The sequence below is a fragment of the Pseudomonas sp. UBT genome (assembly GCF_050915955.1).
Taxonomy (GTDB): Bacteria; Pseudomonadota; Gammaproteobacteria; order Pseudomonadales; family Pseudomonadaceae; genus Aquipseudomonas; species Aquipseudomonas antarctica_A.
Map to the genome: position 1 here is coordinate 2,589,851 of NZ_CP168079.1, position 195,486 is coordinate 2,785,336.

Below are 195,486 nucleotides of genomic sequence, written 5' to 3' on the forward strand. Positions count from 1 at the left end.
GAGTGAGTCTTCGCGACCCCGCGCCCAGTGGATGATCAGGGCGTTCAACTTACTGCACGCCGTCGAGCGCAGTTTTGAGCAGCATGTGTTTGGCACGGATCTGTTCGTGAAAAGCCCACTTGGCGTTACGTTGCTGCAGGCCCAGTTCGAAAAGGTCGACATCGGCTTCGTCTATGTCCGGATCCGCCATCGCCGTTTCCGCCCGATTTTTTTCAAGGTCGCTTCGTCGCAACAGTTGGCTCTTCAGGTTTGCGTAGAATTCCATAAACATTTACTCGTGATGTGTATGAACTATGTGGCGTGCAGATCGCCACCAGTTCCATGCGGATTAACGTTTTTGAACGCTAAGGATTGCCACGTTTCACCCAGGACGCTCACTTGAAAATGCGGCTTCGGTAACGAGCAATATCTTGCGCATCGAGGCCCAATCGATACGAAAGTCGCCTTCGTCTGTTTCCAGTACCAGTGTCTGCGGCCTAACCCGGTCATCCGCGCGAAGTACCCAGTGGGTGATGTCCAGCATGGCGAGCGATTGCTTCAGACTCTCCACTTCCTGCGGGTGACACAGGAGGGTCGCGGTGACGTTAGGAAGCTGTGTGGCCATCAATCGTTTGATCAGGGCGCTGAGGCGTTGCGCGGGAGGAATGTCGTCCAGTAGGCAACACAGCGCCTGGTCGGCGATCGACGTGGCGTATCGCTCCAGGTTGTCGCACAGGACCTGGCGTTGGTGTTCCCACTCTTCGAGCTGGGCGTTGGCCCGTTGCCAAAACGCCTGGTGCGCTTGCTCAAGCAGGGCGTCGCGCTGTTCTGCTGCCTGGCTCAACACCTCATCTGCCTGGGCTTTGGCACGCTCGAGCATTTGGCTGGCTTGAGCGCTTTCCCTGAGCATTTCCTGGGTAATCAAGACAGGTGCCTGGCCGGCAGAGCTGTCGTATAAGTCAATTTTGCGTCGGCATAGCATCGTGGGGCAGCTCTTTCAGTTTAGGAAGTCTTCGTCGCGCGTGGTCGTCACCCGCCAGACGATGGCTTGCCAGAGTGTGTCGAGCCGGCTGTGTGCGTCTTCGAGTGAGTGAGATGTTGCTTCCATTTGCTGCACCCGTGGGCGTGAAAAACGTAAGCGAAGCCGTTGCCATATGGCAGGCGGGACCCAGGCACGCAGGAGCTGCAGTGGATCGTCGTCAGGCTGCAACAACGCTTCAGGGCTTAACGCTTTGGAGAGACGCAGGCACCACAGGTGATGGATGTCGCTTACCGTTCCGTCGAGAGGGCGATGACAGGTGTTGCCCAGCAGAGCCAGCATCTGGTTGAGTTGTTCGGTTGAGGCGAGGGCCAGCCGAAGTACGGTGGTGTGAGGCGGCGGCGGCAGGCAGGGCTCGATGCCCAGGAGCTTGCTGATCCGCGTGTGCTGGGCACGACAAAGTGCGTCCACGCTTTCCTGGTCAAGTACACGCCAATCTGCGTGCGAGGCCTCCCAGGGAAGGGCCCACCATTGGGCCCAGGCCCGTTGTTCACTCATCGGGCAACGTTGCCCCATTGGGTGTCGCTTGCGCGCGCTTTCGGTTACGCCAGAACAGTCCGCCGGCCACCGCCAGCACGCTACCGACCACTAAAAACGCTACGCAGGCGCGCCAGAACGCGACGTCGCTTTCCGGGAGAAGGAAAGGCCCGAAATAGCCCAGTCGTTGTTGCTCCGTATAGGCTGTGGACGGCACAAAAACCACTGTCAGTTTTTGTGAGTTATCCACCGCAGTCGACATGCCGGGGATGCTGCTGGCGACCATACGGCGTACACGGGCGCGAATATTGTCGGGCTCAAGCCTTGGATCATGCTTGATAAACACCGATGCGGAGGCGGGCTGTACCGGTTCCCCTGGCGCGACACGTTCGGGCAGCACGACGTGAACGCGTGCGACGATAACGCCGTCGATGTTCGACAGGGTGGCTTCGAGCTCCTGGGACAAGGCATAGATGTAACGAGCGCGTTCCTCCAGAGGGGTGGAAATGACGCCCTCCTTGCGAAAGGTTTGCCCCATCGTGACACGTGCAACCTTGGGCAGCCCGGCGGCTTCCAGCGTACGAACCGCTCGGCTGATGTCCGAGGCGCTGACACGAACAGTCACCCCCTCTTTGGCCGGGATTTTTTGTGCGCGTATGTGTTTGTCCGCCAGTTCCGCAATGACCTCATTGGCTTCCTGTTCGGACAGTTGACGGTGCAATTCAACACTTTCACCGCAGCCGCTCAGCATGAGTACCAGCGATAACATGAGGCCCGGGGTCAGGAGACGGATCATTTTTACCTACTGCAGGTTGCTGATTTTTTCGAGGAATTGGGCGGTTTTACCGACGCTCTTGGTCAGCACCTGGGTAAGCAGCATGGTGTCTGAAAGGTTGCCGGCATAGTTGGCGCTGTCCTTTTCCTTGTTACCGGTACTGTAGGCACGCAGACCCTTGCTCAAGCCGGTGGTCGACTTGATCAGTTGATTGGATGCGTCGATCAGTAGGTTCGAGGACGGGGAGGCTGATGAAGCGGTGACGGGGCGTGCCGAACCTTCCAGCTGTGAGCTGAAAAAACTCACGTCTTCCCGGGGGAGTGTCGACTCTTGAGTGTGGGAGGGGTTCAGGGCGCCGTTGTTACCCGACATGAGGTTACGTTCTACACGCATAAAGGGCCTTCACGAGTGATGGAAGAAGCCTCTCCTGCCGACAGGCAGGAGAGGTTAGCGAGTTATCGCACTGCTTCAGCGTTCTTTTTGGCCTCGTTCGTTTCGTAAACCTTGTTGCTTCGCTCGAAGGATTTACGTTGCATTTGGTCGCGCTGCTCTTCCAAGTCCTCGTTCTTCCCGTTACCGCCGATAAGCGAGCCGCTGAGAGACTGGAGAAGTGAGGAAATACTGCTGATATCCATGTTGATGACTCCGTTGTTGGTGTATGAGAGATTAATGTTCAGCCAAGCTTTTCTCTGCGCAGAATGCAGACACTGAGAACTCTTGGCACTTTAACTGTGTGGCCCCTACCAACAAAAGCGTTCCAAATATTTCATCTGTGGATATTTAAAATTGTATTTCTTTGCTGTGGCAGCGACTGACATCAATTCAGTGATATATCCAATTGTTTCATCCTGTAGTAGAGCGTGCGTTTGGCGATGCGCAGTTCAACCGCCACCTCCTCTACGTTATGCGCATGACGGCGCAGCGACTCTTCAATCAGTATTTTCTCTATTTGTTGTAAGCGGTCTTTCAAGTTCAGTGGTGTTTCCTGGGCTTCCACCGCCGGCACTGTGAGCGGTGGCAGCCCCAGTACAAAGCGTTTGGCCGTAGAGCGCAGTTCGCGCACGTTGCCCAGCCAGGTGTGACATAGCAGTTGTTGAAGCAATTCATTGGAGGCGAGAGGGGCGGCGTAGTTGAAGTTATCGGCCTCCTGTCGAACCATGTCGAGGAACAAGGGCACAATCCGCTCGTGCCGTTCTCGCAGGGGGGAGAGCTTGATGTTGACGACATTCAGGCGGAAGTACAGGTCACGCCTGAATGTGCCTTGTTCGACCATCTCATGCAGTGACTGCTGGGCGGAGGCGATGACTCGCATGTTCACAGGGATGAAGCGGGTTGACCCCAGGCGCTCCACACCGCGGGCTTCCAGCACACGCAGCAATTTGGCTTGCAGCGAGAGCGGCATGCTGTCGATTTCATCCAGGTACAGCGTGCCCAGGTGTGCGGTCTCGATAAAACCGGCCCGTGACTGCACTGCACCGGTATAGGCGCCGCTGTTGACACCGAAGAGCTGGCTCTCCGCGAGGCTTTCCGGGATGGCGGCGCAGTTGACGGCAACGAAGTTTCCGCGTCGGCCGGACAGGCGATGTATCCGTTGCGCCAAGGTATCTTTGCCGGTACCGGTTTCCCCCAGTAACAAGATGTCAACATTGAGTGCGGCAGTCGTATTGAGTGTGCTTTCAATATCTACGTCCTCAATGAATGGGGCGTCTAGTTCACTTTCCTTTTGGTAGGCGGCCGACATTTTGCTATCACTTCACTATGAGTAGAGCGGTATTCAACGGGGGGCGCAGTAAACCGTAATTTATCCGGAGTGTCACTGTTCTTTAAGTAGGAAAACGTCTCGGGTTGTATTGAGGTTTTGAGGCGGACACTGCAAAAAGGTTAGTTCAAGTGTCGGAGTCGGAAAGTGCCAGGTTTATTCGTAGGATTAAACTTAAAGTTCGGTAGATTAGATGAGGTTTGTTTTGTTGGGTTAAAGACGTGAAGGCCTATATCACGTTACGGCGGTGCCAAACAGCAGCCACAAAAAAGCCGATGCAGTGCATCGGCTTTTTGTTTGCGACGAACGCCGCAGGTAACGCTTACACGTTGAAACGGAAGTGCATCACGTCGCCATCCTTGACGATGTATTCCTTGCCTTCCAGGCGCCATTTACCGGCTTCCTTGGTACCGGCTTCACCCTTGTACTGGATGAAGTCGTTGTAGGCGATGACTTCGGCGCGGATAAAGCCTTTTTCGAAGTCGGTGTGGATCACGCCAGCGGCCTGTGGTGCAGTGGCACCGACTTTGACGGTCCACGCGCGGACTTCTTCGACACCGGCAGTGAAGTAAGTCTGCAGGTGCAGCATTTCGTAGCCCGCACGGATTACACGGTTCAAGCCAGGTTCTTCCAGGCCGAGGGCCTCGAGGAACATGTCTTTCTCTTCGCCGTCATCCAGCTCGGCAATTTCTGCTTCGATCTTGTTGCACACCGGAACAACGATGGCGCCTTCTTCGTCGGCAATAGCCTTGACCACGTCGAGCAGCGGGTTGTTCTCGAAGCCGTCTTCAGCAACGTTGGCGATGTACATCACCGGCTTGGTGGTCAGCAGATGGAAGCCTTTGATCACCGCTTTTTCGTCGGCATTCATGCTCTTCATCAGGCTGCGCGCTGGTTTGCCCAAGGTGAAGTGAGCGATCAGTTGCTCCAGCAGGCCTTTCTGGACCACTGCGTCCTTGTCGCCGCCCTTGGCGTTACGCGCGACTTTCTGCAGTTGCTTTTCGCAGCTGTCGAGGTCGGCGAAGATCAGTTCCAGGTCGATGATCTCGATGTCGCGTTTCGGGTCGACACTGTTGGAGACGTGAATCACGTTCTCGTCTTCAAAGCAGCGGACCACGTGGGCAATGGCATCGGTTTCACGGATGTTGGCCAGGAACTTGTTGCCCAGACCCTCACCTTTCGACGCGCCGGCCACCAGGCCCGCGATGTCGACGAATTCCATGGTGGTCGGCAGGATGCGCTTGGGATTGACGATGGCCGCCAGCGCTTGCAGGCGCGGGTCCGGCATGGCCACGATGCCGCTGTTGGGTTCGATGGTGCAGAAGGGGAAGTTCTCCGCCGCAATACCGGATTTGGTCAAGGCGTTGAACAGGGTGGATTTGCCGACGTTGGGCAGGCCGACGATGCCGCAATTGAATCCCATGGTGTTTCCCCTCGGTAAGAGTCAGGCCTTCTGGCTGTGCAGGTTTTTCATCGCACGGTTCCATTCACCGGCGAAGATATCCGGCAGCACGCCGAGGGCAAAGTCGATGCTGGCATCGAGTTTTTCCTGTTCGGCGCGTGGCGCACGACCCAGGACGAAATTTGAAACCATACTGGCAACGCCTGGGTGGCCAATGCCGAGCCGCAGACGGTAAAAATTATTCTGATTGCCCAACTGCGCAATGATGTCGCGCAGGCCATTGTGGCCGCCATGCCCGCCGCCCAACTTGAGTTTGGCAACGCCGGGTGGCAAGTCCAGTTCGTCATGGGCCACCAGGATTTCTTCGGGTTTTATCCGGAAGAAGCCCGCAAGCGCCGCGACAGCCTGGCCGCTGCGGTTCATGTAGGTGGTGGGAATCAGCAGACGAACATCCTGACCCTGGTGCGAGAAGCGCCCGGTCAGGCCAAAATATTTGCGATCAGCCGTAAGGCTCACACCTTGGGCGTGGGCGATACGCTCAACAAAAAGGGCCCCCGCGTTATGCCGGGTCTGTTCGTATTCGGCGCCTGGATTTCCCAGGCCAACGATCAGTTTAATGGCAGTCACGACAGGGGCCCTTCCTTTGGAGTTGTGGATAACATCGCCAGACCTAAGTGCGGCGAAAGTGGACGGCAGGAGCTAACTTATCCAGAGATAAACTTCGCGTTGTCGCCCGCTTTCTCGCTACGTTCCGGTCCGCGATGTTTCCTCAAGCACCGGCAATACAGAGTGAATTACTCTGCAGCGCCTTCTTCAGCTTCTGGTGCAACGCGTGGAGCGTGAACGTTTGCAACAGCTTTGTCATCACCGTGAGCCAGTGCAACAAACTCAACGCCTTTAGGGGCTTTGAGGTCGGACAGGTGAACGATGTCGCCGATTTCCAGAGCCGACAGGTCGACTTCGATGAACTCAGGCAGGTCTTTCGGCAGGCAGGTCACTTCGATCTCGGCAACAACGTGCGAAACTTCGCCGCCTTTCTTGACCGGGGCTTCTTCACCAACGAAGTGTACAGGCACGATAGCGGTCAGTTTCTGACCGGCTACTACGCGTACGAAGTCAGCGTGCAGCACGTGGCCTTTAGCTGGGTGACGTTGCAGTGCCTTGATGATGACGTTCTGCTTCTTGCCACCAACGTTCAGCTCGATGATGTGGCTGTAGGCCGCATCGTTTTCGAGCAGTTTGGCAACTTCTTTAGCCAGCATGCTGATGGATTCAGGGGCTTTTTCGCCACCGTAAACTACAGCTGGAACCAGGCTTGCGAGACGACGCAGGCGGCGGCTCGCACCTTTCCCCAGGTCGGAACGCAGTTCAGCATTCAAAGTAAAATCGTTCATGTTGTATCTCCAAAATAACCACATTCGCCCCAGCGTTTGCGACCAGCGCTAAAGGCGATATGGGCAAAAAAGCCCCGCCCCAACAGAATGCTGGGGCGGGGCGCTTTTCGTCAGTGGATGTTTCGTAAGGGCTGACCCTTAACGGAACATCGCGCTGATCGATTCTTCGTTGCTGATGCGGCGAACCGCTTCGGCAACTACCGGTGCGATATCCAATTGACGGATACGCGAACAGGCTTGAGCTGCTGCGGACAACGGGATGGTGTTAGTCACCACCAGTTCGTCCAGCATGGAGTTCTCGATGTTCTCGATCGCTCGGCCCGACAGCACAGGGTGTGTGCAGTAGGCGAAGACTTTTGCAGCACCGTGCTCTTTCAAGGCTTTGGCCGCGTGGCACAGAGTGCCGGCGGTGTCGACCATGTCATCAACCAGAATACAGGTACGCCCTTCGACATCACCGATGATATGCATCACTTCGGAGTGATTAGCTTTTTCACGGCGTTTGTCGATGATCCCGAGATCCACGCCCAAGGATTTGGCAACAGCCCGTGCACGCACGACGCCACCAATGTCCGGGGACACGATCATCAGGTTTTCAAAGCGCTGATCTTCGATGTCATCCACCAATACTGGGGAGCCGTAGATGTTATCTACCGGAATATCGAAGAACCCCTGGATTTGGTCAGCGTGCAGGTCAACCGTGAGAACACGGTCGATGCCTACCACGGTCAGCATGTCAGCGACGACTTTCGCGCTGATAGCCACACGTGCGGAACGCGGACGGCGATCCTGACGGGCATAACCAAAGTAAGGGATTACAGCTGTGATTCGAGTCGCTGAGGAGCGGCGGAAGGCATCAGCCATCACGACGAGTTCCATCAGGTTATCGTTGGTCGGAGCGCAAGTCGGCTGAATAATGAAGACGTCTTTACCGCGGACGTTTTCATTGATCTCGGCTGTAATTTCGCCGTCGGAGAACTTACCGACAGAGATGTCACCGAGAGGGATATGCAGCTGACGTACGACACGTCGAGCCAGATCGGGGTTAGCGTTCCCCGTAAAGACCATCATCTTGGACACGCGCAGTACCTAGAGGCTGAGGGTAACCTGGATGAGTATTAGAAAATGGCAGGGGCGGCTGGATTCGAACCAACGCATGGCAGGATCAAAACCTGCTGCCTTACCGCTTGGCGACGCCCCTGTATTTGTTGCAACGAGTACCCAGTACTCGGTTCCTTTAGAGCAGACTTTGCAGCTTGCGATGCAACATCGAAACGTTGCTTCCCTTTGCTACAAACCCTGTAAGGGTCTCTGTAAGAAGGGCCGAGACTTTATCAGCTTCAGCTTTGTTTGGGAAGCCCCCAAACACACAACTTCCAGTTCCGGTTAATTTTGCTTCGGTAAATTTACCTAACAAATTCAAAGCGTTACGTACATCTGGATAACGCCTTGCTACAACCGGTAAGCAGTCATTTCGACTGTTTCCCTTGGGAACGGGGCGCACTTTAATGGGAGGAGAGTTACGTGTCAACAGTGGATCTGAAAAAATTTCTGCTGTACTTACAGATACTTGCGGAACAAGCACGACATACCACGGCTCTTCGGGGTATTCCGGGGTGAGTTTCTCGCCCACGCCCTCGGCAAAAGCCGCGTGCCCATGCACGAAAACCGGGACGTCGGCGCCCAGTGTCAGGCCCAGCGTGGCCAGGCGATCGAGGCCCCAACCCAGTTGCCACAAGTGATTCAGGCCGAGCAGCGTGGTCGCGGCATTTGAGCTGCCGCCACCGATGCCACCGCCCATAGGCAAAATTTTATCGATCCAAATGTCGATGCCGAGCGGGCAACCGGATTGCTCTTGGATTTTTTTCGCGGCTCTCACGATCAGATTGCTGTCGTGGGGCACGCCTTCAAATTCGGTATGCAGCTGGATCACGCCATCGTCGCGTACGGCGAAGGTCAGCTCATCGCCGTAGTCGAGAAATTGAAACAGCGTCTGCAACTCGTGGTAGCCGTCTTCACGGCGCCCCAGAATGTGCAGCATCAAATTGAGTTTGGCTGGGGAGGGCAGGGTCAATGTGGCGACGGTCACGTTATTGCCCCAGCTTGCGCGGTTGCCATTCCTTGATCACCAACGTGACGTCAAGGTCGGTGCCATGCAGTTTGATGCGCTCGGGCAGCCAGTAAGCGCCCTGTTGCACGTAGCTGAGGTACTCAACCTGCCAGCCATCCTGCTCCAGAGTGGCCAGGCGACTGTCGCCGTTGAGGCTCAGGCGGCTCTTGCTGTCCGGCGCGGGCAAGCCGCGCACCCACCAGACCAGGTGGGACACCGGCAATTTCCAGCCCATCTGTTCTTCCAGCAAGGCTTCCGGCGTCGTTGCTTCATAGCGACCCTGGTTCGCCACTTCAAGGCTCACTTGCCCAGGTCGACCGGTCAGGCGCGCCGCGCCACGGCCAAGTGGCCCTGACAGGCGAATGTCGTAATAGTCCTGGCGCTGCAGCCAGAACAACGTGCCGCTGCCGGAATCTTTCGGCGCGCGAACGCCGACCTTGCCGTCGATCTGCCAGCCGTCGATGCTGCTGAGCTGCTCTTTGTGCTGTTTCCATTGCGCCTGGTTGCCCTGGCCTTCAACGGATTCACGGCTGCCAATGCCCGCGCAACCGGCGAGCAAGGCGATCAAACTGAAAACAATGACGTGGCGCAAAAACATAAATTTAAAGGGTCTCAGATCCGGTCAGGCGCTTGATGGTGCCGCGCAGGATGGGGCTTTCGGGTTGTTCCTTGAGGAATTTTTCCCAGATTTGTCGCGCTTCGCGTTGTTTGCCATTGGCCCAGAGCACTTCGCCCAGGTGAGCGGCGACTTCCTGATCGGGGAAGCGCTCGAGTGCCTGGCGTAACAAACGCTCGGCCTCGTCCAGGTTGCCCAGTCGGTAATTGACCCAGCCCAGGCTGTCGAGCACGGCCGGGTCTTCCGGGTTGAGCTTGTGGGCGTGCTCGATCAGCGCCTTGGCTTCGGCGTATCGCGTAGTACGGTCAGACAGGGTGTAACCCAAGGCGTTCAGCGCCATGGCGTTGTCCGGATCGCGCTTGATGATCAGGCGCAGGTCTTTCTCCATTTGCGCCAGGTCATTGCGTTTTTCCGCCTGCATGGCACGGGTGTACAGCAGGTTCAAGTCGTCCGGGTATTGCAGCAACGCTTGTTGCAGCAACTTCCAGGCGCGTTCGCCCTGTTTGTTGGCTGACAGGGTTTCGGCCTGAATCAGGTACAACTGGATGGCGTAGTCAGGTTCGGCGTCGCGTGCTGCCGCCAGGCGTTTTTCCGCCTCGTCGGTGCGACCGTTGCTCATCAGAATGTCGGCCTGGCGCAGTTGGGCCGGCAGGTAGTCATTGCCAGGGCCGACCTGGGCGTATTCGAGCAGGGCCGCCTGTGGGTCGTTGCGCTCTTCAGCGATACGGCCGAGGTTAAGATGCGCGGAGTCCACATGGCTTTCGCGCTGGATCAGCTCCTCAAGGTAGCCCTTGGCCTCGTCCCAGGCCTTGGCTTCCAGGCATACCAGTGCCAGCGAGTAGCGCAATTCATCGTCGTCCGGGTATTGCTGGACCAGGTTGGCGAACTGCACTTTGGCGTCCTCCATGCGGTCCTGCTCAACCAGCGTGCGCGCATATGTCAGGCGCAGGCGCTTGTCGTCCGGGTACTTTTTGATGCTTTTTTCCAGCAGTGGAATCGCTTCCTTGCCGCGATTGAGGTTTTGCAGCAGGCGTGCGCGCAGCAAAATCGGGGCGATCTCGCCGTCTTCGGGCGGGTTCTGCTCCAGCAGCTTCAGCGCGGCGTCGGCTTCGTCATCCTGTTGCAACAGCAGCGCCTTGCCGAAAATCAACTGGCTGTTCTTCGGATGTTTTTGCAGCAGGCGGTCGAAACTCTTCATCAGGCCATTGCGAGTGTCCTGGTCGGTGTCGGCAGCCGACAGCGCGAGGAAGTCGAAATGCGTGTCGCCCTTGCCCTGCAGGACTTTCTCCATATAGACCATGGAGTCGTCATAACGCCCGGCGCGCGCCAGTTGAACGGCGGCCGCGCGCTGCGCTTCCAGATCGTCCGGTGCGTTTTTCGCCCAGATCAGCGATGTGTCCAGCGCGGCCTGGTCAGCGCCCAGGTATTCGGCGATGCGAAATGCACGCTCCGAAATGCCTGGGTCCTGGGTATTGATGGCCTGGGTCACGTAGTTATCCAGGGCAATATCGAAACGATTGCGCTGGCCGGCGAGTTCCGCCGTCAGCAGGCTGTAGATCGTTTCTTCATTGAACGAGGAATAAACCTTGGGCTTTTCAGGGGCGGGGGTGCTGTCTTCCACCGGCGGCGTACCGTCCGGCGACACGGGGGCCAAGGCCTGGCAGCCGCTGAGGAAGACAAAAGCAAGGAGCAACGCGGAAGATCTATTCATATAGGAAGAGGACGACTAACCTGCGGTCGGATCATCATGACACAAGCCTTCGGCCAAACATAACCGAGTCTCAGTGGGTGCCTTTATAGACACAAGGCATTAGGACAATAGCCTACGGTGGTTGTTCTGAATCATTCGAAGTAGGACAATTGTCGGCTTCCCGACATCATCAGCGATATTGAATGGCCTTCCTTGCACTCGGTATTAACCACAAGACTGCTTCCGTAGACGTGCGCGAGCGCGTGGCGTTTACGCCCGAGCAGTTGGTTGAGGCCTTGCAGCAGCTCTGCCGGCTCACCGACAGCCGCGAAGCTGCGATCCTTTCGACCTGCAATCGCAGTGAGCTTTATATAGAGCAGGAACATCTTTCAGCGGATGTGGTGCTGCGCTGGCTGGCCGATTATCACCATTTGGATCTCGAGGACCTGCGCGCCAGTGCGTATGTGCACGAAGAGGATGCGGCAGTTCGTCACATGATGCGCGTTGCCTCAGGGCTCGACTCGCTGGTGTTGGGCGAGCCGCAGATCCTCGGCCAGATGAAATCCGCCTACGCCGTGGCCCGCGAGGCCGGAACCGTGGGCCCGCTGCTGGGTCGCCTGTTCCAGGCCACGTTCAATTCGGCCAAGCAAGTGCGCACCGACACCGCCATCGGTGAAAATCCGGTGTCCGTGGCGTTTGCTGCCGTCAGCCTGGCCAAACAGATTTTCAGCGACTTGCAGCGCAGCCAGGCCCTGCTGATCGGCGCCGGTGAAACCATCACTTTGGTCGCCCGCCACCTGCACGACCTGGGCGTGAAGCGTATTGTGGTCGCCAACCGCACCCTGGAGCGCGCGAGCATTCTCGCCGAACAGTTCGGTGCGCATGCCGTGCTGCTCTCGGAGATCCCGGCCGAACTGGTGCGCAGCGATATCGTCATCAGCTCCACCGCCAGCCAGTTGCCGATCCTTGGCAAAGGTGCGGTGGAGAGCGCATTGAAGCTGCGCAAGCACAAGCCGATTTTCATGGTGGATATTGCCGTTCCCCGGGATATCGAGCCAGAAGTCGGCGAGTTGGACGACGTTTACCTCTATAGCGTCGACGATTTGCACGAAGTGGTCGCCGAAAACCTCAAGAGTCGCCAGGGTGCTGCCCAGGCTGCCGAGGAAATGGTCAGTACCGGCGCCGAAGACTTCATGGTGCGCCTGCGTGAACTGGCGGCAGTGGACGTGCTCAAGGCTTATCGTCAGCAAGGTGAACGCCTGCGCGATGAGGAGTTGGTCAAGGCCCAGCGTTTGCTGGCCAACGGCAGCAGCGCCGAAGAGGTGTTGATGCAACTGGCCCGTGGCTTGACCAACAAGTTGCTCCACGCCCCCAGCGTTCAGTTGAAAAAGCTTACTGCCGAAGGCCGCCTTGATGCGCTGGCCATGGCCCAGGAACTCTTTGCCCTCGGTGAGGGCGCGTCAGATAGCTCTTCGGATAAAAAACCGCAATGAAAGCGTCACTGCTCAATAAACTGGACGTGCTCCAGGACCGTTTCGAAGAACTGACCGCCTTGCTCGGTGATGGCGAGGTCATCTCCGATCAGACCAAGTTCCGCGCCTATTCCAAGGAATACGCCGAAGTTGAGCCGATTGTGGCTACCTACAAAAACCTGACGAAGGTGCAGGCCGACCTCGAAGGCGCCCAGGCGCTGCTCAAGGACAGCGACCCGGACATGCGCGAAATGGCCGTGGAAGAAGTCCGTGAAGCCAAGGACAAACTGGCCGAGCTGGAAGGCGACCTGCAGCGCATGTTGCTGCCCAAAGACCCCAACGACGGGCGCAACGTGTTCCTCGAAATCCGCGCCGGCACCGGTGGCGACGAGGCGGCGATTTTCTCCGGCGACCTGTTCCGTATGTACTCGCGCTATGCCGAGCGCCGTGGCTGGCGCGTCGAGATTCTGTCCGAGAACGAAGGCGAACACGGCGGCTATAAAGAAGTGATCGCCCGGGTTGAAGGCGACAATGTCTACGGCAAGCTGAAATTCGAATCCGGCGCGCACCGCGTGCAGCGGGTTCCGGCGACCGAATCCCAGGGCCGTATCCACACCTCGGCGTGCACCGTGGCCGTGTTGCCCGAGCCGGACGAGCAGGAAGCCATCGAGATCAACCCGGCGGACTTGCGCGTCGACACGTACCGCTCTTCGGGCGCCGGTGGTCAGCACGTCAACAAGACCGACTCGGCGATCCGTATCACTCACTTGCCGTCGGGCATCGTGGTGGAGTGCCAGGAAGAACGTTCCCAGCACAAGAACCGTGCGCGGGCCATGTCCTGGCTGTCGGCCAAGCTCAACGACCAGCAGACCAGCGCCGCCGCCAACGCGATTGCCAGCGAGCGTAAGTTGCTGGTGGGTTCGGGCGACCGCTCCGAGCGCATCCGCACCTACAACTTTGCCCAGGGCCGGGTCACCGACCACCGGGTCAACCTCACCCTTTACTCTCTCGACGAGATTCTCGCCGGTGGCGTAGATGCGGTGATCGAGCCCTTGCTCGCCGAATACCAGGCCGATCAATTGGCGGCGATAGGTGAATAAATGACCATCATTGCCAGCCTTCTGCGCGCCGCCGACCTGCCTGACTCGCCCACCGCGCGCCTGGATGTGGAGTTGTTGCTGGCCGCTGCCCTGGGCAAGTCGCGCAGCTACCTGCACACCTGGCCGGAAAAGATCGTCAGCAGCGAAGATGCGCTGACCTTTGCCGACTACCTGCAACGTCGTCGTGGCGGTGAGCCAGTGGCGTATATCCTCGGCCAACAAGGCTTCTGGAAGCTGGACCTGGAGGTTGCGCCTCATACGCTGATCCCGCGTCCGGAAACCGAGCTGCTGGTGGAAGCCGCGCTGGAACTGTTGCCTGCCAACCCTGCCAGGGTTCTCGACCTGGGCACCGGCAGCGGCGCCATCGCCCTGGCCCTGGCCAGTGAACGCCCGGCCTGGCAGGTCATGGCGGTAGACCGCGTGCTGGAAGCCGTGGCCCTGGCCGAGCGCAATCGCCAGCGCCTGCACCTGAAGAACGCCACGGTGTTGAACAGCCATTGGTTCAGCGCCCTGCAAGGCCAAACCTTCGATCTGATCATCAGCAACCCGCCGTACATTGCCGATAACGATCCCCATCTGGTGGCCGGTGACGTGCGTTTTGAGCCCGCCAGTGCCCTGGTGGCCGGCCATGACGGCCTGGACGATTTGCGGTTGATCATCGCCCAATCCCCGGCCCACCTGAACGCCGGTGGTTGGCTGTTGCTTGAGCATGGCTATGATCAAGCCGCTGCCGTGCGTGACTTGTTACTGGGCGAAGGCTTTGAAGACGTACACAGCCGTATCGACCTCGGCGGCCACGAACGCATCACCCTGGGGCGCCGCCTGTGCTGAGCGATCAGGAGCTGTTGCGCTATAGCCGACAGATTCTGTTGCAGCATGTCGACATCGAAGGCCAGTTGCGCCTGAAAAATGGCCGCGCGCTGATCGTCGGCCTTGGTGGGTTGGGCGCGCCAGTTGCGTTGTATCTGGCCGCCGCCGGTGTGGGCGAGTTGCACCTGGCCGACTTCGACAGCGTCGACCTGACCAACCTGCAACGCCAGATCATCCACGACACGGACAGCGTCGGGCAGACCAAGGTCGATTCGGCCATGCGTCGTCTCACGGCGATCAACCCGGACGTCAAACTGCTCGCCCATCGCACAGCGCTGGATGCCGATTCACTGGCGGCGGCGGTGGGGGGCGTCGATGTGGTGCTCGACTGCAGCGACAACTTCTCGACCCGCGAAGCCGTCAACGCCGCCTGCGTCGCTGCCGGCAAGCCATTGATCAGCGGCGCGGCGATTCGCCTGGAGGGGCAACTGTCGGTGTTTGATCCGCGCCGCGCCGAAAGCCCTTGCTACCACTGTTTGTATGGGCACGGCAGCGACACTGAACTGACGTGCAGCGAGGCCGGCGTCGTCGGCCCGTTGGTGGGCGTGGTCGGCAGCCTGCAAGCACTGGAAGCCTTGAAACTGCTGGCCGGTTTCGGTGAGCCGTTGGTGGGGCGGCTGTTGCTGATTGATGCCCTGACCACGCGTTTTCGCGAATTGCGCGTCAAACGCGACCCGGGTTGCAGCGTGTGTGGGACCCAACATGGTTAAGGATGCGCCAATTGGTGTGTTCGATTCCGGCGTCGGCGGCCTGTCGGTGCTGGATGAAATCCAGCAGTTGCTGCCCCATGAGTCGCTGCTGTACGTGGCTGACGGCGGGAATATCCCGTATGGCGAGAAATCTCCGGCGTTCATTCTCGAGCGCGCCCGTACCGTCGCGAAGTTTTTCCGCGAGCAGGGTGCCAAAGCCTTTGTGATTGCCTGCAACACTGCGACCGTCGCCGCCGTGGCCGATTTGCGCCAGGACTATCCCGGCTGGCCCCTGGTGGGCATGGAGCCCGCGGTCAAGCCGGCGGCTGCCGCCACCCGCAGTGGCGTGGTCGGTGTACTCGCCACCACCGGCACCCTGCAAAGCGCCAAATTTGCCGCCTTGCTCGACCGCTTTGCCACCGATGTGCGGGTCATTACCCAACCGTGCCCAGGGCTGGTGGAGTTGATTGAAACCGGTGACCTCAAGAGTGCCGCCCTGCGCCAGATGTTGCAGGGTTATGTCGAGCCGCTGCTCAGCGCCGGTTGCGACACCATCATTCTCGGCTGCACCCATTACCCCTTCCTCAAGCCGCTCCTGGCGCAGATGCTTCCCCCAAGCATCATCCTGATCGACACCGGCGCCGCCGTGGCGCGTCAGCTCAAGCGGCTGCTGGGTGAGCGCAACCTCCTGGCTGGCGCAAACCCTGAGACTGCACAGTTCTGGACCAGCGGTGACGTCGATCACCTAAGAAATATCCTACCGACACTATGGAAATCTCCTGGAGTTGTGCGTAGTTTTGGTTCGTGAAAAATTCGTGAAACGTCGGCGTTAGAAGCTGAACTTCTGACACCACGCCAGCTTCTATAACGAGTTAGCTTGTACAAAACCATACAACTTCGTTCTCAAAGGACTGTTTCTTATGAAGCGCTTGTTCTGTTTGGCTGCGATTGCGGCCGTGGTGGTAGGGCACTCGGTTTCGGCGCAGGCTGCCGGCCTGGAATTGGGTGTGGGGAGCACCAGTGAGTCGACCATGACCTATCGACTTGGGCTGACGTCGGATTGGGATAAGAGCTGGTGGCAGAGCGATACCGGCCGACTGACGGGCTATTGGAGCGGCGCCTACACGTATTGGGATGGCGACAAGCGCGCCAGTGTGAGCAGCCTGTCATTCTCGCCGGTATTTGTGTACGAGTTTGCCGGTCAGTCGGTCAAACCCTATATCGAGGCGGGGATCGGCGTGGCCGTGTTCTCACGTACGCGGGTCGAAGACAACAACATCGGCCAGGCCTTCCAGTTCGAAGACCGCCTGGGCTTTGGTTTGCGCTTTGCCGGTGGGCATGAAGTGGGCATCCGCGCCACGCACTATTCCAACGCGGGTATCAGCAGCAATAACGACGGGGTAGAGAGCTATTCGTTGCACTACACGTTGGCGTTGTAATGCGTTAGAGACGACTTTTCAGACCGGCGCAAAATTAAATGTGGGAGCGGGCTTGCTCGCGAAAGCGGTGTATCAGTCAACTCTTCGGTGACTGACACTCTGCCTTCGCGAGCAAGCCCGCTCCCACATTTTGATTTTCATCGGTCTCAGGTTCAGCGGTAAGCCGTCGCAATCCCTTCGCGCTCGGTCAAGCACTCCGGTGCGCCCATCTCGAATTCCCGACAGATCAGCGGGCGTCGCTCGTAAATCGTGCACATCATCGTGTCCCGATCCAGCGCCGCGCACCAGCCGTCATCCAGGCGCAGCATCACTTCGCCGCCCCAATCGTCGGTATCGATATAACGCTCCGGCACGCCCGTGTCGGTGATCAGCATGACTTCCAGCTGGCAGCAACAGGCCGCGCACGTCGAGCAGGTGACGGCGGGTTCGGTGATTTGAGTGTGCGGGATGTTAGTCATAGGCGCGCAGTGTAAGGCAAGCGCATCAACAGCGTGTGATTGCACTGACGGACGTCAGTGCCCGAGTTGCCGTGCGATCCAGTGCATCACCGGGAACAGGATCGCCCAAAGCAGGCCCAGGCCGATCATGGTCGGCACAGTGCCGTACCCGAAACTCACACCGGCCAATTGGCTGCCAGCGTAATAAGACAACGGCCCGCCCATCGCACCTAATAAGCTGGCGCGCCACCAGGGCTGCGCGCTCCAGGCCAGGCAATGGCGCAGCGTGGTCGCCAGCAATGCCCACAGCAGCACCAGCCAGAAAGGTATCAGTGGCCCCGGAAAGCTGAAGTGAAAGACGCCAAAGGTGCGCAGCGAGGTGTCGATGACGGTGCCCAGCAGGGTCACGGCGAGGATCACTTGCCCCTCCGCAGACCATGCACTTATCCACAGCAGGTGGATGGCCAGCACTGCGCCCGCTACCAGCAGCCATCGGCTGTCACCGCCCAGTACGCAGGCAAACCAGCCGCACTGGAACAGCACGGCATTCGCCAGCGGTTTAAGCACTGAAACGCCCGAGCAATGGCGGGTTGATGGCCGCCGGCTTGGCCAGCAGCAGTTGCGCGGTGCCAATTGTTCGTTCCATGAATCCGCCTTCGCAATAGCACAAATAGAATTCCCACAAGCGCAGGAAGTACTCATCGTAGCCCAGCTCTGCGAGGCGGCCATGGGCGCGACGAAAGTTCTCATGCCACAGGCGCAAGGTTTTCGCGTAGTGCAGGCCGAAGTCCTCCATGTGCAGCAGGTTCATGTCGGTGTCGCGGCTGACGATGTGCAGCATGTTTTGCACACAGGGCAGGGCGCCACCGGGGAAAATATAGCGCTGGATGAAGTCGACGCTGTTCTTGGCCTGCTCGAAGCGCTGTTCACGAATAGTGATGGCTTGCAGCAACATCAACCCGTCGCTCTTGAGCAAGTGCGCGCACTGCTTGAAGTAGGTCGGCAGGAAGCGATGGCCCACCGCTTCGATCATCTCGATGGACACCAGCTTGTCGTACTGGCCGGTCAGGTCGCGGTAGTCCTGCAACAACAGGGTCACCTGGTCCTTGAGCCCCAAGGCCTCGATGCGTTTTTCGGTGTAGGCAAACTGTTCTTTGGACAAGGTTGTGGTGGTGACTTTGCAGCCATAATGCTGCGCCGCGTACAACGCCATGCTGCCCCAGCCGGTGCCGATTTCCAGCAAATGGTCAGTGGGTTTGAGCGCAAGCTTCTGGCAGATGCGTTCCAGCTTGTTCAGTTGCGCCTGTTCCAGGGTGTCGTCGGGCGTCAGAAATTGCGCGGCCGAATACATCATGGTCGGGTCGAGGAATTCTTCGAACAGGTCGTTGCCCAGGTCGTAGTGGGCGGCGATGTTTTTCTGTGAGCCTTTGCGTGTATTGCGGTTGAGCCAGTGCAGACCTTGGGTGAACGGCCGTGCCAGGCGCGCCAGCCCGCCTTCCATGGCGTCGAGCACCTCCAGGTTACTCACCATCACGCGCACCACCGAAGTCAGGTCCGGCGTGGTCCAGTAACCGTGAATAAACGCCTCGCCGGCGCCTATCGAACCGTTGGCCGCCACCAGGCCCCATACCGCTGAATCGAGGATCTGGATTTCCCCCAGCAGGTGCGCTTCGCGTGCGCCGAACACTTGGCGTTCGCCGTCCTCGATCACCACCAACTGGCCGTGGCGCAGCTGGCTGAGTTGACGCAGCACCGCCTTGCGCAGCAGCGCGCTGGTCATGCCGTTGACGTTCAGGCGGTTGGTTTTGACCGATAAGCTAGGGGATTTCATGGCGGCGATCCTTGGTATACCCGACTGCGGTGCGAGAGGCGCCATCGGCGGCCTGATGGGGAAAAATCGGTGTTCTTTTGAGCAATAGGCGCATGGCCTGCCAGTAAATGGCGAGGCAGGTTTTGGCGGTCATCCACGGAAAGCGCCACAGGTAGCGATGCAGGCTGGCGCGGTTGAGCGCTTCTTTGTGCAGGCTCAAGGTGGCGTCGAAGACTTTCAACTCGCCTTGCCAATCGGCCATGTGCACGCCGAGCTTGGCGGCGGGCGGGCTGAAGCTCATGCGGTATTCCAGGTCGCGCGGCAAAAACGGCGAGACATGGAAGGCCTTGGCCACGGCGAAGTGCTGATGCTCACCCGCGCCGAGGGCCTGGGCCGGCAGCACGTAGTGATAGCGCTCGCGCCATGGGGTGTTGGTCACTTCACACAGGATCGCGGCCAGTTGGCCATCGGCCTCGAAACAGTAGAAGAAACTCACCGGGTTAAAAGCCAGGCCCCAACTGCGGGCCTGGGTCAGCAGGCAGATAACGCCCTGGGGTGTACGCCCCAAGGCCTTGCCGACTTCCTGGCGCACGGCATCGCTCAAGCTCATGCCGTGGCGGGTAAATTCACGCAGGTAATCCTGCTGGCGAAAGCCGAAGGGCGCCAGCCAGCTCGTGCCGGCCAGCGGCGACAAGCCGAGCACTTCGTCTTGTTCGCTTAAATCCAGGTACAGCAGGCCGATGCGGTAGCGAAAGGCATGGGCCTTGGGCGCAAACCGGCGATGGGCGATCCAGCCGCTGTACAGGGCGCTGTTCACAGGGTTTCTCCAAAGGCTTGGGCCACGCGCAATGCGCTGACCACGCCATCTTCATGGAAACCGTTGGCCCAGTAAGCGCCGCAATAAAACGTATTGCGCGCACCGAGCAATTCTTCCCAACGCCCTTGGGCGTCCACAGCGGCAAGGCTGTATTGCGGGTGGGCGTAGGTGTAGCGCGCGAGGATTTTCAGCGGGTTGATCATCGGCGTCTGGTTCAGGCTGACGCAGAAGGTGGTGGCGCTGTCGATACCTTGCAGGATGTTCATGTCGTAGGTGACGGCGGCCTGGGTTTGCGCAGTGCCGGTCAGCCGGTAATTCCAGCTGGCCCAGGCCAGTTTGCGGTCCGGCAACAGGCGCGTGTCGGTGTGCAGCACCACATCATTGTCGGCGTAGGGCAATGCGCCGAGGATCTCTTGTTCGGCCTGGCTCGGGTCGGCCAGCATGGCCAGGGCCTGATCGCTGTGACAGGCGAACACCACGCGATCAAATGTTTCGCTGCCGGCAGGGCTGTGGATAACCACGCCGTCGTCTGTGCGTTCTACTTTATGCACAGGGCAATTGAGGCGGATCTGCTCGCGAAAACTGCGTGTCAGCGGCTCGATGTAGCTGCTGGAGCCCCCTTCGATCACGCACCACTGTGGCCGGTTGCTGATCGACAGCAAGCCGTGGTTCTTGAAGAAACGCACAAAGAATTGCAGCGGAAACCCCAGCATGTCGGCCAGGGACATCGACCAGATCGCTGCGCCCATCGGCACGATGTAATGCCGGATAAACCGCGGGCCGTAACCGCCGGCTTCGAGGTAGTCGCCGAGGGTCATCTGCGCGCTGATCCGCTGCTCTTGCAGGTCCAGCGGCGCTTGGCGGTTGAAGCGCAAAATGTCGCGCAACATGCCCCAGAACCCAGGCGACAGAATATTGCGCCGTTGCGCAAACAGGCTGTTGAGGTTGTTGCCGTTGTACTCGAACCCGGCATTCTGGTCACACACCGAAAAGCTCATCTCGGTGGGCTTGAACTTCACACCGATCTGCCCAAGCAGGCGGATGAAGTTGGGGTAGGTCCAGTCGTTGAACACGATAAAGCCGGTGTCCACCGCATAGCTTTTGCCCTCGACGGTGACGTTGACCGTGTGGGTATGCCCGCCGATCCGCTCGCCCGCTTCGAACAGGCTGATGTCATGGCGGCGGCTGAGCAGGTACGCGCTGGTCAGCCCGGCGATCCCGCTGCCGATAATGGCGATCTTCACAGTCTGTCCTTCTGCGGCGGAGGGCTGCGCAGCATGCGTTTGCCGATGATCAGTTGGACGCGGTTGGGCAGCTTCGACAGCGGCCACAGGGTGGCGATAAACAGCGCGGGAAAGGCGATTTCCAGCGGGCGTTTGCCCAGCTTGGCAAAGATATGTTTCGCGGCCTTGTCGGCTGACCAGCTCAAGGGCATCGGGAAATCGTTGCGCTCGGTCAGCGGCGTGTCGACAAAACCCGGGCTGATGACCGTGACGTCGATGTTCTCGGACGACAGGCTGATGCGCAGGGATTCGAACAGGTAGCGCAGCCCGGCTTTGGACGCGCCATAGGCTTCGGCACGTGGCATCGGCAGGTAAGTCACGGCGCTGGCCACGCCCACCAGGTGCGGTGATTGCCCGGCGCGTAACAGTGGCAGCGCGGCTTCAATGCAATAAGCGCTTGCCAGCAGGTTGGTGCGCACCACGTGCTCGACGATGGAGGCGTCAAACTGCCGGGCGTCCACGTATTCACAGGTGCCGGCGTTGAGGATCACCGTGTCCAGTGAGCCCCAAACCACGCTGATGTGCTCGCCAATCTCGCGCACGGTCTGGCTGTTGGTCAGGTCGCCGGCCACCACCAGCACTTGTCCTGGATAACGTTGGGCGAGTGCTTCCAGCGGGCCTTTTGTGCGCGAGCTGAGGGCTACGTGGGCGCCGCTGTTGAGCAACTCCACGGCCAGCGAGGCACCGATGCCACTGCTGGCGCCGGTCAGCCAATATCGGCGGGGCGGTGTCAGGCTCATCCCATTCTCCTTTTCAGCCAACGGACTGCGGGGCCGAGTATTGGCAGGTGTTCATAGAGCAAGGCACCGGCATCGAAATAGTCACGATGGCGGTACACCTTGTCGCGCCACATCAGGTGTGAGCAGCCTTCCACGCGTATCACTTTTCCGCGGTTCAGTCGCGGGTGGCAAAAACTCATTTTCCAGCGCAAGTAGCCTTCGCCTTCGGCCACTTGGTCGAAGCCGTGAAAGTCGAAACGCAGCTGGCTGACATTGCTGTACAGCTCGGCGAAGTAGCGGTGCATCGCCGGTAAGCCATGCACTTCATGCAGCGGGTCGGTAAAGGCGATGTCCTTGCTGTACAGGCCGTCGAGCAGGTGCAGGTTGTGCTTGTCCAGCGTCGCAAAGGCCTGGGCGAACCGGGGCAGGAAGTCACTCATGTAAACCTCCGACCGCTTCGCGCGAGGGCAGGCTGCGGAAAGCGGCCAATGCCCGTTCACGGGATTGCTTCAGGTCTACAATTGCGCGCGGGTAGTGCGCCACACCGAACAGGCCGCCGACGGCCTCGGGGTTGTGCACTTCCTTTTTATTCAGCGCGGCCAGTTCGGGTAGCCAGTGCTTGATGAACACGCCTTCACTGTCGAATTTTTCCGACTGGCTCAGCGGGCTGAAAATTCGGAAATAAGGCGCCGAGTCGGTGCCGGTGGATGAGCTCCACTGCCAGCCACCGTTGTTGGCCGCCAGGTCGCCGTCGATCAGGTGACGCATGAAAAAACGCTCGCCCTCGCGCCAGTCGATCAACAGGTTCTTGGTCAGGAACATCGCTACCACCATGCGCAGGCGGTTGTGCATCCAGCCGGTTTCCAGCAATTGGCGCATGGCCGCGTCGATGATCGGCAGGCCGGTGCGCGCTTCCTGCCAGGCGGCGAGGTCTTTGGGCGCGTCGCGCCAGGCCACTGCTTCGGTTTCGGGGCGGAAGGCGCGATGGCGCGAGACCCTTGGATAGCCGACCAGGATATGTTTGTAGAACTCGCGCCATAGCAGCTCGTTGATCCAGGTGATCGTGCCCACATTGCCACTTTCGAACTCGCCCTGGTTGGTCTGCAAGGCGGCATGCAGGCACTGTCGCGGTGAAACCACACCGGCAGCGAGGTAGGCGGAAAGCTGGCTGGTGCCGGGTTTGGCCGGAAAGTCGCGTTCGTCCTTGTAGTAGCTGATCTGCTGGTCGGCGAAAGCGTCGAGACGGCGTCTGGCTTCGTCCTCACCGGCGGGCCAGAGCGCCCGCAAGGTTTCGCTGGGCGGCTGGAACCCTTCAACCTGTGTGGGGACGGGGTCGCTTTTCACGTGCGTTTTGGCTTGGGCTTTTGGCGTTGCTACCAGGCGCGGGAGGGCGCTGTGCAGGCGGTTGTAGCAGACTTTGCGGAACTGGCTGAAGACCTGGAAGTAGGTGCCGGTTTTGGTCAACACACTGCCGGGTTGGAAAAACAGCTGGTCCAGATAAGGGTGGAACGTCACGCCGTCGGCTTCCAGAGCTTTGGCGACGGCGGCATCGCGGCGGCTCTCGTGGATGCCGTATTCCTCGTTGACGTGCACCGACTCAATCGACAGTTCCCGGCACAGCGTGCTCAGCACGGCGGGGGCCTGGTCCCAGGTCGCGGCGGTGCGGATCAGCAAGGGAATGTTCAATGCGCCGAGCGCCTGGCCCAGGTGCTGCAGGTTGCGCAGCCAAAAGTCGACTTTGCAGGGCGCGTCATCGTGGGCCAGCCATTGTTCGGGGCTGATCAGGTACACGGCAACGACCGGGCCTCGCTGGCTCGCGGCAGCCAGGGCGGTGTTGTCGTTCAGGCGCAGGTCGGTGCGCAGCCAGATCAAATGCATTTAAAGAAGTCCACGCTGGATCAGTATCTGATGGGCCGACAACGGGTCTTCGGCCACGAACAATTCAGGGGTGTCACGGGTTAATACGGCTAACTCGGCCTGGTGGATGCATACCGTTGGTCCGGCAATCAATGTTGGGCAACTGACGCCGCCCAGCAGTTTCGGGAGCGAGGGCAGGTGCAGGGCCTTGCTCGAATACAGCAGCACGGCACGCGGTTGCAGGTGTTCCACGGCCAATGCCAATTCACCGGACGGCAAAGGCCAATCGAACACTTCCACGGGGCAATCGGCGCTGCTGGCGAGCCACGCGCTGAGCCACAGGTGCGGCTCCAGGGGCAGGTCGGAGTGGTTGACCAGCAGCAGCGGGGCGCCTTGCAGTTGGCGATTGTTGTGGTAGATCCGCGCGCCGAACTTGCTGCGCAGCCATGACAGGAAAAACACCCGTTCCATCTGCGCGCCGAATTGGCCCTGCCAGCGTTGTTCGAGCTCTTGCAGCAGCGGCAGCATCAATTGCTCGCACAAGGTACGTGGCGGGTAGAGCGCCATGGCCTGGTTGAACGCGTCGTCGACCCGGCGCTCGGCCAAGTCGCTGATCGCGGTCACCAGGTTCTGGCGCAACGCGTGCCATTCGTTTTCGACGGTGTCGGGGCTGATTTGGGCGGTGTCGATAAGGTTTTTTACCTGGCTGACCGGTACGCCGCGGTTGAGCCAGGTGAGGATGGTGTGGATGCGTTGCACGTGTTCGGCGCTGAACAGCCGATGACCTTTGGGCGTGCGCTGGGGCACGATCAAGCCGTAGCGGCGTTCCCAGGCGCGCAGCGTCACAGCGTTGACGCCGGTCTGGCGTGCCACTTCACGAATCGGCAGCCAGCCGTCTTCGAGGGCTTGGGTGATGTCTTCGCCTGGTTCGTCTTGCGGGGCAGCGTTCATGAGGTGCTTTTCATGGGTTAGATCGCATTGCGTAGGCTGAGGTTTTCCGGGTGCGGTTGCAGGTAGGCCTGCTGCGCGATGTAGCGGTCCGGGTGTTGGCGAAAGTGGTGTTTGAGCAGAGTAAGGGGCACCACCAGCGGCACGATGCCGTGGCGGTACTGGCCGATGACCGTTTGCATTTCCTGCTTGTCGTCGGCGCTGATGGCCTGCTTGAGGTAGCCGCTGATGTGTTGCAGCACATTGGAGTGGGTGCCCCGGGTGGCGCATTTTTTCAGGCCGATCATCAGTTCGCTGAAGTAACCGGCGGCCAACTCATCAAGGTTGATGCCCTTGCCCATGCTGCCCAGCAAGTGGCCAAGGCTTTTGTAATGCACGGGGCTGTGGGCCATCAGCAGGTATTTGTAGCGCGAGTGAAAAGCCAGCAGGCGGTGACGCGTCAGGCCTTCGGCCAGCAGCTGTTGCCAGCTGGCATATACGAATACGCGGGTCAGGAAGTTTTCCCGCAATACCGGGTCATTCAGCCGACCGTCTTCTTCCACCGGCAGGTTGGGGTGGCGTAAACAAAATGCCTGGGCGTAAATGCCACGCCCGCCGCCCTCTACTGGCGTACCGTTATCGCGGTAGACCTTGACCCGTTCCAGGCCGCACGAGGGCGATTTTTGCATGAAGATGTAGCCGCACAGGTCGGTATGTTCCGCAGCCATTTGCTGGCCGTAATCGTCCAACGGCTGCGTCACATTGAGCTCACGGCGCACGCTGCCGACGGCTTGCGGGTGGTCAGGGTCGCCCACCAGGCGGATCGGTTCGCGGGGGATGCCCAGGCCGATTGCGACTTCGGGGCACAGCGGCACAAACTCGAAGTAGTCGGCCAGGGTTTGGCTGCACAGCAGGGATTGTTTGTGTCCGCCGTTGAAGCGCACGTTCTCGCCTAACAGGCAGGCGCTGATGGCGATCTTCGGTTTTCCAGTGCTGGACATGTTCAAACCTCTCCGAGATTCCTGTACACACAGTTAAGCCTGTACAACTGGATCTCATCATAGGTTTGATGCTGTACAAGTCAATTATTTTGTACAAGTATTTGCGGGCAGGCTATTTCCAGCCGATTCGCCACACTTCAGCATTTTGCAGGGTTTGCCAGGCCAGGCGTTCGGTGCGCTGGGTCATGACGGCTTGCAGTTCGATGTCGAGCACGGTGCCTTCTTCATCACGAAACAGTTCGGTGACCAAGAAGTGTTTCTCCTTGTTGCGTGGATGCGCTGCTGTCCATTTCGACAGCAGCAATTTGGCTGGGTTGATGCGATTCATTGCAGGTGCTCGATCAAACGTCGCGCGGCTTCCTGGCCGCTGAGCCACGCGCCCTCGACCCGGCCGGACAGGCACCAGTCGCCACACACATACAAGCCCAGGTCAGCATCGGCCAGTACACCGAACTCATGGCTGCTTGAAGGGCGTGCGTAGAGCCAGCGATGGGCCAGGCTGAAGGACGGTGCGGGCATGGCGCTGTGCAGTAATTCGGCGAAGGCACCGTGCAGATGTTCGATCACCGCTTCCTTGGGCAGGTCCAGATGCGCCTTGCTCCAGGCACTGGTGGCGTGCAGTACCCACGTGTCGAGGGTGGTGTCGCGCCCAGGTTTACTGCGGTTGCGCGCCAGCCAGTCGAGGGGGCTGTCTTGCACGAAGCAGCCTTCCATCGGTGTATCCAAAGGTTTGTCGAAGGCCAGCGCAATCGCCCAGGTCGGGTCCATCTTCACCCCGGCGGCAGCACTCGCCAGCTTGGGCGCAGCGGCCAGCAGCGCGGTGGCTTGTGGTGCGGGGGTGGCGATGACCACATGGCTGAATGGGCCGTGATTGCCACCGTCCGCGTCCAGCAGGTTCCAATGCTGTTTGCCTTGGAACACTTCGGTGATGCGGCAACCGAACTCCACCGGCAAATCGTCGAGCAGCGCGCGGGTGATGGCGCTCATGCGCGGCGTGCCGACCCAGCGGATCTGTTCATCGGGGGAGGGCGTGAGTTGGCCGGACTTGAAGTTGTACAGCTGCGGTTTCCACTGTTCGGCCCAGCCGTTGCTTTGCCAGCGTTGCACCTCGTTGACGAAGCGCCGGTCGCGGGCGGTGAAATATTGCGCGCCCATGTCCAGCGCGCCGGCATCGCTGCGCTTGCTGGACATGCGGCCGCCACTGCCACGGCTTTTATCGAAGAGTTGTACAGCGTGCCCCGCGTCTCTTAACGCTCGGGCGGCGGAGAGACCGGCGATGCCGGTGCCGATGATCGCGATGGGAACAGTCATGGGAGGCCTCGTTTTACCGTTGGGTACAGACTACGCCGACACCAATAGCTGTACAATATTGTTTTTTGGTATAAGTTTTGGCGTACCTGTTCTTGTGGCGTGACCTATGGTTAAAGCTGAGGCTTAAACCAACGTAACGCCCCCTTACATAAAATCCCTGCTTATAAAATAGACTAGCGATGGGCGGCAAACGTTACATGAGGAGGAACCCATGCATATTTTGCTGACCGGCGGTACTGGCTTGATTGGTCGCCAACTCTGCCAGCACTGGCTTGCCCAAGGGCATCGCTTGACTGTTTGGAGCCGTGAACCGGACACCGTGGCCAAATGGTGCGGTGATGAGGTGTTGGGTGTAGGCCGCCTGCAGGACGTGACAGGTCCCGTGGATGCGGTGGTCAATCTGGCCGGCGCGCCCATTGCCGATCGTCCGTGGACGAAAAAGCGCAAGGCCTTGTTGTGGAGCAGTCGCATCAGTCTCACCGAAACGCTGCTGGCGTGGATGGAAGGCTTGGCGCAAAAGCCGGCGGTGCTGATTTCCGGTTCAGCCGTGGGCTGGTATGGCGACGGCGGCGAGCGCGAATTGACCGAAGCCAGTGGCCCGGTGCTGGACGACTTCCCCAGCCAGCTGTGCATCGCCTGGGAAGAAACCGCGTTGCGCGCCGAATCCCTGGGCGTGCGCGTGGTGCTGGTGCGCACCGGCCTGGTATTGGCGGCGCAGGGCGGCTTTTTGTCACGGCTGCTGCTGCCGTTCAAACTGGCGCTGGGCGGGCCGATTGGCGATGGTCGGCAGTGGATGCCGTGGGTACATATCAAAGATCAAATCGCCCTGATTGATTTTCTTCTGCACAAGGGTGACGCCAGCGGTCCTTATAATGCTTGCGCTCCGCACCCGGTGCGTAACCGCGAGTTCGCCAAGACCCTGGGCCAGGTGTTGCACCGCCCGGCGTTCATGCCGATGCCGGCGTTTGCATTGAAGGTCGGGCTGGGCGAGCTGTCCGGGTTATTGCTGGGCGGGCAGAAGGCAGTTCCCGAACGGCTGCTGGCTGCCGGTTTCACTTTTCAGTTCACTGAGTTGCACGCGGCCCTGGAAGACTTGTCCAGCCGCCTCTAGAGATAGGATGTTGCATGACGGATCACGCGTTGTTACTGGTCAACCTGGGTTCACCGGCGTCCACTTCGGTGGCCGATGTGCGCAGCTACCTCAATCAGTTCCTGATGGACCCTTATGTGATCGACCTGCCGTGGCCGGTGCGGCGTTTGCTGGTGTCGCTGATCCTGATCAAGCGCCCGGAGCAGTCCGCGCATGCTTATGCCTCGATCTGGTGGGACGAGGGCTCGCCGCTGGTTGTCTTGAGCCGTCGCCTGCAGCAGCAAATGACGGCGCAGTGGACCCAGGGCCCGGTGGAACTGGCGATGCGTTACGGCGAGCCGTCCCTTGAAACCACGTTGACGCGCCTGGCTGCCCAGGGCATCGAAAAAATCACCCTGGCGCCGCTGTACCCGCAGTTTGCCGACAGCACCGTGACCACGGTGATTGAAGAAGCCAAACGTGTCGTGCGCGATAAAAAGCTCAAGGTGCAGTTCTCGATCCTGCAACCGTTCTACGATCAGCCGGAATACCTCGACGCGCTGGTCGCGAGCGTCCGGCCCTATGTGGAACAGGATTACGATCATTTACTGCTGAGTTTTCACGGCCTGCCCGAGCGTCATCTCACAAAGCTCGACCCTACCGGCGGGCATTGCTTTAAGGATGCCGATTGCTGCAAGAACGCTTCGCCCGAGGTGCTTGCCACTTGTTATCGCGCGCAATGCTTCAGCGTTGCGCGTAACGTTGCCGCGCGCATGGGGCTGCCGGAGGGCAAGTGGTCGGTGGCCTTCCAGTCGCGCCTGGGTCGGGCGAAGTGGATTGAACCCTACACCGAAGCACGTCTGGAAGCGCTGGCCCAGCAAGGCGTGAAAAAGTTGCTGGTGATGTGCCCGGCATTTGTGGCGGACTGCATTGAGACGCTGGAAGAGATTGGTGACCGCGGCCTGGAGCAGTTCCGCCAAGCGGGCGGCGAGGAGTTGGTGTTGGTGCCGTGCCTCAATGATGACCCGCAGTGGGCAGCGGCGCTCAATACACTGTGTGAAAGAGCGCCGTTGGCACTGTAATCAGATTGTCGAAACGATAGAAATCAAATGTGGGAGTCGGGCTTGCCCTAATGCCAGTCAGTTAAGCGCAGATCCCCTGTGGGAGCGGGCTTGCTCGCGAAAGCGGTGGGTCAATCAACATCAATGTTTGCTGAGCCGCCTTCGCGAGCAAGCCCGCTCCCACATTTGATCTTCGCTGCATTGAGCATTTCGTTCGCTCAACTGACTGGCATTAGGGCTTGCCCGCGATAGCGATGCATCAGCCACTGGAAGTATCGACTGACAAATCGCCATCGCGGGCAAGCCCGGCTCCCACATTGTTTTGTAGTGTTTACTCGTGGTGGGGTTCGCCGAGGAAGGTCAGCGAGGTGAACAGCCCCCGTGTCGCCACATCAGCATTGTCTTTTAGCGGCAGCTCCACTTGCGCGGCAATTACATTCAAACCTTCATTACGCACCAGCACTTGGGCCCGCCCGTCTTTGTCGGTCTCGGTGCTCAGGGTGTTCGGCGCGTTGCGATAGTCGCCCACCAGCTTGATCCCCGCCGCTGGCTTGCCATCCAGCAGCACCCGCACGGGCAGTGACCTGCCAGGTCCTACCGTCAGCGGATCAACTTCCGGCAGGATCAACAGCTTGATCTGATCCAGCTTCGGCAACTTCGCCCCCGGCTGGTAAATCGCCAGGCTGTACTTGAAGGTCTGGGTCGACTCAATCGCCCCGGGCACTTTGCTGCGGCCCTGGTTGATCCACTTCTTGTCCGCCGTCTGCGACCACATCCCGTTATCCAATGCGACGGCTAAAACGGCGGGCGATTTCAGCGGCTGCAGGCGCGCGTGGTCGGCCAGGCGCTCCACGGTCACCGGGATCATCTTGCCGCTGGCGTCATAGGCCCAGGCGCCGCTGATTTTCTGCGCCTTGAAGGCGTTATCTTCCGCGCCGTGGCCATAGATGACTTCGATATTGCCGCGTCGTTGTTCGGTCCACAGGCCGTGGGCCGAGACCTGGCTGGCAAACAATAAGCCGAGTACAGCCAGGGATTTGAAGGCTTGCATGGAGACGTCCTTTTACAGGTTGAGGGTCAGGCTGACGGTGACGTTGCGCGGCTCGCCGGGGTTGACCCAGTAATTGCTGTAGGAGCGCTCGTAGTACTTTTCGTCGAATAGGTTGTTGAGGTTCAGGCCCACGGTGACGTTGTCACTGGCCTTGTAATGGGCGAGCAGGTCGACGGTGTGGTAGGCGGGCAGTTTGAAACGACTACCTGCCTCGCCGGAGCGATCGCCGACATAGGTGAAGGCCGCGCCCACGTCTGAGCCGCGCAACGCACCATTCTGGAATTCATACACCCCCAACAGGCTGCCGCTGCGTTTGGCCACGCCGAGAATTCGGCTACCCGTGGGGATGGCTTTGTCGCCCTTGGTCACTTCGGCGTCGATGTAGGCAAAGGCGCCGATGAGTCTGACGGCATCAGTCACTTGCCCGGTCAGTTGCAGATCGAAACCCTGGCTGCGGGCCTTGCCCATGGCGCGGTTAAGGTCGGTGGCCGGGTCGAGTGCGAGGACGTTTTCCTTTTCGATATGGAACGCGGCGAGGGTGGCACTCAGGCGGTCGTCGAACAGCTCGCTCTTGATGCCGACTTCATAACCCAGACCTTCTTCAGGCTTGAAGGATTTGCCGCCGGCATCCAGGCCATTGTTCGGTTTGAACGAGGTTGAGGCGTTGGCGAATACACCGATGTGCGGTGTGAGTTGGTAAAGCAATCCTGCGCGTTGGGTCAGGGCATTGTGGGTTTGTCGGCTTTTGGCAGGGTGGCGGGTGAAGTCGTCGATGCTTTGTTCAAAGTGCTCAAAGCGCATGCCAACCATGCCGCGCAGGCGGTCGGTGAACACGATCTGGTCTTGCAGGTTCAGCGCCTGGCTCTTCACCTGTTCGAATAAGTCGGTGCCGGAGCGTGCGCCGTCGGGTTTGGGTTGGCCATAGATCGGCTTATAGATATCGATGGGGTAGAGGCTGCCGCCGATAGCCGTCACGCGTTCCTTCTTGCGGTAGTCCTCGTATTCGGTGCCGATCAGCAGTTCGTGCTGCCAACTGCCGATGTCGAAAAGGCCGCGCAGTTCCAGCTGGGTGATGCTGTCGTGCCAACCGGTGGAGCGTTCGCGGTAGCGGCGGTTGACGGTGTGCCCATCGGCGTTCAGCGCGCGGCTTTCCGACGCGTCGCCCCACAGGCTGCCTTGTTTGTAGTGGCTGGCGAGGCGCAGTTTCCAGGCGTCGTTGAGGTGATGTTCCAGGGTGGCTTGCAGGCGGTTGTTGTGGTTGCGGATGTTGCCGTCGTTGGGTTCGCCGAGGAAGGTCGAGCGGGACATGCCGTGATTGGCGACAATGCCTCGGTCGAAGGTAGAGCTGTGGCGCACGAATTCGCTTTCCACCAGCAGGCTGGTATCCGGGTCCAACTGCCAGCTGAAAGAGGGCGCGACGAACACGCGCCTGGCGTCTACGTGATCGCGGAAGCTGTGGCCGTCTTCCACGGCCAGGTTCACGCGCGACAGCACGCGACCTTCGCTGTCGAGCGGGGTGTTCACATCCAGTGCTGTGCGATAACGGTCCCAACTGCCGGCGCTGGTTTGCACGGTGGTGAAGGCTTGCTGCTGCGGTTTCTTGGTGACGATATTCACGGTGCCGCCGGGATCGCCGCGGCCATACAGGCTGGCAGCGGGGCCTTTGAGCACTTCAATGCGTTCGATATTGGCCGCATCTGGTGTGCTCGGGTAGCCACGGTTGGCGCTGAAACCGTCCTGATAGAACTCCGACGTGGTGAAGCCGCGCACGCTGTATTCGTAGAGCGTCAGGCCGCCAAAGTTGTTTTGCTTGGACACACCGCCGGCAAATTCCAGGGCGCGTTCCACATTGGTGCTGCCCAGGTCTTTGAGCACCGTCGCGGGAATCACGCTGATCGATTGTGGGATGTCGCGAAGGGCCGTGTCAGTTTTTGTCGCGCTGGCGGAGCGGGTGGCGCGATAGCCTTTGACGGGGCTGGTGGCGGATTCATAGTCGTCGCTGGTGACGCTGATGGTGTCCAGTTCAACGGCGTTGTCTTCGGCGTAAGCGGGGTCGAGCAATAAACCCAAGGCCAGGCCCGCCATGGGAGCAAATCTTTGAGACGGCATGATAGAGCGTTCCAATGTCTATATTGAAACAATATAACATGCCGAATGAGAATGGATTTCTTTTGAAATATTAGGATACAGGAGCCCGTGAACGGGCTCCCAAAGCCCTTATTCCTCTTCTTTCACCGGGGCAGGTGGTGGGCGCAAGCCGATTTCCGCCAGCAGCTTGATCTCTTTGCCGTTGCGCATCACCTGGATCGCCACCTTGTCGGTTGGTTTGATCCGCGCCACCTGGTTCATCGACTTGCGGCCGTCACCGGCTGGTTCGCCGTCAATGCTCAGGATCACATCGCCCAATTGCAGGCCGGCTTTCTGCGCCGGGCCGTCTCGGAAGATCCCCGCGACCACGATGCCAGGGCGCCCGGTCAAGCCAAACGACTCGGCCAATTCCTTGGTCAACGGCTGCACTTCGATCCCCAGCCAACCGCGAATCACCTGGCCGTGTTCGATGATCGACTTCATCACTTCCATTGCCAGCTTCACCGGGATCGCAAAACCGATGCCTTGGGAGCCACCCGATTTCGAGAAGATCGCGGTGTTGATGCCGGTCAGGTTGCCATTGGCATCCACCAGTGCGCCGCCGGAGTTGCCCGGGTTGATGGCTGCGTCGGTCTGGATAAAGTCTTCGTAGCTGTTAAGCCCCAACTGGTTACGCCCGGTGGCGCTGATGATGCCCATGGTGACTGTCTGGCCGACACCAAACGGGTTGCCGATGGCCAGGGCCACATCACCGACGCGCAGCCCTTCAGAGCGGCCGATAGTGATCGAAGGCAGGCTTTTGAGGTCGATCTTCAGCACGGCGAGGTCGGTTTCAGGGTCGCTGCCGACCACGCGGGCCAGGGTTTCGCGGCCGTCGCGCAGGGCCACGACAATCTGGTCGGCGCCGGTGGTCACGTGGTTGTTGGTGAGGATGTAGCCTTCCGGGCTCATGATCACGCCGGAACCGAGGCTGGATTCCATACGGCGTTGCTTGGGCCCGTTGTCCCCGAAGTAGCGGCGAAATTGCGGGTCTTCAAACAACGGGTGCGCAGGTTTGTTGATGACCTTGGTGGTGTACAGGTTGACCACGGCGGGCGCGGCGATGACGACAGCGTCTGCATAGGTCACCGGGCCTTGCACCACCGAATTGCTTTGCGGGGCCTGTTGCAGGTTCACGTCAAGGCTGGGTAAGCCCACCCACTGGGGATAACGCTGAATAATCAGCATCGCGATCAGCACGCCAGCCAACAATGGCCATCCAAAAAAACGCAGTGCCTTGAGCATCAAGTAAGTCCTGACAGGTTGCAGGGGGCGGGAGAGCGCCCATAATGTCGCGCATTATACGAGGCTGCGAGCGCCTCGGAACGGGATATTTAGGAGTCTTTTATGGCCGTGCCCCTTAGCACCCTGGTCGAGGAAGCGGACCGCTATCTCGGCAGCGCAAAAATTGCCGATTATTGCCCCAATGGCCTGCAGGTCGAGGGTCGTCCGCAGGTGATGCGCATTGTCAGCGGCGTAACCGCAAGCCAAGCCCTGCTGGACGCCGCCGTCGAAGCCAAGGCCGACTTGGTGCTGGTGCACCACGGTTACTTCTGGAAGGGCGAAAACCCGTGCATTACCGGCATGAAGCAGCGCCGCCTCAAAACCCTGCTCAAGCATGACATCAGCCTGTTGGCCTATCACCTGCCGCTGGATCTGCACGCGGATGTTGGTAATAACGTGCAACTGGCCCGCCATCTGGACATCACCGTTGAAGGCCCGCTGGACCCGAGCAATCCGAAAATCGTCGGCCTGGTCGGTTCTCTCGCCGAACCGTTGTCGCCGCGCGACTTCGCCCGTCGTGTGCAGGATGTGATGGGCCGCGAGCCGCTGCTGATCGAAGGCAGCGAGATGATCCGCCGTGTCGGCTGGTGCACGGGGGGTGGCCAGGGCTATATCGACCAGGCGATTGCGGCGGGTGTCGATCTGTACCTGAGCGGCGAAGCGTCCGAGCAAACTTTCCACAGTGCGCGGGAAAACGACATCAGCTTTATTGCAGCCGGGCACCACGCCACTGAGCGCTACGGAGTGCAGGCGTTGGGTGATTACCTGGCCCGGCGTTTTGCCCTGGAGCATTTGTTCATCGATTGCCCCAATCCGATCTAACGAACTCCACAGAAGGAATGTGGTGCGGGCTTGTGTGGGAGCAAGCCCGCTCCCACATTCGACCGAGGCAGGCCTAACTCAGTGGCATATTCATATACCGTTTCGATCTAGCTGGCGCCCTGAATAGAAGAAGGTGCTGTGCTAGCATGCCCCGCTCGAACACGGCCCGCTGGCCGTCCATAAGATCGTTTTTCCGTGAGTAGCCATGGTCGACAAACTGACGCATCTGAAACAGCTGGAGGCGGAAAGCATCCACATCATCCGCGAGGTCGCTGCCGAGTTCGACAACCCGGTGATGCTTTACTCGATCGGTAAAGACTCCGCCGTGATGCTGCATCTGGCACGCAAGGCCTTCTTTCCGGGCAAACTGCCGTTCCCGGTGATGCACGTCGACACCCGCTGGAAATTCCAGGAGATGTACAAGTTCCGCGACAAGATGGTCGAAGAGCTGGGCCTGGACCTGATCACCCACATCAACCCGGATGGGGTTGCGCAGGGCATCAACCCGTTCACCCACGGCAGCGCCAAGCACACCGATATCATGAAAACCGAAGGCCTCAAGCAGGCGTTGGACAAGCATGGTTTCGACGCAGCTTTCGGCGGTGCCCGTCGTGATGAAGAGAAATCCCGCGCGAAAGAGCGCGTGTACTCGTTCCGCGACAGCAAACACCGCTGGGACCCGAAAAACCAGCGCCCGGAGCTGTGGAACGTTTACAACGGCAACGTCAACAAGGGTGAGTCGATCCGTGTGTTCCCGCTGTCCAACTGGACCGAGCTGGACATCTGGCAGTACATCTACCTGGAAGGCATCCCGATTGTGCCGCTGTACTTTGCCGCCGAGCGCGACGTGATCGAGAAAAACGGCACGTTGATCATGATCGACGACGACCGCATCCTCGAGCACCTGTCCGACGAAGACAAAGCCCGAATCGTCAAAAAGAAAGTACGTTTCCGTACCCTTGGCTGCTACCCGTTGACGGGCGCGGTGGAGTCCGAAGCCGAGACGCTGACCGACATCATTCAGGAAATGCTCCTGACGCGAACTTCCGAGCGCCAGGGCCGGGTCATCGACCACGATGGCGCAGGCTCGATGGAAGATAAAAAACGGCAGGGGTACTTCTAAGCTTCGAGTTACAAGCGGCAAGCTGCAAGTTAAAGGCGGTATGCGTAGCTTTGCAGTTTGATGCTTGCAGCCGGTTGTTGCGAGCCGCTATCGAGTGACTCGTAATGGACTTCGAGAGATTGGTTGTTTGGCACAGAAGCAAGTGTTTAGCGGTGGGAATCTACAGAGAGTTTGCCAAATGCAGGGATCTTGGTTTCAAAGACCAAATTACCCGCTCAGCGCTTTCGGTGCCCTCCAATATTGCTGAAGGCATGGAGCGTCGCAGCGCTAAAGAAAAGGTTCGTTTTCTTTGGATCGCGAAGGCTTCTTGTGGAGAGTTACGAACACAGATTCTCATCGGCAGCGACATTGCTTACATCGCCCAACCGCTGGCTGATAACTGGATTGCAGAAACTCGCGAGCTATCAAAAATGCTCTGCGGCCTGATCAACAAAATTTCTGACTAGCTGTACGCCGACAAGCTTGCCGCTTGAAGCTTACAGCTCGGAGCTTGAATACAATGAGCCACCAATCTGATTTGATCAGCGAGGACATCCTCGCCTACCTGGGCCAGCACGAGCGCAAGGAAATGTTGCGCTTCCTGACCTGCGGCAACGTCGACGACGGCAAGAGCACCCTGATCGGGCGCCTGCTGCACGACTCCAAGATGATCTACGAAGATCACCTGGAAGCCATCACCCGCGACTCGAAGAAGTCCGGCACCACCGGTGACGATATCGACCTGGCTTTGCTGGTCGATGGCCTGCAGGCCGAGCGTGAACAGGGCATCACCATTGATGTTGCCTACCGCTACTTCTCCACCGCAAAGCGCAAATTCATCATCGCCGACACCCCCGGCCATGAGCAGTACACCCGCAACATGGCCACCGGTGCCTCCACCTGTGACCTGGCGATCATCCTGATTGATGCCCGCTATGGCGTGCAGACCCAGACCCGTCGCCACAGCTTTATCGCCTCGTTGCTGGGTATCAAGCACATCGTGGTGGCCGTCAACAAGATGGACATCAATGGTTTTGACCAAAGCATCTTCGAGCAGATCAAGGCTGATTACCTGAAGTTCGCCGACGGCATCGCATTCAAGCCGAGCACCATGGCATTCGTGCCGATGTCCGCGCTCAAAGGCGATAACGTGGTGAACAAGAGTGAGCGTTCGCCCTGGTACACCGGCCAGTCGCTGATGGAAATTCTCGAAACCGTCGAGATTGCCAACGACCGCAACTACACCGACCTGCGTTTCCCGGTGCAGTACGTCAACCGTCCGAACCTGAACTTCCGTGGTTTCGCCGGCACCCTGGCCAGCGGCATCGTGCACAAGGGCGACGAAGTCGTGGTGTTGCCGTCGGGCAAGAGCAGCCGCGTCAAATCCATCGTCACCTTCGACGGTGAACTGGAACACGCCGGCCCAGGCCAGGCCGTGACCCTGACCATGGAAGACGAAATCGACATCTCCCGTGGCGACCTGCTGGTTCATGCCGACAACGTGCCGCAAGTGACCGACGCCTTCGACGCCATGCTGGTGTGGATGGCCGAAGAACCGATGCTGCCGGGCAAGAAGTACGACATCAAGCGCGCCACCAGCTACGTGCCGGGCTCTATCACCAGCATCGTGCATCGCGTAGACGTGAACACCCTGGCCGAAGGCCCGGCGAGTTCGCTGCAGTTGAACGAGATTGGTCGCGTCAAGGTCAGCCTCGACGCCGCCATCGCGCTGGACGGCTATGACAGCAACCGCACCACCGGTGCGTTTATCGTTATCGACCGCTTGACCAATGGCACGGTGGCCGCGGGCATGATCATCGCGCCGCCGGTCAACCATGGCTCGGCCACGCATCACGGCAAGTTGGCCCATGTGGCTACCGAAGAGCGCGCCCAGCGCTTCGGCCAGCAGCCGGCTACCGTGCTGTTCAGCGGCCTGTCGGGCGCGGGCAAGAGCACCTTGGCCTATGCGGTTGAGCGCAAGCTGTTCGACATGGGCCGTGCAGTGTTCGTACTGGATGGCCAGAACCTGCGCCACGACCTGAACAAAGGGTTGCCGCAGGACCGTACCGGGCGCACCGAAAATTGGCGACGTGCCGCTCACGTGGCGCGCCAGTTCAACGAAGCCGGCCTGCTGACCCTGGCCGCATTCGTTGCCCCGGATGCCGAGGGCCGCGAACAGGCCAAGGCGCTGATTGGTGCCGATCGCCTGCTGACGGTTTACGTGCAGGCCTCGCCGTTGGTGTGCGCCGAGCGTGATCCGCAAGGCCTGTACGCTGCCGGTGGGGATAACATCCCTGGCGAGTCCTTCCCGTATGACGTGCCGTTGAATGCCGACCTGGTCATCGACACCCAGGCACTGTCGCTGGAAGACAGCGTCAAGCAAGTGCTGGAGTTGTTGCGTCAGCGCGGCGCGATCTAAACCTCGCCGCCACACAAAAGCCCGCCACCGAGCACTCGGTGGCGGGCTTTTTTACATCGTCTCAAAAGTGGACTCGGTCAATGTGGGAGCTGGCTTGCCTGCGATGGCGGACTGTCCGTTTATGTTTCCTCGGCTGACCCACCGCTATCGCAGGCAAGCCAGCTCCCACATTAAATTGCATTCACACGTTGATCAGCGACTGCCTGGATAATCTGTGTGAAGCTTGTCTAGAAGCGCATCCTTGTCTTCCCACAACCTGTTGATCCAGCCCTGGAACGCCAACCGATACTCCCCATCCTGCTCATAATTCTTGCCAATGAACTCGGCAGGGATCTGCACTTCTGCAAACTGCACGACCACGTCCTTCACATTCCCGCACAGCAAATCCCAGTAACCCGGGCGCCCGGCAGGGTAGTGAATCGTCACGTTCACCAGTGACTTCAACTGCTCGCCCATGGCATCCAGCACAAACGCGATACCGCCAGCCTTGGGCTTGAGCAGGTAGCGAAACGGCGATTTCTGCTGGGCATGCTTGCCCGGCGTAAACCGAGTGCCTTCGGCAAAGTTGAAAATCCCCACTGGGTTGTTGCGAAATTTCGCACATGTCTTGCGGGTGGTTTCCAGGTCTTTGCCTTTCTTCTCCGGATGCTTTTCCAAATAGGCCTTGGTATAGCGCTTCATGAACGGAAAGCCCAACGCCCACCACGCCAGGCCAATCACCGGCACCCAGATCAGTTCCTGCTTGAGGAAGAACTTCAGTGGGCGAATCCGTCGATTGAGCACGTATTGCAGGACCATGATGTCAACCCAGCTCTGGTGGTTACTGGTCACCAGGTATGAGTGCTGGTAATCAAGGCCCTCAAGGCCTGTCAGGTGCCAGCGGGTGCGCCGCACCAGGTTCATCCAGCCCTTGTTGTTGGTCACCCAGGCTTCATGGGTGTGGTTCATCAGCCATTCGCTAAAGCGTTTGGCAAACGGCAGTGCCTTGAACAGCGCGACAATAAACAGGAACGAGCACAGCAGGATCGTGTTCAGCGCCAGCAGCAGCGAAGCAATTACCCCGCGCACGGCGGCAGGTAGAAAATCCAGCATTTAGATATCCATAGGTCGGTTGGCGGCTTGAATCGCAGTCAGGGCGATGGTGTACACGATGTCGTCGACCTGGGCGCCGCGCGGCAGGTCGTTTACCGGCTTGCGCAGGCCTTGCAGCATGGGCCCCAGGCTCACGCAATCGGCACTGCGTTGCACGGCTTTGTGCGTGGTATTGCCGGTGTTCAGGTCGGGGAACACAAACACCGTGGCTTTGCCGGCGACCTGGCTGTTGGGCGCCAACTGCCGGGCGACGGTTTCGTTGGCGGCGGCGTCGTATTGCAAGGGCCCGTCGATCAGCAGTGAGCTTTGCTGCTCATGGGCGAGCAGGGTGGCTTCGCGGACTTTCTCCACTTCCTCGCCACTGGCCGAGTCGCCGCTGGAATAGCTGATCATTGCCACGCGCGGGGTGATACCGAAAGCCGCGGCCGAGTCAGCGCTTTGCAGGGCGATTTCTGCCAGTTCGGCGGCGCTCGGGTGTGGGTTCATCACGCAGTCGCCATACACCAGCACCTGCTCGGGGAACAACATGAAGAACACCGACGACACCAAGGTGCAGCCCGGCGCCGTTTTAATCAGCTGCAGGGCAGGGCGGATGGTGTTGGCGGTGGAGTGGATAACGCCGGAGACCAGGCCGTCCACTTCATCCAGCGCAAGCATCATCGTGGCGATCACCACCGTGTCTTCCAGTTGCTGCTCGGCCATCGGCGCATTGAGGCTCTTGCTCTTGCGTAGCGCGACCATCGGTTCGACATACCGCTGGCGAATCAGGTCCGGGTCGAGAATCTCCAGGCCTTCGGGCAACTCAATGCCGTGGGCGCGGGCAACCGCTTCCACATCGGCCGGCTTGGCCAGCAGCACGCAACGGGCAATGCCCCGGGCCTGGCAGATGGCGGCGGCTTGTACGGTCAACGGCTCGCTGCCTTCGGGCAGCACGATGCGTTTGTTGGCCGCCTGGGCGCGCTGGATCAACTGATAGCGGAACACCGCTGGCGACAGGCGCATCTCCCGAGGCGTACCGCAGCGTTGGTGCAGCCAGCGCGCATCCAGGTGGCTGGCGACGAAATCGGTGATGATCTCCGCACGTTCGCGGTCATCAATCGGGATTTCCTTGTTCAGGCTGTTGAGCTGGTTGGCGGTGTCGTAGGAGCCGGTGCTCACCGACAACACCGGCAGCCCGGCCTGGAAAGCGCCGCGGCACAGATCCATGATGCGTGGGTCGGGCAGGGTGTCGCTGGTCAGCAGCAAGCCGGCCAGGGGCACACCGTTGATCGCGGCCAGGCTGACGGCGAGGATGATGTCGTCGCGGTCTCCGGGGGTAACCACCAATACGCCGGGCTTGAGCAGTTCAACGGTGTTACGCATGGTGCGGGCGCAGATGATGATCTTGGTCATGCGCCGGCTTTCATAGTCGCCGGCGTTGAGAATCTGCGCGCCCATCAGGTCGGCTACGTCGCGGGTGCGCGGTGCATTGAGTTCGGGCTGGTAGGGAATGCAGCCAAGCAGGCGGAAATCCCCGCTGCGCAACAGCGGCGAATGCTCTTTGAGGCGCGCCGAGAACGCTTCCATGGTTTCATCGGTGCGCACTTTATTGAGAATCACACCGAGCATTTTCGGGTCTTTCGGGCCGCCGAACAGTTGGGCCTGCAGTTCCACGCGGCCGGAGAGTTCGGTGAGCACTTCGTTTTCCGGCGCCGAGACCAGGATCACTTCCGCGTCGAGGCTCTTGGCCAGGTGCAGGTTGACCCGCGCCGCATAGCTGGCGCTGCGGGTCGGCACCATGCCCTCGACGATCAGCACGTCCTTGCCCACAGCGGCTTGCTGATAAAGGGTGATGATTTCTTCGAGCAGTTCGTCGAGCTGGCCGTCGCCGAGCATCCGCTCCACATGGGCCAGGCCCAAGGGTTGTGGTGGCTTCAGGCCGTGGGTGCGGGCCACCAGCTCGGTGGAGCGTTCGGGGCCGGTGTCGCCCGGGTGTGGCTGGGCAATGGGTTTGAAGAAGCCGACTTTCAGCCCGGCCCGCTCAAGGGTACGCACCAGCCCAAGGCTGATGGAGGTCAGACCCACACCAAAATCGGTGGGCGCGATAAAAAAAGTCTGCATGCGAATTCTCTGGAGGTGCATGGCTTCGGTGGCGCTCTATGGTTGAGCGCCTACCGGGAATCAGGTACCAAGGTTATCGTTATTCGCGCTTTTGCGCACACCAGCCGCACGCAAAGGGCAGGCCTATTTTTTCAAGGCGCTGCGCAGGGTCGAGCACCCAGGCGCGGGACTGCCATGGCGGCTGGTGGCGCAGGTGTTGGGTGTGGCCGCAGGACAGGTCGGCGACCCACTGCCGGTCGTCGTCCTGATGGAAACCAATGATGAAGGATGCCGTTGATCGGTCCCGTCTGTCCGGGTTCTGTTCGCTTTCGGGCAAATCCTTGTTTAGACTTGTCCGTTCTTCATTCTTATGCAAAAGGTCTCGCCCCATGACGATCGCCGCTAACAAGGCTGTCTCCATCGACTATACCCTGACCAACGACGCTGGTGAGGTCATCGACAGCTCCGCCGGCGGCGCGCCGCTGGTCTACCTGCAAGGCGCAGGTAACATCATCCCGGGCCTGGAGAAGGCTCTGGAAGGCAAGAACGTCGGTGACGAACTGACTGTCGCCGTAGAACCTGAAGATGCTTACGGCGAATACTCCGCCGAACTGGTCAGCACCCTGAGCCGCAGCATGTTCGAAGGCGTCGACGAGCTGGAAGTGGGCATGCAGTTCCACGCTTCCGCGCCGGATGGCCAAATGCAGATCGTCACCATCCGCGATCTGGACGGCGACGACGTGACTGTCGACGGCAACCACCCTCTGGCTGGCCAGCGCCTGAACTTCCAAGTGAAGATCGTTGCCATCCGCGACGCTTCCCAGGAAGAAGTGGCTCACGGCCACGTCCACGGTGAAGGCGGTCACCAGCACTGATTGATGGTTTAATCAGCTGGTAACAAAAACGCCCCGACTGGTTCGGGGCGTTTTTTTTTGCTTGAAAATATCTATCTCACACCCCGCGGTCCAAATGTGGGAGCGGGCTTGCCCGCGATGGGGCGTGTCAGCCACCTTATAAGTCATTGACCCACCGCTCTCGCGGGCAAATCCTCCCACATTTTGAACTGCGCACGCCCTATATCAGGCACAAACAAAAATGCCCCGGACCTTTCGGTACGGGGCATTTCTTAACTGTGACGTAACCTGGGCTACGTTGCAGTTTTTACCACTTAGGCTGCTGCAGCGACGTTCAGAGCCTTGATGTGGCCATTCAGGCGGCTCTTATGACGAGCGGCCTTGTTCTTGTGGATGATGCCTTTATCAGCCATACGGTCGATAACTGGCACGGCCAGAACGTAAGCAGCTTGGGCTTTTTCAGCGTCTTTGGTGTCGATGGCTTTAACTACATTCTTGATGTAGGTACGAACCATGGAACGCAGGCTGGCGTTGTGGCTGCGACGCTTCTCAGCCTGTTTTGCACGTTTTTTGGCGGAAGGTGTGTTGGCCACCGTCGAGCTCCTCGAAAGACTTTTTAGGAAATAGCAAACAAAATAGGCCGCGAATCATGCCGATGACTTGATGGGTTGTCAAGGGCGGCTGATGCGAACTGCTGAGTGGTCGATCTGAAGAGGCGGGTGATTTATTTCCGGCGCTTGACCTGTAAACTCGCGAGCTTTGGCTCTGTGCTGTTGCAGGCGCGCAGTATCGCATAAGTGGGCGCTTTGTTCGCCTGCTCTTTATCTATAGGCGCAAACTCTTTCAATGAATCTGCTCAAATCGTTGGCTGCCGTGAGCTCTATCACCATGATTTCCCGGGTTTTGGGGTTCGTGCGTGACACCCTGCTGGCGCGCATTTTTGGCGCCAGCATGGCCACGGATGCATTCTTTATTGCCTTTAAACTGCCCAATCTGCTGCGGCGGATCTTCGCGGAGGGCGCTTTTTCTCAAGCTTTCGTGCCGATCCTGGCCGAGTACAAGACCCAGCAGGGTGAAGAGGCGACCCGCACGTTTATTGCCTATGTCTCGGGCCTGCTGACCCTGGTACTGATGTTGGTGACCATCGCCGGCATGCTGGCTGCACCCTGGGTGATCTGGGCCACGGCGCCTGGTTTTGCCAACACACCGGAAAAATTCGCGCTGACCACTGATCTGCTGCGGGTGACCTTCCCCTATATATTGCTGATTTCTCTGTCGTCCCTGGCTGGGGCGATCCTCAATACCTGGAACCGCTTCTCGGTGCCGGCCTTTGTGCCGACCCTGTTGAACGTCAGCATGATTATTTTCGCGCTGTTCCTCACGCCGTACTTCGACCCGCCGGTCATGGCTCTGGGCTGGGCGGTACTGGCGGGTGGCCTGGCGCAGTTGCTCTACCAACTGCCGCACCTGAAAAAGATCGGCATGCTCGTACTGCCGCGTCTTAACCTCAAGGACACCGGTGTGTGGCGCGTAATGCGCAATATGCTGCCGGCGATCCTGGGTGTGTCGGTCAGTCAGATCTCCCTGATCATCAACACCGCGTTTGCCTCGCTGCTGGTCTCCGGTTCGGTGTCGTGGATGTACTACGCCGATCGCCTGATGGAACTGCCGTCCGGTGTGCTTGGCGTGGCTCTGGGCACGATTTTGCTGCCAACCTTGTCGCGCACCTATGCCAGCAAGGACCGCCAGGAGTATTCACGCATCCTCGACTGGGGCCTGCGCCTGTGCTTCATGCTGGTGCTGCCATGTTCCCTGGCGTTGGGAATCCTGGCTGAGCCGCTGACTGTGTCGTTGTTCCAGTATGGCCAGTTCAGTGCGTTTGACGCGTCGATGACCCAGCGCGCGTTGGTCGCCTACTCCGTCGGTTTGCTCGGCATTATTGTGATCAAGGTGCTGGCCCCAGGCTTCTACGCACAGCAAAACATCCGCACTCCGGTCAAAATCGCGATTTTCACGCTGATCGTTACCCAGTTGCTCAATCTGGTGTTTATCGGCCCGTTGGCCCATGCCGGCCTGGCCCTGGCTATCAGCATCGGTGCCTGCATCAATGCCGGCTTGCTGTTTTATCAGTTGCGCAAGCAGCAGATGTATCAGCCGCAGCCGGGGTGGGGGATGTTCGCCCTCAAGCTGCTGGTGGCCGTGACGGCGATGTCGGCGGTATTGCTGGGCCTGATGCACTTCATGCCTGCCTGGGATCAAGGCCATATGCTGGAGCGCTTCATGCGCCTTGGCGTGTTGGTGGTCGCCGGTGTGGTGGTGTACTTCGGGATGTTGCTGCTGCAAGGCTTTCGCCTGCGGGATTTCAATCGCAAGTCGCTGGGATAGAGAGTTTGCCGCGATAAAACGGTTGTTTTATCGATTCGACCCCTTTGGCCTGTTCTGTTGCCTGTCGTCCGGGGCCGTGTGTGGTTATAATCGACCACTTTATGAGCAAGAAGCGCGTTATGCAGCTGGTTCGAGGTCTCCACAACCTGCGCCCCGAGCATCGGGGCTGCGTCGCCACTATTGGCAACTTTGACGGTGTTCACCGTGGCCACCAGGCTATCCTGGGCCGGCTGCGTGAACGTGCGGTTGAGTTGGGCGTGCCCAGCTGCGTGGTGATTTTTGAACCGCAGCCGCGGGAATTCTTTACCCCCGAAACGGCGCCAGCACGTCTGGCCCGCTTGCGGGACAAGCTGCAACTGCTGGCTGAAGAGGGTGTGGACCGTGTCCTTTGCCTGGCCTTCAACCAGCGCTTGCAAAGCCTCAGCGCCGCCGAGTTCGTCGACCGTATTCTGGTGGATGGCCTGGGCGTACAGCACCTGGAGGTCGGCGACGACTTCCGTTTCGGTTGCGACCGCGTCGGGGATTTCGACTTCCTGCAGCACGCCGGCGTTAATCAAGGTTTTACCGTCGAAGCCGCGCAAACCGTCGAACTGGATGGCCTGCGCGTGAGCAGTACCCAGGTGCGTAACGCCCTGGCCGCTGCCGACTTCGCCTTGGCCGAGCGCTTGCTCGGTCGCCCGTTCCGCATTGCCGGGCGGGTCCTGCACGGCCAGAAGCTGGCGCGCCAACTGGGCACGCCAACCGCCAACGTGCAACTCAAGCGCCGTCGTGTGCCACTCACCGGGGTTTACCTGGTGAGTGTCGACATTGACGGTCAATCGTGGCCGGGAGTCGCCAACATAGGCGTCAGGCCCACGGTTGCAGGTGATGGCAAGGCCCACCTGGAAGTTCACCTTTTGGATTTTGCCGGTGATTTGTATGACCGGCGTTTGACGGTGGTTTTCCACCAGAAGCTGCGTGAAGAGCAGCGTTTCGCCTCCCTTGAGGCGTTGAAAACGGCGATCAATGCGGATGTCGCCGCCGCCCGTGCACTAGCCGCACCTAGCGCCCATCGCTAACCGAAGAGCCTTAAATGACCGACTATAAAGCCACGCTAAACCTTCCGGACACCGCCTTCCCAATGAAGGCCGGCCTGCCACAGCGCGAACCGCAGATCCTGCAGCGCTGGGACAGTATTGGCCTGTACGGAAAGTTGCGCGAAATTGGCAAGGATCGTCCGAAGTTCGTCCTGCACGACGGCCCTCCTTATGCCAACGGCACGATTCACATCGGTCATGCGCTGAATAAAATTCTCAAGGACATGATCCTGCGCTCGAAGACCCTGTCGGGTTTCGACGCGCCGTATGTTCCGGGCTGGGACTGCCACGGCCTGCCGATCGAACACAAAGTCGAAGTGACCTACGGCAAGAACCTGGGCGCGGATAAAACCCGCGAACTGTGCCGTGCCTACGCCACCGAGCAGATCGAAGGGCAGAAGTCCGAATTCATCCGCCTGGGCGTGTTGGGCGAGTGGGACAACCCGTACAAGACCATGAACTTCAAGAACGAGGCCGGTGAAATCCGCGCCTTGGCCGAAATCGTCAAGGGCGGTTTCGTGTTCAAGGGCCTCAAGCCCGTGAACTGGTGTTTCGACTGCGGTTCGGCCCTGGCCGAAGCGGAAGTCGAGTACGAAGACAAAAAGTCCTCGACCATCGACGTGGCCTTCCCGATCGCCGACGACGCCAAGCTGGCCGAGGCCTTTGGCCTGGCGAGCCTGAGCAAACCGGCTGCCATCGTGATCTGGACCACCACCCCGTGGACCATCCCGGCCAACCAGGCGCTGAACGTGCATCCGGAATTCACCTACGCCCTGGTGGATGTGGGTGATCGCCTGCTGGTACTGGCCGAGGAAATGGTCGAGGCCTGCCTGGCTCGCTACGAGCTGCAAGGTTCGGTGATCGCCACCACCACCGGCACCGCGCTGGAACTGATCAACTTCCGTCACCCGTTCTACGACCGTCTGTCGCCGGTGTACCTGGCCGACTACGTTGAGCTGGGCTCGGGTACTGGCGTGGTTCACTGCTCGCCCGCCTATGGCGTGGACGACTTCGTGATCTGCAAGAAGTACGGCATGGTCAACGATGACATCATCAACCCGGTGCAAAGCAACGGCGTATACGCGCCTTCGCTGGAGTTCTTCGGCGGCCAGTTCATCTTCAAGGCCGACCAGCCGATCATCGACAAGCTGCGTGAAGTCGGTGCGCTGATGCAAACCGAAACCATCAAGCACAGCTACATGCACTGCTGGCGTCACAAGAGCCCGCTGATCTACCGCGCCACCGCGCAGTGGTTCATCGGTATGGACAAAGAGCCGGTCAGCGGCGACACCCTGCGTGTGCGCTCGCTCAAAGCCATCGAAGACACCCAGTTCGTCCCGGCCTGGGGCCAGGCGCGCCTGCACTCGATGATCGCCAACCGTCCGGACTGGTGCATCTCCCGCCAACGTAACTGGGGCGTGCCGATTCCGTTCTTCCTGAACAAGGAAAGCGGCGAACTGCACCCACGCACCGTCGAGCTGATGGAAGCCGTGGCCCTGCGCGTTGAACAGGAAGGCATCGAAGCCTGGTTCAAGCTGGATGCCGCCGAGTTGCTGGGCGACGAAGCGCCGCTGTACGACAAGATCAGCGACACCCTCGACGTGTGGTTCGACTCGGGCACCACCCACTGGCACGTGCTGCGTGGTTCGCACCCGATGGGCCACGAGACAGGCCCGCGGGCCGACCTGTACCTGGAAGGCTCGGACCAACACCGTGGCTGGTTCCACTCGTCGTTGCTGACCGGTTGCGCCATCGACAATCACGCGCCGTACCGCGAACTGCTGACCCATGGCTTCACCGTCGACGAGACGGGTCGCAAGATGTCCAAGTCGCTGAAGAACGTGATCGAGCCGAAAAAGATCAACGACACCCTGGGCGCCGACATCATGCGTCTATGGGTGGCCTCGACCGATTACTCGGGCGAAATCGCCGTGTCGGACCAGATCCTGGCCCGTAGCGCCGACGCCTACCGCCGTATCCGTAATACCGCGCGCTTCCTGCTGTCGAACCTGACCGGTTTCAACCCGGCCACCGACATCCTGCCGGCCGAGGAAATGCTCGCCCTGGACCGTTGGGCTGTGGACCGTACCCTGTTGCTGCAACGCGAGTTGCAGGAGCACTACGGTGAGTACCGTTTCTGGAACGTGTACTCGAAGATCCACAACTTCTGCGTGCAGGAGCTGGGTGGTTTCTACCTCGACATCATCAAGGACCGCCAGTACACCACCGGCGCCAACAGCAAGGCCCGCCGTTCGGCGCAGACCGCGCTGTATCACATCTCTGAAGCGCTGGTGCGCTGGATCGCACCGATCCTGGCCTTCACCGCCGACGAACTGTGGGAATACCTGCCGGGCGAGCGTAACGAGTCCGTGATGCTCAACACCTGGTACGAAGGCCTGACCGAACTGCCGGCCGACTTCGAACTGGGCCGCGAGTACTGGGAAGGCGTGATGGCCGTCAAAGTTGCGGTGAACAAGGAGCTGGAAGTTCAGCGTGCGGCCAAGGCCGTCGGTGGCAACCTGCAAGCCGAAGTCACCTTGTTTGCCGAGGAAGGCTTGACCGCCGACCTGTCCAAGCTGAGCAACGAACTGCGCTTCGTGCTGATCACCTCGACCGCCAGCCTGGCACCGTTTGCCCAGGCGCCAGCGGACGCGGTGGCGACTGAAGTGCCGGGCCTCAAGCTCAAAGTGGTCAAGTCGGCCTTCCCTAAGTGCGCCCGTTGCTGGCACTGCCGTGAAGACGTTGGCGTGAACCCTGAGCATCCGGAAATCTGCGGTCGCTGCGTCGATAACATTTCGGGTGATGGCGAGGTTCGCCACTATGCCTAACGCTTCCAGCCGTTTCGGACGTCTGGGCTGGCTCGTACTGAGCGTGCTGGTGCTGGTCATTGACCAGCTCAGCAAGGCTCACTTCGAAGGCGCCTTACAGATGTACCAGCAGATTGTGGTCATTCCTGATTACTTCAGCTGGACCCTGGCCTACAACACCGGCGCCGCCTTCAGCTTCCTCGCTGATGGCGGCGGCTGGCAGCGCTGGCTGTTCGCCCTGATCGCCGTGGTGGTCAGTGCGGTGCTGGTGGTCTGGCTCAAACGCCTGGGCCGTGATGACACCTGGCTGGCGATTGCCCTGGCGTTGGTGCTGGGCGGCGCGCTGGGCAACCTGTACGACCGCATTGCCCTGGGTCATGTGATCGACTTTATCCTGGTGCATTGGCAGAACCGCTGGTATTTCCCGGCGTTCAACTTTGCCGACAGCGCCATCACCGTCGGTGCAATCATGCTGGCGTTGGACATGTTCAAAAGTAAGAAAACCGGAGAGACCGTCAATGACTGATCAGGTATTGGCTGAGCAACGCATCGGCCAGAACACGGAAGTCACTTTGCATTTCGCATTGCGCCTGGAGAATGGCGACACGGTCGACAGTACGTTCGACAAAGCCCCGGCGACCTTCAAGGTCGGCGATGGCAACCTGCTGCCGGGTTTTGAAGCCGCTCTGTTCGGTTTCAAGGCCGGCGACAAGCGCACCCTGCAGATTTTGCCGGAAAACGCCTTTGGCCAGCCTAACCCGCAAAACGTACAGATCATCCCGCGTTCGCAGTTCCAGGACATGGACCTGTCGGAAGGTCTGTTGGTGATCTTCAACGACGCGGCGAATACCGAGCTGCCCGGTGTGGTGAAAACCTTCGATGACGCGCAAGTGACCATCGACTTCAACCACCCGTTGGCCGGTAAAACCTTGACGTTTGACGTCGAAATCATCGACGTTAAAGCGCTCTGATTGACTAAACCGGTTCCTGTGGGAGCTGGCTTGCCTGCGATAGCATCACCTCGGTGTACCTGATACACCGAGTCGTCTTTATCGCGGGCAGGCCCGGCATCCACAGAGGCTTACTCTTACAGAGTTGAGTTGATCCAATTTCTTGCCCTGCAAGACACGAGGCACAGCATGCAAATCAAACTCGCCAACCCCCGTGGCTTCTGCGCTGGTGTGGACCGGGCGATCGAAATCGTTAATCGCGCCCTGGAAGTCTTCGGGCCGCCGATTTACGTGCGCCATGAAGTCGTCCACAACAAATTCGTGGTCGAAGACCTGCGAGCACGCGGCGCTATCTTTGTCGAAGAACTCGACCAGGTGCCGGACGACGTTATTGTCATCTTCAGCGCCCACGGTGTGTCCCAGGCCGTACGTACCGAAGCGGCCGGCCGTGGCCTGAAAGTATTCGACGCCACCTGCCCGCTGGTGACCAAGGTGCACATCGAAGTCGCGCGTTACAGCCGTGACGGTCGTGAATGCATCCTGATTGGCCACGCTGGCCACCCGGAGGTCGAAGGCACCATGGGCCAGTACGACGCCAGCACTGGCGGCGCCATCTACCTCGTAGAAGATGAAAAAGACGTCGCCAACTTGCAGGTACAAAACCCCGAGCGGCTGGCCTTTGTGACGCAAACCACCTTATCGATGGATGATACCAGCCGAGTGATCGATGCCCTGCGCACACGGTTCCCGGCCATCGGTGGTCCGCGTAAGGACGACATCTGCTACGCCACGCAAAACCGTCAAGACGCGGTCAAGCAACTGGCCGATGAATGTGATGTCGTGCTCGTGGTCGGCAGCCCTAACAGCTCCAACTCCAACCGCTTGCGCGAACTGGCTGAGCGCATGGCTACCCCGGCGTACTTGATCGACGGCGCTGAAGACATGCAGCGCAGCTGGTTCGACGGTGTTGAACGTATCGGCATCACTGCGGGTGCCTCAGCCCCTGAAGTCCTGGTGCGTGGCGTGATCCAGCAACTGCAGGCTTGGGGTGCCACCGGTGCCGATGAGTTGGCCGGTCGTGAAGAGAACATCACGTTCTCCATGCCCAAGGAGCTGCGAGTCCGCTCGTTGCTTTAAATGCCAGGTTGCCGGAATGATTTCGGCACAATGCCTGCTCGGTGGGTTCACTGCGCAGGCTGATGCGCCCGCTGGGGGCCAGCACCAGCTGAAACAGGCTTTGCGCCTGGTCCGCGTCGCATACATGCACAGTACCAGCGCGAAAGCCTCCTGCTGAAAACACCGGTTCGCCCAACCCGCTGAATCGCACCTGGCTCTTGACCGGCCCATTGCCTACGATCGGTATTTTCCCTCCGTCCTGACGTTCCAGCAGTACCGGGTTGTTGTCGTCCAGGACACCGCGTCCGCTGACGTCCAGAATCACTCGCCATCCCAGGCTCCAGTTCTCATCCCTTGCATGAATCACCACCGCACGATTGCGGGTAATGGCCTCGGTGCGTGCATAACGCAACCCGGCTGCCAGGGCGTTGACAGCCGTTTGTCGTTGCTGCGATTCAAGAAACCCCCTGAAGCTGGGTACTGCGAGGTTTGTCAGGATGCCGCTCAGCACCAAGCCGAGCAGCAGTTCGATCAGCGTGAAGCCGTGTTGTCTCATAGGCCGTCCCTCCGTGGACGTGTTCAGTCTTTCAGTTGACAGGTATAGGTATAGCCCCCGGCTCTTGGCGCTGAATGATGGCATTCATGTCCAAAGTATTTCCCTTTGTTCCGGGAGCAGCGCCAGCCAAAAACCGGCGCTAATCTTGGGCCGCACAGCAGCTGTTTTGCTGTTTTTTCAGCCTTCGACAGGGATGACGACGGTAATGCTTGTTCGCCCGAACACAAACGCTGCCCCCTTTTTGCGCAGGCACCAATCCGGCATGACGCTGATCGAGGTGCTGGTGGCGGTGCTGATTCTTGCGGTTGGCCTGCTCGGCGCCGCCGTGATCCAGCTCAATGCACTCAAGCACACCGACAGCTCCAGGATGATCAGCCAGGCCAGTTTCATTGCCTACGACATGCTGGACCGGGTCCGCGCCAACTCGGGCGCCGATTACTCATGGGGTCTGAGCGAAGGTGCACCCTCCAGTACAGTGACCTCCAGCGTACGCGACCTGGACCTGCATGATTTTGAAGCCAATATCATCGGGTTTGCCGGAGCGAGCGCAAAAGGCTCTGTCGTGGTCAGCGGCAGCGAGGTGACCGTCAGTATCAGTTGGGACGACGCCAGGGCAGCGAACAGCAGCGGCGCACGGGAAACGTTCATCCTCACCAGTCGCGCTGCCAGCGAGCCGGGGGTGGCGCAATGATTCGCTTGGCGCGGGGTTTCAGCTTGATGGAGCTGTTGCTGGCGCTGGCTGTCGGGTTGGTGCTGGTACTCGGGGTCAGTCAGGTTGTCATCAGCGCTCGATCCACCCACGCCAGCCAGCAGGCCGCCATGTTGCTGCAGGATGATGCACGGTTTGTGCTGGGCAAGATGATCCAGGATATTCGCCAGGCGGGCATGCTGGGCTGCCTGGCCACGGCCTATATCGATAACGCACCGCCAGCGTTTGATCGCCCCGTTGGCTGGAGTGCGGCGAGCAGCTCAAGGTCACTGACGCTGGTCACTGCCGATGCGGCAGGTGACGGCGGCAAGCCTGACTGGACGATACTGTCCGATTGCACCGGCACAGCCCAAGCCTATGCGGGCAGCTCACCACTGCCTGCGCCCGGGCAGACTCGATTTGCGATACGCCAGCTCACCTACACCTTTGAGGCGGGGCAGCTGAAGGTCAGTACGCCGGCAGCGCCGGCCAGGATTGTGTTGGTGGATAACGTACAGGCGTTCGACATCAGTTTTGGTGTAGCGGCCAAATCCGGCTCGACTCAAGTCGTGCGCTATGACGCCAGCCCGGCTGATGAATCGCTGATACGCAGTGTGCGCATTCAAATGACGCTTCGAGACCCGACCGGGCGAGTGAAGGATCAGGCTTACAGCGTCGTGGCGGCGCTGCGTAATCGGGTGGGGTAGGGCGATTATGTTGAGTTATCGCGGCTTTTATCGGCGGCAGACGGGCATGGTTCTAATGATCAGCCTGGTATTTCTATTGGTCTTGTCACTGATCGGCCTGGCCTCGATGCAAGGGGCCATGTCCCAGCAAAAGATCGCCAGCGGCGTCTGGCATCGAAATCAATCATTTCAAAGCGCTGAAAGCGGCTTGCGGCTGGGTGAGTCGGTCGTCCGGCACGCAGGTGCGATGCTGCCGTTGTGCCGGTCGATCAGCCGCTGTGTACCGCCGCAGGAGTCGTTTTCGGTGGTGGGCGCCGGGGAAAATCCTGTTTCAGCAGTCAGTTGGGTAGCCTTGAAGGGAGGGGTCTATGGCATTCAATCGCTGGGGGTGGGCGCAGGGCTGGTGGGTCTACCGCCTGAAACAGTCGCCGCTTTGTACCGAGTGACGGCGGTTGGGCTCAGCGGGCAATCGCGCACCGTTCTGGAGACGGTATATGCACGGGTAAACCAAGGAGGAGGCCCAGGATTTCGTCGGGTTTTATGGCGGCAACTTCAATAAGGAGCGTATCAATGGGCAAGGATTGCCAAGGTTTCACCCTGATCGAGTTACTGATCGCTGTAGCGATCATCGCGTTTCTGGCCGGTATCGCTTACCCCGGGTATACCGGCCATGTAAAAAAAGCCTATCGCGCAGAAGTCGTTGCGTTGTTGGCCGAGCAAGTCCACTACCTGGAACGCTTTTACACGCGTAACGGTACTTTTCTTGATGCAGGCAACGTCAGTGCGGGCAATGATCACTATAGAATCAGCGCTGCATTAAACCCTCAGGCATTCAGTCTGGTGGCCACGCCTGCCGTCGGCTCAATGATGGCGGGAGACCCTTGCGGTGCATTCAGCCTGACCAGCTCCGGTGTGCGCAGCAATCCGGGTGCGGCACCTGAAATGTCGCGCAAGGCGTGCTGGGGGCAATAATGAGAGTGCTGGATGATTGGGCGCCGGGTGCGCTTTTCCCTTTTTATCGGCTGGATCAAATGATGGCTAAGCAACAGAAAGTGGTGATTGTCGGGGGTGGAGTAATCGGGTTGTTGACGGCCTTCAACCTGGCCACCCAAGGGCAGGCAGTCGTGCTGCTGGAGCGCTCCGGGCTTGGCCAGGAATCTTCCTGGGCGGGCGGCGGCATCGTTTCACCGCTTTATCCATGGCGCTACAGCCCGGCAGTCACCGCTCTGGCCCACTGGTCCCAGGATTTTTATCCACAACTGGCGCAGCGCTTATTCGCCGCTACGGGTGTTGATCCAGAGGTTCACACCACGGGCTTGTACTGGCTGGACCTGGAGGATGAAGCCGAAGCACTGGCCTGGGCTGCCCGAGAAGGTCGTCCGCTGAGCAAAGTGGATGTGTCTGCCGCCCATGATGCTGTGCCGGTGCTCGGTGGTGGTTACTCCCAGGCGGTCTATATGGCGGATGTGGCCAATGTGCGCAACCCGCGCCTGGTCAAATCCCTCAAGGCGGCGTTATTGGCGCTACCCGGCGTGACCGTTCATGAGCAGTGCGAAGTGCACGGGTTTGTTCTTGAAGGTGACGACGTAGTGGGTGTGAATACGGCCGCCGGGCAGATTCTTGGCGATCAGGTGGTGCTGGCCGCCGGTGCCTGGAGCGGGGAGTTGCTGGGCAAGTTGGGCTTGTCGCTACCCGTGGAGCCGGTCAAGGGGCAAATGATTTTGTACAAATGTGCGTCGGATTTCTTGTCGAGCATGGTCCTGGCCAAAGGACGCTACGCAATACCGCGGCGTGATGGGCACATTCTGATCGGCAGTACGTTGGAGCATGAGGGGTTCGATAAAACCCCGACCGAGTCTGCGCTGGAAAGCCTCAAGGCTTCGGCTGTGGAATTGATTCCCGCGTTGGCGGACGCCGAGGTCGTGGGTCACTGGGCCGGTTTGCGTCCCGGGTCGCCGGAAGGTATCCCTTACATCGGCGAGGTTCCGGGTTTCAAAGGGCTATGGCTCAATTGCGGGCATTACCGCAATGGGCTGGTACTCGCGCCAGCCTCCTGCCAGTTGTTCGCGGACCTGCTGCTGGGGCGCGCACCGATCATTGATCCGGCGCCTTATGCGCCAGCAGGTCGGATCAACGCTGGATAGACTTTGGCCCTTGTTCCAGGTGCGCTTGGGTGCAGTACCACGCTTGGCGTGAACTGAGCGCGCGATCCTGCGGCAGATGCACGCCGCAGTGGGCACAGCGCACCATCAAGGCGGCGTCAGGCTCGGCGGAGCGTTGCTGTTTAGCCGCCGGGCTTTTGAATTTGCGCCAGAACCATACCGCGGCAGCAATGACGGCAATCCAGAACAGTAGACGAACCATGATGTGCAGTTTCTCGACAGGGAATGCGCCAGTTTAGCCAAGCGCATGGCAAGCGCACAGCGCAATAATGCTTGCCCACAAAAAAGGGAGCCCAATGGGCTCCCTTTTTGTATCGCGTCGACCTGTCAGTCGAAGATACCGAAGGTCATGTAGCTGAACCACGAACGATCTTCGTTGTTGCCAAGGGCCTGTGGCGCTTCTTCTTCGATCACGTCGCCGTTTGCGTCATGCGGCTTGAGGTCCGAAGGAATGGCTTCCTTGGCATCCTGGAACTGCTTCATCACGTCCTGGTTGGCGCGGGTTTCGCCCGGCGGCAACGGTGGACGGGACTCGATGAGGCCCAAGGTGTACTTGCTCAGCCACGAACGGTTGTCCACTTCGGCAACCTGAGGCACGAACTGACCGTCCTTGAGGCTTGGGTGGTCCGGGTAGTTGAGCTTAAGGGTTTCCAGGCTGGTGGCCGCCAGGGCGTCCAGGTGCAGGCGCTGGTAAGCCTCGGTCATCACGGCCAGGCCGTCACCCACGGATGGGGTTTCCTGGAAGTTCTCCACTACATAGCGGCCACGGTTGGCGGCAGCTACATACGCCTGACGGGTCAGGTAGTAATGGGCAACGTGAATTTCGTAGGAAGCCAGCAGGTTGCGCAGGTAGATCATGCGCTGCTTGGCGTCCGGCGCGTAGCGGCTGTTGGGGAAGCGGCTGGTCAGCTGGGCGAACTCGTTGTAGGAGTCGCGGGCAGCTCCCGGGTCACGCTTGGTCATGTCCAGCGGCAGGAAGCGCGCCAGCAGGCCAACGTCCTGGTCGAACGAGGTCAGGCCCTTCATGTAGTAGGCGTAGTCCACGTTCGGGTGCTGCGGGTGCAGACGGATAAAACGCTCGGCAGCAGACTTGGCAGCCTCCGGCTCGGCGTTCTTGTAGTTGGCGTAGATCAGCTCAAGCTGGGCCTGGTCGGCATAGCGCCCGAACGGATAGCGCGACTCCAGGGCCTTCAGCTTGGCTGTGGCGCTGGTGTAGCTATTATTGTCCAAGTCTTTTTGAGCTAATTGATACAGCTCGACTTCGCTCAGGTTTTCGTCGACGACTTCCTTTGTTGACGAGCAAGCAGCAGTCATGGCGAGGATGGCGATCAGCAGCAGGTGTTTCACTTGCATGGCGGCTTGCGTCCCTATGACGGCCGCTGTCTTGGGCGGGGCCGTCCTGTTATGATGAGCGCCCCGTTGAAAGCATCGGGGCAAAAGACGCCGTATTTAACCACAAGCGCGCAGCCGAAACCAAAGGCTGTGCCACGCCTAGTCTGAGCATGTCCGATAAAATTGAACTTCGCGCAGAGGTGCCGTCCGAATTGGGCGGCCAACGCCTCGATCAAGTCGCCGCACAATTATTCGCTGAGCACTCGCGCTCGCGCCTTTCCGCCTGGATCAAAGACGGCCGCCTGACTGTGGATGGAGCGGTTATCCGCCCGCGAGACATAGTCCATGGCGGTGCGATTCTTGAGCTGACTGCCGAGCAGGAAGCCCAGGGAGAATGGGTCGCTCAGGACATCGAGCTGGACATCGTCTATGAAGATGACGACATCCTGGTCATCAACAAACCTGCAGGCCTGGTGGTTCACCCGGCAGCCGGGCACGCTGATGGCACCTTGCTCAATGCCTTGTTGCACCACGTGCCGGACATCATCAATGTCCCGCGCTGCGGCATCGTGCACCGCCTGGATAAGGACACCACCGGCTTGATGGTGGTGGCCAAGACTATCCAGGCCCAGACGCAGCTGGTCACACAATTGCAGAGCCGCAGCGTCAGCCGAATCTACGAGTGCATCGTGATCGGCGTGGTGGTGGCGGGTGGCAAGATCAACGCCCCCATCGGCCGTCACGGCCAGCAGCGCCAGCGTATGGCGGTGATGGAAGGTGGCAAGCAGGCCGTCAGCCACTACCGTGTGCTGGAGCGTTTCCGGTCCCATACTCACGTGCGGGTCAAGCTGGAAACCGGTCGTACGCACCAGATTCGCGTGCACATGGCGCACATTAATTTCCCGTTGGTCGGAGATCCGGCCTACGGTGGTCGCTTCCGTATTCCGCCGGCGGCCAGTGTGACCATGGTTGAATCGCTGAAATCCTTCCCGCGCCAGGCCTTGCACGCACGCTTCCTGGAGCTGGATCATCCGACGAGTGGTAAGCGGATGAGCTGGGAATCGCCTCTGCCGGACGATCTGGTCTGGTTGTTGTCGCTGCTCAAGCAGGATCGTGAGGCGTTTATCGGATGAGTGACTGGCTGATTCCTGACTGGCCTGCGCCGGCTCAGGTTAAAGCCTGCGTCACTACCCGTGCGGGCGGCGTCAGCTTGGCGCCGTTCGACAGCCTTAATCTGGGTGATCATGTCGAGGACAGCCTTGAGGCTGTTCTTGAAAACCGTCGCCGTCTTACCGACGCATTCCACATTCAGCCTGCCTGGCTGCGCCAAGTCCACGGGATAGCCGTGGTTGAGGCTGACCCATCGCGCATCGCAGAGGCCGATGGCAGTTGGACCAGCACGCCGGGTATCGCCTGCACATCCATGACCGCCGATTGTTTGCCCGTGTTGTTCTGCAACCGAGCCGGCACGCGTGTGGCCGCCGCTCATGCGGGTTGGCGTGGCTTGGCGGCGGGTGTGCTCGAAGCCGCCTTCGAAAGCCTGGCGGCTGAACCCGGCGAAGTGTTGGTCTGGCTGGGCCCTGCCATCGGCCCGCAGGCCTTTGAAGTCGGCCCGGAAGTGCGTGAAGCTTTTATGCAGCAACTGCCGGTCACTGCCGAAGCCTTTGTTCCAAGCCACAATCCCGGCAAGTACATGGCTGACATCTACCAACTGGCGCGCCTGCGCCTGGCCGCACGCGGTGTCACGGCTGTGTATGGCGGCGGTTTTTGCACCGTGACCGACCCCCGCTTCTTTTCTTACCGGCGCAGCCCTCGCACCGGTCGGTTTGCCTCCCTGATCTGGCTTGAGCGCTAGACTCTCCTGATCCGGGTCATTGCTGATCCATATCAAACATTGCTCGCTTGAATCCGCCAGAATCCACCCCATCTATAAGGGTATCTGGCAGGTTTCTTCATTCAGGATGTGTTTACAGCTCCGGCCTGCTCAAAAGGAATGTGACTAATGCGTATTGATCGTTTAACCAGCAAATTGCAGTTGGCCTTATCGGATTCCCAATCCTTGGCGGTGGGCCTCGACCACCCGGCCATCGAGCCTGCGCACTTGATGCAGGCGCTCCTTGAACAGCAAGGTGGTTCTATCAAGCCCTTGCTGATGCAGGTGGGCTTTGACATCAACAGCCTGCGCAAGGAGTTGAGCAAAGAGCTCGACCAACTGCCGAAAATCCAAAATCCTACCGGCGACGTGAACATGTCGCAGGACTTGGCGCGCCTGCTCAACCAGGCTGATCGCCTGGCCCAGCAGAAAGGTGATCAGTTCATCTCCAGCGAACTGGTGCTGCTCGCCGCAATGGACGACAACAGTAAGCTCGGCAAATTGTTGCTGGGGCAGGGCGTGAGCAAGAAAGCCCTGGAAAACGCCATCAATAATCTGCGTGGCGGCGAGGCAGTCAATGACCCCAATCATGAAGAGTCGCGCCAGGCTCTGGACAAATACACCGTCGACCTGACCAAGCGCGCCGAAGAAGGCAAGCTTGACCCGGTGATCGGCCGTGACGACGAAATTCGGCGCACCATCCAGGTGCTGCAACGTCGTACCAAGAACAACCCGGTGCTGATCGGCGAACCTGGTGTGGGTAAAACCGCTATTGCTGAGGGCCTGGCCCAGCGCATCATTAATGGTGAGGTGCCGGACGGCCTGAAAGGCAAGCGCCTGCTGTCCCTGGACATGGGATCGTTGATCGCCGGTGCCAAGTTCCGTGGCGAGTTCGAAGAGCGCCTGAAATCCTTGCTGAACGAGCTGTCGAAGCAGGAAGGGCAGATCATTCTGTTTATCGACGAACTGCACACCATGGTCGGCGCCGGTAAAGGCGAAGGTTCAATGGACGCCGGTAACATGCTCAAGCCGGCCTTGGCGCGCGGCGAGTTGCACTGCGTTGGCGCAACCACGCTCAACGAGTACCGCCAATACATTGAGAAGGACGCGGCACTTGAGCGTCGCTTCCAGAAAGTGCTGGTGGAAGAACCGAGCGAAGAAGACACCATCGCCATCCTGCGTGGCCTCAAAGAACGCTATGAGGTCCACCATAAGGTGGCGATTACTGACGGCGCGATCATTGCGGCGGCCAAGTTGAGCCATCGCTATATCACCGATCGCCAGTTACCGGACAAGGCTATCGACCTCATCGACGAAGCGGCCAGCCGTATTCGCATGGAGATTGACTCCAAGCCGGAAGTGCTCGACCGCCTTGATCGTCGCCTGATTCAACTGAAAGTCGAATCCCAGGCGCTTAAGAAGGAAGAGGACGAGGCAGCGAAAAAACGCCTGGAGAAACTTCAGGAAGAAATCGTCCGTCTGGAGCGCGAGTATTCGGATCTCGAGGAAATCTGGACCTCGGAAAAAGCCGAAGTGCAGGGTTCTGCGCAGATCCAGCAAAAGATCGAGCAGTCCCGTCAGGAGCTGGAAGCCGCACGCCGTAAAGGCGACCTGAACCGCATGGCCGAATTGCAGTACGGGGTGATCCCGGATCTGGAACGCAGCCTGCAGATGGTCGACCAGCATGGCAAGAGCGAGAACCAGTTGCTGCGCAGCAAGGTGACCGAGGAAGAAATTGCCGAAGTGGTCTCCAAGTGGACCGGCATTCCCGTGTCGAAAATGCTTGAAGGCGAGCGCGACAAGTTACTGAAGATGGAAAGCCTGTTGCACCAGCGCGTCATCGGGCAGGAAGAGGCGGTGGTAGCGGTGTCCAACGCGGTACGACGTTCCCGTGCCGGCTTGTCCGACCCGAACCGTCCGAGCGGCTCGTTCATGTTCCTCGGCCCGACCGGCGTGGGTAAGACCGAGCTGTGCAAAGCCTTGGCCGAGTTTCTCTTCGATACTGAAGAGGCCATGGTGCGGATCGATATGTCCGAGTTCATGGAGAAACATTCGGTGGCTCGCCTGATAGGCGCACCACCAGGCTACGTGGGCTACGAGGAGGGCGGTTACCTGACCGAGGCTGTGCGGCGCAAGCCTTACTCGGTGATCCTGCTGGACGAGGTCGAGAAGGCCCACCCGGATGTGTTCAACATCCTCTTGCAGGTGTTGGAAGATGGCCGTCTGACGGACAGTCACGGGCGTACCGTGGACTTCCGCAATACGGTGATCGTGATGACCTCCAACCTGGGCTCGGCGCAGATCCAGGAATTGGTGGGGGATCGTGAAGGCCAGCGTGCGGCCGTGATGGATGCGCTGACCTCGCACTTCCGTCCGGAATTTATCAACCGGGTGGATGAAGTGGTGATCTTCGAGCCTCTGGCGCGGGATCAGATCGCGGGCATCACCGAGATCCAGTTGGGTCGTCTGCGTAGTCGCCTGGCCGAGCGTGAGCTTGACCTGGAACTGAGCAGCGAGGCGTTGGACAAGCTGATCGCGGTCGGTTACGACCCGGTGTATGGCGCACGGCCACTTAAACGTGCGATCCAGCGCTGGATCGAAAACCCACTGGCACAGTTGATCCTCTCGGGCAGCTTCATGCCAGGCACCCGCGTGACGGCCACGGTGGAAAACGACGAAATCGTCTTCCACTAAGCCCGGCCTGTAGGGTTATTAGAGACGGCCTCGCATTGCGGGGCCTTTTTTTTCGATAGGGCGTTGAACTGTAAGGCAAAGGCTTGTAAAGTGCGCCCCGCAGCAACGTCAGCCCACGGGTTTCTTCTCCCCAAGGAGAAATCAGAAAGAAGCGCAAATCATTGTCTTAAAAGCAATTTAAAGGGTTGACAGGGGTTTTTAAGATTGTAGAATAGCGCGCCTCAGAGACATGAACGTAGCGATACGGACAAGCCGAAGAGAAGGTTACAAAGTAGTAAAAGTTGTAAATTTGAAATATGTAGTTCCGTGATAGCTCAGTCGGTAGAGCAAATGACTGTTAATCATTGGGTCCCAGGTTCGAGTCCTGGTCACGGAGCCAATTTCAAAACCGGGGTATAGCGCAGTCCGGTAGCGCGCCTGCTTTGGGAGCAGGATGTCAGGAGTTCGAATCCCCTTACCCCGACCATTTTTGGGTCGTTAGCTCAGTTGGTAGAGCAGTTGGCTTTTAACCAATTGGTCGTAGGTTCGAATCCCACACGACCCACCATTTTTGAGACCAGTTAACGCTGGAATCGAATCTTAAGATCAGAGGCCAAAAGCGCTGATCGAAGAAGGCGACTGAAAGGTCGCCTTTTTTTTCCGGGGTATAGCGCAGTCCGGTAGCGCGCCTGCTTTGGGAGCAGGATGTCAGGAGTTCGAATCCCCTTACCCCGACCATATTAAAAATCCTCTTATCGAAAGATACGGGGATTTTTTTTGTCTGCTGAAAAGCTAAGGCAGCACGCAAAAAAATGTGGGAGCGGGCTTGCCTGCGATGGCGTCTTATCAGCTTGTATATCTTGTGCTGATCTACTGCCATCGCGGGCAAGCCCGCTCCCACACTGCTGCGTGTTATTAGTGCAATTTGAGCCTAGGCTCAGTCCCGCGCCCAATCTTGCTGCCCAGCATCAGCATCGCCGTGCGGAAAAAACCGTACAGCGCGACTTGGTGCATGCGGTACAGCGACACATAGAACATCCGCGCCAGCCAACCCTCGAGCATCACACTGCCGGTCAGGTTGCCCATCAAGTTACCCACAGCCGAGAATCTCGACAGCGAGATCAGCGAGCCGTAGTCGGTGTACTTGTAGGACGGCAGGTCCTTGCCGTCGATTCGCAATTTCAGCGATTTGGCCAGCAATGACGCCTGCTGGTGAGCCGCCTGAGCGCGTGGTGGCACATTACGGTCGGTGCCCGTTTGTGGGCAGGCAGCGCAGTCCCCGAAGGCGAAGATGTTTTCGTCGCGGGTGGTCTGCAGTGTCGGCAACACCTGCAATTGGTTGATGCGATTGGTTTCCAGCCCATCAATGTCCTTGAGGAAGGCCGGGGCGCGAATGCCGGCAGCCCACACCTTCAAGCTGGCAGGAATGACCTGGCCGCTGCTGGTGATCAAGGCATCGGCCGTCACTTCGCTGACCGCCGAGTTGGTCAATACCGTCACCCCGAGTTTCTCCAGGGTTTTATGCACAGGGCCGCCAATCCGCTCGGGCAGCGCAGGCAATACCCGCGGGCCGGCTTCGATGAGGGTGATGTGCATGTTTTCCGGTTTGATCCGGTCCAGGCCATAGGCCGCCAGTTCGTGAGCGGCATTGTGCAGTTCAGCGGCGAGTTCCACGCCCGTTGCTCCGGCGCCAACGATAGCAACGCTGATTTTCTCTTCCACATCGGTCTGGCCGGCGTGGGCGCGCAGATAGTGGTTGAGCAACTGCTGGTGGAACCGCTCGGCCTGTTTGCGGGTGTCGAGGAACAGGCAGTGCTGCGCTGCGCCCTCGGTGCCGAAATCGTTGGTGGTGCTACCGACCGCGATCACCAGGCTGTCATAGCCCAGTACGCGCGCGGGCACCAACTCACGGCCTTCTTCATCAAGGGTGGCGGCCAGCTGGATTTTCTTCTGTTCACGGTCAAGGCCGCTCATGCGCCCCAGTTGGAACTCGAAGTGGTTCCATTTGGCCTGGGCGACATAATTGAGTTCGTCTTCCGAAGAGTTCAGCGAACCGGCAGCCACCTCGTGCAGCAGGGGCTTCCAGATATGGGTCAGGTTAGTGTCCACCAGCGTGACGCTGGCGGTGCCGCGCTTGCCCAGAGTCTTACCCAGTCGGGTAGCCAACTCCAGGCCGCCGGCGCCGCCGCCGACGATAATAATACGATGGGTCATGGGGATATCTCGCAAGGCTAAAAGAAATCGGAGCAGTTACCCTCGCGAGCGCCAGGCAGCTCATAGCGTCAGGTAACTCAAAAGGCGGCTCAGCAGACCAAGGCCGATCACCGCCACCAGCACCACACCAAGGAGCAGCCAAGGCCGGAAAGGCTTGCGCTCGACTCGGTTTTGGGAGAGTTGCAGGTACTCTTCGACATGCTGTTGGTCATCGGGGTTCAGGCGGCTGGTCATAAAGGCCTCGTCAGGTAGACGTTGCAAAAGGGCGCCACGTTACAGTCAGGGGATTGGCGGTCTCGCCACAAGCGTAGCCTGTGCCCGCGTCACAGGCTGATGCCTACGTCGAATACTATGCTGCGCCCCAGGTTGTTGCGCAAGAAGTCCGGTGCGTCCGGGTGGGCGAACAGCACGCGGGCAAAGGTGGGGCCTACCAGTGACAGCGAGCGCCAACCCTGGCGCAGGTATTCGGTGGGCGGCGGGAAATGGCTGTTGAGGTCCAGCACTTCACGTTTGAGGCTGGTGAAGGCAATGAGATCCAGCTCGCCCAGGTCCATCCCGCGTTCCTTATAGTTATGGGCTTTTTTGCGCAGCGTCGGCGCCAGGCGCAGCAAGAACTCATGGGCGGGGATTCGGCGCGGCTTGGCCTCGCGACGCACCAGTTGGCTCAGGGAAAACGCACTGCGTCGGCGCAGCAACTCATCGCGCCATTCGTCGTTCAGGCGGCGGCCCTCATCCAGCACGAAAAACACCTCGAAGCTGGCGTCGCGAAACAACACGTCAGGCGGCTCTTGCCCCGCGGGGTGAAATTCCTCGGCGCGGTAGGGCACATTCAAGCCTTGCAGCAGGCGCTGGCAGACCCAACGCTCACGCTCCCATTTGCGGGCATTGGACAGGAACGCGTTGGCTTGTTCGGCCGCTACGGTGAGCAGGCGCAGATAATCTGAGTCATCCATATTTGCAGCTTAGCGTTCAAATGATGACCACAGGAAGTCTTGCTTTAAAACAGCGGTGTAGACTGGCTACTCGACCGTTATGCCGAGCAGGGAGAGTGTGCTGTGAAGTTTTTTGCGGTGTTGTTGCTAAGTCTGTTGCCCGTTTTGGCCCAGGCCGCCGAACTGCATGAGGCACTGGAGCAGGTGAAGCCGTGATCAGCGCCGCCGTACTGGCGCCGGAAACCCTTGGCATCGGCTGGCTTTTGTACGCGCCGCTGGTGATGTGGGCGATTTTGCGATCGCCGTGGGTTGAGCTGTTTGCAGACCGCAGGCGCCAGCATCTGCTGTTTGGTACGGTGTTCGCGTTGTTCATGTTGTGGCTGGTGCGCCGGGATTTCGATACGGGTGTTTCCTACCACTTTATCGGCATGACCGCTGTGACCCTGCTACTCGACTGGCCTTTGGCAATCGTCGGTGGGTTAGCGGCTCAGTTGGGGTTGGTATTGCTGGGGCGCCAGGACTTGGCCGCCGTGGGTATTAACGGCCTGCTGTTGATCGTGTTGCCGGTGCTGGTCACGGAAGGCTGTGCATGGCTGGTAGAGCGTGCGCAGCCACGCAACCCCTTCGTCTATATCTTCTGCTCCGGCTTTTTTGCCGCCGCGCTGTCGGCACTGCTCTGCCTGTTGGCCGCATTGGGTCTGCTGTGGTTCGACGGCCGTTTTGCAATGCCGGAATGGCTGGAAGACTTCGTCGGTTACCTGTGGCTGATCATTTTCCCCGAAGCGTTTATCAACGGTATGGTCATTAGTGCCCTGGTGGTGTTTTGCCCTGAGTGGCTGGAGACATTCAATCGCACGCGCTACCTCTCGGCACCGTGGAAGGACGACGATTCGCGGCGTTGACCCAGATCAAATCCCATGCAGGCGCACAGGCTCATTCTTTGCAAAATTTCCGGGAGCAACGATTATGAGTGTGTACGAGTGGGCACGGCAGGAATTGCGCAGAAGCCAGGACGCAGCACAGGAAGTCGGTTTTGACCCCGGCTTGACCCTACGCGCCATGCTCAGCGCGGTGGTGCAGCAGAGCAAGGGCGTACGCAGTTTTGAAGACTTGGCCGACGAGCTGCAATACCTTGCAGAGAATCTCGACGACCAGCAGGAATATGCCTTTATGCGGCCTTAATGGCGCAGCGGCAGATCTTCGGAGAACAGTTCGTCCTCTGCATCCGGGCTGACCGGAATCTTGTGTTCTTCCGACGCCCAGGCACCGAGGTCGATAAGTTTGCAACGGTCCGAGCAGAACGGCCGGTTGGGGTTGGTCGCTGTCCATTCTACGGGGGCACCGCAGGTTGGGCATTCGACGGTCAGGGGTTGGCTCATGATCGGCCTCCACGCAAAGTAAGGTAAAAGTGGTGCAGTCGCTCGACCTCGCTGTGCAGCCAGGCGAGGTCCTGGTCATTGACCAGCACGTCATCGGCATGGTTCAGGCGGTCTTCGCGGCTGGACTGGGCCTTGAGGATCGCCTGCACCTGATGTTCGCTGATGCCGTCGCGCTGCAGGGTACGCTGAATCTGCAGTGATTGCGGCACGTCTATCACCAGGATGCGCTGGGTCATGCTGTACTGGCCGGACTCGATCAGCAGCGGCGACACCAGAATCGCGTAAGGCGAACGCGCGCGCGCCAGATGGCTGCGAATCTCCTCGCCAATCAACGGGTGCAGCAAGGCTTCCAGCCAGCGGCGCTCCTCAGGTGATTCAAAGATCAGCTTACGCAACGCGGCGCGGTCGAGTTGGCCGTCGGGCAGAAGCACGCCGGCACCGAAATGCTCGGCGATCCGCGCCAGTGCCGGCCGGCCGGGCTCGACCACCCAGCGGGCGGCATGGTCGGCGTCGACCGAATCAATGCCCAGGTCGATAAAGTGCTGGGCGGCTGCGCTTTTGCCGCTGCCGATACCGCCAGTAAGGCCAAGAATCCAGGGTGTTGCGACAGAAGTGGTCATCTGAAACCGACAGACTGCAAATAGAAGTCGGTTATTTGACCACCCCAGAGCAATGCAATCCAGCCGGCAATTGCCAGGCACGGGCCAAACGGCATCGGTATCGAAGCCTGGGACCTGCGCAAGCGCATCAGGATCAAGCCGGCGAGCACGCCTAGCAGCGATGAGATCAGTAGCGTCATCGGCAGAATCTGCCAACCACCCCAGGCACCGAGCAGGGCCAATAACTTGAAGTCGCCATAGCCCATGCCGTCCTTGCCGGTGATCAGCTTGAACAGCCAGAACACCGTCCACAGGCTCATATAGCCTATGACTGCGCCCCACAGCGCATTGGGCAGCGTCGTCAACACGTCGAAGCTATTGAGGATCAGCCCGAGCCATAGCAGCGGCAACACCAGAACGTCCGGCAACAGTTGATGATCCACGTCGATCAGGCTCATGGCCAGCAACCCCCAGCTCAACACCATCACCGCGCCAGCTTGCCAGCCGAAACCAAAATGCCAGGCAACCATAGCTGAGCCCAGCGCGCAGGCCAGTTCGGTGATGGGGTAGCGGCTACTGATAGGTTCACGACAATGGGCGCAACGGCCCCTGAGTATCAGGTAGCTGAGCAGCGGGATATTTTCCCAGGGACGAATCGGCTGGTCGCAATGCGGGCAGCAGGAGTTGGGGTGTATCAGGTTGTAAGTGGGGTTCGCGCGATCGGCAGGCAAGCCCAGCACTTCCTGGGCTTGGGCACGCCATTCGCGCTCGAGCATCTTTGGCAGACGCCACACCAGCACGTTGATGAAGCTGCCGACGATCAGGCCCAGAGCGAGCGCCATCCCGATAAAGACCCATGGCTGTTCGCTGGGCAGCAGGCTCAAAATGCCGACCCCAGCTGGAAGACCGGCAGGTACATGGCGATCACCAATGCACCGACAATGCCCCCCAATATCACCATGATGAGCGGCTCCATCAGGCTGGTGAGGTTGTCGACCAGATTCTCCACGTCGGCCTCAAAATGTTGGGCAACTTTTTCCAGCATGCGGTCCAGGGTGCCCGATTCTTCACCGATCGCTGTCATCTGGATCGCCATGCCGGGGAACAGGCCGCTTTGCGCCATGGAGTGATTCAACTGCATGCCTGTGGATACGTCTTGACGCATCTGTTCGATCGCCTTTTTGAACAAGCCATTGCCTGTCGCACCCGCCACGGAGTCCAGGGCCTGCACCAACGGCACGCCCGCTGCAAAAGTCGTTGAAAGTGTACGGGCGTAGCGGGCAACGGCGGATTTTCTTAGCAGTGTGCCTGCCAGGGGCACCTTCAACAAACCGCTATCGAGGCCGTGACGAAAACCGGGGGAAGCCCGATAAGCCTGGCGCAGCCCGGCAATGGTAGCGCCCAGGCCCAGCGCGACCATCCACCAGGCGTGTTGCAGGAATTCGGACAGGGCAATGACCTTCAAGGTAAAGCCTGGCAGCTCGCCGTCGACCCCGCTAAAAAGGCTCTGAAACTGCGGTACCACGTGGATGAGCAGGATTGCACTGACCACGCAGGCGACCACGATGACTGCGCAGGGGTAGGTCATGGCCTTTTTGATTCGCGCCTTGAGCTGCTGGCTTTTTTCCAGGTGTACCGCCACCCGCTCCAGCAAGGTTTCCAGGGCACCGGCCTGTTCACCCGCAGCGATCAGGTTGCAATACAGTTCATCGAAGTAGCGCGGTTGTTTGCGCAGTGCTGCCGCCAGGTTGTTCCCGGCGGCGATCTCCTGTTTCAAGCCCTTTATCAGCTCGCGCATCTGTCGGTGTTCGAAGCCTTCGCTGATGATGTCGAAGGCTTGCAGCAGCGGTATGCCGGCCTTCAGCAATGTCGCCAGCTGGCGGGTGAACAGGGCAATATCTGCCGGTTTTATTGGCGGCGCAAAGCTTGGCAGGTGCAAGGTTTTTTTACGCACGCGGCCGGGGCAGATTCCTTGCTGGCGCAGTTGCGCCTTGATCAGCGCAAGGTTATGGCCAGCGGTTTGCCCTGAGACCCTGCGCCCTTTGCGGTTGATGCCTTCCCAGGCGTAGATCGTTGCAGCTTCATTCATGTCATGTGTCCGCACACCGGTAGTCGTAGATTTACAGCTTAGTCAGGTGATGGATTCCGGCAGGTCGGCAGTGAAGGATAAAATGTCAGAATGTGCGTCTTGTGCGCGTTTGGCCGCTCGCGGATGAGTACACTGGCGCCGCTGCAAAATGCGGGGCGCAGGACGCGCCTTGATATGGTTTCTATTCTGGAGAGTGAATGTGATGCGTCAGAAAGGCTTCACCTTGATCGAGTTGTTGATCGTCGTGGCAATCATCGGCATTTTGGCCACGATCGGTTTGCCCATGTATACCAAGCACCAGGCCAAGGCCAAGTTTACGGCGGGGTTGGCTGAAGTCTCCGCGTTGAAGGCCGGTTTCGAAGACACCCTTAACCAGGGCACCGTGCCGACACTGGCCTTGATCGGTGGCAGCAGCCCAACCGCCAACTGCACGATCGAGGTGGCAGGCGATGTGGCCACCGGCACCGGTTCCATCCGTTGTGAAATTCTCGATGCGCCCGCTCCCGTGCTGGGCAAGACCATCACGTTGACGCGCAGTGCCACCACCGGCTGGAAGTGTGCAACCACGGCTGACGCTCAATACGTTGCCAAGGGCTGCGGCGCCGACGGAGCATAACGGTTGCTGGGCGGCAGGCGAGTTAGTTGCTGCATGCCCAATGCGGTGCTAGCTTTAGCCCACCGCCCGTGTAGCTCAGCCGGTAGAGCAGCGCACTCGTAACGCGAAGGTCGCAGGTTCGATTCCTGTCTCGGGCACAAAGGCAACACTGTTTTCAAAGGCAACACTGTTTTCAGATGATCCCAGAATGGTTCTGAAGGCCAGACGAGCCGGCATTCATGCCCACTCTTTTGTATCTGCGCAACCTTGATGACCCAGATGCATCCCCATTCCTTGATCTAAGAGAACAACATGACCACACAAGAGATGACCCAGGAAGCGCGTCACGAAGCCGCCCTCAAGAAATACGTGGCGGAGTCGCCGGAACTGCTGGATGAGATCAAGGACCTGAGTGCCGATGATCAAAGGGACCAGATCCAATGGGCATTTGAGGATGAGGCCGAGGCCCAGGGCCTGCAGCCATGGGAACTGAGCCTCAAGTACACCTCCACCCCCGAAGAATTCGAGGCGGCGCGCCTGGCCTTGCACAAGGAGGCTGCCGAGGTACTGGGCGTCGACTGGAATGAGTATTGTGGGATGAATAATCTCGCAATCTAAGTCGCTTTCTGTGTAGGAGCGAGTGGTCCGCCCAGTGCGTGCTCGCTCCTACAGAGGGCCTCAGATACTGAGCCGCATCGACAAGTCCACGGCTTTAACATCCTTGGTCATCGCACCGATGGAGATGTAGTCCACCCCGGTTTCAGCGATGGGCAGCAGGGTAGTTTCATTGATCCCGCCGCTGGCTTCCAGCTTGGCCTTGCCTGCGTTCAGGCGCACGGCCTCGCGCATGTCATCCAGGCTCAATTCGTCGAGCATGATGATATCGGCACCCGCCGCCAGTGCTTCGCGCAGTTCATCCAGGCTTTCCACTTCGATTTCCACCGGCTTGCCCGGGGCGATCTTGTGGGCGGCCGTAATTGCCTGGGCAATACCGCCACACGCAGCGATATGGTTTTCCTTGATCAGGAACGCGTCATACAGACCGATGCGATGGTTATGGCAGCCACCGCAAGTCACCGCGTACTTTTGCGCCAATCGCAGGCCGGGCAGGGTTTTGCGGGTGTCCAGCAGCTTGACCTGGGTGGTGGCGACAAAGTCCGCCAGATACTGCGCACGTGTGGCCACCCCTGACAGCATCTGCAGGAAATTCAGTGCGCAGCGCTCACCGCTGAGCAATGAGCGGGCCGGGCCTTCCAAGTGGAACAGCACTTGATTGGGGCTGACACGTTCACCGTCGGCCACCTGCCAATGCACCGCGACCCGAGGGTCGAGCTGGCGGAATACCGCGTCCACCCAAGCCGTGCCGGCGATAACGGCCGCATCGCGAGTAATGATTGTGGCCTTGGCCAGCCGTTCGGCCGGGATCAATTGTGCAGTGATGTCGCCGCTGCCGATGTCTTCCAGCAGTGCACGGCGCACGTTGGCTTCAATTTCGGCGGTGAGGTCGGCAAGACGGAGATTCGGCATAACAGGCTCCACAAACAAAGTGCCTCGATTATAGGGGCAGTGCGCGTTTGAACCCACACTCCTATTCATTTACAGGGCAAAGGCAGAGTTTGCTGGCGCAACTACCCTCATTTGCAAGATAATCTTGCGCCTTGCAATTGGCGTCATAGCTTTGACGTCCTGGTGATAACGGGTTTTTTACAGCGTCCAATTGGGCCTGCCCCGATCTTTCCCCAACCAACACCGCCGTTTCAGGAGGCCAGGATGCACAATGACGGAAAGGTGGTGCCCATCAACAAGGCACACGCCACGCCATCGCCGCTTGCGCGCCTGCCGGTGGTGTTGCTGCAGGTTCGCGACAAGGCCGCTCAGCAGTTGCAACAAGGTTTGCAGGAACTGTTCGATAACGCCGACGACACCCTGTTCGAAATGGCCGACAAGGCCCGTAGTAACGCTGACCATCACATCTTCTTTGAAGCCATGCGCGACTTGCGCCTCAAGCGCAAGAATTTCGAGCGCGTGTTCATGGCGCAGTTGTTCGCTGCGTTCGCCAATCTGGGCCATGTTGGGCGGGGCGAGTCGCACTGGCTGCCGGTGGTGTCCTATGACACGGCGACCGGCACGTCCAGTGATGAACTGGAAAAAGCGGTCGCGTTGGCGGCCATGCTCGGTCGAGTGCGGCATCGTGATGGCCTGGCACTGGCGCAACTGACCGCACGCCTGAGTACATTGCTTGGCAACCCTCTGGATGAGCGCGATAACCCGTTGGGCCCGGCACTGCTTTGTGAGTTCTTTTTGCGGGCGGGGCGCAGCTTGGGGGTAGAGATCCGCGTCAAATTGATCATTCTCAAGCTGTTTGAAAAATACGTGCTCAGTGACGCCGACCAACTGTTCGCTGAAGCCAACCAGATACTCGTCGCTACCGGGGTTTTGCCTGAGCTCAAGGCAGTGCCATCACGTCGCCCCGGTGGGCGTGCGGCGCTTGAACAGCAGCGTGAAGGCAGCTTGCCGACCGTCGACCCGCCAGTGGATGAAAACGGCCAGGAAGCCTTCGCTGCCTTGCAGAAATTGCTGGCGGCCGTGCGTGGCAGCGTGGCGCCTACCCTGGAAGCCAGTGCCGAACCCCAGCCCATTGCCACCCGTGACCTGTTGCGCCTGCTCTCTCATTTGCAGCAATACGTGCCGGAACCCGAGGCCGAAGACGACTTCGACCTGCGTAACCAGCTTGAACAGTTGCTCACCCGTGTCAGCGTCAAAAGTGGCAAGTCTCGTGTGGTGGAAGACGCCGATGAGGATGTGATCAACCTGGTCGCCCTGTTATTCGAGTTCATCCTCAATGACAGCACCGTGCCTGATGTTTTCAAGGCCTTGATCGCGCGTTTGCAGATTCCGATATTGAAAGTGGCGATACTGGACAAGAGTTTTTTCAGTCGCAGCAGCCATCCGGCGCGGCGCTTACTCAATGAAATCGCCGCCGCCGCCATGGGTTGGAGCCCGCGCGATGACTCTCCGCGCGACAGCCTGTACCTGCGAACCGAGCAGGTGGTGCAATGTTTGCTGAATGAGTTCGTTGAAGACCTAGCGATTTTCCCCCGGTTATTGGCGCAGTTCACGACCTTTACTGCGGATGAGCAGCGGCGCAGTGAATTGCTGGAGCAGCACACCTATGAGGTCGAAGAGGGCCGTGTGCGTACTGAGGCCGCCCGTCAGCGCGTGGCCGAGCTGCTCAATCGACGTTTGGTAGGCCGGGTGTTACCGCAGGCGGTGGTGCAGTTTCTCCAGCAGGCCTGGAGCCAGGTGCTGTTGTCGGCCAGCCTCAAGCATGGCGAGCAATCGGTGCAATGCCAGGCGGCGGTGCGCACCATGGACGAGTTGATCTGGAGCGTGAGCCTGCAGAAAGACACCGATGCCGGTCGGCACCTGCTGGAGCAATTGCCCGGGCTGCTCAAGGCCTTGCGCAACGGCTTGACCTGCGTGGCGTTCGATCCCTTCAGCACCCGTGAGTTCTTTGTCCGATTGCAAGCCATGCATGTGCAGTCATTCGAGAGTGGGAGGCAGGACACGCTGATCGAGGTGCGTGAGCCATTCTCACTCAGTAGCGGGTTGCCTGAGCCAATCGCAAGCCTGCCCAGTGATGACCCGCACTTGCTCAAGGCTCAACAATTGCGGATCGGAGGCTGGTTTGAGTTCCAGCAAGATGAAACCCACCGTCTGCGCTGCAAGCTGAAGGCGATCATGGCACCGGCCAACGCCTATATTTTTGTCAGCCGCACGGGGCTCAAGGTCCTGGAGAAGAGTGCCGTCCAATTGGCCTTGGCCTTCAAGCAGGGGGCGATACGCAGTTTGGACGAGGGGCTGCTGTTTGACCGCGCGCTGACGTCAGTGATGGGTAACCTGCGTCAACTCAATCGCGGCAAGTCATCGCAACCGCAGGGCTGAACGCGGCATACTGGTAATACCTCGTCTCATTCAAGGAACCAGTATGCAGTTGGACCCCACCAGCGGTTGGTGCCAGGGTATTCGCCATTGCCCTTCACCCAACTTCAACGAGCGCCCCGCAGGCGAGATCTCACTGTTGGTGGTGCATAACATCAGCCTGCCTCCGGCGCAGTTCGCCACCGGCAAGGTGCAGGCGTTTTTCCAGAACCGCCTGGATGTCACAGAGCATCCTTACTTTGAAAGCATTGCCGACCTACGGGTGTCTGCGCATTTTCTGATTGAGCGCGACGGCACCGTGACGCAATTTGTATCGTGTCTGGACCGGGCCTGGCATGCAGGGGTCTCGAGCTTTGAGGGGCGTGAAGTCTGCAATGACTTTTCCCTGGGTATCGAGCTGGAGGGTACGGATGAGCTACCGTTTACCGATGCCCAATACGCGTCGCTGATCGACCTGACACGTCAACTGCTGGCAGCCTACCCAGGCATTACCCGTCAGCGTATTCGTGGTCACAGTGATATTGCGCCAGGGCGCAAGACTGACCCGGGCCCGGCTTTTGATTGGGCGCGCTTTCGCAGCGCCCTGCAGGATGGAGGACACGCACGATGAGTTTCCTGGTGTTGGTGCTGGCGGTCTGGATCGAGAAGTTCTCGGCCTTGCGTCGGCGGTTACAGTGCGACGGTGGATGGCTGCGTGAGCTGGCCAAACTGGAGTCGAGCCCGCGCATGGGCAAGCGGCCTTGGCTGATTCTGGTACTGCTGGTGTTGTTGCCGGTGGCCTTGCTGGCCCTGTTGCTATTGGTGCTGGAACCCGTGGCTTATGGCTTGTTGGCATTGCCGGTGCACTTACTGGTGGTGATCTATAGCCTGGGGCGTGGCGATCTACTGGCTGGGCTCGGGCCGTTTCGCGATGCGTGGCGGCGCGGTGACTTGCAAGCCGCCGAACACGTGGCCGAGCGGGACCTGAAAGTAGCGGCCGACAATGGCGAGCAACTGCTGGAGCGCGTTCAAGGCCATCTGCTATGGCAGGCTTACCAAAGCTTTTTCGCGGTGATTTTCTGGTATTTCCTGTTGGGCCCGGTCGCGGTCCTGGCCTATCGCCTGCTGGCGTTGGCCAGTGAGCACAGCCAGAACCCTCTGGTCGCCGAACGTGCCGGGCAATTGCGCCACGCGTTTGATTGGTTGCCGGTGCGCTTGCTGGCGGCGAGTTTTGCCCTGGTGGGTAACTTTGTTGCAGTCAGCCGGGTGATGCTCCATGAACTGCTGAGCTGGGATATCAGCGCCGCGCAGTTGGTAGAAAAAGTCGGCCTGGTGGCGGCTGAAATTCCACCGCCGGTGGTGGGGGCTGACGGCATCAACAGTTTGGATCGCCTGTGGGAACTGCTGCTGCGTGCGGCGGTGCTGTGGTATGCCGGGTTTGCCATCTGGACCGTGTTGCCTTGATCGAGTGAGCGCGGTCAAAAATGTGGGAGCAACTGTCTTAACGGTCTTTATCCGTCCATCCTTTCTAAAGACAGCAACGCTCCCACAGCTATGCGCCGTGTAACCACCTTGGGAAATAGCCGCAGCCAGTTTAGGCGGTGTGCTCTTTCCATTCATATCCTCGGTGCCGTGGGCATGATCGTCGACCAGAATCAGCAGATCGCTGTGGCCGTGGAGCAGCAAACTACCGTTGCCCACGATATCGACCAGAACATTGCCGAGATCAATCGAGCTGGCGAGCATGCGGCTCAGGGCGCCCATCAGACAGAGGCGGCCAGCCGGCAGCTGTCGATGCGGGTGATCGAGTTGAAGCCATTGATCGGGGCGTTTCGTGTGTAGGGCGAGCGTGTAGGATTTTGGTTTTGTATAGCGTGGCTCCGGTCCTGATTTGTCTGTGTATCTTCTTTGAGCGCCTGGATGGGTGAGAATTTGTTTCAACCCATCACGGTCCAATGGAGGCACGGCGATGACTGCTGCTACCGGTATCAAAGGGCACTGCGCCCATTGCGGCATTACGTTTGCGCTCAAGCCCTGGCAATTGAACGCCATTGCCATTCATGAGCCTTTTGATTGCACGTATTGCCAGCGGATCGTGCAGTTGAACTGCCCCCGGCAACTGCGCCAGTTCAAGTCGCTGGACCATTGGGCGATGGTGCGCCCAAGCATGCTGGTACTCACCTGCGCGGTGTTGATCGTGGCGTTGTTGGCGGAATGGGTGGGGGTGGTCAGCGTGATCGGGCAACTCAATATTTCACTGGTGATGCTGCTGGCCCACTTCCTGGTGCTGCGCTATATCCGCTACCGGCAGCGGCTGACGTTGGATTTGCAAGCGGTCAGCGTGCTACCAACGGAACAACTCGCGCGCATTGCGTGTGCTCGTTTCGGCCAGCAGTGAGGGGCTGATGCCCATGCGTTCAGCCAACGCGCTGCAGATGTCCGGCAAGTGTTGCGGGCTGTTACGCAGGCCGGGGTACATCGCGGGGGCCATATCCGGTGAGTCGGTTTCCAGCAGCACGGCCTCAAGGGGCAGTTGAGCGAGCACCTTGTGCATGCGCAGGGCTTGAGGCCAGGTGGCCGCGCCGCCCAGGCCCAGCTTGAAGCCGAGCTTGATGTACTCGCGAGCCTCCTCAACGCTGCCGGCGAATGCATGGATGATACCGCCCCGTGGCAGGCGGATGCGCTTGAGGGTGGCGATCACCGCCGCGTGGCTGCGACGGACATGCAGCAAGGCCGGGAGCTGGAAGTCCACCGCGAGTTTCAACTGGGCGTCAAACAGGCTTTGCTGACGTTCGCGATCCAGCTGTTCGAGGAAGTAGTCCAGGCCGATTTCGCCGACGGCGCACAACTGTCGATGGCCGTGCAGGCGGGTCAGCCAGTCGCCCAGTTCGGTCAGGTCAGCGGGGCGATGCGCGTCGAGGTACACCGGGTGCAGGCCGAAAGCGGCGAACAAGCCTTCATCTTCCTGCACCAGGTCCCACAGCCGTTGCCAATTCTGCTGATAGACACCTAACACCACCATGCGCTGCACCCCAAGTTGGCGGCTGTGAGCGAGGACTTCCCGGCGATCATGATCGAAGTCCGGGAAGTCCAGGTGGGTGTGGGTGTCGATCAGCTCCATGCTCAAGCCTCGTGAATACGCTGCTTGAAGGTCCGGCCAATGGCGTGCACGCCCGGTTGGTATTGCTCTTCCTCGATGACGGCCAGGGCCAGGCGCAGGGCCGTGTCGGCGATCAATTGGTGTTGCTGGGCCATGGCGTTGACCGGCAGCGGCAGGAAGTCCAGCAGTTGGGTGTCACCGAACGTGCCCAGGCGCAACGGCCGTGATTTGAGCGGGAAGTCATGCAGCGCGTCGAACACGCCTTGCAGCAGCACGTAGGAAGTGGTCACCAACGCGTCAGGCAAATGCCCCAGTTGATGTAGAAGTTGCTCCATCAACTGTCGGCCGCAGTCACGGCTGAAGGCTTCACCCTGTTCGATGATGACTTCACCGGTGAACCCTTGCAGCGCTTCACGGAAACCGGCGGCGCGCTCCTGACTGATACTCAGCTCCGGCCGTGCACCGATCAGTGCGATCTGCTTGGGCAGCGGTTGCAGCAGGCTGCTGGTCAGTTGCTGGCAGGCCTGGCGGTCGTCGCTGACCACCGAGCAAAACTGCGCCGGTTCCATCACCCGGTCGATGGCAATCACCGGCAGGCCCTTGGCTTGCAACTCGCGATAGCTGTCATCACTGGCCGGCAGGCAACTGGCGACGAACAGCGCATCGCAGCGTCGTGCACGAAACAGTTGCAGCAACTGGCGTTCGCTGTCCGCATCATCGTCGGAGCTGGCGATCAGCAACTGATAGCCTCGTGCTCGCGCACCTTGCTCCAACAACTTGGCAATCCGTGCGTAACTGGGGTTTTCCAGGTCTGGCAGGATAAAACCCAAGGTGCGCGTATGCCGGCTGCGCAGCCCGGCCGCCTGAGGGTTGGGGGTAAAACCATGGGCTTCGACCACCGCCCGCACCCGCTCGACGGTCGCGGAGCTGATGCGTTGCTGTGCGGCCTTGCCATTGATGACGTAGCTTGCGGTGGTGACGGACACACCGGCCAGACGTGCGATATCACTGAGTTTCAAACCGGGATTTCCTTGTTTTTTAGAGCTTGCCCCGACATTTTGTCCAATCGTAACCGATTCCTGCACACGACTATTGTCTGAGCTCAAGCGCCAAGTGGTCCTTCAAGCTTGCATAATTAGCGCGTAATCTGCCATAAATTCTAGATTAAACGTTTCAGCCAGCGTATTTTTACGACGTTCGCGACTGAATGGCTACTGCCAATTGACCGCTCAGTCAGTTATTTTTGAACACAGCCTCGCTGATTTATTCAAAACAATACCTAGTGCGCACACCGCACTAACTAGGAGAACGGCATGCTTGAGCTCACTGTAGAGCAGATATCCATGGGCCAGGTGGCTGTGGATAAATCTGCTGCCTTGCACCTGCTCGCTGAAAAACTGGTGGCCGATGGCCTGGTCGCCGAGGGTTATCTCAGTGGCTTGCAAGCCCGTGAAGCCCAAGGCTCGACCTTTCTCGGCCAAGGTATTGCCATCCCTCACGGCACCCCGGAAACCCGCGACCAGGTCTTTTCTACCGGCGTGCGCCTGCTGCAATTCCCCGACGGGGTGGACTGGGGTGACGGCCAGATCGTCTACCTGGCCATCGGCATTGCCGCCAAATCCGATGAACACCTGCGCCTGCTGCAACTGCTGACCCGCGCCCTCGGTGAAACCGACCTGGGCGAGGCGCTGCGCCGTGCCGGCAATGCCAACGCGTTGCTGAAGCTGCTGCAAGGCGCGCCGCAGGAACTGGCGCTGGATGCGCAGATGATCAGCCTTGGCGTGTCCGCCGATGACTTCGAAGAGCTGGTGTGGCGCGGCGCACGCTTGTTGCGCCAGGCTGACTGTGTGAGCAATGGCTTTGCCGCCGTGTTGCAGCAAGTCGACGCACTGCCCCTGGGCGATGGCCTGTGGTGGTTGCACAGCGAGCAGACGGTCAAGCGTCCGGGCCTGGCCTTCGTCACGCCGGACAAACCCATGCGTTACCTCGGTCAGCCACTCAACGGTTTGTTCTGCCTGGCCAGCCTCGGCGAAGCCCATCAGACCTTGTTGGAACGCCTGTGCGCGTTGTTGATTGAAGGTCGCGGCCAGGAACTGGGGCGTGCCACCAGCAGCCGTGCGGTGCTTGAAGTGCTCGGCGGCGAACTGCCACCCGATTGGCCGAGTGTGCGCATTGCCCTGGCCAATGCCCATGGCCTGCACGCGCGGCCGGCGAAGATCCTTGCGCAACTGGCGAAAAGTTTTGACGGCGATATCCGCGTGCGTATCGTCGATGGCCCGGTCGGCGCCGTGTCGGTAAAAAGCCTCAGCAAGTTGCTCAGCCTCGGCGCCCGTCGCGGCCAGGTGTTGGAGTTTGTGGCCGAACCAGCGATTGCCGGTGACGCGTTACCCGCCTTGCTGGCGGCCGTAGAGGAAGGCCTCGGCGAAGACGTTGAGCCGCTGCCGGCCGCCAGTGCGCAACCTGCAACGCTTGATATCGAACCGGTGCTCAGCGCGCCCGTGTCCGGCAGCCAGCTCCAGGCTATTGCCGCCGCGCCCGGTGTCGCCATCGGCCCTGCGCATATCCAGACGCAGCAAGTAGTCGATTACCCACTGCGCGGTGAATCCTCGGCCATTGAACGCGAGCGCCTGCAGAACGCCTTGACCGACGTGCGCCGCGATATTCAGGGCCTGATCGAACGCAGCCAGGCCAAAGCCATCCGCGAGATTTTCATCACTCACCAGGAAATGCTCGACGACCCGGAACTGACCGACGAAGTCGGCACTCGCCTCAAGCAAGGCGAGAGCGCCGAAGCCGCGTGGATGAGCGTGATCGAAGCCGCCGCCAGGCAGCAGGAGTCGTTGCAGGATGCCTTGCTCGCCGAGCGCGCCGCCGACCTGCGCGACATCGGCCGCCGTGTGCTGGCGCAACTGTGCGGCATTGAAACCGCCCAGGAGCCGAGCGAACCCTACATTCTGGTGATGGAAGAAGTCGGGCCCTCCGACGTCGCGCGTCTGGACCCGACGCGCGTCGCCGGCATCCTCACCGCCCGTGGCGGCGCCACGGCCCACAGCGCCATCGTCGCGCGAGCCCTGGGCATTCCGGCCTTGGTGGGCGCAGGTCCTACGGTGTTGTTGCTGGCCTCCGGTACGCCTTTGTTGCTGGACGGCCAGCGCGGTCGCCTGCATGTCGACCCCGATGCGACCACCCTGCAGCGGGCCACGGTTGAGCGCGACACTCGCGAACAACGCCTGCAAGCCGCCTCGGCCCAGCGCCATGAACCGGCCCTGACCCGCGACGGCCACGCCGTTGAAGTGTTCGCCAATATCGGCGAAAGCGCCGGCGTTGCCGCTGCGGTGGAGCAAGGCGCCGAAGGTATCGGCCTGCTGCGCACCGAGCTAATTTTCATGGCCCACCCGCAAGCGCCGGATGAAGCCACGCAGGAAGCCGAATACCGCCGCGTACTCGACGGCCTCGACGGTCGCCCGCTGGTCGTGCGCACCCTGGATGTGGGCGGCGACAAACCGCTGCCGTATTGGCCGATTGCCCAAGAGGAAAATCCCTTCCTGGGGGTGCGCGGTATTCGGCTCACCTTGCAGCGCCCGCAGATCATGGAAGCGCAACTGCGTGCGCTATTACGTTCCGCCGATAACCGGCCGCTGCGCATCATGTTTCCCATGGTCGGCAGCGTCGATGAGTGGCGCGCCGCCCGCGATATGACCGAGCGCCTGCGCCTGGAGATCCCGGTGGCCGACTTGCAACTGGGGATCATGATCGAAGTGCCGTCCGCTGCCTTGCTGGCGCCGGTACTCGCCAAGGAAGTCGACTTCTTCAGTGTCGGCACCAACGACCTGACCCAATACACCCTGGCCATCGACCGTGGCCACCCGACCCTGTCCGCTCAGGCGGATGGCCTGCACCCGGCGGTGTTGCAGTTGATCGACATCACCGTGCGCGCCGCCCATGCCCATGGCAAATGGGTCGGCGTGTGCGGCGAGTTGGCGGCGGACCCGCTGGCGGTGCCGGTGCTGATTGGCCTGGGTGTGGATGAGTTGAGCGTGTCGGCCCGCAGCATTCCTGAAGTGAAGGCGCGGGTGCGCGAATTCAGTCTGAGCGAGGCCCAGGGCCTGGCGCAAAAAGCCCTTGCGGTGGGTTCGCCCGCCGAAGTGCGAGCCCTCGTGGAGGCCGTGTAAATGGCGAAGATTCTGACCCTGACGCTGAACCCGGCGTTGGACCTGACGGTACGCCTGGCGCGCCTGGAACCGGGTGAAGTCAACCGCAGCGAAACCCTGCTGACCCATGCCGCCGGCAAGGGGGTCAATGTCGCCCAGGTGCTGGCGGACCTGGGCCATGAAGTCACCGTGGGCGGCTTTCTCGGTGAAGACAACCCCCAGGCGTTTGAGGCGTTGATCGCGCGGCGTGGCTTTGCCGACGCGTTTATCCGTGTGCCGGGCGAAACCCGTAGCAATATCAAGATCGCCGAACAGGATGGCCGGGTCACCGACATCAACGCACCAGGGCCGCAGGTCAGTGAGCAGGCGCAAGCGGCGTTGCTCAATCAACTGACGCTGATTGCGCCTGGGCACGACGCCGTGGTGGTCGCCGGCAGCTTGCCGGGTGGCGTCACTGCGCAGTGGTTCAAAGGTTTGCTGGAACATCTGAAAAGCCTCGGTTTGAAAGTCGCCCTCGACACCAGCGGCGAAGCCTTGCGCGCCGGTTTGCAGGCGGGCCCGTGGTTGATCAAACCCAACACTGAAGAGCTCGCCGAAGCCCTGGATTGCCCCACCGATTCCATCGCACAACAGGCCCAGGCTGCCGAGCGCTTGCATGCCCAAGGCGTCGAGCATGTGGTGGTTTCCCACGGCGCCGACGGCGTGAACTGGTTCAGCCCGGGCACGGCGCTGCATGCCACGCCGCCCAAGGTCAGCGTCGCCAGCACGGTCGGTGCGGGTGACTCGCTGCTGGCCGGGATGCTTCACGGTTTGCTCAGTTTTGATCTGCCGGAAAGCACCCTGCGCCGGGCCACGGCGATTGCCGCCATGGCCGTCACGCAGATCGGCTTTGGCATCAGCGATGACGCGCAGTTGGCGCGTCTCGAAAGCGGCGTCCACGTGCGTACGCTGACAGAACAATAAGAGGGTTTGTGATGAAGTTAGCCATTGTTACTGCCTGCCCGAACGGCATGGTCACCAGTGTGCTGTGCGCCCGCTTGTTGGACGCTGCCGCGCAGCGCATGGGCTTGCACACCAGCGTCGAAGTGGTAGACGTGCAGCACCCGGAGCGCCAGTTGTCCCAGGCCACACTCGACGAAGCCGAATGGGTATTGCTGGTCAGCAGCACGCCGGTGGATATGCAGCGGTTTGTCGGCAAGCGTGTGTTCCAAAGCACGCCGGCCCAGGCGTTGGCGGATGTCGAGGCGGTATTGCGCCGTGGCGCCGAAGAGGCCCAGGTCTATGTCGCCAGCGCAGCACCGGCGGCGGCAAAGCGTGCTCCACGTATCGTCGCTATTACGGCTTGCCCGACGGGCGTGGCGCACACCTTTATGGCCGCCGAAGCTTTACAGCAAACAGCCAAGCGCCTGGGTTATGACTTGCAAGTCGAAACCCAGGGCTCGGTGGGCGCGCGCACGCCGTTGAGCGCGCAAGCGATCGCTGACGCCGACGTGGTGTTGCTGGCGGCGGATATCGAAGTCGCCACCGAGCGCTTCGCCGGTAAGAAGATTTACCGCTGCGGTACCGGCATCGCCCTCAAGCAATCCGAAGCCACGCTCAACCAGGCATTGGCCGAAGGCGCGGTGGAAAGTGCAGCCAGCGGTGCGGTGGCCAAAAAAGAAAAAACCGGTGTGTACAAACACCTGCTCACCGGCGTGTCGTTCATGTTGCCGATGGTCGTAGCGGGCGGCTTGTTGATCGCCCTGTCGTTCGTGTTCGGCATTCATGCCTTTGAAGAAAAAGGCACCTTGGCGGCAGCCCTCAAAACCGTCGGCGACCAGGCCTTTATGCTGATGGTGCCGTTGCTGGCGGGCTACATTGCCTACTCGATTGCCGACCGTCCCGGGCTCGCGCCCGGCATGATCGGCGGGCTGTTGGCGGGCACATTGGGCGCCGGATTTATCGGAGGCATCCTCGCCGGTTTTCTCGCGGGTTATTGCGTCAAGCTGATCACCCGCGCGGTGAAATTGCCGCAGAGCCTGGAGGCGCTCAAACCGATTTTAATCATCCCGTTGCTGGCGAGTTTGTTCACCGGCCTGGCGATGATCTATCTCGTCGGCCCGCCGGTCGCGCGGTTGCTCACTGGCCTGACTGACTTCCTCAGCACCATGGGCACCACCAACGCGGTGCTGCTGGGCATCCTGTTGGGCGGCATGATGTGTGTCGATCTGGGTGGGCCGATCAACAAGGCGGCGTATGCGTTTTCGGTCGGCTTGCTGGCGGCCTCGAGCGGCGCACCCATGGCCGCGACCATGGCCGCCGGTATGGTGCCGCCAATTGGCATGGGCATCGCCACGTTCCTGGCGCGGCGCAAATTCGCCCAGACCGAACGCGAGGCAGGCAAGGCCGCGATGATTCTGGGACTGTGCTTTATCTCCGAAGGGGCGATCCCGTTTGCGGCCAAAGACCCGCTGCGCGTGATTCCGGCCAGCATCGCCGGGGGCGCCTTGACCGGCGCGCTGTCGATGTACTTCGGCTGCAAACTCGCCGCGCCTCACGGTGGCCTGTTTGTGTTGGTGATTCCGAATGCGATGAACCATGCGCTGCTGTACTTGCTGGCGATTGTTGCCGGCAGCCTGTTGACCGGTTTGGTCTATGCGCTGATCAAGCGGCCGGATGCGGTTGAGCTGGCGGTCTCCTCAGCCAAGGCCTGACGCAATGTAAACTGTGGGAGCAGGCTTGCCTGCGATGCAGGCACCTGGGTGTATCAGTTAGACCCGGGTGATGCTATCGCAGGCAAGCCAGCTCCCACAGTTGATCTGTATTGGTCTGTAGGTCGGTGTCACACCGGCTTCATCACGCCATGTTTAAGTGGCCCTTTTGATACTCAAGAGGGCACCTGCATGAGCCACTTCGATCTCGGCCGTCGCCGTGTGATGCAAGCCGTTGGCGCCGGTCTGTTGCTGCCGGGCCTGGCCCCGGCGGTGATCGCCTCGGTCAAAGACCGGCCGCAACTCACCGATGGTGTGCAGTCCGGCGACCTGATGGGCGACCGCGCGATGATCTGGAGCCGCAGCGACCGCCCCGCGAAGATGGTGGTGGAGTGGGACACCCGCAGTGTGTTCAGCAACCCGCGTAAATTCATCTCGCCGCTGGCCGACAACCGCACCGACTTCACCGCCCGCGTCGAACTCACCGGGCTGCCGGTCGATCAGGCGATTTTCTATCGCGTGCACTTTGAGGACGCCCAGACCGGCGTCGCCAGCGAGCCGTGGTTCGGTCACTTGCGCAGCGTGCCGCAACAGCGCCGCGACATTCGTTTCGTGTGGAGCGGCGATACCGTCGGCCAGGGCTTCGGCATCAACCCGGACATCGGCGGCATGCGCATCTACGAAGCCATGCGCCTGCGCCTGCCGGACTTTTTTATTCACAGCGGCGACACCATCTACGCCGATGGCCCGGTGCCGGCGCAGCTGACCGTTGAAGACGGCCGCATCTGGCGCAATATCACTACTGAGGCCAAGAGCAAAGTCGCGGAAACCCTCGATGAATATCGCGGTAACTACCGCTACAACCTGCTCGACGAAAACGTGCGCCGCTTCAATGCCGAGGTGCCGCAGATCTGGCAGTGGGACGATCACGAGGTAGTCAACAACTGGTCGCCGAGCAAGCAGTTGGATGAGCATTACCAGACCAAGGATATCAACACCCTGGTCGGCCGCGCGCGCCAGGCCTGGCTGGAGTATTCACCGATGCGCCGGCAAAGCGCCGACGGTGGCGGGCGGATCTATCGCAAGCTCAGCTACGGCCCCTTGCTGGATGTGTTCGTGCTGGACATGCGCAGCTATCGCGGCCCCAACGATGACAACCTGGGCGGCGAAAAACCCTTCATGGGCCGCGAGCAACTGGACTGGCTCAAGCGCGAGCTCAAGGCTTCCCATGCGCAGTGGAAAGTCATCGCCGCCGACATGCCCATCGGACTGGGCGTGCCTGATGGCGAGGTCAGCCCCGGCGTGCCGCGCTGGGAGGCGATCGCCAACGGTGACCCTGGCCCGGCCCAAGGTCGCGAGCTGGAGATTGCCGAGCTGTTGGGCTTTCTGCGCGCTCAGCAGGTGCGTAACCATGTATGGCTGACGGCGGATGTGCACTACTGCGCGGCGCATCACTACCACCCTGATCGTGCGGCGTTCCAGGATTTCGAGCCGTTCTGGGAATTTGTGGCAGGGCCGTTGAATGCGGGAAGTTTCGGGCCGAACCCATTGGATAAAACCTTTGGCCCGGAGGTGGTGTTCGAGAAGGCGCCACCCGCGCAAAACACTTCGCCGTTTGCCGGGTTTCAGTTTTTTGGTGAGGTGCAGATTGATGGGCAGACGGCGGAGTTGACCGTCATTTTGCGGGATTTGGATGGGGTGTCAGTGTTCGAGCAAAAGCTGCAACCGGTCTGATTTGAAATGCAATCAAATGTGGGAGCGGGCTTGCTCGCGAAAGCGGAGTGTCAGTCACCGAATCTATTGACTGAACCACCGTATTCGCGAGCAAGCCCGCTCCCACATTTTGAACGGTGTCTTTTCAGGGATTAGTACACATCCCGGCGATAGCGGCCTTGTTCAATCAAGCGCTCAACCGCCTCGCGGCCCAGCACGTCGTGCAGCACCTGATCCACGCCCGTCGCCATGCCCTGCAAGCTGCCGCAGACATAAATCGCCGCGCCATCGGCCAGCCATCGACGCAATACATCCGCCGACTCGCGCAGGCGGTCCTGCACGTAGATTTTTTCCTTCTGGTCACGGGAAAACGCCAGATCCAGCAGGGCCAGGTCGCCGCTGGCCAGCCAGCCTTGCAGCTCGTCCCGGCACAGGTAGTCGTGGGCGATGTTGCGCTCGCCCAACAGCAGCCAGTTGCGCTGCTGGCCATCGGCAATGCGCGCCTTGAGCAAGCTGCGCAGGCCGGCGAGGCCGGTGCCGTTGCCCAGCAGGATCAGCGGCGCCGGTGCCTGCGGCAAGTGAAAACCACTGTTGCGGCGCAGGCGCAGGCTGATGCCGGTCCCGATGGCGGCGTGTTCCGTCAGCCAGCCGGAGCCCAGGCCCAGGCTGCCGTCGGGGTGACGTTCCTGACGCACGATCAGCTCCAGCACGCCGTCGCTGGCAATCGAGGCGATGGAGTATTCGCGCATGCCCAGCGGCACCAATGCGTTCACCAGTGCCTGGGCATGCAAGCCGACCAGGTGCGTGCGGTTGTCCGGCAGTTGGCGGGTCGCCAGCGCCTGGTCAAGGGGTTGCGCCAGGCCGTCGATCAGCACGCTATCGTTGCCGGTCAGGCCCAGGCCAGCGAGGAAGTGTTCAATGGCCTTGGGGCCATTGCTCGGCAGGATTTCCACCAGGTCACCCGCCAGCCAGTTTTGCGGCGACGGCGGCGTGAGGCCCAGCAGGTAGATGTTCGAGCCGACGCTGCCGCGGTTGAGCAGGGTGCGATAAGTCAGGGGCCAGTTGTCGTATTGGGCGGTTTGCCAGGCAGCTGCCGGCGCGTGACCGGTGAGTTGGCCCAGTTGCTGTTGCCAGGTCAGCAAGGCCTCGGTGTCGCCGCTGTCGACTTCCACCGGGGCAAACAAGGGGTTGCCGCCCTGGTGAGTCAGCCAAAAGTGCAGGCGCCGGGCAAAGCCGCAAAAGTGCTCGTACTGGCGATCACCCAGGGCCAGCACTGAGTAATTAAGGCCTTTTAGCGACAGGTCCTGGCCGAGCACGCCGCGTTCAAAACCGCGTGCGCTGTCGGGCGCTTCACCGTCACCGAAGGTGCTGACCACGAACAGTGCATTTTCCGATTGGGTCAGGTCGTCCTGGCTGACGTTGCCCAGGGGCTGCACGTTCACCGGCATGCCGGCTGCCTGCAATTGCCCGGCAGTTTGCCAGGCCAGTTGCTCGGCAAAGCCACTTTGGCTGGCAAAGCCGATCAGCCAGGCCGGGGCGTCGCTGTGGTTGGCGCCGAGGCCTTTGCGGGCATCGCGAACCTGGCGCTTTTTGCGGCGACGGTCGAGGTACAGCAGCCAGCCGGTAATGAAGAACAGCGGCATGCACAGCGCACTGACGGTCAGGATAATGCGACCGACCAAGCCGAAGTAGCTGCCGGTGTGCAGCGCGTAAATACTGGTCAGCCATTGCGACTTGAGGGTTTTGCTCGCGTACTGATCGTGGAATTTGACGTCGCCGGTGGCCGGGTCGAGGTTGATCTGGTTCAGCGCTCGGTCATGGGGCGATGATTTGAGCAGGTAATACACGATGGCCGGTTGTCCGGCGACGGCCGGCATACGGATGTTATAGGCACTCAAACCAGGGCCGGCGTTGGCGTAGATGCTGCTCCAGATCGCATCGTAGTTGGCCACTGGCGCCGGGCCGTCGGGCGGCGGGCCGCGCTTGCGCATGCGTTCGTTGTTCGGGGCGTCGGAGAGCAGTTTGGTCAGGCCCTGGTTGTACCAATCGTAGGACCAGGACAGGCCGGTCAGCGCCGCCAACAGATAGAACAGCAGGCACCACGTACCGAATACCGAGTGCAAATCCCAGTTGAAGCTGCGGCCTTTTTTGCGCCAGTCCAAGGTCAGCCACGCACGCCAGTTCGCCACTTGGCGTGGCCAGCGCAGGTACAGGCCCGAGAGGCAGAAGAACAGCAATATCAGCGTGCAGGCGCCGGTGATTTGCCGGCCGGTGTCGCCCATGGCCAGAAAACGGTGCAACTGCAGGATAAAGCCGAATACGTCCTGGCCGACGGCGTCGCCCATGTAGTCGCCCGTGTAGGGATCGAAGTAGCGCATCTGGCCGCGGCGCTCACCGGGCGGCGGGGTAAAGAACACGCGCGCGGCGTTGCCGCTGTCGCTTTCTACCCACAGCATCGACACGGTCTTGCCTTCGGTGGTTTCGAGTTTGCGCACCAGTTCGGCAGGCGGCAGTACGCCCGCTTCGCGTTTTTCGACGTGCAATACCGAGGGGTTGAGCGCCCGCAGGATTTCATCCTGAAACGAGACCGCAGCCCCGGTGATCCCCATCAACGCCAGCACCAGCCCGGCAGTAATGCCGAAGAACCAGTGCAATTGAAACAGGGTTTTCTTCAACACGTCTGACGGCCTCGCTCATCTGGATGTAGTTGTCACGGCGCGCATTATGCCGTGAGTTGTCGAGAAACATTCTGTTTTACACGCAAAAGCCCCACGCATCCGATGCGTGGGGCTTTTGGCTTAATGTTGACCGGGTTTAGAAGTGGAAACTGGTGGTCAACAGCGCCGTACGACCGGCCGCCTGGTTGGCAAAGTGCGCCGCGTAGGCTTTGTCGTAGTAGGTTTTGTCGGTCAGGTTCTGCACGTTCAATTGCAGGTCGACGTTCCTGGTCAGCTTGTAGCTGGCCATGGCGTCGTAGCGGGTGTAGGCCGGCACGTAAACCGTGTTGGCGGCGTCGCCGTAAACCTGGTCGACATAGAACGCGCCGCCGCCGATGGTCAGCTTGGGTGTGATGTCATACGTCGTCCACAGGCTGAAGGTGTTCTTTGGCGTGTTGGGCATTGCATTGCCTTTGTTGGAGCCAGCGCTGATGACGCCATTGCGGCCATTGAGACCGGCATCCACCAGCTCGCTTTTCAGGTAGCTGTAGCCGGCGAACACTTGCCATTGATCGGTGAGTTTGCCGCTGGCGGACAGTTCGAGGCCGTCGACGCGGGACTCGCCGCCGTTCTGGTAGGTCATCGCGTCCACCAGGATTCGGGTGTTTTTCTTCTCGGTGCGAAAGACCGCAGCGGTCAGGGACAGGCGGCTATGGAACAGGTCCCACTTGGTGCCCAGCTCATAGTTGACGGTTTCTTCCGGTTTCAAGTCGCTGGTGGCGGCACCGGCAGACAGTGGGTTGCCATCGGCGCCTTCGCCGACCAGGCCACCGGGCGGGGAGGCCGAGGTGGCGTAGGACGTGTAGATGCTGCCGTTCTCCAGCGGCTTCCAGACCAGGCCTGCCTGCCAGTTGAAGAACTGGCTGTCGTCCTTGATTTTAGTGCGCCCGGCGGCGGCATTGGTGTTGGCCACTGTGTCGAAAGTGTCGTAGCGCAGGCCGACGTTCAGCAGCCATTTCGGGTCCAGTTCGATGGTGTCGAACACATAGGCCGCGCGGCTGGTGGCCTTGGTGTTGGCGCCCAGGTAATTGCGTGTGGTGCTGCCCGTCCAGGCGTCGTCCGGTGTCGGGTTGCTCAAGGATGTGCACTGGCCGCCCAGGCTGCCTTTGGCTACGGTGCAGGTGGGGTTGGTATTTGGGCTGACGGTGTAGCCGCTGATGCGGGTTTCTTCACCGGTGAATTCCAGGCCGGTGGAGTACGAGTGCTTCATGCCCGCCAGTTGGAAATTGCCGAACAGATCGGTCTGGTTGGTGGTGGTGTCAGTCGTGGACACGCGGGTGTTGGCGCGACGCCACACAGTGCCGAACTGATTGACGTTGTGCTGGCTGTCGTCCGGCTGGGTGAGGATGTAGTCCTGACCGGTGCTGCCATGGCGCAGGGTGTTTTTCAGCGTCATGTTGTCGTTCAGGTCATGCTCGATGGAGAACGTACTGATGTCGGCGCGGGTCTTGCGGAAGTCGCGGTCCTTCAAACCGTAGAAGTTGTTGCTGTCGCCGCCGTCGGTCGGTTTGTCATGCACATGAACGGCTTTGGCGCCGCTATTGCTGTAGCCGTATGGAATCCCCGAGTCCGGCAGGTCGTTGCTTTCCATGTGGTAGTAGCTGAAGTTGACGCGGGTCGGCGTGCCCAGGCCGAAGGTCAGCGACGGTGCGACGCCCCAACGGTCGTAGTCGATCACATCACGACCGGCCACGTTCTGCTCATGGCTCATCAGGTTCAGGCGGAACGCGGCGTTGTCGAGGAACTGACGGTTTACGTCGAGCACGTAGCGGCGGGTCTGGTCGGAGCCGTAGGTGAAACCGCCGTTGGTGAAATCCCGCGCTTGTGGCGTTTTGCTGACCAGGTTGATGCTGCCGCCGGCCGAGCCCCGACCGCCGAACGAGGAGTTGGGGCCCTTGCTGACTTCAATCGACTCGATGTCGAAGATCTCGCGGCTCTGGCCGCCGGTGTCGCGCACGCCATCGAGGTAGGTGTCGCCCTGTGCGTCAAAACCACGAATGAACGGGCGATCGCCCTGAGGGTTGCCACCTTCACCGGCGCCGAAGGTAATGCCCGGTACGGTGCGCAAGGCATCCTGCAACGAGGTGGCGGCGGTGTCCTTGAGGACTTGTTGCGGCACTACGGTGACTGAGCGCGGAGTGTCCACCAGTGGCGCGGTGTACTTCTGCGAAGACGCTTTTTCCACCTGGTAGGACGTGGTGTCCTGTTCCTGGCCGGTAATGCTGGTGGCACCGAGGGAGATGCTGTTGCGCTCGCCTTTTTGTTCGGTGCTTTCGGCCGCTTGCGCCATGTGGGCGGCAGCGCCGGCGCTGAGTGCAACGCCGATGGCCGAAGCCAGTACGCGTGGTGAACCGGCAGATATTTTTAGCGTGGTGCGCGACATGAGTTGTCCTTCCCCAAGGAGGTGAGGCCGCGGAATATAGGGCTAACAAGACTTTCTATCAATTGCGATACATTGCTATTCGCATTGAATTTACATTCTTTACACTTTTTGCTTACGGTTTTTACCCACTCGTTCGTCCTCGCGTTTTACAGGGCGGATAAGAATCAATACCATTGGCATCTCTCTGAATTCAGGTATTGCCCCATGCTGCTGCACATTCCCGGCCTGTTCTCTCGCGAGGAGGTGCTGCGCATTCGCCAAGCCCTGGAAAACACCGAGTGGGCCGACGGTAAAATCACCGCCGGGCACCAGTCCGCCAAAGCCAAGCACAACCTGCAATTGCCCGAAGGCCACCCGTTGGCCAAGGAAATCGGCGCGGCAATGCTTGAGCGCTTGTGGAAAAACCCGCTGTTTATGTCGGCGGCATTACCGCACAAAGTCTTTCCGCCGCTGCTCAATTGCTATACGGCGGGTGGCAGTTTCGACTTTCATATCGACAACGCCGTGCGTCAGCCCAGGGGCAGCCATGAGCGGGTACGTACCGACCTGTCGTCCACGCTGTTTTTCAGCGACCCGGATGAATACGACGGCGGTGAGTTGGAGATTCAGGACACCTTCGGCCTGCAGCGGGTAAAACTGGCGGCCGGCGATATGCTGCTGTACCCCGGCTCCAGCCTGCACAAAGTCAACGCGGTGACGCGCGGCGCGCGGTATGCCGCGTTCTTCTGGACCCAAAGCCTGGTGCGCGAAGACAGCCAGCGCACCTTGCTGTTCGAGATGGACGGTGCGATCCAGCAACTGACCCGCGATGTCCCCGACCATCCGGCGCTGATCCAGCTGACCGGCACTTACCACAACCTGTTGCGCCGCTGGGTTGAGGTCTGACATGGGGTTTTTATTGCGCCGTGAAGAAGTCCTCAACGTCGAGCAATTGCAACGCATGCTCGACGACTCCCCGGTGCGCGCCGCCCAGGCCATCTTGATGGCGGCGAAGGAGGGCGTTGTCGACGCCCAGGCCTTGCTTGGGCAAATCCTGCTGGAAGGGCGCGGCATTGCACGGGATGAAGCGCTGGCACTGCGCTGGTTCCAAATCGCGGCGCAGGGCGGGCATTTGATGGCCCGCAATATGGCCGGGCGTTGCCGGGAACATGGCTGGGGCTGCGCCGTCGACGAGGCGGCGGCCGCAAGGGCATATCGCCTGGCGGCAGAGGCCGGGCTGGATTGGGGCCAGTACAACTACGCCAACCTGCTGGCCACCGGCCGTGGCGTGGCTGAAGATCAAGCGCAAGCGCTGGGGTTTTATCGCCAGGCGGCCGAGCAAGGCCATGCCAAGTCAATGAACTTGCTGGGGCGTTATCTGGAAGATGGCCGGTGTTGCCCACAGGATCTTGAGGCTGCCGTGGCCTGGTATCGACGCTCAGCCGAAGGCGGGGATTTTCGCGGGCAGTTCAGTTATGCGGCGGTGCTGGCCGATAGAGGTCAAGTCGAAAGCGCGTTGGAGTGGTTACGCCAGGCACTGGCCGGCGGTAATCTCAAGTTTCTGCGAACGGCCCACAAGGCGTTGGCGGCGGCCGAGAATCCGCAGATCCGGGCCATGGCCGACGCTTACCACCAACGTGCTGCGACCCTTTCCTGACCCATAAAAAAACCCATGACATGTCATGGGTTTTTTGTGTGCGGCGTGCTTACACGTAGTACGACTTCAACGGCGGAAAGCCATTGAACTCAACCGCGCTGTAGCTGGTGGTGTAGGCACCGGTCGACAACCAGTACAAACGATCGCCAATCGCCAGGTTCAGTGGCAGGCCGTATTTGTAGTTTTCGTACATGATGTCGGCGCTGTCACAGGTAGGACCGGCGATGACCACTTCTTCCATCTCGCCTTTCTTCTCGGTCCAGATCGGGAACTTGATGGCTTCGTCCATGGTTTCGATCAGGCCGGAGAACTTGCCCACATCCGTGTACACCCAGCGCTCGACGGCGGTACGCGATTTACGCGCCACCAGTACCACTTCACTGACCAGGATACCGGCGTTGGCGATCAGCGAACGGCCCGGTTCCAGGATGATTTCCGGCAGGTCGTCGCCGAAATCTTCCTTGAGGAAGCGGATGATTTCCTGAGCGTAGGTTTCCAGGCTGTTGGTGCGGGTGATGTAGTTGGCCGGGAAGCCGCCGCCCATGTTGATCAGCTTGAGGTGGATACCGTCTTCTTCTTTCAGGCGTTCGAAGATCACTTTGACCTTGGCGATCGCTGCGTCCCACACGCTGATGTCGCGCTGTTGCGAGCCGACGTGGAAGGAGATGCCGTAAGGCACCAGGCCGAGGTCGCGGGCGAGGATCAGCAGGTCCATGGCCATGTCGGTCTGGCAGCCGAATTTGCGCGACAAAGGCCAGTCAGCCGTGGTCGAGCCTTCGGTGAGGATACGCACGTACACTTTCGAGCCCGGCGCGGCCTTGGCGATGTTGCGCAGGTCGGCTTCGGAGTCGGTGGAGAACAGGCGCACGCCTTTCTCGTAGAAGTAGCGGATGTCCTTGGATTTCTTGATGGTGTTCCCGTAGCTGATACGGTCGGGGCTGACGCCACGGTCCATCACTTTATCCAGCTCGTAGATCGAGGCGATGTCGAAGCTCGAGCCCTTGTCTTTCAGCAGGTCGATGATCTCGACAGCCGGGTTGGCCTTGACCGCGTAATAGACTTTGGCGAATTCGAAACCGGCGCGCAGGTCATCGTAGGCCTGGCTGATCATCGCGGTGTCGATCACCACGAACGGGGTTTCTTGCTTGTCGGCGAACGCCTTCATTTTGTCAAAGGTGGCGCGCGCGAAATAATCTTCGACGTTAATCGACATGCTGGGAACTCCTAAGGGCAAACTAATTTGATCAATGGGTGCAAATGAACGTCCTCCGTATCCCCACTTTGGTTCGCCTACTTCCCAAGGCATGTCGCCGAAAGCAAAAAGGCCATGGGATAACCGCGTCCCTTGGCCTTGCTGTCTCGTCGTCAGTACTTGAGCCGGATGGATCGTTTCCAGCATGGACGTTCGGCGCGAACTTTAGGACGTGAGGGGCCATAGATCAACTAAAAATGTCGCGTTTTTGCACGCGTTCGTCGCGGGACCCGGTGCAGCTACTTATGTAACCGACAGGTGTGACGGATTGATGTTCCCCGAATGGGGCAAATCGGTGGGATTTGCGGTGCATTCATCGCGGGCAAGCCCGGCTCCCACAGGGGAATGCATTCCAACAGATGAATGCAATTCAATGTGGGAGCCGGGCTTGCCCGCGATAGCGGTCTATCAGGCCAACGCTGTCTCGGCAGGCGACACAATACTGGTCTTACCGCCACGCGACTTACCGGAACTCAGGTATTCGGCAATCGACTCCTGAGTCACCTCCCCCAGGAACACCCGCTCGGCATCCATCACCGGCAACCACGAGCGGTTGAACTCGTACATGCGCGACAACAGGATGCGCAAATGCTCGTCGTACGCCGCCGTGGCGTTGAATTCCCGCAGGTATTGCCCACAGGTACCGGTCTGACGGTGCAGGTCGCGACGTCGCACATAACCGAGCGCCTTGTTCTCGGCACAGGTGACCACCACATAACGACGGTCAGTTTCATCCATCAGCTCCAGCGCATCCGCCACCGGGGTTTCCGGGCTCACCGATGGGGCGTTGTCGGCCGCATCTTCGGCTTTAACCAGCAGCAGGCGCTTGAGGGTGCTGTCCTGGCCGACGAAGTTGCTGACGAACTCGTCAGCCGGATGCGCCAGCAAGGTGTCCGGATGGTCGATCTGCAGCAGCTTGCCGGCGCGGAAGATCGCAATCTTGTCGCCCAGCTTGATGGCCTCGTCGATGTCGTGGCTGACCATGATCACGGTCTTGTTCAGCGCGCGTTGCATCTCGAAGAACTCGTTCTGGATCATCTCGCGGTTGATCGGGTCGACTGCACCGAACGGCTCGTCCATCAGCAGCAACGGTGCATCGGCCGCCAACGCACGGATCACACCGATCCGCTGTTGCTGGCCACCCGACAGCTCACGCGGGTAACGGTGCAGGTACTGCTTGGGTTCCAGCTTGATCATGCTCATCAATTCGCGGGCGCGGTCGTGGCATTTCTGTTTGTCCCAGCCGAGCAGCTTGGGCACGACCACGATGTTTTCCTCGATGGTCATGTTCGGGAACAGGCCGATCTGCTGGATCACGTAGCCGATGTTGCGACGCAGGGTCACTTCGTCGAGGTCGGTGGTGTCTTCGCCATTGATCAGGATCTTGCCCGAGGTGGGCTTGATCAGGCGGTTGATCATTTTCAGCGTGGTGCTCTTGCCGCAGCCCGACGGGCCGAGGAATACGCAAATCTCGCCTTCATTGACGGTCAGGCTTACGTCGTTCACGGCGGACACGGTTTTGCCGTTGCTTTGAAAAGTCTTGGTCAGGTTTTGAAGTTCGATCATTTGAGCAGTCCTTTTGGAGTCAGCGAGCGTTGCAGCCATTGCAGAAGCAGGTCGGCGAAGATGGCCAGGAGACTGACCAGCACGGCGCCAACGATCAGCATCGACATATCGCTGCGGCTGATGGAAGCCAGAATAAGTACACCCAGGCCACCGGCGCCGATGGTGGCGGCAATGGTCATCACACCGATGTTCATCACCACGGCGGTGCGCACGCCGGCGAGGATCACCGGCACGGCGATGGGCAGTTCGACCATGCGCAGGCGCTGGCCGAAGGTCATGCCGATGCCTTTGGCGGCTTCGCGGATACCAGGTTCCACGCCGGTGAGGGCGAGGTAGGTGTTACGCATGATCGGCAGCAGGGAGTAGAGGAACACGGCGGTAATCGCCGGCATCGGCCCCAGGCCCTGGCCGAACTTGGAGTAGAACGGCAGCAGCAGGCCAAACAAGGCGATGGACGGCACGGTCAACAGCACCGTAGCGCTGGCTTGCAGCGGACCGGCCAACGTCGGGAAGCGGGTCATCAGCACGCCGAGGGGCACGCCGACGACAATCGCCAGGATCACCGCAATGCCGACCAGGGTGATGTGCTGCCAGGTGAGGTGCAGGACTTGGGCCCAATCAAGATGGGAAAAGGCGTTCAGGAATTCCATGTCTTCTCCTCTTATGGGTTGATCGGATGTTGGCGCAGGAAGTCTGCGGCCACGGCGGACGGGCTTTCATGGTCGACGTCGACCCGCGCATTCAGCTGGCGCATGGTTGCATCGTCGAACAGCGCGGCCAGCGGCTTGAGGTCAGCGGCCAATTCAGGGTGCGCGTCCAGATAAACCTGACGCACCACGGGCGCGGCGGTGTAGTCCGGGAAGTAATGCTTGTCGTCTTCCAGCAGCTTCAATTTGAAGGCATTCAAGCGACCGTCGGTGGTGTAGACCAACCCGGCAAACACCTGGCCATTACGCAGCGCGGTGTAGACCAGCCCGGCGTCCATCTGCCGTGTGTTTTTGCGGGTCAGGTTCATGTCATACAGCTTGACCATGCCGGCCATGCCGTCAGAACGGTTGGCGAACTCGGTGTCCAGGGCCACCAGGCGTGTGCCTTTGGTTTTCTCTGCGAGTGCTTGGGTCAGGTCGCTGATGCTGTTGATCTGCGGGAATTCCTGGGCCACGTTGTCCGGCAGTGCCAGCGCGTAGGTGTTGCTGAATTTCGACGGCGACAGCCAGACCAAGCCTTTTTTCGCATCGAGTTCTTTCACTCGGGCGTAGGACTGCTCGCTGTCGAGCTTCTCGTCCACATGGTTGTAGGCCACCAGCGACACGCCGGTGTATTCCCAGATAAGGTCCAGTTGCCCACTTTCCTGGGCACTGCGCGCCAGGTTACTGCCCAGGCCGCCGGTCACGCGGGTGTCGTAGCCCTTGGTGCGCAGGTATTGGGAGGTGATTTCGGCGAGCAAGGTCTGTTCGGTGAACACCCGGGCGCCGATACGGATCACTGGTTTTTCTGCGGCTTGCGCAAAACCTGCAAACAGCAGGACGCAGCTCAGTATCAATGTCAGTTTTTTCATGTGATTTCCTTTGCCAAGCCTTAAGACGGACGCAACCCGCGTTCCAGCCAGAGGCGGCTGGCCATGGTCACCAGACCGTCGAGCAGCAACGCCAGCAGCGCGGTGCACGCGGCGCCGAGCAGCAATTGCGGCTGATTGTTCAGGGCGATGCCGGGGAAAATCAGGCTGCCCAGGCTGTTGGCGCCAATCAGGAAGGCCAGCGGCGCTGTACCCACGTTGATCGCCAGAGCCACACGCACACCGCCGATGATGATCGGCACGGCGTTGGGCAATTCCACGCGAAACAGCACCTGGCGCGGCGTCATGCCGATGCCGGTGGCGGCTTCTTTCAGGGAGCCCTGTACGTTTTTCAGGCCTTCGTAGGTGTTGCGCACAATGGGCAACAGGGAGGCGAGGAACAGCGCGAAGATGGCCGGGCCACTGCCGATGCCAAGGACGCCGAGGGCGATGGCCAGTACGGCCAGGGGAGGGACGGTGTTGCCGATGTTGAAGATTTGCATGAAACGTTCTGCGCGCCCGACCATGTTCGGTCGGCTAAGCAGGATACCGGCGGGGATCCCTACAACGAGGGCGGCCAGCATGGAGACAAGAACGAGGATCAGGTGTGCTTGCAGGTAAAACAACAAATCGTCGCGGTACAGTTCGATCGTGTTGATGCCGATCCAGTGGACCAGCAGGGCCAGGAGAGCGACGACAACCGCTCCTCCTATCAGCCCTTTGCCATAGCGAATAGCCACAGGCGGACTCCTTTTTTTCTTTTGTCGGCGAACACATTTCCGAGCGGCAATGCCATTCCTGGCTGTCGGCGAATATGTTCGCGAAAAGCAGCTCGCCGGTACCGGCAATGCGGTACGCGATCAAGCCATGAGCGCAGCCTCGTCAGGCTAACTTGCTGATTTTTCAGCCCCTGTTACGAGTGCGGTAGCAGGGGAGTGGACGTCTCTACCTTTTAAAAGGTTCCACACTTGGCAGCATTTAGCCACCCCCAATGGGTTGAACGGTGGTCCTTAACCCTGGGTTTGCGCTATACTCGCCGCCCTTTTTTGACTCACCCGCCAGGCGATTTCCCATGACCCACCAGGCCGCCGAAGTCGCGAAACGCCGCACTTTCGCTATTATTTCCCACCCCGATGCCGGTAAAACCACCATCACCGAGAAGCTCCTGCTGATGGGCAAGGCAATCGCGGTGGCCGGCACGGTGAAATCCCGCAAATCCGACCGCCATGCCACCTCCGACTGGATGGAAATGGAAAAACAACGGGGTATTTCCATTACCACGTCGGTCATGCAGTTCCCGTATCGCGACCACATGGTCAACCTGCTCGACACCCCGGGCCACGAAGACTTCTCCGAAGACACCTACCGCACATTGACGGCAGTGGACTCGGCACTGATGGTCCTCGACGGCGGTAAAGGCGTTGAGCCACGGACCATCGCGCTGATGGACGTCTGCCGTCTGCGTGATACGCCCATCGTCAGCTTCATCAACAAACTCGACCGCGATATCCGCGACCCGATCGAGTTGCTCGATGAAATCGAAGCGGTCCTGAAGATCAAGGCCGCGCCGATCACCTGGCCGATTGGTTGCTACCGCGACTTCAAGGGTGTTTACCACCTGGCTGACGACTACATCATTGTCTACACCGCTGGCCACGGCCACGAACGCACCGATGTAAAAATCATCGAGAAACTCGACTCCGACGAAGCCCGCGCCCACCTGGGTGACGAGTACGACCGCTTTGTCGATCAGTTGGAACTGGTGCAGGGCGCCTGCCACGCGTTCAACCAGCAGGAGTTCCTCGATGGCCAACTGACGCCGGTGTTCTTCGGTACCGCCTTGGGCAACTTCGGCGTCGACCACGTGCTCGACGCCGTGGTGAACTGGGCGCCAGAGCCTCTGGCCCGTGTTGCCAACGAGCGCACCGTGGAACCGGTTGAAGAGAAATTCACCGGCTTCGTGTTCAAGATCCAGGCGAACATGGACCCCAAGCACCGCGACCGTATCGCCTTTATGCGCATTTGCTCCGGCAAATACGAAAAAGGCATGAAGATGCGCCACGTGCGTACCGGCAAGGACGTGCGCATCGGCGACGCCCTGACGTTCTTCTCCTCGGAGCGTGAACAGCTGGAAGAGGCCTTCGCCGGCGACATCATCGGCTTGCACAACCACGGCACTATCCAGATCGGTGACACCTTCACCGAAGGCGAAGCGCTGGGCTTCACCGGTATCCCGCACTTCGCTCCGGAACTGTTCCGCCGCGTGCGCCTGCGTGACCCGCTCAAATCCAAGCAACTGCGCCAAGGTTTGCAGCAATTGGCGGAAGAGGGCGCGACCCAGGTGTTCTTCCCCGAGCGCAGCAACGACATCATCCTCGGCGCCGTCGGTGTGCTGCAGTTCGATGTGGTCGCCAGCCGCTTGAAAGAGGAATACAAGGTCGAATGCTCCTACGAGCCGATCACCGTGTACTCCGCGCGCTGGATCGATTGCAGCGATAAGAAGAAGTTGGAAGAGTTCTCCAACAAGGCCGTAGAAAACCTGGCGATCGACGGCGGTGGTCACCTGACCTACCTGGCGCCGACCCGGGTCAACCTGGCGCTGATGGAAGAGCGCTGGCCGGACGTGAAATTCCGTGCGACCCGCGAGCACCATTAAGGTCTGAGCGGTACACGAAAGGGCGAAGCCGTGATGGCTTCGCCCTTTTTTGTGGGCGCCGATAATCCAAGTGTGGGAGCGGGCTTGCTCGCGAATGCGCAGTGTCAGTCATGGATAGGTTGACTGATACACCGCATTCGCGAGCAAGCCCGCTCCCACATTCTGATCTCCACGTGGCGATGAATTGGCGAGAAGCCCGCATCCCGTCTAGCGTTTGAATTATTACATCCACTTACCGACGGATCAGGAGGCGACCTTGCGTATAACTCAACGCGCCATTCATATGGTGCTGCTGGGGGCCCTGGGCCTGTCCACTGCTTTGGCGTACACCTCGGCGCTGGCGGATACAGGTACGGCCCAATGGAAGGACACCGGCCCGGTCAGCAAAAAAAAGCAAAAAGAGGTCAACTCCGGCGGCTGGCAGCCACAGGCCCAACCTGCGCCCAAGGAAGACGCGGAAAATCCTTACAACGAGGGGGAGGACAGCGAAACCTACGATGACGGCGATACCTGATGAGCGAGTGGCGTAAACCCGAGAACGGAACTAGCTTAATTCACAGCGACGGTCGAACGCCGGCGCGCGTGTTTCACTGACTGGACGGAAATCGACCATGACTATCTTTCAACGTGTGGTGCTGTTGCTAAAGGTGTTGGTGATGTTGTCGCTGGGTGCTTCATCTGCGTGGGCCAATACGGCCGTGCAGAGCCAGGCCCCGGCGGTTGTAGCGGCGAAGTCGGTGACAGCGGGTGGTTTGCAACTGGCTGCGGACGAGTCAGAGCCCGGTGATAAGGACCAGGGCGGCTCCAAGGATGATGATGACCAACAGGCCCCGCCAGACGACGATGACAGCGACAGTGATACGTAAGTCAGCGTGAAAAAAAGCCCCACCGGCCGGACTGATGCGCAATCCGACGGGTGGGGCGGTAGAACTTGTGTAATGCCCTGGGCTTAATCACCCAGGGCATTTTTGTTGCGGTCAGGCCACAAATTGCTCCGCGTAGTGGCAAGCCACCTGGCGGTTATCCAGGGCGCGCAATTGCGGTTCCTCGCTGCTGCACCGCGCGGTCGCATACGGGCAGCGCTTGTGGAAGGCGCAACCCGGCGGCGGGTTCAGTGGGTTAGGCAGTTCGCCGACGATCTTGATTTTCGGCTTGTTCGGGTCCGGGTGGATGGTCGGGGTAGCCGACAGCAACGCCTGGGTGTACGGGTGCAGGGGACGGGCGTAGATGTCGTCCTTGGGGCCCACTTCCACCGGGCGGCCGAGGTACATCACCATCACGTCATCGGCAACGTGTTGCACCACCGCCAGGTTGTGGGAGATGAACACATAGGCGGTGTTGAATTCCTGCTGCAAATCCATGAACAGGTTGAGCACCTGGGCCTGGATCGACACGTCGAGTGCCGACGTCGGCTCATCCGCCACCAGCACTTTAGGTTGCAGCATCATGGCGCGGGCCAATGCGATCCGCTGGCGCTGGCCGCCGGAGAACATGTGCGGGTAGCGCTGATAATGCTCAGGGCGCAGTCCCACTTGCTTCATCATCGCCTGCACTTTCTCGCGGCGCTCGGCGGCGGACAGGTTGGTGTTGATCAACAGCGGCTCGCCGAGTTGATCACCGACTTTCTGGCGTGGGTTCAACGAGGCATACGGGCTCTGGAACACCATCTGCACGTCTTTGCGCAATTGCTTGCGCTGGGCCTTGTCGGCGCCGGCCACTTCCTGGCCAGCGATCTTCAAGGAACCCGAAGACGGCTCTTCAATCAGTGTCAGGGCGCGGGCTAGGGTGGATTTGCCGCAACCCGACTCGCCCACTACGGCGAGGGTCTTGCCAGCTTCCAGCTCGAAGGACACGCCATTAAGCGCGCGCACCAGGGCGTGGCCCTTGAACAGGCCACGGGACACTTCGTAGTGACGGGTGAGGTCGCGGGCGGTAAGAACGACGGCCATTACGCCACCTCCTGGTTCAAGGGGTAGAAGCAGCGCGCAAGGCTGTTGCTTTTCGGATCAAGCCCGGGCCGCTGGGCACGGCAGGATTCCTGCACGTACGGGCAGCGCGGTGACAGCAGGCAACCCTGCGGGCGGTCATAACGACCGGGAACGATACCCGGCAGCGTGGCCAGGCGCGTGGCGCCAAGGCTGTGCTCGGGGATCGCCTTGAGCAGCGCTTCGCTGTACGGATGCGCCGGAATGTCGAACAACTGCGGCACCTGACCGACTTCAACGGCCTGGCCTGCGTACATCACGCACACGCGCTGGGCGGTTTCGGCCACGACGGCCAAGTCGTGAGTGATCAGCACCAGGCCCATGTTCTGCTCTTTCTGCAGGGCCAGCAGCAGCTCCATGATCTGCGCCTGGATGGTCACGTCCAACGCGGTGGTCGGTTCGTCAGCAATCAGCAGTTTCGGCTCACCGGCAATCGCCATGGCGATTGCAACACGCTGGCTCATACCGCCGGACAGTTGGTGCGGGTAGGCGTCCATACGGCTGGCAGCGCCTGGGATCTCAACCTTTTCCAACAGTTCGATGGCACGCTTGCGCGCTTGCTTGCCGGACATTTTCAGGTGCAGGCGCAGCACTTCTTCAATCTGGAAACCCACGGTGTAGCTGGGGTTCAGCGCGGTCATCGGGTCCTGGAACACCATTGCCAGGTCTTTGCCGACGATCTGACGGCGCTGGCGGTTGCTCAGCTTGAGCATGTCCTTGCCGTCGAAGTTCAGGGCATCGGCGGTGACGATGCCGGGGTGCTCGATCAGGCCCATCAGCGCCATCATGGTCACGGATTTACCCGAACCCGACTCGCCAACGATCGCCAGCACTTCGCCTTTGTCGACGGAAATGTCGAGGCCATCGACCACCGGTACGGCGGTCTTGTCGCCGAAGCGCACGTTGAGATTCTTGATTTCTAACAGTGACATGGGAATCTCCTCAGGCGGCGTTCTTGAGTTTCGGGTCCAGCGCATCGCGCAGGCCGTCACCCATCAAGTTGATTGCCAGCACGCTGAGCAAAATGGTCAAGCCAGGCAAGCTCACTACCCACCAGGCGCGTTCGATGTAGTCACGGGCCGAAGCCAGCATGGTGCCCCACTCCGGGGTTGGCGGTTGTACGCCAAGGCCAAGGAAGCCCAGGGCCGCAGCATCGAGAATCGCCGAAGAGAAGCTCAAGGTGGCCTGTACGATCAGCGGCGCCATGCAGTTAGGCAGCACGGTGATGAACATCAGGCGTGGCAGGCCGGCGCCGGCGAGGCGGGCGGCCGTCACGTAGTCGCGGTTCAGTTCGCCCATCACCGCAGCGCGGGTCAGACGGACATAGGACGGCAAGGACACGATGGCAATCGCAATCACGGTGTTGATCAGGCCAGGGCCGAGGATCGCGACAATGGCCACAGCCAGCAGCAGCGACGGCAGGGCCAGCATGATGTCCATCAAGCGCATGATGGTTGGGCCAAGCATGCGCGGGAAGAACCCGGCGAACAGACCCAGCAGGATGCCCGGGATCAGCGACATCACCACCGACGACAAGCCGATCAGCAATGAGAGGCGTGAGCCTTGGATCAGACGCGAGAGCAGGTCACGGCCCAGTTCGTCAGTACCCAGCAGGAATTGCATCTGCCCGCCTTCCAGCCAGGCCGGTGGGGTGAGCAGGAAGTCGCGGTATTGCTCGCTCGGGTTATGCGGCGCAACCCAAGGGGCGAAGAGCGCGCAAAACACGATCAGCAACATAAACAGCAGGCCGGCAACGGCGCCTTTGTTCTTGGAGAAGGCTTGCCAGAATTCTTTGTACGGGGACGGATACAGCAGGCTTTGATCGACTGCTGACACTTGAGTAGGTGTGGTCATGGTCATGATCTCAGCGCTGGTGACGGATGCGTGGGTTGGCGAAGCCGTAGAGGATATCCACCACGAAGTTCACCAGGATCACCAGGCAGGCGATCAGCAGGATGCCGTTTTGCACCACCGGGTAGTCCCGCGCGCCAATGGCTTCGATCAGCCATTTGCCGATGCCAGGCCACGAGAAGATGGTTTCGGTGAGGACCGCACCGGCCAGCAGGGTGCCGACTTGCAGGCCCACCACGGTGAGTACCGGGATCAGCGCATTACGCAGGCCGTGTACGAATACCACGCGCGCCGGCGACAGGCCTTTGGCCTTGGCGGTACGGATGTAGTCTTCACGCAATACTTCGAGCATCGACGAACGGGTCATCCGCGCAATCACCGCCAGCGGGATGGTGCCGAGCACGATGGCCGGCAGGATCAGGTGGTGCAGGGCGTCGAAGAATGCGTCCGGCTCGTCAGCCAGCAGGGTGTCGATCAGCATGAAGCCGGTGCGCGGCTCGATGTCGTAGAGCAGGTCGATACGCCCGGAAACCGGGGTCCAGCCCAGGCTTACCGAGAAGAACATGATCAGGATCAGGCCCCACCAGAAGATCGGCATCGAATATCCCGCGAGGGAGATGCCCATCACCCCATGGTCGAACAGGGATCCTCGTTTCAAGGCCGCGATCACCCCGGCCAACAGGCCCAGGATACCGGCGAACAACAGGGCGGCCATGGACAGTTCCAGGGTCGCCGGGAAGAGGGCGGTGAATTCGGTCCACACGCTGGTGCGGGTGCGCAGCGATTCGCCAAGGTCGCCGTGGGCGAGCTTGCCAACATAGTCCAGGTATTGCGCGTACAGCGGCTTGTTAAGACCAAGGCGTTCCATTGCCTGTGCGTGCATCTCGGGGTCGACTCGTCGTTCGCCCATCATGACTTCGACGGGGTCGCCGGGGATCATGCGAATCAACGCAAACGTCAGCAACGTGATGCCGAAAAACGTGGGGATCAATAACCCCAATCGGCGGGCAATAAAACTAAACATCTTGTTGTGTACCTCAATCAGCCGGTTAGGCAGGTTCGGCACCGTCAATGGCGACGGTGCCGAGCGTCTTCTCTTATTACTTCACCTGGGTGGTGGCGAAGTTATTTGTCGTCAGAGGGCTTTGGGTAAAGCCTTCGACGTTTTTACGCATGGCGGTGAACATTTTCGGGTAAGCCATGGGAATCCACGGTTGGTCCTTCTCGAAAACGTCCATGGCTTGTTCGTAGAGTGCAGCCCGTTTCGAGGGTTCCTCAATGGCGCGTGCCTTATCGATCAAGTCTTGAAACTCTTTGTTACACCAGCGGGCGTAGTTTTCGCCGTTTTTCGCTGCATCGCAACTCAGGTTAGGGGTGAGGAAGTTATCCGGGTCCCCGTTATCTCCTGCCCAGCCAGCCGATACCATGTCGTGCTCGCCGTTTTTAGCACGCTTGAGCATCTCGCCCCATTCCATGACTTTGATATTGACCTTCAGGCCAATCTGAGCCAAATCCGCCTGCATGCGCTGGGCGCCGAGCATTGGGTTAGGGTTGGTCGGGCCACCGCCGTTACGGGTGAACAAGGTGAACTCGGTGCCTTCCGGTACGCCGGCTTCCTTGAGCAGGGCGCGGGCCTTGTCCAGGTCACGCGGCGGGTTTTTCAGTTTGTCGCTGAAACCCAGCAGGGTCGGTGGATACGGGCCGGTGGCGTCGATGGCGTTGCCTTTGCCGTACAGGGATTCGTTGTAGCCTTTTTTGTCGAACGCGATGTTGATCGCGTGACGCACCCGCGCGTCGCTCATGTACTTGTGGGTGGTGTTCAGCGCGGTGTAGCTGGTGGTCATCGCCGCCAGTTCCGCCACTTTCAGGTTCGGGTCGGCTTTCATGCTCGGCACGTCATCCGGCTTCGGATACAGCGCGATCTGGCATTCGTTGGCCTTGAGCTTTTGCAGGCGCACATTGTTGTCGGTGGTGATCGCCAGGATCAGCGGGTCCGCCGGCGGCTTGCCACGGAAGTAATCCGGGTTGGCCTTGAAGCGCACTTGGGCGTCTTTGGCGTAGCGGGTGAAGATGAACGGCCCGGTGCCGATCGGCTTGGCGTTCAGGTCATCGGTCTTGCCGGACTTGAGCAACTGGTCGGCGTATTCGGCGGAGTGAATCGAGGAAAACGCCATGGCCAGGTCGGACAGAAACGGTGCTTCAGGGCGGGTCAGGGTAAATACGACGGTGTGGTCGTCGCTCTTCGTTACGCTCTTGAGCAGTTCCTTGAAGCCCATGCTTTCAAAGTACGGGTAGCCCACGTTGGACTTGTTGTGCCAAGGGTGATTCGGGTCCAGCTGGCGCTGGAAGCTCCAAAGTACATCGTCGGCATTCATGTTGCGCGTGGGTTTGAAGTAGTCGGTGGTGTGGAACTTGATGTCTTCACGCAGGTGGAACGTGTAGATCAGGCCATCGGCGCTGATTTCCGGCAAGGCCTTGGCCAGCGCGGGGATTACTTCGGTGGTGCCGGGCTTGAAGTCCACCAGGCGGTTGAACATGGTTTCGGCGGCGGCGTCAGCCGTCACGGCGGTGGTGTACAGGACCGGGTCAAAACCTTCCGGGCTGGCTTCGGTGCAGACCACCAGCGGTTTGGCCGAAACGCCGATCGCAACGCTCAACAGCGCAGCGGCAATGGCAGCTTGTAGCGGGAGCATTTTCATTCAGAGCCCTCTGCAATCGATTAAACCAGACAAGCGTAGTCGGCGGGCTCGCAATGAGCCCGCCGACTACCTGGTGCTAATTAAAGAATGTTGAACGGGATGGTGGTGACCAGGCGGAACTCACGGATGTTGCCGTCAGCCTGGTTGGCGGTGGCGCGGTGAGTCACGTAGGTACCACGAATCGTGGTGGCCTTGAGCGGGCCGCTCTGCAAGGCGTAGGAAGTACCGATGCCGTATTCCTGGTGTTTCTCGCCGTCCTGGGACTGAATACCGTTGTAAGCAAAGCCGGCACGGCCGCCGTCGCCGGTGTAGTGAGTGCCGTCGATGCCCCAGCCGCGAGCCGAGTAGATATTGAACTTCAAGCCTGGCACGCCGTATTCGGCCATGTTGATACCGTAGGCAACCTGGAAGGATTTCTCGTTCGGGCCGTTAAAGTCGGACGTCAGGGAGTTGGCCAGGTAGATGCCGTTGGTTTCGTGCAGGTAGTCGAAGTACTCGTTACCGTTCACTTCCTGGTACGAGAAGGTCAGGCTGTGGGCTTGGTGAGTCAGGCCCAGCGACAGCGAGTAGGTATCGTTGTCGATTTTACCCATCAGCTTTTTGCCGGTATCGACGGTTTTGTAGTAGTTCAGGCCGGTGGTCAGTGCCAGGGTCTGTGCATCACCCAGTTCGTGGGTGGCGCCGAAGTAGTACTGGTTCCAGAAGTCTTCGACATTGGCGGCGAACAGGCTGGTTTTCAGGCTCTTGAATGGCTGGTAGTTGACGCCCAAGGTGTTGACCTTGTCGGTTTCCTGACCATTGCCGTACTCGGAGCGGAATTTCGACAGGCTCTGCTCGGTACGTGGCGAAACGCGGTCAAACACGCCACCCTGGAACGACAGGTTGCTGAATTCTTCACTGTTGAAGCTCACACCTTCAAAGCTCGAAGGCAGGGCACGGTTGCCGATGGTGTCGACGATACCGCTGCTGAAGTTCTGGCGACCGGCGGTCAATGTGGTGTTCGAGACGCGGAACTTGACGTTGGCCAGGCCCAGTTTGCTCCACTGGTCGACTGCGTCACCGTTGGAGTCGGCCAGGGTACGGTTGGAACCACCCTTGATGTCGCGCTTGCTACGGTCCAGAACCAGAGCGTTGTAGACCGCCACTTCGGTGCTCACGCCAACGGTGCCTTGGGTGAAGCCCGAGGTAGCGTTGAGGATGGTGCCTTGCACCCAGTTGGTACGGTACGCGTCGGTGCGGGCTTCGCCGTGTTTTTGGTAAGTGAACTTGCCACCACGGAATTTCTGTTCGTTGGCAAACCAGTTACGGGTAGTACCGCCCAGGCTGAATCCATCGACAAAGCCCTTGGCCTCGCTTTGGGCACTGGTGCCGGCCAATGTGGTTGGAACGAAGTCCTGGCTCTGGGTTTCAGCGAAGGCGGTTGCCGTGATGCTGCTGATGGCCAGGGCCAGAAGCGCTTTGCTACTCAGTTTCATGGGTGAAGCTCCTTTGGTTCTCTTTTTAATGCCGGTCTTTTTAGGTGAACCGGCTATTGGGTGTGTAACTCGTTCAAGCTCTTGCAAACGTTTGCCGTAGGAAAATTCCCAACAAAAGGCTGCACGTTTGCCGGAGAGCGAATTTCGCTCCCCGCCATCCGGTTATTTTCTTATGGGTTAATACTGACGCCCGAGAACACGTTGCGGCCGAAGGGGCTGACTTTGAAACCTTCGACTTTGGCGCTTAACGGCTGGTTGACCGTCGAGTGGGCGACTGGCGTGATCGGCACCTGCTGCTTGAGCAGTTGCTGCGCCTGTTTGTACAGAACAGTCCTTTGTTCGCGGTCGGTCACGACCTTGGCTTGCTTGATCAGCTTGTCGTACGCCGGGTCACACCACATGGAGTAGTTGTTCCCGCCGATGGCGTCGCAGCTATAAAGAGTACCCAGCCAGTTGTCCGGGTCACCGTTGTCACCGGTCCAGCCGATCAGGCTGACATCGTGCTCACCGTTCTTGGTGCGCTTGATGTATTCGCCCCATTCGTAGCTGACGATCTTGACCTTGAGGCCGATCTTGGCCCAATCGCTTTGCAGCATTTCGGCCATCAGCTTGGCGTTGGGGTTGTAGGGCCGTTGTACCGGCATCGCCCACAGGGTGATCTCGGTGCCTTCCTTAACGCCGGCGGCCTTGAGCAGTTGCTTGGCTTTTTCCGGGTTGTAGGCGGCATCCTTGATGGTGTCGTCGTAAGACCACTGCGTCGGCGGCATGGCGTTGACGGCCAGTTGGCCTGCGCCCTGATACACGGCATTCAGGATGCTTTGCTTGTTCACCGCCATGTCCAGCGCCTGCCGCACTTCGAGCTGGTCGAAGGGTTTGTGGCGCACGTTGTAGGCGATATAGCCGAGGTTGAAACCGGGCTTGGTCAGCAGTTGCAGGTTCGGGTCGGCCTTGAGGGCATCGACGTCGGCCGGGCGCGGATGCAGGGTCACCTGGCATTCGCCGGCCTTGAGCTTCTGCACCCGCACTGACGCGTCAGTGTTGATGGCGAAGATCAATTGATCCAGCTTGACCCGGCTCGGGTCCCAGTACTGTTTGTTGGCCACATAACGGATCTGCGAGTCTTTCTGATAGCGCTGGAACACATACGGGCCAGTGCCGATCGGCTTCTGGTTGATGTCGCTGGGTTTGCCTTCCTTAAGCAACTGCTCTGCGTATTCGGCTGACAGAATCGCGGCAAAGCTCATGGCGATGTTTTGCACGAACGCGGCGTCGACCGTGTTCAATGTCATCACCACGGTGTGCGGGTCGGTTTTCTCGACCTTGGCAATGTTCTTGTTCAGGCTCATCCCGTTGAAGTACGGAAACTCGGTGGGGTAGGCCTTGCGAAACGGGTGGTCGGGGTCAAGCATGCGGTTGAACGTGAACAGCACGTCGTCGGCGTTGAAGTCGCGCGTCGGCTTGAATTCCTTGTTGCTGTGGAATTTCACCCCTTCACGCAGGTGAAAGGTGTAGGTCAGGCCGTCTGGCGAAATATCCCACTTGGTTGCCAGCGCAGGTACCACATTGGTCTCGCCTTTTTCGAACTCAACCAGGCGGTTGTACAGCGGCTCCGCTGCGTCGTTGTCCGTGGCGGTGGTGTACTGCGCGGTGTCAAACCCGGCCGGGCTGCCTTCAGAGCAGAACACCAGGCTCTTCTTGTCGGCGGCTTGGCCCATCGTGGCCACAGCCAGCAGGCTGGTGCCAAAAATTGCGGATAGAACGGTGGTATGGCGCATGACGATCCCGATCCTTGTTTGTTGTTGTCATCAGTGAGCAATCACCCTGGCGTTCAGCCAGGGAGACATCACTGATCCCACACACAGCAAGTGCCTTTCCGAGATTGGAGACTCTGCTGTCCTACGACGGTATGGGCCGCGGACTTCGCAGTAAATGCGCCAAAACGGATTGACCTTGTAGGTAACGGAGCTCTACGTCGCGGCTCATTGCTGTAAGACGCAATGAGTTTTGTCGTGGTCTGTTTCCTACGGTCCAGGCGGATGCAATAACGGCGACGTTATGAAGCGTCGCCGTTATTAATCCTTACTTGCCGCTTACGCTCACGCCGTAGAAGGAGTTCAAGCCAAACGGGCTGATCTTGAAGTCCTGAACGGTGTTGCGCATGGGTTGATACACCGTCGAGTGCGCGATAGGTGTCATCGGGACTGCATCTTTGAGGATATGTTGCGCCTGCTTGTACAGCTCGGTGCGTTTGGTGACATCCGAAGTGGCCTTGGCTTCTTTCACGATGCCGTCGAATTTCTTGTCACACCATTTGGAGAAGTTGTTACCGGCCAGCGAATCGCAGCCGAACAGCACGTTCAGCCAGTTGTCCGGGTCACCATTGTCGCCGCTCCAGCCAATGATCATGGCCTGGTTCTCGCCGCCCTTGGAGCGCTTGATGTACTCGCCCCACTCGTAGCTAACGATGTTGACCTTCAGGCCGATCTGTTTCCAGTCGTTCTGCAGCATCTCGGCCATCAGCTTGGCGTTCGGGTTGTATGGACGTTGAACCGGCATCGCCCACAGGGTGATTTCGGTGCCTTCCTTGACGCCTGCTTCCTTGAGCAAAGCCTTGGCTTTGGTCACATCGTACGGGGCGTCCTTGATGGTGGTGTCGTAGGACCACTGGGTCGGCGGCATGGCGTTGACGGCCAGTTGGCCTGCGCCCTGATACACGGAGTCGATGATCTGCTGCTTGTTCACCGACATGTCCAGCGCTTCACGCACACGCAGGTCGGAGAGCGGGTTGGCAGCGGTCTGGCCTTTGAGAACCGGCATTACGTTGTAAGCGATGTAGCCCAGGTTGAAACCGGCCTGGTGCGGCAGTTTCAGATCCTTGTCTTCACCCAGCGCCTTGAGGTCGGCCGGACGTGGGAACAGGGTCACCTGGCATTCGTTTTTCTTGAGTTTCTGGATACGCACCGACGGGTCGGTGGTGATAGCGAAGATCAGGTTGTCGATCTTCACGTCTTCAGGTTTCCAGTAATCCTTGTTGCCGGTGTAACGGATGTTCGAGTCTTTCTGGTAGCTCTTGAACACGAACGGGCCAGTGCCGATTGGCTTCTGGTTGATGTCCTGTGCCTTGCCTTCTTTCAACAGCTGGGCTGCGTATTCAGCCGACTGGATCGAAGCGAAGCTCATCGCCAGGTTCTGGATGAAAGCCGCGTCCACGGTGCCAAGGGTGAACTTGACGGTGTGGTCATCGACTTTTTCGATGTTCTTGATGTTGGTGTCCATCCCCATGTCCGTGAAGTACGGGAACTCGGTGGGGTAGGCTTTGCGGAACGGGTCGTCCTTGTTGATCATGCGGTTGAACGTGAACAGCACGTCATCGGCATTGAAGGTACGGGTCGGCTTGAAGTACGAGGTGGTGTGGAACTTGACACCGTCGCGCAAGTGGAAGGTGTACGTCAGGCCATCCGGGGACACGTCCCAGGTGGTGGCCAGCCCAGGAACCACAGCGGTGCCGCCGCGTTCGAACTGGGTCAGACGGTTGAACATGGTTTCGGCCGAAGCATCGAAGTCTGTTCCGGTGGTGTACTGGCCTGGATCAAAACCGGCCGGGCTCCCTTCGGAGCAGAACACCAGGTTAGTCGCCGCTTGGGCGAAAGGGGCTGCGGCCATAAGGCCAGCACTAACTAAAAGCGGAATGACTGCGTGTTTAAGCATGTTGGCCTCATGATTTGTTGTCATTTTTGGTGGTGAGGGCGACCTCGTGAGTCGGCCTGCGGATACTTATGCAGGGGCCATACCCATTGCAAGATGCTGAACCGTTGCAAGAGGCAAAGTGTGGTACGAACGTACAGGAATGTCGCATTTATGAAAGTTTGTACATAAATGCATATATATAGAGGGTTTTTTCGGTGCATTCGTCGCACCAAAAAGGCCCAACCGAAGCGTCTGGCGCACTCGGTTGGGGCGCAGCTGTTACTTATCTAGACTGACACCATAAAACGGCGTCAGGCCAAAAGGACTGATCTTGAAGTCCTGCACTTCTTTTCGAATAGGCTGGAAAACCGTCGAGTTAGCGATAGGTGTTATAGGTACTTGTTCCTTAAGGATTTTCTGCGCCTGTTGATACCACTTGATGCGCTGCTCGCGGTCGCTGCTGAGCTTGGCCTGCTGCACAAGTTTGTCGTAGGCCGGGTTACACCATTTCGCATAATTGCTGCCCTTGACCGCAGCACAACTGTAGAGCACGCCGAGCCAGTTATCCGGATCGCCGTTGTCGCCGGTCCAGCCATAAATCATCGCGTCGTGCTCGCCATTTTTGGCGCGTTTGATGTATTCGCCCCATTCGTAGCTGATTATGTTGGCTTTGATACCGACCTTCTCCCAATCCTGCTGGATCATTTGTGCTGACATTCGCGCGTTGGGGTTGGAGGCGCGCTGCACAGTCATCGCCCACAAATTGATGGTGGTACCTGGTGCAACCCCTGCTTCTTTTAGTAGCGCCCGAGCCTTGGTCGGGTCGTAGGGCGCGTCCTTGATATTTGGGTCGTAAGACCACTGCGCCGGTGGCAGTGCGTTCTGCGCCAATTGTCCGGCGCTTTGGTAAACAGCCTTGATGATTGCTGGCTTGTCGATGGCCATGTCGAGGGCCTGGCGCACTTTGAGCTGGTCCAGCGGCGGGTGAGTCACGTTGTAGGCCAGGAAGCCCAGGTTGAAACCGGCTTGTTGCAGCACGCGCAGGTTCGGGTCCTGTTTCATCACTTCAATGTCGGCAGGCCGTGGGTAACCGCTGACCTGGCATTCGCCGGCCTTGAGTTTCTGCAACCGCGACGCCGCGTCCGGGGTGATCGCGAACACCAGGTTGTCGAGCTTCACGTCCTCGTGCTTCCAATACTGTTTATTGGCGACGTAGCGGATCTGCGAGTCCTTCTGGTAGCGCTTGAACACAAATGGCCCGGTGCCCACCGGTTTTTGGTTGATGTCCTCTGCCTTGCCTTCTTTCAACAGTTGGGCCGCATATTCGGCCGATTGCACCGAGGCAAAGCTCATGGCCAGGTTCTGCACAAACGAGGCATCGACATTGTTCAGGCTGAAACGCACGGTGTGCTCGTCGAGTTTGTCGACGCTTTTGATCGTGGTGTTCAAGCCCATATCTGTGAAGTAGGGCGACTCGGACGGGTAAGCCTTGCGGAATGGGCTTTGGGCATCCAAAAGCCGGTTGAAGGTGAACAGCACATCATCCGCGTTGAAGTCGCGGGTAGGGGTGAAGTAGTCGGTGGTGTGGAACTTGACGCCATCGCGCAGGTGGAAGGTGTAGCTCAGGCCATCGTTGGACACATCCCAGCTGGTTGCCAGGCCAGGTTCGACTTCGGTGCCGCCACGCTTGAACTGGGTCAGGCGGTTGAACACGGTTTCGGCGGAGGCATCAAAGTCGGTACCGCTGGTGTACTGGCTGGGGTCGAAGCCGGCGGGGCTGGCTTCGGAGCAGTAGACCAGGGTGCTGGCCGCTTGGGCCAGCGGCATGAAGGCCAAGAGGCCAGCAGCGAGGAGGAGCGGTTTTAAGGCGATTCTTTCCATGGAGACCCCTGAAGTGGCAGGCGTATAAAGCTGCCCAAACGAAAACGGCGGTCACCGAGGTTACCGCCGTTCTTGTGACTCAGGTAGAGATTAGCGTCTCAATTGCTGTGAGTAGCTTATTGGGCCGGGCCTCCTGGCAGCGTTGCCTCGAGCTGAGTCGGGGCCATCTCCTGGATGATGTAGGGGTTGTCTGATACTTCGTTGCCCAAGCTGACGAGAAAGGTTCGGCTGCTGGTCATTTTCATATCTGAAACAGGCTTCATCTCGTCACCGCTCAAATCATTCACATCCCATTGGGCGGCGACTTTGACGCGGGCTTCGTTTTTGACGGGGTCATATTCTACCGAGTAAGTAGCGGTGCTCACTTTCGGGCTATAGCCGTCTTTTAAAGTACTGATCAACTCGATAGTGGCGGGCTCGACCGAGCCTTGATGGGCGACCTCGGAAATTCGCGAGCGCATAGCCGCATCGGGAATCGCACTCTCGAACTGTTTAAGCCTATTGAGTCGGATCGTTTCTGCAGAGTCGCCGTGGGCATCCAGACTGAAGTGAAGCTCGCCGTGTTCTGTCAGTTTAGTGACTGAGTAGTCAGAGCGGTTAAGGTCAAGAATGAAGTTGTGCGAATAGTTGCTGTCGCTGTAAGGCGTAGCGATAGCCTTCTCAGATTCAAGCAGTGTGAATTCCTGTTTGGGGGCGCTCCAGGTAAGCACCAACTTTCTTTTGAGTTCGCCATTTTCTTCATATCCTTTTGTCGACGGCAAGAAGGGTTTTGCTTCATCAACTTTTAGCAGTGCGTCAAATCTCTCCGATTGCTTTACCGCCGGCTCATCGAAGTCTGCGAACAAGTCAGAGAATTTCGGCGTCAGGTTTTCACTCGGCGTTGGCGAAGGCGTACCTGTCCATGGCCACAGTCGAAGGCCTCCATCGGCAGGTGCGCGCTCCCATTGAGCATCGCGACCCGGTGTTATCACCATCAGCCCCGCGCCGTTATCCGGATTAATGATTCTGGCAAAGGCGTCGCCGGACCGGTAACGACCCGATATTTCAAATATACGGCTCGTTTCTGTTTCATCGGTAAAGCGCACGAATTGGCGGAATGTCCCCTTACTGTCAGTCATTCGATAAACACCGAGTGCGTCTCGAGTAGCATTCTTTATCAATGCCTCACCGTCAGGGACTGCATGTTGCGCCACGCGGATAAGTGACTCGGATCTCGGCAAGGGTTGCGGCACAGGCGCGTTGACGACAGAACTGTTACCGGAGGACGGTCCTGGCCGTGGCTCCTGGATTTCATTGGCGGTCGGTGGAATCAGCGGCTCTGCGGGCGGTAATTTTGTCTCGGGAGGCAGGGCAAACGGGTCTTCAGGGACTGCGCTCGCCCCGACTGAGAACAGGGTATTCAACAAACCATCGAATGCCTTGGAGGCACCGTCCTTGCGTTCCGCCTGCGTGTCGCCGGACGAGGCTTTTTCTGCTCCTAACGCCAGTTCGGTTAACCCTGCGAGCACGGCCGCAGCGGCAACCGGTGCAGCGATGGGGGCAAGTTTGGCCAACAAGCCGGCGGCCACGGTGATGTCGTTCAGCCAAGTGTCGCGGATCACTTCGCTGTTGGACTTGATGACAACGTCAGCATCACTCTGCATGCGCTCTTTGGTGGCGAATGCCAGCGCGGCGAACACATCCCCCTCAATATTCGAGTGGCTGTCATTGATCACCGTATCTTTCAGTGCCCCGGTGGCCATTTTATCGAAAAGGGTATTCAGGCCCTCTTTCTTGTCGGCTATATGCGTGAGCCACAGAAATGGCACCACTCCGGATGCTGCCCGTGTGCCAAAACTGGCTTCATGGTCCTGACGGTAGATCAACGGAAAATGTGAGAGCAAGGCTTCCCGCTTTTTGGGATGCTTGCTTTGGTCAATCACCCATTTCTCCAGCTTTGCCAGGGAGTCGAACCTCAGATAGGCCGGCACGTTTCCAGGTATGGAAACCACCTGCCGGCCATCGGCAGCGCTGAAGCGCACAATATCGTTGGACGTAAAGCCATGGATGCTAAGGGCATTCGCCTGAACGATGCCCTTCACCGGCGCCATGGCCATGAGTTGTTCGACGCTGAGCGGTGCATTTTCGTCGAGGGAAAGGTTGGAGACTGCCCCCATCACCAGGCGGTAGTCGTCACGCGTGAATTGTTGCTCGGGCGGTTGCAGCTTGCGCTCAGCCGGTGAACGGGCTTCTGCCGCCTTCAATTGCTTGCGGGCCTGGTAAACGAACTCGCCCTTGATCGCCGTCTCATAGCCACTGGTATGAGCGCGCCAGAAATGATCGATTTTCTGGGTCATCCCGGTTTGGAAGTCGGTCTTCCAACTCTCATGCATCACCGCGGAGGGGGCGAGGGCGAATTGGTTGTGGGCGCCGTACCCGCCCTGTGTGCTTTGACCGGCCCCGACCGTGTATAAACCCGTTTCCTGATCCAGAGTGCCGGGAATCCAGTCGTGTTCGGAGAAGTTTTTCAGCAGGGCATCCGGCAGGCGTAATGAGGAGTAGGGCTCCTCAAAAGTGTGCTCCCAGCCTGTTACGGTGTTCGCGCTGCTCGCGCTCCTGAAACGGTTCAAATAGATCGTGTCAGCATCGACCACGTTGCCCGTCAACTTGAGAATCAGCGCTTCTGCCCACTTCTTGGCTTCTGCCCGCGTATCGGGCAGGTTGTTGGCGACGTCGACCGCCAAAAGCTTGTAATCCAGTGCCGCGGGGGCGGTGCTGTAGAACTTGCCGGCACTCTGTATTTGCGCTTGCATCGCGTCTTCTGAGCGGCGGCTGGCAGGGCGTAATTGGTCATCAGGCGGGATAGGGTCGAACGCATCTTTGGGGGCCAGTTGGTTGAATTGCGCCCGCGCAAAGGCGGCGGATTGCGGGAATGGAACACCTTGGAAGTGTGCCACTACCTTTGGATGGACTTGAAGGAAGCCATCATGTTGTTCCACCCGCAAATCACCACTTTTTCCGGGTGCGATCACGCTGGCGGTCGCCAGCAATGCCGCTGAGATTTGTCCCCAGCCCGACGTGTCCGTAAGGCTGAAAGTTTTCTTTTTTCCCTCCACTTCAGCGGACAAGGTGCCTGTTGAGGGGGCGACCGAAAACTGGCCGATGTCGTGGATTCCTTGTCTAAACAGCCATCCATTGAGAGCGGGTTGTCGCACGTGCGCATCATATAATTCAAGCCATTGGCCCAAGGTACTCTGTCTCGGAACACTGACCAGTCTGGGCGAGGTGTGCAGCGCCAGGCGATTCACCTGCTCAAGGTAAGCTTTGAGCAGCTGTGTTTCATGAGGGTTAACCGTTTTTTCGGCTGAGCGTTGGGGCGCTTGCGTGGTTTGCGCTTCGGTTTTCGGCGGCGCATAGACAGGTAGGTTTTCCTGTAACTGAGGAGGTGTCCGATTGAGATATACGGTCATGAATTCGGTTCTCGTGAAGTAAGAGGATGTCGGCGTGCGCCGTTGCATTAACTCTGTAGTGAGAACCGGGCATTTGATTCCATATGGGTCTGTGGCTGGATATGAGGGACTACAGACGGTGTCGCTGGGTCTTACAAAAAAAACGGCGCTAACCCTCAAGGCCGCGCCGTTTTTCTGTTTCGAAAAGCCTTACTGCAGGACTTCAATCACGCCGTCGGCGCTCATGTTCACCTGACTGGTCCCAGCCTCCACTTCCGGCGTCGGCGCCGAATCCATCATGGCCGCTTTCATCATCATCCCGCCGTTTCGGGCGTACGGTTGTGGATAACCGTTGGTGTTGAAGTTCAAATTGACGATCTTGTAACCCTTGCCGCCCAGTGCGTCGGTGGCCAGTTGAGCGCGTGCCTTGAAGGCGGCAACCGCGTCTTTGAGCAACGCATCTTCGCTGGCCTTACGTGTGGTGTCGGCGATGGCGAAGTCCATGTTTTCCATTTTCAGGGTGTTCAGCAGATCGCCGGTGAGCTTGGACAGCGCCGGGAAGTCGGCGCTTTCCAGGCGCAGTTCAGCGCGTTCACGCCAGCCGGTGATCTTCTGGTTCTTGTTGTCGTAGATCGGGTAGCTGTTGCGGCTGCCCTGACGCAAGGTCACGCCTTTGACTTCACGAGCCTCGCCCAGGGCCTTGTTCATGGTCGTGGTGATTTCAGCGGCAAGCTTGGCCGGGTCGGCGTTTTGCGATTCGGTGTAGAGGGTGACGATCATCTTGTCGCGGGCAACTTCCTGGCTGACCTCGGCACGCAGGGAAATCTGGTTGTAATTCAGCGCATCGGCGGCCATGGCGGGAAGGCTGGCCAGGGCGCTGGCGCTGAGGGTGATAACGGCTGCACTGCGAGTGAAACGAGACATGGAAGCTCCTTGGGATATTCGTGTTCGGTATGACTGTAGACGGTGATGTCGGGTTCTTCGGGTTTACACATTCGCTACAAGTTGTGGGGATGCCGACGAACGGTCGTTTGCGCGGCCTGCGTCAAAGAGCCACACACGTCATGCCAGGCGGCCTGCTTCGTTTATACTCCTGCCGATCCGCCTGCAGCGCTCACCGGGAGAGCTCATGCTCGCCGCCGTAAAACTGACTTCCGCCACACGCCAGAACCTCTGGCGCCTGACGTTCATTCGCACCCTGGTACTGGCCGCACAGGCTGGCTCCGTCGGGCTCGCGTATTGGTTCGACCTGCTGCCGTTGCCCTGGCTGCAACTGGCCGTGACCCTCGGCTTCTCCATCGTGCTGTGTGTGTTTACGGCCATCCGCCTGCGCACCACGTGGCCGGTGACTGAGCTGGAATACGCCCTGCAATTGGCCTGCGACCTGTTTATCCACAGTGTGTTGCTGTATTTCTCCGGTGGTTCCACCAACCCGTTTGTTTCTTATTACCTGGTGCCACTGACCATCGCCGCGGTGACTTTGCCGTGGCGCTACTCGGTGGTGCTGTCGGGTATTGCGCTGACCCTGTACACCTTGTTGCTGGCACAGTTTTATCCATTGCAGACGTTCCCCATCGCGCGGGAAAACCTGCAGATCTACGGGATGTGGCTGAGTTTCGCCCTGTCCGCTGCAGTGATTACCTTCTTCGCTGCACGCATGGCCGAAGAACTGCGTCGCCAGGAAGAGTTGCGCGCCATTCGCCGCGAAGAAGGCCTGCGCGACCAGCAATTGCTGGCCGTCGCCACTCAGGCTGCCGGCGCCGCCCATGAATTGGGTACGCCGCTGGCGACCATGAGCGTGCTGCTCAATGAAATGGTCCAGGACCATCACGACCCAGCCCTGCAGGATGACCTGAGCGTGCTGCAGGAACAGGTCAAGCAATGTAAACAGACCTTGCAGCAACTGGTGCGTGCCGCTGAAGCCAATCGCCGCCTGGCCGTGGAGATGCAGGACGTGACCCAGTGGCTCGACGAAGCCCTGAACCGTTGGCACCTGATGCGCCCCGAAGCCAGTTACCGTTTCAACCTGCTGGGCCAGGGCAGCGTGCCACGCATGGCGCCACCACCGGACCTGACCCAGGCGCTGCTCAACCTGTTGAACAATGCTGCTGACGCCTGCCCCGAAGGCCTGGGCGTACAGCTGGACTGGGATGCGGAAAACGTGACCATCAGCATTCGTGACCACGGCGCGGGCGTGCCGCTGGCCATTGCCGAGCAGATCGGCAAACCGTTCTTTACCACCAAGGGCAAAGGCTTCGGCCTGGGCCTGTTTTTGAGCAAGGCCAGCGTGACCCGCGCGGGCGGCTCAGTGAAGCTCTATAGTCATGAGGAAGGTGGCACGCTCACCGAGCTGCGCCTGCCCCGTGTCGCACGAGGAGATATCGATGAGTGACGAGATCCAAGTCGAAGGCGAAGAACTGCCGCACCTGTTGCTGGTAGATGACGACGCCACCTTTACCCGCGTCATGGCGCGCGCCATGAGCCGTCGTGGTTTTCGCGTGAGCACCGCAGGCTCCGCCGAAGAAGGCCTGACCATCGCTCAGGCTGACTTGCCGGACTACGCCGCGCTCGACCTGAAAATGGACGGCGACTCCGGCCTGGTGCTGCTGCCCAAGCTGCTGGAACTCGACCCGGAAATGCGCGTGGTGATCCTCACCGGTTATTCCAGCATTGCCACCGCTGTCGAGGCCATCAAGCGCGGCGCCTGCAACTACCTGTGCAAACCGGCGGACGCCGACGACGTGCTGGCAGCCTTGCTGTCCGAACACGCCGACCTCGATACCCTGGTGCCGGAAAACCCGATGTCGGTGGACCGCTTGCAGTGGGAACACATCCAGCGCGTGCTGACCGAACATGAGGGCAACATCTCCGCCACTGCCCGTGCCCTGGGCATGCACCGCCGCACCCTGCAACGCAAGCTGCAGAAGCGTCCGGTACGGCGCTGAACAAAGTCTGAACAATCTGCTTCAGGCAGCACGGCGCGCTGAACCGATCGTCTATGATCGGTTCAAACGCCTGTCATTTTCCCCTACCGAGCCTGAACGATGAATCAGAACGCTGAGTATTCCGCGGTCAACGACGCGGTGCGTGGGCAATTCTTCCGCCGAACCTGGGCGATGATCACGCCGTATTGGCGCAGTGAAGAGAAAGGCAAGGCCTGGTTGTTGCTGGGCGCGGTGATTGGCTTGTCGCTGTTCAGCGTGGCGATCTCCGTGTGGATCAACCACTGGTACAAGGATTTCTACAACGCTCTGGAGCACAAGGACACGGCTGCTTTCTGGCAACTGATCGGCTATTTCGGCGGTATCGCGGCCGTGGCCATTCTGGGTGCTGTCTACCGCCTCTACCTGACCCAGATGCTGACCATCCGCTGGCGTGCCTGGCTCACCGAAAAGCATTTTGCACGTTGGCTCGCCGACAAGAACTACTACCAGCTGGAGCAGGGTGGGTACACCGATAACCCGGACCAGCGGATTTCCGAAGACCTCAATAACTTCACCTCGAACACGTTGAGCCTGGGCCTCGGGCTGCTGCGCAATGTCGTCAGCCTCGTGTCGTTCTCGATTATTTTGTGGGGTGTTTCCGGCAGTATCGAGGTGTTTGGCTTCACCATCCCGGGTTATATGTTCTGGTGCGCATTGGTCTATGCCGGTGTCGGCAGCTGGTTGACTCACCTGATCGGTCGTCGCTTGATTGGCCTGAGCAACCAGCAACAACGCTTCGAAGCAGACCTGCGTTTCTCCATGGTGCGTGTGCGTGAAAACGCGGAGAGCATCGCCCTGTACAACGGCGAGCCGAATGAAAGACAGCGCTTGAGCACACGCTTCAGTAAAGTCTGGCACAACTTCTGGGACATCATGAAAGTGTCCAAGCGCCTGACCTTCTTCACCGCCGGCTACGAACAGATCGCAATCATCTTCCCTTTCATGGTTGCGGCGCCGCGCTATTTCGCCGGCAAGATCGAACTGGGCGAGCTGATGCAAATCAACTCCGCGTTTGGCAATGTGCAGGGCAACTTCAGTTGGTTCATCAGTGCCTATGCCGACCTGGCCAGCTGGCGTGCAACCAGTGACCGTCTGCTCAGCTTCCACCAGGCTATGAGTGAAAACGAACAGCGTACTCCAGCCATCGATGTGCGCCCTGAGGGCGAGCGGTTGGTGGTGCAGGATCTGGGCATGGACCTGGCCGACGGCCGCCACTTGCTCACCGACGCCGACATGACCGTAGAGCCGGGTCAGCGTGTGATGCTCAGTGGGCGTTCCGGCAGTGGTAAAAGTACGCTGCTGCGTGCGATGGGGCACTTGTGGCCAGCGGGGCATGGCAGCATTCGCCTGCCGGCTGCGCGTTACCTGTTCCTGCCGCAGAAACCCTACCTGCCGATTGGGACCTTGAAGGCCGTATTGAGTTATCCACAGGACGACAGCGTCTACCCGGCGCAACGTTATGCACAGGTCCTGGAAACCTGCCGCTTGCCGCACCTGGTCGCGCGCCTGGACGAGGCCAACCACTGGCAACGTATGCTCTCGCCGGGTGAGCAGCAGCGTTTGGCCTTTGCCCGCGCGTTGTTGTTCGCGCCGCAGTGGCTGTACATGGACGAAGCCACCTCGGCGATGGATGAAGAGGATGAGGCGACGTTGTATCAAGCGCTGATCGATGAATTGCCGGGGCTGAGCATCGTCAGCGTCGGTCATCGCAGCAGCCTCAAGCGCTTCCATGGGCGGCATGTGCGGATCGAGAGTGGGTTGTTGCAGGAGCAGCAATCGGCTTAAGGTCTTACGCGGTCAATGTGGGAGCGGGCTTGCTCGCGAATACGGTCTGTCAGTTACAGATGTTCAGACTGACCCACCGCTTTCGCGAGCAAGCCCGCTCCCACAGTGGATCTCCATTGTCCTGGCGAGTGAAGCCCACAAAAAAGCCCGGTTGATCATCGATCAACCGGGCTTTTTTAATGCTTGAACATGACTTACTTCTTCAAGCCGTACTGCTCATCCAGCATGCCAGGGGCGTTTGGCGTTTTTGGCGCGTAGTCCCGTGGTGGCTCCTGGTTTTCCCGCGGAGGGGTCAGGCGTTCCCGCGGTGTTTGCGGTGCATCGGAATGCAACGCGGCCAGCAGACGCTGACGGGTGATGTCGTCGAGGGCCAGGCGGTTAGCGCCATCGGCGAGGTGATCCTGTACTTCCTGGTAGCTCTGAGTGAGCTTCTTGACCAGGGTCGCGGTGCTGTTGAAGTGGGTAACAACCTCGTTCTGATAACTGTCAAAACGTTCCTGAATGTCATCCAACTGACGCTGCGTGCGGTTAGGCGCGGCATTCGGCAGCAGGCGGGCAACCAGGAATCCAATGGCGACACCGGCAACCAAGGCGAGAGTCGGCAACAACCAAACTAAGAGCGAGTGTTCCACGAGTCCTTCCTCTATAAACGGCTTTGCTTTACGTTAACGGCTCGGACCTGCGCTGTATACCGCGATTAAGCTCGCAATCATGCCATGCACAGACTTTTAGCTAGACGAGTCGACCCTTTGAGAGGTCACGGAGTTCATTCCTTGCTCATGCGTGAAACCCCCGTTTTGATCGATGGCCCGGTTGGCCAATTGGAAGCCCTGTACCTTGATCACCCCGAGCCACGTGGCCTGGCGCTGATCTGCCACCCTAACCCGGTGCAGGGCGGGACCATGCTCAATAAAGTCGTATCGACCCTGCAACGCACCGCCCGCGACGCCGGTTTGATTACTTTACGTTTCAATTACCGCGGTGTCGGTGCCAGCGCCGGTACCCACGATATGGCCACCGGTGAAGTGGACGATGCCGAAGCTGCTGCCAACTGGCTGCGGGAAAAGCACCCCGAACTGCCGATCACCTTGCTCGGTTTCTCGTTTGGCGGTTATGTGGCCGCCAGCCTCGGCGGGCGCCTGGAAGCCAAGGGCGAAAAACTCGCGCACCTGTTCATGGTCGCCGCTGCCGTGATGCGCCTGCGCGATACCGACGTGCTGCCCCAAGGCTGCCCATTGACCCTGATCCAGCCGGAAACCGACGAAGTGGTCGACCCTCAGGTCGTCTACGAGTGGTCCGCTGCCTTGAAACGCCCCCATGAGCTGCTGAAAGTGGCAGAATGCGGGCACTTTTTTCATGGCAAGCTCACCGATCTCAAGGATCTGGTGCTGCCGCGCCTCTCGAATTGATAGCAGTCTGATAAGCGATTACCCATGACGACTCGTACCCGTATCCTCACCGGCATCACCACCACCGGCACGCCGCACCTGGGCAACTACGCCGGTGCGATCCGCCCGGCGATTCTCGCCAGCCAGGACGCCAATGCCGACTCTTTCTACTTCCTGGCCGATTACCACGCCCTGATCAAATGCGATGACCCGCAGCGCATCCAGCGCTCGCGTATGGAAATTGCCGCGACCTGGCTGGCCGGTGGCCTGGATGTGAACCGGGTGACCTTCTACCGCCAGTCCGACATCCCGGAAATCCCCGAGCTGACCTGGCTGCTGACCTGTGTTGCCGCCAAGGGCCTGCTCAACCGTGCCCACGCCTATAAAGCGTCGGTGGACAAGAACGTCGAAAGCGGCGAAGACCCGGATGCGGGCATCACCATGGGCTTGTACAGCTACCCGGTGCTGATGGCGGCGGACATCCTGATGTTCAACGCACACAAGGTGCCGGTCGGCCGTGACCAGATCCAGCACGTGGAAATGGCCCGCGACATCGGCCAGCGTTTCAACCACCTGTTCGGCAACGGTAAAGAATTCTTCACCATGCCCGAGGCGTTGATCGAAGAAAGCGTCGCCACCTTGCCAGGCCTCGATGGCCGCAAGATGTCCAAGAGCTACGACAACACTATCCCGTTGTTCACCAGCGCCAAGGACATGAAAGACGCGATCTCGCGGATCGTCACCGACTCCCGCGCGCCCGGCGAAGCCAAGGACCCGGACAACTCGCACCTGTTCACCCTGTTCCAGGCGTTTGCCACCAAGGCCCAGGAAGCGGAATTGCGCAACGCATTGCTGGAAGGCCTGGGCTGGGGCGAGGCGAAGAGCCGTCTGTTCCAACTGCTGGACAATCAATTGGGCGAGGCGCGCGAGCGTTACCACCAGTTGATGTCGCGCCCCTCGGACATGGAAGACCTGCTGTTGATCGGCGCCAAGAAGGCCCGTGCCGTAGCGGCGCCGTTCCTGGCCGAGCTGCGTGAGGCGGTGGGCCTGCGTTCATTCGTCAATCAGGCCGCCGCGCCAGTTGTGGCCAAGAAGAAAGCCTCCAAAGCTGCACGCTTCGTAAGCTTTCGCGAAGACGACGGCAGTTTCCGCTTCCGCCTGTTGGCCGCTGACGGCGAGCAACTGCTGCTGTCGCGCAATTTTGCCGACGGCAAAGCGGCTGGCGCCGTGACCAAGCAATTGCAAAGCGGCGACGCGTTGGACGTGCGCACCGAAGCCCTGAGCTTCAGCGTATGGCTGGACGGCGCTGCGGTGGCCGACAGCGCCGAGTTCGCCGACGAAACGTTGCGCGATGCTGCCATCGCCGCCTTGCGCGTTGCGTTGACGCCTATCGAGGATTAACCCGACCAAGGGTTGATTGCCATTATCCAGGGCCGTCGTTACAGTGACGGCCCGTTTTTGTTGCCTTGCTAACGAAATTATGACGCCCCTAGAACGATATCAAGCTGATCTGAAACGCCCTGAATTCTTCCATGACGCGGCCCAGGAAACGGCGGTGCGTCATTTGCAGCGCCTGTACGATGACCTGGTCGCGGCCTCGCAAAGCAAGCCAGGGATGTTCAGCAAGCTGTTTGGCAAGAAAGACCACACGCCGGTCAAAGGCCTGTATTTCTGGGGTGGCGTGGGCCGGGGCAAGACGTACCTGGTCGACACCTTCTTTGAAGCGCTGCCGTTCAAGGAAAAGGTGCGTACGCACTTTCACCGCTTCATGAAGCGTGTGCACGAAGAAATGAAGACCCTGCCGGGTGAGAAAAACCCGCTGACCATCATCGCCAAGCGTTTCTCCGACGAAGCGCGGGTCATCTGCTTCGATGAGTTCTTCGTTTCCGACATCACCGACGCCATGATCCTTGGCACGCTGATGGAAGAACTGTTCAAGAACGGCGTGACCCTGGTCGCCACGTCGAACATCGTGCCTGACGGCTTGTACAAGGACGGCCTGCAACGTGCGCGCTTCCTGCCGGCCATCGCGCTGATCAAGCAGAACACCGAGATCGTCAACGTCGACAGTGGCGTTGATTACCGCCTGCGCCACCTTGAGCAAGCGGAGCTGTTCCACTTCCCGCTGAACGAAGCGGCGCACGAAAGCCTGAAAAAAAGCTTCCGCGCGCTGACGCCGGAATGCACCCAGGCGGTGGAAAACGACAAGTTGATGATCGAAAACCGCGAAATCATCGCGCTGCGTACCTGCGACGACGTGGCCTGGTTCGAATTCCGCCAATTGTGCGACGGGCCGCGTAGCCAGAACGATTACATCGAGCTGGGCAAAATCTTCCACGCGGTGATCCTGAGCGGCGTGGAACAGATGAGCGTCACCACCGACGACATCGCGCGCCGGTTTATCAACATGGTCGACGAATTCTACGACCGTAACGTCAAGCTGATCATCTCGGCCGAGGTCGAACTCAAGGACCTCTACACCGGCGGTCGCTTGAACTTCGAATTCCAGCGGACGCTGAGCCGCTTGCTCGAAATGCAATCCCACGAGTTCCTGTCGCGTGGGCATAAGCCGTAAGCCGATGTGATCCATATAAAAGGCCCGCTGCGATTGCGGGCCTTTTGTATTTTTTGGTGCGGGTTAAAAAGTGATCTGGTCTTCAGAGGGCGGCGCCGGTTGTACGAGGATCTTTTTGCTACCCTCTATCTTGTAGATCGCGCCGTCCGGACCCTTGACTAACGTGGAATCCTCCTCTTCCTCGTCCTTCTTCTTTTTCTTCAGCTCCTCCATTTTTTTATTCAACAGTTCAGTCTGTTTCTCTTTTGATTGACTTGCGCCTGTCTCGTTCGGCTGTACCGCCGGGCTGAAAGAGATGCTTCCTATGGATGACATGATTGAGTCTCCGTCCTAGTTTGAGCCAGTGGATTTAGAAAAGCCCTTTATGATCCGGAGAGAAGTCCGGCATAAATAGACGACTTTTACCTCGCTTAAAATGCCAGACGCCCAGGGAGCAGCGGGTCGTCTTCGTCCTGTCTAGCTGTAGGAATTGGAGGTCTTGCAGGCAGGTATTGCTTAAGGCCCTGGTAAGGCTGCATAGGGCTTTCAGTTCGACCCTGCACCATTGCGGTATGACAGGGTCGCTTGCATCGTCAGGTGCCGTACCTACGCGGCTTGCTGAAATTGCTGCCGGTATTGGTTCGGCGACAACTCCGTGTGTTGACGAAACAGCCGCGCAAAGAAGCTCGCATCGTCGTAACCCACCTCATAACTGATGGTCTTGATGCTCTTGCGGCTTCCCGAGAGCAGGCCTTTGGCCGTCTCGATACGCAGCCGTTGCAGGTAATGCAGCGGCTTGTCGCCGGTGGCGGTCTGAAAACGGCGCATGAAGTTGCGGATGCTCATGCCGTGTTCCCGGGCGACGTCTTCGAAGCGGAACTTGTCGGCGAAATGCTCTTCGAGCCAGTGCTGGATCTGCAGGATGATCACGTCCTGGTGCAGCTTCTGCCCACCAAAGCCGATACGCCCAGGCGCGTAGCTGCGCTGCACTTCGTAGAGGATGTCGCGGGCCACGGCCTGCGCGATGTTGGCGCCACAGAAACGTTCGATCAGGTAGATGTAGAGGTCGCACGCCGAGGTCGTGCCGCCGGCGCAATACAGGTTGTCGGCATCGGTGAGGTGCTTGTCCTGGTTGAGCTGTACCTGGGGGAAGCGTTCGCTGAAGGCATTGAAGAAACGCCAGTAGGTGGTCGCTTCCTTGCCATCGAGCAGGCCGGCTTCGGCCAGCCAGAACACGCCGGTGGCCTCGCCGCAAAGCACCGCGCCGCGGGCGTGTTGCTCGCGCAGCCAGGGCAGCACTTGGGGGTAACGGGTGCACAGCGCGTCGAAGTCATCCCAGAAGGCCGGCAACACGATGATGTCGGCGTTTTCCAGGCCGCCGCCCACCGGCATGATCACATCGCTGAAGCTGCGTACCGATTGCCCGTCGGGGCTGACCAGGCGTGTTTCAAACGCTGGGGTCAGGCCCAGGCCTTGCTGTTTGCCATAACGCAGGCTGGCGAGATGGAAGAAATCCTTGGCTTGCATGAGGGTTGAAGCGAATACCCGATCAATGGCCAAAATGCTGACGCGCCGCAGGGGCGTGGAGATTTGGTTAGACATAATTTCATTTATTCTTATAGGGGAAAGTGGTCACCAGACGGCTGGATCGTCTTATTTTTTGTCGCATGTGTCCAGTGTCCCGTGACGCCTTCGCGGCTTAGTCTCTGTGGGCTCGTCCTTGTCCGACAATCCACGCAGGTGACCCATGATCCCCAGAACCTTGTTCAGCTCGGAGCACGAACTCTTCCGCGAGAGCGTGCGCACCTTCCTCGAAAAACACGCCGCGCCGTTCCATGGGCAATGGGAGAAGCAGGGCTATATCGACCGTAGTCTGTGGAGCAAGGCGGGGGAGGCGGGGATGCTGTGTTCTCATCTGCCGGAGGAATATGGCGGCCTGGGTGCGGACTTTCTCTACAGTGCAGTGGTGATTGAGGAAATCAGCCGACTGGGGCTGACCGGCATCGGGTTTTCCCTGCATTCGGACATTGTGGCGCCCTACATCCTGCATTACGGCAGTGAAGCGCTGAAACAGAAGTACTTGCCCAAATTGATCTCCGGCGAGATGGTCACGGCCATCGCCATGACTGAGCCAGGCGCGGGTTCCGATCTGCAAGGCGTCAAGACCACTGCGGTATTGGACGGTGATGAGTATGTGATCAACGGTTCCAAGACCTTTATCACCAACGGCTTTCTCGCTGAGCTGGTGATCGTCGTGGCCAAGACCGACCCCAAGGCCGGTGCAAAGGGCACCAGCCTGTTTCTGGTGGAGGCTGATACGCCGGGCTTCGACAAGGGCAAGCGCCTGGAGAAGGTGGGCATGAAGGCCCAGGACACCTCGGAGCTGTTTTTCCAGGACGTGCGCGTGCCCAAGCAAAACCTGTTGGGCCAGGCCGGCATGGGCTTCGCGTATTTGATGCAGGAGTTGCCCCAGGAGCGCCTGACCGTGGCGATTGGCGCGCTGTCGTCAGCCGAGGCGGCGTTGCAATGGACCCTTGAATACACCCGTGAGCGCAAAGCGTTCGGCAAGGCAATTGCCGACTTCCAGAACACCCGGTTCAAGCTGGCGGAGATGGCCACCGAGATTCAGATCGGCCGCGTGTTTGTGGATAAATGCATGGCGTTGCATCTGGAGGGCAAGCTCGATGTGCCCACGGCGGCGATGGCCAAGTATTGGGCCACGGACCTTCAATGCAAGGTGCTCGACGAGTGCGTGCAGCTGCACGGTGGCTACGGCTTTATGTGGGAATACCCGATTGCCCGGGCCTGGGCCGATTCGCGGGTGCAGCGGATTTATGCGGGGACCAATGAGATCATGAAAGAGATTATTGCGCGGGCGCTTTGATGGATTTGTAGTGCTGCTCCGGGCCTCATCGCGGGCAAGCCCGGCTCCCACAATTTGATGTGTGAATACAGTCAAATGTGGGAGCTGGCTTGCCCGCGATAGCGGCTTAAGGATCAATCAAGGCGCTGGATTCGGATGGTCCTTCTGAATCGCCTCAATCCCTTCCAAAACCTCTTTCGACAGCTTCAGGTCGGCACTGGCAATGTTGCTGTCCAGTTGCTCCAGGCTCGTGGCGCCAATAATGTTGCTGGTCACGAACGGCTGTTGCGTCACGAACGCCAGCGCCATCTGCGCAGGGTCCAGGCCATGTTCCCGCGCCAGTGCCACATAACGGCTGCAGGCTGCTTCTGACTGCGGGTTGAAGTAACGACTGAAGCGGCTGTATTCGGTCAGGCGGGCTTTTGCCGGGCGGGCGCCGCCTTCGTATTTGCCGCTGAGCATGCCGAAAGCCAGCGGCGAGTAGGCCAGCAGGCCGCATTGCTCACGAATAGCGACTTCCGCCAGGCCCACTTCAAAGCTGCGGTTGAGCAGGTTGTAGGGGTTCTGGATCGACACCGCGCGGGTCCAGCCACGGGCTTCGGCCAGGGCCAGGAACTTCATGGTGCCCCACGGGGTTTCGTTGGACAGGCCGATGTGGCGGATCTTGCCGGCCTTCACCTGTTCGTCCAGTGCTTCGAGGGTTTCCTCCAGCGGGGTCAGGTCGTCTTCGTCCTTGTGCTTGTAGCTCAGTTGGCCGAAAAAGTTGGTGCTGCGCTCGGGCCAGTGCAACTGGTAGAGGTCGATCCAGTCGGTTTGCAGGCGCTTGAGGCTGGCATCCAGGGCGTCGACGATGTGCTTGCGGTTGTGGCGCAAGTGGCCGTCACGGATGTAATCAATGGTGTTGCCGGGGCCGGCGATCTTGCTGGCGAGGATCCAGTCGGCCCGGTCGCCACGGCTTTTGAAGTAATTACCGATATAGCGCTCGGTGGTGGCATAGGTGTCGGCCTTCGGCGGCACCGGGTACATTTCTGCTGTGTCGAGGAAGTTGATCCCCGCGGCCTTGGCCCGTTCGATCTGTGCAAAGGCCTCTGCCTCGCTGTTTTGCTCGCCCCAGGTCATGGTGCCCAAGGCTATCGCGCTTACATTCAGATCGGTGCGGCCCAGCTGTCGATAATCCATCGGGTACTCCTTCGGGGAAAACAATCATAAAAGCAGGTTGAATTTTTTTTCGCAATCTGCATAATTGCCCACCTCTTTCTGCAGTGGAAGTGATGCGCCGCCTGCCGAAGAATCTTGCCGTTGAACGGACGCGCCGACCCGAGCCCCCGATAGCGTCTGTATCCGGCTGCCTTTGACTTGTCAAAGTACGCACTATTCAGTAAGATCCGCCGTCTAATTTACAGGGCGGCCCCTGAGGCTATTAAAGAATGACAACTTTTACTGCAAAACCGGAAACAGTTCAGCGCGACTGGTTTGTCGTCGACGCCGCTGGTCAGACCCTGGGTCGTCTGGCCACTGAAGTCGCCAGCCGTCTGCGTGGCAAGCACAAGCCTGAGTACACCCCTCACGTTGACACCGGTGACTACATCGTGATCATCAACGCTGAGCAGGTACGTGTTACCGGCAACAAAGCGCAAGACAAAATGTACTACCGTCACTCCGGTTTCCCAGGCGGTATCAAGTCTTCGAACTTCGAAGGTCTGATTTCCAAGAAGCCTGAAGCCCCGATCGAAATCGCGGTCAAAGGCATGCTGCCGAAGGGCCCACTGGGTCGCGATATGTTTCGCAAGCTGAAAGTCTATGCGGGCGCTGTACACCCTCATGCTGCTCAGCAGCCCCAAGAACTGAAGTTTTAACGGAATAGTTCATTATGTCGGCGACTCAAAATTACGGCACTGGCCGTCGCAAAACCGCAACCGCACGCGTTTTTCTGCGTCCGGGCACTGGTAACATCTCGATCAACAACCGCACTCTGGAAAACTTCTTCGGTCGCGAAACTGCCCGCATGGTAGTTCGTCAGCCGCTGGAATTGACCGAGACAGTTGAAAAGTTCGACATCTACGTCACCGTTATCGGTGGCGGTGTAAGTGGTCAAGCTGGCGCAATCCGCCACGGTATCACTCGCGCTCTGATGCAGTACGACGAAACCCTGCGTGGCGCTCTGCGCAAAGCTGGCTTCGTAACTCGCGATGCTCGTGAAGTTGAACGTAAGAAAGTCGGTCTGCGTAAAGCGCGTAAGCGTCCGCAGTACTCGAAGCGTTAATTCGCTTTACGTTCCACAAAAACGCCCAACTCCTCACGGAGCTGGGCGTTTTTTATTGCCTGCGATTTATGCATAAATTTCGCCGTGACAACTTGCCACATCCGTAGACCCCCTATACTACAAGGCCTGGAGAGGGAGGCCCGGGCAATTCCCTTGTCATACGTGGGGCTTTTCATTACCATTCGGCAAAATTTTTATAAGTAAAGATACAACACTTAGTAGACGCCTGATTTAACAGGCCAAAAAGCTGATGGGAGAGGACTGAATGAGCAATGACGGCGTGAATGCAGGCCGGCGTCGCTTCTTGGTAGCAGCCACGTCCGTGGTGGGTGCTGCAGGAGCGGTGGGGGCTGCGGTCCCGTTCGTGGGGTCATGGTTTCCCAGTGCCAAGGCGAAAGCCGCAGGTGCACCGGTGAAGGTGAATGTCAGCAAGATCGACCCAGGCCAGCAAATGATTGCTGAATGGCGCGGTCAGCCGGTCTTCATCGTTCGTCGTACTGAGGAAATCCTTGGGAATCTGAAGAAAATCGAAGGTCAGCTGTCTGATCCCGACTCGAAGAATTCCGACCAACCCGCCTACGTCGATAAGGAAATTCGTTCGATCAAGCCAGAGATTCTGCTGCTGATCGGTATTTGCACCCACCTGGGTTGCTCGCCTACTTTCCGTCCTGAAGTTGCTCCTGCCGACCTGGGCAAAGACTGGGTGGGTGGCTACTTCTGCCCTTGCCACGGTTCCCACTACGACCTGGCTGGCCGCGTCTACAAGTCACAACCCGCACCGCTGAACCTGCCAGTTCCGCCACATCACTACGAGACTGACAGTGTCATTGTCATTGGTGTCGACGAGGGGGAGAAAGCCTGATGAGCAAGTTCATGGATTGGGTGGATGCGCGCTTCCCCGCGACTAAAATGTGGGAAGACCATCTCAGCAAATATTACGCGCCAAAAAACTTCAACTTCTTCTACTTCTTCGGCTCGCTGGCACTGTTGGTGCTGGTTAACCAGATTGTCACGGGTGTCTGGCTGACGATGAGCTACACCCCGTCGGCGGAAGAGGCGTTCGCCTCCGTCGAGTACATCATGCGTGATGTCGAGTACGGCTCGATCCTGCGCCTGCTGCACTCCACCGGCGCTTCGGCGTTCTTCATCGTCGTCTATATGCACATGTTCCGCGGCCTGCTCTACGGCTCTTACCAGAAGCCTCGCGAGCTGGTGTGGGTCTTCGGCATGTTGATCTACCTGGCGCTGATGGCCGAGGCCTTCATGGGCTACCTGTTGCCGTGGGGGCAGATGTCGTATTGGGGCGCCCAGGTGATCATCTCGCTGTTTGGTGCGATTCCGGTGATCGGCAACGACCTTACCCAGTGGATCCGGGGTGACTACCTGATCTCCGGCATCACCCTGAACCGCTTCTTTGCCTTGCACGTCGTAGCCCTGCCGATTGTGATTCTGGGCCTGGTGGTGTTGCACATCCTGGCACTGCACGAAGTGGGTTCGAACAACCCGGACGGCGTGGACATCAAGAAGCATAAAGACGAAAACGGCATCCCGCTGGATGGCATTCCTTTCCACCCGTACTACACGGTGAAAGACATTGTCGGCGTAGTCGTCTTCCTGTTTATCTTCTGCTCGATCGTGTTCTTTTTCCCGGAAATGGGTGGTTATTTCCTGGAAAAGCCGAACTTTGAACAGGCCAACGCCTTCAAGACACCTGAGCACATTGCCCCGGTCTGGTACTTCACGCCGTTCTACGCGATTTTGCGCGCGATCCCTGACAAGCTCATGGGCGTGATGGCAATGGGTGCCTCGATCGCGATGCTCTTCGTCTTGCCGTGGCTCGACCGGAGCCCGGTCAAGTCCATGCGCTACAAGGGCTGGCTGAGCAAGATCTGGCTGTGGGTGTTCTGCATTGCGTTCGTGATCCTGGGGGTACTGGGCGTATTGGCGCCAACGCCTGAGCGTACGTTGCTGTCGCAGGTCTGCACCTTCCTGTACTTCGCCTACTTCATTCTGATGCCGTTCTATACCCGGCTCGAGAAGACCAAACCGGTTCCGGAAAGGGTGACTGGCTGATGAAAAAGTTATTTGTTGCTTTGATGCTTGCGGCGCTGCCGCTACTGTCCTTCGCGGCCGAGCACGGCCCGGAACTGGAAAAAGTCGATATCGACGTGTCCGACAAGGCCGCCATGCAGGATGGGCTGCGTACCTTCACCAACTACTGCATGGGCTGCCACAGCGCCAAGTTCCAGCGTTACGAGCGTGTTGCCGATGACCTGGGCATCCCGCATGACGTGATGCTCAGCCACTCGGTGTTCACGGGCGCGAAAATCGGCGACCACATGAGCATCGGTATGCAACCCGTTGACGCCAAGGTCTGGTTCGGCGCAGCACCGCCCGACCTGACCCTGGTGGCGCGTGTGCGCGGTACCGATTGGCTCTACGGTTACCTGAAATCCTTCTACGAAGACCCGGCGCGTCCTTATGGCGTAAACAACAAAGTCTTCCCGAACGTCGGCATGCCTAACGTTCTGGTCGGCCTGCAGGGTCGCCAAGTGGTAGGATGCAAGCAGGTTCAGGTCGTTGAAGACGGCAAGAAGCAATATGATCCGTTGACTGGCACGCCTCTGACGCATGAAGCGTGTGACCAACTGACCATCGTGCCCAAGACCGGTACGCTGAACGAAGAGCAGTTTGACGAGAAGGTCAAGAATCTAGTGACCTTCCTGGCCTACTCGGCCAACCCGGTCAAACTGCAACATCAGCGCATTGGTACTTATGTATTGCTGTACCTGGCCTTCTTCTTTGTGTTCGCCTATCTGCTCAAACGCGAATACTGGAAGGATGTGCATTGATCCAACCGTAAGCAATTGCTGTTAATCTTGCGCGCCCAGCGGCATCTCTGAATACGTAGCGCTCTGGTTGAACCAGGCACTGCAGAGATGCTCTCTGGGCGCGCTCGTTTTTGAGCTTTCGATAATTTCAACAAGCGAGGAGGACCGCCATGGGCGTGACCAATCGGTTGGCCTGTTACTCCGACCCCGCCGACCACTATTCCCACCGAGTACGCATCGTGCTCGCAGAGAAGGGTGTCAGCGCCGAGATCATCAGTGTGGAGGCAGGACGTCATCCGCCGAAACTGATCGAAGTGAACCCTTACGGCAGCTTGCCCACCCTGGTCGATCGTGACCTGGCGTTGTGGGAGTCAACCGTGGTGATGGAATACCTGGATGAGCGTTACCCGCATCCACCTTTGTTGCCGGTGTATCCGGTGGCGCGTGCCAACAGTCGCCTGCTGATCCATCGGATCCAGCGTGACTGGTGTGGGCTGGTGGATGTGATTCTGGATACACGCAGTAAAGAGGCCGTTCGGGTGCAGGCGCGTAAGGAATTGCGCGAGAGCCTGACGGGTGTTTCGCCGCTGTTCGCCGACAAACCTTTTTTCCTCAGCGAGGAACAAAGCTTGGTGGATTGCTGCCTATTACCCATACTCTGGCGCTTGCCGATCCTGGGCATTGAACTGCCACGGCCGGCCAAGCCGTTGCTTGATTACATGGAGCGCCAGTTTGCGCGTGAGGCTTTCCAGGCAAGTCTGTCTGGTGTCGAACGCGATATGCGCTAAGGCTTAAGGAGCCGCTGATGAACTCCAGTCGACCCTATTTGGTCCGCGCGCTCTATGAGTGGATTGTGGACAACGATTGCACCCCGCACATGCTGGTCAACTCTGAATTTCCCAAGGTTGACGTGCCGCAGGGTTTTGCCAGTGACGGGCAGATTGTGCTGAACGTATCACCCAGTGCTGTACGCCACTTGCACATGGACAACGAAGCGGTCAGCTTCGAAGGGCGTTTTGGCGGCGTGCCGCATACGCTGTTCGTGCCGATTGGCGCTATCCTCGGGATCTATGCCCGTGAGAATGGCCAAGGCATGGTGTTCGATCTGGAGTCGCCTTTCGAGGAGGACGAAGCGATCGAAGGTGAAGACGGCGACGATCTGCCTCCACCGGACGCCGAGCCTCCGCGTCCAAGCGGCCGGCCGAGCTTGAAAGTGGTGAAGTAAGCGGCTTTCACCCTCGGGTGAGCCTTAAAAATGCCTCGACCTGTGTCGGGGCATTTTTTTGCGCGCAGGATAGGGACGAAAGTCGTGACAGAACGGTGATCGTACAACCGCCATGGGCTATGATGCGGGCTCAAGTTCGCCGAGAAAGATGGTTCATCATGGAAAACGCCAGTACCGCTCCTCGTCTTCCCCGCAAGCGTCGCAGCCTTGCCCAGGAATTGGTCACGGTGTTGTCCGAGCAAATCCGCGATGGCCAACTCAAGCGTGGCGATAAGTTGCCTACCGAGTCGGCGATCATGGACGCTCACGGGGTCAGCCGTACCGTGGTGCGTGAAGCCATCTCGCGCTTGCAGGCGGCGGGGCAGGTGGAAACCCGTCACGGTATCGGCACCTTTGTGTTGGACACGCCAAGCCCGAGCGGCTTCCGGATTGATCCGGCCACGGTGGTGACCTTGCGTGATGTGCTGGCGATTCTGGAGCTGCGTATCAGCCTGGAAGTGGAGTCCGCCGGTCTTGCTGCATTACGTCGCAGCGATGCGCAACTGGCGGCCATGCGTGCGGCACTCGACGCCCTGAATGAAAGCGCGGCCCACGCAGGCGATGCAGTGGCATCAGATTTTGCGTTCCACCTAGAAATTGCGTTGTCCACCGGCAACCGCTATTTCACCGACATCATGACCCACCTGGGCACCAGCATCATTCCGCGTACCCGCCTGAATTCGGCGCGCCTGGCCCATGATGACCAGCAGCACTACATGGGCCGCCTGAGCCGCGAACACGAAGAGATTTATGAGGCGATTGCCCGCCAGGATTCGGACGCGGCACGAGCGGCCATGCGTTTGCATCTGACCAACAGCCGTGAGCGGCTGCGCCATGCCCACGAAGAGGCAGAAGCGCAGCGCGGTTAAAGGTCACGGGGGTTTAGTGTGGGAGCTGGCTTGCCTGCGATGACGGAGTGTCAGTCAACCATTACTGGCTGATACACCGCTATCGCGGGCAAGCCCGCTCCCACATTTTGATCTCCTTGGCCTGGAGTTTTGCGTCTACTTAGCTGGCCGGCTGATTGGGCTTGTAGTCCTTGAGCAACAGGTAGGTGCTCCAACCCCACCAGTCATTGGTCCAGTGCTTGTCGTTCAGGTCATTCACGTCCTTGCGGCGCAGCACCTTGTCTCCTTCCATCTTGAACAGCGGCGAGAAGTTGTTCGCCGGGTTCTGCGCGGCATTCAGGTCCGGCACATGCAGTGGCGCCTTGAAGACGGCTGGAGAGGGCGCGACACCGCTGATGAAGGTCTCGAAGATCTCATCGGCCGAGGCCTGCACCGCACGTTTGACCATCGTCCGATTGTCCGCGTCGATGGCGTCGAAATAACGCTTGTCACCATAGGCATGCCATTGATCACCCATGGCATTGCGCACCTTGAGCCCGAACTTGCTGTCTTCATCGTGCATGAAGCGGCTGATCAGCGAGCCCAGTTCTCCTGGCGTGACCACCGCCGCCAATTGTTTACGCGGCACCCGCAGGTGGCCGGCGGAAAACAGGTCAGTCAAAAAGTGATCAGCGAAGCTGTTCATCGCATAGGCCAATTCCAGTGCCTGGTCGGTGCCGGTCTGATGGGCCACGACCGCCTGTTGCAGTGCCGCCGTGTGGCCAGCCAGGTAGGCGGACAATGCCCATTCGCCAAAGTGGTCAGCGTTGTCGGCTGCCAGTTTCAAGTAGCGACCCAGAGGGAGGAGTGCCGAAACGGCACTGCCGCCGCCGGTGATTCGGTTCCACTCCTCAGACAACGTATCGCCCAATGCGTCATAGGCTTCGTGGGGTTGTTTGCCGTCCTTGATCGCCTGGTTGACTGCGTTGATCTCCTTTTGCATCACCGCGAGGATCTTCTGTGCTTCTTCTCGGGAGGCCGGCAGCACGGCCAATGAGTTGAACGCCGCTGTGAAGCGTTGCACGCGATCCGCTGGGGAGGCGCCGTCGCTGATCGGCTGGCCAGGAATGCCATAGAAGTCACCGCCCAGCGCGATCACTTGGCCGTAGGTCAGGGCCAGGCCGTTGGGCAGGTGCAATTCGACTTGTCGCGCGGGAATCGCGGGAGCGTCCTTGGCGAATCGCAACAGGGTGTCATCGCCAATAGCGGTGTGTTCACCCCCTTCGAAGCGCAGGGTAGGTGGTTTCTTTTCCGGTGCTGCTAGTTCAAGACCTGACATGTTAGCTCCTTGCTATGTCGTAGGAATCTTCCTTAATAACTGTATGTATATACAGTTGCTCGGAGCATAGAGGAATAATTTCCTACGTCAAGAAGACATGTCTAAACATGAAGCTGTCGCAGCCGCCGATGAATTGCAGTTGACGAATCCTTTTATGGTTGTACGATGACGTACGACATCATCAAAACCAACAACAACCTTTCGACAGAAAGTCTTTGCCCAGGGTGTTCGAATAATGAATCCACAAGAACTGAAGTCCATCCTCTCCCACGGTCTGCTGTCTTTCCCCGTGACCGATTTCAATGCGCAGGGTGATTTTCACCAGGCGGGCTACATCAAGCGTCTGGAGTGGCTGGCCCCTTACGGCGCTACCGCCTTGTTCGCAGCCGGCGGCACCGGTGAGTTTTTCTCCCTGGCCGCGAGTGAATATTCCCAAGTGGTGAAGACCGCTGTTGATACCTGCGCCACCAGCGTGCCAATCCTCGCCGGTGTCGGCGGTTCGACTCGCCAGGCTATCGAGTACGCCCAGGAAGCCGAACGCCTTGGCGCCAAGGGCTTGCTGCTGTTGCCGCACTACCTGACCGAAGCCAGCCAGGATGGTGTTGCCGCCCACGTGGAAGCGGTGTGCAAGTCGGTCAAGATCGGCGTGGTGGTCTACAACCGCAACGTCTGCCGCCTGACCGCGCCATTGCTGGAACGCCTGGCTGAGCGCTGCCCGAACCTGATCGGCTACAAGGACGGTCTGGGTGATATCGAGTTGATGGTGTCGATTCGTCGTCGTCTTGGCGACCGTTTCAGCTACCTCGGCGGCCTGCCGACTGCAGAGGTTTACGCTGCTGCCTACAAGGCCCTGGGCGTGCCGGTGTACTCCTCGGCGGTGTTCAACTTCATCCCGAAAACCGCGATGGACTTCTACCACGCGATTGCCAAGGACGATCACGCCACCGTCGGCAAGATCATCGACAACTTCTTCCTGCCTTACCTCGATATCCGTAACCGTAAAGCCGGTTATGCCGTAAGCATCGTCAAGGCTGGCGCAAAAATCGCCGGCTACGACGCAGGCCCGGTGCGCACGCCGCTCACCGATTTGCTGCCGGAAGAGTACGAAGCCCTGGCCGCGCTGATCGACAAGCAAGGTCCGCAGTAACTTATCAACAAGGCCGCTGAGCAATCATCGGCCTTTTGCGTCAGGAGAAGATTTGTGTCCCAAGCCAAACGTTTTGAAAACTACATCAACGGCGAGTGGGTGGCCGGTTCCGACTACTGCACCAACATCAACCCGTCGGAGTTGTCCGATGTCATCGGCGAATACGCCAAGGCTGACGTAGCTCAAGTCAACGCCGCCATCGACGCGGCCCGTGCCGCCTTTCCGGCCTGGTCGACTTCCGGCATCCAGGCTCGTCACGACGCCCTCGACAAAGTCGGCAGCGAAATCCTCGCCCGCCGTGAAGAGCTCGGCACCCTGCTGGCTCGGGAAGAAGGCAAGACCCTGCCCGAAGCCATCGGCGAAGTGACGCGCGCCGGTAACATCTTCAAGTTTTTCGCCGGTGAATGCCTGCGCCTGTCCGGCGACTACGTGCCGTCGGTGCGCCCGGGCGTCAATGTTGAAGTCACCCGCGAAGCCCTCGGCGTGGTCGGCTTGATTACCCCGTGGAACTTCCCGATTGCGATTCCCGCCTGGAAAATCGCCCCAGCCCTGGCCTATGGCAACTGCGTGGTGATCAAGCCGGCTGAATTGGTTCCGGGTTGCGCCTGGGCCCTGGCCGAAATCATCTCCCGCGCCGGCTTCCCCGCCGGTGTGTTCAACCTGGTGATGGGCAGTGGCCGTGTGGTCGGCGATGTATTGGTCAACAGCCCGAAAGTCGACGGCATCAGCTTTACCGGTTCGGTCGGCGTAGGTCGTCAGATCGCCGTCAGCTGTGTTTCGCGCCAGGCCAAAGTGCAGTTGGAAATGGGTGGCAAAAACCCGCAGATCATCCTCGATGACGCCGACCTCAAGCAGGCCGTCGAGCTGTCGGTACAGAGCGCGTTCTACTCAACCGGCCAGCGCTGCACCGCCTCAAGCCGCTTGATTGTCACGGCGGGTATTCACGACCAGTTCGTCGCGGCCATGGCCGAGCGCATGAAGTCGATCAAAGTCGGCCACGCCCTGAAAAGCGGCACCGATATCGGCCCAGTGGTCTCCCAGGCCCAGCTGGATCAGGACTTGAAGTACATCGACATCGGCCAAAGCGAAGGGGCGCGGCTGGTCAGCGGTGGCGGCCTGGTGACCTGCGACACCGAGGGCTACTACCTGGCGCCGACGCTGTTTGCCGACAGCGAAGCCGCGATGCGGATCAGCCGTGAAGAGATCTTCGGCCCGGTGGCCAACGTGGTGCGCGTGGCGGATTACGAGGCGGCGCTGGCCATGGCCAATGACACCGAGTTCGGTTTGTCGGCGGGTATTGCCACCACGTCGCTGAAGTACGCCAACCACTTCAAGCGCCACTCCCAGGCCGGGATGGTGATGGTCAACCTGCCGACCGCCGGTGTGGACTATCACGTGCCGTTCGGTGGGCGTAAGGGCTCGTCCTATGGTTCGCGTGAGCAAGGTCGCTATGCGCAAGAGTTCTACACCGTGGTGAAAACCAGCTACATCGGTTCGTAACACGCAGCACCCGTGGGCAGCGGCTTGTGTGGGAGCTGGCGTGCCTGCGATGCAGACACCTCGGTGCGTAAATTAGACCGAGGTGATGCTATCGCAGGCACGCCAGCTCCCACATAAAGCGGGTCCCGCACACAAAAAATGATTACCCGCAAAAAAAATAATTAGTGGGAGTACATCTTCATGCAAGCGACCAAGCCGACCCACGTCCGCTATTTGATCCTGCTCATGCTGTTTCTGGTGACCACGATCAACTACGCCGACCGGGCTACTATCGCGATCGCCGGCTCCAGCCTGCAAAAAGACCTCGGCATCGACGCGGTCACCCTCGGTTACATCTTCTCCGCATTCGGTTGGGCCTACGTGGCCGGGCAAATTCCCGGTGGCTGGCTGCTGGACCGGTTCGGCTCGAAAAAAGTCTATGCCCTGAGCATCTTCACCTGGTCGCTGTTCACCGTGCTGCAAGGCTATGTCGGTGAATTTGGGGTTTCCACCGCTATTGTGGCGCTGTTCATGCTGCGCTTTTTGGTGGGCCTGGCTGAGGCGCCCTCGTTTCCCGGAAATGCCCGTATTGTTGCGGCATGGTTTCCTACCGCTGAGCGCGGCACGGCGTCGGCGATCTTCAACTCCGCGCAATACTTCGCCACGGTGTTGTTTGCACCGCTGATGGGTTGGATCGTCTACACCTTTGGCTGGCAGCATGTGTTTATCGTCATGGGGGGGATCGGCGTGCTGTTCTCGCTGATCTGGCTGAAAGTTATCCACAGCCCGCGCCAGCACCCGATGATCAACGAGGCTGAGCTCAAGCACATCGCTGAAAATGGCGCGATGGTCGACATGGACCAGGACAAGACCAAAGGGCAGAAAACCGATGGGCCTAAGTGGGATTACATTCGCCAACTGCTGACCAACCGCATGATGCTCGGCGTGTACCTCGGCCAATACTGCATCAACGGCATTACCTACTTCTTCCTGACCTGGTTCCCGGTGTACCTGGTGCAGGATCGCGGCATGACCATTCTCAAGGCTGGTTTCATTGCGTCTTTGCCGGCGATCTGCGGGTTTATAGGTGGGGTGTTGGGCGGCGTGATTTCCGACTACCTGCTGCGCAAGGGCCATTCGCTGACGTTTGCGCGCAAGGCGCCGATCATCGGTGGGTTGCTGATCTCCAGCAGCATCGTGGCGTGCAACTATGTCGACATCGAATGGATGGTGGTGGGCTTCATGGCCCTGGCCTTCTTCGGTAAAGGCGTTGGCGCACTGGGTTGGGCGGTGGTGTCCGACACCTCGCCGAAACAAATCGCCGGCCTCAGTGGCGGCTTGTTCAATATGTTTGGCAACCTGGCGTCTATCAGTACGCCTATCGTGATCGGTTACATCATCAGCACCACCGGCTCGTTCAAGTGGGCATTGGTGTTCGTCGGCGCCAACGCGCTGGTGGCGGTGTTCAGTTACCTGGTGATTGTCGGCCCGATCAAGCGCGTGGTGCTCAAAGATCCACCCAGCAAAGGGCCTGAGCTGACTAAATTTACCGAAGCGCACTCTTGAGGGGCGATGTAATGCAGTTGATTGAACATGCCGACTCGCCGCGCTCGATCCGTTTGCACGAGCGTGACAACGTGGTGATCGTGGTCAACGACCAAGGCGTACCGGCCGGGACCGAGTTTCCGGACGGCCTGGTGACCGTGGATTTCATCCCGCAGAGCCACAAGGTGACCCTGGAAGACATCCCCGAAGGCGGTCAGATTATTCGCTATGGCCAGACCATCGGTTACGCCCTGGCGCCGATTCCGCGTGGCAGTTGGGTGCAGGAAGACCAACTGCGCATGCCCACCGCGCCACCGCTGGACAGCTTGCCGCTGTCCACCGAAGTGCCCGACACCCAGGCGCCATTGGAAGGCTTCACCTTCGAGGGTTATCGCAATGCCGACGACACCGTGGGCACGCGCAATATTCTCGGTATCACCACTACCGTGCAGTGCGTTACCGGCGTGCTGGACCATGCGGTCAAGCGCATCAAGGATGAGTTACTGCCCAAGTACCCTTACGTCGATGACGTGGTGGCGCTGACCCACAGTTACGGCTGCGGCGTGGCGATCACCGCGACGGATGCCTACATCCCGATCCGCACCGTGCGCAATCTGGCGCGCAACCCGAACCTGGGTGGCGAAGCGCTGGTGATCAGCCTGGGATGCGAGAAATTGCAGGCCGGGCAGGTAATGCACGACAACGACAGCTCCGTCGACCTGAGCGAGCCATGGCTGTATCGGCTGCAGGATTCCAGCCACGGTTTTACCGAGATGATCGAGCAGATCATGGCGCTGGCCGAGGTCCGTTTGAAAAAACTCGACCAGCGCCGCCGTGAAACCGTGCCGGCGTCGGAACTGATCCTGGGCATGCAATGTGGCGGCAGCGACGCATTTTCCGGCATCACTGCCAACCCGGCGCTGGGCTATGCCTCGGACTTGCTGCTGCGGGCCGGGGCGACGGTGATGTTTTCCGAAGTGACTGAGGTCCGCGATGCCATCTATCTGCTGACTTCTCGGGCGCAGACCAAGGAAATTGCCGAAGAGCTGGTCAGGGAAATGGACTGGTACGACCGTTACCTGGCCAAAGGCGAGGCCGATCGCAGTGCCAACACCACACCGGGCAACAAAAAGGGCGGGTTGTCGAATATTGTCGAGAAGTCCCTTGGCTCCATCGTCAAATCCGGCAGCAGCGCGATCAATGGCGTGCTCGGCCCGGGCGAGCGCGTCAAGAGCAAAGGCCTGATCTTCTGCGCGACGCCGGCCAGCGACTTTGTGTGCGGCACTTTGCAACTGGCGGCCGGGATGAACCTGCATGTGTTCACCACCGGGCGTGGCACGCCTTATGGGCTGGCGATGGCGCCGGTGGTGAAGGTCTCGACGCGTACGGAATTGGCTCAGCGCTGGCCGGACCTGATCGATATTGACGCCGGGCGCATTGCCACCGGGCGTGCGACGATCGAGGAGTTGGGGTGGGAGTTGTTCCACTTCTACCTGGACGTGGCCAGCGGCAAGAAGCAGACGTGGGCGGAGCGGCACAAGCTGCATAACGACATTACGCTGTTCAACCCGGCGCCCATTACCTGAGACCGCGTCGAACCCTGTGGGAGCTGGCTTGCCTGCGATGGGGATGTATCAGTAACGGATGTATCGACTGACACTCTGCCATCGCAGGCAAGCCAGCTCCCACATTTGATGGGGCTTACCCAGACGAGCCGGGCCGCATGGCTTATCATTAGCCCCCTGATAACGCTCACCAAGGTTCTCCCCGGCATGCTGGCTATCTTCCTCACCACCCTCACCATCACCGCGCCGGTGTTTGCCATGCTGTTCCTCGGTGTGCTGCTCAAGCGCATCCACTGGATCAACGACAACTTTATCCACACAGCCTCGTCCCTGGTATTCAACGTCACCATGCCGGCGCTGTTGTTCCTGGGCATCCTGCATGCCGACCTGCACTCGGCGCTCAAGCCGGGGTTGCTGATCTACTTTGCCGTCGCCACGCTGCTGAGCTTTGCCCTGGCCTGGGGTTGGGCGATCTTCCGTTGCCCGCGTGAGGACCGTGGCATCTACACCCAGGGCGCGTTTCGCGGCAATAACGGCGTGATCGGCCTGGCGCTGGCGGCCAGCATGTACGGCGACTACGGCATTTCCCTCGGCGCGATCCTCGCGGCGCTGGTGATCCTGTTCTACAACACGCTGTCGACCATCGTGCTGGCGGTGTACAGCCCGGTGATCAAGTCCGACCCCTGGAGCATCTTCAAAAGTGTGATAGCCAACCCGCTGATCATCAGCGTGATTGCGGCCGCGCCGTTCGCTATTTTCAATCTCGGCCTGCCTGCCTGGCTGGAGTCGTCCGGCCAGTATCTGGCGGACATGACCTTGCCGCTGGCACTGATCTGCATCGGCGGCACCTTGTCACTGGCGGCCTTGCGCAAAAGCGGGAGCATGGCCTTGAGTGCCAGCCTGGTGAAGATGATCGGCTTGCCGCTGGCGGCGACACTTGGCGCCTGGCTGCTGGGCTTTCGGGGGCCGGAACTGGGGATTCTGTTTCTGTATTTCGGCGCGCCGACTGCGGCGGCGAGTTTCGTCATGGCCAGGGCGGCGGAGGGTAATCATGAACTGGCGGCGGCGATTATCGTGATCACCACGTTGATGGCGGCGGTGACCACCAATATCGGGATCTTCGTGTTGCAGGCGGGGGGCTGGATCTGAATTTTTCGGTGTGGTTGAGGGCCAATAGCAGGCAAGCCAGCTCCCACATTTGAATGTATTCACAGTTCAAACTTTGGGAGCTGGCCTGCCTGCGATGACTATCTGACAGTCACTGCTTATCTGCCTGATACGCCTCAATCACTTCCTGCGCCGCCCGAAACGCGTCAATCGCCGCTGGCACACCCGCATACACCGCGCAATGCAGCAGCGCCTCGCGAATCTCTTCCACGGTACAGCCATTGTTCAACGCGCCACGTACGTGGCCCTTGAGTTCCTGCGGGCATTTGAGCGCCGTGAGGGCGGCGAGGGTGATCAGGCTGCGGGTCTTCAATGGCAGACCTTCGCGGTTCCACACGCTGCCCCAGGCATGTTCGTTGACGAAATCCTGCAGCGGCTGGGTGAACTCGGTGGCATTGCCCAGGGCGCGATCGACGAACACATCGCCCATCACCTGGCGACGCACTTCAACCCCGGGCTTTTTCTGATCGGTCATTGCGATTCCCTCTTGCGTTGGCGGCGCCAGGCTCGCAGCGTGCTGAATATCAGAAAAGCCACCAGCGCCGGCAGGATGTAATACAGCATCAAGTGTTCAAGTTTGTTGGCCAGGGGCGTGCCGAACGTGAACGACACTACGTGCAGCCCATACACCAGGTACAGACCCAGAAACACCAGGCCTTCGGCGCGAGTGACCCGGTAGCCGGTGTAGAACACCGGCAGGCACAGCACCACCACGCCGAGCATCACCGGCAGGTCGAAGTCCAGGGCGTTGGGCGACACCGACAGCGGAGAGGGCGCCACCAGGGCCGTAAACCCCAGCACGCCCAGCAGATTGAACAGGCTGCTGCCGATCACATTGCCCACGGCAATCTCGCGTTGGCCGCGCAGGGCGGCAATCAGCGAGGTGGCCAGGCACGGCAGCGAGGTGCCGACACCGATGAGCGTCAGGCCGATGATGCGCTCCGAGAGGCCCAAGTCGCTCGCCACATCCACCGCCGCGCCCAGCAGCAAATGCCCGGCCAGCACCAGGATCAACAGCCCGCCCAGCATCAGCAATACGCTGCTCAGCCATGGCGCCCTGGCGACGGTGTCCAATGTGCGAGGCCGGCGGGAATGGCGGGTCTGGTAGTGCAATACACCGAGGTAGGCCATCAGGGCCGCGAGCAGTAACAGGCCGTCAGCCGGCGTCAGTTCTTCATTGGCCGACAGGGTAAACACCAGCAGGGCGGCGAAAATCATCACCGGGATGTCCAGGCGCACCAGTTGCCGCGACACTCGCAGGGGGATGATCAGCGCGGACAGGCCCAAGGTGACGAGGATGTTGAAGATGCTGCTGCCGATCACGCTGCCCACGGCAATGTCAGTATTGCCGGCCAGGGTGGCTTGCAAACTGACGGTCATCTGCGGCGCACTGCTGCCGAAGGCGACGATGCTCAAACCGATGATCAGCGGCCGCACCTTGAGGCTGGCCGCCAGGCGCACGGCGGCCCGCACCAGGATTTCGGCGCCGATAATCAGCAACACCAGGCCACTGATCAATTCGAGCAGGCTGAAGGGGGAGAGGGCGGTTAGTCCGAAGATGGCCAGGGCTCCTGTCAGTTGTTCAGCGCTTGCACGCGAACCCGTGCGGTTCCGCTGCCCAGCATACCGAGCTGTTCGGCAGCCTTGCGTGAAACATCAATCAGGCGGCCACGGGTGTGCGGGCCGCGATCATTGATGCGCAGGACCACGGATTTGTTGTTGTCGAGATTAGTCACCTTGACCCGGGTGCCGAAAGGCAGGCGCCGATGAGCGGCGGTCAGGGCGTTCTGGCTGAAGGGTTCACCGCTGGCGGTTCTATTGCCATGGTGCTTGGCGCCGTAATACGAGGCGGTGCCGGCTTCGTCGTAGCCGTTGGGGTCGATGAGGCCGCTGGCGCAACCGGCCAGCAGAGAGAACAGGGCCAGTAGGCCGAGTAGACGCTTCACGTTAAGTAAGTCCCCATTGTAAATGTGGGAGCTGGCTTGCCTGCGATACAGGCACCTCGGTGTCGCAGTTGCACCGAGGCGCTGCTATCGCAGGCAAGCCAGCTCCCACATGGGGTCCGAGTTGGGCATGAAATCCCGCCCGGACCATTTCACCGCGAATCAGCCTTCGAGCTTGCTTTTCAGCAGTTCGTTCACCTGTTGCGGGTTGGCCTTGCCTTTGGAGGCTTTCATCGCCTGACCGACAAAGAAGCCGAACATCTTGCCGCGCTTGGCTTCGTCTGCGGCGCGGTATTGCTCGACCTGTTCGGCGTTGGCCGCCAGCATTTCATCGAGTACGGCCGAGATCGCGCCGCTGTCGGTGACTTGCTTCAGGCCACGCTTGTCGATGATCTCGTCCGCATTGCCTTCGCCTGCCGCCATCGCTTCAAACACGGTCTTGGCGATTTTGCCGGAGATGGTGTTGTCCTTGATGCGCAGCAGCATGCCGCCCAGTTGTTCGGCGGTAACCGGTGCTTCGTCGATTTCCAGGCCCTGCTTGTTCAACAGGCTGCCCAGCTCAACCATTACCCAGTTGGCCGCCAGTTTGGCGTCGCTGGCAATGCTCACGACTTTTTCGAAGTAGTTGGCTTGCTCACGGCTGGACGCCAATACGCTGGCATCGTAGACCGACAGGCCGAACTGCGCCTGAAAGCGCTCGCGTTTTTGCTGCGGCAATTCCGGCAGGGTGGCACGGATATCATTGAGGAACGAATCCTCAAGAACCACCGGCAACAGGTCCGGGTCGGGGAAGTAACGGTAGTCGTTGGCTTCCTCTTTGCTGCGCATGGCGCGGGTTTCATCTTTGTTCGGATCGTACAGGCGGGTTTGCTGGATCACCTTGCCGCCGTCTTCGATCAGTTCGATCTGGCGACGCACTTCGCTGTTGATCGCCTTCTCGATAAAACGGAACGAGTTGACGTTCTTGATCTCGCAGCGGGTGCCGAACTCGACCTGGCCCTTTGGACGGATCGACACGTTACAGTCGCAACGCAGCGAGCCTTCGGCCATGTTGCCGTCGCAGATGCCCAGGTAGCGCACCAGCGCGTGGATCGTCTTGACGTAAGCCACGGCTTCCTTGGCGCTGCGCATGTCCGGCTCGGAGACGATTTCCAGTAACGGCGTGCCGGCACGGTTCAGGTCGATGCCGGTAGCGCCCGGGAATTCTTCATGCAGGCTCTTGCCGGCATCTTCTTCCAGGTGCGCGCGGGTGACGCCAACACGCTTGATGGTGCCGTCTTCCAGCGGGATGTCCAGGTAGCCTTTGCCGACGATCGGCAATTCCATCTGGCTGATCTGGTAGCCCTTGGGCAGGTCCGGGTAGAAGTAGTTCTTGCGCGCGAACACGTTGTGCTGGCCGATCTCGGCGTCAATCGCCAGGCCGAACATCACCGCCATGCGCACCGCTTCCTGGTTCAACACCGGCAGTACGCCGGGCATGCCCAGGTCGACCAGGCTGGCCTGGGTGTTGGGCTCTGCGCCGAACGTGGTGGCGCTACCGGAGAAAATCTTCGATTGGGTGGCGAGCTGGGTATGAATCTCCAGCCCGATCACAACTTCCCATTGCATAGTGTTCTCCTCAGAAGCCGGTAGGGGTGCGAGTGTGCCAGTCGGTGTTCAACTGGTACTGGTGCGCCACATTGAGCAGGCGGCCTTCCTGGAAATACGGGGCGAGCAATTGCACGCCGACCGGCAGGCCATCGACGAAACCGGCTGGCATGGACAAGCCCGGCAAGCCCGCGAGGTTGGCGGTGATGGTGTACAGGTCTTCCAGGTACTCGGCGATCGGGTCGCCGGTCTTGGCGCCAATCTTCCAGGCCGGGTTCGGCGTGGTTGGGCCGAGGATCACATCGACTTCTTCAAAAGCAGCCATGAAGTCGTTCTTGATCAGGCGACGGATTTTTTGCGCCTTGAGGTAGTACGCGTCGTAGTAGCCGGCCGACAGTGCGTAGGCACCGACCATAATGCGGCGTTGTACTTCGGCACCGAAGCCTTCGCCCCGGGAGCGTTTGTACAGGTCGGTCAGGTCTTTCGGGTTTTCACAGCGGTAGCCGAAACGTACGCCGTCGAAACGCGACAGGTTGGAGGAGGCTTCTGCCGGCGCGATCACGTAGTACGCAGGAATCGCGTGCTGGTTGTTCGGCAGGCTGATTTCCTTGATCACGGCGCCGAGCTTTTCCAGCTCCCTGACGCTGTTGTGCACCAGTTCGGCGATACGCGGGTCGAGGCCGGCGCTGAAATATTCTTTTGGCACGCCGATACGCAGGCCTTTGATCGACGTATTCAGGCTGGCGCTGTAGTCCGGCACTGGCTCATCGATGCTGGTGGAGTCCTGTTTATCGAACCCGGCCATACCTTGTAACAATATTGCGCAGTCTTCGGCAGTGCGTGCCAACGGGCCGCCCTGATCCAGGCTGGAGGCGTAGGCGATCATGCCCCAACGGGAAACACGACCGTAGGTCGGCTTCAGGCCTGTGAGGTTGGTGAACGCGGCAGGCTGACGGATCGAGCCGCCGGTGTCGGTTGCCGTGGCGGCCGGCAGGAAGCGCGCGGCAACGGCGGCAGCCGAACCACCCGACGAACCGCCGGGCACGTGTTCCAGGTTCCACGGGTTTTTCACCGCGCCGTAGTAGCTCGACTCGTTGGCCGAACCCATGGCGAATTCGTCCATGTTGGTCTTGCCCAGGGTCACGGCCCCGGCGGTAGCCAGCTTGGACACCACGGTGGCGTCGTAGGGCGCCTTGAAGTTGTCGAGCATCTTCGAGCCGCAGCTGGTGCGAATGCCCTGGGTGCAGAACAGGTCTTTGTGGGCGATCGGTGCGCCCAGCAGTGCGCCGTTTTCACCGTTGGCGCGACGCACGTCGGCGGCCTTGGCCTGGCTCAGGGCCAGCTCTTCGGTGAGGCTGATGAAGCTGTTGACCTTGGGGTCGAGCTCGGCGATACGCGCAAGCAGGGTCTTGGTCAGCTCTTCGGAAGAAAACTTTTTGTCGGCGAGACCGCGGGCGATCTCGGCCAGAGTCATGTGATGCATTGCAGGCTCTTTCCCTTTAGTCGATGACTTTCGGAACCAGGTACAGGCCGTTTTCGACCGCTGGCGCGATGGACTGGTAGGCCTCGCGATTATTTCGCTCGGTCACAACGTCTGCACGCAGGCGCTGGCTGGCTTCCAGTGGGTGAGCCAGGGGCTCGATGCCGTCGGTATTGACGGCCTGCATTTGGTCAGCCAGCCCGAGAATGCTGTTCAAGGCTGCGGTGGTCTGTGGAAGATCGGCTTCATTCAGGCCAAGCGAGGCCAGATGAGCGATTTTTTCCACGTCGGAGCGTTCAAGCGCCATGGGATTCTCCAGTGGAAAACAGAACGGAGGGCGTCCGTGTGTTAGATTGTCGGAACACTACCGCATTTCTACGGTCATAAGGCCGCGATTGTGGGGGTTGGTGCACAGAAAGTCGGCCAATTTAGCACATTGGCGCCTTGCCCAAAATCCCTGTCGTTGTTAGAGTTTGCCGCACTTTTTTACCCACGCGTTGCCTAGGGTCCTTTCCCCATGTTCAAGAAACTGCGTGGCATGTTTTCCAGCGATCTTTCCATTGACCTGGGCACTGCCAACACCCTTATTTACGTGCGCGAGCGCGGTATCGTTCTGAATGAGCCATCGGTTGTGGCCATTCGGACCCATGGTAATCAGAAAAGTGTCGTTGCCGTTGGCACCGAGGCCAAGCGCATGCTCGGCCGAACACCAGGCAACATCGCTGCCATTCGTCCGATGAAAGACGGCGTGATCGCCGACTTCAGCGTCTGCGAGAAGATGCTGCAGTACTTCATCAATAAAGTTCACGAAAACAGTTTTCTGCAGCCCAGCCCTCGTGTGCTGATCTGCGTTCCATGCAAGTCCACCCAGGTGGAGCGTCGTGCCATCCGTGAATCGGCCCTTGGTGCCGGTGCTCGCGAAGTGTTCCTGATCGAAGAACCCATGGCTGCCGCTATCGGCGCTGGTTTACCGGTTGAGGAAGCGCGCGGTTCGATGGTGGTCGATATCGGTGGTGGTACCACTGAAATCGCCCTGATTTCCCTGAACGGTGTGGTGTATGCCGAATCCGTCCGTGTAGGCGGCGACCGCTTCGACGAAGCGATCATCACTTATGTGCGTCGTAACTACGGCAGCCTGATCGGTGAATCCACTGCTGAGCGCATCAAGCAGGAAATCGGCACCGCTTACCCGGGCGGCGAAGTTCGCGAAGTCGATGTTCGCGGTCGCAACCTGGCCGAAGGCGTTCCACGTGCCTTCACCCTGAATTCCAACGAAGTGCTGGAAGCTCTGCAAGAGTCCCTGGCCACTATCGTTCAGGCTGTGAAGAGCGCCCTGGAGCAATCGCCGCCGGAACTGGCTTCCGACATCGCCGAGCGTGGCCTGGTGCTGACCGGTGGTGGTGCCTTGTTGCGCGACCTCGACAAGCTGCTGGCCCAGGAAACCGGCCTGCCGGTGATCGTTGCCGAAGACCCGCTGACCTGCGTCGCCCGTGGCGGTGGCCGTGCACTGGAAATGATGGATAAACACACCATGGACCTGCTCTCCAGCGAATAAGATTGCTTGGTTAGTTCATGCTTCGCCCGCAGGCAGCACTTTGCAGTGCTGCCTGTTGGCGTTTATCTTCTTCAATCTGCATCCAGGCCGGTTTGATGCCGTATGAATAAAGAGAACATTTGCCTGGGAGGAGCGGCTTATTAAACCGCTTTTCGCCAAAGGCCCCTCATTGGGCGTGCGCTTATTGGTGCTGGTCGTGCTTTCGGTCGCGCTGATGGTGGTCGATGCCCGCTTTGCACTGCTCAAGCCCGTGCGTAGCCAGATGTCGCTGGTGTTGATGCAGACTTACTGGATCACCGACCTGCCGCAACGTCTCTACCAGGGCGTGGCCAGCCAATTCGGCAGCCGCACCGAGCTGGTCGCCGAGAACGAAAAACTCAAGACTGAAAACCTGCTGTTGCAGGGGCGCATGCAAAAGCTGGCGGCCCTCACCGAGCAGAACGTTCGGCTGCGCGAGTTGCTCAATTCTTCCGCGCTGGTCAACGAAAAGGTCGAGGTGGCCGAGTTGATCGGCATGGACCCCAATCCGTTTACCCATCGCATCATCATCAACAAGGGTGAACGCGACGGTGTGGTCCTCGGTCAGCCGGTGCTCGACGCCCGTGGCCTGATGGGCCAGGTGGTTGAGCTGATGCCTTACACCTCACGGGTGTTGCTGCTCACGGACACAACCCACAGCATTCCAGTGCAGGTCAACCGTAACGGCTTGCGTGCGATTGCCAGCGGTACAGGCAACCCGGAGCGTCTTGAGTTGCGTCATGTGGCGGACACTGCCGACATCAAGGAAGGCGACCTGCTGGTCAGCTCCGGCCTGGGTCAGCGTTTCCCGGCGGGTTACCCGGTCGCGACGGTCAAGGAAGTGATCCACGATTCCGGCCAGCCGTTTGCGATCGTCCGCGCCGTACCGACTGCCGCCCTGAACCGCAGCCGCTACCTGCTGCTGGTATTCAGCGACAACCGTACCCCGGAAGAGCGCGCCAACGACGCCGCGCAGGCCCAGGAAGCGGAAGACAAGCAGAACGGCACTGCGCCGGTCATTCCTGCCACGGTGCCGAAACCGGCGTTCGTGGGGCCGCCTGCGCCCGTAGCAACCCCGGCAGCCCCCGTGGCGACGCCGGTCAAGCCAGCGGCTCACAGCGCGCGCGCGGCCAAGCCGGTTGCAACCAAACCACCTGTGTCGGCGCCCGCCGCCACAACCCCGGCGGCTAAACCGCCTGCGGCTGCGACCCCGGCAACCCGGTCACCGGCCGCCGCCCCGGCAACCACGCGGCAGAGGGAGGAATAATGGCCGGTACTCATTCGCGTAATGGCTGGATCGTCTGGCTGACCTTCGCCATCGGCTTGCTGCTAAGCGTTTCGCCGCTGCCGCAATTCATGGAAATCCTGCGACCGCTCTGGCTCGCGTTGTTGCTCGCCTTCTGGTCGCTGACCTTGCCGCATAAAGTCGGGATGGTCACGGCGATGTGCCTGGGCTTGGCGGAAGACGTGCTCTATGGCACCTTGCTGGGCCAGAACGCGTTGATCCTCACCTTGATTACGTTCCTGGTGCTGTCACTGCAACAGCGCCTGCGGATGTTCCCGATGTGGCAGCAGTGCCTGGTGATCCTGGTGATCTTCGGCCTGGCGCAGTTGGTGCAACTGTGGCTCAGCGCCTTGACCGGTAACCGTCAGCCAACCTTGGCGTTGGTCTTGCCTGCCCTGGTCAGCGCACTGCTGTGGCCTTGGGTCAGTTTCGGTCTGCGTGGGTTACGTCGTCGCTATAAAATCAATTGAATGGATTGCGAGGCTCTGCCTGGTTATCGAACCCTACAGGGAGAGTCTGGAATGAATTCGCTTTATCTGGCCTCGGGCTCCCCAAGGCGGCGTGAACTGCTGACCCAGATCGGTGTGCCATTTACCGTGGTCAGCGCCGCTATTGACGAAACTCCTCTTACAAACGAATCCGCCGTTGCCTACGTCGAGCGCCTTGCTCGGGGTAAGGCGTCGGCGGGGGTTTCTGCGCTTGAACAAATCTCCGGCGTCTGTGTACTGGGCGCCGACACGGCCGTAATCGTTGATGGTCAGATTTTGGGCAAGCCCGTGGACCAGGCCGATGCCCTGGCGATGTTGCTGGCTCTTTCCGATCGAGAACATGAAGTGCTCACTGCCATCGCCGTCACCGACGGCCAGCGCTGCGATACTCGGTGTGTAAGCAGCCGCGTACGGTTTCGTGGGATTTCTGTCGAGGAGGCTACAACCTACTGGCACAGTGGTGAGCCACAGGACAAAGCTGGCGGCTATGCTATCCAAGGGCTTGGGTCTGTGTTCGTTGCCGGACTCAATGGCAGCTATTCCGCTGTGGTAGGCCTGCCGGTGTGCGAAACCGCGCAACTGCTTGGCCAATTCGGCATACCCTGTTGGCAAAACCTTACCGCGCGCTGAACGCCTTACTTGCGCGCCAAGCCTTAAGCGATCGGTCACTATTGTGAAAACGCCTGAACGAGACCCAGCCATGAGTGAAGAGATTCTGATCAATATCACGCCGATGGAATCGCGCGTGGCGGTGGTAGAAAACGGTGTTCTGCAAGAAGTGCACGTCGAGCGCACCCAGAAGCGCGGGATCGTTGGCAACATCTATAAAGGCAAGGTTGTGCGCGTACTGCCAGGGATGCAGGCCGCGTTCGTTGACATCGGCCTGGACCGTGCCGCGTTTATCCACGCTTCGGAAATCTCCCTGCGCGAAGGCCCTGCGGTCGAGAGCATCAGCGCATTGGTGCATGAAGGGCAGAGCCTGGTGGTGCAAGTCACCAAGGACCCTATCGGTTCCAAAGGCGCTCGCTTGACGACGCAACTGTCAATTCCGTCGCGTTATCTGGTGTACATGCCGCGGACTGCCCACGTCGGCATTTCCTTGAAAATCGAAGACGAAGCCGAGCGTGAACGCCTGAAAAAGGTGGTCAGCGACTGCGTGGCCGCTGAGGGCATCAAGGAAGCCGGCGGTTTTATCTTGCGCACCGCCGCAGAAGGCGCCGGCGCCGATGAAATCCTGATGGACATTCGCTACCTGCGGCGCTTGTGGGACCAGATCGGTGCACAGATCAAAACCATTGGTGCTCCGAGCGTCATCTATGAAGACCTGGGCCTGGCCCTGCGCACGCTGCGTGACCTGGTCAGCCCGAAGATTGAGAAAATCCGCATCGACTCGCGGGAAACCTTCCAGCGCACCACGCAGTTTGTTGCCGAACTGATGCCGGAAATTGCCGACCGCCTGGAGCACTATCCAGGTGAGCGGCCGATCTTCGACCTGTATGGCGTTGAAGACGAAATCCAGAAAGCCCTGGAACGCAAAGTGCCACTCAAGTCCGGCGGCTACCTGGTGGTGGACCCGGCGGAAGCCATGACCACCATCGACGTCAACACCGGTGCATTTGTTGGCCATCGCAACCTCGAAGAAACCATTTTCAAGACCAACCTCGAAGCAGCCACCGCTATCGCGCGTCAGATGCGCCTGCGCAACCTGGGCGGCATCATCATCATCGACTTCATCGACATGGAAGACGAAGAACACCAGCGCCAGGTGCTGCGCACGCTCGAGAAGCAGCTTGAGCGCGATCACGCCAAGACCAATATCATCGGTATTACCGAGTTGGGCCTGGTGCAGATGACCCGCAAACGCACCCGCGAAAGCCTTGAGCAAGTGCTGTGCGAACCTTGCAGCAGTTGTCAGGGGCGCGGCAAGTTGAAGACCCCGGAAACTGTTTGCTACGAGATTTTCCGGGAAATCTTACGGGAGGCGCGTGCTTACCAGGCCGAAGGTTATAGAGTGCTCGCCAACCAGAAAGTGGTCGATCGATTGCTGGATGAGGAGTCGGGCAACGTTGCTGAACTGGAGGGGTTTATCGGGCGCACGATTCGCTTCCAGGTCGAAACCATGTATTCCCAGGAACAATACGACGTGGTGCTGCTCTGATCCCCAATCGCTTTCTTTCTTCGAGACCGGCAGACCTTGATCTTCCGTCCGCTAATTGCCTTGAGGGTCGCCTGACATGGAGCGTCTGAAACGCTTTTTTGCCGCTTTGACCCGTTGGAGCCTGGGCGTGTGCGCCTTACTGCTGGTGTTGGCGGCGGTGTACGTGAGCCTGGGTCGTGAGTTGGTCCCGCTGGTGGCCGAATATCGCGCCGAAATCCAAGCCAAGGCCCAGGCTGCGGTGGATGTGCCCCTGCAAATCGGCAGCCTGGAAGGGCGCTGGAGCGGCTTTGCGCCAGTATTGCTGGCCCACGACGTGATGGTCGGCGAAGGCAACAGCGCCTTGCGCCTGGATCAGGTCGAGGTGGTGCCGGATATCTGGGCCAGCCTCATGGCCCGTGAAGTGCGTATTGCTCACCTGGAAGTCAGCGGGTTGCAGTTGAGCGTCAAGGAAGACAAGGACGGCCACTGGGCACTGCAAGGTCTGCCGGTGCAGGACGACCAGCCGTTGGACCCGGAGCAACTGCTGACACGCATGCAGATCGTCAAGCGCGTGTCGTTGCTGGATAGCCAAGTCACCTTGCAACCGTTCGGCGAGGCGCCGCTGACCCTGACCTACGTGGGCCTGAGCCTGCACACCGGTGATTCGCGCCAACGCCTGGACGCACGCTTGACCCTGCCCGACGGCCAGCCGCTTGCCTTGAGCCTGCGTAGCCGAATTCGCGCAAGCCAATGGAAGGAGGGCGAAGTCGAGGCCTACCTCAGCCTGCCTCAAAGCGACTGGGCCAAATGGATTCCCGCAGAGCTGACCCAGCAATGGAAGCTCACGCAGTTGAAGGCGGGCGGGGAGTTCTGGCTGACGTGGGCCAAGGGCAACGTGCAAAGCGCCGTGGTGCACCTCAATTCACCCCAGGTGAAGGGCAACTACGCGGACCGTAAGCCGGTACATATCGAAAACCTCGCCCTCACCGCTTACCTGCAGCGCAGTGATAGCGGCCTGAAGGTGCTGTTCGATTCGCTGGCGATGAACATCGGCGAGACCCGTTGGGAGTCGCAGCTGCAATTGCAGCAAAGCCTGGCCACCGATAAAGAACAGGAAACCTGGAAGCTTCAGGCCGATCGTTTGGACCTGACCCCGATTACCCCGCTGCTGAATGCCCTGGCGCCGTTGCCGGAAGGGTTTGCCAAAGCGGTCGAACACCTGAAAGCCACGGGCCTGCTGCGCAATGTGCTGGTGGATTTCCGCCCGCAGGACACGACCGATCAGAAAGTCAGCTTCGCCGCCAACCTTGAGCGCATCGGCTTTGATGCGTACTTCGGCGCGCCGGCCGCGCGTAATGTGTCCGGCAGCATCAGCGGCGACCTTGGCCATGGCGAGTTGCGCATGGACAGCAAGGATTTTTCCTTGCACTTGTACCCGATCTTCGCCAAGCCCTGGCAGTACATGCAGGCCAACGCGCGCCTGACATGGACGCTGGATAAGGAAGGCTTCACCCTGATCGCCCCGTATATCAAGGTGCTGGGCGAAGAGGGCAAGGTCGCCGCAGACTTTTTGATTCGCCTGCATTTCGACCATGCCCAAGAAGACTATATGGACCTGCGGGTCGGCATGGTCGATGGCGATGGGCGTTTCACACCCAAATATCTGCCGGCGGTATTGAGCCCTTCACTGGATGAATGGTTGCGCACGGCGATTCTCAAAGGTGCGGTGGACCAAGGTTTCTTCCAGTACCAGGGGTCGTTGAACCACGACGCGTTGCCCGCTGCGCGCAATATCAGCCTGTTCTTCAAGGTGCATGACGCCGAACTGGCGTTCCAGCCGGGTTGGCCCCATGTGAGCAAGGTTAATGGCGAAGTGTTTGTCGAGGAGAGCGGTGTGCGCATCCTGGCCAGCAAGGGCCAATTGCTCGACACCAAGGTCAAGGACGTCTATGTCAACATCCCTCACGCGCCGGCCGGCAAGGACAGCCATCTGCTGATCACCGGCGGGTTTGCGGGTGGTTTGGGCGATGGCCTGAAAATCCTTCAGGACGCGCCAATAGGCACTGGCTCGACTTTCGTCGGTTGGAAAGGCGAAGGTGACCTGCAAGGCAAGCTGGATCTGGACATTCCTTTGGCCAAGGGCACCGAGCCCAATATTGTCGTGGACTTTCAGACTGACAAGGCTCGCCTGCAATTGGCGGAGCCGACTCTGGATCTGACCCAGCTCAAGGGCGATTTCCGCTTCGACAGCGCCAAAGGCCTGAGCGGCCAGAACATCTCGGCCAAGGCGTTCGATCGCCCCATCACGGCGCAGATCCTTGCCGATGGCAAGCCGGGCAGTATCAGTACGCGAGTCACTGCCAAGGGCCAGGTCACGGTCAAGCGGCTGACGGATTGGTTGAAAATCAGCCAACCGTTGCCGGTGTCCGGCGATATTCCATACCAATTGCAACTGACCCTGGACGGCGCGGACAGCCAACTGATGGTCAGCTCCAATATGAAAGGCGTAGCGGTGGACCTGCCGGCGCCTTTCGGTATGCCCGCCAGCCAGGGCCGCGACAGCGTATTCCGCATGACCTTGCAGGGTGCCGAGCGGCGTTACTGGTTCAGTTACGGCGAGCTGGCGAGTTTTACCTTTGCTGCGCCGGCGGATAAATTCAATGACGGTCGCGGGGAGCTGTTCCTTGGCAATGGTGACGCCGTGCTGCCTGCCGCCAAAGGCTTGCGTATTCGCGGTGTGCTTTCTGAACTGGACATCGACCCGTGGAAAAAACTGGTCGACCGCTACGCGGGTAATGACCCCGGCGGGAGTGCCAAGCAGTTGCTCAGTGGTGCGGACTTCAAGGTGGGCAAGCTGACCGGCTTTGGTACTCAGTTTGACCAGGTCAACTTGCAGCTTGATCGTAAGCCGGCAGCCTGGGGCTTGCAGCTGGACAGTCAGCAGGCCAAAGGCGCGGTAAATTTGCCGGACGCCAAGGGCGCACCCATTGCGATCAACCTGCAGTATGTGAAATTACCGGCCGTAGACCCTACCGTTCAGGCGGACGAAAATGCGCCGGATCCGTTGGCGGATATCGACCCCAAAGACATCCCTGCACTGGATATCGCTATCAACCAACTGTTCCAGGGGCCTGACTTGGTGGGCGCCTGGTCGCTGAAGATTCGACCGACCGCCAAAGGCCTGGCCTTCAACAACCTGGACTTGGGCCTCAAGGGGATGCAGCTCAAAGGTGCCGGTGGCTGGGAAGGTGCACCCGGTGCCAGCAGCAGTTGGTACAAGGGCCGCCTGGATGGCAAGAATATCGCCGATGTGCTCAAGGGCTGGGGCTTTGCGCCGACGGTAACCAGCGATGAATTCCACCTGGACGTGGATGGTCGTTGGCCGGGTTCGCCGGCGTGGGTCGGGCCCAAGCGTTTCTCCGGTAGTCTGGATGCCGCATTCCGCAAAGGTCAGTTCGTTGAGGTGGATGGTGGCGCCCAGGCCTTGCGGGTGTTTGGGTTGTTGAACTTCAACTCCATTGGCCGCCGTTTACGCCTGGACTTTTCCGACTTGCTCGGCAAAGGCTTGAGTTATGACCGGGTCAAAGGTTTGCTGGCCGCCAGTAATGGTGTGTTTGTGACCCGTGAGCCGATCACCATGACGGGGCCTTCTACCAACCTGGAGCTCAATGGCACCTTGGATCTGGTGGCTGACCGTGTCGACGCCAAGTTGCTGGTTACATTGCCGGTCACCAATAACCTGCCGATTGCCGCGCTGATCGTGGGTGCGCCGGCCATTGGTGGCGCATTGTTCCTGATCGACAAGCTGATCGGTGATCGTGTTTCGCGCTTCGCCAGTGTGCAATACAAAGTGGAAGGCCCTTGGAAGGATCCCAAAATCACCTTCGACAAGCCATTTGAAAAGCCAAACTGAGAGCCTGTGGAGTAGCATGGCCGCATGCCTTTTACGGAGTGTCGGCCTATGTCCTTTGCGGTAATTCAAATGGTCAGCCAGAGTGATGTGCTGGCCAACCTGGCACAGGCCCGGCGCTTGCTGGAGCAGGCGGCGGTAGGTGGTGCGAAGCTGGCAGTTCTGCCTGAGAACTTCGCTGCCATGGGGCGTCGTGACGTGGCCGATATTGGCCGCGCTGAAGCGTTGGGCGAAGGCCCGATCCTCCCATGGTTGAAACAGACCGCCCGCGACCTCACCTTATGGATAGTGGCCGGCACTTTGCCGCTGCCGCCCAAGGACCAACCTGACGCCAAGTCCAACGCCTGTTCGCTGCTGATCGATGATCGGGGTGAAATCGTTGCCCGTTACGACAAGCTGCACCTGTTCGATGTGGACGTAGCGGACGCGCGAGGTCGTTATCGTGAATCCGACGACTATGCTTTCGGGAGCAATGTGGTGGTGGCGGATACGCCGGTGGGCCGCTTGGGCCTGACGGTGTGTTATGACTTGCGGTTCCCGGAGCTGTACAGCGAATTGCGCGCGGCGGGGGCTGAATTGATTACCGCGCCTTCGGCCTTCACGGCGGTGACCGGTGCCGCGCATTGGGATGTACTGATCCGCGCGCGCGCCATTGAAACCCAGTGCTACCTGCTGGCGGCCGCTCAAGGCGGTGTGCATCCAGGCCCACGGGAAACCTTTGGACACGCGGCAATTGTCGACCCTTGGGGGCGAGTGCTGACCCAACAGGATCAAGGCGAGGCGGTGTTGTTGGCCGAACGCGACAGCAGTGAACAGGCGTCGATACGGGCGCGCATGCCGGTGGTCAACCATCGGCGCTTTTTCTCGCAGGGCGCACAGCGACCTGCTTCGGAACGATGAATTTAAGGCCAAACCTATGAGCGAGTTGTTGTCCTCAGTCAGTGAACACCTCCTGGCACCCGGTGGCGTGACCATCGAAAGTTTGCAAACCGTGCTCGGTGATCTGGCCGGGCCGGGCATCGACGCGGCCGATCTGTATTTCCAAGGCCAGATTTCGGAGTCATGGGCTCTCGAAGACGGCATTGTCAAGGAAGGCAGTTTCAACCTTGACCAAGGCGTGGGCGTGCGGGCGCAATCCGGTGAAAAGACCGGCTTTGCCTACAGCAACGCTATCACCCTTGAAGCCCTTGGCCTGGCTGCCCGTGCGGCGCGCTCGATTTCCCGTGCAGGCCAGAACGGCACGGTGCAGGCGTTCAGCACCCAGGACGTGGCCCAGTTGTACGCTCCGGATAACCCCCTGGAAGTGATCAGCCGTGCGGAGAAGGTCGACTTGCTCAAGCGTATCGACGCGGCCACCCGTGCCCTCGACCCGCGTATCCAGCAAGTGACCGTGAGCATGGCCGGTGTGTGGGAGCGCATCCTTGTGGCGTCCACTGACGGCGGCCTGGCGGCGGATGTACGGCCGCTGGTGCGTTTCAATGTCAGCGTGATCGTCGAGCAGAACGGTCGCCGTGAGCGTGGTGGTCATGGTGGTGGTGGGCGCACCGACTACCGTTATTTCCTCGCTGAAGACCGTGCCATGGGCTATGCCCGTGAAGCGCTGCGTCAGGCACTGGTCAACCTCGAAGCGATTCCGGCGCCGGCCGGTACATTGCCGGTGGTGTTGGGCTCGGGCTGGTCCGGTGTGTTGCTCCACGAAGCCGTTGGCCATGGCCTGGAAGGCGACTTCAACCGCAAGGGCAGTTCGGCCTACAGTGGGCGCATGGGCGAGATGGTCGCATCCAAGCTGTGCACCATTGTCGATGATGGCACCCTGGCCGGTCGCCGTGGCTCGCTGAGCGTCGACGACGAAGGTACACCGACCGAGTGCACCACGCTGATTGAAAACGGCGTGCTCAAGGGTTACATGCAAGACAAGCTCAACGCTCGCCTGATGGGCGTGGCGCGTACCGGTAACGGCCGCCGCGAGTCCTACGCGCACCTGCCGATGCCGCGTATGACCAACACCTACATGCTCGGTGGCGAAAGCGATCCGGCGGAAATCATCGCTTCGGTAAAACGCGGGATCTACTGCGCCAACCTCGGCGGTGGTCAGGTGGACATCACCAGCGGTAAGTTCGTGTTCTCCACCAGCGAAGCGTACCTGATCGAAGACGGCAAGATTACCGCGCCCGTCAAAGGGGCAACGTTGATTGGTAACGGGCCGGAAGCCATGAGCAAGGTGTCGATGGTCGGTAACGACCTGTCGCTGGACAGTGGCGTGGGCACATGCGGCAAAGATGGGCAATCAGTGCCAGTCGGCGTTGGCCAGCCAACCTTGAAGATTGATGCGATCACCGTGGGTGGCACGGGCTCGTAAGAGCCGGAGCTTCGGGTGGCGCAGAACGCCACCCGGGGAAGAGGATCAACGCAGGCCGCGTTGAGTCTCGTCCAGCTCACGGATGTATTTGAAAATTTTACGGCTGGTGGCCGGAGCCTTGTTTTGCGCCAGTTCGTGCTGGGCCTGACGGATCAGGGAGCGCAGTTGCTGGCGGTCCGCGTCCGGGTAGTCCAACACGAACTTCTCCAGCACAGCGTCATCGCCCGAAATCAGGCGGTCACGCCAACGTTCCAGGTTGTGGAAGCGTTCGTTGTACTGGCGAGTGGAGGCATCGAGTTGATCGAGCAAGGTCAGAATGGCGTCAGTGTCCTGATCGCGCATCAGTTTGCCGATAAACATGATGTGCCGTTTACGCGCGATATTCGCGGTGTGCTTAGGCGCATCAGCCAGGGCCCGGCGCATTTCGTCGGTCAGTGGCAGTTTTGCAACCAAGTCAGGCTTGAGCGTTGTAAGGCGCTCGCCAAGATCAACCAGAGCATGCAGCTCGCGTTTGACCTGGGTTTTGCTTTTCTCCCCATCGAGGGAGTCGTCGTAAGAATCAACCATGGTGGCAGTCCGCAAAGAAACGCCGCCATGATAACCAGTCGGGGGCCGCTTGTCCGGCCCGGTCGCTCGATGGCCTTAACCGAAAGCAGAATTTGAGTGGAGAAAACCATGAGTGCAGCCCAAAGCGTCGGTCCGCAAGCGTTACCGGCACTGCAGGAACAAGTCGAGCAGATCCTTGCCGAGGCCAAGCGCCAGGGGGCCAGTGCCTGTGAAGTGGCGGTCTCGCTGGAGCAGGGGCTGTCGACGTCGGTACGCCAGCGGGAAGTGGAAACCGTCGAATTCAACCGCGACCAGGGGTTTGGCATCACATTGTATGTGGGGCAGCGCAAAGGGTCGGCCAGTACCTCGGCCAGTGGGCCGGAAGCGATTCGCGAGACTGTCGCCGCGGCGTTGGCAATTGCCAAGCACACCTCCGAAGATGAAAGCTCGGGCCTGGCAGATAAGGCGCTGATGGCCAAGGACTTAAAGGATTTCGATCTTTTTCACGCCTGGGATATCACGCCCGAACAGGCAATCGAACTGGCGTTGACTTGCGAAGCGGCGGCATTTGATGCCGATCCCCGCATTAAAAACGCTGACGGCACTACGTTGAGCACGCATCAAGGCTGTCGCGTATATGGCAACAGCCATGGCTTTATCGGCGGTTACGCCTCCACTCGCCATAGCTTGAGCTGTGTGATGATCGCCGAAGCCAATGGCCAGATGCAGCGCGACTATTGGTATGACGTAAGCCGCCAGGGCGAATTGTTGGCCGACCCGGCCAGCATCGGCCAGCGCGCGGCGCAACGTGCAGCAAGCCGTCTGGGCGCCCGCCCGGTACCGACTTGCGAAGTGCCGGTGCTGTTTTCGGCTGAACTGGCCGGTGGCTTGTTCGGCAGTTTCCTGGGCGCGATTTCCGGCGGCAACCTGTACCGCAAGTCTTCGTTTCTTGAAGGCGCTATCGGCCAGAAACTGTTCCCTGAGTGGTTGACCATCGATGAACGCCCGCACCTGATGCGTGCCATGGGCAGCTCAGCGTTCGACGGTGATGGCCTGGCCACTTATGCCAAGCCGTTTGTCGAGAAGGGTGAGTTGGTGTCGTACGTACTGGGCACTTACGCCGGCCGCAAGCTTGGCCTGCCAAGCACAGCCAACTCCGGTGGCGTGCACAACCTGTTCGTCACCCATGGCGACGAAGATCAGGCGGCGCTGTTGCGTCGCATGGGTCGCGGCTTGCTGGTGACCGAATTGATGGGCAGTGGCCTGAATATGGTTACCGGTGATTATTCACGCGGCGCGGCAGGTTTCTGGGTGGAAAACGGTGAAATTCAATTCGCCGTTCAGGAAGTGACCATCGCTGGCAACATGCGCGATATGTTCAAGCAGATCGTCGCGGTGGGTAATGACCTGGAACTGCGCAGTAACATTCGCACGGGTTCTGTATTGATCGAGCGGATGACTGTCGCTGGCAGCTAACCCCTAGGAGGTTAACGAAAAAGGCGCGCCATCTTATCGATGGCGCGCCTTTTTTGTGGCTGAGCCATTAGCGGATTGACGTGCCGCTCTTGTTTTGATTCTTAATATCATTTAATAATAAATCTCATTATCGAGTGAGTGTGGACCATGAGTTCTGTCCTGCATGAGGATCCTTACCTGGAGAGCTGGCGCTGGATGAGTCGTCAGATTCGCTGCGGCCTCGATCCAAACGAACCTCGCCTGATTGAACATTACCTCAATGAAGGTCGATACCTGGCGTGCTGCACCGCGACCCATCCGTGGACGATCGCTGAAACCTCCTTCCACCTGCTGATCGACACCGCCGGCGATATTGCCTTGCCCTGGCACTGGCGATCCATGTGTCTGGACCAGGCGTGGCGTCCATTACGCGACATGGAAAAACTTTCCCACTGCGCCTGCCGCCTCAAGCGCTGGCAGACCTTTGCCTGGCAATTGGCGACCTGTGAATTGCTGCCTTCCCTTTCTGTTTCTGACCTGGTGCAAGGATCTTCCGATGAGTAACACCCGTATCGAACGCGACAGCATGGGCGAACTGCAAGTACCTGCCGAGGCCTTGTATGGTGCGCAAACCCAGCGTGCGGTGAATAATTTCCCGATCAGCAACCAACGCATGCCGGCGCAATTCATTCGCGCACTGATCCTGGCCAAAGCTGCCGCTGCCAAGGCTAACGTCGACCTTAAGCAAATCAGCGAAGGGCAGGGCAAGGCCATTGTCGACGCTGCCCAAGGCTTGCTCGAAGGCGATTTCATGCCGCACTTCCCGGTGGATATCTTCCAGACCGGCTCCGGCACCAGTTCCAATATGAACGCCAACGAAGTCATTGCGACCCTGGCCACACGCCTGCTGGGCGAGCCGGTCAACCCCAATGACCACGTGAACTGCGGCCAAAGCAGCAACGACATCATTCCCACCACCATTCACGTCAGCGCAGCGCTGGTTCTGCATGAGCAAACCTTGCCGGCCCTGCTGCACTTGGTTCAGGTGATTGAACACAAGGCTGAACAAGTCCACCCCTTCATCAAGACCGGCCGCACGCACCTGATGGACGCGATGCCCGTGCGCATGAGCCAGGTGCTCAATGGCTGGGCGCAACAGCTCAAGGCCAATATCGGTCACTTGCAGGACCTGCTGCCGAGCTTGCAGGCGTTGGCCCAGGGCGGCACGGCGGTCGGCACCGGGGTCAACGCACACCCGGAATTTGCGGCCCGTTTCAGCCAACAACTGAGCAGCCTCACCGGCGTGAAATTCACGCCGGGCAAAAACCTGTTCGCATTGATCGGCTCCCAGGACACCGCCGTCGCTGTCTCCGGCCAACTGAAAGCCACCGCCGTGTCGCTGATGAAAATCGCCAACGACCTGCGCTGGATGAACTCCGGCCCATTGGCCGGGTTGGGTGAAATCGAGCTGGAAGGCCTGCAGCCAGGCTCTTCGATCATGCCGGGCAAGGTCAACCCGGTGATCCCGGAAGCGACCGCCATGGTCGCCGCCCAAGTTATTGGCAATGACACGGTCATTACCGTCGCCGGTCAGTCCGGTAACTTCGAACTGAACGTGATGTTGCCGATCATTGCCCAGAACCTGCTCAGCAGCCTTGAACTACTGGCCAACTCCAGCCGGCTGCTGGCCGACAAGGCGATCGCCAGCTTCAAGGTCAACGAGGCCAAGCTCAAGGAAGCGCTGTCGCGTAACCCGATCCTGGTCACTGCACTCAACCCGATCATTGGTTACCAAAAAGCCGCTGAAATTGCCAAGAAGGCTTATCAGCAAGGCCGCCCGGTGATTGATGTCGCCCTCGAGCACACCGACTTGCCACGTAGCCAACTGGAAATCCTGTTGGATCCGGAAAAGCTCACAGCCGGCGGCGTGTAATCACCGACTCTGCTTTGGAGGTTCACCATGGAGCATTGGAAACGCACGATCGAACGGGCCAATCGCTGCTTTATGCAAGGCGAGCTGGTCGACGCTCGCGAAGCCTATTTGCAAGCCCTGGCCCTGGCTCAAGTGTTATTCGAGCGTTGGGCGGATGCCGACGAAGCAGTGGCGGCCTGCGTCATTTCCCATCACAACCTGGCGGACCTGCACCTGCGCCTGAACCAGCCTGAAGAAAGCGCGGAATACCTTTGTGCTATCCACCAGCGCCTCCTGCAGACCCTGCAAGACCCGCGCATGAGCCCGCAATTACGCGAGGCGGCGCTGCGCCAGAGCAGCAAAACTTATGTCGAGCTGTTGAATTTCATCAGCGATCACGGCGAGTACCCGCGTACCCATCGCTTGCTGGGTGGCACTGCTGCGCAACCGGGTACGTCGACCCGCAACAGCCCCTATTACGGAGCACATTGATATGTCCTACACCTTGCCGGCCTTGCCTTATGCCTACGATGCCCTGGAGCCGCATATTGATGCGCAAACCATGGAAATTCACTACACCAAGCATCACCAGACCTACATCAATAACCTGAATGCAGCGGTCGAAGGTACCGAGTTCGCCGGCTGGCCGGTTGAGAAACTGGTGTCCAGCGTTCAGCAATTGCCGGAAAAATTGCGTGCTGCAGTCATCAACCAGGGCGGCGGTCATGCTAACCACTCGTTGTTCTGGGCGGTGATGTCGCCGAAGGGCGGTGGCAAACCAGAAGGTGCGTTAGCCAAAGCCATCGACGAGCAATTGGGTGGCTTCGACAGTTTCAAGGAGGCCTTTACCAAAGCGGCCTTGACCCGGTTTGGCAGCGGCTGGGCCTGGCTGAGCGTTACCCCGCAAAAGACCCTGGTGGTGGAAAGCAGCGGTAACCAGGACAGCCCGCTGATGAGCGGCAACACGCCGATCCTGGGTCTGGACGTGTGGGAGCACGCTTACTACCTGCGCTACCAGAACCGTCGCCCGGAATACATCAATGCCTTCTACAGCGTCATCCATTGGCCGGAAGTCGCTGCACGCTACCAGGCCGCCGTGGCCTGACATTTATTTATAGCAAGATCTAAGGCCGACTATGGGCACTGAAACACTGGCGATCAGCAGTGGGCGAATGTTTCGTTACGCGTTTGGCTCGCTGCTGCTATTGGCAGGGACTGCGTTGCTGGTGGCACACGGGCTGACCTGGCTGGACCTTGAACTGCGTATCTTGCGTGCCTTGCAGGGCGGCGCGATCTGCGCGCTCGGCACGGCACTGGGCGCGGTGCCGGTGTTGGTGATTCGCCGGATGCCGGTGGCGCTGAGCGATACCTTGCTGGGCTTTGGTGCCGGGGTAATGTTGGCGGCGACGGCCTTTTCGCTGATCGTGCCGGGCATTGCAGCAGCCCAAAGCCTTGGGCTTTCGCCTTGGGGCGCGAGTGGTTTGATCAGCTTCGGGATCATGCTCGGGGCGTTCGGTCTTTATCTGGTCGACCGCAAGTTATCAGGCGCTAACCCGGAGATGCTGGTGGGCACGCCGGATAAACCGGTGATTCCCCCACGCATCTGGCTATTCGTATTTGCCATTATTGCGCACAACATTCCGGAAGGCATGGCGGTAGGCGTTTCGGCAGGTGGAGGAATGCCGGATGCCGACAGCTTGGCCATGGGGATTGCCCTGCAGGACGTACCGGAAGGTTTAGTGATCGCACTGGTCTTGGCCGGGGCGGGGATGTCGCGAGTCAAAGCGTTCCTGATCGGCGCGGCGTCGGGCCTGGTTGAACCGGTATTTGCTGTGCTGTGTGCGTGGTTGGTGAGCCTGGCGGAGGTTTTGTTGCCGCTGGGGCTCGCGCTGGCGGCTGGGGCGATGTTGCTGGTGGTGACGCACGAAGTGATCCCCGAGTCGCGCCGTAATGGTCACGAAAAGCTTGCCAGCCTGGGGTTGTGCGTCGGGTTCTGTTTGATGATGGTGATGGATACTGCTTTAGGGTGAGGCCATTGCAGCCTCACACCCGCCTCAAAGGGTGAGTTTACTCACCCTCATCAAAGAAGTTATTGATCAGCTTCACCAGCGCGTCCATCGCTTCCTGCTCTTGTTCGCCTTCCGTCTTTAAATGAATCCTGGTGCCCTTGCCGGCGGCCAGCATCATCATGGCCATAATACTTTTACCGTCGACCATGGAATCCGGAGTGCGCCCGGCGCGGATCTGGCAAGGAAACTGCCCGGCAACACCGACAAATTTAGCTGAAGCGCGGGCGTGCAGGCCCAGCTTGTTGATGATTTCAATTTCCAGAGCGGGCATCGCGGGGGTGTTCCTTTCAGCTAAGGTCGCGGTGGCGAACCTGAACGTTCTTGAGGGTTTGTTGCAGCACCTGGCCCAGGCGTTCGGTCAGGTAGACCGAGCGATGGTGGCCGCCGGTGCAGCCGATGGCAATGGTGACATAGGCCCGATTGCTTGCCGCAAAGCGCGGCAACCATTTGAGCAGGTAGCTGGAGATGTCCTGGAACATCTCCTCGACATCCGGCTGTGCAGCCAGGTACTCGGCCACCGGTTGATCAAGGCCTGACTGATCACGCAACTCCGGCTTCCAGTAAGGATTGGGCAGGCAGCGCACATCAAACACCAGGTCGGCATCCACCGGCATCCCACGCTTGAAGCCAAATGACTCGACCAGAAATGCGGTGCCAGGCTCCGGCTGATTCAGCAAACGCAGCTTGATCGCATCACGCAATTGATACAGGTTCAGGCCGGTGGTGTTGATCTTGAGATCGGCGAGGTCAATGATCGGTCCCAGCAGCGTGGTCTCGTCCTCGATGGCTTCGGCCAGCGAGCGGTGAGGGCTGCTGAGGGGGTGGCGTCGACGGGTTTCGGAGAAGCGCTTGAGCAGCGTCTCCTCATCGGCGTCCAGGTACAGCACATCGCAATTAATATGCTTGGCGCGTACTTCCTCAAGCAATTGCGGGAAGCGCTGAAGATGGCTGGGCAGGTTTCGGGCGTCAATCGAGACGGCAACCAGAGGCTGCGCCAGTTCGGTGTGGATCAGTGCACGTTCCGCCAACTCGGGCAGCAAACCGGCGGGCAGGTTGTCGATGCAATAAAATCCGTTGTCCTCAAGGACGTTGAGGGCGGTGCTTTTACCCGAGCCGGAGCGGCCGCTGACGATGATCAAACGCATGATTACTGCCCGTTTTGTTCATCCAGGACAACCTGATAGAGCGCCTCATTGCTGTTGGCACTGCGCAGTTTGTCGCGTACTTCCTTGCGGTCGAGCATGCTGGCGATCTGCCGGAGCAGTTCCAGGTGCGCATCGGTGGCGGCTTGCGGGACCAGCAGGACGAACAGCAGGTCGACCGGGGCGCCGTCGATGGCGTCGAAATCAATAGGTTTTTCCATGTGCAGCAGGGCGCTGACTGGAGACTCACAGCCTTGCAGGCGGCAATGGGGAATGGCGATGCCGTTACCAAAACCGGTTGAACCCAGTTTTTCACGGGCAATCAGCGCCTCATAGACAACTTGCTCATCCAGCTCAGGCACTTCACGGCTGATCAGGTTGGCAATTTGTTCGAGGGCTTTCTTTTTGCTGCCGCCCGGCACGTTCACGAGGGAACGGCCGGGGGTCAGGATGGTTTCAAGTCGAATCATGGGTGGGGAGTGTTAGCGGCCAGTGCCTTGAAGAAGGCTCTGCTGCTTTTCCTTATGCTTTTTAAGTTGGCGGTCAAGCTTGTCAGTCAAGGCATCGATCGATGCATACATGTCTTCATGCTCGGCATTGGCGACCACTTCGCCACCGGGTATCTGCAAGGTCGCTTCAATTTTCTGCTGAAGCTTATCGACCTTCATGATGACCTGCACATTGGTGATCTTGTCGAAATGACCCTCGAGTCGTTTCAGCTTCTGCTCGACATATTCGCGCAATGGAGGGGTGACTTCTACATGGTGTCCACTGATGTTGACTTGCATACAGCTTCTCCTTCGTTGCCAGTGCATAAAGCGACAGGCAAAAGCGCCTGCCACTGGAACGCTATGGCCCGCCCGTCACATCAAACGCTTACGCTCGCTGGAAGGCGCGATCCCGAGGGACTCGCGGTACTTGGCGACGGTTCGACGGGCGACCTGAATGCCTTGTGCCTCCAGTAAACCAGCGATCTTGCTGTCACTCAACGGCTTTTTCTGATTTTCCGCGGCAACCAGTTTTTTGATGATCGCGCGGATCGCCGTGGACGAGCATTCGCCGCCTTCGGAGGTGCTTACGTGGCTGGAGAAAAAGTATTTCAGCTCATAAATACCCCGTGGGGTATGCATGAATTTCTGTGTGGTCACCCTGGAAATTGTCGATTCATGCATGCCTACCGCTTCGGCGATATCGTGCAGGACCAGGGGTTTCATGGCCTCGTCGCCGTATTCCAGGAAGCCGCGTTGATGTTCGACGATCTGAGTGGCCACTTTCATCAGGGTTTCGTTGCGGCTTTGCAGGCTCTTGATGAACCAGCGCGCTTCCTGCAACTGGTTGCGCATGAAGGTGTTATCGGCGCTGGTATCGGCACGGCGCACAAAACCTGCGTATTGCGGGTTGACCCGCAGACGAGGCACCGACTCCTGGTTCAGCTCCACCAGCCAACGTTCGTTGTCTTTGCGCACGATCACATCGGGAACGACATATTCGGCTTCGCTGGACTCGATCTGCGAGCCCGGGCGAGGGTTAAGGCTCTGCACCAGCTCGATGACCTGGCGCAGGTCGTCTTCCTTGAGCTTCATACGGCGCATCAGCTGGCTGTAGTCGCGGCTGCCCAGCAGGTCGATGTAGTCGGTGACCAGGCGCTGGGCTTCGGCGAGCCACGGGGTCTTGGCAGGCAGTTGGCGCAGTTGCAGCAACAGGCACTCACTCAGCGTGCGCGCGCCGATACCGGCGGGCTCGAACTGCTGGATGCGGTGCAGGACGGCTTCGATTTCGTCCAGTTCGATGTCCAGTTCCGGATCGAAAGCCTCAAGGATCTCTTCGAGAGTCTCGTCCAGATAACCCTGGTTATTGATGCAGTCGATCAGGGTCACCGCGATCAGGCGATCGGTGTCGGACATCGGCGCCAGGTTCAATTGCCACAGCAAATGGCTCTGCAAGCTCTCGCCGACGGAGGTGCGGGTGGTGAAATCCCACTCGTCATCATCATTGCTGGGCAGGCTGCTGGCGCTGGTCTGGTAAACGTCTTCCCAGGCGGTGTCTACCGGAAGCTCGTTGGGAATGCGTTCGTTCCATTCGCCTTCCTCAAGGTTGTCCACCGTAGGGGCGGTTTCCTGATAGGAAGGTTCCTGCACGTCGGAATTGGGTTTTTGCTCGATGTTGTCGGCCAGCGGGTCTGCATTATCGAAGTCGTCGCCTTCTTCCTGGCGTTCGAGCATCGGATTGGACTCCAGGGCCTCCTGGATTTCCTGTTGCAGGTCCAGGGTCGACAATTGGAGCAGGCGGATGGCCTGTTGCAGCTGCGGTGTCATCGTCAGCTGCTGGCCCATTCTCAGGACTAGCGATGGTTTCATGGCAGGGGCTTAACACCTTATTCGCCGGCGCAATGCGCCATCCACGACAGGGCGCGTGAGCGCCAAACATAAGCAAATTATATGCCTGATGTCGGGGGCTTTGCCTAGAGCGCGGTAACAATAAAAAACCGGAGGTTTTTATTGACTCCCGCGCGCTTTGGCGAACGGCCAGACACCACAGTGCTTACAGGCGGAACTCGTGGCCCAGGTATACTTCCTTGACCAGTTCGTTGGCCAGGATGGTGGCGGAGTCGCCTTCGGCGATCAGTTGACCATCGTTGACGATATAAGCCGTTTCACAGATATCGAGGGTCTCACGGACGTTGTGGTCGGTGATCAATACACCGATACCCTTGGCCTTGAGATGATGGATGATCTGCTTGATGTCGCCGACCGAGATCGGGTCGACGCCGGCGAAGGGTTCATCCAGCAGGATGAATTTCGGCGCAGTGGCCAGGGCACGGGCGATTTCCACACGGCGACGCTCGCCACCGGACAAGCTCATGCCGAGGTTGTCGCGAATGTGGTTGATGTGGAATTCCTGCAGCAGGCTTTCCAGCTCTTTGCGGCGGCCGTCACGGTCGAGTTCCTTGCGGGTCTCCAGGATCGCCATGATGTTGTCTGCTACCGACAGTTTGCGGAAGATCGACGCCTCTTGGGGAAGATAGCCGATACCTGCGCGCGCACGACCGTGCATCGGCTGGTTGCTGACGTCCAGGTCATCGATCAATACACGGCCCTGATCCGCCTGGACCAGGCCAACAATCATGTAGAAGCACGTGGTCTTGCCGGCGCCGTTGGGGCCGAGCAAGCCAACGATCTGGCCGCTGTCGATCGATAAACTGACGTCGCGTACGACCTGACGGCTTTTATAAGCCTTGGCCAGATGCTGGGCTTTCAGGGTTGCCATTAGTTCGCCTTCTTCGCAGCGGGTTTGGGCGCAGGCTGGGCGGCGCCTTCTTTCTGCTTCGGCTGGATAACCATGTCGATGCGCGGCTTCGGAGTGCCGATCTTCGAGCCGGTAGCGCGACCCGCCTGGGCGATCTGCTTCACCGTGTCATAGGTGATTTTTTCACCGTCGGTGGTGTTGCCATCGCTGCTGACAACCCTGGCCTGGTCGATCAGGATGATGCGATTCTGCTGGGCGTGATACTGGATGGTCTTGCCATAGCCCTTGATCGGAGCCGGGTCCGTAGCCGCCTGCTTCTGTTCGAAGTAAGCCAGGTTGCCCACCGACGTCACCACATCAATGTCGCCAGCCGGCGTACGCGTGAGCGTCACCGTGTTGCCGGTGATTTTCATCGAGCCTTGGGTGATGATCACGGCGCCTGTGTAGGTCGCAACACCTTGCTTGTCATCCAGCTGAGCGTCGTCAGCCTGGATGTGGATCGGTTGCTGGCTATCGTTCGGCAGAGCCCAGGCGCTCACGCTTCCCAGTGCTGCGCCCAGACCGAGCAAAATAGGGAGGGTTTTAACGAGCCTCATACTGTCCTCTTACGTTCGATAGCAGGTGTATCCTGCTTTCTTTCAAATACGCTTTCATTCCCTTGCCAGTCGATACACCGCCAGCGCCGTCGATTCTAACGTCTTGCTCGGTCTGCGCATATTGCTGTTGTGGGAAAACGGTCATGCGACTGCTGGTAATAATGGTGTCGCGCTTCTTCTCGTCAGTACGTGCAACACGTACCGAGTCGATCAGTTCCACCTGGGTACCGTCCGGGTTGACCTCGCCACGCTTGCTGGTGACGTGCCACGGAAACTCGGTGCCGCGGTAAAGGTTCATGTCCGGGTTGGTCAGCAAACTGACCTCCGAAGCCTTCAAATGCTCGACCTTGTCCGAAGTCATCTCATACTGCACCTTGCCGTCAGGCAGGAATTGCACGGAGTAGGCATTGGTCGCGTAATAGTCGACAGCGCCTTCGTCAACCTGTGCTACAGGCTTGTCGAGAAAGCGCTCCGGGCTGATATTCCAGTAGCCCACCGCCAGGAACAGCGCGGCGATGACCCCGAATAGCAGGAAGTTGCGAATCTTTTTGCTCAGCATAAAACGCTCTATAGGTAGGCGGCGTGGGCCGCTTCAAGACTGCCCTGGGCACGCAGGATCAATTCGCAGAACTCGCGGGCGGCACCCTCACCGCCACGTGCGGTAGTGATGCCATGGGCATGTTCGCGAACAAACGCCGCCGCATTGGCGACGGCCATGCCCAGGCCCACCCGGCGAATGACCGGCAGGTCAGGCAGATCGTCGCCCAGATAGGCAACCTGCTCATAGCTTAGGTTGAGTTGGCCAAGAAGCTCGTCCAGAACCACCAGTTTATCCTCGCGGCCCTGATACAGGTAAGGAATCCCCAGGTTTTGTGCGCGGCGTTCCACAACCGGTGTTTTTCGACCACTGATAATGGCTGTTTGCACACCGGCAGCCATCAACATTTTGATGCCCTGGCCGTCGAGGGTGTTGAAGGTCTTGAATTCGCTGCCATCTTCGAGAAAGTACAGGCGGCCATCGGTCAGTACGCCATCAACGTCGAAAATCGCCAATTTGATGTTTTTGCCGCGTTCTAGCAAGTTGCTGGTCATTTACATCACTCCCGCACGCAGCAAGTCGTGCATGTTCAGGGCGCCAATCGGGCGGTCGTCGCTATTGACCACCACCAGCGCGCCAATCTTGTGGTCTTCCATGATCTTCAGCGCTTCGGCTGCAAGCATCTCGGGGCGTGCAGTCTTGCCGTGTGGCGTCATGACTGCATCAATGGTGGCGGTGTGGATATCGATCGTGCGGTCCAGGGTGCGGCGCAGGTCACCGTCGGTGAATACCCCGGCCAAACGCCCATCAGCCTCCAGGATCACGGTCATGCCCAGGCCTTTGCGGGTCATTTCCATCAGCGCGTCCTTCAGCAAGGTGCCGCGCTGCACGTGAGGCAACTCATCGCCTGAATGCATGACGTTTTCCACTTTAAGCAGCAGTCGACGACCCAAGGCGCCGCCCGGGTGCGAAAACGCGAAGTCCTCAGCGGTAAAGCCGCGAGCTTCCAGCAGGGCCACGGCCAGGGCATCGCCCATGACCAACGCTGCTGTGGTGGAGGAGGTCGGCGCCAGGTTCAGCGGGCAGGCCTCGTGGGCCACGTGAACATTCAGGTTCACTTCGGCAGCCTTGGCCAGCGTTGACTCCGGATTACCGGTGAGACTGATCATTTTGATGCCCAGACGCTTGATCAGCGGCAGCAGGGTCACGATTTCGTTGGTGGTGCCGGAGTTAGACAGTGCCAGGATGATGTCATCCTTGGTGATCATGCCCATGTCGCCGTGGCTGGCTTCGGCCGGGTGCACAAAAAAAGCCGTGGTCCCGGTACTTGCCAGGGTGGCGGCGATTTTGTTGCCGACGTGGCCGGATTTGCCCATGCCGACCACGACAACGCGGCCCTTGCTGGCCAGAATCATCTCGCATGCACGTACGAAATCTGCGTCGATATGGGCCAGTAAACCTTCTACGGCTTCAAGCTCGAGGCGGATGGTGCGTTGTGCGGATTGAATAAGCTCGCTGGATTGGCTCATGTCTTAAATCGTATAGCCTGACGAAAAGGCGGCGATTATAGCGGTAATGATCAATTCCCTCACGTTAGTTCGTCAGGCTTTATTCGGCAGGTGCCTGAGTTTCATGCTCGGCAGCGTTTTTTCCCTGTCCCGAATCTGAACGAGCGCTGTTCCGGCCTTGGGGGCTCTGTACCAGCAGTGATATAGTTCGCCGCCAGTTCGGTCCGCCCAGCCAATTTGCCTAATTATTGCGCATTCGTTGTAAACGAAAGTCGCAAGCATGGTGTCTGAGTGAAAGGCTGCATCCCAAGGAGATTAGATGAGTGCCGATAACGCCTACGCGGTCGAGCTGAAGGGCCTTACCTTCAAGCGCGGGACGCGCAGCATCTTCAATAACGTCGATATTCGCATTCCCCGCGGCAAGGTCACGGGCATCATGGGGCCTTCCGGTTGCGGCAAGACCACACTGTTGCGCCTGATGGGCATGCAATTGCGTCCCAGCGCCGGCGAAGTGTGGGTCAACGGCCAGAACCTGCCGACATTGTCGCGCAGTGATCTGTTCGATGCGCGCAAGCACATGGGGGTGCTGTTCCAGAGCGGCGCACTGTTCACCGACCTCGACGTGTTCGAAAACGTGGCGTTTCCTCTGCGGGTCCACACTCAGCTGTCCGAAGAGATGATTCGTGACATCGTGTTGCTGAAACTGCAGGCCGTTGGCCTTCGCGGTGCCATCGACCTGATGCCTGACGAGTTGTCCGGTGGCATGAAGCGCCGTGTCGCGCTGGCGCGAGCCATCGCCCTCGATCCGCAGATCCTTATGTATGACGAGCCTTTCGTGGGCCAGGACCCGATCGCCATGGGCGTGCTGGTGCGCCTGATTCGCCTGCTCAACGATGCGTTGGGGATCACCAGTATCGTGGTGTCGCACGACTTGGCCGAAACCGCGAGCATCGCCGACTACCTTTATGTAGTCGGCGATGGTCAGGTGCTGGGGCAGGGCACGCCTGAAGAACTGATGAACGCTGACAACCCGCGCATTCGCCAATTCATGACCGGCGATCCCGATGGCCCGGTGCCTTTTCATTTTCCGGCAGCGGACTACCGCTCAGATCTTCTGGGGAAGCGCTGATGCGCAAGACATCTTTAATCGAGAAGGTTCGCCTTTTCGGTCGCTCCGGTATCGACTTGGTCGAGGTACTGGGGCGTTCGACGATTTTCCTGTTTCATGCGTTGCTCGGTCGCGGCGGCATTGGTGGCGGCTTTGGCCTGCTGCTAAAGCAACTGCACTCAGTAGGCGTGATGTCCCTGGTGATCATCGTGGTTTCCGGGATTTTCATCGGCATGGTGCTGGCACTGCAGGGGTTCAATATCCTCTCCAGCTACGGTTCGGAGCAGGCTGTGGGGCAGATGGTCGCCCTGACGCTGTTGCGCGAACTGGGCCCGGTGGTCACCGCCTTGCTGTTTGCCGGTCGCGCGGGTTCCGCGTTGACTGCCGAAATCGGCAACATGAAGTCCACCGAGCAGTTGTCCAGCCTGGAAATGATCGGCGTGGACCCGCTCAAGTACATTGTTGCCCCGCGCCTGTGGGCCGGCTTCATTTCCCTGCCACTGCTGGCGATGATTTTCAGCGTGGTGGGCATCTGGGGCGGTTCGTGGGTGGCGGTTGACTGGTTGGGCGTCTATGACGGCTCTTACTGGGGCAACATGCAAAACAGCGTGACCTTCAGCGGCGACGTGCTCAACGGCATCATAAAGAGCATCGTCTTCGCCTTTGTAGTGACCTGGATCGCCGTATTCCAAGGCTATGACTGTGAGCCCACTTCAGAAGGGATCAGTCGCGCCACCACCAAGACCGTTGTGTACGCCTCGCTGGCGGTACTGGGCCTTGACTTCATTTTGACCGCCTTGATGTTTGGAGATTTCTGATGCAAAACCGCACTGTGGAAATCGGTGTCGGCCTTTTCTTGCTGGCTGGCATCCTGGCTTTACTGTTACTGGCCCTGCGAGTCAGCGGTCTTTCGGCCAGCCCCACCGCCGACACTTATAAACTTTACGCGTACTTCGATAATATTGCCGGTTTGACTGTCAGAGCTAAAGTGACCATGGCCGGTGTAACCATCGGCAAGGTCACGGCAATCGATCTGGATCGCGACAGCTTCACCGGCCGAGTGACCATGCAAGTCGACAAGAAGGTAGATAATCTGCCGACTGACTCGACTGCATCTATTCTCACTGCGGGTCTGCTGGGCGAGAAGTACATCGGTGTCAGCGTGGGCGGGGAAACAGCCCTGCTCAAGGATGGTTCGACAATCCACGACACACAGTCGTCGTTGGTGCTTGAAGACCTGATCGGTAAATTCCTGCTCAATACGGTCAATAAAGACGCCAAATGAGGAATCTGTTCATGATCTCTACCTTGCGACGTGGCCTGCTGGTGCTGCTTGCAGCGCTGCCGCTGATGGCCAACGCGGCGGGTTCTGCGCACGATCTGGTGCAGGACACAACCAACAAGATGTTGGCTGACCTGACTGCCAACAAAGAGCAGTACAAGCAAGACCCGACCAAGTTTTACGATGCGCTGAATACCATTGTTGGTCCGGTGGTCGATGCCGAAGGCATTTCCCGCAGCATCATGACGGTCAAGTATTCGCGCAAGGCTACCCCTGCGCAAATGCAGACATTCCAGGAAAACTTCAAGAAGGGCTTGTTCCAGTTTTATGGCAACGCCCTGCTGGAGTACAACAATCAGGGTATTACCGTCGCCCCAGCCGGGGATGAGTCGGGTGATCGCACCAGCGTTAACATGAGCGTCAAAGGCAACAACGGCGCCATCTACCCTGTGCAGTACACGCTGGAGAAGGTCAACGGCGAGTGGAAGCTGCGTAACGTGATCATCAACGGTATCAACATCGGCAAGCTGTTCCGCGATCAGTTCGCCGACGCCATGCAGCGCAATGGCAACAACCTGGACAAGACCATCAATGGTTGGGCCGGTGAAGTCGCCAAGGCCAAAGAAGAAACCGACAAACAAGCTGCCGGGAAGCCTGCGCAATGACCGAGTCGGCTGTTCGTCTTGGCGACGCCGGCGAGTTGTTCCTCAGTGGCGTGCTGGATTACCGCTCCGGGCCTGACCTGCGCAAGCAGGGTCAGGCGCTGATCAAGTCCAGTGCGGCGCCTGCGCTGGTGCTTGATTGCTCGGCGGTGACCAAGTCCAGCAGCGTCGGCCTGTCGTTGTTGCTGTGTTTCATTCGTGATGCCGAAGCGGCCAGGAAGTCGGTCAGCATTCGTGCCTTGCCCGACGACATGCGTGAAATTGCGCAGGTTTCCGGTCTGACCGAGCTGTTGGCGCATCCTTAATACACATTATTAAAGAAGCCCCCCGTCAGAGTCCTGCTATGCGGGGTTCGCAGGCGCGGGGCTTTTTTGTATGATGTGCGACCCGTGCGCACTGGGCGCCGATAGAGGTTGAGCATGCAGGCCCTAGAAGTTAAAAGCTTCCTTGAAGGAAAGCTGCCGGAAACGAACGTAGAAGTTGAAGGCGAAGGCTGCAATTTCCAGCTGAACGTGATTAGCGATGAACTGGCGGCATTGAGCCCGGTCAAGCGTCAACAGCAGATCTATGCCCATTTAAACCCGTGGATCACCGATGGCAGCATTCACGCGGTCACTATGAAATTTTTCAGCCGCGCGGCCTGGGCCGAGCGCACCTGAGCCCCCAAGGCGTCGAGATTCTTATGGATAAATTGATTATTACCGGCGGTGCCCGCCTTGACGGCGAGATCCGCATTTCCGGTGCGAAAAACTCCGCCTTGCCGATTTTGGCAGCAACCCTGCTGTGCGACGGCCCGGTGACTGTGGCCAACTTGCCGCACCTGCACGACATCACCACCATGATCGAGCTGTTCGGTCGCATGGGCATTGAGCCTGTGATTGACGAGAAACTCAGCGTCGAAATCGACCCGCGCACCATCAAAACCCTGATCGCTCCGTACGAATTGGTGAAAACCATGCGTGCGTCGATCCTGGTACTGGGCCCGATGGTTGCGCGCTTCGGTGAAGCTGAAGTGGCACTGCCTGGCGGTTGCGCCATCGGTTCGCGTCCGGTCGACCTGCACATTCGTGGCCTTGAGGCCATGGGTGCAACCATCGACGTTGAAGGCGGCTACATCAAGGCCAAGGCGCCGGAAGGCGGCCTGCGCGGTGCCAACTTCTTCTTTGATACCGTCAGTGTGACCGGTACCGAGAACATCATGATGGCGGCAGCCTTGGCCAACGGCCGCAGCGTGCTGCAAAACGCCGCGCGCGAGCCGGAAGTGGTCGACCTGGCCAACTTCCTGATCGCCATGGGTGCCAACATCACTGGCGCCGGCACCGACACCATCACCATCGACGGTGTTAAACGCCTGCATCCTGCCACCTACAAAGTGATGCCTGATCGCATCGAGACCGGTACCTACCTGGTTGCCGCTGCCGTTACCGGTGGTCGCGTCAAGGTCAAGGACACTGATCCGACCATCCTGGAAGCGGTCCTGGAAAAGCTGCGTGAGGCCGGTGCAGAAATCACCACCGGCGAAGACTGGATCGAGCTGAACATGCACGGCAAGCGGCCCAAAGCTGTCAACGTGCGTACCGCTCCGTACCCGGCGTTCCCGACCGACATGCAGGCGCAGTTCATTTCCTTGAACGCGATTGCCGAAGGCACCGGTGCCGTGATCGAGACCATCTTCGAAAACCGCTTCATGCACGTGTATGAACTGCATCGCATGGGCGCCAAGATCCAGGTCGAAGGCAACACCGCCATCGTCACTGGCATCGAGAAGCTCAAGGGTGCGCCAGTCATGGCGACCGACCTGCGTGCTTCCGCCAGCCTGGTGATCTCGGCGTTGTGCGCTGACGGCGACACCCTCATCGACCGCATCTACCACATAGACCGTGGTTACGAGTGCATCGAAGAAAAACTGCAGATGCTCGGCGCCAAGATCCGCCGCGTACCGGGCTAGTTCCCGCTGCACGGGCGCAGGGAAGCGCCCGCCCGGGGTGTGTACGCGCATTAACGCTTGCGCACCCCGGCCGAATTTGTTTCAAATCGAGGCTGTAATGGCCTCGATCTGTGTCTGGCGCCGTTTGCGACCGGACAGCAATAGCCTGATGAAGGACTGACGTTTCCCATGTTGACCATCGCACTGTCCAAGGGCCGCATCCTTGACGACACTTTGCCGCTTCTGGCTGAAGCGGGCATCGTGCCGACCGAGAATCCGGACAAGAGCCGCAAGCTGATCATCCCCACGACCCAGGACGACGTTCGCCTGCTGATCGTGCGGGCTACCGACGTGCCGACCTACGTTGAACATGGCGCGGCCGACCTCGGCGTCGCCGGCAAAGACGTGCTGATGGAATACGGCGGCCAGGGCCTTTACGAGCCGCTGGACCTGCGTATTGCCCTGTGCAAGCTGATGACCGCCGGCCGTGTCGGTGACGTCGAGCCCAAAGGCCGCCTGCGCGTGGCGACCAAGTTCGTCAACGTCGCCAAGCGCTACTACGCAGAACAAGGCCGTCAGGTCGACATCATCAAGCTCTACGGCTCGATGGAGCTGGCGCCGCTGATCGGCCTGGCCGACAAGATTATCGACGTGGTCGACACCGGCAACACGCTGCGTGCCAACGGTCTTGAGCCTCAGGATTTCATTGCCGACATCAGCTCTCGCCTGATCGTCAACAAAGCTTCGATGAAAATGCAACACGCCCGTATCCAGGCGTTGATCGACACCCTGCGCAAGGCAGTGGAGTCTCGACACCGCGGTTGACTCACCTGCGCGGCCTTGGGTCGCGCCCGTCTATCCGCCTCATAGCCAGAATTCTCAGGTGCCCAAGCGGATCGACTGCTGGGAAGGCGCGCTGACGTTCAATAACGAATCGCGCCTTACCCCAAAAGGCAACTTATGTTAGTAGAAGATTCTTTTTCAATAATTAGCGACGCGTAGCAGTCTGCCTTTTGAGGTAAGGCCCTGCGGGTTGGCACTGTGGTTGCGCCATGCTGCGTTGCGGGACTTGGTAAGGAAACAACCCTTACCAGCCCCGCGCCTTGCCTGGCACAACCACAGTACCAACGCGCTTCGTTATTGAACGTCAGCGCACCTTCGGGCGCCTGAGTTTTTGCCAATCCTATGAGGCCCTCGCTATGACCACGTCCACTGCAATTGCCCGACTCAACGCTGCCGACCCGGATTTCGCCCATCATCTGGATCATCTGCTGAGCTGGGAAAGCGTGTCCGACGACTCGGTCAACGTGCGAGTGCTCGACATCATCAAGGCCGTGCGCGAGCGCGGTGATGCGGCGCTGGTGGACTTCACTCGTCAGTTCGACGGCCTCGACGTCGCGTCGATGTCGGACCTGATCCTGCCCCGCGAACGCCTCGAGCTGGCCCTGACGCGTATCACTGTGCCTCAGCGCGAAGCATTGGAAGTCGCGGCGGCGCGGGTGCGCAGTTACCACGAAAAACAGAAGCAGGATTCCTGGAGCTACACCGAGGCCGATGGCACCGTGCTGGGCCAAAAGGTCACGCCTCTGGACCGCGCCGGCCTGTACGTGCCGGGCGGTAAAGCCTCGTACCCGTCGTCGGTACTGATGAACGCAATCCCGGCCAAAGTGGCGGGCGTGACCGAAGTGGTCATGGTCGTGCCGACCCCGCGCGGTGAAATCAACGAGCTGGTACTGGCGGCAGCCTGCATCGCCGGCGTTGACCGCGTGTTCACTATTGGTGGTGCTCAAGCCGTTGCGGCGCTGGCCTACGGTACCGAAAGCGTGCCGAAGGTCGACAAAGTGGTCGGTCCCGGCAACATCTACGTGGCCACCGCCAAGCGCCACGTATTTGGCCAGGTCGGTATCGACATGATCGCAGGCCCCTCGGAAATCCTGGTGGTGTGTGACGGCCAGACCGACCCGGACTGGATCGCCATGGACCTGTTTTCTCAGGCCGAGCACGATGAAGACGCCCAGGCGATCCTGGTCAGCCCCGACGCCGAGTTCCTCGACAAGGTCGCCGCCAGCATCAACAAGCTGCTGCCGACCATGGAACGCGCCGAGATCATCGAGAAGTCGATCAATGGGCGTGGCGCGCTGATCCTGGTGCGTGACATGGAGCAGGCCATCGAAGTGGCCAACCGCATTGCGCCGGAGCACTTGGAGTTGTCCGTGGCTGACCCACAAGCCTGGCTGCCGTCGATTCGCCACGCCGGTGCGATCTTCATGGGGCGCCACACCAGCGAAGCCCTGGGCGACTACTGTGCAGGCCCGAACCACGTGCTGCCGACTTCCGGCACTGCGCGCTTCTCGTCGCCGCTGGGGGTCTATGACTTCCAGAAGCGCTCGTCGATCATCTTCTGCTCGCCACAAGGTGCATCCGAGCTGGGCAAGACCGCCTCGGTGCTGGCCCGTGGTGAATCCCTCAGCGCTCACGCCCGCAGCGCCGAATACCGCATCCTTGAAGAAGGGAACTAAGACATGAGCAAATTCTGGAGCCCTTTCGTCAAGGACCTCGTGCCTTACGTACCTGGCGAGCAGCCGAAGCTGACCAAGCTGGTCAAGCTCAATACCAATGAAAACCCGTACGGCCCGTCCCCCAAGGCGTTGGCAGCCATGCAGGCCGAGTTGAACGACAACTTGCGCCTGTACCCGGACCCCAACAGCGACCTGCTCAAGCAGGCGGTGGCCAAGTATTACGGGATTGATGCCGGCAAGGTGTTCCTCGGTAACGGTTCCGACGAAGTCCTGGCGCACATTTTCCACGGTCTGTTCCAGCACGACCTGCCGCTGCTGTTTCCGGATATCAGCTACAGCTTTTATCCGGTTTACTGCGGTCTTTATGGCATCAAGTCTGACCCGATCCCGTTGGATGAGCAGTTCCAGATTCGTGTAGCCGACTACGCCAGGCCTAACGGCGGGATCATCTTCCCCAACCCGAACGCGCCGACTGGCTGCGTGCTGGCACTGGATGCGGTGGAACAGATCCTCAAGGCCAGCCCGGATTCGGTGGTGGTGGTCGATGAGGCCTATATCGACTTCGGTGGCGAAACGGCCATCAGCCTGGTGGATCGCTATCCGAACCTGCTGGTGACCCAGACCCTGTCCAAATCGCGCTCACTGGCCGGTTTGCGCGTGGGCCTGGCGGTGGGCCACCCGGACCTGATCGAGGCGCTGGAGCGGGTCAAGAACAGCTTCAACTCCTATCCGTTGGATCGGCTGGCGATTGTTGGTGCGGCGGCGGCATTCGAGGACCGTGAATACTTCGAGAAGACCTGCCAGCAGGTGATCGAGAGCCGTAACCAGGTGGTCGCGCAACTGCAAGCTAAAGGCTTTGAAGTGTTGCCGTCGGCGGCCAATTTCATCTTTGCTCGCCACCCACGGCACGACGCCGCTGGTTTGGCCGCGAAGTTGCGTGAGCAGGGCGTGATTGTGCGGCACTTCAAGCAGGAGCGGATTGCCCAGTTCCTGCGGATCAGCATCGGTACGCCGGAGCAGAACCAGGCGCTGATTGATGGCCTTGGCGAGCTTTAACATCCGCTGAAAGCAAATGTGGGAGGGGGCTTGTTCCCGATGGCGGAGTGTCAGTCGACATCTAATTGACTGATTTACCGTCATCGGGAGCAAGCCCCCTCCCACATTGTTTTTGCGGTGTTGGTTACAGCAACGGCTCATCCGGCTTCTTGTTCTTCCAGCCATCATTGCCCGGCAGCAGCAGGTTCAGTGCAATGGCTACCACCGCACACAGGGCAATGCCCTTGAGGCCGAAATCATCCGGGCCGGTGCCGGTGCCGACCAGCACACCGCCAATCCCGAACACCAGGGTCACCGACACAATCACCAGATTGCGCGCTTCCCCAAGGTCGATCTTGTGGCGGATCAGCGTGTTCATGCCTACCGCGGCAATCGAGCCGAACAGCAGGCACAGAATCCCGCCCATTACCGGTATTGGAATGCTCTGCAGCAGTGCGCCGAACTTGCCGATAAATGCCAGGCTGATGGCAAACACCGCCGCCCAGGTCATGATTTTCGGGTTGTAGTTCTTGGTCAGCATCACTGCGCCGGTCACTTCGGCGTACGTGGTGTTCGGCGGGCCGCCAAACAGCCCGGCAGCCGTGGTGGCAATGCCGTCACCGAGCAAGGTGCGATGCAGGCCGGGCTTCTTCAGGTAGTCCCGACCGGTCACGCTGCCCACTGCAATCACACCACCGATATGTTCGATCGCCGGGGCCAGGGCCACCGGGACGATAAACAGGATCGCCTGCCAGTTGAACTCCGGCGCGGTGAAGTGGGGTAGGGCGAACCACGGCGCAGCAGCGATTTTCGCCGTGTCGACCACACCAAAGTAGAAGGCCATGGCAAAACCTACCAGCACACCGGAGATGATCGGCACCAGGCGGAAAATGCCTTTGCCGAATACCGCCACGATCAAGGTGGTGAGCAGCGCCGGCATCGAAATCAGCATCGCTGTCTGGTAATGGATCAGCTCACTGCCATCACCAGCTTTACCCATCGCCATATTGGCGGCAATCGGCGCCATGGCCAGGCCGATGGAAATAATCACCGGGCCGATCACCACGGGCGGTAGCAGGCGGTCGATAAAACCGGTGCCTTTGACCTTCACGGCCAGCCCCAGGAACGTATAAACGAAACCAGCCGCCATCACGCCGCCCATGGTCGCCGCGAGGCCGAACTGGCCTTTGGCGAGAATGATCGGGGTGATGAACGCAAAGCTCGACGCCAGGAACACGGGCACCTGCCGCCCTGTGACTACCTGAAACAGCAAGGTGCCAAGGCCGGCGGTAAACAGTGCAACGTTTGGATCAAGACCTGTGATCAGCGGCATCAACACCAGCGCGCCAAATGCTACGAAGAGCATTTGTGCGCCAGACAGGATCTGGCGCCAAAGCGGGTCGTTGAATTCATCCTGCATGCTCAAGCGTCCTTCTGCTTGGTGCCGAAGATCTTGTCACCGGCATCGCCCAGGCCTGGGATGATGTAGCCGTGTTCGTTCAGGCGCTCATCAATGGACGCGGTATAAATCTGCACGTCCGGGTGGGCCTTCTCGACGGCGGCGATGCCTTCGGGGGCGGCGACCAGCACCATGGCGCGGATGTCCTTGCAACCGGCTTTTTTCAGCAAGTCGATGGTGGCAACCATGGAACTGCCGGTGGCGAGCATCGGGTCGATGATCATCGCCAGGCGCTCGTTGATTTCCGGTACGAGTTTTTCCAGGTAGGTGTGGGCTTGCAAGGTTTCTTCATTACGCGCCACGCCGACGGCGCTGACTTTGGCGCCCGGGATCAGGCTGAGTACGCCTTCGAGCATGCCGATACCAGCGCGCAGGATCGGCACCACGGTGATTTTCTTACCAGCGATTTTCTCGACCTGGACGGGACCGGCCCAACCGGGGATCTCGTAGGTTTCCAGAGGCAAATCTTTGGTAGCTTCGTAAGTGAGCAGCGCTCCGACTTCCTGAGCAAGCTCACGGAAGTTCTTCGTGCTAATGTCGGCGCGGCGCATAAGGCCGAGTTTGTGTCGGATCAGCGGGTGGCGGATCTCGCGAGTGGGCATGGGAAAGGCTCCGGCGGCGGGCAAAAAAACCGGCCTAGATTAATCTATCCGAGGGTGTTGTCCTATAGACATCTAGTACGTTAGTCCATTAAGGCTTGATCGTTGCGCCTCACATGCGTACCTTTGCCCGCTTTTCTTGCCACAGCACCCCCTTGGAGAGCGCCATGTCCGCTGATCTCGAGCATATCCGTCAAATCATGCGCGAGGCTGACTGCCTGTACACCGAAGCGCAAGTCGAAGAAGCGATCGCCAAGGTTGGCGCACACATCACCCGCGAAATGGCCGAGACCAACCCGGTGGTGTTCTGTGTGATGAACGGCGGCCTGATCTTCGCCGGCAAATTGCTCACCCACCTGCAATTCCCGCTGGAAGCTTCCTACCTGCACGCTACCCGTTATCGCAACGAAACCACCGGCGGCGACCTGTTCTGGAAAGCCAAGCCGGAAGTCTCGTTCATTGATCGCGACGTGCTGATCATCGACGACATCCTCGATGAAGGTCACACCCTGGGCGCAATCATCGACTTCTGCAAACACGCCGGCGCACGCAAAGTGCACACCGCCGTGCTGATCGACAAAGACCACGACCGTAAGGCCCGTCCGGACCTGAAAGCCGATTACGTCGGCCTGCCGTGCATCGACCGCTACATTTTCGGTTACGGCATGGACTACAAAGGCTACTGGCGTAACGCCAATGGGATCTTCGCCGTTAAAGGGATGTAATCCGTGGTCCGCTTTCTTGATCAGACGCTGTTCACCGAATTGGCCGAGAAAGCGGCCGCCAGCCCCCGTGGTCGGCACCACCACAACTTCCATCAGATGGAAGAGCCGTGTCATCGCCTGGCCGTCGGCTTGCAACCTGAGACGTATGTGCCGCCTCATCGGCACTTGAGCGCGGACAAGGCGGAAACCCTGCTGGTGCTCAAGGGCAGCCTGGGCCTGTTGGTGTTCAGTGATACCGGCGAGGTGATCGCCAAGCGCGTGATACAGGCGGGCGGCGAATGTGCGGGTGTCGACCTGCCACCGGGCGTCTTTCATGGCTTGGTGGTGCTGGAGCCCGATACGGTGATGTTCGAATGCAAGGCCGGGCCGTATCGAGCGCTGGGTGAGGGCGAGGCGGCTGACTGGGCACCGCGCGAAGGCGATGCCGGCGTCGCCGCGTATCAACGCTGGATGCTTGCCCAGTTCGATTGAGCTACAGTGCTCGGCCATCTTCCACGGAGCGGCCCATGAGCCTGTTGATACGCACTTGCGCCGCCCTGGCGTTGACCCTCAGCCTGCCCCTGGCGGCGGCGCCCGCGCCGATGCACAGCCAGTTCCTGCCGCCGGATGACCTTACCCTGCGCGCCAACACCCCCGACCAGCAGCAACTGCTGCAAGTCACCGAGTACGCGGTGGTGGTGGGTAACCAGCGGCAATCCACGCAGCAGCCCATCCCGGTGACCTCGCCGTTGATGATTCGCCTCAAGGGCAAGTCCCTGAACAAAGGCGCGACCATCAGCCAGGTGGTGCTCAATTTTGACGCCGAAAGCAAAAGCCTGAAAAAGCCAGTGTTCGATAACACCAGCAAAACCCTGACGTTGTCATACCCGATGGCGCAGTACCGGGTGATTGTCGACTTGCTGCGCAATGACACGGTGTACGTGCAGTTCCTCAGTTATGCCAACGGGCATATCTGGGCGGACCTGCACACCGGCGCTGTTCGCGCAAAGTGATTCAGCCGACACGCGTTCAGTCATGTGAATGCAATCAATGTGGGAGCTGGCTTGCCTGCGATAGCGGTGAGCCAGTTGGCCCAACTGTCACTGATGCAACACTATCGCAGGCATGCCAGCCCCCACAGGTGTGCTTGGTTGTTTTCGAAGGGGGTGTCTGGAAGGTAGACTTCCTCTCCCGTGTAATGTCTGCAGGCTGGAGTCGGTAATGCGTAAAGATAAGAAACAGGTGATTGGTGACGAGATCGGCGACGACCAGATCAAGTTGTTCCTGGACTTCGAGCCGGTCGATGCGACTTCACCGTCCCTGCACAAACTGATCAAGGCCTACCGTGGCCTGCGTATCGATGACTTTGCGCGGTTCCTGGGCTTTTTCAAGGAAGCAGGCCTGGACCTCGACGGCAAGGATGAGCATGGCCAGACCTTCGTTGACCTGATCAAGGATCAGCGTAACGCCGCCGAGTACATCGAGCTGATCGAAAACGCTCGCGGCTGATTATCCGAGACATAAAAAAACGCCCCGTTCTCATGCACAGAGCGGGGCGTTTTTTATTGCGTTAAAGCCTCAAGCGTAGCTTTCGGCCTCATTGCTTTGCTCAACCAGTTCCAGGCTGATGTTGTTCTGCGTGTTGATCTTGCGATACAGCTCGGCATCCGTCTCCAGCACTTTTTCCCGGGCCGGGAAGATCTCGTGCAGCTTGGCCGCCCACTCACCGGCAGTCTTGGTCGGGAAGCAGCGCTCGATCAGTTCGAGCATGATCGACACCGTCACCGAAGCGCCCGGGGATGCGCCCAGCAGGGCTGCCAGCGAGCCGTCTTTGGCCGCCACCAGCTCGGTGCCAAATTGCAGCACGCCGCCTTTTTTCGGGTCTTTCTTGATGATCTGTACCCGTTGGCCGGCCACTTCCAGGCGCCAGTCTTCGGCTTTTGCCTCAGGGTAGAAGCGGCGCAAGGATTCCAGGCGTTGCTCCATGGACTGCATGACTTCGCTGACCAGGTACTTGGTCAGGTCCATGTTATCGCGGGCCACGGCCAGCATCGGGCCGATGTTGCCGGCGCGAACCGACAGTGGCAGGTCAAGGAACGAGCCGTGCTTGAGGAACTTGGTGGTGAAACCGGCGTAGGGTCCGAACAGCAGGGATTTCTTGCCATCGACCACGCGGGTGTCCAGGTGCGGCACGGACATTGGCGGCGAACCCACGGCGGCTTGGCTGTAGACTTTGGCCTGGTGGTGCTTGACCACTTCCGGGTTGTCGCAACGCAGCCACTGACCGCTGACCGGGAAACCACCGAAGCCTTTGCTTTCTTCGATGCCAGAGGCTTGCAGCAGCGGCAGGGCCGCGCCACCGGCGCCGAGGAACACGAACTTGGCGTCCACTTCACGGCTGTTGCCGCTGTTGACGTCCTTGATGCTGACGGTCCAGCCCGCGCCATTACGCTTGAGGCCGGTAACGCGCTTGCTGTACTTGACCTGGGCGTCGGCCGAGCTGCTCAGGTGGCTGAGCAACTGGTTGGTCAGGGCGCCGAAGTTGACGTCGGTGCCATTCATGACGCGGGTGGCAGCGATTTTTTCGTCGAGTGGGCGGCCCGGCATCATCAAAGGCATCCACTCGGCCATCTCATTGCGGTCTTCGGTGTAGTGCATGTCCGAGAACGCGTGGTGCTGGCTGAGGGTTTCAAAGCGCTTCTTGAGGAAGGAAACGCCTTTTTCACCCTGCACGAAGCTCAGGTGCGGCACTGGGCTGATAAAGGATTTGGACGAGCCAAAGGTGCCCTTTTTGGTCAGGTACGCCCAGAACTGCTTCGACACCTCGAACTGGGTGTTGATGTGCACGGCTTTCTTGATATCGATCGAGCCGTCGGTTGCCTGCGGCGTGTAGTTCAGCTCGCACAGACCAGCGTGGCCGGTACCGGCGTTGTTCCACGGGTTGGAACTCTCCGCGGCACCCGAATCCATCAGCTCAACGACTTCCAGCTTGAGGCCGGGGTCGAGCTCTTTGAGCAATACGGCCAGGGTGGCACTCATGATGCCGGCCCCTACCAGTACTACGTCGACTGCTTCGTTATGCGCCATTTAACGCGTCTCCAAAATCTGCAGCACCAAATTGACGGCATGGCTGCCAGGAGTGACGGGGCGGTTCACGTGTTGCCCCAGGTTACCCATGGCCAGGATCGCCATGTCCGATTCGCAATTCTTTGCATCTTCAGCACACGCTTCCTGCCGGGCTAATCTGCCTATGAACGCATTCATGGGCGCCTGTGGCAATTCGACTTATGGTCAAAGCGTGCGATTTGTGCAACCAATCCGTAGCGGACAGGCTCAAGCTCCGGTGTTTGAGGAGTGCTCGGTCCTGTGTGGTTGGGCTGTTCCAGACGCTGATGGTGCTTGTACAAACGCCAAACTATTCATTTGCTCGCCACACTCTTGTGAAGTTGTGAAAACCCGTTTTTTCACGCTCTTTTGAAGACGTGAACCTCAAAAAAGGGCTGCCCCAGCCTGGCACCTGGCCCGCAAACCTCTGCCGACAGGCGGCAAAACGGGCAAACAACTCAAGTGGCCGAGCGCAATGGCAGCTCTGGCAGATTCGGCAAAGAGGGGTGGTTTGCAAAGAAAACAGCAAGCGCGCCAGCTTCACTCGATCTGTGTGGGCGGCTCTCTGTGGGCGATTTGGGGGTTAATACCGAGGCATTAACGATGCTGCGAGGCCCGATCAGGAGACGTCCTTATAATCGGGGGGAGATTGTAGCGAAGAACGCCAAGGAAATGGGCGTGTTTTATGACTTTTATTAGTGTCTCGGTCAGGAGGCCAACGCATGCTGGGGTTGCGCGTGCATAACGTGTGGGCTGACCCGGGCACTTGTCGGTAGCGGGCGGTGCATCCAGCCCAGATGCGTCTCTGACACTTCCACCCAACCTTCGCCAACAGGCGGCAGGCTGCACTGCTTGAACGCCAGGCAATGCCCGTGCGCATCGAGCAGGGCATAGTGGCGATGACGGGGGTGTGACATGAACAATGACTTGAGAAGGCGCATGGCTTTGTACCTGTTACGTTACATGCTCGAAGGTTGCCAGTGTGCCATGACAGTGGAGTGACGAATTTATGTGAAATTGTAATTTCGGCAAGCCTTCAGCTGCCGTTCAGGATGGCTGGTGGGTGACCTGCGTGCACCGTTATACTGGCGGTCTGTTTGCACCTAGTCCTGGAGAAATGAGTATGTTGCAACGCCTGCTGTTCGGTTTGATCACTGTGACCAGTTTGACCCTGGTTGGCTGCGCCAACAGCCCGCAACAACTCAGCCCGCAACCTAAAGTCACTGCGCAGCTGGCCCCTGTAGGCCATGGCCAACCGGTGTCGGTGCGTGTAGTGGATGGTCGTCCGTCGCCAACCCTGGGCTCCCGTGGCGGCCTGTACCCTGAGACTGCGCTTATTTCGGTAACCGGCCAGGACGTGCTGCCCAAGCTGCAAGCCCAGGCCGAAGCCGCCGTGCGCCTGTTGGGTTTCACCCCGGCCAACTCGCCGGGCGCTCCTCAACTGACCATTACCTTGGCGGAGCTGAAATACCAGTCGCCTAAAGAAGGCCTGTATGTGACGGAAGCCTCCATCGGCGCGACGTTCAAATCTGATGTCAGTGCCGGTACGCGTCGCTACAGTGGCCGCTACGGCGCTTCTCTGAATCAGCGCTTCGGTATGTCGCCGAACCAGGAAACCAACACCAAGCTGGTCAGCGACGTGTTGAGCGACGCGCTGACGCGTTTGTTTAAAGACCCAAGCATCGGCCAATTGCTCAGCGCGCAGTAACCGCCGACAAGCGCCTCACAAAAAACCGGGCTCAGCGATGAGCCCGGTTTTTTTACGCCTGTCGCTTTTATGCAGCCGTTTCGACATAAAAGTCCAACACACTTACGCCAGTCAGCAGATCCAGTTCCGGCAGGTCGGCGTGCTGGTGCCCGCCGAGGGCGCAATACACCAGCCAGTGGCGATCCTGGACGTTGAATGCCAAGCCGCCGACCAGGGCTTCTTGCTCTTCGTTTGGGGCGATCAGGTACAGCCGATCCTGGTTTTGCGCATGCAGCATGACAAGCTCCTAAGCGTCGAAGGGCAACAGAGTGGCTTGTTAAGGTGACGTTCAGGTGACGCTGTAAATTACTGGATACATTACGGGTACATGGGGACGGAGCATTACTCGGGCAGGAGGCCACTATCGTTCAGGTTTGTATCTGAATAGATACCAAGATACTGGTCGACCGAGGTTTGCGATGGCGCTGCCCGCACTACTGATCAATGCTGTGGCTTTATTGGTGGCCTGCCCGGGTGCAGCGCTGCTGTTCATTACCCGCTTGCGTGAGCAGCGCGCCCTGGCCGACCTGACCGCGAAAAGCGAAGACCGCGCGATCGACCTGCCGATGTTGTTTCTGGATGTGCGCACCGAACGGGCGCATCGTCTGGCCTACCGTGTCGGGTTCGCCTGCCTTGGGCTAGCGCTGGCCATTTCCTGGCTCAGCACCCACCTCTAAGAACACCGCACAACCAAATGTGGGAGCGGGCTTGCCCGCGAAAGCGGCGTGTCAGTCGATACATCGTTGACTGAATCAGCGCATTCGCAAGCAAACCGGCTCCCACATTTTTGATTCGGTGTTTACAGGGGAATACCGGCCTTTACCCGATACTGGTTGCGCACCGGCGTTGCATATTGCACCACCAGAAACGGCCGGTGTTCAGCCGGGCATTCATTCAAGCGTCGCTCCCACTCCGCTTTCGCCTTCGCCAATTCATCGGCCGGGAATACCTCGGCCGCGGTTGGCACCTGCAATTGCGGGTCGGCATCGCTCCACTGTGCGTACGCCAGGTAATGCACCGGGAACAAGCGATAACCCCCAAGAATCTGCCGGTCCATCTCCACGGCCAGCAGCTTGGTGTCTTCAAAACGTTCGGTGATAGGCGGTGCAAAGTTCACGTGCACGCGGCCCTTGTAGCCGGTGATACCGAGGGCAATGCTTACGTCGTCTTCGCCCGGCGCCTTGCTGTAGGTGCCGGTGGTGGCGCGGATATACAGCTCGCGCGCCTTGGCGCTGTCACACGGGTCGTATTCATAGCTGATGGACACCGGCGTCAGGTTCAACGACTGGATCACCTCGGCAAACGGCTCGTCTTTGCGGCTGACATGGAACATCTTGAGGATCGCTGACTCGGTGCGATCATCCCCATCCTTGGCACGGCCTTCGGCCTGGGCGATCCAGATCGACTGGCAGTCGTTGCGGATCGAATGGTTGATGTAGGCCGACAGCAGTTGGTAGGCCGCCATCTTTTCCTTTCGCCCGGTGATCGAGCGGTGCACGATAAAACTCTTGTTCAGGCGCATCAGGTCGCTGACAAACGGCTTTTGCAGCAGGTTGTCGCCGATGGCGATGCGTGGCGTTGGCAGGCCGGCGTGGTACACGGCATAGTTGACGAAGGCCGGGTCCATCACGATATCGCGGTGGTTGGCCAAAAACAGATAAGCGGTGCCCGACTTGAGTTGCTCGACGCCGGTGTAGGTTACGCCGTCGGTCGCGCGATCAATGGTGTGATCGACGTAATACTCGACTTTGTCCTGCAGCGTGGCCACGGTGGTGACGCCGGCGAATTCACGGCGCAGCTTGCGGGCGATCATCGGCTTGAGCAGCCAGCCCAGGGCGCCGGCAAAGCGCGGGAAGCGGAAGTGGGTCAGGATGTCCAGAAAGGCCTTGTCACTGAACAGACGTGCCAGCACTGCCGGGACTTCGCTGTCGTTGTAAGGTCGGATGGTATCGAATTCGCCCATCATGCTCTCTTGTTAGAAACGGCTAGTGTTAGTAAAGGAAATATCAGGGTGCGGCCGCAACATTGGCTCTGCCGTGAATAGCCCTGTAAATAGACCGGCGATTATACGCACAAGTCACCTGGGAGACCGCGATGGAAGAGGAGTCGTACGAATGTCCTTATTGTGGAGAGGTGGTCACAGCGTTGCTGGACCTGTCGGCGGGCGATCAGGAATATATAGAAGACTGCCCTGTGTGCTGCCGGCCGATTACGTTCGAGCTCCAGGTACACGGTGACGAGTGGATGCTGAACGTGCGCAGCGAAAACGAATAACAGGTACGCCCATGCAGCGAATTTATGAGCCGGAAAACCTGATGGAAGGCGAGCTGCTGCAACAAATGCTCGCCAGCGAGGGCATCGAGGCGCACCTGGTGGGGCGCCATTTGCTCGGCGGTACCGGCGAACTGCCGATTTTCGGCCTGCTGGGGCTGGAAGTAGATAACGACCAGGCCGCCTACGCCCGCGAGCTGATTACCGCTTACATCGGTGCGCAGCCCTTGCCCGGCGATGAACCCGACAGCTTCCCCGACGTATTGGTCTGTTAGGCTGTCGGTCGGTTTACCCAAGAGTCGTGTTACCCCATGTGTGGACGTTATGCCCTGTTTCGCTGGAACCCTGCCTTCGCTGCCTTACCGGGATTCCCCTCGGATCAAAAGGCCCAGTGGAATATCTCCCCGAATGATTCGGTGCTGATCCAGCGCCAGAGCGAAGGCCAGCGCACCCTTGCGCGTGCCCGCTGGGGGCTCACGCCGCCGTGGCTGACCGACCTTTCCCGCACTCCGGCCCATGCCCGCGCCGAAACCCTGGCGGAGCAACCGATGTTTCGCGAAGCCTTTCGCCAGCGCCGTTGCCTGCTGCCGGCCAATGGTTTTTACGAATGGCGTGGCACCCAACGCAAGCGTCCTTACTGGCTGACGCCGGGTGAAGGCTCGACGCTGTTTTTTGCGGCCATCTGGGAGGCGTATCCGGTGCAGGAGCAGGTGTGGCTGAGCACGGCAGTGGTCACCCAGGCCGCGCAGAGTCAGCGGCGGCCGTTGATTCTCGACGCGGCGGGGCAGGAGGCCTGGTTGAATCCAGAGACCCCCTTGCATGTGTTGCAAGGCTTGCTGGCCAGCGAGCCCGTCGCATTGCGCGAGCGGGTCCTGGCCAACATGGTGAATGACCCGAAGTTGAATGGGCCCGAGTGCCTGACGCCGGCTTAAGCCTTGTGGTTGCAGGTTGGATTCACCGGCCTCAACACCACCGCAAACCGCTAAACCTTGAACGGGATGACCCGCCTCCGCTGTAGGCGTGTGGGATGTATCTGAAAGTTGGTGGTTACACGTCTTGTGTATCTGGCGCAGATACACACGACCGCCTACGATACGCGCCAGGTTTCCAGGGAGAGTGTTGATGAAGAAGTCATTGGCGGTAAGCGTACTCAGTGCAGCGATGCTGCTGGCTGGTTGCCAGTCGGTAAACACCACCAACGGCGGTGCCGTCGGGGTAGAGCGCAAGCAGTACATGTTCAGCATGCTATCGAGCCAGGAAGTCGACCAGATGTACGCCCAGTCCTATCAGCAGACGCTGGGGGAGGCGAGTGGTAAAGGCATGCTGGACAAAACCAGCGCCAACGCCAAGCGCGTGCAGGCGATTGCCAATCGTCTGATCGCCCAGGCACCAACCTTCCGCCCGGATGCGGCGCAGTGGAAGTGGGAAGTGAACCTGATCAAAAGCGATGAGATGAACGCCAACTGCGGGCCTGGCGGCAAGATTTTTGTGTACAGCGCGTTGATCGACAACCTCAAGCTTACCGATGACGAGTTGGCTGCGGTGATGGGCCATGAAATCGCCCACGCGTTGCGCGAACACGGGCGTGAAGCCATGTCCAAGGCCTACGGCATCCAAATGGCCAAGCAGGGCGCTGGTGCCTTGTTCGGGTTGGGCCAGGACAGCCTGGCTTTAGCCGATACGGTTGCCAACTACGGCATGACCTTGCCGAACAGCCGCGCCAACGAAAACGAAGCGGACCTGATCGGGCTGGAGCTTTCGGCCCGGGCTGGCTACAACCCAAACGCGGCCATCACGTTGTGGAACAAGATGGCCAAGGCTTCGGAAGGCGCGCCACCGGAGTTCATGAGCACGCACCCGGCTTCCGACAGTCGGATCGCCTCGTTGCAGGCGGCGATTCCGAAGGTGATGCCGCTCTATCAACAGGCCAAAAAAACCTGATATTTCAAGGCTTGTGAAGATCTAAATGTGGGAGCGGGCTTGCTCGCGAATGCGCAGTATCAGTCGGTAAATCTTTGACTGGACCGCCGCCTTCGCGAGCAAGCCCGCTCCCACATTTGATTGGGTTTACAACCAGCCGCTGCTTTGCATGGCCTTGTAAACCGCCACCACCGCCAGGACGAAAAACGCCGTAGCCGCCAGTCGACGAATCAACGTCAGCGGCAGTTTCTCCGCCGCGAAATTCCCCGCCAAGACCACCGGCACGTTCGCAATCAGCATGCCCAGGGTGGTGCCGATAATCACCAGCCACAACTCCGGATACTGCGCCGCCAGCATCACCGTGGCGATCTGCGTCTTGTCACCGATTTCCGCAAGGAAGAACGCAATCAGCGTGGTCAGGAACGGCCCGAACTTGCGTGTGGTACTGGCTTCGTCATCGTCGAGTTTGTCCGGCACCAGGGTCCACAGCGCGGTGGCACAGAAACTCGCCGCGAGAATCCAGTGCAACACCGCATCCGAGAAGAAACTGCCGAACCAGGCCCCCACGGCACCGGCGGCCGCATGGTTGGCCAGGGTCGCGGCGACAATGCCGGCGATGATCGGCCAGGGTTTGCGAAAGCGTGCGGCCAGGATGAGTGCGAGCAGCTGCGTCTTGTCGCCGATTTCGGCCAAGGCAACGATTGCGGTAGGAACGAGTAATGAATCCAGCATCAGGTAGGTTTCCAGGGGCGGGTCGACACGGCTATGACACGTACAGCCTTCCCGCCCCGGGTAAGGTGTGCGTGTCATAGGTCTTGTCAAACCCCGGTCCGTCTGTGCGGACTCCTGGGTCGCATACGCCATGGTCTGCTGACCAAGTATGTTGACGTATGCCGGACGAGCGTGGCGCTCGTGGGAGACTACTCCCCTAGGACGGAGCGGATTCTGCCTAGGCAAAACCCATTCGGCAAGCCTTCTTTTTCAAAAAGCCATCAGCCGCGTTTGGCACGGTAGATGCGGAAACCATTGCCCTCGGCCTTGATCGCACAGATGCCCAAGTGCTCTTCGATCAACGGTTGGTACTTGAGGAAGCTGTTGGCCACCAGGCGAAGTTCGCCGCCTTTTGCCAGGTGTTTCGCGGCTTTTCGCAGCAGATTTTCGGTGGCGAAATAATCCGTGTGCACCCCGACATGGAACGGTGGGTTGCTCAAAATCGCGTTCAAACCCATCGGCGCGGCGTCGATGCCGTCACCGGTCAGCACCTCGGCTTCCAGGCTATTGGCCGCCAGGGTCAGGCGACTGCTGGCAGCGGCGAATGCATCCACGTCCAGCATCGTCACGGTGTTGTGCGGGTAGCGACGTTTGACCGCCGCCCCCAGCACGCCCGCGCCGCAACCGAAGTCCAGCAAATGCCCGCTGGGTAGTTTGTCCAAATGCTCGAGCAACAGTTCGGTGCCGCGATCCAGGCGACCGTGGCTGAACACGCCCGGCAGGCTCACCACCTTGAGCGGCCCCTCGGCCAGTGGCACCTCGAACACCTGTGCCAGGCTTTCCAGCTCGACCGCTTGGGGCGCGTTGGCCACGGTGACTTGCCACAGCTGGCAATGCCGCGCGTTATCGAGCTTGCGTGGCTTGCCGAAAGGGGTCATCTGTTTGGCGGCGCTTTCGATACCGCCTTTTTTCTCCCCGACCAGAAACAGCTCGGCGCCGGGCAGGCGCGCGGCCACGGCGTTGAGCAGGTAGTCGGTGAGGTCCTTGGACTTGGGCAGGAAAATCACCGCCGCATCAAACGCGCGCTCGGGCACGTTCACGCCGAACAGGCTGCGCTCGGGGAAGCGTGCGTCGAGCGCGGCCTGGTCACCGGCATGCCAGCACCAGCCGTGAGCATTGGGCAGGCGGCCGAGCAAATCGTCGGCGGGCAACCCTACCAGCAGCAGGTTGCCTTGAAAAAGTTCGGCCTGACGAAGCAGTACTTCACTGCGCGGATCCATGGTCTGCTCCTTGAAAAGGGGCGCAGTTTATCAACTGACGACACGCAGCGGGGCGCCGCTGAAAAAGCCTCGAGCGTTTTCGGCCAATTGGCCGACGATTCGTTGCCGCGCTTCGCGGCTGCCCCAGGCGTTGTGGGGGGTGACGATCAGCCGAGGAATGTCGCCAGCCAGCAGCGGGTTGCCCTGCACCGGTGGCTCCACGCTCAGTACGTCGGTCGCCGCGCCGCCCAGATGGCCACTGCGCAAAGCGTCCGCCAGCGCCTGTTCGTTGATCAAGCCGCCGCGCGCCGTATTGACGATAAACGCGCCGGGCTTGAGCAGCGCCAGTTCGCGGGCGCCGATAAAGTCATGGGTGTGTTCATTGAGCGGGCAGTGCAGCGTGAGCGCGTCGACCTGCGTGAGCAATTCATCCAGCGGCACGCGGTCGGCGCGGGCAGGGCGCCCGGGAATTGCGCCCAGCACCACGCGCATGCCAAAGGCCTCGGCCAGTCGCGCCACGGCGCTGCCCAGTTCGCCATGGCCGAGCAGGCCAAGGGTTTTGCCCTCCAACTCGACAATCGGGTAGTCCAGCAGACAGAACTGCTTGGCCTCTTGCCACTTGCCTGCGGCGACATCCCGTTGGTAGTCGTTCAAGCGCGTCGCCAGGTTGAGCAACAGCATGATCGTGTGTTGCGCCACCGACGGCGTGCCGTAGCCCTGGCAGTTGCTCACGGTAATGCCATGGGCGCGGGCGGCGGCGAGGTCGACGTTGTTAGTGCCGGTGGCCGATACAAGGATCAGCTTTAGCTCGGGGCAGGCCTCCAGGGTTTCGGTGTTCAGGGCGATCTTGTTGCTGATGACTACCTGGGCGCCTTGCAAGCGTTCGACTACATTTTGCGGCGTGGTGTGTGCGTATAGCTGCAGGTCGCTGAAGCTGTTGCGCAATTCGCTGAGGTCCAGGTCCCCCAGGTCCAGGGACGGGTGATCAAGGAAGACGGCGCGGCGATTGTTCGTCATCAACTGTACCTTTTGCGACAGGGTTCGAAGGCGTAATCTCCCGAGCCTATCAGATGAAATAATCAGTTACTTACTGGAGTGAGTATGTACGCCGCCGAGTTTTTGACCGTAGCCTTGATTCACTTGTTGGCGGTGGCCAGTCCCGGTCCGGATTTCGCCGTGGTGGTGCGCGAGAGTGTGACCCATGGCCGTCGCGCCGGAACCTGGACCGCGCTGGGTGTTGGTTCGGCGATTTTCCTGCACGTGGGTTACTCGTTGCTCGGGATTGGCTTGATCGTGTCCCAGTCGATTGTGCTGTTCAATGCGCTGAAATGGGCGGCGGCGGCGTACTTGCTGTACATCGGCTTCAAGGCGTTGCGCGCGCAACCGGCCAAGCCCGTGGCCGAGGGCGAGTTGCACCGTGAAGTGGGCGAACGTACTGCGCGTGGGGCGTTTACTGCAGGTTTTGTGACCAATGGCTTGAACCCCAAGGCCACGCTGTTCTTTCTGTCGCTGTTTACCGTGGTGATTAATCCGCACACGCCGCTGGCGATTCAGGCCGGTTATGGGGTGTACCTGGCTGTGGCGACGGCTGTGTGGTTCTGCCTGGTGGCCATGTTGTTCAGCCAGCAGCGCGTGCGGGCTGGGTTTGCGCGTATGGGGCACTGGTTTGATCGGACCATGGGGGCGGTGTTGATTGCTATTGGTGTGAAGCTTGCGTTTACCAGCATGAAATGAGGCATGGTTTTTTTTCGGGTGGGGTAGATTGGGGGCATATCCGTTGCTGCGGTAACGGCGGCTTAGGGTTCCGCCCTTACGGCGGGTCACTTTTTTACAAAGCGCCTAAAAAAGTAACCAAAAAACGCTTTGCCCCACCACTTGGTGCCTCGCTTAGGCTCGGCATGCCCGCACTCCGGCTTGAATCCGTGGGCCGCCGCAATGGGCCATCCTTGGCCCAGTGCGGCTAACCCGGCGTCCTGCCGGGTTACCCACGGATTCAAACCTGCGTTCGGCCA

Annotated in this window: 195 protein-coding genes, 6 tRNA genes, 2 pseudogenes and 1 riboswitch (1 of these 204 running past the window's edge); of the genes and pseudogenes, 105 read left to right on the plus strand and 98 right to left on the minus strand. The window is 59.5% G+C overall.

What is annotated here, in order from left to right:
- From ACDZ94_RS11850 to ACDZ94_RS11925, 16 genes are all read right to left on the minus strand, one after another.
- Positions 1-48 carry the 5' end (the start) of a type III secretion protein gene (locus tag ACDZ94_RS11850; protein WP_432750200.1) on the minus strand. Its footprint begins 351 nt before the window's first position, so only the first 48 of its 399 coding nucleotides appear in the window; its start codon is at positions 46-48; the stop codon falls past the left edge of the window.
- A 1-nt stretch (position 49) separates the two neighbouring features.
- On the minus strand, positions 50-265 hold the full coding sequence (locus ACDZ94_RS11855) for a hypothetical protein (RefSeq protein WP_262666975.1): 216 nt from the start codon (positions 263-265) through the stop codon (positions 50-52).
- 96 nt (positions 266-361) lie between these two features.
- Positions 362-904, minus strand: coding sequence for a type III secretion system stator protein SctL (gene sctL, locus ACDZ94_RS11860; protein WP_432750201.1), 543 nt, complete (start codon positions 902-904; stop codon positions 362-364).
- Positions 905-976: 72 nt separating this feature from the next.
- Positions 977-1,516, minus strand: coding sequence for a type III secretion protein (locus ACDZ94_RS11865; protein WP_432750202.1), 540 nt, complete (start codon positions 1,514-1,516; stop codon positions 977-979).
- Positions 1,509-2,291 carry a type III secretion system inner membrane ring lipoprotein SctJ gene (sctJ, locus tag ACDZ94_RS11870; protein WP_262666978.1) on the minus strand — a complete coding sequence of 261 codons (783 nt, stop codon included), beginning with the start codon at positions 2,289-2,291 and terminating at the stop codon, positions 1,509-1,511. The genes ACDZ94_RS11865 and sctJ overlap by 8 nt, the downstream gene beginning before the upstream one ends.
- Positions 2,292-2,297: 6 nt before the next feature.
- Positions 2,298-2,663, minus strand: coding sequence for a hypothetical protein (locus ACDZ94_RS11875; RefSeq protein WP_262666980.1), 366 nt, complete (start codon positions 2,661-2,663; stop codon positions 2,298-2,300).
- 62 nt (positions 2,664-2,725) lie between these two features.
- Positions 2,726-2,905 carry a hypothetical protein gene (locus ACDZ94_RS11880; protein ID WP_064450600.1) on the minus strand — a complete coding sequence of 60 codons (180 nt, stop codon included), beginning with the start codon at positions 2,903-2,905 and terminating at the stop codon, positions 2,726-2,728.
- A 182-nt stretch (positions 2,906-3,087) separates the two neighbouring features.
- Positions 3,088-4,011 carry a sigma 54-interacting transcriptional regulator gene (locus ACDZ94_RS11885; RefSeq protein WP_064450601.1) on the minus strand — a complete coding sequence of 308 codons (924 nt, stop codon included), beginning with the start codon at positions 4,009-4,011 and terminating at the stop codon, positions 3,088-3,090.
- Positions 4,012-4,351: 340 nt separating this feature from the next.
- On the minus strand, positions 4,352-5,452 hold the full coding sequence (gene ychF / locus ACDZ94_RS11890) for a redox-regulated ATPase YchF (RefSeq protein ID WP_064450602.1): 1,101 nt from the start codon (positions 5,450-5,452) through the stop codon (positions 4,352-4,354).
- 21 nt (positions 5,453-5,473) lie between these two features.
- Positions 5,474-6,058: an aminoacyl-tRNA hydrolase gene (gene pth / locus ACDZ94_RS11895; RefSeq protein WP_053254257.1), complete on the minus strand. Its 585-nt coding sequence runs from the start codon at positions 6,056-6,058 to the stop codon at positions 5,474-5,476.
- A 167-nt stretch (positions 6,059-6,225) separates the two neighbouring features.
- Complete coding sequence (locus ACDZ94_RS11900; protein ID WP_064450603.1) at positions 6,226-6,825, minus strand: 50S ribosomal protein L25/general stress protein Ctc; 600 nt, start codon at positions 6,823-6,825, stop codon at positions 6,226-6,228.
- Positions 6,826-6,963: 138 nt separating this feature from the next.
- The gene (locus ACDZ94_RS11905) at positions 6,964-7,905 is read right to left on the minus strand and encodes a ribose-phosphate pyrophosphokinase (protein ID WP_003208392.1); all 942 of its coding nucleotides are present in this window, start codon (positions 7,903-7,905) and stop codon (positions 6,964-6,966) included.
- A 46-nt stretch (positions 7,906-7,951) separates the two neighbouring features.
- Positions 7,952-8,026 (minus strand) — tRNA-Gln (locus ACDZ94_RS11910).
- A gap of 36 nt (positions 8,027-8,062) precedes the next feature.
- Positions 8,063-8,866, minus strand: coding sequence for a 4-(cytidine 5'-diphospho)-2-C-methyl-D-erythritol kinase (ispE, locus tag ACDZ94_RS11915; protein WP_237140909.1), 804 nt, complete (start codon positions 8,864-8,866; stop codon positions 8,063-8,065).
- 49 nt (positions 8,867-8,915) lie between these two features.
- Positions 8,916-9,533 carry a lipoprotein insertase outer membrane protein LolB gene (gene lolB / locus ACDZ94_RS11920; protein WP_064450605.1) on the minus strand — a complete coding sequence of 206 codons (618 nt, stop codon included), beginning with the start codon at positions 9,531-9,533 and terminating at the stop codon, positions 8,916-8,918.
- Positions 9,534-9,537: 4 nt separating this feature from the next.
- A complete protein-coding gene (locus ACDZ94_RS11925; RefSeq protein WP_064450606.1) occupies positions 9,538-11,262 on the minus strand; it encodes a tetratricopeptide repeat protein in 1,725 nt (574 codons plus the stop codon).
- 182 nt (positions 11,263-11,444) lie between these two features.
- On the opposite strand from ACDZ94_RS11925, the gene hemA reads away from it, so the two are divergent.
- The 6 genes from hemA (at position 11,445) to ACDZ94_RS11955 (ending at position 16,811) form a co-directional block, all read left to right on the plus strand.
- Positions 11,445-12,734 carry a glutamyl-tRNA reductase gene (gene hemA, locus ACDZ94_RS11930; RefSeq protein WP_064450607.1) on the plus strand — a complete coding sequence of 430 codons (1,290 nt, stop codon included), beginning with the start codon at positions 11,445-11,447 and terminating at the stop codon, positions 12,732-12,734.
- The gene (gene prfA / locus ACDZ94_RS11935; protein ID WP_053131841.1) at positions 12,731-13,813 is read left to right on the plus strand and encodes a peptide chain release factor 1; all 1,083 of its coding nucleotides are present in this window, start codon (positions 12,731-12,733) and stop codon (positions 13,811-13,813) included. The genes hemA and prfA overlap by 4 nt, the downstream gene beginning before the upstream one ends.
- Positions 13,814-14,644 carry a peptide chain release factor N(5)-glutamine methyltransferase gene (gene prmC / locus ACDZ94_RS11940; protein ID WP_221293887.1) on the plus strand — a complete coding sequence of 277 codons (831 nt, stop codon included), beginning with the start codon at positions 13,814-13,816 and terminating at the stop codon, positions 14,642-14,644.
- Positions 14,638-15,393 (plus strand): molybdopterin-synthase adenylyltransferase MoeB, encoded by a 756-nt coding sequence (locus tag ACDZ94_RS11945; protein WP_259763074.1) that lies wholly within the window; start codon positions 14,638-14,640, stop codon positions 15,391-15,393. The genes prmC and ACDZ94_RS11945 overlap by 7 nt, the downstream gene beginning before the upstream one ends.
- Positions 15,386-16,180: a glutamate racemase gene (gene murI, locus ACDZ94_RS11950; RefSeq protein WP_432750203.1), complete on the plus strand. Its 795-nt coding sequence runs from the start codon at positions 15,386-15,388 to the stop codon at positions 16,178-16,180. The genes ACDZ94_RS11945 and murI overlap by 8 nt, the downstream gene beginning before the upstream one ends.
- Before the next feature lie 112 nt (positions 16,181-16,292).
- Positions 16,293-16,811 carry an acyloxyacyl hydrolase gene (locus ACDZ94_RS11955; RefSeq protein ID WP_064450612.1) on the plus strand — a complete coding sequence of 173 codons (519 nt, stop codon included), beginning with the start codon at positions 16,293-16,295 and terminating at the stop codon, positions 16,809-16,811.
- 152 nt (positions 16,812-16,963) lie between these two features.
- Here ACDZ94_RS11955 and ACDZ94_RS11960 read toward each other — a convergent pair whose 3' ends face one another.
- The 12 genes from ACDZ94_RS11960 to ACDZ94_RS12015 all read right to left on the minus strand — a co-directional run bounded on the left by ACDZ94_RS11960 (position 16,964) and on the right by ACDZ94_RS12015 (position 26,973).
- Positions 16,964-17,269, minus strand: coding sequence for a YkgJ family cysteine cluster protein (locus ACDZ94_RS11960; RefSeq protein WP_016977069.1), 306 nt, complete (start codon positions 17,267-17,269; stop codon positions 16,964-16,966).
- A gap of 54 nt (positions 17,270-17,323) precedes the next feature.
- Positions 17,324-17,815 (minus strand): DUF2878 domain-containing protein, encoded by a 492-nt coding sequence (locus tag ACDZ94_RS11965; protein WP_064450613.1) that lies wholly within the window; start codon positions 17,813-17,815, stop codon positions 17,324-17,326.
- Positions 17,808-19,079 carry an SAM-dependent methyltransferase gene (locus ACDZ94_RS11970; RefSeq protein WP_064450614.1) on the minus strand — a complete coding sequence of 424 codons (1,272 nt, stop codon included), beginning with the start codon at positions 19,077-19,079 and terminating at the stop codon, positions 17,808-17,810. Before ACDZ94_RS11970 ends, ACDZ94_RS11965 begins: the two co-directional genes overlap by 8 nt.
- Positions 19,066-19,875 (minus strand): DUF1365 domain-containing protein, encoded by an 810-nt coding sequence (locus ACDZ94_RS11975; protein ID WP_432750204.1) that lies wholly within the window; start codon positions 19,873-19,875, stop codon positions 19,066-19,068. Before ACDZ94_RS11975 ends, ACDZ94_RS11970 begins: the two co-directional genes overlap by 14 nt.
- Positions 19,872-21,119 (minus strand): NAD(P)/FAD-dependent oxidoreductase, encoded by a 1,248-nt coding sequence (locus ACDZ94_RS11980; RefSeq protein ID WP_064450616.1) that lies wholly within the window; start codon positions 21,117-21,119, stop codon positions 19,872-19,874. The genes ACDZ94_RS11975 and ACDZ94_RS11980 overlap by 4 nt, the downstream gene beginning before the upstream one ends.
- Positions 21,116-21,898 carry an SDR family NAD(P)-dependent oxidoreductase gene (locus ACDZ94_RS11985; RefSeq protein ID WP_064450617.1) on the minus strand — a complete coding sequence of 261 codons (783 nt, stop codon included), beginning with the start codon at positions 21,896-21,898 and terminating at the stop codon, positions 21,116-21,118. Before ACDZ94_RS11985 ends, ACDZ94_RS11980 begins: the two co-directional genes overlap by 4 nt.
- Positions 21,895-22,317: a nuclear transport factor 2 family protein gene (locus ACDZ94_RS11990; RefSeq protein ID WP_064450618.1), complete on the minus strand. Its 423-nt coding sequence runs from the start codon at positions 22,315-22,317 to the stop codon at positions 21,895-21,897. The genes ACDZ94_RS11985 and ACDZ94_RS11990 overlap by 4 nt, the downstream gene beginning before the upstream one ends.
- Positions 22,310-23,755 (minus strand): deoxyribodipyrimidine photo-lyase, encoded by a 1,446-nt coding sequence (gene phrB, locus ACDZ94_RS11995; RefSeq protein WP_432750205.1) that lies wholly within the window; start codon positions 23,753-23,755, stop codon positions 22,310-22,312. Before phrB ends, ACDZ94_RS11990 begins: the two co-directional genes overlap by 8 nt.
- Positions 23,756-24,685: a MerR family transcriptional regulator gene (locus ACDZ94_RS12000; RefSeq protein WP_064450620.1), complete on the minus strand. Its 930-nt coding sequence runs from the start codon at positions 24,683-24,685 to the stop codon at positions 23,756-23,758.
- A gap of 17 nt (positions 24,686-24,702) precedes the next feature.
- Positions 24,703-25,662, minus strand: coding sequence for a YbgA family protein (locus ACDZ94_RS12005; protein WP_064450621.1), 960 nt, complete (start codon positions 25,660-25,662; stop codon positions 24,703-24,705).
- Between the two features lie 112 nt (positions 25,663-25,774).
- The gene (locus ACDZ94_RS12010; RefSeq protein WP_064450622.1) at positions 25,775-25,990 is read right to left on the minus strand and encodes a TIGR02450 family Trp-rich protein; all 216 of its coding nucleotides are present in this window, start codon (positions 25,988-25,990) and stop codon (positions 25,775-25,777) included.
- Positions 25,987-26,973, minus strand: a complete 987-nt coding sequence (locus ACDZ94_RS12015) for an NAD(P)/FAD-dependent oxidoreductase (protein WP_221293892.1) — start codon at positions 26,971-26,973, stop codon at positions 25,987-25,989. The genes ACDZ94_RS12010 and ACDZ94_RS12015 overlap by 4 nt, the downstream gene beginning before the upstream one ends.
- Before the next feature lie 211 nt (positions 26,974-27,184).
- Here ACDZ94_RS12015 and ACDZ94_RS12020 point away from each other — a divergent pair, with 211 nt between their 5' ends.
- Complete coding sequence (locus ACDZ94_RS12020) at positions 27,185-28,084, plus strand: TIGR01777 family oxidoreductase (protein WP_262666999.1); 900 nt, start codon at positions 27,185-27,187, stop codon at positions 28,082-28,084.
- Positions 28,085-28,098: 14 nt separating this feature from the next.
- Complete coding sequence (gene hemH / locus ACDZ94_RS12025; RefSeq protein ID WP_432750206.1) at positions 28,099-29,124, plus strand: ferrochelatase; 1,026 nt, start codon at positions 28,099-28,101, stop codon at positions 29,122-29,124.
- 310 nt (positions 29,125-29,434) lie between these two features.
- Here hemH and ACDZ94_RS12030 read toward each other — a convergent pair whose 3' ends face one another.
- The 3 genes from ACDZ94_RS12030 to algW form a co-directional block, all read right to left on the minus strand.
- Positions 29,435-30,154 carry a DUF4198 domain-containing protein gene (locus ACDZ94_RS12030; RefSeq protein ID WP_064450626.1) on the minus strand — a complete coding sequence of 240 codons (720 nt, stop codon included), beginning with the start codon at positions 30,152-30,154 and terminating at the stop codon, positions 29,435-29,437.
- A 12-nt stretch (positions 30,155-30,166) separates the two neighbouring features.
- Positions 30,167-32,263: a TonB-dependent siderophore receptor gene (locus tag ACDZ94_RS12035; RefSeq protein ID WP_432750207.1), complete on the minus strand. Its 2,097-nt coding sequence runs from the start codon at positions 32,261-32,263 to the stop codon at positions 30,167-30,169.
- 108 nt (positions 32,264-32,371) lie between these two features.
- Positions 32,372-33,526, minus strand: a complete 1,155-nt coding sequence (gene algW / locus ACDZ94_RS12040) for a Do family serine endopeptidase AlgW (protein ID WP_064450628.1) — start codon at positions 33,524-33,526, stop codon at positions 32,372-32,374.
- Positions 33,527-33,628: 102 nt separating this feature from the next.
- On the opposite strand from algW, the gene ACDZ94_RS12045 reads away from it, so the two are divergent.
- From ACDZ94_RS12045 to cysN, 4 genes are all read left to right on the plus strand, one after another.
- Positions 33,629-34,387 carry a Nif3-like dinuclear metal center hexameric protein gene (locus ACDZ94_RS12045; protein WP_262667000.1) on the plus strand — a complete coding sequence of 253 codons (759 nt, stop codon included), beginning with the start codon at positions 33,629-33,631 and terminating at the stop codon, positions 34,385-34,387.
- A gap of 205 nt (positions 34,388-34,592) precedes the next feature.
- The gene (cysD, locus tag ACDZ94_RS12050) at positions 34,593-35,510 is read left to right on the plus strand and encodes a sulfate adenylyltransferase subunit CysD (protein WP_049710083.1); all 918 of its coding nucleotides are present in this window, start codon (positions 34,593-34,595) and stop codon (positions 35,508-35,510) included.
- A 104-nt stretch (positions 35,511-35,614) separates the two neighbouring features.
- Positions 35,615-35,956 carry a four helix bundle protein gene (locus ACDZ94_RS12055; protein ID WP_221293906.1) on the plus strand — a complete coding sequence of 114 codons (342 nt, stop codon included), beginning with the start codon at positions 35,615-35,617 and terminating at the stop codon, positions 35,954-35,956.
- A gap of 53 nt (positions 35,957-36,009) precedes the next feature.
- Positions 36,010-37,908 carry a sulfate adenylyltransferase subunit CysN gene (gene cysN / locus ACDZ94_RS12060; protein ID WP_221293907.1) on the plus strand — a complete coding sequence of 633 codons (1,899 nt, stop codon included), beginning with the start codon at positions 36,010-36,012 and terminating at the stop codon, positions 37,906-37,908.
- 192 nt (positions 37,909-38,100) lie between these two features.
- Here the strand turns inward: cysN and ACDZ94_RS12065 are convergent, their stop codons facing one another.
- The 3 genes from ACDZ94_RS12065 to ACDZ94_RS12075 form a co-directional block, all read right to left on the minus strand.
- Positions 38,101-39,000, minus strand: a complete 900-nt coding sequence (locus ACDZ94_RS12065; protein ID WP_064450631.1) for an acyltransferase — start codon at positions 38,998-39,000, stop codon at positions 38,101-38,103.
- Positions 39,001-41,100: a phosphate acetyltransferase gene (gene pta / locus ACDZ94_RS12070; RefSeq protein ID WP_064450632.1), complete on the minus strand. Its 2,100-nt coding sequence runs from the start codon at positions 41,098-41,100 to the stop codon at positions 39,001-39,003. It lies immediately after the preceding gene.
- A gap of 79 nt (positions 41,101-41,179) precedes the next feature.
- Entirely contained in the window at positions 41,180-41,470 is a 291-nt protein-coding gene (locus ACDZ94_RS12075; RefSeq protein WP_407016640.1) for a DUF3565 domain-containing protein, read from the minus strand.
- On the opposite strand from ACDZ94_RS12075, the gene ACDZ94_RS12080 reads away from it, so the two are divergent.
- Positions 41,469-41,954, plus strand: a complete 486-nt coding sequence (locus ACDZ94_RS12080) for an FKBP-type peptidyl-prolyl cis-trans isomerase (protein WP_016976314.1) — start codon at positions 41,469-41,471, stop codon at positions 41,952-41,954. The two genes, ACDZ94_RS12075 and ACDZ94_RS12080, sit on opposite strands and share 2 nt — an antisense overlap.
- A gap of 293 nt (positions 41,955-42,247) precedes the next feature.
- Here ACDZ94_RS12080 and rpsT read toward each other — a convergent pair whose 3' ends face one another.
- Positions 42,248-42,526, minus strand: a complete 279-nt coding sequence (gene rpsT, locus ACDZ94_RS12085) for a 30S ribosomal protein S20 (RefSeq protein WP_003171647.1) — start codon at positions 42,524-42,526, stop codon at positions 42,248-42,250.
- 253 nt (positions 42,527-42,779) lie between these two features.
- Here rpsT and murJ point away from each other — a divergent pair, with 253 nt between their 5' ends.
- The 6 genes from murJ to ispH all read left to right on the plus strand — a co-directional run bounded on the left by murJ (position 42,780) and on the right by ispH (position 50,288).
- Positions 42,780-44,318, plus strand: a complete 1,539-nt coding sequence (murJ, locus tag ACDZ94_RS12090; protein ID WP_432750208.1) for a murein biosynthesis integral membrane protein MurJ — start codon at positions 42,780-42,782, stop codon at positions 44,316-44,318.
- A 119-nt stretch (positions 44,319-44,437) separates the two neighbouring features.
- Positions 44,438-45,376, plus strand: a complete 939-nt coding sequence (gene ribF, locus ACDZ94_RS12095; protein WP_064450635.1) for a bifunctional riboflavin kinase/FAD synthetase — start codon at positions 44,438-44,440, stop codon at positions 45,374-45,376.
- A gap of 14 nt (positions 45,377-45,390) precedes the next feature.
- A complete protein-coding gene (gene ileS, locus ACDZ94_RS12100; protein ID WP_064450636.1) occupies positions 45,391-48,222 on the plus strand; it encodes an isoleucine--tRNA ligase in 2,832 nt (943 codons plus the stop codon).
- A complete protein-coding gene (gene lspA / locus ACDZ94_RS12105; protein WP_064450637.1) occupies positions 48,215-48,727 on the plus strand; it encodes a signal peptidase II in 513 nt (170 codons plus the stop codon). Before ileS ends, lspA begins: the two co-directional genes overlap by 8 nt.
- A gap of 7 nt (positions 48,728-48,734) precedes the next feature.
- A complete protein-coding gene (gene fkpB / locus ACDZ94_RS12110; protein ID WP_010213263.1) occupies positions 48,735-49,172 on the plus strand; it encodes an FKBP-type peptidyl-prolyl cis-trans isomerase in 438 nt (145 codons plus the stop codon).
- A gap of 168 nt (positions 49,173-49,340) precedes the next feature.
- Positions 49,341-50,288 (plus strand): 4-hydroxy-3-methylbut-2-enyl diphosphate reductase, encoded by a 948-nt coding sequence (gene ispH / locus ACDZ94_RS12115; RefSeq protein ID WP_064450638.1) that lies wholly within the window; start codon positions 49,341-49,343, stop codon positions 50,286-50,288.
- Here the strand turns inward: ispH and ACDZ94_RS12120 are convergent.
- A complete protein-coding gene (locus tag ACDZ94_RS12120; RefSeq protein WP_064450639.1) occupies positions 50,242-50,823 on the minus strand; it encodes a GspH/FimT family pseudopilin in 582 nt (193 codons plus the stop codon). The two genes, ispH and ACDZ94_RS12120, sit on opposite strands and share 47 nt — an antisense overlap.
- A 205-nt stretch (positions 50,824-51,028) precedes the next feature.
- On the opposite strand from ACDZ94_RS12120, the gene pilV reads away from it, so the two are divergent.
- The 5 genes from pilV (at position 51,029) to thiO (ending at position 54,341) form a co-directional block, all read left to right on the plus strand.
- Complete coding sequence (gene pilV, locus ACDZ94_RS12125) at positions 51,029-51,514, plus strand: type IV pilus modification protein PilV (protein ID WP_064450640.1); 486 nt, start codon at positions 51,029-51,031, stop codon at positions 51,512-51,514.
- On the plus strand, positions 51,511-52,218 hold the full coding sequence (locus tag ACDZ94_RS12130; protein ID WP_432750209.1) for a PilW family protein: 708 nt from the start codon (positions 51,511-51,513) through the stop codon (positions 52,216-52,218). Before pilV ends, ACDZ94_RS12130 begins: the two co-directional genes overlap by 4 nt.
- A 7-nt stretch (positions 52,219-52,225) precedes the next feature.
- Positions 52,226-52,756, plus strand: a complete 531-nt coding sequence (locus ACDZ94_RS12135) for a pilus assembly PilX family protein (protein ID WP_432750210.1) — start codon at positions 52,226-52,228, stop codon at positions 52,754-52,756.
- A gap of 11 nt (positions 52,757-52,767) precedes the next feature.
- Positions 52,768-53,169: a type IV pilin protein gene (locus tag ACDZ94_RS12140; protein WP_064450643.1), complete on the plus strand. Its 402-nt coding sequence runs from the start codon at positions 52,768-52,770 to the stop codon at positions 53,167-53,169.
- Between the two features lie 62 nt (positions 53,170-53,231).
- Positions 53,232-54,341 carry a glycine oxidase ThiO gene (thiO, locus tag ACDZ94_RS12145; RefSeq protein ID WP_221293911.1) on the plus strand — a complete coding sequence of 370 codons (1,110 nt, stop codon included), beginning with the start codon at positions 53,232-53,234 and terminating at the stop codon, positions 54,339-54,341.
- Here the strand turns inward: thiO and ACDZ94_RS12150 are convergent.
- Complete coding sequence (locus ACDZ94_RS12150) at positions 54,328-54,561, minus strand: PP0621 family protein (protein WP_064450644.1); 234 nt, start codon at positions 54,559-54,561, stop codon at positions 54,328-54,330. The two genes, thiO and ACDZ94_RS12150, sit on opposite strands and share 14 nt — an antisense overlap.
- Positions 54,562-54,686: 125 nt before the next feature.
- On the minus strand, positions 54,687-55,712 hold the full coding sequence (locus ACDZ94_RS12155) for an outer membrane protein assembly factor BamD (protein ID WP_128588599.1): 1,026 nt from the start codon (positions 55,710-55,712) through the stop codon (positions 54,687-54,689).
- Between the two features lie 149 nt (positions 55,713-55,861).
- Here ACDZ94_RS12155 and rluD point away from each other — a divergent pair, with 149 nt between their 5' ends.
- From rluD to ACDZ94_RS12190, 7 genes are all read left to right on the plus strand, one after another.
- Positions 55,862-56,824, plus strand: coding sequence for a 23S rRNA pseudouridine(1911/1915/1917) synthase RluD (gene rluD / locus ACDZ94_RS12160; protein WP_053254302.1), 963 nt, complete (start codon positions 55,862-55,864; stop codon positions 56,822-56,824).
- Positions 56,821-57,546, plus strand: coding sequence for a peptidoglycan editing factor PgeF (gene pgeF, locus ACDZ94_RS12165; RefSeq protein ID WP_064450646.1), 726 nt, complete (start codon positions 56,821-56,823; stop codon positions 57,544-57,546). Before rluD ends, pgeF begins: the two co-directional genes overlap by 4 nt.
- A 147-nt stretch (positions 57,547-57,693) precedes the next feature.
- On the plus strand, positions 57,694-60,258 hold the full coding sequence (gene clpB, locus ACDZ94_RS12170) for an ATP-dependent chaperone ClpB (RefSeq protein ID WP_053254304.1): 2,565 nt from the start codon (positions 57,694-57,696) through the stop codon (positions 60,256-60,258).
- A 303-nt stretch (positions 60,259-60,561) separates the two neighbouring features.
- Positions 60,562-60,637: transfer RNA gene (locus tag ACDZ94_RS12175), tRNA-Asn, on the plus strand.
- Between the two features lie 10 nt (positions 60,638-60,647).
- A tRNA-Pro gene (locus tag ACDZ94_RS12180) sits at positions 60,648-60,724 on the plus strand.
- A 5-nt stretch (positions 60,725-60,729) separates the two neighbouring features.
- Positions 60,730-60,805, plus strand: a tRNA-Lys gene (locus tag ACDZ94_RS12185).
- Between the two features lie 93 nt (positions 60,806-60,898).
- Positions 60,899-60,975 (plus strand) — tRNA-Pro (locus ACDZ94_RS12190).
- A 177-nt stretch (positions 60,976-61,152) separates the two neighbouring features.
- Here ACDZ94_RS12190 and ACDZ94_RS12195 read toward each other — a convergent pair.
- The 3 genes from ACDZ94_RS12195 to ACDZ94_RS12205 all read right to left on the minus strand — a co-directional run bounded on the left by ACDZ94_RS12195 (position 61,153) and on the right by ACDZ94_RS12205 (position 63,404).
- A complete protein-coding gene (locus ACDZ94_RS12195; RefSeq protein WP_064450647.1) occupies positions 61,153-62,451 on the minus strand; it encodes an NAD(P)/FAD-dependent oxidoreductase in 1,299 nt (432 codons plus the stop codon).
- 60 nt (positions 62,452-62,511) lie between these two features.
- The gene (locus ACDZ94_RS12200; protein ID WP_064450648.1) at positions 62,512-62,685 is read right to left on the minus strand and encodes a DUF3094 family protein; all 174 of its coding nucleotides are present in this window, start codon (positions 62,683-62,685) and stop codon (positions 62,512-62,514) included.
- A gap of 89 nt (positions 62,686-62,774) precedes the next feature.
- Positions 62,775-63,404 (minus strand): DUF1780 domain-containing protein, encoded by a 630-nt coding sequence (locus tag ACDZ94_RS12205; RefSeq protein WP_053254334.1) that lies wholly within the window; start codon positions 63,402-63,404, stop codon positions 62,775-62,777.
- Positions 63,405-63,595: 191 nt separating this feature from the next.
- On the opposite strand from ACDZ94_RS12205, the gene ACDZ94_RS12210 reads away from it, so the two are divergent.
- Both ACDZ94_RS12210 and ACDZ94_RS12215 read left to right on the plus strand, forming a co-directional pair.
- On the plus strand, positions 63,596-64,285 hold the full coding sequence (locus tag ACDZ94_RS12210; protein ID WP_064450649.1) for an energy-coupling factor ABC transporter permease: 690 nt from the start codon (positions 63,596-63,598) through the stop codon (positions 64,283-64,285).
- 64 nt (positions 64,286-64,349) lie between these two features.
- Complete coding sequence (locus ACDZ94_RS12215; protein ID WP_064450650.1) at positions 64,350-64,565, plus strand: hypothetical protein; 216 nt, start codon at positions 64,350-64,352, stop codon at positions 64,563-64,565.
- Here the strand turns inward: ACDZ94_RS12215 and yacG are convergent.
- The 4 genes from yacG to ACDZ94_RS12235 are packed head-to-tail and all read right to left on the minus strand — an operon-like array spanning position 64,562 to position 67,450.
- The gene (yacG, locus tag ACDZ94_RS12220; RefSeq protein WP_064450651.1) at positions 64,562-64,762 is read right to left on the minus strand and encodes a DNA gyrase inhibitor YacG; all 201 of its coding nucleotides are present in this window, start codon (positions 64,760-64,762) and stop codon (positions 64,562-64,564) included. The genes ACDZ94_RS12215 and yacG overlap by 4 nt on opposite strands.
- Positions 64,759-65,382, minus strand: a complete 624-nt coding sequence (gene coaE / locus ACDZ94_RS12225; protein ID WP_064450652.1) for a dephospho-CoA kinase — start codon at positions 65,380-65,382, stop codon at positions 64,759-64,761. Before coaE ends, yacG begins: the two co-directional genes overlap by 4 nt.
- Entirely contained in the window at positions 65,379-66,245 is an 867-nt protein-coding gene (locus ACDZ94_RS12230) for a prepilin peptidase (protein ID WP_432750211.1), read from the minus strand. Before ACDZ94_RS12230 ends, coaE begins: the two co-directional genes overlap by 4 nt.
- The gene (locus tag ACDZ94_RS12235; RefSeq protein ID WP_432750212.1) at positions 66,242-67,450 is read right to left on the minus strand and encodes a type II secretion system F family protein; all 1,209 of its coding nucleotides are present in this window, start codon (positions 67,448-67,450) and stop codon (positions 66,242-66,244) included. The genes ACDZ94_RS12230 and ACDZ94_RS12235 overlap by 4 nt, the downstream gene beginning before the upstream one ends.
- Positions 67,451-67,652: 202 nt before the next feature.
- Here ACDZ94_RS12235 and ACDZ94_RS12240 point away from each other — a divergent pair, with 202 nt between their 5' ends.
- The 3 genes from ACDZ94_RS12240 (at position 67,653) to ACDZ94_RS12250 (ending at position 68,663) form a co-directional block, all read left to right on the plus strand.
- Entirely contained in the window at positions 67,653-68,066 is a 414-nt protein-coding gene (locus ACDZ94_RS12240) for a pilin (RefSeq protein WP_221296037.1), read from the plus strand.
- Positions 68,067-68,130: 64 nt separating this feature from the next.
- Positions 68,131-68,203, plus strand: a tRNA-Thr gene (locus tag ACDZ94_RS12245).
- A gap of 154 nt (positions 68,204-68,357) precedes the next feature.
- Positions 68,358-68,663: a DUF6388 family protein gene (locus ACDZ94_RS12250; RefSeq protein WP_221293915.1), complete on the plus strand. Its 306-nt coding sequence runs from the start codon at positions 68,358-68,360 to the stop codon at positions 68,661-68,663.
- Positions 68,664-68,723: 60 nt separating this feature from the next.
- Here ACDZ94_RS12250 and nadC read toward each other — a convergent pair whose 3' ends face one another.
- Entirely contained in the window at positions 68,724-69,572 is an 849-nt protein-coding gene (nadC, locus tag ACDZ94_RS12255; RefSeq protein WP_064450657.1) for a carboxylating nicotinate-nucleotide diphosphorylase, read from the minus strand.
- A 243-nt stretch (positions 69,573-69,815) separates the two neighbouring features.
- Between nadC and ACDZ94_RS12260 the strand changes: the two genes are divergently transcribed.
- From ACDZ94_RS12260 to ACDZ94_RS12280, 5 genes and pseudogenes are all read left to right on the plus strand, one after another.
- Positions 69,816-71,990 carry a DUF1631 domain-containing protein gene (locus ACDZ94_RS12260; RefSeq protein WP_432750213.1) on the plus strand — a complete coding sequence of 725 codons (2,175 nt, stop codon included), beginning with the start codon at positions 69,816-69,818 and terminating at the stop codon, positions 71,988-71,990.
- A gap of 43 nt (positions 71,991-72,033) precedes the next feature.
- Entirely contained in the window at positions 72,034-72,597 is a 564-nt protein-coding gene (ampD, locus tag ACDZ94_RS12265; protein WP_064450659.1) for a 1,6-anhydro-N-acetylmuramyl-L-alanine amidase AmpD, read from the plus strand.
- Positions 72,594-73,430, plus strand: a complete 837-nt coding sequence (ampE, locus tag ACDZ94_RS12270) for a regulatory signaling modulator protein AmpE (RefSeq protein WP_432750214.1) — start codon at positions 72,594-72,596, stop codon at positions 73,428-73,430. Before ampD ends, ampE begins: the two co-directional genes overlap by 4 nt.
- A gap of 153 nt (positions 73,431-73,583) precedes the next feature.
- Positions 73,584-73,808 (plus strand): annotated as a pseudogene (locus ACDZ94_RS12275) (methyl-accepting chemotaxis protein); the annotation flags it as partial.
- A 127-nt stretch (positions 73,809-73,935) separates the two neighbouring features.
- Entirely contained in the window at positions 73,936-74,364 is a 429-nt protein-coding gene (locus tag ACDZ94_RS12280; RefSeq protein WP_221293926.1) for a hypothetical protein, read from the plus strand.
- Here ACDZ94_RS12280 and ACDZ94_RS12285 read toward each other — a convergent pair.
- Positions 74,311-75,087, minus strand: a complete 777-nt coding sequence (locus ACDZ94_RS12285) for a TatD family hydrolase (protein WP_432750215.1) — start codon at positions 75,085-75,087, stop codon at positions 74,311-74,313. The genes ACDZ94_RS12280 and ACDZ94_RS12285 overlap by 54 nt on opposite strands.
- Before the next feature lie 2 nt (positions 75,088-75,089).
- Complete coding sequence (gene cra / locus ACDZ94_RS12290) at positions 75,090-76,085, minus strand: catabolite repressor/activator (protein ID WP_064450664.1); 996 nt, start codon at positions 76,083-76,085, stop codon at positions 75,090-75,092.
- Between the two features lie 294 nt (positions 76,086-76,379).
- On the opposite strand from cra, the gene ptsP reads away from it, so the two are divergent.
- From ptsP to ACDZ94_RS12310, 4 genes are all read left to right on the plus strand, one after another.
- Positions 76,380-79,238 (plus strand): phosphoenolpyruvate--protein phosphotransferase, encoded by a 2,859-nt coding sequence (gene ptsP, locus ACDZ94_RS12295; RefSeq protein ID WP_432750216.1) that lies wholly within the window; start codon positions 76,380-76,382, stop codon positions 79,236-79,238.
- Entirely contained in the window at positions 79,239-80,180 is a 942-nt protein-coding gene (pfkB, locus tag ACDZ94_RS12300; protein WP_064450666.1) for a 1-phosphofructokinase, read from the plus strand. It begins immediately after the preceding gene.
- 11 nt (positions 80,181-80,191) lie between these two features.
- On the plus strand, positions 80,192-81,910 hold the full coding sequence (locus ACDZ94_RS12305; RefSeq protein WP_432750217.1) for a PTS fructose-like transporter subunit IIB: 1,719 nt from the start codon (positions 80,192-80,194) through the stop codon (positions 81,908-81,910).
- 189 nt (positions 81,911-82,099) lie between these two features.
- A complete protein-coding gene (locus ACDZ94_RS12310; protein WP_432750218.1) occupies positions 82,100-83,641 on the plus strand; it encodes an alkaline phosphatase D family protein in 1,542 nt (513 codons plus the stop codon).
- Positions 83,642-83,772: 131 nt separating this feature from the next.
- Here ACDZ94_RS12310 and ACDZ94_RS12315 read toward each other — a convergent pair whose 3' ends face one another.
- Positions 83,773-86,298 (minus strand): PepSY domain-containing protein, encoded by a 2,526-nt coding sequence (locus ACDZ94_RS12315; RefSeq protein ID WP_432750219.1) that lies wholly within the window; start codon positions 86,296-86,298, stop codon positions 83,773-83,775.
- 136 nt (positions 86,299-86,434) lie between these two features.
- Entirely contained in the window at positions 86,435-88,720 is a 2,286-nt protein-coding gene (locus tag ACDZ94_RS12320; RefSeq protein WP_432750220.1) for a TonB-dependent receptor, read from the minus strand.
- Between the two features lie 204 nt (positions 88,721-88,924).
- Between ACDZ94_RS12320 and ACDZ94_RS12325 the strand changes: the two genes are divergently transcribed.
- Together ACDZ94_RS12325 and ACDZ94_RS12330 are read left to right on the plus strand one after the other, a co-directional pair.
- The gene (locus ACDZ94_RS12325; protein WP_064450671.1) at positions 88,925-89,605 is read left to right on the plus strand and encodes a Fe2+-dependent dioxygenase; all 681 of its coding nucleotides are present in this window, start codon (positions 88,925-88,927) and stop codon (positions 89,603-89,605) included.
- Position 89,606: 1 nt separating this feature from the next.
- Positions 89,607-90,356 carry a tetratricopeptide repeat protein gene (locus tag ACDZ94_RS12330; protein WP_262667019.1) on the plus strand — a complete coding sequence of 250 codons (750 nt, stop codon included), beginning with the start codon at positions 89,607-89,609 and terminating at the stop codon, positions 90,354-90,356.
- A 49-nt stretch (positions 90,357-90,405) separates the two neighbouring features.
- Here the strand turns inward: ACDZ94_RS12330 and ACDZ94_RS12335 are convergent, their stop codons facing one another.
- From ACDZ94_RS12335 to ACDZ94_RS12355, 5 genes are all read right to left on the minus strand, one after another.
- Positions 90,406-91,569, minus strand: a complete 1,164-nt coding sequence (locus ACDZ94_RS12335; protein WP_064450673.1) for a type III PLP-dependent enzyme — start codon at positions 91,567-91,569, stop codon at positions 90,406-90,408.
- A gap of 447 nt (positions 91,570-92,016) precedes the next feature.
- A complete protein-coding gene (locus tag ACDZ94_RS12340) occupies positions 92,017-93,174 on the minus strand; it encodes an osmoprotectant ABC transporter ATP-binding protein OsmV (protein ID WP_017138294.1) in 1,158 nt (385 codons plus the stop codon).
- Entirely contained in the window at positions 93,171-93,824 is a 654-nt protein-coding gene (locus ACDZ94_RS12345) for an ABC transporter permease (protein ID WP_027604864.1), read from the minus strand. The genes ACDZ94_RS12340 and ACDZ94_RS12345 overlap by 4 nt, the downstream gene beginning before the upstream one ends.
- An 11-nt stretch (positions 93,825-93,835) precedes the next feature.
- A complete protein-coding gene (locus ACDZ94_RS12350) occupies positions 93,836-94,732 on the minus strand; it encodes a glycine betaine ABC transporter substrate-binding protein (RefSeq protein ID WP_064450674.1) in 897 nt (298 codons plus the stop codon).
- Positions 94,733-94,752: 20 nt separating this feature from the next.
- Entirely contained in the window at positions 94,753-95,469 is a 717-nt protein-coding gene (locus ACDZ94_RS12355) for an ABC transporter permease (protein ID WP_025856261.1), read from the minus strand.
- 332 nt (positions 95,470-95,801) lie between these two features.
- On the opposite strand from ACDZ94_RS12355, the gene ACDZ94_RS12360 reads away from it, so the two are divergent.
- From ACDZ94_RS12360 to ACDZ94_RS12370, 3 genes are all read left to right on the plus strand, one after another.
- On the plus strand, positions 95,802-97,385 hold the full coding sequence (locus ACDZ94_RS12360; RefSeq protein ID WP_064450675.1) for a peptide chain release factor 3: 1,584 nt from the start codon (positions 95,802-95,804) through the stop codon (positions 97,383-97,385).
- A gap of 256 nt (positions 97,386-97,641) precedes the next feature.
- The gene (locus ACDZ94_RS12365) at positions 97,642-97,899 is read left to right on the plus strand and encodes a hypothetical protein (protein ID WP_064450676.1); all 258 of its coding nucleotides are present in this window, start codon (positions 97,642-97,644) and stop codon (positions 97,897-97,899) included.
- A gap of 97 nt (positions 97,900-97,996) precedes the next feature.
- The gene (locus ACDZ94_RS12370; RefSeq protein ID WP_064450677.1) at positions 97,997-98,251 is read left to right on the plus strand and encodes a hypothetical protein; all 255 of its coding nucleotides are present in this window, start codon (positions 97,997-97,999) and stop codon (positions 98,249-98,251) included.
- 111 nt (positions 98,252-98,362) lie between these two features.
- Here ACDZ94_RS12370 and ACDZ94_RS12375 read toward each other — a convergent pair whose 3' ends face one another.
- From ACDZ94_RS12375 to ACDZ94_RS12425, 11 genes are all read right to left on the minus strand, one after another.
- Positions 98,363-99,334 (minus strand): peptide ABC transporter ATP-binding protein, encoded by a 972-nt coding sequence (locus ACDZ94_RS12375; protein WP_064450678.1) that lies wholly within the window; start codon positions 99,332-99,334, stop codon positions 98,363-98,365.
- Complete coding sequence (locus ACDZ94_RS12380; RefSeq protein ID WP_017138287.1) at positions 99,334-100,302, minus strand: ABC transporter ATP-binding protein; 969 nt, start codon at positions 100,300-100,302, stop codon at positions 99,334-99,336. Before ACDZ94_RS12380 ends, ACDZ94_RS12375 begins: the two co-directional genes overlap by 1 nt.
- A gap of 10 nt (positions 100,303-100,312) precedes the next feature.
- Positions 100,313-101,224 (minus strand): ABC transporter permease subunit, encoded by a 912-nt coding sequence (locus tag ACDZ94_RS12385; protein WP_064450679.1) that lies wholly within the window; start codon positions 101,222-101,224, stop codon positions 100,313-100,315.
- 10 nt (positions 101,225-101,234) lie between these two features.
- On the minus strand, positions 101,235-102,245 hold the full coding sequence (locus tag ACDZ94_RS12390) for an ABC transporter permease subunit (protein ID WP_010565541.1): 1,011 nt from the start codon (positions 102,243-102,245) through the stop codon (positions 101,235-101,237).
- Positions 102,246-102,321: 76 nt separating this feature from the next.
- Positions 102,322-103,920, minus strand: a complete 1,599-nt coding sequence (locus tag ACDZ94_RS12395; RefSeq protein ID WP_432750221.1) for an ABC transporter substrate-binding protein — start codon at positions 103,918-103,920, stop codon at positions 102,322-102,324.
- Between the two features lie 80 nt (positions 103,921-104,000).
- The gene (locus tag ACDZ94_RS12400) at positions 104,001-105,395 is read right to left on the minus strand and encodes an OprD family porin (RefSeq protein WP_407016588.1); all 1,395 of its coding nucleotides are present in this window, start codon (positions 105,393-105,395) and stop codon (positions 104,001-104,003) included.
- A gap of 170 nt (positions 105,396-105,565) precedes the next feature.
- Positions 105,566-107,110 carry an ABC transporter substrate-binding protein gene (locus ACDZ94_RS12405; protein ID WP_407016639.1) on the minus strand — a complete coding sequence of 515 codons (1,545 nt, stop codon included), beginning with the start codon at positions 107,108-107,110 and terminating at the stop codon, positions 105,566-105,568.
- Between the two features lie 364 nt (positions 107,111-107,474).
- A complete protein-coding gene (locus tag ACDZ94_RS12410; protein WP_064450683.1) occupies positions 107,475-109,103 on the minus strand; it encodes an ABC transporter substrate-binding protein in 1,629 nt (542 codons plus the stop codon).
- 258 nt (positions 109,104-109,361) lie between these two features.
- Positions 109,362-110,963, minus strand: a complete 1,602-nt coding sequence (locus ACDZ94_RS12415; RefSeq protein WP_432750222.1) for an ABC transporter substrate-binding protein — start codon at positions 110,961-110,963, stop codon at positions 109,362-109,364.
- Positions 110,964-111,079: 116 nt separating this feature from the next.
- Positions 111,080-114,412: a dermonecrotic toxin domain-containing protein gene (locus tag ACDZ94_RS12420; RefSeq protein ID WP_262667022.1), complete on the minus strand. Its 3,333-nt coding sequence runs from the start codon at positions 114,410-114,412 to the stop codon at positions 111,080-111,082.
- Between the two features lie 189 nt (positions 114,413-114,601).
- On the minus strand, positions 114,602-115,315 hold the full coding sequence (locus ACDZ94_RS12425; protein ID WP_064450685.1) for an SIMPL domain-containing protein: 714 nt from the start codon (positions 115,313-115,315) through the stop codon (positions 114,602-114,604).
- Positions 115,316-115,520: 205 nt separating this feature from the next.
- On the opposite strand from ACDZ94_RS12425, the gene ACDZ94_RS12430 reads away from it, so the two are divergent.
- The 3 genes from ACDZ94_RS12430 to ACDZ94_RS12440 all read left to right on the plus strand — a co-directional run bounded on the left by ACDZ94_RS12430 (position 115,521) and on the right by ACDZ94_RS12440 (position 119,160).
- Positions 115,521-116,783 (plus strand): ATP-binding protein, encoded by a 1,263-nt coding sequence (locus tag ACDZ94_RS12430; RefSeq protein WP_064450686.1) that lies wholly within the window; start codon positions 115,521-115,523, stop codon positions 116,781-116,783.
- Complete coding sequence (locus tag ACDZ94_RS12435) at positions 116,776-117,336, plus strand: response regulator transcription factor (RefSeq protein WP_003171731.1); 561 nt, start codon at positions 116,776-116,778, stop codon at positions 117,334-117,336. The genes ACDZ94_RS12430 and ACDZ94_RS12435 overlap by 8 nt, the downstream gene beginning before the upstream one ends.
- A gap of 99 nt (positions 117,337-117,435) precedes the next feature.
- The gene (locus ACDZ94_RS12440) at positions 117,436-119,160 is read left to right on the plus strand and encodes an ABC transporter ATP-binding protein/permease (protein WP_064450687.1); all 1,725 of its coding nucleotides are present in this window, start codon (positions 117,436-117,438) and stop codon (positions 119,158-119,160) included.
- A 194-nt stretch (positions 119,161-119,354) separates the two neighbouring features.
- Here ACDZ94_RS12440 and ACDZ94_RS12445 read toward each other — a convergent pair whose 3' ends face one another.
- The gene (locus tag ACDZ94_RS12445) at positions 119,355-119,792 is read right to left on the minus strand and encodes a YhcB family protein (protein ID WP_064450688.1); all 438 of its coding nucleotides are present in this window, start codon (positions 119,790-119,792) and stop codon (positions 119,355-119,357) included.
- A 147-nt stretch (positions 119,793-119,939) separates the two neighbouring features.
- On the opposite strand from ACDZ94_RS12445, the gene ACDZ94_RS12450 reads away from it, so the two are divergent.
- From ACDZ94_RS12450 to zapE, 3 genes are all read left to right on the plus strand, one after another.
- Positions 119,940-120,569, plus strand: coding sequence for an alpha/beta hydrolase (locus ACDZ94_RS12450; protein WP_064450689.1), 630 nt, complete (start codon positions 119,940-119,942; stop codon positions 120,567-120,569).
- 24 nt (positions 120,570-120,593) lie between these two features.
- Positions 120,594-121,949, plus strand: coding sequence for a tryptophan--tRNA ligase (locus ACDZ94_RS12455; RefSeq protein ID WP_221293943.1), 1,356 nt, complete (start codon positions 120,594-120,596; stop codon positions 121,947-121,949).
- Positions 121,950-122,028: 79 nt separating this feature from the next.
- Complete coding sequence (gene zapE / locus ACDZ94_RS12460; protein ID WP_012722199.1) at positions 122,029-123,123, plus strand: cell division protein ZapE; 1,095 nt, start codon at positions 122,029-122,031, stop codon at positions 123,121-123,123.
- 63 nt (positions 123,124-123,186) lie between these two features.
- Here the strand turns inward: zapE and ACDZ94_RS12465 are convergent, their stop codons facing one another.
- Together ACDZ94_RS12465 and ACDZ94_RS12470 are read right to left on the minus strand one after the other, a co-directional pair.
- Positions 123,187-123,438 (minus strand): hypothetical protein, encoded by a 252-nt coding sequence (locus ACDZ94_RS12465; protein WP_064450691.1) that lies wholly within the window; start codon positions 123,436-123,438, stop codon positions 123,187-123,189.
- A 270-nt stretch (positions 123,439-123,708) separates the two neighbouring features.
- Complete coding sequence (locus ACDZ94_RS12470; RefSeq protein WP_432751498.1) at positions 123,709-124,629, minus strand: GlxA family transcriptional regulator; 921 nt, start codon at positions 124,627-124,629, stop codon at positions 123,709-123,711.
- A gap of 220 nt (positions 124,630-124,849) precedes the next feature.
- Between ACDZ94_RS12470 and ACDZ94_RS12475 the strand changes: the two genes are divergently transcribed.
- A complete protein-coding gene (locus ACDZ94_RS12475) occupies positions 124,850-125,986 on the plus strand; it encodes an acyl-CoA dehydrogenase family protein (RefSeq protein ID WP_064450693.1) in 1,137 nt (378 codons plus the stop codon).
- Between the two features lie 117 nt (positions 125,987-126,103).
- Here the strand turns inward: ACDZ94_RS12475 and ACDZ94_RS12480 are convergent, their stop codons facing one another.
- On the minus strand, positions 126,104-127,144 hold the full coding sequence (locus ACDZ94_RS12480; RefSeq protein ID WP_064450694.1) for an NADP(H)-dependent aldo-keto reductase: 1,041 nt from the start codon (positions 127,142-127,144) through the stop codon (positions 126,104-126,106).
- Between the two features lie 248 nt (positions 127,145-127,392).
- Here ACDZ94_RS12480 and rplM point away from each other — a divergent pair, with 248 nt between their 5' ends.
- The 8 genes from rplM to ACDZ94_RS12520 all read left to right on the plus strand — a co-directional run bounded on the left by rplM (position 127,393) and on the right by ACDZ94_RS12520 (position 133,192).
- On the plus strand, positions 127,393-127,821 hold the full coding sequence (rplM, locus tag ACDZ94_RS12485; RefSeq protein WP_003171742.1) for a 50S ribosomal protein L13: 429 nt from the start codon (positions 127,393-127,395) through the stop codon (positions 127,819-127,821).
- 14 nt (positions 127,822-127,835) lie between these two features.
- Positions 127,836-128,228 carry a 30S ribosomal protein S9 gene (gene rpsI / locus ACDZ94_RS12490; protein ID WP_003216038.1) on the plus strand — a complete coding sequence of 131 codons (393 nt, stop codon included), beginning with the start codon at positions 127,836-127,838 and terminating at the stop codon, positions 128,226-128,228.
- A 265-nt stretch (positions 128,229-128,493) separates the two neighbouring features.
- Positions 128,494-129,090 (plus strand): ubiquinol-cytochrome c reductase iron-sulfur subunit, encoded by a 597-nt coding sequence (gene petA, locus ACDZ94_RS12495; RefSeq protein ID WP_003216040.1) that lies wholly within the window; start codon positions 128,494-128,496, stop codon positions 129,088-129,090.
- Positions 129,090-130,301: a cytochrome b gene (locus tag ACDZ94_RS12500; protein ID WP_053254390.1), complete on the plus strand. Its 1,212-nt coding sequence runs from the start codon at positions 129,090-129,092 to the stop codon at positions 130,299-130,301. The genes petA and ACDZ94_RS12500 overlap by 1 nt, the downstream gene beginning before the upstream one ends.
- Positions 130,301-131,080: a cytochrome c1 gene (locus ACDZ94_RS12505; RefSeq protein ID WP_432750223.1), complete on the plus strand. Its 780-nt coding sequence runs from the start codon at positions 130,301-130,303 to the stop codon at positions 131,078-131,080. Before ACDZ94_RS12500 ends, ACDZ94_RS12505 begins: the two co-directional genes overlap by 1 nt.
- 149 nt (positions 131,081-131,229) lie before the next feature.
- Positions 131,230-131,847 (plus strand): glutathione S-transferase N-terminal domain-containing protein, encoded by a 618-nt coding sequence (locus ACDZ94_RS12510; protein ID WP_017138266.1) that lies wholly within the window; start codon positions 131,230-131,232, stop codon positions 131,845-131,847.
- A 17-nt stretch (positions 131,848-131,864) separates the two neighbouring features.
- Positions 131,865-132,284 carry a ClpXP protease specificity-enhancing factor gene (locus ACDZ94_RS12515; RefSeq protein ID WP_064450696.1) on the plus strand — a complete coding sequence of 140 codons (420 nt, stop codon included), beginning with the start codon at positions 131,865-131,867 and terminating at the stop codon, positions 132,282-132,284.
- A gap of 158 nt (positions 132,285-132,442) precedes the next feature.
- Complete coding sequence (locus tag ACDZ94_RS12520; RefSeq protein ID WP_064450697.1) at positions 132,443-133,192, plus strand: FadR/GntR family transcriptional regulator; 750 nt, start codon at positions 132,443-132,445, stop codon at positions 133,190-133,192.
- Positions 133,193-133,331: 139 nt separating this feature from the next.
- Here the strand turns inward: ACDZ94_RS12520 and ACDZ94_RS12525 are convergent, their stop codons facing one another.
- Positions 133,332-134,489, minus strand: a complete 1,158-nt coding sequence (locus ACDZ94_RS12525; RefSeq protein WP_064450698.1) for a hypothetical protein — start codon at positions 134,487-134,489, stop codon at positions 133,332-133,334.
- Positions 134,490-134,724: 235 nt separating this feature from the next.
- On the opposite strand from ACDZ94_RS12525, the gene kdgD reads away from it, so the two are divergent.
- From kdgD to ACDZ94_RS12550, 5 genes are all read left to right on the plus strand, one after another.
- The gene (gene kdgD, locus ACDZ94_RS12530; RefSeq protein WP_064450699.1) at positions 134,725-135,636 is read left to right on the plus strand and encodes a 5-dehydro-4-deoxyglucarate dehydratase; all 912 of its coding nucleotides are present in this window, start codon (positions 134,725-134,727) and stop codon (positions 135,634-135,636) included.
- 54 nt (positions 135,637-135,690) lie between these two features.
- The gene (locus tag ACDZ94_RS12535; protein ID WP_064450700.1) at positions 135,691-137,136 is read left to right on the plus strand and encodes an aldehyde dehydrogenase family protein; all 1,446 of its coding nucleotides are present in this window, start codon (positions 135,691-135,693) and stop codon (positions 137,134-137,136) included.
- 180 nt (positions 137,137-137,316) lie between these two features.
- Entirely contained in the window at positions 137,317-138,681 is a 1,365-nt protein-coding gene (locus tag ACDZ94_RS12540; RefSeq protein ID WP_064450701.1) for an MFS transporter, read from the plus strand.
- Between the two features lie 11 nt (positions 138,682-138,692).
- Positions 138,693-140,246, plus strand: a complete 1,554-nt coding sequence (garD, locus tag ACDZ94_RS12545) for a galactarate dehydratase (RefSeq protein WP_432750224.1) — start codon at positions 138,693-138,695, stop codon at positions 140,244-140,246.
- 186 nt (positions 140,247-140,432) lie between these two features.
- On the plus strand, positions 140,433-141,374 hold the full coding sequence (locus tag ACDZ94_RS12550) for an AEC family transporter (protein ID WP_064450703.1): 942 nt from the start codon (positions 140,433-140,435) through the stop codon (positions 141,372-141,374).
- 109 nt (positions 141,375-141,483) lie between these two features.
- Here the strand turns inward: ACDZ94_RS12550 and ACDZ94_RS12555 are convergent, their stop codons facing one another.
- From ACDZ94_RS12555 to gatC, 6 genes are all read right to left on the minus strand, one after another.
- Positions 141,484-141,867 carry a carboxymuconolactone decarboxylase family protein gene (locus tag ACDZ94_RS12555; RefSeq protein ID WP_064450704.1) on the minus strand — a complete coding sequence of 128 codons (384 nt, stop codon included), beginning with the start codon at positions 141,865-141,867 and terminating at the stop codon, positions 141,484-141,486.
- Positions 141,864-142,910, minus strand: coding sequence for a calcium/sodium antiporter (locus ACDZ94_RS12560; protein WP_407016581.1), 1,047 nt, complete (start codon positions 142,908-142,910; stop codon positions 141,864-141,866). Before ACDZ94_RS12560 ends, ACDZ94_RS12555 begins: the two co-directional genes overlap by 4 nt.
- Positions 142,911-142,966: 56 nt before the next feature.
- Entirely contained in the window at positions 142,967-143,338 is a 372-nt protein-coding gene (locus tag ACDZ94_RS12565; protein ID WP_064450705.1) for a septal ring lytic transglycosylase RlpA family protein, read from the minus strand.
- Positions 143,339-143,497: 159 nt separating this feature from the next.
- A complete protein-coding gene (gatB, locus tag ACDZ94_RS12570) occupies positions 143,498-144,943 on the minus strand; it encodes an Asp-tRNA(Asn)/Glu-tRNA(Gln) amidotransferase subunit GatB (protein WP_432750225.1) in 1,446 nt (481 codons plus the stop codon).
- Positions 144,944-144,953: 10 nt separating this feature from the next.
- Positions 144,954-146,405 carry an Asp-tRNA(Asn)/Glu-tRNA(Gln) amidotransferase subunit GatA gene (gatA, locus tag ACDZ94_RS12575; protein WP_432750226.1) on the minus strand — a complete coding sequence of 484 codons (1,452 nt, stop codon included), beginning with the start codon at positions 146,403-146,405 and terminating at the stop codon, positions 144,954-144,956.
- A gap of 16 nt (positions 146,406-146,421) precedes the next feature.
- Entirely contained in the window at positions 146,422-146,709 is a 288-nt protein-coding gene (gatC, locus tag ACDZ94_RS12580) for an Asp-tRNA(Asn)/Glu-tRNA(Gln) amidotransferase subunit GatC (RefSeq protein WP_053254404.1), read from the minus strand.
- 210 nt (positions 146,710-146,919) lie between these two features.
- On the opposite strand from gatC, the gene mreB reads away from it, so the two are divergent.
- The 8 genes from mreB to tldD all read left to right on the plus strand — a co-directional run bounded on the left by mreB (position 146,920) and on the right by tldD (position 158,154).
- Complete coding sequence (gene mreB / locus ACDZ94_RS12585; RefSeq protein WP_002555108.1) at positions 146,920-147,957, plus strand: rod shape-determining protein MreB; 1,038 nt, start codon at positions 146,920-146,922, stop codon at positions 147,955-147,957.
- Between the two features lie 169 nt (positions 147,958-148,126).
- Positions 148,127-149,242: a rod shape-determining protein MreC gene (gene mreC / locus ACDZ94_RS12590; RefSeq protein ID WP_432750227.1), complete on the plus strand. Its 1,116-nt coding sequence runs from the start codon at positions 148,127-148,129 to the stop codon at positions 149,240-149,242.
- Entirely contained in the window at positions 149,242-149,730 is a 489-nt protein-coding gene (mreD, locus tag ACDZ94_RS12595; RefSeq protein WP_017138250.1) for a rod shape-determining protein MreD, read from the plus strand. Before mreC ends, mreD begins: the two co-directional genes overlap by 1 nt.
- 51 nt (positions 149,731-149,781) lie before the next feature.
- Positions 149,782-150,378, plus strand: a complete 597-nt coding sequence (locus tag ACDZ94_RS12600; protein ID WP_432750228.1) for a Maf family protein — start codon at positions 149,782-149,784, stop codon at positions 150,376-150,378.
- 70 nt (positions 150,379-150,448) lie between these two features.
- The gene (gene rng, locus ACDZ94_RS12605; protein WP_053254407.1) at positions 150,449-151,906 is read left to right on the plus strand and encodes a ribonuclease G; all 1,458 of its coding nucleotides are present in this window, start codon (positions 150,449-150,451) and stop codon (positions 151,904-151,906) included.
- A 76-nt stretch (positions 151,907-151,982) separates the two neighbouring features.
- A complete protein-coding gene (locus ACDZ94_RS12610; RefSeq protein ID WP_432750229.1) occupies positions 151,983-155,798 on the plus strand; it encodes a YhdP family protein in 3,816 nt (1,271 codons plus the stop codon).
- Between the two features lie 48 nt (positions 155,799-155,846).
- Positions 155,847-156,695 carry a carbon-nitrogen hydrolase family protein gene (locus ACDZ94_RS12615; protein ID WP_432750230.1) on the plus strand — a complete coding sequence of 283 codons (849 nt, stop codon included), beginning with the start codon at positions 155,847-155,849 and terminating at the stop codon, positions 156,693-156,695.
- Positions 156,696-156,711: 16 nt separating this feature from the next.
- Entirely contained in the window at positions 156,712-158,154 is a 1,443-nt protein-coding gene (gene tldD / locus ACDZ94_RS12620) for a metalloprotease TldD (RefSeq protein ID WP_064450712.1), read from the plus strand.
- A 45-nt stretch (positions 158,155-158,199) separates the two neighbouring features.
- Here the strand turns inward: tldD and yjgA are convergent, their stop codons facing one another.
- Positions 158,200-158,721, minus strand: coding sequence for a ribosome biogenesis factor YjgA (gene yjgA, locus ACDZ94_RS12625; RefSeq protein ID WP_064450713.1), 522 nt, complete (start codon positions 158,719-158,721; stop codon positions 158,200-158,202).
- Positions 158,722-158,829: 108 nt separating this feature from the next.
- On the opposite strand from yjgA, the gene pmbA reads away from it, so the two are divergent.
- The 6 genes from pmbA to ACDZ94_RS12655 all read left to right on the plus strand — a co-directional run bounded on the left by pmbA (position 158,830) and on the right by ACDZ94_RS12655 (position 164,097).
- Positions 158,830-160,176: a metalloprotease PmbA gene (pmbA, locus tag ACDZ94_RS12630; protein ID WP_064450714.1), complete on the plus strand. Its 1,347-nt coding sequence runs from the start codon at positions 158,830-158,832 to the stop codon at positions 160,174-160,176.
- Positions 160,177-160,323: 147 nt separating this feature from the next.
- Positions 160,324-160,719, plus strand: coding sequence for a FagA protein (locus ACDZ94_RS12635; RefSeq protein WP_221293954.1), 396 nt, complete (start codon positions 160,324-160,326; stop codon positions 160,717-160,719).
- Complete coding sequence (locus tag ACDZ94_RS12640) at positions 160,712-162,088, plus strand: class II fumarate hydratase (protein ID WP_064450716.1); 1,377 nt, start codon at positions 160,712-160,714, stop codon at positions 162,086-162,088. The genes ACDZ94_RS12635 and ACDZ94_RS12640 overlap by 8 nt, the downstream gene beginning before the upstream one ends.
- Before the next feature lie 27 nt (positions 162,089-162,115).
- Positions 162,116-162,559 (plus strand): hypothetical protein, encoded by a 444-nt coding sequence (locus ACDZ94_RS12645; RefSeq protein ID WP_128588501.1) that lies wholly within the window; start codon positions 162,116-162,118, stop codon positions 162,557-162,559.
- Position 162,560: 1 nt separating this feature from the next.
- Complete coding sequence (locus ACDZ94_RS12650; RefSeq protein WP_064450718.1) at positions 162,561-163,172, plus strand: superoxide dismutase; 612 nt, start codon at positions 162,561-162,563, stop codon at positions 163,170-163,172.
- A gap of 31 nt (positions 163,173-163,203) precedes the next feature.
- Positions 163,204-164,097, plus strand: a complete 894-nt coding sequence (locus ACDZ94_RS12655) for a ZIP family metal transporter (RefSeq protein ID WP_221293956.1) — start codon at positions 163,204-163,206, stop codon at positions 164,095-164,097.
- Between the two features lie 37 nt (positions 164,098-164,134).
- Here ACDZ94_RS12655 and ACDZ94_RS12660 read toward each other — a convergent pair whose 3' ends face one another.
- The 10 genes from ACDZ94_RS12660 to ACDZ94_RS12705 form a co-directional block, all read right to left on the minus strand.
- Positions 164,135-164,407 (minus strand): HPr family phosphocarrier protein, encoded by a 273-nt coding sequence (locus tag ACDZ94_RS12660; RefSeq protein WP_221293958.1) that lies wholly within the window; start codon positions 164,405-164,407, stop codon positions 164,135-164,137.
- A 16-nt stretch (positions 164,408-164,423) separates the two neighbouring features.
- Entirely contained in the window at positions 164,424-165,281 is an 858-nt protein-coding gene (gene rapZ, locus ACDZ94_RS12665; protein ID WP_053254418.1) for an RNase adapter RapZ, read from the minus strand.
- A gap of 2 nt (positions 165,282-165,283) precedes the next feature.
- Positions 165,284-165,748, minus strand: a complete 465-nt coding sequence (gene ptsN / locus ACDZ94_RS12670; RefSeq protein ID WP_407016576.1) for a PTS IIA-like nitrogen regulatory protein PtsN — start codon at positions 165,746-165,748, stop codon at positions 165,284-165,286.
- 12 nt (positions 165,749-165,760) lie between these two features.
- Entirely contained in the window at positions 165,761-166,066 is a 306-nt protein-coding gene (gene hpf / locus ACDZ94_RS12675; RefSeq protein WP_017138237.1) for a ribosome hibernation-promoting factor, HPF/YfiA family, read from the minus strand.
- A 75-nt stretch (positions 166,067-166,141) separates the two neighbouring features.
- Positions 166,142-167,635, minus strand: a complete 1,494-nt coding sequence (locus tag ACDZ94_RS12680) for an RNA polymerase factor sigma-54 (protein WP_064450721.1) — start codon at positions 167,633-167,635, stop codon at positions 166,142-166,144.
- A gap of 184 nt (positions 167,636-167,819) precedes the next feature.
- Positions 167,820-168,545, minus strand: coding sequence for an LPS export ABC transporter ATP-binding protein (gene lptB, locus ACDZ94_RS12685; RefSeq protein WP_053254421.1), 726 nt, complete (start codon positions 168,543-168,545; stop codon positions 167,820-167,822).
- Entirely contained in the window at positions 168,545-169,120 is a 576-nt protein-coding gene (gene lptA / locus ACDZ94_RS12690) for a lipopolysaccharide transport periplasmic protein LptA (RefSeq protein WP_064450722.1), read from the minus strand. The genes lptB and lptA overlap by 1 nt, the downstream gene beginning before the upstream one ends.
- On the minus strand, positions 169,107-169,679 hold the full coding sequence (gene lptC / locus ACDZ94_RS12695; RefSeq protein WP_064450723.1) for an LPS export ABC transporter periplasmic protein LptC: 573 nt from the start codon (positions 169,677-169,679) through the stop codon (positions 169,107-169,109). The genes lptA and lptC overlap by 14 nt, the downstream gene beginning before the upstream one ends.
- 8 nt (positions 169,680-169,687) lie before the next feature.
- Positions 169,688-170,212 (minus strand): KdsC family phosphatase, encoded by a 525-nt coding sequence (locus tag ACDZ94_RS12700; RefSeq protein ID WP_064450724.1) that lies wholly within the window; start codon positions 170,210-170,212, stop codon positions 169,688-169,690.
- Positions 170,213-171,187, minus strand: a complete 975-nt coding sequence (locus ACDZ94_RS12705; RefSeq protein ID WP_053254425.1) for a KpsF/GutQ family sugar-phosphate isomerase — start codon at positions 171,185-171,187, stop codon at positions 170,213-170,215.
- A gap of 298 nt (positions 171,188-171,485) precedes the next feature.
- On the opposite strand from ACDZ94_RS12705, the gene ACDZ94_RS12710 reads away from it, so the two are divergent.
- The 10 genes from ACDZ94_RS12710 (at position 171,486) to hisC (ending at position 179,720) form a co-directional block, all read left to right on the plus strand.
- Positions 171,486-172,295 (plus strand): ATP-binding cassette domain-containing protein, encoded by an 810-nt coding sequence (locus ACDZ94_RS12710; RefSeq protein WP_064450725.1) that lies wholly within the window; start codon positions 171,486-171,488, stop codon positions 172,293-172,295.
- Positions 172,295-173,092, plus strand: coding sequence for a lipid asymmetry maintenance ABC transporter permease subunit MlaE (mlaE, locus tag ACDZ94_RS12715; protein ID WP_053254427.1), 798 nt, complete (start codon positions 172,295-172,297; stop codon positions 173,090-173,092). Before ACDZ94_RS12710 ends, mlaE begins: the two co-directional genes overlap by 1 nt.
- Entirely contained in the window at positions 173,092-173,559 is a 468-nt protein-coding gene (mlaD, locus tag ACDZ94_RS12720) for an outer membrane lipid asymmetry maintenance protein MlaD (RefSeq protein ID WP_005784855.1), read from the plus strand. The genes mlaE and mlaD overlap by 1 nt, the downstream gene beginning before the upstream one ends.
- Before the next feature lie 11 nt (positions 173,560-173,570).
- Positions 173,571-174,221 carry an MlaC/ttg2D family ABC transporter substrate-binding protein gene (locus tag ACDZ94_RS12725; protein ID WP_064450726.1) on the plus strand — a complete coding sequence of 217 codons (651 nt, stop codon included), beginning with the start codon at positions 173,571-173,573 and terminating at the stop codon, positions 174,219-174,221.
- Complete coding sequence (locus tag ACDZ94_RS12730) at positions 174,218-174,523, plus strand: STAS domain-containing protein (protein WP_078827751.1); 306 nt, start codon at positions 174,218-174,220, stop codon at positions 174,521-174,523. Before ACDZ94_RS12725 ends, ACDZ94_RS12730 begins: the two co-directional genes overlap by 4 nt.
- Positions 174,524-174,637: 114 nt before the next feature.
- A complete protein-coding gene (locus tag ACDZ94_RS12735; protein ID WP_008434291.1) occupies positions 174,638-174,877 on the plus strand; it encodes a BolA family protein in 240 nt (79 codons plus the stop codon).
- A gap of 23 nt (positions 174,878-174,900) precedes the next feature.
- Positions 174,901-176,166, plus strand: coding sequence for a UDP-N-acetylglucosamine 1-carboxyvinyltransferase (murA, locus tag ACDZ94_RS12740; protein WP_053254430.1), 1,266 nt, complete (start codon positions 174,901-174,903; stop codon positions 176,164-176,166).
- A 168-nt stretch (positions 176,167-176,334) separates the two neighbouring features.
- On the plus strand, positions 176,335-176,970 hold the full coding sequence (gene hisG / locus ACDZ94_RS12745) for an ATP phosphoribosyltransferase (RefSeq protein WP_003188599.1): 636 nt from the start codon (positions 176,335-176,337) through the stop codon (positions 176,968-176,970).
- Between the two features lie 374 nt (positions 176,971-177,344).
- The gene (hisD, locus tag ACDZ94_RS12750) at positions 177,345-178,664 is read left to right on the plus strand and encodes a histidinol dehydrogenase (protein WP_432750231.1); all 1,320 of its coding nucleotides are present in this window, start codon (positions 177,345-177,347) and stop codon (positions 178,662-178,664) included.
- A gap of 3 nt (positions 178,665-178,667) precedes the next feature.
- The gene (gene hisC / locus ACDZ94_RS12755) at positions 178,668-179,720 is read left to right on the plus strand and encodes a histidinol-phosphate transaminase (RefSeq protein WP_262667038.1); all 1,053 of its coding nucleotides are present in this window, start codon (positions 178,668-178,670) and stop codon (positions 179,718-179,720) included.
- A 124-nt stretch (positions 179,721-179,844) separates the two neighbouring features.
- Here the strand turns inward: hisC and ACDZ94_RS12760 are convergent, their stop codons facing one another.
- Complete coding sequence (locus tag ACDZ94_RS12760) at positions 179,845-181,119, minus strand: uracil-xanthine permease family protein (protein WP_064450730.1); 1,275 nt, start codon at positions 181,117-181,119, stop codon at positions 179,845-179,847.
- A gap of 2 nt (positions 181,120-181,121) precedes the next feature.
- Positions 181,122-181,760 (minus strand): uracil phosphoribosyltransferase, encoded by a 639-nt coding sequence (gene upp / locus ACDZ94_RS12765; protein WP_017138223.1) that lies wholly within the window; start codon positions 181,758-181,760, stop codon positions 181,122-181,124.
- 164 nt (positions 181,761-181,924) lie between these two features.
- Here upp and ACDZ94_RS12770 point away from each other — a divergent pair, with 164 nt between their 5' ends.
- The 4 genes from ACDZ94_RS12770 (at position 181,925) to ACDZ94_RS12785 (ending at position 183,970) form a co-directional block, all read left to right on the plus strand.
- Positions 181,925-182,482 carry a hypoxanthine-guanine phosphoribosyltransferase gene (locus ACDZ94_RS12770; RefSeq protein WP_053254434.1) on the plus strand — a complete coding sequence of 186 codons (558 nt, stop codon included), beginning with the start codon at positions 181,925-181,927 and terminating at the stop codon, positions 182,480-182,482.
- Between the two features lie 3 nt (positions 182,483-182,485).
- Positions 182,486-182,953: a WbuC family cupin fold metalloprotein gene (locus ACDZ94_RS12775; protein ID WP_432750232.1), complete on the plus strand. Its 468-nt coding sequence runs from the start codon at positions 182,486-182,488 to the stop codon at positions 182,951-182,953.
- A gap of 35 nt (positions 182,954-182,988) precedes the next feature.
- Positions 182,989-183,474 carry a hypothetical protein gene (locus tag ACDZ94_RS12780; RefSeq protein ID WP_064450732.1) on the plus strand — a complete coding sequence of 162 codons (486 nt, stop codon included), beginning with the start codon at positions 182,989-182,991 and terminating at the stop codon, positions 183,472-183,474.
- Between the two features lie 208 nt (positions 183,475-183,682).
- Positions 183,683-183,970 carry a PA4642 family protein gene (locus tag ACDZ94_RS12785; protein WP_064450733.1) on the plus strand — a complete coding sequence of 96 codons (288 nt, stop codon included), beginning with the start codon at positions 183,683-183,685 and terminating at the stop codon, positions 183,968-183,970.
- Between the two features lie 69 nt (positions 183,971-184,039).
- Here ACDZ94_RS12785 and mqo read toward each other — a convergent pair whose 3' ends face one another.
- The gene (gene mqo / locus ACDZ94_RS12790; protein WP_432750233.1) at positions 184,040-185,548 is read right to left on the minus strand and encodes a malate dehydrogenase (quinone); all 1,509 of its coding nucleotides are present in this window, start codon (positions 185,546-185,548) and stop codon (positions 184,040-184,042) included.
- A 725-nt stretch (positions 185,549-186,273) separates the two neighbouring features.
- On the minus strand, positions 186,274-186,507 hold the full coding sequence (locus ACDZ94_RS12795; protein WP_064450735.1) for a hypothetical protein: 234 nt from the start codon (positions 186,505-186,507) through the stop codon (positions 186,274-186,276).
- A gap of 182 nt (positions 186,508-186,689) precedes the next feature.
- Between ACDZ94_RS12795 and ACDZ94_RS12800 the strand changes: the two genes are divergently transcribed.
- On the plus strand, positions 186,690-187,274 hold the full coding sequence (locus ACDZ94_RS12800) for a YajG family lipoprotein (RefSeq protein WP_064450736.1): 585 nt from the start codon (positions 186,690-186,692) through the stop codon (positions 187,272-187,274).
- 67 nt (positions 187,275-187,341) lie between these two features.
- Here ACDZ94_RS12800 and ACDZ94_RS12805 read toward each other — a convergent pair whose 3' ends face one another.
- Positions 187,342-187,551 (minus strand): hypothetical protein, encoded by a 210-nt coding sequence (locus tag ACDZ94_RS12805; protein ID WP_053254441.1) that lies wholly within the window; start codon positions 187,549-187,551, stop codon positions 187,342-187,344.
- A gap of 181 nt (positions 187,552-187,732) precedes the next feature.
- Here ACDZ94_RS12805 and ACDZ94_RS12810 point away from each other — a divergent pair, with 181 nt between their 5' ends.
- On the plus strand, positions 187,733-187,990 hold the full coding sequence (locus ACDZ94_RS12810; RefSeq protein WP_064450737.1) for a hypothetical protein: 258 nt from the start codon (positions 187,733-187,735) through the stop codon (positions 187,988-187,990).
- Positions 187,991-188,112: 122 nt separating this feature from the next.
- Here the strand turns inward: ACDZ94_RS12810 and ACDZ94_RS12815 are convergent, their stop codons facing one another.
- Positions 188,113-189,276, minus strand: coding sequence for a 1-acyl-sn-glycerol-3-phosphate acyltransferase (locus ACDZ94_RS12815; protein ID WP_208604450.1), 1,164 nt, complete (start codon positions 189,274-189,276; stop codon positions 188,113-188,115).
- A gap of 131 nt (positions 189,277-189,407) precedes the next feature.
- Here ACDZ94_RS12815 and ACDZ94_RS12820 point away from each other — a divergent pair, with 131 nt between their 5' ends.
- The 4 genes from ACDZ94_RS12820 (at position 189,408) to ACDZ94_RS12835 (ending at position 191,525) form a co-directional block, all read left to right on the plus strand.
- Positions 189,408-189,587 carry a CPXCG motif-containing cysteine-rich protein gene (locus tag ACDZ94_RS12820; protein ID WP_053254444.1) on the plus strand — a complete coding sequence of 60 codons (180 nt, stop codon included), beginning with the start codon at positions 189,408-189,410 and terminating at the stop codon, positions 189,585-189,587.
- Positions 189,588-189,598: 11 nt separating this feature from the next.
- Positions 189,599-189,859, plus strand: coding sequence for a putative signal transducing protein (locus tag ACDZ94_RS12825; RefSeq protein WP_064450739.1), 261 nt, complete (start codon positions 189,599-189,601; stop codon positions 189,857-189,859).
- 36 nt (positions 189,860-189,895) lie between these two features.
- Positions 189,896-190,516, plus strand: coding sequence for an SOS response-associated peptidase (locus tag ACDZ94_RS12830; RefSeq protein WP_259763041.1), 621 nt, complete (start codon positions 189,896-189,898; stop codon positions 190,514-190,516).
- A gap of 190 nt (positions 190,517-190,706) precedes the next feature.
- On the plus strand, positions 190,707-191,525 hold the full coding sequence (locus tag ACDZ94_RS12835) for a M48 family metallopeptidase (protein ID WP_064450741.1): 819 nt from the start codon (positions 190,707-190,709) through the stop codon (positions 191,523-191,525).
- A gap of 126 nt (positions 191,526-191,651) precedes the next feature.
- Here the strand turns inward: ACDZ94_RS12835 and ACDZ94_RS12840 are convergent, their stop codons facing one another.
- From ACDZ94_RS12840 to ACDZ94_RS12850, 3 genes are all read right to left on the minus strand, one after another.
- Complete coding sequence (locus tag ACDZ94_RS12840; protein ID WP_053254447.1) at positions 191,652-192,236, minus strand: TMEM165/GDT1 family protein; 585 nt, start codon at positions 192,234-192,236, stop codon at positions 191,652-191,654.
- 88 nt (positions 192,237-192,324) lie between these two features.
- Positions 192,325-192,446: riboswitch (yybP-ykoY riboswitch) on the minus strand.
- Between the two features lie 50 nt (positions 192,447-192,496).
- On the minus strand, positions 192,497-193,495 hold the full coding sequence (locus ACDZ94_RS12845; protein ID WP_064450742.1) for a class I SAM-dependent methyltransferase: 999 nt from the start codon (positions 193,493-193,495) through the stop codon (positions 192,497-192,499).
- 30 nt (positions 193,496-193,525) lie between these two features.
- Positions 193,526-194,491, minus strand: a complete 966-nt coding sequence (locus tag ACDZ94_RS12850) for a 2-hydroxyacid dehydrogenase (protein WP_432750234.1) — start codon at positions 194,489-194,491, stop codon at positions 193,526-193,528.
- 84 nt (positions 194,492-194,575) lie between these two features.
- Between ACDZ94_RS12850 and ACDZ94_RS12855 the strand changes: the two genes are divergently transcribed.
- A complete protein-coding gene (locus ACDZ94_RS12855; protein WP_053254450.1) occupies positions 194,576-195,208 on the plus strand; it encodes a LysE family translocator in 633 nt (210 codons plus the stop codon).
- Positions 195,209-195,294: 86 nt separating this feature from the next.
- Here ACDZ94_RS12855 and ACDZ94_RS12860 read toward each other — a convergent pair.
- Positions 195,295-195,486, minus strand: a pseudogene (locus ACDZ94_RS12860) (hypothetical protein); the annotation flags it as partial.

What these genes read in the sequence shown, in the direction of transcription:
- ACDZ94_RS12500 (WP_053254390.1), top strand. Translation starts at nt 129,090, where the DNA reads ATGAGCAAGTTCATGGATTGGGTGGATGCGCGCTTCCCCGCGACTAAA.
- ACDZ94_RS11880 (WP_064450600.1), bottom strand. Translation starts at nt 2,905, where the DNA reads ATGGATATCAGCAGTATTTCCTCACTTCTCCAGTCTCTCAGCGGCTCG.
- ACDZ94_RS12250 (WP_221293915.1), top strand. Translation starts at nt 68,358, where the DNA reads ATGACCACACAAGAGATGACCCAGGAAGCGCGTCACGAAGCCGCCCTC.
- garD (WP_432750224.1), top strand. Translation starts at nt 138,693, where the DNA reads ATGCAGTTGATTGAACATGCCGACTCGCCGCGCTCGATCCGTTTGCAC.
- ACDZ94_RS12810 (WP_064450737.1), top strand. Translation starts at nt 187,733, where the DNA reads ATGGCGCTGCCCGCACTACTGATCAATGCTGTGGCTTTATTGGTGGCC.
- ACDZ94_RS12800 (WP_064450736.1), top strand. Translation starts at nt 186,690, where the DNA reads ATGTTGCAACGCCTGCTGTTCGGTTTGATCACTGTGACCAGTTTGACC.
- ACDZ94_RS11955 (WP_064450612.1), top strand. Translation starts at nt 16,293, where the DNA reads ATGAAGCGCTTGTTCTGTTTGGCTGCGATTGCGGCCGTGGTGGTAGGG.
- ACDZ94_RS12845 (WP_064450742.1), bottom strand. Translation starts at nt 193,495, where the DNA reads ATGGATCCGCGCAGTGAAGTACTGCTTCGTCAGGCCGAACTTTTTCAA.
- ACDZ94_RS12075 (WP_407016640.1), bottom strand. Translation starts at nt 41,470, where the DNA reads ATGGGGCGAGACCTTTTGCATAAGAATGAAGAACGGACAAGTCTAAAC.
- ampE (WP_432750214.1), top strand. Translation starts at nt 72,594, where the DNA reads ATGAGTTTCCTGGTGTTGGTGCTGGCGGTCTGGATCGAGAAGTTCTCG.
- ACDZ94_RS12465 (WP_064450691.1), bottom strand. Translation starts at nt 123,438, where the DNA reads ATGTCATCCATAGGAAGCATCTCTTTCAGCCCGGCGGTACAGCCGAAC.
- ACDZ94_RS12030 (WP_064450626.1), bottom strand. Translation starts at nt 30,154, where the DNA reads ATGCAAGCCTTCAAATCCCTGGCTGTACTCGGCTTATTGTTTGCCAGC.
- lspA (WP_064450637.1), top strand. Translation starts at nt 48,215, where the DNA reads ATGCCTAACGCTTCCAGCCGTTTCGGACGTCTGGGCTGGCTCGTACTG.
- ACDZ94_RS12240 (WP_221296037.1), top strand. Translation starts at nt 67,653, where the DNA reads ATGCGTCAGAAAGGCTTCACCTTGATCGAGTTGTTGATCGTCGTGGCA.
- cysN (WP_221293907.1), top strand. Translation starts at nt 36,010, where the DNA reads ATGAGCCACCAATCTGATTTGATCAGCGAGGACATCCTCGCCTACCTG.
- ACDZ94_RS12015 (WP_221293892.1), bottom strand. Translation starts at nt 26,973, where the DNA reads ATGACTGTTCCCATCGCGATCATCGGCACCGGCATCGCCGGTCTCTCC.
- prfA (WP_053131841.1), top strand. Translation starts at nt 12,731, where the DNA reads ATGAAAGCGTCACTGCTCAATAAACTGGACGTGCTCCAGGACCGTTTC.
- ACDZ94_RS12135 (WP_432750210.1), top strand. Translation starts at nt 52,226, where the DNA reads ATGTTGAGTTATCGCGGCTTTTATCGGCGGCAGACGGGCATGGTTCTA.
- hisD (WP_432750231.1), top strand. Translation starts at nt 177,345, where the DNA reads ATGACCACGTCCACTGCAATTGCCCGACTCAACGCTGCCGACCCGGAT.
- ACDZ94_RS12440 (WP_064450687.1), top strand. Translation starts at nt 117,436, where the DNA reads ATGAATCAGAACGCTGAGTATTCCGCGGTCAACGACGCGGTGCGTGGG.
- ACDZ94_RS12400 (WP_407016588.1), bottom strand. Translation starts at nt 105,395, where the DNA reads ATGAAACTGAGTAGCAAAGCGCTTCTGGCCCTGGCCATCAGCAGCATC.
- ACDZ94_RS12350 (WP_064450674.1), bottom strand. Translation starts at nt 94,732, where the DNA reads ATGAAAAAACTGACATTGATACTGAGCTGCGTCCTGCTGTTTGCAGGT.
- ACDZ94_RS11985 (WP_064450617.1), bottom strand. Translation starts at nt 21,898, where the DNA reads ATGAGCCTGACACCGCCCCGCCGATATTGGCTGACCGGCGCCAGCAGT.
- ACDZ94_RS12405 (WP_407016639.1), bottom strand. Translation starts at nt 107,110, where the DNA reads ATGGGCCAAGCCGCCGACAAGAAGAGCCTGGTGTTCTGCTCTGAAGGC.
- yacG (WP_064450651.1), bottom strand. Translation starts at nt 64,762, where the DNA reads ATGAGCCAACCCCTGACCGTCGAATGCCCAACCTGCGGTGCCCCCGTA.
- ACDZ94_RS12335 (WP_064450673.1), bottom strand. Translation starts at nt 91,569, where the DNA reads ATGTCGATTAACGTCGAAGATTATTTCGCGCGCGCCACCTTTGACAAA.
- ACDZ94_RS12735 (WP_008434291.1), top strand. Translation starts at nt 174,638, where the DNA reads ATGCAGGCCCTAGAAGTTAAAAGCTTCCTTGAAGGAAAGCTGCCGGAA.
- ACDZ94_RS12045 (WP_262667000.1), top strand. Translation starts at nt 33,629, where the DNA reads ATGGCCGTGCCCCTTAGCACCCTGGTCGAGGAAGCGGACCGCTATCTC.
- yjgA (WP_064450713.1), bottom strand. Translation starts at nt 158,721, where the DNA reads ATGGTTGATTCTTACGACGACTCCCTCGATGGGGAGAAAAGCAAAACC.
- ACDZ94_RS12425 (WP_064450685.1), bottom strand. Translation starts at nt 115,315, where the DNA reads ATGTCTCGTTTCACTCGCAGTGCAGCCGTTATCACCCTCAGCGCCAGC.
- ACDZ94_RS11865 (WP_432750202.1), bottom strand. Translation starts at nt 1,516, where the DNA reads ATGAGTGAACAACGGGCCTGGGCCCAATGGTGGGCCCTTCCCTGGGAG.
- ACDZ94_RS12390 (WP_010565541.1), bottom strand. Translation starts at nt 102,245, where the DNA reads ATGTTTAGTTTTATTGCCCGCCGATTGGGGTTATTGATCCCCACGTTT.
- ACDZ94_RS12320 (WP_432750220.1), bottom strand. Translation starts at nt 88,720, where the DNA reads ATGTCGCGCACCACGCTAAAAATATCTGCCGGTTCACCACGCGTACTG.
- ACDZ94_RS12850 (WP_432750234.1), bottom strand. Translation starts at nt 194,491, where the DNA reads ATGACGAACAATCGCCGCGCCGTCTTCCTTGATCACCCGTCCCTGGAC.
- ACDZ94_RS12520 (WP_064450697.1), top strand. Translation starts at nt 132,443, where the DNA reads ATGGAAAACGCCAGTACCGCTCCTCGTCTTCCCCGCAAGCGTCGCAGC.
- ACDZ94_RS12650 (WP_064450718.1), top strand. Translation starts at nt 162,561, where the DNA reads ATGTCCTACACCTTGCCGGCCTTGCCTTATGCCTACGATGCCCTGGAG.
- hemH (WP_432750206.1), top strand. Translation starts at nt 28,099, where the DNA reads ATGACGGATCACGCGTTGTTACTGGTCAACCTGGGTTCACCGGCGTCC.
- ACDZ94_RS12360 (WP_064450675.1), top strand. Translation starts at nt 95,802, where the DNA reads ATGACCCACCAGGCCGCCGAAGTCGCGAAACGCCGCACTTTCGCTATT.
- ACDZ94_RS12375 (WP_064450678.1), bottom strand. Translation starts at nt 99,334, where the DNA reads ATGGCCGTCGTTCTTACCGCCCGCGACCTCACCCGTCACTACGAAGTG.
- ACDZ94_RS12005 (WP_064450621.1), bottom strand. Translation starts at nt 25,662, where the DNA reads ATGTCCAGCACTGGAAAACCGAAGATCGCCATCAGCGCCTGCCTGTTA.
- ACDZ94_RS12010 (WP_064450622.1), bottom strand. Translation starts at nt 25,990, where the DNA reads ATGAATCGCATCAACCCAGCCAAATTGCTGCTGTCGAAATGGACAGCA.
- ACDZ94_RS12330 (WP_262667019.1), top strand. Translation starts at nt 89,607, where the DNA reads ATGGGGTTTTTATTGCGCCGTGAAGAAGTCCTCAACGTCGAGCAATTG.
- ACDZ94_RS12700 (WP_064450724.1), bottom strand. Translation starts at nt 170,212, where the DNA reads ATGACCAGCAACTTGCTAGAACGCGGCAAAAACATCAAATTGGCGATT.
- ACDZ94_RS12035 (WP_432750207.1), bottom strand. Translation starts at nt 32,263, where the DNA reads ATGCCGTCTCAAAGATTTGCTCCCATGGCGGGCCTGGCCTTGGGTTTA.
- ACDZ94_RS12195 (WP_064450647.1), bottom strand. Translation starts at nt 62,451, where the DNA reads ATGACCCATCGTATTATTATCGTCGGCGGCGGCGCCGGCGGCCTGGAG.
- ACDZ94_RS12280 (WP_221293926.1), top strand. Translation starts at nt 73,936, where the DNA reads ATGACTGCTGCTACCGGTATCAAAGGGCACTGCGCCCATTGCGGCATT.
- prmC (WP_221293887.1), top strand. Translation starts at nt 13,814, where the DNA reads ATGACCATCATTGCCAGCCTTCTGCGCGCCGCCGACCTGCCTGACTCG.
- ACDZ94_RS12705 (WP_053254425.1), bottom strand. Translation starts at nt 171,187, where the DNA reads ATGAGCCAATCCAGCGAGCTTATTCAATCCGCACAACGCACCATCCGC.
- ACDZ94_RS11885 (WP_064450601.1), bottom strand. Translation starts at nt 4,011, where the DNA reads ATGTCGGCCGCCTACCAAAAGGAAAGTGAACTAGACGCCCCATTCATT.
- ACDZ94_RS12805 (WP_053254441.1), bottom strand. Translation starts at nt 187,551, where the DNA reads ATGCTGCATGCGCAAAACCAGGATCGGCTGTACCTGATCGCCCCAAAC.
- ACDZ94_RS12130 (WP_432750209.1), top strand. Translation starts at nt 51,511, where the DNA reads ATGATTCGCTTGGCGCGGGGTTTCAGCTTGATGGAGCTGTTGCTGGCG.
- rpsI (WP_003216038.1), top strand. Translation starts at nt 127,836, where the DNA reads ATGTCGGCGACTCAAAATTACGGCACTGGCCGTCGCAAAACCGCAACC.
- lolB (WP_064450605.1), bottom strand. Translation starts at nt 9,533, where the DNA reads ATGTTTTTGCGCCACGTCATTGTTTTCAGTTTGATCGCCTTGCTCGCC.
- ACDZ94_RS12785 (WP_064450733.1), top strand. Translation starts at nt 183,683, where the DNA reads ATGCGTAAAGATAAGAAACAGGTGATTGGTGACGAGATCGGCGACGAC.
- ACDZ94_RS12020 (WP_262666999.1), top strand. Translation starts at nt 27,185, where the DNA reads ATGCATATTTTGCTGACCGGCGGTACTGGCTTGATTGGTCGCCAACTC.
- ACDZ94_RS12325 (WP_064450671.1), top strand. Translation starts at nt 88,925, where the DNA reads ATGCTGCTGCACATTCCCGGCCTGTTCTCTCGCGAGGAGGTGCTGCGC.
- mlaD (WP_005784855.1), top strand. Translation starts at nt 173,092, where the DNA reads ATGCAAAACCGCACTGTGGAAATCGGTGTCGGCCTTTTCTTGCTGGCT.
- ACDZ94_RS12470 (WP_432751498.1), bottom strand. Translation starts at nt 124,629, where the DNA reads ATGCAAGCCAAGGATTTCTTCCATCTCGCCAGCCTGCGTTATGGCAAA.
- ACDZ94_RS12065 (WP_064450631.1), bottom strand. Translation starts at nt 39,000, where the DNA reads ATGCTGGATTTTCTACCTGCCGCCGTGCGCGGGGTAATTGCTTCGCTG.
- ribF (WP_064450635.1), top strand. Translation starts at nt 44,438, where the DNA reads ATGCAGCTGGTTCGAGGTCTCCACAACCTGCGCCCCGAGCATCGGGGC.
- clpB (WP_053254304.1), top strand. Translation starts at nt 57,694, where the DNA reads ATGCGTATTGATCGTTTAACCAGCAAATTGCAGTTGGCCTTATCGGAT.
- ACDZ94_RS11970 (WP_064450614.1), bottom strand. Translation starts at nt 19,079, where the DNA reads ATGAAATCCCCTAGCTTATCGGTCAAAACCAACCGCCTGAACGTCAAC.
- hpf (WP_017138237.1), bottom strand. Translation starts at nt 166,066, where the DNA reads ATGCAAGTCAACATCAGTGGACACCATGTAGAAGTCACCCCTCCATTG.
- ACDZ94_RS12540 (WP_064450701.1), top strand. Translation starts at nt 137,317, where the DNA reads ATGCAAGCGACCAAGCCGACCCACGTCCGCTATTTGATCCTGCTCATG.
- ACDZ94_RS12820 (WP_053254444.1), top strand. Translation starts at nt 189,408, where the DNA reads ATGGAAGAGGAGTCGTACGAATGTCCTTATTGTGGAGAGGTGGTCACA.
- coaE (WP_064450652.1), bottom strand. Translation starts at nt 65,382, where the DNA reads ATGACCACTTCTGTCGCAACACCCTGGATTCTTGGCCTTACTGGCGGT.
- ACDZ94_RS12770 (WP_053254434.1), top strand. Translation starts at nt 181,925, where the DNA reads ATGTCCGCTGATCTCGAGCATATCCGTCAAATCATGCGCGAGGCTGAC.
- ACDZ94_RS12555 (WP_064450704.1), bottom strand. Translation starts at nt 141,867, where the DNA reads ATGACCGATCAGAAAAAGCCCGGGGTTGAAGTGCGTCGCCAGGTGATG.
- cysD (WP_049710083.1), top strand. Translation starts at nt 34,593, where the DNA reads ATGGTCGACAAACTGACGCATCTGAAACAGCTGGAGGCGGAAAGCATC.
- ACDZ94_RS12385 (WP_064450679.1), bottom strand. Translation starts at nt 101,224, where the DNA reads ATGACCACACCTACTCAAGTGTCAGCAGTCGATCAAAGCCTGCTGTAT.
- ychF (WP_064450602.1), bottom strand. Translation starts at nt 5,452, where the DNA reads ATGGGATTCAATTGCGGCATCGTCGGCCTGCCCAACGTCGGCAAATCC.
- ACDZ94_RS12645 (WP_128588501.1), top strand. Translation starts at nt 162,116, where the DNA reads ATGGAGCATTGGAAACGCACGATCGAACGGGCCAATCGCTGCTTTATG.
- pta (WP_064450632.1), bottom strand. Translation starts at nt 41,100, where the DNA reads ATGCAGACTTTTTTTATCGCGCCCACCGATTTTGGTGTGGGTCTGACC.
- ACDZ94_RS12430 (WP_064450686.1), top strand. Translation starts at nt 115,521, where the DNA reads ATGCTCGCCGCCGTAAAACTGACTTCCGCCACACGCCAGAACCTCTGG.
- ACDZ94_RS12080 (WP_016976314.1), top strand. Translation starts at nt 41,469, where the DNA reads ATGACGATCGCCGCTAACAAGGCTGTCTCCATCGACTATACCCTGACC.
- ispH (WP_064450638.1), top strand. Translation starts at nt 49,341, where the DNA reads ATGCAAATCAAACTCGCCAACCCCCGTGGCTTCTGCGCTGGTGTGGAC.
- ACDZ94_RS12200 (WP_064450648.1), bottom strand. Translation starts at nt 62,685, where the DNA reads ATGACCAGCCGCCTGAACCCCGATGACCAACAGCATGTCGAAGAGTAC.
- ACDZ94_RS12305 (WP_432750217.1), top strand. Translation starts at nt 80,192, where the DNA reads ATGAAGTTAGCCATTGTTACTGCCTGCCCGAACGGCATGGTCACCAGT.
- murA (WP_053254430.1), top strand. Translation starts at nt 174,901, where the DNA reads ATGGATAAATTGATTATTACCGGCGGTGCCCGCCTTGACGGCGAGATC.
- mqo (WP_432750233.1), bottom strand. Translation starts at nt 185,548, where the DNA reads ATGGCGCATAACGAAGCAGTCGACGTAGTACTGGTAGGGGCCGGCATC.
- rluD (WP_053254302.1), top strand. Translation starts at nt 55,862, where the DNA reads ATGTCCGATAAAATTGAACTTCGCGCAGAGGTGCCGTCCGAATTGGGC.
- ACDZ94_RS12235 (WP_432750212.1), bottom strand. Translation starts at nt 67,450, where the DNA reads ATGAATGAAGCTGCAACGATCTACGCCTGGGAAGGCATCAACCGCAAA.
- ACDZ94_RS12420 (WP_262667022.1), bottom strand. Translation starts at nt 114,412, where the DNA reads ATGACCGTATATCTCAATCGGACACCTCCTCAGTTACAGGAAAACCTA.
- pilV (WP_064450640.1), top strand. Translation starts at nt 51,029, where the DNA reads ATGCTTGTTCGCCCGAACACAAACGCTGCCCCCTTTTTGCGCAGGCAC.
- ptsN (WP_407016576.1), bottom strand. Translation starts at nt 165,748, where the DNA reads ATGATTCGACTTGAAACCATCCTGACCCCCGGCCGTTCCCTCGTGAAC.
- ACDZ94_RS12640 (WP_064450716.1), top strand. Translation starts at nt 160,712, where the DNA reads ATGAGTAACACCCGTATCGAACGCGACAGCATGGGCGAACTGCAAGTA.
- ACDZ94_RS12215 (WP_064450650.1), top strand. Translation starts at nt 64,350, where the DNA reads ATGAGTGTGTACGAGTGGGCACGGCAGGAATTGCGCAGAAGCCAGGAC.
- ACDZ94_RS12615 (WP_432750230.1), top strand. Translation starts at nt 155,847, where the DNA reads ATGTCCTTTGCGGTAATTCAAATGGTCAGCCAGAGTGATGTGCTGGCC.
- lptB (WP_053254421.1), bottom strand. Translation starts at nt 168,545, where the DNA reads ATGGCAACCCTGAAAGCCCAGCATCTGGCCAAGGCTTATAAAAGCCGT.
- petA (WP_003216040.1), top strand. Translation starts at nt 128,494, where the DNA reads ATGAGCAATGACGGCGTGAATGCAGGCCGGCGTCGCTTCTTGGTAGCA.
- hemA (WP_064450607.1), top strand. Translation starts at nt 11,445, where the DNA reads ATGGCCTTCCTTGCACTCGGTATTAACCACAAGACTGCTTCCGTAGAC.
- hisC (WP_262667038.1), top strand. Translation starts at nt 178,668, where the DNA reads ATGAGCAAATTCTGGAGCCCTTTCGTCAAGGACCTCGTGCCTTACGTA.
- lptA (WP_064450722.1), bottom strand. Translation starts at nt 169,120, where the DNA reads ATGAGGCTCGTTAAAACCCTCCCTATTTTGCTCGGTCTGGGCGCAGCA.
- gatA (WP_432750226.1), bottom strand. Translation starts at nt 146,405, where the DNA reads ATGCATCACATGACTCTGGCCGAGATCGCCCGCGGTCTCGCCGACAAA.
- ACDZ94_RS12635 (WP_221293954.1), top strand. Translation starts at nt 160,324, where the DNA reads ATGAGTTCTGTCCTGCATGAGGATCCTTACCTGGAGAGCTGGCGCTGG.
- lptC (WP_064450723.1), bottom strand. Translation starts at nt 169,679, where the DNA reads ATGCTGAGCAAAAAGATTCGCAACTTCCTGCTATTCGGGGTCATCGCC.
- ACDZ94_RS12055 (WP_221293906.1), top strand. Translation starts at nt 35,615, where the DNA reads ATGGACTTCGAGAGATTGGTTGTTTGGCACAGAAGCAAGTGTTTAGCG.
- ACDZ94_RS12415 (WP_432750222.1), bottom strand. Translation starts at nt 110,963, where the DNA reads ATGGAAAGAATCGCCTTAAAACCGCTCCTCCTCGCTGCTGGCCTCTTG.
- ACDZ94_RS12475 (WP_064450693.1), top strand. Translation starts at nt 124,850, where the DNA reads ATGATCCCCAGAACCTTGTTCAGCTCGGAGCACGAACTCTTCCGCGAG.
- ACDZ94_RS12515 (WP_064450696.1), top strand. Translation starts at nt 131,865, where the DNA reads ATGAACTCCAGTCGACCCTATTTGGTCCGCGCGCTCTATGAGTGGATT.
- ACDZ94_RS12480 (WP_064450694.1), bottom strand. Translation starts at nt 127,144, where the DNA reads ATGGATTATCGACAGCTGGGCCGCACCGATCTGAATGTAAGCGCGATA.
- rplM (WP_003171742.1), top strand. Translation starts at nt 127,393, where the DNA reads ATGACAACTTTTACTGCAAAACCGGAAACAGTTCAGCGCGACTGGTTT.
- ACDZ94_RS11855 (WP_262666975.1), bottom strand. Translation starts at nt 265, where the DNA reads ATGGAATTCTACGCAAACCTGAAGAGCCAACTGTTGCGACGAAGCGAC.
- algW (WP_064450628.1), bottom strand. Translation starts at nt 33,526, where the DNA reads ATGCTCAAGGCACTGCGTTTTTTTGGATGGCCATTGTTGGCTGGCGTG.
- ACDZ94_RS12205 (WP_053254334.1), bottom strand. Translation starts at nt 63,404, where the DNA reads ATGGATGACTCAGATTATCTGCGCCTGCTCACCGTAGCGGCCGAACAA.
- gatB (WP_432750225.1), bottom strand. Translation starts at nt 144,943, where the DNA reads ATGCAATGGGAAGTTGTGATCGGGCTGGAGATTCATACCCAGCTCGCC.
- tldD (WP_064450712.1), top strand. Translation starts at nt 156,712, where the DNA reads ATGAGCGAGTTGTTGTCCTCAGTCAGTGAACACCTCCTGGCACCCGGT.
- ACDZ94_RS12455 (WP_221293943.1), top strand. Translation starts at nt 120,594, where the DNA reads ATGACGACTCGTACCCGTATCCTCACCGGCATCACCACCACCGGCACG.
- ACDZ94_RS12340 (WP_017138294.1), bottom strand. Translation starts at nt 93,174, where the DNA reads ATGATCGAACTTCAAAACCTGACCAAGACTTTTCAAAGCAACGGCAAA.
- ACDZ94_RS12840 (WP_053254447.1), bottom strand. Translation starts at nt 192,236, where the DNA reads ATGCTGGATTCATTACTCGTTCCTACCGCAATCGTTGCCTTGGCCGAA.
- ACDZ94_RS12730 (WP_078827751.1), top strand. Translation starts at nt 174,218, where the DNA reads ATGACCGAGTCGGCTGTTCGTCTTGGCGACGCCGGCGAGTTGTTCCTC.
- ACDZ94_RS12155 (WP_128588599.1), bottom strand. Translation starts at nt 55,712, where the DNA reads ATGCAAGTGAAACACCTGCTGCTGATCGCCATCCTCGCCATGACTGCT.
- hisG (WP_003188599.1), top strand. Translation starts at nt 176,335, where the DNA reads ATGTTGACCATCGCACTGTCCAAGGGCCGCATCCTTGACGACACTTTG.
- ACDZ94_RS12815 (WP_208604450.1), bottom strand. Translation starts at nt 189,276, where the DNA reads ATGGGCGAATTCGATACCATCCGACCTTACAACGACAGCGAAGTCCCG.
- ACDZ94_RS12380 (WP_017138287.1), bottom strand. Translation starts at nt 100,302, where the DNA reads ATGTCACTGTTAGAAATCAAGAATCTCAACGTGCGCTTCGGCGACAAG.
- rapZ (WP_053254418.1), bottom strand. Translation starts at nt 165,281, where the DNA reads ATGCGTTTGATCATCGTCAGCGGCCGCTCCGGCTCGGGTAAAAGCACC.
- ACDZ94_RS12825 (WP_064450739.1), top strand. Translation starts at nt 189,599, where the DNA reads ATGCAGCGAATTTATGAGCCGGAAAACCTGATGGAAGGCGAGCTGCTG.
- thiO (WP_221293911.1), top strand. Translation starts at nt 53,232, where the DNA reads ATGGCTAAGCAACAGAAAGTGGTGATTGTCGGGGGTGGAGTAATCGGG.
- ACDZ94_RS12285 (WP_432750215.1), bottom strand. Translation starts at nt 75,087, where the DNA reads ATGGAGCTGATCGACACCCACACCCACCTGGACTTCCCGGACTTCGAT.
- ACDZ94_RS12370 (WP_064450677.1), top strand. Translation starts at nt 97,997, where the DNA reads ATGACTATCTTTCAACGTGTGGTGCTGTTGCTAAAGGTGTTGGTGATG.
- ACDZ94_RS12710 (WP_064450725.1), top strand. Translation starts at nt 171,486, where the DNA reads ATGAGTGCCGATAACGCCTACGCGGTCGAGCTGAAGGGCCTTACCTTC.
- zapE (WP_012722199.1), top strand. Translation starts at nt 122,029, where the DNA reads ATGACGCCCCTAGAACGATATCAAGCTGATCTGAAACGCCCTGAATTC.
- upp (WP_017138223.1), bottom strand. Translation starts at nt 181,760, where the DNA reads ATGCCCACTCGCGAGATCCGCCACCCGCTGATCCGACACAAACTCGGC.
- ACDZ94_RS12450 (WP_064450689.1), top strand. Translation starts at nt 119,940, where the DNA reads ATGCGTGAAACCCCCGTTTTGATCGATGGCCCGGTTGGCCAATTGGAA.
- ACDZ94_RS12395 (WP_432750221.1), bottom strand. Translation starts at nt 103,920, where the DNA reads ATGAAAATGCTCCCGCTACAAGCTGCCATTGCCGCTGCGCTGTTGAGC.
- ispE (WP_237140909.1), bottom strand. Translation starts at nt 8,866, where the DNA reads ATGCTGCACATTCTGGGGCGCCGTGAAGACGGCTACCACGAGTTGCAG.
- ACDZ94_RS12855 (WP_053254450.1), top strand. Translation starts at nt 194,576, where the DNA reads ATGTACGCCGCCGAGTTTTTGACCGTAGCCTTGATTCACTTGTTGGCG.
- kdgD (WP_064450699.1), top strand. Translation starts at nt 134,725, where the DNA reads ATGAATCCACAAGAACTGAAGTCCATCCTCTCCCACGGTCTGCTGTCT.
- ACDZ94_RS12120 (WP_064450639.1), bottom strand. Translation starts at nt 50,823, where the DNA reads ATGAGACAACACGGCTTCACGCTGATCGAACTGCTGCTCGGCTTGGTG.
- ACDZ94_RS12780 (WP_064450732.1), top strand. Translation starts at nt 182,989, where the DNA reads ATGAGCCTGTTGATACGCACTTGCGCCGCCCTGGCGTTGACCCTCAGC.
- ACDZ94_RS11960 (WP_016977069.1), bottom strand. Translation starts at nt 17,269, where the DNA reads ATGACTAACATCCCGCACACTCAAATCACCGAACCCGCCGTCACCTGC.
- mreD (WP_017138250.1), top strand. Translation starts at nt 149,242, where the DNA reads ATGGCCGGTACTCATTCGCGTAATGGCTGGATCGTCTGGCTGACCTTC.
- ACDZ94_RS12435 (WP_003171731.1), top strand. Translation starts at nt 116,776, where the DNA reads ATGAGTGACGAGATCCAAGTCGAAGGCGAAGAACTGCCGCACCTGTTG.
- ACDZ94_RS11900 (WP_064450603.1), bottom strand. Translation starts at nt 6,825, where the DNA reads ATGAACGATTTTACTTTGAATGCTGAACTGCGTTCCGACCTGGGGAAA.
- pgeF (WP_064450646.1), top strand. Translation starts at nt 56,821, where the DNA reads ATGAGTGACTGGCTGATTCCTGACTGGCCTGCGCCGGCTCAGGTTAAA.
- ACDZ94_RS12660 (WP_221293958.1), bottom strand. Translation starts at nt 164,407, where the DNA reads ATGCCCGCTCTGGAAATTGAAATCATCAACAAGCTGGGCCTGCACGCC.
- ACDZ94_RS12835 (WP_064450741.1), top strand. Translation starts at nt 190,707, where the DNA reads ATGAAGAAGTCATTGGCGGTAAGCGTACTCAGTGCAGCGATGCTGCTG.
- ACDZ94_RS11925 (WP_064450606.1), bottom strand. Translation starts at nt 11,262, where the DNA reads ATGAATAGATCTTCCGCGTTGCTCCTTGCTTTTGTCTTCCTCAGCGGC.
- mreB (WP_002555108.1), top strand. Translation starts at nt 146,920, where the DNA reads ATGTTCAAGAAACTGCGTGGCATGTTTTCCAGCGATCTTTCCATTGAC.
- ileS (WP_064450636.1), top strand. Translation starts at nt 45,391, where the DNA reads ATGACCGACTATAAAGCCACGCTAAACCTTCCGGACACCGCCTTCCCA.
- ACDZ94_RS12310 (WP_432750218.1), top strand. Translation starts at nt 82,100, where the DNA reads ATGAGCCACTTCGATCTCGGCCGTCGCCGTGTGATGCAAGCCGTTGGC.
- ACDZ94_RS12680 (WP_064450721.1), bottom strand. Translation starts at nt 167,635, where the DNA reads ATGAAACCATCGCTAGTCCTGAGAATGGGCCAGCAGCTGACGATGACA.
- ACDZ94_RS12410 (WP_064450683.1), bottom strand. Translation starts at nt 109,103, where the DNA reads ATGCTTAAACACGCAGTCATTCCGCTTTTAGTTAGTGCTGGCCTTATG.
- ACDZ94_RS12550 (WP_064450703.1), top strand. Translation starts at nt 140,433, where the DNA reads ATGCTGGCTATCTTCCTCACCACCCTCACCATCACCGCGCCGGTGTTT.
- ACDZ94_RS12600 (WP_432750228.1), top strand. Translation starts at nt 149,782, where the DNA reads ATGAATTCGCTTTATCTGGCCTCGGGCTCCCCAAGGCGGCGTGAACTG.
- murJ (WP_432750208.1), top strand. Translation starts at nt 42,780, where the DNA reads ATGAATCTGCTCAAATCGTTGGCTGCCGTGAGCTCTATCACCATGATT.
- nadC (WP_064450657.1), bottom strand. Translation starts at nt 69,572, where the DNA reads ATGCCGAATCTCCGTCTTGCCGACCTCACCGCCGAAATTGAAGCCAAC.
- ACDZ94_RS12655 (WP_221293956.1), top strand. Translation starts at nt 163,204, where the DNA reads ATGGGCACTGAAACACTGGCGATCAGCAGTGGGCGAATGTTTCGTTAC.
- phrB (WP_432750205.1), bottom strand. Translation starts at nt 23,755, where the DNA reads ATGCATTTGATCTGGCTGCGCACCGACCTGCGCCTGAACGACAACACC.
- ACDZ94_RS12140 (WP_064450643.1), top strand. Translation starts at nt 52,768, where the DNA reads ATGGGCAAGGATTGCCAAGGTTTCACCCTGATCGAGTTACTGATCGCT.
- ptsP (WP_432750216.1), top strand. Translation starts at nt 76,380, where the DNA reads ATGCTTGAGCTCACTGTAGAGCAGATATCCATGGGCCAGGTGGCTGTG.
- ACDZ94_RS12525 (WP_064450698.1), bottom strand. Translation starts at nt 134,489, where the DNA reads ATGTCAGGTCTTGAACTAGCAGCACCGGAAAAGAAACCACCTACCCTG.
- ACDZ94_RS12830 (WP_259763041.1), top strand. Translation starts at nt 189,896, where the DNA reads ATGTGTGGACGTTATGCCCTGTTTCGCTGGAACCCTGCCTTCGCTGCC.
- ACDZ94_RS12725 (WP_064450726.1), top strand. Translation starts at nt 173,571, where the DNA reads ATGATCTCTACCTTGCGACGTGGCCTGCTGGTGCTGCTTGCAGCGCTG.
- ACDZ94_RS12260 (WP_432750213.1), top strand. Translation starts at nt 69,816, where the DNA reads ATGCACAATGACGGAAAGGTGGTGCCCATCAACAAGGCACACGCCACG.
- sctJ (WP_262666978.1), bottom strand. Translation starts at nt 2,291, where the DNA reads ATGATCCGTCTCCTGACCCCGGGCCTCATGTTATCGCTGGTACTCATG.
- ACDZ94_RS12505 (WP_432750223.1), top strand. Translation starts at nt 130,301, where the DNA reads ATGAAAAAGTTATTTGTTGCTTTGATGCTTGCGGCGCTGCCGCTACTG.
- ACDZ94_RS12795 (WP_064450735.1), bottom strand. Translation starts at nt 186,507, where the DNA reads ATGCGCCTTCTCAAGTCATTGTTCATGTCACACCCCCGTCATCGCCAC.
- gatC (WP_053254404.1), bottom strand. Translation starts at nt 146,709, where the DNA reads ATGGCGCTTGAACGCTCCGACGTGGAAAAAATCGCTCATCTGGCCTCG.
- pfkB (WP_064450666.1), top strand. Translation starts at nt 79,239, where the DNA reads ATGGCGAAGATTCTGACCCTGACGCTGAACCCGGCGTTGGACCTGACG.
- ACDZ94_RS12610 (WP_432750229.1), top strand. Translation starts at nt 151,983, where the DNA reads ATGGAGCGTCTGAAACGCTTTTTTGCCGCTTTGACCCGTTGGAGCCTG.
- ACDZ94_RS11875 (WP_262666980.1), bottom strand. Translation starts at nt 2,663, where the DNA reads ATGCGTGTAGAACGTAACCTCATGTCGGGTAACAACGGCGCCCTGAAC.
- ACDZ94_RS12510 (WP_017138266.1), top strand. Translation starts at nt 131,230, where the DNA reads ATGGGCGTGACCAATCGGTTGGCCTGTTACTCCGACCCCGCCGACCAC.
- ACDZ94_RS11990 (WP_064450618.1), bottom strand. Translation starts at nt 22,317, where the DNA reads ATGAGTGACTTCCTGCCCCGGTTCGCCCAGGCCTTTGCGACGCTGGAC.
- ampD (WP_064450659.1), top strand. Translation starts at nt 72,034, where the DNA reads ATGCAGTTGGACCCCACCAGCGGTTGGTGCCAGGGTATTCGCCATTGC.
- pmbA (WP_064450714.1), top strand. Translation starts at nt 158,830, where the DNA reads ATGAGTGCAGCCCAAAGCGTCGGTCCGCAAGCGTTACCGGCACTGCAG.
- ACDZ94_RS12345 (WP_027604864.1), bottom strand. Translation starts at nt 93,824, where the DNA reads ATGGAATTCCTGAACGCCTTTTCCCATCTTGATTGGGCCCAAGTCCTG.
- ACDZ94_RS12150 (WP_064450644.1), bottom strand. Translation starts at nt 54,561, where the DNA reads ATGGTTCGTCTACTGTTCTGGATTGCCGTCATTGCTGCCGCGGTATGG.
- rng (WP_053254407.1), top strand. Translation starts at nt 150,449, where the DNA reads ATGAGTGAAGAGATTCTGATCAATATCACGCCGATGGAATCGCGCGTG.
- mlaE (WP_053254427.1), top strand. Translation starts at nt 172,295, where the DNA reads ATGCGCAAGACATCTTTAATCGAGAAGGTTCGCCTTTTCGGTCGCTCC.
- ACDZ94_RS12760 (WP_064450730.1), bottom strand. Translation starts at nt 181,119, where the DNA reads ATGCAGGATGAATTCAACGACCCGCTTTGGCGCCAGATCCTGTCTGGC.
- murI (WP_432750203.1), top strand. Translation starts at nt 15,386, where the DNA reads ATGGTTAAGGATGCGCCAATTGGTGTGTTCGATTCCGGCGTCGGCGGC.
- ACDZ94_RS12000 (WP_064450620.1), bottom strand. Translation starts at nt 24,685, where the DNA reads ATGAACGCTGCCCCGCAAGACGAACCAGGCGAAGACATCACCCAAGCC.